Raw genomic sequence first — 183,560 nt, 5'->3', positions numbered from 1 at the left:
TTGCTCGCCTTCATCGTCTCCGCTCCTCCCAGCCAAGGGATTTTGGCGCGAAAAACTCCAGCTTCAAACGGTCCAGTTTTCGGGGATCAGATCAGTTTTTGCGTGGAATTGCGCGGTGGTGATGAGACTGGCGGCGTAGGAAGCCGGCGGGATGTATCCGAGCGCTGAGTGAGGACGTCGCAGATTATAGTCGTCAAAAAGGCCGGAGGCGTCACATGATCGAGTCGATCACGCTGCCATCAACCCGCAGCGCGGCGCCCGTGGTGGCCGAAGCGAGCGGCGAGGCGAGGTAGACCACCAGGTTCGCCACCTCGTCGACGGTTGCCGGCCGGCCGATGATCGAGGTTGGTCGGTGGGCCTTCACGAAGTCGGCGCCGGCCTGCTCCAAGGTCTTGCCGGCTGTCACCTCGGCCTTGAGCATTGCCGCCACGCCCTCGGAAAGCGTCGGCCCGGGCAGGATGGAATTGACGGTGACGCCGGTGCCGGCCACGCGCTTGGCCAGGCCACGGGCGAGCGAGACGTCGGCGGTCTTGCTGACGCCGTAGTGGATCATGTCGACGGGAATGTTGAAGGCGGATTCCGAGCCCAGGAACAGCATGCGGCCCCAGCCGCGCTCCGCCACGCCCGGCAGGTAGGCGCGGGCCATGCGGACGCCCGTCATGACGTTGATCTGCCAGTGCCGTTCCCAGATATCGTCGGTCGTATCGAAGAAGTCCGAAGGCTGGAAGATGCCGAGATTGTTCACCGCCATGTCGAAGGACGGCGCCGCCGCGACAAGATCGCGGGCCCCCTCCGGCGTGCCCAGATCCATCGCGAGCCGGCGCGCCGCGCCGCCCAGCCGGGCCAGCGCGCTGTCGACATTGTCCTGCGTACGGCCATTGATGGCGATGTCGGCGCCGGCGTCGCGCAGGCCCTCGGCGATGGCGAAGCCGATGCCGGCGGTCGAGCCGGAAAGATCTATCTTCATCGTCTGTTCCTATGCCGGTCACGGCCCCGATCGAAGGACGGTCTCGGACCCGCCGTTTCACCTGCGGAAGCTGCCAAGATAGGCGGGGGCGCCAATCTTGGCTGTTCGGTTCGCCCGGTCGTCAGGTGCCGGCTGCCCCAGTTGCGCGACCTTCACCGTCCTCCAGCCTCAGGAAGGTGATCGCGGCGGCAGCGGGGATCCCATCGATGCCGGGCGAACCTTGGACGCCGCGCGAACCTTGGCGGCATCGAGCGGAAGCGCCCGCAGGCGGGTTCCGGTGATGTCGCGGATGGCGTTGGCGATGGCCGCGCCCATCGGTCCCTGCGCGGCCTCGCCCGCGCCGAGGAACGGCAGGCCCGGACGCTCGACGAGATGAACCTCGACGCGACGGGGCACATGGGCGAAGCGCAGAATCGGGTAGGATGCCCAGTCAACCGAGGTGATGCGTTGGCGATCGAAGCGCACGCCCTCGAACAGCGTCCAGCTTGTGGCCTGCACGATCCCGCCCTCGATCTGGTTGCGGACCCCATCCGGATTGACCACCTGCCCGGTATCGACAGCGGCGATCGCGCGCTGGACGACCGTCCGGCCGGTGTCCTGGTCGATGGCAAGCTCAAGCGCGATGGCGCAATAGGCTTCGAGATTCTTGTAGCGGGCAAAGGCAAAGCCGTATCCGCTGCCGGCCGACAGTGTCGGGCGCCCGTTCCAGCCGAAGCGCTCGGCGGCGAGCGTGATCACGGCGCTCGCCCGCTCGTCCCTCAGGTGGCGCAGGCGGAACGCGACCGGGTCCTGGCCGGAAAGCCTTGCCAGGTCGTCCATCGTGCTCTCGATGGCGAACACGTTGAGATAGCCGCCGAGCGAGCGCATGGAGGAACCGCGTAGCGGCATCTGCGGCAGGAAGTGGTTCACCGCGCGCGCGTTCGGCAGCACGTAGAGCGGTACCGCGTTGCGGTCGCCGCCGCCTTCCGGCATCGGCAGGTCGACGGGAGGCGCCGGCGGGAAGGGATTGGCGATGTCGCGCGCGGCGAGCAGCGTGCCCGGCGGTCCCGGCCGCATCATGTGGGACTGGCTCCACACATCGTGCTGCCACGCGGAAATCGACCCGTCCGGCCCCAGAGACGCCCGCACATGTGCAGCCATGCCCGGCCCGAACGGCTCCCAGGCATGCTCCTGCTCGCGCATCCACTGCACGCGCACCGGCCGCCCCGGCAGGGCGCGGGCGAGCAGGGCGGCGTCGGCGCCAACATCGTCGGCACCGTTCTGGCCATAGCAGCCGGCGCCCTCGACATGAATGCAGCGGACTTTGTCGCGCGGCATGGCGCACAGCGTGGCGAGCGCGTCGCGCAGGGGATAGACGCCTTGCGTATGTGTCCAGACGGTCAGGTCGTCACCGTCCATATGGGCGATGGCGCAGGACGGGCCGATCGAGCCGTGGGAGAGATAGGGCCGGCTGAAGAGAGCATCGACATCATAGGAGGCGGCGTCCGGCGTACCCACTTCAAGGATGGTGGTATCCTTCGCGGGCAGCGCCATGAGCGCCTCGGGAAGCTGTGCCTCGTCGGGCAGCGCCGCGCTTTCGTTCCACCGGGCCGAGGCCGCCAGCCGCCGCATCGCCTGGATCGCGGTCCATTGCTTCTCCGCGACCACGCCGATGAAAGCGCCGTCGCGCACGACCTTGAGCACGCCGGGCATGGCTTCGACGGGCGCGGCGTCGAGGTCGATCAGGCGCGCGCCATAGCTTGGCGGCCGGACGATGCGCCCGTGCACCATGCCGGGCAGGCGCATGTCCTGCACATAGGCAGCCCCGCCGGTCAGCTTCGGGGGAATGTCGACCCGGGCGACCGGGCGATCCATGACCGTGAAATTCTTTGGATCGGTGAGGATCGAGGTCGGCTGGGCGTCGACGTTGAGAAGCTGCGCGGAGACAAGTTCGCCATAGCCGAGGCTGAGGCCGTCGGGCCCGGCGACGACGCCGTCCCATGCTTTCAGGCCGTCCGTGCTCCTGCCTGCCAGCCGGGCGGCTTCGCCGATGAGGATCTCGCGCACCTGCGCGGCGGCGTTGCGGATCGCGGTCCCTGAATCCTGCACCGAGTGGCTGGCGGCTGTGTAGCCTTCATTCGGCGTGCGCGCCGTGTCGGCGGTGATCAGCGTGATACGGGGCAGGGGCAGCTTCAACTCTTCCGCCGCGATCTGCAGAAGGGCGGTCTTGATGCCTTGGCCGAGTTCGGCCTTGCCGGTGAAGATCGTCGCATTGCCATCCGCTTCGATGCGGATCCATGCATTGAGCCTTGGTGTGGAATCGAGGCTGCCGGGCAATCCGCGCAGCGGCGTAGCGCTGGCGCCGGTCTCGGTGAGCGCAGACGAGCGGTGCGGCACACTAAAGGCGAGAATCAGCGCGCCAGTGCCGCGCAGCACGTCGCGGCGCGAAAGGGCGGGACTCATCGAACCGCCTCCGCCGCCCGCGACAAGGTCCGCGCCGCGCGCTTTACCGCACGGATGATGCGCATATGCGTGCCGCAGCGGCACAGCTGCGGTTCAAGGGCGGCGAGGATGTCGTCGTCCTGCGGGTCGGGAACGCGTACCAGTAGCGCCTGTGCCCGCAGGAGCATGCCGGCGATGCAGTAGCCGCACTGCGCTGCCTGTTCCTCAATGAAGGCGGCCTGCAACGGGCCGGGGGCGGCTACCGTGCCGAGCCCTTCGACGGTGCGGATGTCGCGCCCGTTCATAAGCAGCACCGGCGTGACGCAGGAAAAAACGGGCTCCCCGTCCACCAGGACCGTGCAGGCGCCGCACTGGCCAAGCCCGCAGCCAAATTTCGCGCCGTTAAGCTCTAATTCGTCGCGCAACACATAGAGCAGCGGCGTATCGGGCTCGGATGTGACCTGGCGTTCTTCGCCATTCAGAATGAGCGTGGTCATCGGACAGCTCTCGCATGGCTTGAGGAAGCGCCGGCGCGGCGGGCGGCGGCGATGGCGTCGGCCAGGCCAGGCCATGGCGGGTGGCCGGCAAGATCCTGCCGCAGATAACCGACAAGCGCGCTCAATGCCGCGTCGTCCAGCGCGCCACCGAAGTTCGGCATGATCGGACCGGCCTCGCCATCACTCGCCGGAACGCCCTGCAGGAGGATGTTCAGCAGGTTCTGCGGAGACGGCGCGGACAGGCTGGACGAGACCGCGAGGTCGACGCCGCCCAGTGGCAGGGGTCGCCCGGCCGCGTGGCAGGAGCGGCAAGCGGCATCGAAGATGGTCTGCCCCGGCGGCAGGCCGGCGGCAGGCGCGGCACTAGCTGCCTGCCAGCCTGCCGACTGGGGACGCAGGCCCGCAGCCTCGGCGGGCGTGGGAGCAAGGGCCAGCGGTTTTTCAACCGGGTGGCCGAGCGAGGCGAGATAGTGGGCCATCGCTACCACGTCGTCCGCCGGCGCTTCGGCAAGATTCTCGACCACCGGGCGCATGGGGCCGAGCGCGGCTCCATGGTCGGCGCCCCAGCCCGCGCGCAGATAGTGGCCGAGCGCCGCCTCGGTCCACGGGATGCGGGCCGGCGAATGGCTGCCGAGCGGAAATGCGGTCCAGCCTTCGGCCTCGCCACCGGCGAATGCCCGCGAGCCGATCTCGGCCCCCATCAGATTGCGAGGGGTGTGGCAGGCGCCACAATGCGCGAGGCCTTCCACGAGATACCGGCCTCGGTTCCATTGCGCATCGCGCGAAGGTTCGGTGACGAAAGGCGCGGGATGAAAAAACAGCAGCTTCCAGCCGGCGAGGACGAGGCGGATGTTAATGGGGAAGGGCAGGTCGTTAGCTGGCGCATGCGCGACCACCGCGTCACGGGTCATCAGGAAGGCGTACAGCGCCTTCACGTCCCCGTCGGTGGTCAGGCTGAAATGGTCATAGGGAAAGGCCGGGTAGAGATGGCGTCCCTCGCGATCGACCCCCTCCCGCATGGCGCGGGTGAAGGCCGCCAGCGACCAGCGGCCGATGCCGGTTTCGGGATCAGGGGTGATATTGGTCGAATAGATCGTGCCAAACGGCGTGGGCATTGCGAGGCCGCCGGCAAAGGTGCGGGCATCGGGCGCCGTGTGGCAGGTACGGCAATCGCCGATCAGGGCAAGCGCGGCGCCGCGGCGGACCTCGTCGTCACTGAATGAGGCCGCCGAGGGCGGGTCGATGGGCGCAAGCGGGCTGTGCCACGCATAGACCAGCGCCGCGGCGAATGCCGTCAGCGCCAGCAAGCAACCAAACAATAGTATGCGCCTGAATGACATCCATGACCTCATCTGGATCCATGGATACATTGGAACGATGATAACCTTTTTCAGAATGCCCGATCCGGTCGGCCGGGCTCAGGCACCCGCCGTCAGGGTTGAAACAGCGGGAGGCAATGTGATCTATGCTCAGCGATGCCAGCCTCGGGAAATGACGCATTCGGGAAAAAGCCGGCCCCCCTGGCCGCGCTCTTCGGCCCGTTCAAACTGCTGCTCGGCTCGAAGCAGCTGTTGAAGGAGGACCTGCCCGTGGCGATGGGCGGGCGTGCGCTTGAACTTCTTGTCATTCTGGTGGAGCACCAGGGGCAGGTCGTGGGCAAGCAAGAGCTTCTGACGCGGGCCTGGCCGAATCTCTTTGTCGAAGAGGCCAATCTCCGAGTCCAGATGGCGGCGCTGCGCCGGGCTCTGGGGGATGGTCAGTCCGGCCAGCGCTACATCGTCAACGCGACCCGCATCGGCTATAGCTTCGTCGCCCCGGTTCGCCTCGTCGAACTCGACGAGGCTGAGCGGGCGGGACCGGCGGCGGCTGGCTCCGTGCGTGAGAACCTCCCCCTCGTGGTCACGCCGGCTATCGGCCGCGAGGTGGTGGTCGCTTCGATCCGGCAGGAGCTTGGCCGGCACCGGCTGGTGACGCTGGTGGGCTCCGGCGGCGTTGGAAAGACCACGGTCGCGATCGAGGTGGCCCGGGCCAGCCTGCACGAAAACGGTGCCGTGATCTTGGTCGATTTCGCCCAGATCGCCGATCCCGTTCATGTCGTGCCAGCGGTGGCGACAGCCATCGGCATGAAAATGGGGATCGGCCAGTGGCAGGTCGGCGATCCCCTGCCGGTCGAGCGCGGCCTCATCATCCTCGATAATTGCGAACATGTGATCGACGCTGCGGCCCATGTCGCGGACCTCCTGCTGCAGACGGGCGCCGGCATACGGGTGCTGGCCACCAGCCGTGAGCCGCTGCGCACGAAGGGAGAATGTGTGCTGCGCCTTCCCGGCCTCGACGTACCGCTCGATGCCGACACGCTCCCGCCGGACGGGGCCCTGGCCCTTCCGGCCGTTCGGCTTTTCGTTGATCGGGCCGCCGCCGCGCTTGGCACCTATGACCCCGAGCCCGGCGAGATCGCGACCATTGTACAGCTTTGCCGGCGCCTCGACGGTATCCCGCTAGCTATTGAACTGGCGGCGGGACGGGTCGACGCCTTCGGGATTCAGGGCCTGGCGGAGCGGCTCGACAATGTTCTCGGCCTCCTCGTGCTGGGACGGCGCACGGCACCGAAGCGGCACCAGACGCTGCAGGCGACGCTCAACTGGAGCTATGACCACCTCACGGCGGGCGAACAGGCGACGCTGGCACGGCTGAGCGTTTTCGTCGGTCATTTCCCGCTTGAGGCGGCCGCCCGCGTCGCCTCCTTCGACGAACCAAGCTGGGACACGATTGAAAACCTCACCAACCTGGTGAGCAAGTCCCTGGTGAGCGCGGACTTCTCGCAGGCCGTGCCGCGCTACCGCCTGCTGGAGACCACGCGCGCCTACGCGATGGAGAAGCTGCGCGCGCGCGGCGAAGTCCGCCGGCTGCGGCGCCGGCATGCGCTCTTCATGAAGGAGGCGATGCAGCAGGCCGAAAGCGAATGGACGCGTGTGCCGGCGGCGGCATGGGTGAATATCCATGCGGGCCAGCTGGACAATCTGCGGCTGGCGCTGGAGTGGTGCTTCGGTCCGGAGGGCGATCCGGCACTGGGGGCGGAACTCATGGCCGTCTCTTCCGTGCTGTGGTTCCAGATGTCCCTGATCGACGAGGCGCGCGGCCTGTTCGAACGGGCGATGGCGGCCCTCGCCCTTCGTGGGCGGCCCGATCCGGCGCGCGAAGTCACGCTGCTCTGCGCGCTGGGCACCGCGCTCGTCTATACAGTGGGGCCGACGGCGGAGGCCCGCGAGACATTGGTCTCCGCCTGCCGGATCGCCCGGCAATCGGGTGATATCGGGCTCGAACTGCGCGCGCTCTGGTGCGTCTTCCTGGTCGAGTTGGCTTCGGGCCACTATGAGGCGTCGCTCGCGACGGCCGAACGTTTCGCGCGCTTGGCTGACGACGAGTCGCGCTTTTCCGCCAGCAGCAATGTGCGGACCGGCCATCGGCTGAAAGGCTTCGCGCAGTATTATCTCGGCGACGTAAGGGCCGCCCGCCTGTCTCTCGAAGCCGCGCTCAGCGCGGGCGAATCCGATCATAGCGCCGTGGTGCGCATGCAGTTCGACCAGGAACTCAATGCGCGCGCCTACCACTCGCAGGCCCTGTGGCTGCTAGGGCACCAGCATCAGGCGCTGGCGATCGCCGCGGCCTGCGTCGCGGATGCCCGGGCGCGCGGGCATGCGACGACGATGTCGCTGGTGCTGGTCGAGTCCGGCTGCCCTGTCGCGCTTTATGCCGGCGATCTCGACGTGATGGAGGAGCGGGTCGATCTGCTGCAGGATATATCGGGCCGGCACCCGTTCGGGCCATGGATCGCGTGGGGGCAGTGCTTCCGGGGCGCGCTTCATCTGGCCCGCGGCGATCTCGCGCGCGCGGTCGCGGAGCTTAGCGAGGGGCTGCACAAGCTTGCGCGTACGGGATGGCCGATCCGGCGCGCGATGTTTCTCGGCCACCTCGCGCAGGCGCTTCACGGCATCGGCGAACCCGACAGCGCGCAGCAGCGGATAGACGAAGCGCTGGCGCTGTCTCGGGCAGGCCGGGAGCGGTGGATATTGCCCGAACTTTTGCGCGTCCAGGCGGTGCTTTTCGAAACCGCGCGGCCCGAAGAGGCGCTCGACTGCCTCGAACAGGCCCAGGCGATCGCCCGCAGCGACGGCACGGTTGCATGGCTTGCGACATGCGAGGCGCTGGCGACGCGCCTCGGGCGAGGCTGACCTCGGGCTTTGCCCGCGTCGTCGTGCATACTGGCAAGGATCAGCCGGTTGATCGCTCCTGTGCTGCCGGGTGCGTAGACGCAAGGCGTGGGCCTCTGACAAGGTGTCGTCCAAACGACGCGCGCCAAAGGGTCCGGCCGAATGACTTCCGCTCCAGCGAGTGTGCCGGCCGACGGAGCTCCGGTCCCGCACGCTGCCCTGTCGGTCTACGTCATGGTCGCCTTGCTGGCCATGGCCGGGCCGCTCTACATCGACATCATGCCGGCGATCGTCGCGGCGCTGCGCACGGAATACGGGTTGAGCGCCGTGCAGGCCGGCTATGTGGCGTCAAGCAACGGCTATGGCTCGACCTGCGGCGCCCTGGCGTCTCTTTTCGTCGTGCCGCGCTTTGCCTGGCGCCCGCTGTCGGCGGCGCTGCTCCTCGCTATGGTGGCGGCGGACAGCGCCACTATCGGCGCACACGGGTTCGAAACCCTTGTCGTGCTGCGCTTCTTCCACGGGCTTGCCGGCGGACTGCTTGTGGGCGTGGCCTATGCCCTTCTTGCCCAGATGGCTGATCCCCGACGCGGCTTCGGCATCCTGTTTGTCTTTCATTTCGGCTTAGGCGGCGTCGGCATCGTGGCGTCCATCTTCGCCGCCAGCTTCTTCCGGCAGGGCATGGTCTTCGCCGTTCTGGTGGTGTTCAGCGTCGTCGCGCTGGGGCTGCTCCTGCGGCTTCCCACGTTCCGCCAGCCGGGCGCCCGCCTGCCCACTGCACTGCGGGGCAAGGTGGGATGGTCGGCGCCGCTCGCGGCGCGCATCGGCGGGCTGTTCCTTTTCCAAGCGGCGAATCTGGGGCTGGGCGCGTTTCTCATCGGCATGGCCGGAGACTTCGGGCATGCGCCGGCCTTCGCCGGCACGGTGGTCGGCTTCGGGTTGTGGGCGGGCGTGCCCGGCGCGCTCATCATGCTGGCGCTCAGCCGACGCTTCGGTTGGATGCCGCTGGTTCCGGTAGTCGCCGCCGCCGGCCTTTCGAAGCTGCTGATGATGACCGGCGCGCAGCCGGCGCTCTATGCCTTCGCCGTGGCGGCGATCTTCTTCACCATGGCAATCGCACTGCCCTATGCGTTTGCACTCTGTTCACGCGACGACAGCACCGGGCGGGCGGCACTATTCGCCGGCTTCGCGTCCAAGCTCGGGCTTGCCAGCGGGCCCGCCATCGCCGGCATCGTCTATTCGCACGGCGCGCCTCTTCTGGTCGGCGTCGCGGTGGTCACCGTCATGGTCGCCGCCTGCCTGTTCGCCTTTTCGCTGCGCGGCGAGCGGGGGGGCAAGATGCCGGCGGGGCGGTGATTTTTCACTAATTTACACCCACGCGAAAAGCAGGCGGGTAAATTCCCGGTCGATGAGATCTGGCAGGTCTATCCCCGGGAGCGATTTTCGATGCGGCTCAACCAGCAACTGGATCGCGCGTTGGCGCTTGCAGCGATGCAGGCCCGGCTCGACGAATGGGAGTGCCACCTCGCGGCTCAGTCGCTCGTCGAGGCGCTGCGCAAGGAAGCTCATTTCGAGATCGAGCAGGTGGTGCGCACGCCCGGCGCCTTGTCGCGACGCGTGCGTTCAAGCGTTCACCTGGCCCATGGCGCCGACGGCGCCGTGACCGGCGCCCGATTGAACGTTGAGCGCGACGGCGAGGCCATCTTCGAGTGGCATCTGCCCCTGAGCGAGGATCCCTATCTCGCCTCGTCCGAGACAAGCCTCGCCAGCGGCGTGTTCATCGTGACCAACAGCGCCTTGACGGCCATCATGCTGCACGCCGCGACGATTGATAAGCTGATCGGCGAGGCCGCGAGAGCTTCCGATATCCGGTCGAGTTGCAGGCATATCGCGAGCAATGCGAGGCGAGCCTGGCGCGCTCTCAGCGTCAACGTGGAACCAGCCTCGTCGAATGAATAGAAGCCGCGTGTTTCGTCGATAATATGAAGTCATGATCTGATCAAACGTTTGTATATGCGCCCTGTCGAACGCGAAATGATAGAATTGAGGGCGTTTTCGGCAGCGCGATTTCAATTCTAGCGAGAGTACAGGCCATGAGCGTTGTCGATGAGCGTAGGCAACAGATGTTTCCGGTGCTCACTCCGGCGCAGATGGCAAACATGTCGCGCTTCGCTAGCGACGTTGAAAGGCGGTTCGAGCCCGGCGAGCCCCTGTTCGAGGTCGGCGATGTCGGCGTGCCGACATGGCTGATCGTCGAAGGTTCGATCGCGATCGTCCGCCGCGACGGTCTCGGCCGTGAAAAGCCGATCGTCGTTCAGGTGGCGGGGCAGTTCACCGGCGAAATCAGCCAGCTCGCCGGGCGCCCCTCGCTTGCCGCCGCCACCGCCGGTCCCGGGGGCTGTCGCGCGCTGCCCTTCGACGCCGCGCATTTGCGGGCGCTCGCCGTCGGCTCTGCGGAGCTCGGCGAGATGCTGATGCGCGCGTTGATCCTGCGCCGGGTCGGGTTGCTGGAGGGTGACACGGCCGGCTCGGTGCTGATCGGCCAGCCCGGCGAGCTCAACCGGGTGATGATCGAGGGTCTGCTGACGCGAAACGGCTATCCCTTCACCGCCTTCGATTCCAGCGTGGACGAGGAAGGCCGGGCTGTGGTGCAGCGGCTCGGCGTCCTGCCCGACGAATTGCCGTTGCTGGTGTGCCCGACCGGCAAGGTGCTCAAGCGCCCCACCATCGCCGAGGTCGCCACCTGCCTTGGCATGCTGCCGGAACTCAAGCCCGACGCGCTTTACGACGTCGCAATTGTGGGGGCGGGCCCTGCCGGCCTCGCGACGGCTGTCTATGCGGCCTCGGAGGGCCTGTCGGTGCTGGTGCTGGACCAGCGCGCCATGGGCGGGCAGGCCGGGGCCTCCGCACGGATCGAGAATTATCTCGGCTTTCCCACCGGCATCTCTGGGCTGGCGCTGGCGGCCCGTGCTTACCATCAGGCGCAGAAATTCGGTGCCGAACTCGCGATACCTCTGGAGGCCGATCATCTCTCGGGTGACACGCGAGACGGCCAGCCCTCCCGGCTGCATCTCTCCAATGACGCAACGGTGCGTGCCCGCGCGGTGGTGATCGCGACCGGGGCCCGCTATCGGCGCCCGAATATCGCCAACCTCGCGGATTTCGAAGGCTCAGGTGTTGCCTATTGGGCGTCTCCCGTGGAGGCCAAGCTGTGCGCGGGGCAGGAGGTGGTGCTGGTGGGCGGAGGCAATTCGGCAGGGCAGGCCGTGGCCTTTCTGGCGCCGAAGATTGCCCATCTCCATCTTGTCGTTCGCGGCGATGGCCTGGCCGCGTCGATGTCGCGTTACCTCATTGATCGCATCGCCTCCTTTCCGAACGTCACCATCCACACCCGCACCGACGTCGCCACCCTCGAGGGCAACCGCGAGAGCGGCCTGACCGCCGTGACCTGCCGGAACCGCGACACCGGGGAGATGCTGCGGCTGCCCGTGAAGCATCTGTTTCTCTTCATCGGTGCCGATCCCAATTCGGCATGGCTCGGCGGATACGTGGCGGTGGATCGCCAGGGCTTCGTGCTGACGGGGCAGGAGGCGGGCGCACGAGACGCCGGCGCGCAGGGCGGTGCGGTGCGCCTGCCGCTGGAGACCAGTCGTCACGGTGTCTTCGCTATTGGCGATGTGCGCGCCGGCTCCACCAAGCGCGTCGCGGCGGCGGTGGGGGAGGGGGCGGCCGTGGTCGCCCAGATTCACGCCCATCTGGCACGCTGAACCCGCGCTGTAAACGCGCGGACATCGCTCCGCGCGTCCGGCGCCGCCCGGTCGACCAAGCCAGGCGGCGTGGCGGTTTCGACGCCGGGGCGACCGGCCGTGGGCCTCGTCGTTGCGGCCGGAGTCATAGAGGAACCAGGTGCGCCGCTCGGTTTCGTCGATCCAGTTTCGATCAAGCTGGCGCTGGCGACGTCGCCCATGCTCGTCGCAGAGCGCATGGGGCACGCAGAAAGCCGGCGAGCTGGAGGTTGTCACTGCCCAGTTCGGTCAGCATCTCCTGCGCGGTGACGAAGTCGGCGTCGGTATCGGCAAGTCGCGACACCCGCGCAATATGGCCGTCCGAACGCAGCGTGACGCCACGGAGCTTGCGGGCGCGCTCGGCGATGTCGTCGGTCATGCCGAAAATCTATTCGCCCTGCTCGTCGAGCATCAGGTGATGGTCGCGCAAATGCGGGCCCGATAGATGCCAGTGGAAGTGCTTCGTCTTGACATAGAGCGTGAACACATCGGTCAGCAGAGTGGTCAGGGCGGCGGCAATTTCGTTCACCGCGTTCGACGGGAGCGAAGTAGGTGTGGCGAGCGGCGCGAGGCAGCGGGTCTTGAGGGTCTCAACATCCACACCGGTCTCCATAGGGTGGGGGGTGGATCGGTGATTTCCAGGCATGGCGGGCTGAGCATGTGCCGCAGGACGGCATGCTTCTCTTCGGCTCGAACGGTTTGTCGGCGTGATCGGCTTAATCCGTACGAGGATGCAACCGCCCGCGGGCGCCCTACTGCGCCTGGGAGGGGTTCTTGAGTGCCTCGAAGACTAAGCTCATTATGGCGTCGCCGTCGAAGGGCTTTGCGAGGAAGCCTACGGCTCCCACCTCCTGCGCCCGCCGTCGAACCTGCTCTTCGGGAAAGGCGGTCATGAAAATCACCGGCAGTGCGGCGCCGCGCGCGCGTAGCACCTCATACAGTTCGAGGCCGCCCATGTTCGGCATCTGAACGTCGGTGATCAAGCAATCGGTGTCAGGCAGGGTCGATGAGTTAAGAAAAGCTTCCGCCGAAGCAAAGATATTAGTCTTGAAGCCGAAAGATCGCATGAGGCTTTCTGTGGCCAAGCGAACCGAGTCGTCATCATCGACGATTGCAATAATCGGAACCTGGGACACAACGCTATTCCTTCTCGCGGGCGGTGCGCGCATCGGCGTGCTGCAACGACAATGCTGCGGAAACGCATAATTTAAAATTATACGGAGGTTTGGATTTTATGATTTTGTGACGCGTCGCGTCGCGTCGGTCGCGGCACGCGAGGAGCCGGGCGCGGGCGCCTGATCCGATGCTGTTAAGCCGCCTCCCGCCTCAATACGAGCGGTTTCAAGGCAATGGATTCTCCCGGGCCGCAATGGCCGAACCGCTTCGTTGGAGAAGCTGATGACTCCTACGCACATCGCTTGCGGGCGAAGAAGTAGGTGCACGCCCGGTTCCAGCCTTGCTTCGATGATTTCCGCGCCGATTGCCTGCTGCTCCACCGCCGCGTGGAGGGCGGCATCATGATGTCTGCTCCCGGTTTTCTGAACCTCAGCCTCCAGTGACGTTGCCGCCAACTACTTCTACGGCAAGGATGATGCGCTCGAGGATGCCGTTCAAACCGTGCAGGGAGCATAAGCGCAATGCGTCTCGGCTCTTCGGGCCGACCCCTATATCGCGGACTATTCCGGCGCGATTGCTTGCATGGCTCCGGGAGCCTCGCTTGTACGTCTGATTTTGGGAACTCGCCCGAACTGCGTGAATGTCGGAAATGGCGGCGCGAAGCGGACGTCTCTGGGGGGCGTGCAGACCGTGGCGGCGATGTTCAACCCGCTGCCCGCCATCGCCCTGCTGCCGCTCGCGCTGCTCTGGTTCGGCCTCGGCGAGAAGAGCCTGCTGTTCGTGCTCGCGCTCCATTGCCGAAGCCAACCCCAAGGTGATCGCGGCGCTGATCGGCGCCATCGATGAGACCAATGCGTGGATCCAGAAGGACCCCGCCGCCGCCGTCGCCGAGCTGGCGCCGACCACCGGCATCCCCGCGCCGATCCTCTCCATCGCCATTGGCCGCCAGAGCTTCGGCGTGAAGCCACTGACCGACAAGGTGATCGCCGACCAGCAGCTGATCGCCAACACCTTCTTCGAGCTCGGCCTTGTGCCGAAGAAGATCGTGGTGGCGGACGCGGTGCTGCGCGCCGGGCTCTGAGCCTTCGCAGGCGGGGACGGACGCGCCCGTCGGTAAGTGCGGCGCGCGGGCCGGTTCGGCCGTTCAGCGAAAGAACTGGTTGGGCGGACGCGGCAGGCCGAGATGGTCGCGCAGCGTGGTACCGGCATAGTCGCGCCGGAAGATGCCGCGCCGCTGCAGTTCCGGAACGAGCCTGTCGACAACGTCGTCCAGCCCGGCCGGCAGGAACGGGAACATGATGTTGAACCCGTCGCTGCCCTCGCTCTCCAGCCATTCCTGCATCTCATCGGCGATGGAGGACGGCGTGCCGACAAAGGCGAGGCCGGCATAGCCGCCCAGGCGCTGGGCGAGCTGGCGGACCGTGAGACCCTCGCGCCGGGCAAGTTCGATCGCGCGCTCGCGGGCGCTGCGGCTGTCGTTCGTCTCGGGGATGTCCGGCAGCGGCCCATTCGGGTCGAAGCGCGAGGCGTCGTGACCGAGCGCGATGGAAAGGGCGGCGATGGCGCTTTCCTCATGCACGAGGGAGTCGAGCCGGGCGCGCTTCTCCCGCGCCTCCTGCACCGTATCGCCGACCACCACAAACGCGCCCGGAAGAATCTTCAGGTGCCCGCGCGGCCGCCCGAGCCGGTCGAGCCGGCCCTTTACATCGGCGTAGAAGGCCCGGCCCGAGGCGAGGTCGGGCGCGGCGGCGAAGATCACTTCGGCGGTCTCGGCCGCAAGCTGGCGGCCGGCCTCGGACGCTCCGGCCTGCACCACTACCGGCCAGCCCTGCACCGGACGGGCGATGTTGAGCGGTCCACGCACCGAGAAATATGTCCCCTTGTGATTGAGCACATGCAGGCGCTCGGGGTCGAAATAGAGCCCCGAGGCGACATCGCGGCAAAAGGCGTCGTCAGCGAAGCTGTCCCACAGTCCGGTGACGACGTCGTAGAACTCGCGGGCGCGCACATAGCGCTCGTCATGCTCCATGTGTTCGTCGAGGCCGAAATTCAGCGCGGCGTCGGGATTGGACGTCGTGACGATGTTCCAGCCGGCGCGGCCGCCGCTGAGATGATCCAGCGACGCGAAGCGCCGGGCGACATGATAGGGCGCCTCGAAAGTGGTGGAGGCGGTGGCGATCAGCCCGATCCGCTCCGTCACCGCCGCGAGGGTGGACAGCAGGGTGAAGGGCTCGAACGAGGTGACGGTGTGGCTGCGCTTGAGCGCTTCCACCGGCATGTTCAGCACCGCCAGATGGTCGGCCATGAAGAAGGCGTCGAACTTCGCCGCCTCCAGCCGCTGCGCGAAAGCGGTGAGATGGGCGAGGTTGAAATTGGAATCCGGGAAGGCGCCCGGATAGCGCCAGGCACCGGTGTGCAGGCTGGTCGGGCGCATGAAGGCGCCGAGATGAAGCTGTCGTGAGGCCATTGGCAGGTTTCCCTGAGGTGGGGACGAGGGGGCATCCAATTTAGCCGGCGCGCAGGTCACAGGGGGCGTGGGCGGCGCATTCCACATGGCGCGTCACGCACCGCGTTTGACACCTTGGTTTAGAAGTTTATATAGTATGTAGACTATTAGTTCCAAGAAGGGCGGGCAGGTTAGCGATGACGTCTGGTATCAGATTTGGTGTCTGGGCGCCGGTCCATGGGCCGCGCGCGGCCCTTAATGACCCGGAAGAGCCGTTCGATGCGTCCTGGGAGCACAACAAGGCGGTGATCCTCGAAGCCGAGCAGCTCGGCTTCCACTCGACGCTGATCGCCCAGCACACCGTCAACCCGCATCTGCCGGACCATGACCAGCTGGAAACCTGGACGGCGGCGGCGGCGCTGGCGGCGCTCACCCGGCGGATCGAGATCATCGCGGCGATCAAGCCGTTCATCTTCCACCCGGTCTTCCTCGCCAAGATGGCACTGCAGATCGAGAACATCAGCGGCGGCCGGTTCGGCATCAACCTCATCAATGCCTGGAACAGCGCCGAATTCGAGAAGGCGGGCATCGCCTTCGGCGAACATGATGCGCGCTATGAATATGGGCGGGAGTGGATCTCGGTCGTCTCCCGGCTGATCGCGGGCGAGACCGTCACCCATAAGGGGCCGCACTTCTCCATCACCGATTACAAGCTGACGCCGCGCGACCTGCATCGGGGGCGCCCGTCCATCTATATCGGCGGCGAATCCGAGCCCGCGCGGGCGCTGGCCGCCGACCACAGCGATGTCTGGTTCATCAACGGCCAGCCGCTCGCCGATGTCGCGGCGCTGATCGCCGATCTGCGCCGTCGCCCGCGCGAGGGGGCGCCGCTGCGCTTCGGCCTCTCCGCCTTCGTCATTGCCCGCGCCAGCGAGGAGGAGGCGCACGAGGCCTATGAGCGCCTTGTTCGCCTCGCCGCGCTCGACGCCGACGTGCACGCGCTCCAGCGCAAGCACGCCGATCCGAAGACGGTGATGTTCCAGACCATGGCGAAATCGGTGCGTGTCGGCACCAATGGCGGCACCGCTGCCGGTCTTGTCGGCTCCTACGACCAGGTGAGCGAGCGCATCCTCGCCTTCCACCAAGCCGGGATCGAGCTGTTCATGCTGCAGTTCCAGCCGCTGCGCGCCGAGCTGCGCCGTTTCGCGGGCGAGGTCATCCCGCGCGTGCGCGCCGCTGGCGAGCTCGCCCCCGCTCTCGCTTTTTCCGACGCCTGAAGCCTCGCCCGGCCGACCAGAGAGAGAGCACGGCATGAGTGTGACCACCGCGTTCACCGCCAATGAGGGCCGGACCTATTCGTCCGCGCCGGCGCCGGGGTTTCGGCTGGGTTCGAGCGGCCTCGTCGCCCTGTCCTGGCTCGTCCCCGTGCTGCTGCTCATCACCTGGGAGGTGCTGGCGCGCTACGGCTGGATCGAGCCGCATCTGCTGCCGGCGCCGAGCAAGGTGGCGCTCACCGCCTATAAGCTCACCGTTTCCGGTACGCTGCTGCACGATCTTGCGGTCAGCCTGCTGCGGGCGGCGATCGGCTTCGCCATTGGCGGCGGCATCGGCTTCGCGCTTGGCACGCTGGTCGGCTTCTCCCGCATCGCCGAGGCGGTCATCGACCGCAGCGTGCAGATGGTGCGGGCGATCCCGTTCCTCGCCGTGCTGCCTCTGGTCATCGTCTGGCTCGGCGTGGGGGAGGGGCAGAAGATCTTCCTGGTCGCGCTCGGCGTCGCCTTTCCGATCTATGTCAACACCACGCTGGGGATCCGGCAGGTCGACCCCAAACTGATCGAGCTCGGCCGGGTGCAGGGATTGAGCACCTGGGAACTGATCACGCGCATCATCCTGCCGGGCGCGCTGCCCTCCATCCTCACCGGTGTGCGCTTCTCGCTGGCGACCGCCTGGCTCGCGCTTGTGGTGGCGGAGACCATCGGCGCGCAGGCTGGGCTCGGCTTCCTCGCGCTCGATGCGCGCGAATTCCTGCGCACCGATGTCATCGTCTTGACGGTCATCATCTACGCGCTGATCGGCGTTGTCGCCGACAGCCTCGCCCGGCTGCTGGAGCGCCGCCTGCTGCAATGGCACCCGAACTATGGAGCCGTGCGATGACCGTTCAGCCGCGCGCCTCGGCGTTCCAGAACAACGCGGTGGTGGTCTCGCATCTGCGCCGCGCCTATGGCACGCGCACCGTGATCGACCACCTCAACCTGGTGATCGGGCAGGGCGAGTTCGTCGTGCTGCTGGGCGAAAGCGGCTGCGGCAAGACCACGCTGCTGCGCGCTCTCGCCGGGCTGGACCCGGTGCAGGGCGGCACGATCGAGGTGCCGGGGCGGCCCGCCGTGGTGTTCCAGGAGCACCGGCTGCTGCCCTGGGAGACACTGTGGCGCAATGTGACGCTCGGCCTGCATGTGCCTGATGCCCGCGCCCGCGCCGCTGACGCGCTGGGCGAGGTGGGGCTGGGCGACCGGCTCGACGACTGGCCGCGCAACCTTTCCGGCGGGCAGGCACAGCGCGTGGCGCTGGCCCGCGCGCTGGTGCAGGCGCCGAAGCTGCTGCTGCTCGACGAACCCTTCGCCGCGCTCGACGCGCTCACCCGCCTGCGCATGCACGGCCTGGTCAAGGATCTCGTCGCCCGCCACCAGCCGGGCGTGCTGCTCGTCACGCACGATGTCGACGAGGCGCTGCGCCTCGGCAACCGCATCCTCGTCATGCGCCACGGTGTCATCGCTGCCGAGCACAGGCTCAGGCCCGACCACGACAGTGCCGGTGTGCGCGCTGAGCTGCTGCGCGAGCTCGGCGTCACATCATCTCATTGATTATCAAGGATTTCATTATGTCGAGCTCCCTCTTCACACCGTCGCGGCGCAGCTTTCTGGCCACATCGCTGGCCGGCGTCGCGGCAGCTGGCCTCGCCGGCCCGGCCCTCGCGGCGAGCGGGCGCACCACCGACACGCTGCGCCTGACCTGGGGCTATTTCGGCCTGACCTACCTTGCCAAGGAACATGGCGCGCTGGAGAAGCGGCTGGCCGATCAGGGCATCAAGGTCGAATGGATCGGCCCGTTCCCCAATCACGCGCCGACCCTGCAGGCCGTGACCGGCGGCACGGCCGACTACGCCTTTGGCGGCAGCACCACGCCGGCGCTGGCGGCGATCCTCGCCGGCTCACCGCTCGTCTTCACCCAGTTCTTCATCTATGAGCCGCGCACGACAGCGATCATCGCCAAGAAGAGCTCCGGCATTTCAAAGGTGGAAGACCTCATCGGCAAGTCGGTGGCGGTAAACCGCTCCGGCCTTGGCGAATTCCTCGTCGTCGCGGCGCTGGAGAAGCACAATATCGACCGTTCCAAGGTCAATTTCGTCTATCTGAACCCGCCGGACGCCGCCCCGGCGCTCGCCGCCGGCAAGGTCGATGCCTGGTCGATGTGGAGCCCCGGCGTCGACATCGCCCGCGTCGAATATGACGCGCAGGACGTGTTCATCGAGGAGCGCGACCTGCCGTTCCAGATCGACTTCAACACCTATCTGACGCGCCGCAAATTCGCGCAGGAGAACCCCGACCTCGTGCGCGCCTTCAACGCCGCCATCGTCGCGGAGGCCGAATGGGCCAACACCAACAATGTCGAGGCGGAGACCATCGCCTTCAAGGGCCTGAAATACCCGGAAGCGGTGCGCGATCACTTCATTTCGCTCAATCGGAAATACACGCCCTATTCCGTCACCGACGAGGGCTTCCTTGCCAAGTTCCAGAACGCCGCCGACTGGCTGAGCGCGCGCAAGGTGCTGCCAGAACAGGTGAAGGTCACCGACTATGTGGCTGTGGTGTGAGGGTGTCATGAACAAGCCACTGGACCCGCTCGCCCTGCGCCCGCCTGCGGATGGGGAGGCGGCGCTCGCCCGCCTTCAGCCGCTGTTCGACCGCATCGAGGAGGGGGCTGCCGCGCGCGAGCGCGAGCGCATCCTGCCCTTCGCCGAGGTCGCGCTGCTGCGCGAGGCCGGTTATGGCGCGCTGCGCCTGCCGCGCCCGGACCATGCCGGGCTCACCTTCCGGCAGTTGCTGAAGATCGTCATCCGGCTCGGTGCGGCCGATTCCAACGTGGCGCACATCTTCCGCAACCATTTCACGGTCAACGAGCTGTATGTGCGCCGCGCGCGCGAGGGCCAGGGTCGCCTCTGGCAGGAAGCGGTGGCGGGCGGGGCCATTTTCGGCCTCGGCAATATCGAGCTCGGCGCGCGAACCGCCGGCGGCGTCCTGCCGTCGACCACGCTCACGCCTGACGGCGACGGCTTCCGGCTGAACGGCACAAAATACTACACCACCGGCACGCTCTATTCGACCTATGTGCTGGTGCGCGCCGCGACAACGGACGAGCGACTCGCCTCCGTCATCATTCCGGTGACGCGTGAGGGGATCGAGATCGTCGATGATTGGGACGGTGTCGGCCAGCGCCTCACCGCCTCCGGCACCGGCCATTTCCGCAACGTGCGCGCCGAGGCGGCGGAGGTGGTGTTCGACGCCGACGGGGTGGGCTATGGCCACGCCTATTCCAACACGCTGGCGCAGCTCTATGTGACGGCCATCGTCGCCGGCATCGCGCGCGCCGTGCTGAACGATGCGCGGCGCCTGCTGCTGGGGCGCACGCGCACCTTCTATTACGCCAATGCCGAGCGCCCGGCGGACGATCCGCTGCTGCAGCAGGTGCTCGGCGAACTCTCCACCGACGCCTTCGCGGCGGAAGCCGCCGTGCTCGCCGCCGCCGAGGCGCTCGATGATGTCGGCGCCGCCCGCGACAGCGGACGCGACGATGAGGGCCTCGCCCATGAGGCGGCCCTGGCCGCCGCCAAGGCCAAGCTCATTGTCGACGAACTCGCCATCCGCAGCGCGGGGCGCATCTTCGATCTCGCCGGTGCCAGCGCGGCCAGCCGCGCCCGCAACCTCGACCGGCACTGGCGCAACGCCCGCACGCTCGCCACCCACAATCCCGGCGTGACCAAGGCCGCCGCCATCGGTGCCTTCGAGGCGAACGGGACCCGGCTGCCGGCGAAAGGATTCTTCTAGGCTCAGCCGGCTTTAAAAGGGGATGTTACCCAGACCTTCGGTCCCCCCTTGTTGGGCCGCGCTCAGGGCAGGGCACAAGAAGGCGTGCGGACGCAGCACGCACATAAATGCCTCCCGGGACGATCGGGCGGCCTGATTGCGCCTCAACCCTCCATCATCGATCTGAATCGATCCGGAGAATCGATTCATAAAACGCGTTGGACGGGTCGGTTGGGGTGCGGGACATTGCTGCCATGAGCACAATCCCGAATGCCTCTTTCCATCTGCGACGCATCGTTCCCGCGCGCAACATGGCGCGTTTCTATGTCGCCTGCGTGGAGCCGTCGCTTTTGCCGGGCTGCTCCCTGCGCCGCAGCTGGGGGCGCATCGGAGCGCCGGGCCGCACACGTATCGATCTGTTCGACGCTTCCGCAAACGCCGTGGAAGCCCTCGCCCGCCTGCGGCGCCAGAAGCTCCGTCGTGGCTATGTCGAGGTAGGCGATGTGGTTACGCCTGCAGCCGACACCACGGTTCTCGTCGATCGACCGCAGGAGCCTAATCCGCTGTAGCCTTCGTCGACGTCATCGCCGACCTTCGGGCATCCTCAGGGACGTGCGCCGGGCACGTGCCCGGCGGGCCGCAAATCACCTCACGCTCCACGTCTGTGGCGCCCCGGCAAAGGCGCCAGGAACCATATAGCCGAGACTGCACGCCATAAGGCAAAGCAGAACCGACAGGACGATATTGAGTGCAGCGCGGCCCGGCTGCCCGGCATTGAGCAGCATGAGGGTCTGAAGGCTGAACGACGAAAAGGTCGTGAACCCTCCGCACAGACCCACCAGCACGAACTGACGGAACTCAAAAGGAATGGCGGAATGCGTTCGGCTCTCGAACAACGCGGCAAACAGACCGATTGCGAAGGATCCGCACACGTTAATAACGATCGTTCCCCAGGGAAGCATGTCGCCGAGAAACACACTGAGCCAACGGCCCAACCCGAAGCGCAGCACGCTGCCAAGTGCTCCGCCGAGCGCGACACATCCATATGTGAGCATGGTGACTTCCCTTAAGCTTGCCGGCAGTCGGAGATGACGCGGCAGGGATAGTCTTTCAGACCAGGCTCGTTGACATAATTCCACGTTGATATGGATCGCATAAACAAAGGTATGCGAACATCGAAACATTAGCTGTTCGCATAATCCGAAAGGAAATCAGCCAGAACCTGATTGAATTTGATCGGATTTTCAAGAAACATGAAATGGGATCCGCCCTCTTCTTCCTTGAATATGACGGTCTTTGCTCCCGCTATCGCACGCCCGGAAGCCAGCATGGCTTGCCAGGGCACTATACTGCGCTCCGCGCCCACGCAGAGGCACGGGCGACGGATGCGCCCGATGACGTCCTGCCAGTTCTTGAAGGCATGATCATAGAGCAGGCGCGCGGCGTAGGCGCGCGGCAAGAGCGCATTTTGCGCGAGCACCCAGTCAAGATGGTCAGCGGGGTAATGGTCACTGAACATGCTCCTGACGAATGAGGCACTTAACGATCCGTCATCCTGCGCCAGGCGCGCCACCAGCTCTGCGGCCTCCTGGGCCGAGAGTATGGCGCCCGCGGTGAGACGCTCTTCCTCCGACCAGCCCGGTTCGCCGACAATGGCCGAGGCCTGATCCACGAACACCATCCGCTCGATATCGGCATCGCCATATTGTTCAAGGTAGCTCCATATCACCGAGGAGCCCATGGAATGGCCGATCAGCACGACGTTCCGCAGGTCCTGCGAGCAGATCAAGTCATGCAGGTCCGCCGCGAGCCGCGAAATGCGATAGCCATGGGCCGGCTTTTCACTCAGCCCGTGCCCCCGCATGTCCACGGCGATGACATGGCATGCCGCGCTCAGGCTTTCGATCTGGAATTTCCACTGTTCGGCCGTTTGCGACCAGCCGGGGATGAGGATGACAGGCTTGCCGGATCCCGCCTCCAGATAGTGCAGCGTCACGCCATCACTGGTGCGGAAGGAGCCGTCGATCCATGGTCTTGCCGCCTGGTCGTCTGCCCGATGCATGCCCCATTCTCCCGCACAAAAAGTCCATGGACGATGCGGATGACAAGGGTCGGTCGATGCCGCGTCATCCGGGCCGACGTTAGTCCCCCCGGCGCGGCACGCATGCAACGGCGACTTTCGGAGGAGCCAGCACAGATGTTCAATACAGATGATCCGCTTCTCCGCTACATCGCAAAATGGCTGCCGTACGTGCCGGCGTTCGATATTCGCGGAGATAAGGAGCCGTGCCTGTGACGGATGCGCCGAGCGTATGGCAGAGGATGAAGAGCGCCGACAAAGTCGTCTGCGCGGCTGCGGCGACCGCCGTCGCCGGGGCGGTGTTCATGGCCGACCTCTGGCTTCCCGTTCATAGCGCGATTGCGGCGCTTTACATTGTCGTCGTGGTGATCGTCGCCGCGGGCGGCCTGCATCGGTTCGTGCTTCCCGCTGGTGCGGCCTGTCTGGTCCTCAGCGCGATCGGCTATTTCATCGCGTCGACGACGGCCGCCAATCCGCATACCGTTCCCGATTTCATCCTCAGTGCCCTGTTGATCGCCTGCGTCACGGGGCTTGCCTTCCGGCTGAGCGCGGAGGCCGCCCCCCTGCGCGAGCAGGCGCGGATCCTGGAGTTCACCCACGACACCGTCATCATCTGCGACACGGCCGGGCGCATCCTCTACTGGAACGAGGGGGCGGAGCGGCTCTATGGCTGGTCGCGGGAAGAAGCCATTGGCGCGCATTGCCACGAATTGCTTCAATCGGACTATCCGCGTGCCGAGGTGGAGCGCGCCCTTTCGGCCGAGGGCAGCTGGGCGGGCGAAATGCACCGTCGACGTCGCGATGGCAGCGAAATCGTGCTGGCCGGGCGGTCGCTTGTCCGGCAAGACCGGTTGGGGCGCCGTATCGGCGTGATTGAAACCGGCACGGACCTTACGGCGGAACGGCAGGCGCACGAGGCGCGCCGGATCTCGGAAGAGCGCTATGAGGCGATCTTCCATGAATCTCCGGTTTCCATGTGGGAATCCGACTGGACGCGCGTCCTTGCCCATCTCAAGGCAACGAGCGTCACGCCGCAGTCGCTCAGGGCAAGCAACGACCAGATCCCCGTCCTCCGCAATCTGGGCTCGACGCATATCGCCAACAAGGCAACGGCCCGCCTCTTCGGTACGGATTCGCCCCATGCGATGGTTGGGAAGACCTTTGTTGCGCACTACATGCCATCTACCGAAGCCGCGCTTGCAGAAATCTTTGCCACCTTCCTCGAAGGCGGGCAGATGCGTGAGGTCGAGACCCAGTTTCGCACCGCGCAGGGCAGGGTGATCGACGTGCTATGGCGCGCGACGCTGCTTCGGGGAAGAAGCGAATGGTCCCGCGTGCTGATCACGGCCATCGACGTGACCGATCGCAACAATGCGCGCGCCAGGCTGGAGCAGGCGTCGGCCGACCTGGCCCATGCCGCGCGTGTCTCCACCCTTGGGCAGCTTTCCGCCTCGATCGCGCATGAAGTCAGCCAACCGCTGGCGGCCATCAAGACCTATGGAGAATCGGCCAAGCGATGGCTCGCGGCGCCCACCCCGGACATTGCCGAGGTGGCCATGTGTCTGGATGGTGTGATCGCAAACAGCACACGGGCGTCGGAAACCCTGGCGCGCGTTCGATCCCTGGCGCGGAAGGACACGCCTCAACCGGAGGCGTTCGATCTTGCCGGCCTCATCGCGGAATCGGTTCGGATGCTGCAGCGCGAAGCGAACGCGCACGCGACCCATATCCGAGAGCTTATCGAGCCGGGGCTGCCGGCGGCCTTTGCCAATCGCGTGCAGATCCAGCAGGTCATCGTGAACCTGATCCTCAACGCAATCCAGGCCATGGACAGAATCGACGGCCGGCCGCGCGAAGTCGTCATCTCCCTCAGCACCGCTGCCCAGCAGATGATGAACATCGACGTGCGCGACAACGGCACCGGCATCGCGCTGGAAAACCCCAACGAGGTATTTCAGCCCTTCATCACTACAAAGGCCAACGGGATGGGCATGGGCCTTGCCATCTGCCGGTCCATTGTCGAGGCGCATGGCGGGACGATCCGGGCCGAAAACAACGTCGCCATGGGCGCCACGCTCTCGTTCACCGTGCCGACGCAGGTGAGCGTGGCGGACGCTTCGCAGCGCCTTCCGCTGGCGAACGAAGCCCGGGTCGAGGGCCCGATGACTGGCGCCAGCGTCGCCACCCGCTCGGCCGGCACGCGGGCGGATGCCGAGGCGCACACAATCGCCCCGACCAAGCACTGATTCTGCTCCAGCTGCCGCGGCTGAAAATGAGGAGAGGACCGAAGCCTTCGCTCGTGTCCTCTCCTTCGATGTTGCAACGCTTGGGGGCTCACGCGCGGATCGGCGGCGCCATGAAGAGCGTGCGGTGCGGCAGACGTTCGGCCGTGGCGCGGGGCAGGTTCAGATTGGTGGCCAGGACATCCGGCGGGGTGGACGCGAGCCACGCGCTGAGGTCGTTCGATTCATAAAGGCCGTTATTGAACCCGACCAGAACCCTCAGCATGCCCTCGCCGGTGTTGCGGATGTAATGGCCCGATCCCATCGGGGCGTAGCCGACATCGCCTTGCTCGAACGACTCGATGACGACTTGGCCTTCGGCAAGGAACACGCCCATCTCCGCCGATCCCTCTAGGTAATACTGCCACTCGTCGGCGCTCGGATGCCAATGCAGTTCACGCATGGCACCCGGCTGAATTTCCAGCACGGAGCCGGCCATGGAGGTCGAGATAGGGAACTCCTTCTCGGTCACGTAGACTTGGGTGCCGCCGCCGGGAACGCGGCGCGGCTGCTGGGCACCGAGCGGGTAGCGATGGGTACTGACCAGCGCCGGCGTGCCGCGCGCCGCGGCATCGAAGGAGCTGTCATCGGGCACCGGGCCGGCAGCGAAATAGGCCTCGCCTTTCGGCAGCAGGGCGATGTCGTCGGCACCGAGGCCTAGATTCTGCGCGACCACAGCCTGCGGCGTGTGAGCGAGCCAATCCGTGACGCTGAAGGTGTGATCCTCGGAGAAATCGCCATTGTCGAAGATAAGGATGAAATGACACTCTCCGGGGCCGATACCCTGGATCGAATGACCCCAGCCGCGCGGAAAATACCAGATATCGCCAGGGCCGAAGGTGTCGGTCTCCCAGCTGCCGTCGGGATTCAGCAGGGTGGTGCGACAGCCGCCGGAGACGACGTACCCCCATTCTGCGGCATTGGCGTGCCAGTGCATTTCGCGCATCGAGCCGGGCGCCAGACGCATCGAGACGCCGGCGATGCCGATGCTTGCGGGAAATTCGCGCACCGAAGCACCGCGCGTGACGCCGCCCGCGCCAATCCGCGGAGGCTGCTGTTCGAGGCGGTAGCGGAAGGAGAGCTTGTCTGCGTTGCTCATGATGTCGGCTCCATTCGGTTCGGGCAGTGACGTGCCCGGCGACGCTAGGAGGGGAACGGCAGGAGGTTTTTCGCGAATGCCGGATGTGATCGCCTGGGCCTGAGCGGCTCGGTCTATGGCCCTTTCAACGTGGCTTCGCGAAAGACGCGCGGTCTGGTTCTTCTAGTGTCGCCCGTTCAGAGAGCGGGCTCCCGGCATGCATCACTTCTACATTGTGCTTGTTCTGCTGCTCGGCGTCGTTGTGAGCCACTGGATCGCTGGCACGCTGCGCGACCGGGTGGCTTTGCCCCTTGTCCAGATCGCGCTGGGCGCCGCGATCGGCCTGATCGGCCCGTTCAGCGTGACACTTGATCCCGAACTCTTCTTTGTCCTTTTCCTGCCGCCACTGCTTTTTCTCGATGGGTGGCGCGTGCCGACGGAAGACCTTTCGGACAATGCCGGGACCGTGCTCTCACTGGCCTTCGGCCTCGTCTTCTTCACGGTTCTCGGCATCGGCTACCCCTTGCATATACTGGTGCCGGAGATGCCGCTCCCGGTTTGCTTCGCACTCGCGGCTGTGGTGTCGCCGACCGATGTCGTGGCCGCCGGCGCCATGGTGGCGAACGTGCCGGTGCCGCGCCGCATGCTGCGGATCCTTCAGGGCGAGGCACTGTTCAATGATGCTTCCGGGCTCGTCTGTCTGCGCCTTGCTGTCGCGGCGACGATGACGGGGGCCTTTCACTTCTGGGATGCGTTGGCAGAATTGGCGTGGACCGCCATCGGGGGCGTGCTGATCGGCGCGGCGCTGACATGGGCCGTCTCCGGTGCCAAGACGTGGGTGAGCTCGCAGCTGGGCGAGGTTACATCCACGCAGATCATCATTAGCCTGCTCGTGCCCTACGGCGCCTACCTTATTGCCGACGGCGCCGGCTGCTCGGCGGTGCTGGCGGCGGTCTCCGCCGGCATGATGATGAGCCGGCTTGAAGTGCGCGGCATCACGCTGCCGATGACGCGCCTTCGGCGAACGACCGTCTGGGAGACGCTCCAGTTCACGCTCAATGGCATCATATTCCTTCTGCTGGGCGAGCAATTGCCGAACGTGCTCTCGCACATCAATGCCAGCGTGGCCGAGGACGGGCACCGTAGCCTGGCATGGCTAGGGGGCTGCATCGCGGTGATCACGGTGGCGCTGGCGCTGCTCCGCTTCGTCTGGGTCACCGCCATCATCCGTCTGCGTCGTCCCGGCGGCGGGGCCCTCCGCCCTCGGACGAACTGGCGTCTTGTCGCCGCCATGTCGGTGGCCGGCGTGCGGGGGGCGGTGACGCTGGCGGGGGCGATGAGCCTTCCACTCAAGGGATATGACGGCGCGGCATTTCCGGCCCGTGACGTCGTCATCGTCATGGCGGCAGGCGTGATCGTCACCTCGCTCGTGCTTGCCAATCTGGCGCTGCCGCGTCTGCTGCGCGGTGTGACCTCTCCGGTGGAGCCCGACGGCACCAAAGCTGCGCTGGAAGCGCGCATCCAGGCCACTCAGGCGGCGCTGGCGGCGGTCGCGACCGCCGGCGCTCAGCGCGCCAACCCGCAGACCGAGTTCATCGCGGCCGCAGCGCTGGTGACCGGGGACTATCAGCGCCGGCTCGAACACTTGTCCGGCCACGCCGAAGCGGCGCCGAAGGACGATCGGGGCGGGATGGAACACGCGCGGCAGGACGAGCGCACGCTACGCCTGCTGGCGCTGAGGGCGGAGCGCGCCGCCGTCATCGGCATGGCGCGCAAGCGACACATCTCAAATGATCTCGCGCGAACTCTGATGCGGGAAACCGATCTCGCCGAAACCTATTACCTGTCACCGCCAGAAACGGCGTGAACGCCGGCCAAGCACACTCACGTATAAGCCAAGCAACCGAACGGCCGATTTCGGCAGCCTCCGCCCGGCTCTAACTTTCCTGCACAGACAGCTGAGCTGGCCCCCTCACATGCAGGAACATGAGCGATGTCGAAACATGAAAAGATCCACCCTGGCGCACCTGCGAAGGCGATGATCGGCGCAGGGTCTACCTTCGCCATGGCCACCGCCTCCGGCATCGCCGTCGCCAACATCTATTACAACCAGCCCATGCTCGCCCTGATCGAGCAGGACCTGCCGGGCAGCCTGGCGGGCGCCATACCGACCGCGACCCAGCTCGGCTACGCGCTCGGTCTCTTCCTGCTGGTGCCGCTGGGCGATCTGATGGAGCGTCGGCGTCTCATCGTCGGCCAGTTCATCGTGCTTGCCGCCGCGCTGGTGCTCGCGGCACTGGCACCGAGCGCGCTACTTATCGTGCTGGCCTCGCTTCTCGTCGGGCTGGCCTCGACCGTCGCCCAGCAGATCGTGCCGCTCGCCGCACATATGGCGCCGCCGGCGCGGCGAGGCGCGGTCGTCGGCACGGTGATGGCCGGCCTGCTTACCGGCATCCTACTGAGCCGCACGCTGGCGGGATTTGTCGCCACCCATGGCGGCTGGCGGGAAATGTTCTGGCTGGCCGTCCCCATGGCCCTGGCGGCGGCGGGCCTGATGGCGGCGATCCTGCCGCACAGCGCGCCGGACTCTCGCATGAGCTATGGCCGGTTGCTGCACTCGGTCTGGCATCTCTGGTTCGAGTTTCCGGCACTCCGGCTGGCCGCGCTGACGCAGGCCGCCCTGTTCGCCGCCTTCACCGTGTTCTGGACGATCCTCGCCTTCCGCTTGGAGCAGCCACGGTTTGGCCTTGGGGCGGATGTCGCCGGCCTCTTCGGTCTGGTCGGTGCCGTCGGCATTCTCGCCGCCCCGCTCGCCGGCCGCTTCGCCGATCGGCATGGGCCGAGCCGAGCCGTGGTCCTGGGAACCGCCGTCACATTGGTGTCTTGGGTGGTGTTCGGCGTCTGGGGATCACTGGCCGGTCTGGTTGTCGGCGTGATCCTGCTGGATTTTGGCATGCAGACGGCGCTCGTCTCCAACCAGCACATCGTTTTCTCCCTGCGCCCGGAAGCGCGCGCTCGGCTCAACACGGTGCTCATGGGAGCGATGTTCCTGGGTGGCGCGCTCGGTTCCGCGCTGGCGACCCTCGCCTGGGGGGCCGGGGGCTGGTTCCTTGTCAGCGTCCTCGGCACCGCCTTCGCCGCCGTTGCGGCCGCGCTTCAAGCGCTGGCATGGATCCGCCGCTGAGTGCGGCGCTGTGAGGCTGGGCGGCCATCAGGCCCGCCCAGCCGGCTCCAGCCGGCTATCCCTGGCGCACCATGTCCTGCAACGGCAGGTGCGCCGCGCGGCACTGAGGGAAGGCGGGGAGGGGACTACCCCAGAGACTGCCCCAGCCGCTGCCCATAGGCGACGATCGAGCGCCCGATGGGCGCGCGTTCGGCCTCATAGGCGGCGAGCCCGGCATCGATATCGGGCGTCCCACGCAGGGCGTTGCGCAGGGCGAAGGCATCGCCGGCGGCCTTGGCAACGCCCATCGCGGTGTGCGGACGCGCCACAAAGGCGGCATCTCCCATCAGCGCCACGCGGCCCGCGACCATATGGGCCGGCGCATAGTCGAAAATGGCGTGAATGAAGGGGCGGGGCTCGGCCGTCACCGCGGCCGCGAAGGAGGGCGGCAGCAGCCGTTCGGCATCTGCACGCATCGCGGCAACAATCTCGGGCCGCATATGACCGGGTGCGAGCGAGAAGGGGCGACGCACAGCGTCGGCGTCGGTCAGCACCGCGTGGAGCTCATCAGGTGCGTAGCGGCGGTACCAAACCCAATTATACCGGCGACGGCCGATAGCGGTCGAGCCATCTGATCCCGGCACGAGATAGCCAAGAATGTGCGAGCCGGGCATTTCATAGAAGGCGAAGCGCTCGAACAGTTGTTCGGCGGCCGCCGACGGAATTTCAGCTTCGGGCACCAGGCCGCGCCAGGTGGCGTAGCCAACATAGTCCGGCAGGGAATGCGGTCCGCAGACCGCGGAGCGCACCGCCGAGCCAATACCATCGGCGCCGATCACAATATCCGCCCGCTCCTCACCGCCATCGGCGTAGCGGACCTGCACGCCCTCCGGGCCCTGCCGGATGTCGACCGCGCGCCGGCCTTTCTGGTAGCGGATATCGGGCAGCAGTTCGCGGAAGGTGCCGAACAGCAGGTCCCAGGACAGTTGCGTCTGCGGCGTGCGCTGCCGGTGGATGATGTCGCCCGCGCGGTCGAGATAAATCCGCTCGCGCGCCTCCACCCCGATCTGCGCCATGTGCTCGACGCCGACCTCGCGAAGGATATCGAAGACCTCGCGCTGCGCCACGAGCCCGGCGCCACGTCCTTCCAGGCCGTGGATCGAGCGTTCGGTGACGGTGACATCGAAGCCGGCGCGGTTCAGCAGCACGGCGGCGAACAGGCCGCCGATCGAACCGCCGACAATGAGGATGCGAGCGTTCATGATGGGCGTTCCTCGCCGGACGTCAGATGATGGAGTCAATCACGCCGCCATCGACCCGCAGCGCGGCACCGGTGGTGGCCGAGGCGAGCGGGGAGGCGATGTAGACCGCCATGTTCGCCACTTCCTCGACGGTGGCTGGCCGGCGGATGATCGAGGTCGGACGGTGAGCTTGCACGAAGTCGGCCCCGGCCTGTTCCAGGGTCTTCCCGCTGGCGACATCGGCCTTGAGCATTTCGGCCACGCCCTCGGACAGCGTCGGGCCGGGCAGGATCGAATTGACGGTGACGCCGGTGCCAGCCATGCGCTTGGCCAGACCTCTGGCAAGCGCAACGTCGGCGGTTTTGCTCACCCCGTAATGGACCATCTCCACCGGAATGTTGAAGGCCGACTCAGAACCCAGGAACAGCATGCGACCCCAGCCCCGCGCGGCCATGCCCGGCAGATAGGCGCGGGCGAGGCGAACCCCCGACATGACATTGACCTGCCAGTGCGCCTCCCACACCTCATCAGTCGTGTCGAAGAAGTCGGAGGGCTGGAAGATGCCGAGATTGTTCACGACGATGTCGAAGGAAGGCTCCGCCGCGACCATCTCCCGCACGCCGTCCGGCGTACCGAGATCGATGGCGCGCCCCCGCGCCGAGGCAGCGAGGCGGGTCAGGGCGGCGTCGACCTTGGCCTGGGTGCGGCCATTGATGACGACGCGCGCTCCCGCTTCCTGGAGGCCCCTGGCAATCGCAAAGCCGATGCCTTCGGTTGATCCGGTGACGAGGGCGGACTTGCCGGAAAGATCGATCTTCATCATCGGCTCCTGTCGCGACTGCCAGCCCGGTCGCCAAACGGCGATCAAGAAGCCCGCAATCTGTGGCGTTGAAGCGCGACAATAGAAGGAGCGCGGGAACCGGCTGTTCGGTTCGCCCGCTCATATGACGGGCTGTGCGACGCCTGCCGCCTCAGCCCGCGCGGGTGAGCGCCCTTTCGATGCAGGCGATCATGTCGTTGCCATCGAAGGGCTTGCTGAAAAAGCCGGCCGCCCCGGCGGACATCGCCTGACGCCGCACCCGTTCCTCGGGAAAGGCCGTGATGAAGATGAGCGGCAGGTGACGCCCATCGGCCAGAAGGCGATTCTGCAGTTCCAGGCCGGTCATGCCCGGCATCTGCACATCGGTGATCACGCAATTGCTGTCATGCACCTGCGGCGAGCGGAGGAAGTCGTCGGCCGAGGCGAACGTGCTCGTCTTGAAACCCAGCGATCGGACAAGGCTGGCGGTTGCCGCTCGCACAGCGTCATCATCGTCGATGATCGAAATCATCGTGTCGTGGCGCACGTCCAGAAATCCTTCTCAATGACCAAAGTCGCGCCCCTTTTAACGTTCGCGGCACCAGACGTTCCGAAATTGCAGGGAACGTTGTCAAACCGATCGGGTGCCCTGCCTGTCAACAATGGCTTCGCGCGCGTCACGTTGCAGGGTCAAGGGAGCTTATTTACCGCAGGCGCTGTCACGGGCGAACCTTCGCCCTGGTGCGGCGCTTTCGCGTCCGCAATTGTACCAGGTCCCACGATTGATACAGTCGCCGTCAGGCCGGCCGCGAGGGTGATGTCGGGCGGAACATGGTCGAGGACGATCCGGACGGGCACGCGCTGGGCGAGCCGGACCCAGGTGAAGACCGGGTTGACCGTGGCAAGGCCGGAACCATCGGGCTGCGCATTGGGAACGGCAATTCCGCGCCCTATGCCCGTGACCTTGCCGGTCAGCTTCTGGGGATAGGCCATGAGAGCGACCCGAGCCGTGTCGCCGAGGTGGATCCCGTTGAGCACCGATTCCTCGAAATAGGCGTCGACCCAGAAACTGTCACTGTCCACCACGGAGAGGACACGTTGCCCGTTCGTGGCATAATCCCCGGGCTGGGCGAGAAGGTTGGTGACGTAACCATTCACCGGCGAGACGATCCGCGTGCGGCCGAGGTTCAGCCTGGCTTGGTCGCGATTGGCGAGGGCCTGCTGATATGCCGCGGCCGCCATGTCCGCCACGGCGGCGAAGCTCTGCTGCTCCTCCTTGGACACGGCAATGGCGGTGAGCTGGGCGCGCCGTTGTGATTCCGCCTGTTTGTTGTCGAGATCGGCCTTGGCGCGCGCGACCGCGGCTTCGGCATTGGCGAGCGCGATCTGGTAGTCGTCAGGCTCGACGACCATCAGCAGATCGCCCTTGCGCACGAACTGGTCGCCCTTGACGGGGAGTTCGACGATGCGGCCCGAGACCTGCGGCGTGACCGTGACCACATAGGCACGCACCGTGCCGTCGCGTGTCCAGGGGCTCGCCATATAGGCCTGCCACATCCACCAGCCGAGCAGGCCGGCCGCCCCGAGGGCGCTCAGGGTCAGCAAGACCGACAGCACGGCGCGAAATGTCGATGGCCGGTCGTCGGCCGGATGGATGATGGTCATTGCCGCGGCCCCACATAAAGGACGATGAGCGAAAGAATGATGATGTAGATGCAGAGATTGAACAGGCCGGGGTGCCAGATCCGGCGTGTAACTTCCAAGTGATTGGCAACCAGGCTCAACGGAAATGTTGCCACCCAGGCCGCCAGCATCATCACGGCGAAGGGGGCGACATAGACCCCGAGAATGTTGATCTCCGTGTACACGTGTTCCTCGCTTTCTCAGCTGAACGTCGACAGGAAGAGAGCGCGCGTGTCGATGCGAGCCGTAAGTAATTCGGCGTGGAGGTCGATGGCGTCGATGATGACTTCAACCGCCGCACGCGCCCGCACGGGCTGGGGGGCTAACCTCTGCAATGCCTCCCGAGCCATCGCGAGCTGTCCTGTGGCGAGGGCATCAATGGCGCGTTGCAGCTCGCCGATGATGGGGTCGCGGGACGCTGCGATCCTGAGATGGATGACCGCCTGGCCGAGCGAGAGCAACGCCATCAGACTGCCGGCCTCCTCGGACGTCGCCTGCGGCGGCAGCGCCTCGGCGCGCCGTGCCAACAGCTTGTTCCAGCGAGCGAAATCGGCCGACCGATTGTCATGGGCCAGGCGGCGGAAATCGCGGAGCGAGAGGGCGAGAAGGCGGCGAGCACGCTGCTGCGGCGGAATCGTCGGCATGACGACGAAGAACAGCGTGCCGATGACGGTTCCGGTAACGATCGACAGGGCAAGGTTGAAATAGGTGACCGCGTCGTAGCTTATCGGGTTTCCCACCCCCAGCAGGGGGAGGGACGCGACGGACATGCCGAGGAAGGCAACATTGTGCCAGGTGCCGGCCTGCAGGATGCCGAGCGGTACGAAGAGGAGGACGATCAGTGCGATGAGAGCAGGGAAAGTCGACAGCGATGGCAGGACGCCGAAATAGAGGACCCCGCCGAGCGCGGCCATCACGGTCGCGCCAATCGCATAGTCCTTCGCCAAGACGCGCGCCTGATCGCCGAAGGAGCCGAAGATGAGTGTACCGGCGGCCGCGAACACGATGGCGAAGGCCCCGTTCGGCCAGGCGGACACCACCCAGAACGCCGACATGGCCAGCACCGCCGCGAACACCCGCAGACCGTTCAGCACCGCCGGCAACGGATCGGCAATGACGAAGGGTTGTCGCGGTGCGGCCAGGCGCGGGCTCTTGCGATCGCGCAGCAGAAGGATGGCGTCGATCAGCCCGGCCAGCCCGGTCGCGACGTCGCGCGAGGCCTCGATGGCGATGCAGCTGGCGGAATCCGGCATGGGGAGCGCCCGCAGCTCGGCCTGCACCTCCTCGACGGTCTGGCGCAGCTGCCGGGGCGCGTGGTCGAGCTGCGCCAGGTCGATGCGCTCCAGCAGTGGAACCAGCTGCTCGCCGATCAATGCCGGGCAGCCACCACGCAGGGCAAGATGCGCGCCGGCATTGCGCCAGCCCACCAGGGCGCCGACCAGCGCGTCCAGCATGATCTGGAGATTGGCCGCGCGGGAGCGAAGATAGGAGGATTCGCCGATGGCGGCATCGATCTGGCCGTGAAGCGTGCCAAGGCCCCGGGTGACGCTGCGGCGCGCGGACACAAGCTCGGGCGTCTCGCCGCCCCGTGCCAGCGTCGCGATGAAGCCCGACGCAATCAGCTCCGCCGTCTGCCGAAGCGTGCGGGCGAGAAGCTGCCGCGCGGCGCCGAAATCGGTCAGCACCATCACCAGCCCGGCCGACGCGATGCCGATGCAGATCTCGCCCACGCGGATGACGGCGAGAAAGAAGGCCGTGCTCGGGTCCGTCAGCGTGTCGGCGAAGATGATCACCGCAGTGATTCCGGAAAGGGCGGCGGCATAGGAGGCGAAGTTGCGCAGCATCACCACCGCGAAACCGCACAGGCCGCACCAAAGCGCCAGGCAGAGCAGCAGGCAATTGCGCTGCTGCGGGAACAGCGCCAGCAAAGCCACCATCACCAGCCCACCAATGATGGTGCCGATCGCGCGGTAGCGGCCTTTCTGCAGCGAGGCGCCAAGATTGGGCTGGCAGACGATGGCGGCGGTCGTCGCTGCCCAGAACGAGTTCTGCAATTCGAGATAATAGGTGATGTAAAGCGCGAGAGACACGGACGCCGCGAGGCGTAGCCCGAACACAAGGCGGGGTCCCAGGAAGGAAACAGGCGCCAGTGCCGCCCTCACAAGTGCGAGCGGGCTGCCAAGCGCAGAAAAGGACCTTTCGTGTACGTCGCTCATCTTTCGCCTTGCCGGGCTCGATCCCATGGGTCGTTGAGCCAGCATAGGCACTGCGCAGCGAGGGAAAATTATACAGCCGTACGGGCGTATCGCACTTTGGTATGCCGCGCCGTCCACCCGCCCATGGGCTTTCGCGTTGCCACAGCGCCGCGTGTCCTCGGCATGCGAGCCGCGCGGCATGGCGCCAGACGGGAGGTCATGTCAACCATGAGCAGCAGCCGTAATACCTAGGTTTACTCCCCGTATATGATGAGATCATTTATCCGCGCCCACTCTGGTCTTTAGATGAAGCCGGGTTGGTTGAGCTCTGTTCTGAAGCGCGACGATTCCCATGGCGGCGACACGCCGACCGATCTCTCAAACCACGCGGTAGGAGACTTCTATGGGCGTTGTGAAGACTATTCGTCCCTATCACGAGCCGGCCGGTGGCTGGGGGGCGCTCAAGGCGATGGGCGCCGCCCTCGTCGAACAGGATATCGCCCTCTCCGGCATGGCTACATTGGCGCGCATGAACCAGCATGGCGGCTTCGACTGCCCCGGCTGCGGCTGGGCCGACCCGAAGAATCCCTCGCCGTTCGAGTATTGCGAGAATGGCGGCAAGGCGGTGGCGTGGGAGGCGACCACGAAGCGCTGCACACCCGACTTCTTCGCCGCCCACACCGTCTCGGAGCTGGAGGCCTTCACCGATTTCGAGCTGGAGATGCAGGGGCGCCTGACCCATCCCATGCGCTACGACGCCTACACCGACACCTATGTGCCGGTGAGCTGGGACGAGGCCTTTGCCATTGTCGCGGGGCACCTTAATGCGCTGCCGGACCCGAACATGGCGGATTTCTACACCTCGGGCCGCGCCTCCAATGAAGCCGCGTTTCTCTACCAGCTCTTCGCCCGCGAATATGGCACCAACAATTTCCCCGACTGCTCCAACATGTGCCACGAAGCCACCAGCGTCGGCCTGCCGCAGTCGCTTGGCGTCGGCAAGGGAACGGTGCTGCTGGAGGATTTCGAGAAAGCCGACGGCATCTTCATCTTCGGCCAGAACCCCGGCACCAATTCCCCGCGCATGATGACGGATCTGCGCAACGCCTCGCGGCGCGGCGCCACCATCATGTCGTTCAACCCGTTCCGCGAGCGGGCGCTGGAGCGCTTCCAGGCGCCGCAGAACCCGGTGGAGATGGCGACACTCACCTCGACGCCGATCTCCCAGCGCCTGTTCCAGGTCCGGGTCGGCGGCGATGTCGCGCTCATCAAGGGCATGATGAAGCTGATGGTCGAGGCGGACGAGAGCGCCCGCACGCAGGGGCGTGGGCCGGTGCTGGACTGGGATTTCATCCACGGCCACACCACCGGCATCGATGCGCTGATCGCCGATCTGAAGGCAACGCAATGGGAAGATATCGAGCGCAAATCCGGCATTGCGCGGGCCGATATCGCGGTCGCCGCCGACGCCTATATGAAGGCCGAGCGGGCGATCCTCGTCTTCGGCATGGGCATCACCCAGCACCGCCACGGCACGCAGAACGTCCAGCAACTCGCCAACCTGGCGCTGCTGCGCGGCAATATAGGCCGCGAGGGTGCCGGCATCTGCCCGGTGCGCGGCCATTCCAACGTGCAGGGCGACCGCACCGTCGGCATCACCGAAGTGCCCAGCGATGCCCTGCTCAACGCGCTTGAGGCACGCTTCGGCTTCGCGCCGCCCCACGCGCCCGGCCACAACGTCGTCACCGCGCTGGAAGCCATGGTGCGCGGCGAGGCCAAAGTCTTCATCGGGTTGGGCGGCAATTTCGCCGCCGCCATTCCCGACTGGGAGCAGACCCAGGCGGCGATGCGCCGGCTCGACCTCACCGTCCACATCGCCACCAAGCTGAACCGCAGCCATATCGTGCATGGCCGCGAGGCGCTGATCCTGCCCTGTCTCGGCCGCACCGAGCTGGACGAGCAGGCCGGCGGCCCGCAGGCGGTCACGGTCGAGGATTCCATGTCGATGGTGCATGCCTCGCGCGGCCATAACCGCCCGGCCTCCGAGCAGCTGAAGAGCGAGCCCGCCATCATCGCCGGCATGGCGCGGGCGACGCTGGGCGCGCGTTCCCGGGTCGCTTGGGAGGAACTGATCGCCGACTATGCGCGGATCCGCGACGACATCGAGGCGGTGTTTCCGATCTTCCAGGGCTACAATGAGCGGATCAAGGAGCCCGGCGGCTTCCATCTCACCTCGCTCGCCCGCGAACGGATCTGGGCGACGCCGTCCGGCAAGGCCAACCTGCTGGTCTGCGAGGGGCTGTGCGAGGACCCCAGGGTCGATGACCGCGACGCGCTGTGGCTGACCACCGTGCGCAGCCACGACCAGTACAACACCACGCTCTATTCGCTCTCCGACCGCTATCGCGGCGTCTACGGCCAGCGCGACGTGCTGTTCCTCAATGAGGCGGAGATGAACCGGCGCGGCCTGAAGGCCGATGACCGGGTCGACATCCTCACCCTGTCGCAGGACGGCATCGCGCGGGCGGTGCGCGGCTTCAAGGTCGTGGCCTACAGCTTCCCCGATGGCAGCTGCGCCGCCTATTACCCCGAGACCAACCCGCTGGTGCCGCTCTACGCCCACGATCCGCAGAGCTTCACCCCCTCGTCGAAGGGGGTGCCGGTCCGCCTCGTGAAGACCACCACCCGGCCGGGAGCAAACTGACATGGACGCGGTCGCCCTTTCCCGCCTGCAATTCGCCTTCACCATCGGCTTTCATATTCTGTGGCCGACACTCACCATCGGCACCGCCTGGTTCGTCACCGTGCTCAGCGCCCTGTGGTGGCGTACCGGCAACACGGTCTATCGCGACCTGATGCGCTTCTGGATGCGGCTGTTCGCTCTGGGTTTCGGCATGGGCGTCGTCACCGGCATCGTGCTGAGCTACGAGATCGGCACCAACTGGGCCGGCTTCTCGCGCTCGGTCGCCAATGTGCTCGGCCCGCTCTTCGCCTATGAGACGATGACCGCCTTCTTTCTGGAGGCCGGCTTCATCGGCATCATGCTGTTCGGCGAGGGCAGGGTGTCCAAGGGCGCGCACTTCTTCGCCTGCCTGATGGTGGCGATGGGGGCGCTGATCTCGTCCACCTGGATCATCGCCGCCAATAGCTGGATGCAGACCCCGGCAGGCGCGGTCGCCGATGCGCAGGGCATCTATCACGTGGTGAGCTGGTGGGACGTGATCTTCACCGCCTCCTTCCCCTATCGCCTCGCCCATATGGTGTGCGCGAGCTTCCTGACCTGCTCCTTCGTGATCGCCGGCGTCTCGGCGTTCCATCTCTGGCGCGGCCAGCATGTGGCGGCCTCGCGCACGGCCTTTTCCATGGCGCTGTGGCTGGCGCTGGTGCTGGCGCCGCTGCAGATCTTCATCGGCGACATGCATGGCCGCAACACCATGGTCGAGCAGCCGACCAAGCTCGCCGCGATGGAGGGGCTGTGGGAGACCACCAAGGGGCCGGCGATGACAGTGATCGCCTGGCCGGACATGGCGGCGCAGAAGAACCTCTATGCCATCGACATTCCCCACCTCGCCAGCCTCTACCTCACCCATAGCTGGGACGGGCAGGTGCAGGGCCTCAAAGCTGTGCCGCCGGCGGACCAGCCCAATGTGCCGATCGTGTTCTTCGCCTTCCGTATCATGGCCGGCATTGGCGTGGTGCTGCTGGCCACCGCGATCACCGGCTTCGTGCTGCGCCTGCGCGGAAGGCTGTTCACCGCGCGCTGGTTCCAGTTTCTCACCATGGCGACGACGCCGCTCGGCTTCCTTGCGGTGCTGGCCGGCTGGACGGTGACGGAGGCGGGACGGCAGCCCTGGATCATCTATGGCGCGCTGCGCACGGCCGATGCGGCGGCGCCGGTCGCGGCCGGGGCGGTGACGACCAGCCTCCTCATCTTCTTCGCCGTCTACAATGTGCTGCTGCTGGCCTTCGTCTGGTTCGCCGGACGGGTCGCCCTGAAGGGGCCGATCGATAGCGCCCCGCCCACGCGCGAGCATCCTGGCATGGAGCGCAGCACGCTCGGCGCCTTCACCACCTCTCCCGTCCCGTCGCCCGTGCGCGGCACCGACCCAGCGAGGGCCTGACCATGACCGAACTTCTGCAGGCGGACACTGTGCCGCTGGTCTTCGCCGCCGTCGCCGTGTTCTGCGTCACGGTCTATGTGCTCGCCGACGGGCTCGATCTTGGCGTCGGCATCCTCTTCCTCGCCGCCCCGCGCGACGCCGACCGCGACCTGATGATGGCCTCGATCGAACCGGTATGGGACGGCAACGAGACCTGGCTTGTCATGGGCGGCACGCTGCTCTTCGCCGCCTTTCCCGCCGGCTACTACATTCTGCTGCCGGCCTTCTATCTGCCGATCATGTTCATGCTGTTCGCGCTGATCTTCCGCGGCGTGGCGTTCGGCTTCCGGCTGCAGGCGACGCGCTTCCGTCTTGTCTGGGACATCGCCTTCTTCGCCGGCTCCGTGCTGGCGACTTTCTGCCAGGGGCTGATCCTGGGTGGGCTGATCACCGGCGTGCCGGTGGAGAACGGCATGTTCGCCGGCGGACCGTTCAGCTTCCTCAGCCTGCTCGGCGTCCTGTGCGGGGCAGGCCTGGTCGGCGGCTACGCGCTGATCGGCGCCGGCTGGCTGATCTGGAAGACCGACGGCGCGACGCAGGTCTTCGCCCGCGAGATCGCCCATGCCGCGCTCATCCTCACCGGCGCGATGATGGCGCTGGTGAGCGCCTGGAGCGCCTGGAGCGTGCCGGAGGTGGCGGTGCGCTGGTTCGCCTTTCCCAATCTCGCCCTGCTCGCGCCCGTGCCGCTGGTGACGCTCGCCGTCATCGTCGCGCTCTGGCGCGGCATCTGGGAAGGCGGGCAGGCCCGCACCTTCCTGCTCGCGCTGGCTCTGTTCGCCCTCGGGCTGGTCGGGCTCATCGTCAGCCTCTGGCCCTATCTCGTGCCGCGCCACGTCACGGTGTGGGACGGCATGTCCGACCCGCAATCGCTTGCCTTCCTCGCCGTGGGGATCGCGATCATCATCCCGATCGTCCTCGCCTATCAGGCGCATGCCTATTGGGTGTTTCGCGGCAAGACCGTTCACGAGCACGGCGCCTATGGCGGCCATGCCGGTTCCTGAGCGACCGATCTCCTGTCGAGGCAGGTCAACAGACGGCGAGTGAGAGGACACAATGGCAAAGAAGCCTGTTTTCCGCCTGTGCATGGCGGCGGCGCTGGCGGTCATCCTGTCGATGCCCGGCACGCCGACCCTCGGCGCCGGCAAGGACGTCGGCAAGGGCGGCGGGAATCGCGGCGGGAATCGCGGCGTGCTGGTGGCGGCGACCGCCGTGCCGGGCTTCTTCCGCTATGGCTCGGTGTTCCGCATTCGCTATCGCTCGCGCACCTCCCGGAACGTGCCGGTCATCGTCTCGGGCCTTGCCATCATTCCCAATGGTCCGGCTCCGGCGGCGGGACGTCCCGTGGTTTCATGGGGCCACGGCACGACCGGCGTCGCCCGTGACTGCGCGCCATCGCTCGATGTGGAACGGGCGATCGGGGCGACACTCGGCCTCACGCAGCTGCTCGAGAAGGGCACTGTCGTGGTCGCCGCCGATTATCCCGGCCTCGGCTCGGCCGGTGTTCACCCCTATCTCGACGGCGTCAGCACAGCCCGCGCGATGATCGACGCGGTTCGTGCCGTGCGGGAGTTGCGCCAAGCCGATGCCGGCTCGCGCTATGCCGCCTGGGGCTTTTCTCAGGGAGGGCACGGCGCCCTGTTCGTCGCCTCGATCGCGGGGAGCTACGCCCCGGAGCTGACACTGGTGGGAAGCGCCGCCGCCTCCGCACCCACCGAACTGCGCCGGCTTCTGCGCGCCGACGCCCACACGCTGGCGGGGCGCGTCATCGCCTCCTATGCCATCTGGTCATGGCAGCGCTTCTACGGCGCGCCCATCGCCAAGATCGCCGATCGACAGGCGATCGCGGCGATTGACGCCATTGCCGGCGTCTGCAGCCTCGGCCCGCTCGAAGATCTTCAGCTCGGGCTCGACAGCACAGCGTTTCAGCGCAGCGGCTTCCTTGCCGCCGAGCCCGGCGATTCCTCTGTCTGGGGGCGCCTGATCGCGCAGAACAGCACGCCCGAGACGCAGCGCGACGTGCCGATCCTGATGCTGCAAGGCGGCGCCGACCCGATTGTCGAGGCGCCGATCACGCGGCGCTACATCAGGCATCTGTGCGCGACTGGCCGGCGCGTCCGCTATGTCGAGATGGCGGGCGTCGACCACGGCACGGCCGCGCGCCGGGGCGCCGACACGGCGGTGCGCTGGCTGGCGGACCGGTTCGCCGGGCAGCCCGCACCCGCCGATTGCGACACGGTCCGGGAGTAGCGGCCATGGTACGGCGCGCCCCACAACTCGGCCTATTCCCGGGCAGCCTGCCGCCAAAGGCCGGGGCTCTTGCCGACAAGGCGCCGGAACACCCGCGTGAAATGGCTCTGATCAGTGAAGCCGCACATCAAGGCGATGTCCGTCAGCGACAGATCGGTGTCCATCATCTGCCGCTTGGCCTCGGCAATCCTGAGATCCGTCAGATAGCGATACGGTGCGCGGCCGAAAGTGCAGCGAAAGGCGCGTGCGAAATGGCTGGGCGTCACCTCGCATGCGCGCGCAATCTCCTTGATCGTGAGCGGGCTGCCGAGCCGCGCCTGCATCATTTCCGTGGCATGACGCTGCTGCCACGGTGCCAGCCCGGCCGCGACGATCCCCGCCATCCGGGACCCGGCCATGTTTGGATGCTTGATAATGCGCTCGCCGAAACGCCTCTGCCCTATCGTAACGTCGCCTTCACTTGGTGGCATCGTCTTGGATCTTTCGTCAGCCGGCGGACGCTGGAGGCTATGTAATTAAATGAGCCTGCGAAACTGGGATCGGATGCCGGATGATGCGGACAGGAATTCCGCATGAGTAAGCTGGATGGTATTGAAGTATTCGTTCAGGTGAACGATTCGGGCAGTTACGCGGCGGCCGGCCGCGTTCTCGGCGTGACCGCCTCGGCCATTGGCAAGGCCATCGTCCGACTGGAAGAGCGCATGGGAATCCGGCTGTTCCATCGCAACAACCGCAGCATTGGGCTGACGCCGGAAGGCGTCGTCTTTCTCGACCATTGCCGCCGCATCATGGCCGAGCTCGCCTCGGCGGAAGCCCGCCTGTCAGCGGTCCACGCGACGCCGAGTGGAAAGCTCCGTGTCAGCGCCCCCGTGGTGAGCGACCGCTGGAACCGTGTTTTCCTCCAGTTCATGGCGCGCTTCCCCGACATCGACCTGGACGTCAGCTACACCAATCGGATCGTCGATCTTGTCGAGGAGGGCTATGATGTCGTTCTGCGCATAGGCCCGCTGCAGGATTCGCGCCTGCTCACCCGGCAGCTCGGCGTGTTCAGCCTGCGGCTGGTGGCGTCGCCCGCCTATCTGGAACGGCGCGGCGTTCCGCAGACGATCGACGATCTCCTCGGCCACGCCTGTCTGCGCAATCGCAACGTCTCCAGCCGGCGCATCGACACTTGGCCGCTCGGCCCGGACAACGCGCATGTGAATGCCGGTTTGTCCAACAAGCTGGTGGCCGACCATTATGCGATGCTGCTGATGGCCACGCTGGACGGGATGGGCATCGCCTGCCTGCCGAGCTTCTGGGCCGACGAGCACATTGAAAGCGGCGCGCTGCGACCGCTTCTTGCCGACCAGACGGCCAATCAGCGCGCGGTTTCCGCCGTGTGGCCCGGCGGCCCCGGATTTCCCGTCAAGCTGGCCGCCTTCGTGGACTTCATGGCGCAGAACCTGCCGGCCATGCTTCGCTGAGCCCGTCCCGCCAATACGGGTGGACGCCGGCACATGCGCCAATTCGTGCGAATACACCAAATAATCATTCCAGATCGCTGCCATTTGCGATGAATGTCATTCGCTCGCACCAATTGCATACTGATGTATACTATTACGTTTTGATTATTGATGAGACTATTTTCTGATCGCAGTGGCACGCCACATGCGGGGCACCACGCAACGACGAAGGCTTTGCATGAGCAAGCCAGTGATCGCTTGCAGCCCTTTGATCTCCACATCTCTTACCGGGATATCCCCATGAGCGACACCCTCGCCACGCCTTTGAACACAATGCGCACCACGGCGCTTGCGGCCGGTGCGGCAGCCCCGCTGTTTTCGCTGAATGCGACGCCGAACCAGACCCTGTCGCTCAGCGATCTGCGCGGCCGCCCCATCATTCTGGCGTTCTATCCCGCCGACTGGAGCCCGGTCTGCGGCGACCAGATGGGTCTCTACAACGCGATCCTGCCGGAATTTCACCGTTTCGACGCGCAGCTCCTCGGCATCTCGGTCGATGGCGCCTGGTGCCACGCGGCCTTCGCCGAGCAGCGCCATCTGCATTTCCCGCTGCTGGCCGATTTCGAGCCCAAGGGCGCGGTCGCGCAGCGCTATGGCGTCTATCGCCCCCAGGATGGCACGACGGAGCGCGCGCTTTTCGTCATCGACGGCGAGGGCATCATCCGCTGGAGCTATGTCTCCCCGGTGGGCATCAATCCCGGCGCCGACGGCATCCTCGCCGCCCTCGAAGCGCTTCAACCTCAGGCAACACAGGGAGCCCGGTCATGAGCCGTCTCGCCACGCCGGTCGGCGCGCACGACCATAGCGAAGGGCCGGCCGACGCGCCGGTGACGCTGGTCGAATATGGTGACTTCGAATGCCCCTATTGCGGCGAGGCCTATCCCATCCTCAAGGCGGTGCAGCGCGCCATGGGCGACAGGCTGCGCTTTGTGTTCCGGCATTTCCCGATCGTGGAATCGCATCCCCATGCCGGCCGCGCGGCTGAGTTTGCCGAAGCCGCCGGCAGCGCGGGGCGGTTCTGGCAAGCGCATGACATGCTGTACGAGCACCAGGATGCGCTTGCCGACGCCAGCCTTCGCCACTACGGCGCGGCGCTCGGCCTCGACGCCGAGGCCCTCCAGGCCGCGTTCGACGGCCGCTATGACGCGCATATCCGCGCCGATTTCATGGGCGGCGTGCGCAGCGGCGTCAACGGCACGCCGAGCCTGTTCATCAACGGGGTGCGGTACGATGGCGAGCGCGATGTCGCCAGCCTTGTCGCCGCGATCCATCAGGCGGCCGGCTCCCGGAACATATGAGGGTTCCGTCCGGCGCATGATGCCGCTCTGACCCGTTGCCCCGCCCGTCCACATCACTCGGCCCGGCCCGCGCCAACGCGCAGGCCGGGCTTTTTCGTTATCGCCGACGCGGCGAGCGGCCACCCTGGCGGCGGGGTGAGGATGGCTGGCGGCACGGCTCCGGAGATGTCGGCGGGATCGCCGCCGTCTCGTCGCGACGAAAAAAAGCGGCGATGCCCGTCAAGGCATCGCCGCAGCTTGGGAGGACGGTCGGTCGATCACTCAGCCCTTGATGAAGGCGAGGATGTCCGGGTTGATAATGTCGGCATGGGTGGTCAGCATGCCGTGCGGAAAGCCGGGATAGACCTTCAGCGTGGCATCCGGCAGCAGTTCCGCCTGCAGCGCGCTGGCGTTCTTGTGCGGGACGATCTGGTCGTCATCGCCCTGCAGGACAAGGGTCGGAATCGTCATCGCCTTGAGGTCTGCGGTCTGGTCGGTCTCGGAGAAGGCCTTGATGCCCTCATAATGCGCCTTGGCGCTGCCGACCATGCCCTGGCGCCACCAATTGTCGATCACGCCCTGCGAGACCTTGGCGCCGTCGCGGTTGAAGCCGTAGAACGGGCCGGAGGCGACATCGACATAGAACTGGGCGCGGTTGGCGGCCAGCGCGGCCCGGAAGCCGTCGAACACGCTCATCGGCAGGCCGCCGGGATAGGCGTCGGTCTTCAGCATGATCGGCGGCACGGCGGCGACCAGCACGGCCTTGGCGACGCGGCCCTGCGGCAGGCCGAACTTGGCGACATAGCGCGCGACCTGGCCGCCGCCGGTGGAATGGCCGATATGCACGGCGTTCTTCAGGTCGAGATGCTCGACCACGGCCGAGACGTCGGCGGCGTAATGGTCCATGTCATGGCCCTCGCTCACCTGCGCCGAGCGGCCATGGCCGCGACGGTCGCTGGCGACGACGCGGAAGCCTTCGCCAAGGAAATACAGCATCTGCGCGTCCCAGTCGTCGGACGACAGCGGCCAGCCATGATGGAAGACGATGGGCTGGGCGTCCTTCGGGCCCCAGTCCTTGTAAAAGATGTCGACGCCGTCCTTGGTGGTGACGTAAGCCATGGTGGTATTCCTTTGATGGAAGGTGTTTAAGATCAAGATATTCTTGCATCTGTTTGATAAGATGCAGGAAATTCGTGATGAGCCGCGCGATTTGCGCGAGTGGCAGCTATATCGCTCGAGATGATGTCTAGCGTACTATTGGCAACTGCGTCATGACGATGCGATCGCGCCGGTGCGGTGAGGAGGGGCGGGGGGCCGTGCGTCCCGCTGCGCCGCGTCAGAAACCGATCGCGGGGCGCGCCTCCGCGGCCCGTGCGTTGCCCTGCCAGCCGGCGGCGACGATGCTGATGGGGCTGCGGGCCACGAGCTCGCGACGCGGCGCCTGTTGAACCTTCTGGGCCTTGAAGCGGCGCGCCGCGGTCAAACGCCACTGACGCGGCGTATCGCCGGCAATGCGCTTGAACACGGTGGTGAAATGCGCCTGCGTCTGGAAGCCGGCCGCCATGGCAATGTCGATGATGCGCTGGTTGGTTCCGGCGAGCAGTTCCTGCGCCATCTCGATGCGGCAGCGCAGGAGGAAGTCGTGCGGACGCAGCCCGGTCGCGATCCTGAACTGCGCGGCGAAATGCATCCGGCTGAGCCCGGCCGCGCCGGCCATGTCCGCCAGGGTGATGCGCTCGGCGAGATTCATGTTCACATACTCGATGACCCGCTTGAGGCGCCACTTTGGCAGGGCCGACCTGACCCGCGCATTGCGGTCAATGGCAGTGATCTGGCCGTCTGCTTCCTGAAGACGCTCGGTAGCCTCGCAATACACGCCGTTTACAGTTGTGGTAGCGACTGGGGAGTGCATCTGAATTCCTCTCAAGATCATCAGGCAATTCGATGAGCTTGAGAATAGACGCATCCCCGCTATGCAAAATTGTACGAGCGTTTCATTCGATATGCTCTTGGATGCCCGCCTTCATACCTTGGTATATTCCGTTGACATGCCACTCACGCCGATGACGATCCGGCGGCCGGCCGTGGGCACACGCGGGCTCGGCCGGCGCAATGGGCGGCTCTCTCGCCAGACAGGAAGCGTCCGCGCCTCCTTTTTCCCTTCCGTTCTGGACCGTGCGAACGAGAAAGCTTTAATCAACGGGTTAAACCGTCATGCGCGATCTGACGATGCGTCATGACGAGCTGAGTACAGCGGCGGCAGCAAGGGGGGCACGTGGCTATAAAGGGTACGCGCGGAGAGAACGGTGCGGGTTCTCCTTTTTTCTTCCCGGTCATCGCCTTCATCATGGCCGCACCGATCTTTGCCGTCGACACGCTCACGCCGCTCGACACCGCCATTGCCGTTCTCTACGTCGCGGTCATCATGCCGTCGGCCCACTTCCTCGGGCGTCGCGGCGTGCTGGCGGTTTCCGGCGGTTGCATCGCCCTCACCACCATCAGCTTCCTGATCGTGCACCAGCATGATTGGGACAGCTCGGCGCTGGTCCGGTTGGGCGTGAGCCTTTCCGCCATCACCATCACCAGTCTGCTGACCCTGCGAAACCAGCAGGTGACGTCGGCGCTGCGCGAGCAGGCCAACCTGCTGAACCTTACCCATGACGCCATCTTCGTGCGCGATATGGCCGACCGGATCACCTATTGGAACCAGGGTGCGGAACAGCTCTATGGCTGGAGCCGGGCGGAAGCCCTTGGCCAGACGGCCGCCAGCCTGCTGCGCACCCGGTTTCCCGACACGCCGGCCAGTATCCAGGCCGCGCTGCTGGCGGACCGCCAATGGGCCGGCGAACTCACGCATTTCAAGCGGGACGGCACGCAGGTGACCGTTCTCAGCCGATGGTCGTTGCAAATGGACAAGGCGGGCCGCCCGGTCGCGGTGATGGAAACCAATAACGACATCACCGAACGCAAACGCTCGGAAGCGATGCTGCAAAAGGCCCAGACCGAGCTTGCCCACGCGACGCGCGTCGCGACCATGGGCGAACTCACCGCCTCCATCGCTCACGAAGTCAACCAGCCGCTCGCGGCCGTCGTCACCAATGGCGAGGCATGCCTGCGCTGGCTCGGGCGCGAGGTGCCGGACCTTGGCGAAGCCCGCGCCTCGGTGGAGCGCATGATCAGCAATGGCAAGCGCGCCAGCCACGTGGTCGCCCGCCTGCGGGCGCTGGCCCGCCGCGCCGATCCCGATCACATGCCGGTCAATCTGAACGACGTCGTCGAGGACGCGCTGGCGCTGGTCGACCGGGAGGCTGCCTCGCACAGCGTCAGCGTCGGGCTCACGCTCGACGCCGCGCTGCCCGACATTTCAGGCGACCGCGTGCAGTTGCAGCAGGTCGTCATCAACCTGCTGATGAACGCCATACAGGCCATGGCTGGCGTCACGGGACGGGCCCGCACGCTGTCGATCGCCACCCGCGACGGCAGCGGGCCCGACGGCGAGCGCATCGCCACGGTAGAGGTGCGTGACACCGGCATCGGCATCGATCCGCAGAGCGCGGAACAGCTCTTCACCGCCTTCTACAGCACGAAGAAGGAGGGGCTTGGCATGGGGCTGTCGATCTGCCGTTCGATCATAGAAGCCCATGGCGGACGTATTTCATTTGTGGCCAATGCCGATCATGGGATGAGCTTCACCGTCAAACTGCCCGCATTGAAGGAACTGGTGCCGTGATGTCCAACTCGTCCTCCAGCCGCTCGCCCGCCGCTCCTGCCGCGCCCACCGTGATCGTGGTCGATGATGACGAGCAGCTGCGCGAGGCGCTGAGCAGCCTGTTCCGCTCGGTTGGTCTGCGCGTCGAGCTCTACGGCTCGGCAGCGGAACTGCTTGCCGCCAAGCCCCCCGCCGTGCCGCGCTGCCTGGTGCTGGACATTCGCCTGCCGGGCGTCAGCGGGCTCGACTTCCAGTCGCAGATCGCGACATCGCCGATGAACATGCCGATCATCTTCATGACGGGGCATGGCGATATTCCAATGACGGTGCGGGCGATGAAGGCCGGCGCGGTCGACTTCCTGACCAAGCCGTTCCGCGATCAGGACATGCTGGACGCCGTGGCCACGGCGCTGGAAAATGACCGCAAGCAGAGCGAGGCCGACAAGGCCTCGACCGATATCCGCGCGCTGTACCAGTCGCTGACCGCGCGCGAGAAGGAAGTGATGTCGCTTGTGACCTCTGGCCTGATGAACAAGCAGGTGGCCGCGCAGATCAATCTGTCGGAAATCACCGTGAAGATACATCGCGGCCATGTGATGCGTAAAATGAACGCCAAATCCCTGGCGGATCTGGTGCGCATGGCGGAAACGCTCGGGCTTGGCATCACAAAAGCCTAAATTGCAAACCTCAGTATAATGTGAATCTCGGTCCTTTCGCGCCATTCTCATGGGGACGCGCCAAGGCGTGCCGCTTTGACCGCGAAAGGAATATCTCGTGTCTGACGTTCCGATGATCGCCATCATCGATGATGATGAATCGGTGCGTGTGGCAACCGAAAGCCTTGTCCGCTCTTTCGGCTTCAAGACGAGCGTTTTTGCTTCGCCAGAAGCCTTTCTCGCCTCGTCGAGGATGGCGGACACCCATTGCGTGATCACCGATGTTCAGATGCCTGATATGAGCGGCATCGAATTGTTCGATGTTCTGCGTGCGCGTGGCACAGGCTTGCCGGTCATCTTCATCACCAGCTTTCCCGAGGAGCGGGTGCGGCGGCGGGTGGAGGAGGCCGGGGCCGTCGGCTTCCTCGCCAAGCCCTTCGACGCCGACACCATCATGGGCTTTGTGTTTGAAGCGCTCAAAGGCCAGCCTCGACCCCATTAGACGTGCTCCGCCAGCACGCCCTGACCGTTCAAGATGGCAAGACGAACGCCCCTCTGCGGCGCATGTTCAGCCTCGCCATGTCTCGAAAACCGCAACCCGAACCCACCCCAATGGAGCCTGTCATGGACATCGAAGCCACCAAGAAGCGCCGGCTTGCACCGCTGGCGACCCCCACCTCGCTGCCCTCCAACGCGGTGGTCGACCTCGCCGCCGCCATGACCACCCTGCTGGCCGATGTCTTCACGCTCTACCTGAAGACCAAGAACTTCCACTGGCACCTCTCGGGCCCGCATTTCCGCGACTACCACCTGATGCTCGACGAGCAGGGCGACCAGATCTTCGCCATGACCGACGCCCTCGCGGAACGCGTTCGCAAGCTGGGCGGCACGACGCTGCGCTCGGTCGGCCATATTGCCCGCCTGTCGCGACTTGAGGACAATGACGCGGATTTCGTCACCGCCCAGGACATGCTCGCCGAACTGTGCAGCGACAATGTCGCGCTCACCGGCTTCCTGCGCGCCACCCACGCGGTCTGCGACGAGCACGGCGATGTCGCCAGCGCCAGCCTGATCGAGAACTGGATCGACGAGACCGAGCGCCGCAGCTGGTTCCTGTTCGAGTCCGGCCGCAAGGACGAGGCCCGGGGCTGATCGCGCGGCCCGGGTTTGCGGGCCGCGCCACCTCTGCCGCCGCCCACAGCGGCGGCCGCCTCCCGCCCGCCGCATCTTGCGCGCGGCCTCTCCTTGAACCCCACCCCATCTGACGCTATATTGCGTCAATATTGATGGCGTAATGGCAAGGAGGCCTGAGCGATGAGTCTGGCCCAATATGCGGATGACGGCATTTTCGCGCCGCGACGGATCGCCGAGACGCTGCGAACCACGAATGACGAAATCGCCCGCACGACGGGGCTTGGCCGGGATGCGATCCAGCGCAAGGACCGGATCCGTTCGGACAAGACCCAGCGTCGTCTGCGCGAGATGGTCGAAATCATCAACAAGGTCGAGCCGCGCGTCGGCTCGGCACTGATGGCGTATGCCTGGTATCGCTCGGAGCCTCTGTCGGGATTTTCCGGCCAGACGGCGATGCAGCTGGTGCGGATGGGCCGAGCCGACGACGTGCTCGACTATATCGACGCGGTCGATGCCGGCATCCACGCCTGACCACGCATGCAGTATGTCGGCAAGCTTTATCGGGCGCTGAACCCGATCCATGCACGCGAGCCGCTGTCGGGCCGTGGCGCGGAACTCTATGGCGGGCGCTTCAATGCGAAGGGCGTGCCGGCGCTCTACACATCGCTGACGGTCCTAACCGCGCTGCGCGAGGCCAACCAGGTGGGCAATCTGCAGCCGACGACGCTGGTTTCCTACGACGCCGAGATCCATCGGATTTTTGACGGCCGCGACACGGCCGCGCTCATGAGCGAGGGCATGGATACGGCCGCGCTCGCCGATGCCGGCTGGCGCGATGAAATGCGGGCCACCGGGGAGGCCCGGACACAGGCCTTTGCCCGCCGCCTGATCGACGCCGGCTATAACGCCCTGCTGGTGCGCAGCTTCGCGCCCGGCGCGACGGCGGAGGATGTGAATCTGGTCCTCTGGCGCTGGGCCAGCGCGGCCCCCGCCCGCCTCGTCCTCATCGACGACGAGAACCGCCTGTCGCGCTGAGCGCTCATCGACTGGCCGCCACGGCAGCCTGATCCGCCGAGCCGGGGCCAAGAGCTCCATTGAGCGGATGGCCTCGCGGCGGCGATCGGGAGCCGCGCCGAGAGGCTTTCTCCGGAGGCGCCTCATGCGGCCGGAGTCCCGCGCCTTCACCTGGCGGCGAATACGCCCCTTAGCGCGGCGCGGGCGCGGCGCAGCGCCCGGCTCGGCAGGCCGGCACGAGGTTTCGCAGCCGGCGGGCCCGGCACCAGGGTGGCGAGGCGCTCCAGCACATCATCGGCCACCGCCGCCGGCACGATGGAGTGCCGGATGTGCCGCGCGGCCAGCGCACCGCGCCGTGCCGCCTCGGCAGGATCGGCCGCGACAGCGCGCAGCGCCGCCACGGCCGAGCTCATGTCAGGCTCGGCCCAGTGCTGGTCCGGCGTGTAGCTGCCATTGGCCTCGCCGGGGCGCACCGGCGCCATGGACCAGTCCACGAAATAGGCCGCATCGGACCGGAGGAAGGCCGTGGGCCCGCCCCAGCCGGTGATCACGACCGGGCGCGCGGCCCAGGCGGCCTCGAAGGCGCCGAGCCCCCAGCCTTCGGCGCGGCACAGCGACACGAAGCAGTCGCCCAGCGCATGCAGGGCGTGCAGCTCGCCATCCGGCAGATCGTCGGTGAGCAGGCAGATGGGGGGCGGCAGGCGGCCATGGCGCAGCACGGCGCGGCCGATCATCGCCTCGAACTGCGGCAGCACCGGCACGCTTTCGCCCTCATGCCCGGGATCGCGTCGCACCCGCTCCAGATCGTGAGCACTGGTCTTGATCACAAGCGCCACGGGATCGTCGTAGCTGAAGGCCTCGGCGAAGGCCGCCACCAGCGGGCCAATGGACTTGCGCTCCAGCCATGTCGAGACGGTGTAGAAGATCCGCCGGCCCTGCAACGGCGGCAGGCGTCGCTGCAGCCGCTCCCGGTCCTCGACAGTGGCCGCACGCTCGGGTCGGGGCAAATGCGGCACGACCCAGATCGGGATCACCACGCCACTGTCGCGGAAGACCTGCCGGTTCCATTCGCTGGGCACGATCACGGCATCGAGCCGATTGATCAGCGCCGGCCAGTGGCCCGGCAGCCGGTCGGTCTCCCACACGGTATGGCCGACCACGCAGCGCGTGCCGCGGCGGCGCTCGCGCCCGATGAAGTGCGGGTAATATTCGGGCACGAAGTGGACGATGGCCACGTCGCATTTCCGCGCATCGTCACGCAAGAACCGGAGATCTTCCGGGCCGGCCTCGGGCGAGACGGCAGTCTGATATCCCAGGCCCAGGTCCCCGCCGGGAAGCAGGGGCTCCCACGCCAGCTGGGCACCTGCATCCCGCAAGGCACGCACCAGTGCGGCCGCCGCCACCGCATAGCCGCTCCTGTCGCCCAAACCGATATAGCGCAGCACCGGACGGGCGGCGGACGAACGGAAACTCATGGCAAAAAACCGTCCTGGCGACGTGGTGAACCATAGCACATCGATTCAGCGGCTCCTCGGACAGCGCCGTTGGCGGCAGCCGCGCGCGAAACCGTGCAGGGTTTTCGCGCGACGCGGGTCAGGGATCAACGGCGCCGGCGAAGCGGACCGCCGGCATTGGGTACACCCCACGCTGCGAGTGGAGGGGGTTATTTTCGATGTATATCGATCCCTGTCCCGCATGAAGGATCAAGGCATGTGCCAGTAAGAATATGAAATATTCCAAGCGGCGACCTTGATAAACGCCGAGGACGCGCGCTTTTTCCGGTGTAATGGAGAGTAGACGCTTCTTTCATCGAGCGTGAGGGGCAGAGGACGACCCACCTGGGACGGGCAGGCTCCCGGACGTTTTCTGACGTTTGCGCGGTGCGATCACAGGAGGGGGCGACGCGCGTTTTTCGGGGGCGGCGGGCACGGGCGCACCGGCGGCGCGGGGAGAACTCCAAGATGCGGGCAAGAGCCCCCGGGCAGGCGGAAATCAGCGGCATAGTCATTGATGTCTTCCAACGCCGGACATCCACACATCGCCTCGCGCCGTGGTGAGGGATCTACAGAGCTTTTGTGATCAACGTGACAGCCAGATCCTCGCTTTCCGGGTCCGTCGAGGGATCCCAGCGTATCCCCAACATCTACCACTTCGTCTTCGGCCTGCGGCCGCAGACAGAACCCTTCCACCTGATGCATTATGTCTGCCTGGCGTCCTGCCTTGAGGTTAACCGGCCGGATCGCGTGGTCGTGCATCTGCACAACCAGCCCTATGGGCCGCTATGGGACCGGATTTACCCGCATATCGAGGTGCAACCGATCCTCGAGCATGAACGGCGCCTCGACCTGAACTACCGGGACGACACCATCAAGCGATTCGCCTATGCCCATGTGTCCGACTTCATCCGCCTGCGCGTGCTGCATGAGCAGGGCGGCGTGTATGCGGACATGGACACGCTGTTCGTGGCGCCACCGCCCGCTGCCCTGTTCGGCGAATCCTGTGTCATGGGCCGCGAGCGTGTGGACGTCGGGGCTCCCTCCTCGCCGGAGGGCTCGCTTTGCAACGCGCTCATCATGGCCGAGCCCGGCTCGCCCTTTATCCGAACCTGGATCGAGCGCATGCCCGGCGCCTTCGACGGCAGCTGGAGCAACCACTCCACCTTCCTGCCCTATCGGCTCAGCCGCGAATTTCCGCACTGGATCCGCGTGGAACCCGAAAATCGCTTCTTCGCGCTCGACTGGACCCGCGAGGGCATCGCCGGCCTTTTCGAGCAGGACCGCGCGCTGCCGCCCGAGGCCACCAGCCTGCATTTGTGGGCCCATCTGTGGTGGGACGTGGAGCGGCGCGACATGTCCGATTTCAACCACAGGCGCCTGACGCCCGCCTATGTGGCGCATGCGCGTACCACCTATGCCCGCCTGGCGCGCCCGCACCTGCCGGCCGGGCTGGCGCCTTCAGCCCTGGCCCACTGGCTGCGCCGGCTTGTCCGGCCGAGGGTCTCGTGAGCGGGGCGCGCACCTCCCGGAGCCGGGCTGTCCTGCTGACCCATGTCCTGCCTTCGCCCGATGGCGTGGGCCTGATGCGACGGGGCTGGCGCTGGGCCTGCGAACTGGCGGCGACGCATGAGCTCGACATCGTGCTGGTGACGCGCGGCGCCGAAGGCCCCGTGCCTCGGACACCGCTGCCGGGCGCATTGCATGTGGTGCGCTGCACCGGTCCCGCCCTGATGCGCCGTCGCCTGGCGGACTGGTTCGAGCCGGACGCGGCGGCCGCCGCCGCGCTGGGCGCCTTGCCCGGCCCGGTGCCGGCCCGCGTGCTTGTCTTCCGCTTCTATCTGCACGACCTCGCATCGCATCTGCCGCCCGCGTGGCGAGGCGTGGCCGAGATGGACTGCGATGATTGGGAATCGGCCACGCGGCGCAGCCTGGCCGGCCTGGCGCTGCGCCGCGGACGCTGGCGCGCCGCAGCCGCGCGCCTTGTGCAATCGCGGCGCTACGCCCGGCTCGAGCGGCTGTTATTGCCGACCTACCGCACCGTTCACCTCGCCGCCGTCGAGGACGCCACCCGCCTCGCCCGCCTGCCGGGCATGGGCGAGGTGCGCACCAGCCCCAACCGCATCGTTGCCGACGCGCCGCCCGTCCCGTCGCCGCCCCCGGCAGGCGGGCGCACCCTGCTCTTCGTCGGCGCGCTGTTCTATCCACCCAATGAGGACGCCGTGCTCTGGTTCGCCCGGGCCGTGCTGCCCCGCCTGCGCCGGCTGGTGCCGGACGTGCAGGTGATCGCCGCCGGCCGGGCGGAAGGGTCGCTGCGGCGGCGCCTGGCCGCTCATGGCATCACCTACGCCCACGAGCCCGCCGACCTGCGTCCCCTTTACGCCCAGGCCACGGCTGTCATTGCGCCGGTGCGCGGTGGTGGCGGCACCAAGCTGAAGGTGCTGGAAGCCTGGCACTACGCACGGCCCTTGGTGGCCACCTCGCATGCTGTCCGGGGGCTGCAGGTCGAGCCCGGCCGGCACGTGCTCGTGGCCGATCGCGCCGGGCTCTTCGCGCTCCATTGCGCGGCGCTGCTGACGGATGCGGCGCTGGCCGCCCGCATCGCCGGCGAGGGTGAACGCCTGCTGCGGGCGCAATACTGCCTCGCCCCGGCTGACGACACGCCCTCACCCAACCTCGCTCCTGGATGAAGCAGGAAAACCCCTTGCACGATTCCGCCCCCCCTGCGGCCCGCCCGCCGCTGCTGATCCTCTCGGTCGCCACCGGATATGGCGGCGCCGAGCGCAACGTCGAAATCCTGCTGCCCCTGCTGCTCGCCGAGCGACGGGTCACGGTTTTCGCCTGCAACACGCTGCATCTCGAGCGGCTTCGGCAGATGGCGCACCCTCGGCTGGACATCCATGCCGTGGATGCCACGCGGGGAAACTTCATCGCGCGCGCCGCTCGGTCGCTTGTGCGGCGCGTCCTGACGCTGCGGCCGTCGGCCATCCTCACCAATACGCTCGATTCCCTGCGCATCCTGGCGCGGGCGGCAGACCAGCTGCCGGGGCTGGACGCCATCGCCTGCGTGGCCGCGCACGACTTCCTCTGGTTCGATCATGAGCGGCTGCTGCCGCAGGTCCGCCGGGCCACAGTGCTGGTGCCCGACCGGTCGGTGCTGGAGAAGCCGGGCTACCTCGCCGACCATGTCTGGCCACACGGCCCGATGCGGGCGCTGGTGATGCCCAACCCGGTCGACATTCCGGCGACGCTCGCCCCGAACCTGGCCGACGACGCGCCCTTCCTGCACCTCGCCACGGTGAACCGTTTCAAGGGCCATGCGTCGCTGATCGAGGCCGCAGCGCTGCTGCGGGCGCGCTGCCCCGACCTGCGCATCGCATCCGTCGGCCATCGGCCGATCCCCGAATTATATGCCGAGCTGCAGGCCCAGATGGCGGCGGCGGGCACGGCGGGCACGCTGAGCCTGCACGACCACGTGCCCGACCCGTCGGCGCTGCTGCGACAGGCGCGGGCCGTGCTCGTCACCTCCATCTCCACGGAAGGGGGCCCGGAGAGCTTCGGCCGCTCGATCATCGAGGCCTGGGCGCAGGGGCGGCCGGTCATCGCCTTCGCCTGCGGGGCGCCGGCGCAGCTGATCCGGCACGAGGTCGACGGCCTGCTGGTCGATGAAGGCGATGCGCCGGGGCTGGCCGATGCCATCGAGCGGCTGCACCGCGATCCCGCTTTGGCCGACCGGCTGGGCCGCAGCGGACGCGAACGGGCCGAGCGTGATTTCGCCACCCCTCGCATACTGGCCCAGCTGACGGCCGTACTGGACGGCCGCTGGTGCCCGCGCCTCCTCGCCCCGCCCGCCGGGGCGGGCCGGCCCGGTCCGGCCGTCCTGTTCGATGTCTCGCTCTCGCTGGAAAAGGGATGGCATTCGCCCGTGGGCATGTCGCGGGTGGAACAGCACACCGCCGAACGGCTCGCGGCGCAGCCTGTACCCGTGCAGCTGGTTCGGCGCAGCGCGGAGGAGGGTGGCTACCGCCCGCTCACCGGGCAGGAGCTGGAATTCCTGGCCAATTCGCCGGACGGCATGGGCAGAATGGCCGACGCCGAACTGGCGAACAGCAAGCGGCCGCCGCCGCGCGTGCCGCAGCCCGTCGGCCGCGGCGCTTGCCTGCTCGGCGCCCTTCAGCTCGCCGTCTCCAAACGGCGCCGGCGGGTGCCGCGCCGGCTGGTCCGCTGGCTGCAGCGCCGCGCGAACACCAAGCTGCACGGCTTGCCCCTTGATGCCCCGCCGTTCACGCCAAACCCGGGCGACGTGCTGCTGAGCGTCTCCAACCCGTGGGACTATCTGGCGCCGCCCGTCTTCAAGGAACTTCGCGCCCGTGGGGTGCGGGTGGTGCTGGCCGTGCACGACCTGATGGTCTGGGAAACCCCGCAGTGGACCGCCGGCCGCGATCCGCGCGCCTATACGGCCGACATGCGCAGCGTCATCGCCGAGGCGGACCAGCTCGTGGCGGTCTCCCGGCACACGGCGCGGCAGGTGCAGCGGGCCCTGGCGGAAGAGGGCCACGCCGCGCCACCCCTGCGCGTGGCCTCGCCGGCGGGCCTCGACACCGCGCGCGCCCTGCCAGGCGGCCCGCCCACCGGCTTGCCGCCGGACCGGCCCTTTGTGCTGTATTGCTCGACGATCGAAATCCGCAAGAACCACATCCTGCTGCTGAACCTGTGGGAGCAGTTGCGGCAGCAGCTTCCGGTCGCGCGCCTGCCGGTGCTGGTGCTGGCCGGAAGCTGGGGCTGGGGCGTGGACGCGGTGCGGCTGGCGGTGGAGAGAAATTGGCGGCTTGCGCCGCACCTGAAGGTGGCCGCGGCCCTGCGCGACGAGCAGCTTCACTGGCTGTACCGCCACGCGCGCTTCTCGGTCTTCCCATCCTTCAACGAGGGTTTCGGTCTGCCGGTGGCGGAGAGCCTGGCCGCCGGCACGCCGGTTTTAGTGTCGAACCATCCGGCCCTTGTCGAAGCCTCGGCAGGGCTGATGCCCGCGCTCGATCCCGGCGATCTGCCCGCCTGGCGCGGCGAGATCAGCCGCCTGTGCCTGGACGACACTTATCTCACGCAGTTGCGCGCCAAGGCCCGGACGTACCGGCCGGTCCCTTCGGACGCTCTGCCGCGGGCGCTGCTTGACGCGGCGGGCGTGACGCCGTGAAGGACACGCCGTCGCCCTCCGGCCCGCCAAAAGACCCCTTCGATCGTGGGACCGCGCTGGCGGCCCACACGCTGCGGGCCGCCCTGCGCCACTTCCAGGACCGCCTCCAGTCCCAGGAGGCGCAGCTCGGCCGGTTGCGGGACGACATCGACACGCTGACGGCCGAACTCGCCCGGTGCCGCACGGCACTGCCGCAGCAGATGAATGCCGCTGAGGCTGTGGCCGCCCCGGCGCCGCGCAGCGGGCGAATGCTGCGCCGGCTGGCCCACGACCTCGGCCGCCTGTTGCCGCGCGCCTGGGGTGGCTCACCGTCCGTCGCGCCACGGACACCCGCACCGTTCGATGTGCAGGATTATCGCGTGCGCCTGCGTGCGCTGCGCGCCTCCGGCCAGCTGGCGCGCGTGTGCACGGTCGCGGTGCTGGCCCCGGACCGCTTGCGCCGCGCGGCGCAGGTGGTGGCTCGCCTCATCGACGGCATGTCGCTGCGATGCACCGTGCTCACGGCCATGCCCACCGATTTCACTGACGACCTCTATGTGGTGCTCAGCCCGCGCGCCTTCGAGGTGCTGCCGCCACCCGAACGGCGCCTTCTGTGGCTGGTCGAGCCCCGTGAACTGGCCGATGGCTGGACAATCGACCTGCAGGCGCGCCTGCATCACTCGCTGGCCGTCTTCGAGGCAATGCTGCCGCGCCTGGCCGAGCTTCAGCGGAACGGGCTCGCGCAGGATCAGATCTTCCATGTGCCGCTGACGGCGCGAACCGCCACCGGGCCGACTCTGGCTGACCGCTCGCCGCTGGGCCTGCCGCACATGTTGGCCCGCGCGCTTCATGGCGTCGGCATATTGGATGACGCGGCCTTCGAGGCTGCCACGGCCCAGACCCGCCTCGATGCGCCGGCCACCGTGCTCTGCCTGCCCGAAGCGCCGGAACGATTTGCCCATGCGCGCGCGAGCCAGCGCCATGGCGCGATCCTCTTCCCCGGCCTGCGCCATGTCGACGGCTGGAAAGGCACGGCGCTGAGCTACCGCTACCTGGCGCGCCGCGCCCTGCAGGCCCAATGCGAGCGGCTGGTCGTGTGGGAAGACGACGCGCGGCTGCCCGCTGATTTCAACGTCCGCCTGCCGGCCCTTCTGGCGCTGCTGGATGCCAGGGCCAGCGATTGGGACCTGTTTTCCGGCCTGATAACCGACCTCTCCCCGCAGGGACGGATAAAGGCCGTGCAGCCGCATGGCGACGGCCTGCTCGTCGAGATCGACACGGTCACTGGCATGGTCTTCGGCATTTATGGCCCAAAGGCGCTGCAGGCTCTGGCCGACTATCGGCTTGAGGGAGAGGACGTGATGAAGGACACCATCGACCGCTACCTTGAAACGCTGGGCCTGCGCTGCTGCACGGTGTTTCCACCGCTCGTCGGCCACTCCGAGCGCCTGTCCTCCACGCTCTGGGCCTGGACGGAGCGTGGCTTCTTAAGCAACGACCTGTTGAATCCCATGATCGATCGCAGCCAGTTGCGGCTGCTGTCGAAGGTCGCGGACGTCCTGGACGGCACGTAGAGCGCGTCCGGTGAAAACCGGTTCACCTGACGTGCTCTAATCTTTGTTTTACGCAGTTTCTTCAGGCGAACCGGAACTCACTTCGCTCGAAAATGATCGAGGCATCGCTCCGCCGCGATCCAGCGAGCACCCTGCCGGTCTGCTTTCTCGGGCCGGGTCGCCGAAGCTCAGCCATTCAACGCAATCAAGGCTTCGGCGAGTTTCAGATCATCTGGCGTGGCGACCTTCACATCGAAGGCGCTGCCGGGCACGAACGCCGTTGTGACGCCACATGCCGCGCCATGTGATGGAGAAAGCCGGGCGGGAAACGCTCCGGCCCAGGGGGCGAGCATCGCGTCGGTGCGGGTGGCCGCCCCCCATGCCCCTCTCGCCGCAACGCTGTTCACGTGGCGCCGCCGCTCGCGGGTCGCAGGCTCGCATCCTCAGCGGTGGTCGCGGCCGGCGCGCCATCCGGCTCCTTAATGCGGAACCAGGCGACATACAGCGCCGGCAGGAACAGCAGCGTCAGCACCGTGCCGACGATGATCCCGCCCATCATCGCATAGGCCATCGGGCCCCAGAACACCTCGCGCGAGATCGGGATCAGCGCCAGCGAGGCCGCCGCAGCCGTCAGCAGGATCGGCCGCATCCGGTGCTCGGTGGCCTCCAGCACGGCATGCCACCTGTCCATCCCTTCCCCGATCAGGTGCTCGATCTGCACGACGAGAATGACCGAGTTGCGGATCAGGATGCCGATCAGCGCCAGCACGCCCAGTATCGCCACGAAGCCCAGCGGCGCACCGGAGGGCAGCAGCGCGGCGACGACGCCGATCAGGCCGAGCGGCGCGACCGCCACCACCAGGAACAGCCGCTGGAAGCTCTGGAGCTGGAACATCAGCAGCGTCGCCATGGTGATCAGCATGAACGGCGCGACGGCGAGGATCGGGCCCTGTCCCTTGGCGCTCTCCTCGACCGCGCCGCCGGTGACGACATGATAGCCCGGGGGCAGCCTGGCGATGAAGGCGTCGAGCGTGGGCTTGATCTGGTCGACGACGGTCGCCGGCTGGACCGGGGTGACCAGGCCCGCCTTGACCGTAATCGTCGGGATGCGGTTGCGCCGCCACAGGATCGGCTGCTCCAGTTCGTAATGGAACGTCGCGATCGCCGCGAGCGGGAAGGACCGCCCGTTCTGGGTGGGAATCTGCAGGTTCTCCAGCGTCTCGATCGAGGCGCGCTCGGTGGCGCGGGCCCGGCTGACGACGTTGACGAGATAGATGGAGTCGCGGATCTGCGTCGCGGTCGATCCGCCGACGACACCGTTCATCACCGTCGCCACGTCCTGCGAGGTCACGCCCAGCTGGCGGGCCTTGTCCTGCAGGATGTCGATCTTCACCACGCGCCCCGGCTCGATCCAGTCATAGGTGACGCGATCGGTGTTTTCGTTGGCCCCGACAATGCCGGCGACCTCCTGGGCATAGGCCCGCACCTTCGCGACATCCGGGCCGCTGACCCGGTACTGGATCGGGCGCCCGACCGGCGGCCCGATGTCCAGCGGGTGAACGAAGACGTCGGTGCCGACGAATTGCTGCTCGCCGAGGGCCTTGAGGCGCTTGATCAACCGGTCTCGCGCCTCAAGCCCCTTGGTCATGATGACGATCTGCCCGAAATTGGGGCTCGCCGGCTGCACGTCGAAGGACAGCAGGAAGCGCTGCGCGCCTTCGCCGACATAGGACGACCAGAAGGCGATGTCGTCGTCGCCTTTCAGCGTCGCCTCGAAGCGGTCCATCTGCGCGCGGGTCTCGGTGATCGAGGCGTTCTGCGGCGCCGTCCAGTCGACAATGACCTCGGGTCGATCGGAGGAGGGGAAGAATTGCTGCTGCACGAACCCCATCCCAACCAGCGAGCCGACGAAAAGCGCGAAGGTGGCGGCGATGGTCAGCCATTTGAAGCGCACGCAGCCCTGCAGGACCGCGCGGAACAGGCGGGTGAAACGCCCCGCTTCCTCATGGTGCTTCTTCATGGCTTTCGGCAGCAGGGTGACGCCGAGCAGCGGCGTGAACACCACCGCGACAATCCACGACACCACCAGCGAGACCGCGATGACCACGAACAGGGTGAAGGTGAACTCGCCGGCGCTGCTGTTATTCAGGCCGACGGGAATGAAGCTGGCCACCGTAACAAGCGTGCCGGTAAGCATGGGGAAGGCGGTGGAGGTGTAGACATGGGTCGCCGCCTTCTCCAGCGTATCGCCCACTTCGAGCCGTGAGACCATCATCTCGACGGCAATCATGGCGTCATCCACCAGCAGGCCGAGGGCGATGATGAGCGCGCCGAGCGAAATGCGCTGCAGCGAGATGCCGAGATATTCCATCACCACGAAAGTGATCGCCAGCACCAGCGGGATCGACAGGGCGACCACCAGGCCGGCGCGCATGCCCAGGCTGATGAAGGACACGACCAGCACGATCGCCACCGCCTCGCCCAGCGCCTTGGTGAAGCCGCCGACCGCCTCCTCGACTACCTGCGGCTGGTCGGAAACCAGATGCACGCCGACGCCGACAGGAAGCTCGGCCTCGATCCGGCGCATCTCTTCCGACAGCGCCTCGCCGAACTCCAGCAGGTTGGCGGCGGGCTTCATGCCGATGGCCAGCCCGATGGCCGGCTGCCCGTCATAGCGGAACAGCGAGCTCGGCGGATCGGCATAGCCGCGGGTGATGGTCGCCACATCAGACAGGCGGAAGAAGCGGTCATTGATCCAGAGATTGACCTTGCTCAGGTCCTTCTCGGAAGCGAACTGCCCGTTGGTCCGCACCGAGATCCGCTCGCCATCCGCCTCGACGGTGCCGGAGGGAGCGACGGCGTTCTGGGCGCTCAGCGCATTGATGATGGTCTGCTGGGAAAGGCCGAGCGCCGCCATCTGCGGGGTGGAGAATTCGAGATAGACGATCTCGTCCTGCGCCCCGATCAAATTGACCTTGCCGACATTCGGCACGGTGAGGATCTGCGCCCGCGCCGCCTCCGCATAGTCGCGCAGCTGGCGCTGGGTGAGGCCGTCGGAGGTGAAGGCGTAGATATTGCCGTAGACGTCGCCGAAATCGTCGTTGAAGAACGGGCCCTGCACGCCCTCGGGCAGTTCGCCCTTCAGGTCGGTGAGGATGTTGCGCACCCGCAGCCAGGTGTCGTTGACGGCGCGCCCCTGCGTCGTGTCGCGCAGGTTGAGGAAGATCGTCGTCCGGCCCGGCGAGGTCTGGCTCTTGGTGTAGTCGAGCGTGGTGATCTCCTCGAGCTTGCGCTCGATCCGGTCGGTCACCTGCGTCGCGGTGTCCTCAATCGTCGCCCCCGGCCAGGTGGCGGTGATGAGCATCGTCTTGATGGTGAAGTTGGGATCTTCTTCACGACCGAGATTGAAATAGGCCATGGCGCCGGCAACCGACGCGATCAGCATGAAGTACCAGACCAGCGAGCGGTGACGGAGCGCCCAGTCCGACAGGTTGAAGCCGTTCATGGAACCATCTCCGGATCGATCTTGATCGTCTGGCCTTCGGTGAGGCTGTTCACGCCGGCGGTCACGACCCGGGTCCCGGCCTCGACCCCTCGGGTGATCCGAACCGTTTCGCCAGCCGCATCCGCGACCTCCACGGGCTGGCGCGCGACGGTCATCGCCTGCTCGTCCACCACCCAGACAAAGGTGCGGTCATCGGCCTTGAGCAGGGCCGAGCGCGGCAGTTCGATCCCGCTGCGGCTGATCTGCTGCGGCGAGGCGATGATGGTCGTGCCGATGCGGAAGGTCGGCGGGGGGGCGTCGAGGGTGATGCGGATGCGCCGCGTTCGGGTGGCGGCGTCGGCCTGCGGCGCGATTTCGCGCACGCGCCCATCGGCATGGATGCTGGGCTCGACCTGCAGCGAGGTGGTGAACAGGTCGCCCAGCTTGAACGCCCGCGCCATCTCGTCGGGAACGTCGACCATGGCCTCGCGGATATCGGCCTGCGCGACGGTGATGACGATCGCGCCGGCATTCACCGTCTGCCCCACTTCGGCATTGGTGGCGGTGACGATGCCATCGGTCTCCGAGACAAGCCGGGTGTAGGACAGCTGCTCGCGCGCCTTGTCGAGCGCGGCGCGGCCGCGGGTGACGGCGGCATCGGCGCCGGCGAGCGCCTCTTCCGCCGTGTCGAGATCGGATTGCGAGGCGACCTTGTGGCCGACAAGCACCTTCTTTCGGTCGCGGGTCGCGGTTGCGTAGACGAGCTGGGCTTCCGCCTTGGCAAGCTCTGCCTCCAGCTGCCGGACGGCGAGGGTGAGCGTCGTCGGGTCGAGCGAGGCGAGAAGCTGTCCGGCCTTCACCGTCTGCCCGACATCGACATCGCGCGAGACCACTCGGCCGAGCACGCGGAAGCCGAGATCGCGCGAGAAGCGCGGCTGGACCGTGCCGGTGAAGCGGACCGCCTCGGCGCCCTGCGGGGCCACCACCATCGACAATACCGGCCGGACGGGGGGCGCCGGGGCCGCCTCGTTCTCCGAGCAGCCACTGAGCGCGACCAGCGAGCCGAGCCCGACCAGGGCGGCGAGTGTGCGTCGAACCATCATGACGGTTCTCCCGATGAGATGGAGACAATTTGGCCGGCGCGCAGGAACTGGCCGCCCGCCGTCACGACCAGCTCGCCATCCTTCAGCCCGGCACTGACGAGGATTTCCCCCGTCTTGTAGCGTTCCACCGTGATGGCGCGTTGCGACACGGCGTTGGTCGCGGGGTCGATGACCCAGACCGCCGGGCCGGCCTCACCGGCGGCAAGCGACGTCCAGGGCAGCGTGACGACCTCCTTGCTCGCCCACGCGCCGCTGCCGAGCACGGCGGCACCGAGGCCCATGGCGGCCGGCGGATCGATCAGCGACATCTTCACCCGCACGGTGCCGGTCGCGGTGTCGAAGGTGGGCGCGATCTCGCGCACGATGGCGGTGGCGACCACGTTCCGGTCGGCGAGCAGCCGGATTTCCGCCCTGTCGCTCGCAGGCGCATCGGCGAGCAGGGCCTCATAGACATCGAACACCACGTCGCGGGCCCCGTCCTGCGCGAGGGTGAACACCGTCTGCGCCGCCGAGACCACCTGTCCGGTCTCGGCGTCGCGGGCGGTGATCACGCCGTCGGCGTCCGCCTTCAGAACGGTCAAGGCGAGCTGTTCCTCGGCGGTGCCGACATCGGCCCGGGCCGATTCCACCGAGCTTTCGGCGCGGCGCAGCTGTTCCTCGGCGGAATCGTAGCTGCTGCGGGTGGTGAAACCGCTCGCGATCAACTGCTGCTGCCGCTTGAAGCTGCTCTGCGCCTGCGCCAGCGTCGCCTCGGCCGATTGCAGCGTCGCCTTGGCGGCCTCCACATCGGCGACCTGCTCCGGCGTCTCGATCGTTGCCAGAACATCGCCGGCCTTCACATGGTCGCCGACATCGACCTTGCGCTCGGCGATACGGCCGGCGACGCGAAAGGAGAGCTTGCTCTCCACCCGCGCGGCGACCGTTCCGCTGAGCGACACCGTGCGGGCGACCGGCTGGAAGGCGGCCGGCTGCGCCTTGACCGTCTCCCGTGCCCGCGGGGCCTGCGCCTGTTCCGGTCCGCAGCCGGTCAGCGTGACGAGCGCGAGAAAGCCGGCCATGAGCGCCCCCGCCCGGTTCGGCCGCCAGCGCCTCGAAGACCCGGCTATGCTTGAAAGACCCACGCGCATGAGGACCCGCCTTGGCTGTACTGGTCAGTTCAGTTCAGTTTTACGCTTGACGCATATTGCCGGCGCGGTCAATGATGAACTGTACAGTCCAGTTCATTTTGTTGCGCATGGGGGTCCGCCATGGTTCGCCACCCTTTGAAGGTCGACACGCCGGAGGCGGATAGGGTCGGCAGCGGCACGGGTGCGGGGGCCGCGCCGGGCGCCAAGGCTTCCGCCCTGCCCGACCGGGAAAACCCCAAGGTGCGGCAGGTGCTGGAGGCGGCGCATGCGCTGTTTCTTGAGCTGCCCTATGATGCCGTCAGCACCGACGCGATCGCCAGGGCCGCCGGGATTTCAAAGACGACCCTCTACGTCTATTTTCCAAGCAAGGAGGCGGTGTTCTCGGCCCTCGTTCGGGAAAACTGCGAACAGACGGCGCACTCCATCTGGAGCTCGGCCTCAGAGTCGGAAGATGTCGAGGAAGCGCTGCGGCTGATCGCCCGCAATTTCATGACGATGTTCGCGACGACAGACGCGCTCGCCTTTTATCGAACCATCATCGCCCAGGTGCCACGGTTTCCCGAGCTCGGACGTATTTTCTACGAATCCGGTCCAAAGGTGCTCCAGGAGCGGATCGCGCTTTTCCTGCGCGAGGCGAGCGCGAGGGGCGACCTGTCGGTGCCCGATCCGGCGCTGGCGGCCTCGCAGTTCATGCAGCTCATTTCGGTCGATATTCCGCTGACCGGTCTGCTTGGCCTCGGGGAGCTGACGCAGGACAGGGTTGCGATCACGATCGAAAGCGGCCTCGCGCTCTTCCTGAACGGCTGCCGTCCGCCTCTGGAGCGAGGCTGAGCGCCTCGCCGATGTTCCCTCTCGACGAGTCGCCTGCCGTAGGTCTCCGGTCCGTTAATTCCGTCGGCGGCTCACGGCGTGCTCACCGCGTCCATGTGGCGAGCCCCTCGGTGTCGAGATAGTCGATCTTCAGCTCGACGGCCTTGCCGGCCTTCACCACGAAGCGCACGGAAGACAGCGAGCCATAGGGCGCATTCTCGCTGCGCGGGGCGACCGCAAAGCTGTCCGCGTCCCAATGGGTCAGCTTCATCGACAGCGTGCCGGGGCCCAGCGCCAGCACCAAGCCGCCCTGGTCCTGCGTGATCCGCGCCGGGCCGAAATAGGCATTCTCATAGGTGCCGACATAATCGGCCAGCGGGCGGGCCGCCGCCGGCGCCGCGGGGGCCGTCTTGCCGACGAGATCGCCAGCCGGGTCGTTATATTCCATCAGCCGCGGATGGAACAAAGCGTACCAGTCACGGGTGGGCGCGCCATACTGGACGATGTCCATGAAATGGCTGGCGATCGCCTCCGCGGCCCCCACCGGGGCGCCATTGGTCAGCACCACAATGGCGATGTCGGCGGACGGCAGGAAGCGCACAAACGTGCCCGCCCCCGTGCCAAAGGCGCCGGAGTGCGACAGGTTGGGTCGGCCATCGGCATCCACCGAGACGTTGAAGCCGAAACCATAGAAGCTGGAGCGGGCGCCGATGGTCGGGGCCGGCGAGCTGAAGGCCTGCGCCCGCAGCGCCGGCAGCAGCGCGGCGGGGGCAATCAGCTCCCGCCCGTCATGGCGGCCATTGGCGAGCACCAGCTTCATCCATTTGGCCATGTCGGTCACGCTGGAGGACACGCCGCCGGCCGGCGACTGCGGGTCCGGGTCGCGCGTGTAGAGCGGCGTGAAACGCCCGTCCTCCAGCGAGTGCAGCACCGCCCTGTTCTCATGCTTCAGCAGGTCCTGATAGCGCGAGCTTGTCGACGTCATGCCCAGCGGCCCGTAGAGCGCTTTCTGGGACAGGTCTTCCCATGACTGGCCCGAGGCGCGCGCCACCGCCTCGGCCCCGGTGGTGAGGCCGAAATTGGAATAGGCGTAGGAGATACGGAACGGCGCCAGCGGCAGCAGGCGCAGGCGCTCCAGGATTGCGGCGCGGTCGAAGCCGATATCCTCGAGCGTGTCGCCGGCCGCATGCGGCAGGCCGGAGCGATGGGAAAACAGGTCGCCCACGGTCACATTGGCGCTCACATAGGCGTCGTTAAGCGCGAAGCCGGGCATGAGCCGCGCGACCTTGTCGTCCCATCTCACCACGCCGGCCGTCACCTGCGTAGCGACGACGGTAGCGGCGATCGGCTTGGACAGGGAGGCGAGCTGGAAGACGGTGTCCGTGTCGATCAAGGCCGGCTTGCCCAGTTCACGAACGCCGAAGCCGCGCGCGAACACCGTCTTGTCGCCCTGCACCACCGCGATGGCCGCCCCCGGGAGGCCGCTGCGCTTCAGCACGCTGTCGATCGCGGCGGGCAGATCCGCCAGCGCCCGCTCCGTTCCGCCCTCGGCGAGCGGGACCACGTCTTCCGGCGGGAACGCCCCAAGCATTAGCGGGACAGTCTGCGTCAGGGGGACAGTCTGCGCCCGCAGCGGCAACACCGTTGAACACAGCAAGAAGGCGGCGGCGAGCGTCAATGCCCCCCGGCGGACAAACGAGACGAGAATGGCCATGACATCAGTCTCCAGGAATGTAGTCGCCTGCAAGCGGGGCGGTCACGCCAGCGGGTGAGGTCGCTGGCCAGGCGGTAAAATACCGTGGCATCGTCTCACGCAGGCGCGGCGGGCGCTGACGTCACCGCTAGCAGGCAATTGTTTGCGCACTATTTGAAAGGCGCATCGAAAAGCGCTGCGGCGACACCGAGCTCAGCTCACGGCGGCCAGGCCCGTTGCCATCCGCACAAAGGGTGGCACGACATCCCTGCCGTGCAGCGCGCTCACACGGCCGACAAGCTCGCGCAGGATGTTGGCGCGCGCCTGCGACGAGGTGAGATGGCGCACCGAGGTCATGTAGGTGTAGTCGATCGCGTTGCGGGCCCCCTCGCGCCCGGCCGCGGTCAGCACATCGGTGACGACTGCCGGCAGTTGCTGGCCGGCCGGCGTGACCAGCGCGGCGACCATCACCGCGAGATCCGGCGGCGAATGCGGGCTATCGCAGGCGAACGCCGCCGCCCCCTTCAGCGCCTCGCCGTCGCCGGCCGCCAGCAACGCGATGCACTTCAGGACGTGCATGTGCAGTTCGAACTCGGAATCGGGGTCCGCCATCTCGATGCCGCGATCGAAGAAGGCCACCGCCGCGGCGAACTCGCCGCGCGCCTGCCGCAGTTGCCCGAGCAGCGGCAAGGCGGCGGCAGAGTCCGAGGTGCGGGCAAAGGCGCGCTCGGCAAGGTCCTCCGCCAGGTCCAGATGGCCGCGATCGACGAAATAGAGCAGCTTGGCGGCGGCCAGCATCAGCAGCGGATTGCTCTCGACCCGCGGCAGGCACTCAAGCGCGGTCGCCTCGATCTCGCTCTCCAGATCGTCGCGCTCGCCACGGCTGATGCCGGTGAAGGGATTGGTGAGCACGAGGCGCGCGAACAGATGCAGGCCCCATTGCAGCGCAATGTCGGCACTGGCCGGGTTCTGCTCCCGCGCCGCGCGCAGGTGCAGGCCCTTCTCCAGCCATTTCGGGTTGGAGGCCGACAACAGGGTCGTTGCCTTGCGAAAGCGGATGTCGAGTGGCTGGTCGGTGGGCGTGCCCAGCCCTTCGGAGGCCTCGGCCAGACTTCTCTGCAAGGCCTCGCTGATATGTGTGGACGCGCGCTCGATCTCCGACGGGAGCAACGCCGCGCCGGCGTCGCCCAATTCCAGCCGAGACGCCCGGATGATGCGCCGTGAGGACATCTCCCGCAGGGAAGCGGCGCAGTCCAGCCGGCCGCCGCTGTCCTGAAGGCTGATCTGCAGCACGTAGCGCGCTCCCGCGCCCTCTTCGCTCCCGGCGACGATCACCGTCTGGCCCGCGCCGACCTTGGCTGCAATCGCGTCGCGCAATTGTCCGGCGATGACCTCGGCGGGAGTGCCCAGTCCCTGGTCGCGCCGGGGAACGACAGGGACGATGGCCAGAAGGCTGAGGGCCGGTGCCAGACCCGTCCTGGCCGTCGCCGGCGGCGCTTGGGTGGCGATCCAGACATAGCCCTCGCCATATTGCGTGGCGATATATTTGGGGGCTTTCGCACTGTCGCCCAGCTTTGACCGCAGCCGGTTGATGAGAAAATCGACGTTGCGATCCGAGGTGTCGGAATCCGCCGACGCGACGACGTCGAGCAATTGGCTGCGCCGCATCAGGCGATGCGGGTTCCGGGACAAGGCCAGAAGCAGCGATCGCTCGCTGCGGGTGAAGCGTATCTGCTTGCCGTCGCGATGAGCAAACAGGCAGCTGCGATCCAGTATGACGTCGCCGAACACCAGGCCTTCTGTCTGCCGCATGCCACGTCCCATCTGAACTCGCCCCCGCCTTCCCGGTTAATGCACGCGACACGGCACCAGGAAGACGTCCGCGCCCCGCTCGACGCGCGGCGGGCATCGGACCTCACCATAGGTAATATGCCGTCTGCCGTTAGCAGGCAAACAAGTCTGGATACATCGAAGCGCTCATCCGGACGTGCCGGCAAAGAAACAGCTCCGTGGCCTGCCGCTCCGGCGTCCCCGCAACGCCAGAGGTCTCACTCCAGACGGCCCGAGCGGGCACATGATACCCCCGCCGGCTCTTGCGCCTGTCTGGACGCTACATTTGCTCATATTTTCAAATAATCCGCAAACAATCGCCTGCTATTGCTGACCGAACGGTAGTCGCGCCGTCAGGCTCGAATAAGCGTTCAGCAACCGGCGACTTTCGACATGGCGCGCGTCAGGCTCTGTTCTGGGGGATACGGTGGAGCCGGCGCGACATAAGTAACGGCAACCCGTTTTACACGGGTTACACATTACCGCTTCGAATTGTGAATGCGGATCATCGACCCTCAATGTGAGGGGCCGTCAATGGCAGAATGGGGTGGGGAATGCGCGCAAGAAGCGGAAGGCCGGGCGTAGCCGTGGCGACAAGCGGGCGGCGTCACGCCCGGGGCGGGGCGAAGGTGCCGCGTGCATGTCCGGCTCTGAACACGGCGCGACCGGTGTAACCGATCGCGCGCCCGCCGGCACGGATCGCTGGATCGGTCCGAGACGTCCGACCGGATCGGTGGCGGCGCCGCAGGTACTCACCCTCTCCATCCCTTCGACCGCGGGGCGCTGGCCTGCGCCGCGACAGCAGACCCGCGCCCTGCCGCTTCCGCAACAGGAAGCGCGGGGCCTCGTCTTTCACCGTTTCATGGGAATATGCCGATGTCCGCTCCAGTTGCTCCCGTCCGTCGCCACCACCTGCGCGCGCAGGCCTGGCTCGGCCAGACGGGCCTCTCCTCGGGCGCTGCCCGCACGCTGCCCGCGCTGCTGCTCGCGCTGGGGCTCGGCCTTGCCGCGACGCCGGCGCAGGCGGCGAATTTCAATGTCGCCAACGAGGCCCAGCTTGCCGACGCCGTTACCCGCGCGGCCAATGGCGACACGATCACCTTCACCGCCGATATCGAGCTGAGCGGCAAGGGCAAGGCCGGCGTCATCACGACCAATGTCACCATCAATGGCAACGGCCACAAGCTGCTGGGCAAGGAAGGGGCGAACGCCAACGGCCTTTATGTCCAGTCCGGCACGGTGACGATCCAGAATCTCGATCTGTCCAACCTGACCACCAAGGGCACGAGTGGCGGAAATGGCGGCGGTGGCGGCGGTGGCGGGGCGGGCACGGGCGCCGGACTTTTTGTCGGCGCGGCAGCGAACGTAACCCTCAGCAACGTGGTCCTGAAGAACAACAGTGCCGTCGGCGGCAACGGTGGCGTTGGTGTCATTGATGGTAGAGACACCACCTCCCAGGGCGGTGGCGGTGGCGGCAGCGGCCCCAATGCAGGCAACGGGCAGGCCTCCACAGGCGGCAGCGTTGGGCAGGGCGGCCCCATCGGGGGCGGCGACGGCAATGGCGGCAATGGCCAGTGGGGCGCTGGCGGCGGGGGCAGTGGAAGTCAGGCAAAAGGTGGCAATGGCGGGTTCGGCGGCGGCGGCGGCGGCTCCCTGGATGCAAAAATTGGCACCGGCGGATTTCTCGGGGGTAACGGCGGCGCGGGCAGGCCGCCTACGAGCGGCTACACGTGGTTTAACGGTGGTGGCGGCGGCGGCGCGGGAATGGGCGGTGCCATCTTCGTTCAGGATGGCGGCACGCTCTCCGTCACCGGCACGCTGACAGTTTCGGACAATACTGTCGCGGGCGGAACGGGCGGCAGCAGCAGGGCGGGAGCCGGCGGGATTAGCGGTGCCGCTGGCGCGAACGGCGGCGCCGCTGGCGCCGGCCTGTTCCTCGCCGGAAACGGCACTCTTGGTCTCTCCTCCGCTGCGGGAGAAACGCAGACGATTTCCGACGCCATCACCGACCAGACAGGTCTCGGCGGCACCGGGGCCAATGCCGGCAGCTGGGGGCTGGTGAAGACCGGCGCGGGCACCCTCACCCTCACCGGCGCCAACAGCTACACCGGCGGCACCACGGTGAGCGGCGGCGTGCTGCGTGGCAATGCGACAAGCCTCAAGGGGGCCATCGTCAACAATGCCAGCGTGGTGTTCGATCAGACCGCCGATGGGACCTATGCCGGCATCATGTCCGGCACCGGCGCGCTGACGCTCACCGGGGGCAAGCTGACGCTCACCGGCGCCAACACCTATACGGGGATGACGTCGGTGACGGGCAATGGAACGCTCGAACTCACCGCCGCCAACAGTCTCGCGGGTGCAGGCGCCGTCGCTCTCAATAATGGCGCGCTGCTGCTTGGCAGCGGGGTCGGTCTCACCAACGCGATCACGCTCACGAACCGGGGCAGCCTGGGTTCCAGTGGCGGCATCGCGACGTTCAGCGGCGTCATCAGCGGCGCCGGGGCGCTGGACATCACGGCTGGCTCCGTCGCTCTGGCCGGTAGCAACACCTTTACCGGCGGGCTCAACGTCACCGGCGGTGCGACGGCGTTGTTCACCGCCGATGCCAATCTCGGCGCCGCCGGAGCGGTCAACCTGTCAAACGGCGGCATGATCGGCGCGGCGGCGAATGCGGCGGCGAATTTCACCACCAACCGCGACCTGACGCTCACCGGCACCGGCGGCATTACCGGCGCGCAGCATGCCGTGAACTGGAAGGGCGCCATTGGCGGCAGCGGGGCTCTCGTCGTCAGCGGTGCCAATGTCGTCGAACTCAGCGGCACTAACACCTATTCCGGCGGAACACAGATCAATGGCGGCAAACTGAAGATTGACTCCGACGCACGGCTTGGAGACGTCGGTGGCGGTCTGGCGTTCTCCAACAACGGCAGCCTCGTGGCAGCCCAGTCCTTCAATAGCGCACGGGCCGTCAATGTGGGCACGGGCGGGGGCGGGGTCGAACTGGGGGCGGGAACGACCCTCGGCCTGAGCGGCCAGATCACCGGCGGTGTGCTCAGCCAGACGGGTCAGGGCACGCTGATTGTCACCGGCGCCAACACGAACCAGGGCTTCGCGATCTATGGCGGCACCCTTCAGGGGGCTGCCTCCTCCTTCGGGCGCGGCGTCCGGTTCGACAGCGACGCCTCCAACACCACTTCCCGCCAATTGGTCTTCGCGCAAGCCACGGACGGCACGTTCATCCATAATATCGGGGGCACCGGCTCGACCCCGGGGCTCGGCAACGTCGTCAAGACCGGCGCCGGCAAGCTCACCCTGACGGGCGAAAGCAACTTCACGTCCCAGGTCGCAGGCACGGCGGAATTCCAGGTGCAGGAAGGCACCTTGCAGGGCAACAGCAAGAGCCTCGCCGGCAATATCGAGAACAATGCGGCGCTGATCTTCGATCAGTCCTTCGACGGCACCTATACGGGGGCGATCACCGGCACCGGCTCGGTCAACGTCACTGGCGCGGGCAAGCTCGCTTTGAGCGCAACCAGCACCATCGCGGGCGCCACCACGGTCACGGGCGGCGGCACCCTCGTTACCACCACCGCCAGCAATTTCGGCCCGTCGTCGACCCTCGGTCTCAACGGCGGAACGCTGATGCTGGGCACCGGCGCGACCGCGTTCAACAAGGCGATCACGATCACCGGCATCGGCGGCCTCGCTGCAACGGGCGGCACCACCCCGAACAACGCCGTCGCGACGATGAGCGGCGTGATTAGCGGCGCCGGCCAGCTGGACGTCAACAGCAACACCGTCATTCTGGCGGCGAACAACACCTTCACCGGCGGCCTGCGCGTCATCGGCGCCAACGCCCAGGCGCTGTTCACCACCGACGCCAATCTCGGCACGGCCGGTCAGGCGATCACACTGCAGAATGGCGGCGTCGTCGGCACGACGGCCGATGCCGCACCCAACCTGACGATGACCCGAAATCTCAACATCGTCGGTTCGGGCGGGCTCTCCTCCGCGCTTCATCCGCTGGTCTATGCCGGCACCATCAGCGGCAACGGCACCTTCATCAAGTCCGGCGGCGGGATCGTGAACCTCACCGGCACCAACAACGCCACGGGCGGCACGGCGGTGCGCGCCGGCACGCTGCAGGTGGCCTCCGACGCCAAGCTGGGTGCGGCGGGTGCGGGGCTGGAGCTTTCCGAGAACGGCCATCTCTGGGCGACCGAGAGCTTTACCATCGCGCGCGCCATCAAACTTGGCGGCGTCCCGGGCGGCGGGTTCCAGCTCGACAGTGGCACCACGCTCACCCTCACGGGCGCGATCAGCGGCACCATCCTCAGCCTGCTGGGCACCGGCACGCTCGTGCTCAACGGCACCAGCACCTATGCCGGCATCACCAACAGCGGCGGCACCATCATAGGCAACACCGACACGCTGAAGGGCAACATCATCTTCGACTACAACGCGAACAATACAAATGCCCGCTCGATCGTCTTCCAGCAAGATGCAGTCCTCGGCGAATTTGAGGGCAACATCACAGGCCTCGGCACCGAGACAGGGTACGGCACGGTTGTGAAGACCGGCGCAGGCTATCTGGAGCTGACAGGCGAGACCAGGTTCAAGGCGCTAGGCGACGGCTACGCCTTCGATGTGCAGCAAGGTACTCTTGAGGGCTCGAGCAAGAACCTCGTCGGCAAGCTCCATGTCGCCGAAGGGGCGATGCTGACCTTCAAGGAGACTGTCGACGGCACCTACGCAGGCGGCATCGAAGGTGAAGGCGAGTTCTCCAAGAACGGCAAGGGGAAGCTGACCCTCAATGGCACCAACAGCGCCCTTGGCGGCACCACGATCAATACCGGTACGCTGGTCTTGAACGGCACCCTGAACACGGCCGGTGAGGGCACCACTGTCTATGGCACCCTTGCCCTGAAGGGCATCCTGAACAGCGCCGGCAACGGCACCAATATCGAAGATGGCGGCCTCGTCTCCGTGAATGGCACACTGAATGGCGACGTGTCGGTCAACAGGGGTGGCACGCTTGAGGGGAGCAGCCGGATCAACGGCAAGGTCACCAACAAGGGTGGCAAGATCAACCCCGGCAACTCCATCGGCCACATCACGATCAATGGCGATTTCGAATTCGACGATGGCGAGATGGTGGTGGAGGTGAATGCCGAGGGCGAGAGCGACCGCGTCATCGTCATCGGTGCCGGCCATACGGCAACCATCAAGGCCGGCACCCTCAGCGTCATCATGGAGCCCGGCGACTACACGCCCGGCACCATCTATACCATCGTCACCGCCGAGGGCGGGGGCACGGCGCATTTCGACTCGATCACGGGCGGCACCGCCTTCCTTTCCCCCGAATTGTTTTCGGACCCGCAGAACCTCTACCTCACCCTCGATTTCGCCGCTGACGCCTTCCGGGCCGCCGGTGTGACGGCGAACCAGCAGGCGGTGGGCAGCGTCCTCGATCTGGTGAATGCCAGCGGCAGCGCTCCCGGCCTCATCAACGCGCTCGCCAATGTGCCTGTCGGCTCCGGCGCCGCCGCGCTGCAGCAGCTCAGCGGCCAGCCCTATGCCGACTTCGCCACGGTGAACATGCGGGCCAGCCAGCTGTTCATGAACACGGTCGGCCGCCAGATGGCGAATGATCGCGGCGCGGCCTTTGGCGGCGTGCAGAGCGTCGCCCTCGATGCGCCCGGCCTCGACGGCCAGTCCCGCTTCAGCGGCTGGGTCAGCGGCATCGGCACCACCGGCAGCGTCGACGGCAATGGCAACGCCGCCGATCTCTCCTATGCGCTGGGCGGCACCGCCTTCGGCATCGGCTACCGGGTCGATCCGCGGGTGCAGATCGGCATCGCCGGCGCCTATGTCGGCGGCTCGCAGTCGGTCGACGGCTTCATGGGCGATGGCGATACGCAGGCGGGCAGCGTCGCCCTGCATGGCTCCTTCGTGGAGGGCCCGCTCTATGTCGACGGTTTGCTTGGCTACGCCTATGCCAGCAATGAGCTGGAGCGCAAGATCGCGGTGCCCGGCGTCTTCGGCATCGCCAATGGCGCTTCCTCCTCCAACCAGTTCCTCGGCCAGATCGAAACCGGCTACCGCTTCCCATTCGACGCCAGCTCCACCAGCGCGATCACGCCGTTCGGCCGGCTGCAGGTGGTGAGCCTCAACCAGGGCGGCTTCACCGAAACCGGCTTCAGCGATTTCAACCTGACCGCGAGCGGGCAGACGCTGACCTCGGTGCGCACCACGCTGGGCGCCGACATCAGCACCCGGCTGGATATTGGCGGCATCGCGACGGAGCTGCGCGCGCGGTTCGGCTGGGTGCACGAGTTCGGCGACGCCACCCGCCCGTTCACCGCCGCCTTCTCCGCCGCGCCGTGGGCGTCGTTCACCGTGTACGGAGCGCCGGAGCCGCGCGACAGCGCCCTCATCGGCATCGGGGCGCAGGCGCAGATCATGGACAACGCCACGCTGTTCGCCAGCTATGACGCGGAACTGGGCAGCGGCAGCGATAACCATCAGCTCTGGGGCGGCATCCGCTTCTCCTGGTGAGTCTGAGTGCGTGTGAGGGGGGTGCCGGCGACGGTGCCCCCCTTCCAACGCCGGCAAGGGCGATTTACCCCCGCACGTCAAAACGCCATTGACACCAAATGAAACCGGTTTCATTCTCAGCATGAAACCGGTTTCATCGGTGAGAAAACGTGACCAACGCGCCCTCGCATCGGCCCGCCCCCACCATCCGCCTCGTCGCGCGTGAAGCCGGCGTGTCGCAGGCGACGGTGTCGCGGGCGTTTTCGCAGCCGGAGCTGCTGACGCCGGCAACGGTGGAGAAGGTGCTCGGCACGGCCCGGCGTCTCGGCTATGTGCCGAACCAGGTGGCGCGGGCGCTCTCGACCGGCCGCGCGGGCAACATCGCGCTGATCCTGCCCGACGTCGCCAATCCCTTCTTCTCCGCGCTCATGCGCGGCGCGCAGGCGCAGGCCTACAAGCGCGGCTACGCCACCTTCCTCGGCGATTCCGACGAAACCGCGCATCTGGAGGACGTGCTGCTCGGCAAGCTCGCGGCGCAGGTGGACGGCTTCGTGCTCGCCTCCCCCCGCCTCGACGAGCCGCTCATCCGCAAGCATGCCGCCCGCAAGCCGGTCGTGGTGATCAATCGCGACCTTGAGGGGATCGGCCGCGTGCTGGTCGACACCGGCCCGGGCTTCACCGCCGCCGTCGCGCTTCTGGCCGGGCTCGGCCACCGGGCGATCGCCTATGTCGGGGCGCCGCGCTCCTCCTGGTCAAGCCAGCAGCGCGCGCGTGCCGTCGCGGCCGCCGGCGCCGCCCATGGGCTCAGCGTGGTGCAGATCGACGCCGGCCGGCCGAGCCATGAGGCGGGGCGCGACTGCGTCGCCGCCCTCATGGAAGCCGGCGTCACCGCCGCGCTGGCGGTCGACGACGTGGTGGCGCAGGGCATCATGGCCGGGCTGGCCGAGCGCGGCCTGTCGGTGCCCGGTGATTTCAGCGTGGTCGGCTGCGACGACATCATCGCCGCCACCACCTATCCCCCGCTCACCAGCGTCAACGCGCGCTGCGCCATCGCCGGCGCCAACGCCGTCGACCTGCTGCTCAACGGCTTCGCCACTCCCGCGCCGCCGACCGCCAGCCACGTCATTACGGGCGAGCTCGTCATCCGCGGTTCCACCGGCCCGGCCCCCGCCCAGGCTCCGGCGCGAACGCCGGCCCGCGCGCCGGCCCAAACCATCCGTGCGTCGCGCCGGCCCTCGGCCAAGGCCAGGGCGCCGGCCGAGCCCGATCCGTCCAGCAGGAAGTGATCATGATCGACATCCACCTCTATGAGACCAAGACGGCGAACGGTAAGGCGGCGGCCGATTTCGGCGCGGCCGCCCTGCGCGAGGCCATCGCCGCGCGCGGCCGGGCCAATGTCGTCATCGCCACCGGCGCGAGCCAGTTCGAGATGCTTGAGGCGCTGGTCGCCGCGCCCGGCATCGACTGGTCGAAGGTCACGGCCTTTCATCTCGACGAATATATCGGCATGCCGGAGACCCACCCGGCCAGCTTCCGCAAATATCTGAAGGAGCGCTTCACCGGCCGGCTGCCGACGCTGGGCGCCTTCCATTTCATTGCCGGCGACGCGCCGGATCTCGACGCCGAGCTGGCCCGCATCAATGCCGAACTCGACGCGCATCCGATCGACGTCATGTTCGCCGGGATCGGAGAGAACGGCCACCTCGCCTTCAACGATCCCCCCGCCGATTTCACCTCGACCATCGCCTATAAGGTGGTCGAGCTGGAAGAACGCTGCCGCCGCCAGCAATTTGGCGAAGGCTGGTTCCCCACCCTTGAGGACGTGCCGCTTGAGGCGATCTCGATGACGGTGCAGCGCATCGCCTCCAGCCGCCTCATCGTCCTCACCGTCCCGGACGAGCGCAAGGCCGAGGCGGTGCAGCATGTGCTGGAAGGTCCCGTCACCAATATGTGGCCGGCATCCATCCTCCAGCAGCACCCCGCCTGCCACGCCTTCCTCGATAGCGCCGCCGCAAGCCGTCTCAGCAAGAAGACCGCAGCCGCGAACGCCTGAGTCCGCACCTTTCAGTGCCGATCGCCGACAACAACCAGAGTGGAGAGAACAAATGTCCCTTATGCGTTGGAAATCCAGCCTGCTGGCCGCGGGCGCCCTGCTCGTCGCGACCAGCTTCGGTGCCATGGCCGAGCCCGTGGTGATCAGCGTGATCGATGTCGCCGGCGACCTCCAGGTCAGCCAGCCGGCGCTCGAAAAGTTCCAGGCCGCGCATCCCGAGCTGGTCTCGAAGTTCATCTTCACCCAGGCGACGGCACCCGAGCTTGCCGGCAAGCTGAAGGCGCAGCAGGAAGCCGGCCGGGTCGATATCGACTTCGTGCTCACCGGCAATGACGCGCTCGCCGCCGGCATGGAACAGGGCCTGTGGCTGCAGATCCTGCCGAAATACGCCGACAAGTTCCCCAATCTGAAGGAACTCTACATCCCCGGCGCCTATCTGATGCAGGAAATGGCCCGCGGCGAAGCCTTCGTCATCGACTGGTATCCGTCCGGCCCGCTGCTCGAATACGCCCCCGACCGGGTGAAGGAACTGCCCGACACGCCGGAAGCGCTGCTGGCCTATTGCAAGGCCAATCCGGGCAAGTTCATGTATGCCCGCCCGGCCAATTCCGGCCCCGGCCGCACCTTCGTGATGGGCCTGCCCTATCTGCTCGGCGACAAGGACCCGCAGGACCCGATCAAGGGCTGGGACAAGACCTGGGCTTACTTGAAGGAACTCGACACCTGCATCGAATACTACACCGCCGGCACCACCGCCTCGATGAAGGAACTGGCCAACGGCACGCGCGACATCATCGCCACCACCACCGGCTGGGACATCAATCCGCGCTATCTCGGCATCGTGCCGGAAGAGTATAAGATCGGCGCCTTCAAGAACTTCACCTGGGTGGGCGACGCCAATTACATGGCGATCCCCAAGGGAATCTCCGAAGAAAAGCTCAAGGTCGTGCTGGAGCTGATGGCGTTCCTGCTCAAGCCCGCGCAGCAGGCCTATATGTTTGACCATGGCTACATGTATCCGGGCCCGGCCATCAAGGGCGTGACGCTCGACATGGCGCCGAAGGAAAGCCAGGAAACCATCGCCAAGTTCGGCCGGCCCGAATATGCCGGCCTGATCGCCAATAACCCGACCGAAGCCCCGCTCGATGCCAAGCCCCTGGTCGCGATGTTCGACAAGTGGGACCGCGAGATCGGCGCGGCGAAGATGAAGAAGTGACGTGCATCCGGCGGGCCGCGTCCGCGCGGCCCGCCGGAAGGCTCTGACCCTCGTTTTTACCAGCAGGATTGAAGCGCGATGGCGATAGCATCCGCCGGCTTTCGCGAGCTCCGGCTCGACGGCATGAGCCGGAACTTCGGCGCGCACAACGCGCTGAAGGAGATCAGCCTTACCGTCCAGCGCGGCGAGTTCATCGCCCTGCTCGGCCCTTCGGGCTGCGGCAAGTCGACGGCGCTGAACTGCCTCGCCGGGCTTCTGTCGCTGAGCGACGGCGCCATCTGGCTCGACGAGAAGCGCATCGACACGCTGAAGCCGGAGGAGCGCGGCTTCGGCATGGTGTTCCAGAACTACGCGCTGTTTCCCCATATGAGCGTGCGCCGCAATGTCGGCTTCGGCCTGCAGATGAGCGGCGTGCCGAAGGCGGAGATCGAGCGGCGGGTGGACGAGGCGCTGAACGTGGTGCGTCTCACCTCCCAGGGCGCCAAGCTTCCCGGCCAGCTCTCCGGCGGGCAGCAACAGCGCGTCGCCATCGCCCGCGCCATCGCGGTGGAGCCTCCCCTCGTCCTGATGGATGAGCCGCTGTCCAATCTCGATGCCAAGCTGCGCTTGGAAATGCGGGCGGAGATCCGCCGCATCCACCGCCTGCTCGGCTCGGCGACGATCTATGTCACCCATGACCAGGATGAGGCGCTCTCGCTCGCCGACCGCATCGTCGTGCTGCGCGATGGCGAGGTGCGGCAGATCGGAACGCCGCAGGACCTGTACCGGCGGCCGCTGCATGCCGATGTCGCCGAGTTCATGGGCTTCCGCAACGCCCTGCCCGGCCGGCTCGTGCGCCGCGCGGGCGAGGAGATCGAGGTCGATTGCGGCTTTGCCGGCACGATCCGCGGCCAGGCGGTGGATGTCGCGGGCGAGCGGGTCGTCGTCGCCATCCGGCCGGCCGATCTCGTGCCGATGGCCGATGGGCCGATCCAGGCTGAGGTGACCGGGCTCGAATATCGCGGCGAGGCCTATTACGGCACGGCGACCGGGCCGGGCGGCGCTGAACTCTATTTCCGCACCGATGAGCCGCTTGGCGTCGGCGCGGCGGTGCGGCTTGGCGCCCCGGCCGAGCGGACGCTGGTCTATGCGGCGGGGGGCGTGGGATGAGCGCTGACCGCCGCCCGCGCCGGCGCACCCTTGCCGACCGTGGCATTGACGGGGTGACGCTGCTCCTCCTTCCCGCCGCGCTGTTCGTGGTGCTGCTGTTCGTCTACCCCTTCGTCTACGGGCTGCTGCTGTCCTTCGCGCCGAAGGAGGGGGGCTGGCTCGGCAACTACAGCAAGTTCTTCTCCGACCCCTATATGTACGGCACGATCTGGCTGACGCTGCGGCTCGCCTTGCCGGTGACGCTGCTCAACATCGCGCTCTCGGTGCCGGTGGCGATGCAGGTGCGGCACATGAAGCGCCAGCGCCTGCTCACCACCATTCTCGTGCTGCCGATCACGCTCGGCACGGTGCTGGTGGCGGAAGGGCTGCTGAACTATCTCGGCCCGCAGGGCTGGCTCAACCGCACGCTCATCCTCATCGGCCTGATCGATCACCCCATCCGCCTCGTGCACAATTACTGGGGCGTGTTCATATCATTGGTGATTACCGGCTTCCCCTTCACCTTCCTGCTCACACTGTCCATGATATCCGGCATCGACCCAGCGCTGGAACAGGCCGCCGCCACGCTCGGCGCGCGCGCCCGGAGCCGGTTTCGTCACATCGTGCTGCCGCTGATCGTGCCGGGGCTGGCGGTGACGTTCTGCCTCGCCTTCGTCGACGCCTTTTCGGTGTTTCCCTCGGCGGTGATGCTGGGTGCGCCGGCCGGCGAGACGCGGGTGATCTCGTTCGCCGCCGCGCAGGCGGCGTTCGAGCAGTATGATTACTCCTACGCCTCGGCGATCGCGATGATCATGGCGGTGGTGCAGTTCGGCTTCGTCGGTTTGGTGCTGACGGCGCGAGGGCTCTTCTACAAGGGCCCGGTCGGCGGCGGGAAAGGGTGAGCCCATGGAAAGCGCGCTGGAACGGCTGTGGCGGACGCTCGTCTGGGCCTTCGTCATCTTCTTCGTGGTCAATGTCCTCGCGATGATCGCGACCGTCGTCATCAATTCCTTCGGCACGCGCTGGCTCAGCTCCTGGCTGCCGGCGGCCTTCACCCTGCGCTGGTATGCCTCCGCCTGGAAAGAATTCCAGCTCGGCGACGTGCTGCTGGTGACCTTCCAGATCGCCGGCGCGGTGGTGCTGCTCTCGGCACTGATCGGTGTGCCGGCAGCCTATGCGCTGGCGCGTCGGGACTTCCCGGCCAAGCCGCTGGTGATCGTGCTGTTCCTGCTGCCGCTGCTGGTGCCACCCATCACCTTCGGCATTCCGCTGGCGACGGTGCTCTACAAGGTGGGCCTCGCCGGTACGATGTGGGGCGTCATCGTCGCCAATCTGGTGCCGACCGTGCCGTTCACCGTCATATTGATGATCCCGTTCATCGAGCAGATCGACCCCAAGGTCGAAGCGGCCGCCCGGGTTTTCGGCGCCGGAACCGGCCGGCTGTTCATCCATGTGCTGGTGCCGCTGCTGGTGCCCGGCATATTGGCGGCAACGCTGCTCGCCATGGTGCGCACGGTGTCGATGTTTGAACTGACCTTTCTGACCGCCGGCCCGTCGAGCCAGACGCTGGTCGTGGCGCTGTATTATTCGGTGTTCGCCGCCGGCGTGCGGGCCGGCCAGTCGATCGACGCCATGGCGGTGATCTACATGCTCAGCACCCTGATCTGGCTGATCGTGGCGCTGCGCTTCGTCAACCCGACGCAGATCGTCGCCCGGGTGAAGAAGTCCGCCGCCTGAGCCGACGGCCGCTAAAAGACAGGCCGCGCCTCCGATCCGGAAGCGCGGCCTTTCCTGTTGAAGCCCTTGTCCGTCAGCGGAAGGCGGCGAGCGCCGCGTCGGGCAGCCGGTCCAGCACGCGCATGATGCCGCGCAGCTCCGCCAGCCCTTTCATCCGCCCGGCGGCGGTGTAGCCGGGATTACGCACCTCGTCGGTGGCGAGGTCGGCCAGCATGCGGTGCCCATGGTCGGGACGCAGCACGATTCTCTCGTCCTCGCCCCGCCGCCGGTTCTCCGCCATCAGCACGGCGAGCACGGCCGGCATGTCGACATCGCCGTCGAGATGATCGGCTTCCTGGAAGCCGAGCTGGTCGGCGTCGCGGCGCGTGGCGCGCAGATGGGTGAAGTGGATGCGGTCGGCGAACAGCTCGACGATTGCCGGCAGGTCATTGTCGGCGCGCACGCCGAGGCTGCCGGTGCAGAAGCACAGGCCATTGGCGGGCGAGGGCACGGCGGCGAACAGCGCGGCGAAGTCCGCCGCCGTCGAGGCGACGCGCGGAAGCCCGAAGAGCGGGCGCGGCGGATCGTCGGGGTGGATCGTCAGCTTCACCCCGAGCGCCTGCGCGACCGGGGCGACGATCTCCAGGAAGGCGATCAGATTGGCCCGCAGCCGCGTGGCATCAATCGCGGCGTAAGCTGCCAGATGCTCGCCGAACTCGTCGAGGCCCAGCCCCTTGGTGGTGCCGCCGGGAAGGCCGGCCAGCACATTGCGAATGAGGGTGGCGACGTCGTCATCGCTGAGCGCATCGGCCACTTTCCGCGCGGCCGCCTGCTGCGCCTCGTCATAATCGGCCGCCGCACCCGGCCGCTTCAGCACGTAAAGGTCGAAGGCGGCGAAACGGTTCTGGTCGAAACGCAGCGCCGTCGCGCCGGTTGCCAGCGGCCAGTCGAGATCGGTGCGCGTCCAGTCGAGCACGGGCATGAAATTGTAGCAGACCACGCGCGGCCCGACTGCGGCCACGGCTTCCAGGCTGGCGATCCAGGCGTCGATGGCGGCGCGCGCGGCGCGCCCCTCGCGCTTGATCGCATCGGCGACGGGGATGCTCTCGACGACAGACCAGTGCAGGGGCGTCCGGTTGCCGGGCCCGTCCTCGATGATGGCGCGCCGCTCCTCGACCTGCGCGCGGGTCCAGGCGACGCCCGGTGGCACCTGATGGAGCGCCGACACAATGTCGGTCGCCCCCGCCTGCCGGGCGTGGTCGAGCGTCACGGGATCGCTCGGGCCAAACCAGCGCCAGCCCTGTATCATCGTCCTGCCTCCGGCTTGTCTGCAAATTGCGCCACGGCGCGCCCGGCGCCGATCCGGTAAAGGGTCGACAGCGCCTCGCGGACCGCGCGGACGAGGTGCGGATCGGCCGCGAGGCCCGTATCGAAGATCTCGCGCATGCCGAGCAGGCTCGAAACTAGCACCTCCGGCGACGGCCCCGCCGCATCGGCGAGCGCGCGCAGGCGTCCGGCGAAGGGGTCGCGCACATCGATCGCGCGGCCCTGCTCGTCGATGCCGCTCACAAAGCGCATCCACCCTGCCAGCGCCAGCGCGAGACGCGAGATCGGCGCGCCATCGGCAAGGCGGGCGCGGATGGTCGCCAGCAGGCGCTGGGGAATCTTCTGCGAGCCATCCATGGCGATCTGCCATGTCCGGTGATGCAGCGCGGGGTTGGCGAAGCGGCGGAGCAGCGCGGACTTGTAGGCGGCGAGATCGGCGTGTGCGGGCACGTCCAGCGTTGGCGTGACCTCAATGTCCATGAACCCGCGAATGAAGGCGGCGAAGCCTGGCGCGGCCATTGCCTGCGCCACCGTCTCGTGGCCGGCGAGAGAGCCGAGATAGGCCAGCGAGGAGTGCGAGCCGTTCAGCAGGCGCAGCTTCATCGTCTCATAGGGAGCCGCATTGGCGACAAGCTGGGCACCCGCCTCTTCAAGGCGCGGACGGCCGCCGGCGAAGTGGTCCTCTATCACCCACTGCCGGAAAGGCTCGGTCACCACCGGCCATGCATCGGCGACCCCAAGTCGTGCCTCCACGGCGTCGCGGTCGGCCTCCGTCGTCGCCGGGACGATCCGATCGACCATTGTGCAGGGGAACGCCACCTCGTTGGCTATGAAGTGACCGAGATCAGCGTCGCGAAGACCGGCCAGCCGGCTGGTGATGCGCCGGACGAGCGTGCCATTGGCCGGGAGATTGTCGCAGCACAGGACGGTGAAGGGCGGGATGCCCGCCGCGCGCCGGCGCGCCAGCGCCTCGACCAGGAATCCGGGCGCGCTGCGCGGCAGGCCGGGCATTGCGAGGTCATGCCGGATGTCGGGATGGTCCTCGTGCAGCTCGCCGGTTGCGGGATCATGGCAATAGCCCTTCTCCGTCACCGTCAACGACACGATCCGCACCTGCGGCGCGCTCATCGCCTCGAGCAGGGCGTCCGGCGCTTCCGGCGCGACCAGCAGGCGCGATACCGAGCCGATGATCCGCGCGCGTTCGCCTTCCGCGTCGCGCTCGACCAGCGTGTAGAGCCCGTCCTGCGGTGCCAGCGCGTCCCGCGTTTCCGGCGAGCGCAGGCTCGCGCCGAGAATGGCCCAGTCGCGTTCGCCGGCTCTCATGCAGTCGTCGACGAAGGCGGCCTGATGCGCCCGGTGGAACGCCCCGATCCCCAGATGGACGATGCCGACGCGCTGGCTGGCGCGATCATAGGCCGGACGCGCGGCGCCCGGTGGAAGCCGCCCCAGCGACGCCGCCGAGAGCCTTGGCACCGAGGGCCGTAGCACCGGGGGCTGTGACACCGGGGGCCTTGGCAGCGAACTCATCGCGTGGGCCTGTCCTTGCGCCGCACGGCACGAAGCGGCACGGCGGCCGGCTCGCCCTCGGACGTGGTACGCGCATCGGCGTCGAAATAGTCGGGACGCGCGCGCAGCAATTCGTCGAGGCCCGGCAGCACATTGCCCAGGTGCTCCGCCATCGCCCGGTCGGCGGCATCGGGATCGCGCGCGGCGAGGCCGGCGAGGATCGCGCGGTGCTCGGCCATCACCATTTCGCGGCGACCGGAGATGGGCAGATGAAGCACGCGACAGCGATCGATCTGAACTTTCTCCTGCCGCGCCACCCGCCAGAGATTGGGATGTCCGGACAGGATGGCGATGCGCCGGTGGAACTCCTCGTCTTCCGCGTGGAAGCCGGCCCAGTCGCTGGCCTGCTCGCTCGCCCGCTGCCGGTCGAGGATGAGGCGCAGCTCCGCGATGTCGGCATCCGTCACCTTCGCGGCGGCGTGGCGGACCGCCACCCGCTCCAGCGCCTCGCGGATCACCATGCCGTCCCGCAGCGCCTCGACGCTGATATGCGACACGAAGGTGCCGCGCTGGGGGAAGATGTCGATCAGCCGCTCGTCGGCAAGGCGCAGCAGCGCCTCGCGGACCGGCGTGCGGCTGACGCCGTAGCGCTCGGCGAGTTCCTTCTCCGACACCGAGGCGCCCGGCGGCATCGCGCCGCCGACGATGCGCTCGCGCAGCAGTTCATAGATCCGCGCGGAGGCCGGGATGGCCCGCATCGGGGTTCCGGGAAGCGAGGATGAGGAGAGCCGCGGCTCCGGGCACTTCATGGTTGGCATGTCCACACTAATATATTAGCATATTAGAGAAGGCAAACTGAACGGCGGGCGATGAGCGACCTATCCCTATCCTCCTTTCGGGCAGAGCCGCGCATCCTTCGGCTCGACGGAGCCGACAATCTCGTCGTCGCGGTGGACGCTATCCAGCCCGGCGACCGCGCCAGCGGGGTACTGGCCCGCGACAAGATTCCGCGCGGGCACAAAATGGCCCTGAGCCGGATCGGTATCGGCGAGCCGATCATAAAGTTCGGACAGCCGATCGGTCTGGCATGCGCCGACATCGCCCCCGGCGACTGGGTGCATGTCCACAATGTGAGTTCGACCGCTCTGCCCGATACCGACTTTGGCCCGGCCATATTCGCGATCGACCAGCCTGCCTTCGGGGTCCCGTCGACCTTTCAGGGCTATCGCCGCCGCGACGGACGTACCGGCACGCGAAACTACATCGGCATTCTCACCTCGGTGAGCTGCGCCGCCTCCGTCGCCCGGTTCGCCGCAGACACGCTCCTCCGCTCGGGGATGTTGGACGCCTACCCGAACATTGACGGCGTAGTACCTATCATTCACGGCACGGGCTGCGGCCTCGCCGAGCGGAGCGAAGGCTACGAGGTCCTGCGCCGGACCCAGTGGGGTTACGCCTGCCATCCCAACTTCGCCGCCGTGGTGATGGTCGGCCTCGGCTGCGAGGTGCTGCAGATCGCCCGGATCAAGCAGGAATGTGGGGTCGAGGAAAGCGACGGTTTCCGGACGCTAACGATCCAGGAGACCGGCGGAACGCGCCGCACCGTCGACCGGCTAGTGGGCACCATCCGCGAGATGCTGCCGCGCGCAGCTTGCGCTCGGCGCGAGACGCGCCCGGCCAGCGAACTCATGCTCGGCCTGCAATGCGGCGGCTCCGACGGCTACTCCGCCCTCACCGCCAATCCCGCGCTCGGCTTCGCCTCGGACCTGCTGGTGCGCGACGGGGGCACGTCAATCCTCTCCGAGACCCCTGAGATCTACGGCGCCGAGCATCTGCTGGTCCGCCGGGCGTCTCCGGGCGTCGGAGACCGGCTGATGAAGCGGCTGCGCTGGTGGGAGGACTACACCGCCCGCAACGGTGCCGAGATGAACAACAGCCCGTCTCCGGGCAATAAGGCGGGCGGGCTCACCACCCTATTGGAAAAGTCGCTCGGCGCCGTCGCGAAGAGCGGCCAGGCTCCGCTCCAGGCCGTTTATGAATATGCCGAGCCGGTGTGCACGCACGGCCTCGTGTTCATGGACACGCCCGGCTTCGATTCGGTCTCGGCCACCGGTCAGGTAGCTGGGGGAGCGAACCTCATCTGCTTCACGACGGGGCGCGGCTCGGCATTTGGCTGCAAGCCGGTGCCGTCGCTCAAGCTTGCGACCAATAGCGAGATGTACCACCGCATGCCCGACGACATGGATATCAACTGTGGAGAGATACTCGAGGGCGTGTCGCTTGAGGCAAAGGGCCGAGAGATCTTCGACGCCCTTTTGCGCGTCGCATCGGGCGAGCGCACCACGTCGGAGCGGCTCGGCTATGGCGACGCCGACTTCGTGCCCTGGCAGATCGGCGCGGTGATGTGAGCTGGGTCAGAGTAAAAGCCGCTCGATGACCACCCTTTTCGCGCCTGCGCCACCCGCGGATCTTTCGGCATGGCTGAAAGACCGGTTCATTCCACGCTGGGTCGAGCGCACCTGCCGGCCGGGCATTCGCGGCTATGTGGAGGAGATCCCCGCCACGGCCCACGGGCAGCCGCTGCCGAGCGAACACACCACCATGGTGACGGGACGGCTCGTCTACACCTTCAGCATGGCCTATCAGTTCGACCCGTCGCCGCAGACGCTGCGCGGCGCCGAGCATGGGCTCGCTTTTCTCCTCGACAGCTGCCGTCTGTCATCAGGGCATTTCGCGCATCGCGTGGGCCGCGACGGGCAAGTCATCGATCCGCGCGGCGATCTTTACGATATCGCCTTCGTTCTTCTGGCGCTTGGCGGCTACAGTGCGGCAACCGGCAAGACGGCAGTGCTGGCCGTCGCCGAAGAGATCGCCACGCGCCTCGACAGCGACTGGCTCGATGCCTTGGGAGGCTATCGCGATCCGGCGGGGGCAGGCCTTCTCCGCCTGCAATACCCGCAGATGCACCTCTTCGAAGCCTGTCAAATGCTCGCCGCTGTCGATCCGGACGGCGGATGGCTTCAGCGTGCTGAACGGATCGTCGATCTGGCGGCGCGCCTCGTGGATGATCATGGTGCGATCGATGAGTGGTATGGTCCCCGATGGGATGCCCTCGCGCCCGAAAAGCGGCAGAGGGAGATTGGCCATCATTTCGAATGGGCGTGGCTTCTCTTCGTCTATGCCACGAAAACCGGCTCGAAACCTGCGCTCCAGCTGGCAAGGCGCCTTTTCAACTTCGGCTTCAGAGCCACGGGCATGCCTTCGGCAGGACCAGACCAAACAATCCCGAATTCCATCGACGCCTGGAGCCATCCAACCTCAGCCTCCCGGCCCCTCTGGCCGACGATCGAGCTAGCCAAGGCATCCCTCGCAATTGCGACTCTGGATGAGCACGCAGATCACGACGCCCTGGCACTGCGAAGCTTCGAGATCATGCTGTCGCAAATGGATCGAAGCAACGATCTTTGGGTAAATGAAATCGATTCTAATAATTCAAGCTTGAACTCTTCTCTGTCTGCAAGGTCATTATACCATATAATACCATTCCTCATATTCTTCTCTAACAGCAAATATTTCGGCAATTACCCCGAAAAGGCAAGCATTCTCCAGCCCTTCCGGGGCCGATGAGACGAGGCGCGGGCCAAGGCTCTGGCTGCCTGAACCACTTGGGTCGAGGCTCGCGCCCATAGACCGCCTCTCATCGGCGTGGGAAGGCATATTGGGATGGCAGGTCGGCGGCCGTTTGAGCGCGCATGGAGGCGATGGACTTCTCCGCGCTTGGCGGAGAAGTCCCGACCACGATCAATCCGCCGCGCGCCCGCGCCGGCGGGACGCGCCCGCCGCACCAGCGAGAACCGAAACCGTGCGGCACGGCTGTAGGCAGAACACTCGGCGACGCTTGGGGCCATCTATCGTGGAAATGGGCATCAGGCACCGTAGCCGACGATGCCTTTGATCTCCAGGAAGTCGCGCAGGGCGAAATCGGCATATTCGCGCCCATTGCCGGACTGCTTGTAGCCGCCAAAGGGGGCGAACAGGTCCCAGTCCGGGTAGTTGAGATAGATCGAGCCGGCCCGAAGCTGGCGCGCCACGCGGCGGGCCTCGTCGATGTCCGCGCCCTGCACATAGGCCGCCAGGCCATAGGGTGTGTCATTAGCGATGGCGACCGCCTGCTCCACGCTGTCATAGGGGATGATCGACAGCACCGGCCCGAAGATCTCCTCGCGCTCGATCCGCATGCCCGGCTTCACATGGCCGAACACGGTCGGCTTCACATAATAGCCAGTTTCCAGCCCCTCCGGCTTGCCCGTGCCACCGATGACGAGGGTTGCACCCTCATCGATGCCGGCCTGGATGAGATCCTGCACCTTGGCGAACTGCACGTCGCTCACCAGCGGGCCGATCTCTGTCTCGGTGTCCGTGGGGGCGCCCACACGAACCGTCGCGGCGGTGCGGCGGGCGATATCGAGCGCCTCGTCATGGCGGTCGGCCGGCACCAGCATCCGGGTCGGGGCGTCACAGGACTGGCCCGTATTGCCGAAGCAGGCGCGCACGCCTTCCGACACCGCCGCATCGAGATCGGCGTCGGGCAGCACGATGTTGGCGGACTTGCCGCCGAGTTCCTGCGCCACGCGCTTCACCGTCGCGGCCGCGTTGCGCGCCACATCGGTGCCGGCGCGCGTCGAGCCTGTGAAGGACACCATGTCGATGTCGGGATGCGAGGACAGCGCGGCGCCGACCTCGGGGCCGGTGCCGTTGACCAGGTTGAACACGCCCTTGGGAAAGCCGGCCTCGTGGACGATCTCGGCGAAGACGATGCCGGAGATCGGCGCGATTTCGGAGGGCTTCAGCACCATGGTGCAGCCGGCGGCAATGGCGGGCGCGACCTTGCACATGATCTGATTGAGCGGCCAGTTCCACGGCGTGATGAGGCCGACGACGCCGACCGGCTCATGGGTGACACGGGTGGTGCCGCGCGTTTCGTCGAATTCGAAGCGCCGGAACGCCTCGATGGTCGCCTTCAAATGGCCGAGGCCGGCATAGGCCTGGGAATCACGGGCGCGGGCGATGGGCGAGCCCATCTCGCGGCTGATCGCCTGGGCGACATCCTCGTAGCGGCGTTCATACGCTGCGAGCAGTCGCTCGAGGAGAACGAGGCGCTCCTCCTTGGTGGAGAATTGAAAGCTGGCGAAGGCCGCACGCGCTGCCGCCACTGCGCGATCGACATCCGCCTGCGTGCCCAGCGAGATGGTGGCGAATTCCTGCTCGGTTGCCGGATCGACCACGCCGAGCGGGCGGTTCGCCAGCGGCTCGACAAAGGCGCCATCGATGTAGAACTTTTGCGTGTTGGGACTCATGAAGGCTCGTCTCTCATCGCTGGGAAGGCAGGGGTGGGATAATCTGCGCGCTGCACGTGGCGATAAGCAATGGGAATGGCCGCGCCGCAGCACCGATACCAAGGAAAGTTGGGGGTGGCGAGCGGCTCGCGAGGCGACAGACTCTCCCGAAGCCGCCAAGCTCTTGGATTGCCTCTGGACTCAGCTGATGGATTAATCGGACTTCTTGCCGACAAACGGGACACCCCGAACCTCAGGTGAAGCATGCACGATATCGTAGAAAAGACGGCGCTCGAAATCAGGTCTCTGATCCGGTCCAAGGCGCTGTCGCCGGTCGAGGTGTTCGACGCGTTCCGGGCGCGTATCGAAGCGACCAATCCCGTCATTAACGCTTTCGTCACGGTCGACTTCGACCGCAGTCGCGAAGAAGCCAAGCGGGCGGAGGACGCTGTGATGAAGGGCGAGCCGCTCGGGATCGTCCACGGGCTTCCCGTCGGCATCAAGGATCTTCAGCTCACCGCCGGCATGCGGACGACCTTCGGCTCGCTCGTCCACAAGGACAATGTGCCGACGGAGGACGAGCTCATGGTGCAGCGTCTGCGCGCGGCCGGCGCCGTCATCATGGGCAAGACCAACACGCCCGAATATGGAAGCGGCGCCAACACGACCAACCGGGTCCAGGGCGCCACCGTAAATCCGTTCGACCTCGCCCTCTCCACCTCGGGGTCGTCGGGTGGCTCGGCCGCGGCTTTGGCTGCGGACATGGTGCCGCTCGCCTCCGGTTCGGATCTGGGCGGCAGTTTGCGCACCCCAGCCTCGTTCTGCGGGATCGTCGGGCATCGCCCGTCGCCGGGCGCCTGCCCGATGGAGGTTTCAGGTGATGTCTGGTCGCCGCTCGCCGTCGATGGCCCGATGGCCCGCAACGTGCCGGATGCGGCGCTGCTGATGGCAGCCATCGTCGGAAGGTCGAGCCGGGACCCCCTCTCGCAGGACCTTTTGGCCGATGCATTCCTGGATCTCCCCGAAGTCGACACCAAGCAGCTGCGGATCGCATTCTCCGACGATCTCGGCTGCGCACCGGTCTCTCGCGACGTGCGGCAGCATTTCCGAATGGTCGCCGACCGGATGGCGGGCATGTTCGGCAGCACCGAATGGAGCCACCCCGAGATCAAGGATCTGGACGAAACCTTCGAGGCGCTTCGGGCCATGGGCTATGGTCATTCCCTCGGCGACTATATCGATCAGCACCGCGATCTCTGCGGCGCCAACGTTGTCTCCAACGTCGAACTCTCCCGGCGGCTCTCTCTTGACGATGTCGGGCGTGCCCATGCCCGCCAAAGCGAGATTTTCCGCAACTTCGAGACGTTCTTCAGGGACATCGACATCCTGATCTGCCCGGCGGCCTCCGTGGTGCCGTTCCCGGTCGAGAACCTCTATGTGAAGGAGGTCGACGGCCGGCATATGGAAACCTACATTCGGTGGGTTGGCATTGCCTATGCCATCACTCTCAGCAGCCATCCCGCCACCGTCATCCCGGCGGGGCTGGGGCCGACACAAATGCCGTTTGGCCTTCAGATCGTGGGGCGTAGCCGCGATGATGTGGGGACGCTGGCCGCCGCCGCCGCGATCGAGGCGCGGCTGGCGCGCGACGCAATGCTGGCGCGCCCGCTCCCGGACTTCAAGATGCTGACGACCCCCGGCATCGCGACCTCGGCGGGCAACATCCCGCCCGCACTTGCGGCTCACTGAGTGGTTGAGCCATCACGCGCGCGGGGCAAGCAGGCGGCCTCGGCGCATCGTCCGCCCCGGGGAGGCGACGCCAAGCCGGCGTGGGTGCCGGCCGATCCTCTCCCGCCCGGGGGAGGGTCAGCGCGTCGCCGGATCGGTCAGGAAGACGTAGATCTTGCGGGTATGCTCCACGATCTCCCACGTGCCCTTCCAGCCGCGCGGCAACATAAGAGCATCGCCGGGCCCGAGCTCGCGGCTTGTGCCGTCGAGTTGGGTCATGATGATCTTGCCCTGCAGGAAATAGCAGAACTCCGCCGCCCCCGTCCGATCGGCGGTGAAGTGGCCCGGCGTGCACTCCCAGAGGCCGATGTCGAGCGACCCGTCGGGCGCGGTCCAGAGCGAGGAGGCGCCCTCCTGCTGCCCGGGGCTCAGGGTGGTGGGCTTGTCGGCCAGTGCGCCAAGGTCGACGCCGGACAATTGGGTGAATACGGAAAGGTCGATCATGTCGTCTCCTGCCAAAGGCGGCAGCGATGGTACCGCCTTGGATCGTGGGGCGGGTGATGGCGGCGCGTGGGTGATCAGCGCCCGGTGAGCGCGTTGGCCAGCGTGGCGAGGCGCGAGGTGGCGCGCCCGCCGGTGCTCGCCTCGTTGCGGTCGGCCTTGTGATAGAGCCAGTACATGCCGTGCACGCCCAGCCAGCGGAAGGGCTCCACTTCCCACTTGCGCGGCCGGCGGTTCACCCAGGGCAGGCTGGTGCGTTCCGTGTGCTTGTCCAGCACCAGATCGGCCAGTGTCTGCCCGGAGAAGTTCGAGGTGGAGACGCCGAGACCGACATAGCCACCCGCCCAGCCGATGCCGGTGCGGGGATCCAGTCCCACTGTGGCGCACCAGTCGCGCGGCACGCCGAGCACGCCGCACCAGGCATGGTCCAGCCTCAAGCCGCGAGTCTGCGGAAGCATGCGGTAGAGAATCTCTTTCAGCGCATGGATGGTCTCGGGCTGGGTCTGGCCCCGCACATCGGTCTTGGAGCCGAACCGATAGGGCACGCCGCGCCCGCCCATGGCGATGCGCCCCTCGCGCGTGCGCTGGGCGTAGCAATAGGCGTGGGAGGCGTCGGCAAGGAGCTGGTTGCCCTCCCAGCCGATCTCGCGCCACAGATCATCCGGCACCGGCTCGGTCACGATGATGGCGCTGTTCATCGGGATCCACTGCCGCTCATTGCCGGGAATGCCGTGGGTGAAGCCCTCGGTGGCCCGCACGATGCGCTTGGCCTTCACGGTGCCGCGATCGGTGCTGACCCGGCCCTCCGCGATGCCGGTGACGGCGGTGCGCTCGTAAATGGCAACGCCGCGCCGCTCCACCGCCTCGGCGAGGCCACGCACCAGCTTTGCCGGCTGCACCCGAGCCACATCGTGCCGCACCAGGGCGCCGTGCGCCTTGTCCACCCGAATGCGTGCGGCCGCCTCCGGCCCGTCGATCAGCTCCAGCCGGGTGGCGGGCACCTCCCAGGACATGGCCTCCTCATAGTCCTCGCGCAGGCGCTCCATCTGCGCCGGGCTCTGGGCGAAGGTCAGGCAATCGGTGAGCAGATAGTCACAGTCGATGCCTTCCTTCTCGGTAACGCGGCGCACCTCCGCGACGGTGGTGCGCAGCTGCCGCTCCCACTCGATGATTCCCTCGCGCGTGCCGGAGGAAAGATATTTCTCCCGGCTCCAGCCGAATTCGCCCGAGCACCAGCCGCCATTGCGGCCGGAGGCGCCGAAGCCGGCGAATTCCTTCTCGACCACGGCAATGGACAGGCCCGGCTCGGCCTCCTTCAGATAATAGGCGGTCCAAAGCCCGGTGAAGCCGGCGCCGACAATGCAGACATCGACCTCGACGTCCCCCGGCAGGGGCGGGCGATAGCCGGGTACGCCGCCAATATCGGCATACCAGAAGGACACGTCGCCATTCTTCTTCACGTCCATCGCCATCGTTCCTTCAGTGACCGGCGGTCGATCCGTCGTCTGCCAGGAGCACGCTCTCCTGCGGCCGCCACGCCAGCTCGACCGTGGCGCCGAGAGCGAAGGGCGCGCCTTGCGTGGGGGTGCGGGCGGTGACATGGCTGCCGTCGGCCAGCGTCACCTCATATTTCATCGCCGAGCCGAGATAGAGCATCTCGCGGACAACGCCCGAGAGGATGTTGCAGCGCCCCTCCTGCGGGCCGGTGCCCGGCGCCTGCACCATCACAGCCTCGGGTCGCAAGAGGATGACCTGCGCGCCCTCCCCGTTTGCCGCGCCCGGAGCTGTGAGAGCCGTGCCGGCGACGGTCAGCATCGTTTCGCCGCCGGCCGAGCGATGCGGGCCGCGCAGCACCGAGCTCTCGCCGATGAACTGGCCGACAAAGAGCGTCTGCGGCGCGGTGTAGAGCGTCTGCCCGGTGCCGACCTGTTCGATCCGGCCCCTGTTGAACACCGCGATCCGGTCGGAGAGCACCAGCGCCTCCTCCTGGTCGTGGGTGACATAGACGAAGGTGGAGCCGAGCTCGCGGTGGATGCGCTTGATCTCAAGCTGCAGCACCTCGCGCAGTTTTTTGTCGAGAGCGCCGAGCGGCTCGTCCATCAGCAGCAGCGAGGGGCCGAAAACCATCGCCCGCGCCAGCGCCACGCGCTGCTGCTGGCCGCCCGACAGCTCGGAGGGGTAGCGATGGGCGAAGCTGTCCAGCTGCACCTTGCGCAGCGCCTCTTCCACCGCACGGGCCCGCTCGGCCTTGCCGACGCGGCGCTGCTTGAGCGGATAGGCCACGTTCTGCGCCACGCTCATATGCGGGAACAGCGCGTAATGCTGGAACACCACGCCTATATTGCGCTTGTGCGCCGGCACATGGCCGATGGAGCGCGCATCGAGCCGGATGTCACCGCCGCTGAGATCGGTGAAGCCGGCAATCAGGTTCAGTGTCGTCGTCTTGCCCGAGCCGGACGGCCCGAGAAACGACATGAACTCGCCCGGCTCCACCCGCAGGCTGACATTCTCCAGCGCGGTGAAGCCGCCATAGAACTTGCTGATGCCGTCAATGTCGATCGCCGCACCTTTGCAGGTCGCCTCGTTGCTCGCAGCGTTCATGCCCCGCGCCTCCGCAGTCCTATGATGAGTCCCAGCCCAATGATCAGCGTGGTCGCCAGGAAGATGAGCGACCCCACCGCCGCCACGGTCGGGTCGGCGTCCCGCGTCATGGAGGAAAAAATCTGCACCGGCAGCGTCTTGAGCTGTGGGCTGGTGATGAACAGGGACACGATCACCTCGTCGAAGGAGGTGACGAAGGCAAACAGCGCCCCCGACAGGATGCCCGGCAGGATGAGCGGCAGGGTAACGGTGAAGAAGGTGGTGAGCCGCGAGGCACCCAGGCTCGCCGCCGCCGTTTCCAGCCGCTCGTCGAACACGGCGAGATTGGCCCCCACCGCGATCACCACAAAGGGGATGGCGAGCAGCGTGTGCGCCAGCACATAGCCGGTCCATGTGCCGACCAGCCTTGTATCGAGATAGACGGCATAGATGCCCACCGCGAGCACCACGCCGGGCACGATCATCGGGGTGAGCAGCACCACGCGGATGATGCCGCCGGCACGGGTCTTCAATCGCTCGATGCCTATGGCCGCCATGGTGCCGATGACGGTGGCCACGACCGCCACCATCGCTGCGATCTTCAGCGAGACAACCAGGCTGCCAAACCATTGCGGATTGGAGAAGAAATTCGCGTACCACTGGGTGGAGAAGCCCTGCGGCGGGAAGGCCAGCGATTTCCTGTCCGCGAACGACATCGGGATCACCACCAGCGTCGGCGCCACCAGCCAGATGGCGATCAGCAGGCAGGAGAGCTGCAGCAGCAGCCGGCCGGGACGGAAACCTGTCATCGGCTGCCTCCGCTGATCTGGTAGCTGCGCCGCATGAAGGGGCCGGCCAGCGCCAGCACGCCGAAGGTCGCCACCAGCAGCACCACGCCCATGGCGCCGCCGCGTCCCCAGCTCAGCAGCGACAATACCTGCTGCTGAATCAGGGTGGAGAGCATGGTCGATTGTGGGCCGCCCAGCAGCAGCGGCGTGATGTAGAAGCCGAGCGACAGGATGAACACGAGCGTCGCCCCGGCGAACACGCCGGGAAGCGACAGCGGAAGATAAATCTGGAAGAAGCTCTTCACCGGATGCGCCCCGAGGCTGCGCGCCGCCTGCAACAGCCGCAGGTCGATACCGCGCATCACCGCGTAGAGCGGCATGATCATGAAGGGCAGCAGCACCTGCGTCATGCCGATGGTGACGCCGAGCTGGGTGCGGATCAGCCGCACTTTCTCGAAGCCCAGCGCGAGCAGGATGCGGTTGATGACGCCGGAATCCTGCAGCAGGATCACCCAGGCCAGCGTGCGCACCACCCCCGACACCCAGAATGGCACCAGCACGCACATGATCAGTGCCAGCCGCAGGCGCGGCCCGGCGATCGACATGGCGAAGGCGTAGGGATAGGCCACCAGCACGCAGCACGCCGTCACCCAGAAGGCTATGGTGAAGGTGCGCGCCAGAACGGTGAGGTTCACCGGGGTCTGAAAGAACCACACATAATTCGCCAGGCCGGGCACTGGCTCGGCAAAGCTGCGCAGCACGATGACGCCGAACGGCACCGCCATCACCAGGAGCAGTACCGCGATTGCCGGCAGCGTCAGTAGAAGCGCCCCGCGCGGGGCGCGGCCGGTCAGAACAGACATGGTTCAGCCTCTCTCGCGGACCCGAGGCGCAGCGTGGGGGCGCACCGCGCGGGGGGGTCGGGGCGACGAGGTCGCCCCGACCGTTTCAAACGCCGGATCAGTTGCCGGCGATGAATTCCGCCCATTTGGCGCTAAGAGCGTCGTAGTTCTTGACCCAGTAATCGACGTTCTGGTTGTAGGCCATCGCCTGCTTCTCGGGCGTATTGGTCATGAACGAGGCGGTGAGCTCGTCCACCTTGGGCGTGGCGTCGACATTGATCGGCGAATAGGAGGTCGTCTCAGCCATCACTTCCTGCGCGTGCTTGCCGAGATAGGCATTGACCAGCGCGTGGGCGGCATCCGTGTCCTTCACGCCGACGGGGATGGCGATCTGGTCCTTGACGACGATCCAGTCCTTCCAGACCGGCACATATTTGGCGCCGTTCGCCAGAGCCGCCTTGCCGCGGCCCGACCAGACCATGACCATGTCCGCCTCGCCCGACTCCATCATCTGCTGGCTCTCCGCGCCGGTCGTCCACGGCACCAGATGCTCCCGGATCGAGCGCCACTTGTTCAGGCCGCGGTCGATATCGGCCGGGAACATCTTGTCCTTCGGCACGCCGTCCGCGAGCAGGCCAAGCTCCACCATGTAGCCTTCGGCGTCGGCATAGCCGGGAATGCCGCGCGTGCCGGGGAACTTCTCGACATCGAAGAAATCGGCCCAGCTCTTGGGCGGGTTGTCGCCGTATTTTTCCTTGTTGTACAGGAACATAACGGCATAGTTCATCGCCGGAACGCTGCACGGGCCGACCTGGCCGGGCGGGATCTTGGAGGTGTCGATCTTGCTGAGATCCAGCTTCTGGAACAGCGTGCCGCAATGGACGAAGGGCGTGTAGTCGCCCGTATCCACCACGTCCCATGCGACGTTCTTCGACTCGACCTGCGCCTGGATCTTGGCGTTCTCGGTCGGCCCGTCCGACAGGAGAGTGACGCCGGACTTCTTGACGAAATCCTCCAGCGCCTTGATCTGGCCGTCCTGAAAGACACCGCCATAGGACACGAATGTCAGCGTCTTGCCCTTGAGCGAGCCTTCGGCGACCGCGCCGGCGACCGGGCTCTCGGCCCGCGCGGCGCCGGCCAGCGCTATGCCGACGGCGGCGAGCGTGGCGATGCCGGTGAATGTGCTCCGCTTCATCTTTCTCTCCTCTGGACTATGCCCCTGGGGCTTATGCTTTTGCCGTGTGAACTTCGCTCGCCACGGAAGGACAGCGCCCGTCCTTGGCGTGCCTGCGCTACTCACCCTTGGCGCGGTAAGTATCGAGGTAGGTCGCCGTCGAGGTTGGCGGCGAAATGATGAACAGCACCTCGGCCACGACATCCCCGATGTTCGCGACCCGATGCGGGACCGACGTCGCGTATTCGACGCTGTCGCCCGCGTGCATTTCATGATGATCGGCGCCCAGCTCCAGCCGCACGGATCCCCTCAGCACGATGAACATCTCGTGCGAGTCGCCATGGGTGTATTGCTCGGGACCCGTGGAGCCGCCGACATCGAATTCCGAGACATAGGTTTCGAAATGGGTCAGCGGGCGGCGCGACAGCAGCATTTTGCGCTGGCCGTCCGTCACCGGCAGCGCCGGGCGTTGCGCGCGGCGCAAAACCGGATCGCGGGTGATCTCCGGCGCTGAGAACAGTTCGGAAATGCTGGTGCCGAAGCAGTTGGCAATGCGGATCAGCGTCGAGGCGCTGGCCCCCGTGAGCCCGCGCTCCAGCTGGCTGAGAAAACTCGCCGAAGTCCCCGTCGCCTCCGCCAGCTGGCGCAGCGACAAACCGTTAGCCCGCCGCAGCCGGCGCAGCCGCTCCGCCACCAGGCGCAGCGTGTCGGTCTCATCTGGAACGGGGCGCGTCGAGGAGTCCATCTCGTCCTTCATCCGGCACGACTTAACAAACGTTAAGTGAAGCCGAACGGAAGTTCAATGGGGCCTAGACGCCAAAATCATGCGCGATGCCTGGGCCTCTGCCGTAAGGTACTGCCTCGATCGGACGACGCGCGGCAGCCTGCCTGTCGGGTTGAATGTCAGGCTGCACCGGATCGCCTCGCGACGGATGTCGGGCTTCGAGCCTTGCTGCGGCCCGCACCCGCCGCGCCGCAGCGGAGCGCGCCGAAAGCGTCTCCAAGCCAACAATTCCGGGTGTGCCCCCCCAACGCCAGGCTCAATTTGTCGGCGCAAGGCCGCGATTGCCGAGATCCTTCTTCTCCGCGATGAAGCGCGCGGCGAGGACGAACGCACCCATGGTGAAATCACGGCCGTGCTCGGCGATCATCCGTTCGGCGAGCACCGCTATCTCGTCGAAGAACCTGTCCTTGCTCTCGGCGATCTTGTCGGTCGCTGTCATGGAACCCTCCTGTTGATCTGTTTGAACATGTGGGCCGGCAGGTCGATGACCCCGGCCCAGCCTTGTGCGGCGTGAAAGGCGAGGTGCTCGCCATCGCCCGACCAGCTCAGCTCGCGCAGGCCGCCCGGCGCCGGATCGCGAATGACGAGTTCGTCGCGTTGACCAACGGCCATGACGATGATCATGCCATTTTCAAAGCCGGCCGCGACGAGGGGCAGATGGGGATGCAGCCGCGCCGCCTCCACCGCCACCAGGCCGGAACGGCCGGTCTCCAAGGTTTTGGGGCGCTCGTGTCCACCGTCCACCGCCCAGACGATGGTGCGGAAGGCGCCGCTGGTGACGAGCCAGCGGGAATCGGCGCTCCAGTCCAGCGTGCGCACCGGGGCCGGATAATCCGGCAGGCGCAGCACGCGCCGCGTCGCGGGGTCGATCAGGGCGACACCGCCATCGAGAAGGCCGGCGGCCAGAAAGCGCCCGTCCGGCGACCAGGCCAGCGCCTCCACCGGCCCGAGCGGTATCTCGAACGGCTCGCCGGCGGCGCCGTGCGGGTCGGTGATGTGCAGGTCGATAAGCGAGAGGCTGGCGTCGAAGCCCAGCGCGACGCGTTCGACGCCGGGCGCGGGTGCAACCACTCGGGCGGTGCCCTCATAGCGCGCCATCGCCCGTGCGGTGCCGCCCTCGGGATCATAGCGCGTGACGCTGCCGCTGGCGGCGACCCAGGTCGGGCGCGCGCCTGCAGCGCCCTCGCAAAAGGTTGCCATTGCGTCGACGCCCGCGCTGTCATGTTCGACCATCACCCGCGTCGACCCGTCGGCGCCGATCTGTACCACCCGCCCGGTAGCGCCGCCCACCAGAAAGCCCGACCGGCCGAACGCCGCCAGACGCAGCGGGTGCTCCCCCACCGGCATGCTGGCCGGGGCGGTCACAGGTCGGGCGCGCGGGGAAATGGTGGAACGCCCGTCCTCGATCGACATGCGCCAGCGCACACCCGCCGCTTCCGGGTCCTCCATCGAGACAAGGGCGAGCGTGCCATCCGCCAGCGCATAGGCAAGGCTGGCACCGTCCTGGGCGAAAGCACAGGCCTGAACCTCCGCCTCCAGCCGCCATTGCCGCGCCAGCAGGGTGAAAAGCGGCGATGCCTGGGCTTCGGTCGTGCTCATGTCGTTAGGCTCCCTGATGCCCGGCCATTCGGCTCACTGTTTACTGATCTCGCGGTCCAGCGCGTCGAGCTGCCCGTGCCATTCCATGAGGTCGCGCGCGTCATCGGCGAGCCGGGCCTGCGTCGCGTCGTACTGCGCCCGGGCCTGGGCGAGGCGCTGCGCCGTGGCGGGTGCATCCTCCCCCTGCGAGAGGTCGCGCTCGCACAGCATCACCTCCAGTTCGAGGCCGCTGACGATCTGCCGGTTCTGCAACTCGCGCGCATTCAGCCGGGCGATCTCCTGAACCATCTCAAGCCGCTTTCCGAGCAGGGCGCGCAGGTGCTGCGTATCCGTCATTGGGCGCCTCCCGCAGTTCCCGGGCGGAGGGCGGCGACTTCGGCCAGAATGTCGTGCAGGCCGCCGAGCCCGGACATGAAATGCTGCTCGGCGCTCTCGACATAGCTGCGCAGGCTGTCCCAGATGTCGGCCCGCAGAAGATGGGTGGAATCCCCACCGAAGCGCTCGAATGCCTTCAGGTCGATCTGGTGCGACAGGGCCATGCCGTTCACCACGAACTCAGTGAGTTCGCGGCCATGCGACTCGACGAACAGCCGCAGGAGCGGATGGTCGCCATAATCGACGCCGTTCGCGCCGAGCGCGCGCTCGATGAAGCCCTGGAAGTGCCGCGAAAGCAAATCAAGGCTCTCCCCCCGAATGCGCAGGATGAAGACCACGTCGCGCTCGACCTTGTCGAGAATGGTCGAGGCAAGCTCGCTGGCCGGGGGAACGCGGCCGGGGGAATACATCGGTTCGGTCATCTGAGCCTCGCCCCTTTGTTGCCTGTGCCGGCGCGCGGCGGCTAAAGCCTTGCGCGATAGTGCTGGAGCTTTCGATAAAGCGTGCTGCGCGAGATCCCCAGCCGATGGGCGGCAACCGATGTATTGCCGCCCGAGGCGACCAGCGTGCGCTCGATCAGCCGGCGCTCGGCCTCGTCGATACGGGCAATCGGCTCCCCGGCGTCGGCCCCCTCGGCCGCCTCGCCGCCCGCCTCGTGCAGGTGCTGCACGTCCTCAATGAAGTCTTCCGGCAGGTCGTCGATTCCCACGGTGCGGTCGATCGCCATCAGCGACAGCGACTCGACAAGGTTGCGCACCTCCCGGACATTGCCGGGCCACTCATAGCGCTCGAGCAGATCGATCACCGCCGGCTGGAAGCGCAGCGGCTCGGTGCCCTGGGTTTCCGCCATACGGCTGTTGAAATGGTGCACCAGCAGGCGGATGTCGCCATGGCGGTTGCGCAGCGGAGGAATGGTGATCTTGACCGCGCCGATGCGGAAATAGAGGTCCTTGCGGAAGCGCCCCTCCGCCGCCTCCACCTTGAGGTTACGGTTGGTGGAAGCGATGAGCCGCACATTGATCGGCCGAGGCCGCCCCTCGCCGATGCGGTAGACCGCATTCTCCTCAAGGATGCGCAGGAGATAAGGCTGGAGCTCAAGCGGCATCTCGCCGATCTCGTCGAGGCTGAGCGCACCGCCATCGGCGATCTCGAAGCGTCCGGCGCGGCCCTCGCGGGTGGCGCCGGTGAAAGCGCCCGGGGCGTGGCCGAACAGCTCACCGCCCAGCAGGTCCTTGGAAACCGCGCCGCAGTTGAAAGTGACGAAGGGCTCCTTGCCCGTGCTGAGCCCGGCCGCGTGGATGAGCTTGGCGAACAACTCCTTGCCAACCCCCGTCTCGCCCTCCAGCAGGATGGCGCTGCGGCCCTGCGCGGCGCGCTCGGCCCGCTCAACGGCTTCGATCAGCACCGCACTCTCGCCGATGATGGCCTCCCGCGCCGCCCTCAGCGCTACGCGCGCCGGGCTGGTGCCGGTCCGGACCGCCGGGGCGGGGTGGCCGCTCGGCCCGAGCAGCAGCACGGCGCCGGAAAAGTCGCCGGCGTGCATCAGCGGCTCCAGTCGCTGGCTATCGATGCCGGAAATGTTGGCGATGTTGTCCGGCCAGTTGTCGCCCTTGAAGTCCATCAGCTGCTCACCGAGCCGGAGCTCGCTGCCGGGATGGGCATGGCGCCAGCGCGCGGCGGCGATGTCACTGTGGTGGATCACCCGGCCTCGGCGGTCGAGAATGACATAGCCATCGCCGCGCCCTCCGCTTTGCAGCCGCGCAAGGCACAATTCGAGCAGCTGCATGCGCTCCACCCGCAGCTGGTCGGCGAGGGCCAGCTCTATGTGGCTCGCCGCCATCATGCCGAGGGCGATGTTGTGGCGGCGGAAGATGTCCTGCGGGCCGGAGAAGTCGACGACGCCGATCACGCTGCCATCGAGCGGATTGCGGATCGGCGCGCCGATGCAGGTCCAGGACTTCACGCCCTCACAGAAATGCTCGGCAGCGCGCACATAGACAGGCCTGCCCGTCGCCAGCGCGGTGCCGATGCCGTTGGTGCCGGTGACGGCCTCGCCCCAATTGGCACCGATCTCCAAGCGTATGTCATGAGCAGCATCGAGAATATGGGGGTCGCCGGCGGTGTCGATAACGACGCCGCGCTGGTCGGTGACGACGACCATGGTCGCAGTCTCGCCGAGGATGTCGGCAAGACGTTCGAAGGTCTTGCCGGCCGCCTGGACCAGGCCTCCATTCTGCCGGCGCAAGCCGTCCACCTCGTCGGCGGAGACGATGAGGTCGCTGCCGCGACCGCGCGGGTTGACGCCGGAGACGGCGCTGCGCTGCCAGGAGCGCTCGATGACGCTACGCACCAGCCCGCCGGGCCCGATCGGCCGGTTCTGATCCAGGAAACTCTCCCAGGCCTTCATCGTCGCCGATGCGTCGTAGGAGGCGCCATCCGCAGAGTGCTCGGCACCATCCCCACCCTCTTCGACTAGAGAGGGGAGTGCGGTCGAACGGCGCTCAACGGGCGGCTTTGTCATATGCGCTTCCGTCTGCATTGCAGTGTCCCGTAGCCCACGCACTGGCCCCCCTCCACACAAGGCGGGCCGCAGCTTCTGTCGGAGGCGCTCGATCAGATGTCCCGTGCCGGGGCGAAGCCGAGACGGGCGGCGAGCTCCTGCTTGAACGGTTCGTCGATCTCGTCCTCGGAGAGCACGCATCCATCGAGCCCGGCCAAGGCCTCCAGCACCTCGTCCGTCGCGGGATCGAAGAAGCCGTTGGCACGGGTGGCGAGACAGAACACCCGGCCATGCGGGCGGTGCCGGATTTCGCCGAGGAAGACGAGCTGCCGGTTAGTGTCCTCATCGACCACAACGACACGGTTATTCAGGCTGATGCGGATATAGGGTCGTGCCGACGCCCCCCGCTCCGCCGAGGCGTAGCCGATGAAGCTCTTACGATCGTATTCGGCGACGGATGTCTTGGCGGCGCGGGCTTTCTTGATGTCTTGCCAGCGGCCTCCCGAAATCTGATTGGCGAGACGATCAATCGTTCCCCAATTTTCTCGGATCATCTGCTTGGCGGACACATCCTCTTTTCGAGGACCATCCTTCTTGGTGATGATATACACCAACGACCCCTCCCATTATTTTTAGCAAATATCAGATGCCCGAATTCTTGGCGTGCGGCATCTGCTTCGCGTCATTGCATCGTTTTTACCACGCTTCCAATCAAGCGTCACTCAACCAGGTCTCCCGGCGGACGGGTGCCCCTGCGGTTGAGCGCTCCGGCACGGACGGCACTGAAAAACGGGCGTACGATGCTGCCGACGAACCCGGCGATAAATTCACGCATGGTCGTTCCCTTCAATGTCGATGCCACCGGCCGTGGCCAGAGCGGGGCCGGCGCGGTGTCGAGGCGTGAAATTCCCGGACCCTTCCGGGGGGCGGCCCGCCGGCCGGGCGGGAGTCGCCGGCGGGATGCCATGATCATGCGCGGCCGAGCTTTTCAGCACCGCCGCCGAGCGCGGGACCGGCGGTGGGGTCGACATAATCGGTGATGTCGGCAATCAGCGTGTTGGTGGTAAGCACCAGCGTGGCGACCGAGGCGGCGTTGCGCAGCGCCGTGTAGGTGACGCGCACCGGATCGACGATGCCGGCCGAGATCATGTCCGTCATCTCGCCGGTGGCGGCATCGAAGCCGACGCCCTCGGCCGCCGCCATCAGCTTCTCGACGATGGCCTCGGGGTCGTAGCCGGCATTGCGGGCGATGAAGGCCGCCGGGCGGGCCAGCGTCTCGCGCACCAGGCGGATGCCTTCGCCGACATCGCCATTGAGATTGCCGAGCCGGGAGGCGACGATGGGTGCGCATTGCAGCAGCGCCGTGCCGCCGCCGGCGACGATGCCCTCTTCCGCCGCCGCGCGGGTGGCGCTCAGCGCGTCGTCGATGAGCTGGAGAGTACGCTTCTGCTCGACCGGCGTCACGCCGCCGGCATAGATGACCGCCGTGCCACCGGAGAGCTTGGCGAGGCGCTCCTTCAGCTTGTCCTGCTCGATATTGGGCGGGGCGAGTTCGTGCTGGCGGGTCACCTGCGCCCGGCGGGCGGCGATCGCCTCGGCGTCTCCACCGCCGCGAATGATGACGGTCTCGCGGGCGCTGGCGCGCACCTGATGGGCGGTGCCGAGATCGTCGAGGGTGACGTCCTCCAGTCGTCCGCCGAGATCGCGGGCGATGACCTTGCCGCCGGTGATGATGGCGAGATCGTCCATCATCGCCTTGCGCCAATGGCCGTAATCGGGCGGGTTGACCACCAGCACCTTGCCGCGATTGCCGTCCCCCAGCAGGGTGACGACCACTTCCGGGGCGATTTCCTCGGCGATGATGACCAGCGTGCGCCCGGTCTGCGCCACCGCCTGCCGGAGGCCGGCGATTTCCTGCGGGGCACGGATCTTGAGGTCGGTCAGCAGGATGTAGGGCTCGTGCAGCACCACCTCCATCTTCTCGACGTCGGTCACCATGTGGTGGGAGATGTAGCCGCGATCGAAGGACATGCCTTCCACCACGTCGAGCGTTGTCTCGATGGTGAGGCCATAGTCGGAGGAGACGATGCCGTCGAGGCCGACCCGGTGCAGCGCCTCGGCCACGAGATGCCCGAGATGCGGATTGGTGGCGGCGATGGTCGCCACCGCTTCCAGCATCGAGCGCTCGGAAGCCGGGCGGGCGCGGCCCTTCAGCGTTTCCACCACAAGATCGACCGCCGTATCGATGCCCCGGCACAGGTCGACGGGCTTGGCGCCCCGCTCCAGCGCCGCGACGCCGTTCTGGATGAGGCCATTGGCCAGCACCATGGCGGTGGTCGTGCCGTCGCCGGCGACCTCGTTGGTCTGCATCGAGACCTCGCGCACCACCTGCGCGCCCATATTCTCGAAGCGGTCGGGCAGCTCGATCTCGGAGGCGATGGTGACGCCGTCGCGCGAGACGATGGGGGTGCCGATCGGCCGGTCGACCATGGCGTTCATGCCCTTGGGACCGAGCGTCGATTCAACCGCCGCCGCCAGCTTGCCGACGCCGCGGGCGAGCGCGCGGCGCGCCTCGCCGTCATGCAGGATCATCTTTGCCATGGCTGTTTCCTCGTTCTTTTGTGTCGTTGTTCGGATCGACGTCGGAACGGAGCGTGGCCGCCCCGTTCACAGGGAGAGCGGTGTGCCGGCATCTCTCGCAGCCGGTACGGCACCCCCGGCATGAAGGGCGCAGCTGCCGCAGCAGCCGATGGACGCTCCGGCGCTGCCGCAGGCATGCCCGGAAGGCATGGCCGCCGCCGCGCGTGGCCCCTCGTCGTAGCGGGCATCGAGAAGCCCCCGGCACAGCGCGCCATTGGCTTCCATATTGATGCGGATCGCCCGCAGCCCGCGCAGGTGCAGAGCCAGGCCGTCGGCCGGTATGGCCGCGCCGTCGAGGGTGACGAAGGCGAGGTCGGACGGCCGGGCGGCAAGGCCGCGTGCCAGCAGGATCTCGCGGTAGCGCGGCTTCTGGCGCAGGCCCTCGGGATCGGTGATGACGGCGCGGTCCAGTGTCGCGAGATCCGTGGTCACGAGGGCCGCATCCGACCAACCGGCACGCCTGAGGCCGAGAATGACCGCTTCCTGCCGGCGCTGGAACGCCTTGCGCAGGAAGGTCTCGCGCAGGCTCTCCAGCGTGTCGCTGACCTCCAGATCGCGGAACGTCTCGGCGAAGGAGAGGCCGAGATGGGTGCCGCGATTGACCTCCTGCGAGAACATGTGGTCTTCGAGCCGGGGATGAACCTCCCGCGCCCAGGGCAGCTCCCGCACCGCCCGGCCGATATCGTCCGCCATCAGGAAGGCGAAGTTGGGCGAGCACCAGTAGGTCGGCAGGCGAAAGGCGACGTCCACGCGACCATCGGCGCCGATCGCAATGTCTTCGACGAAGCCGAGATCGACGATCGACTCGTCCAGCTCCGGGTCCATGACGCCAGCGAGCTGGTTCCACACGGCGGCGATGCGCGCATCGCCGCCGATCTGCGTGCTGGCGGGGCGGCGCATCGGCCTACTCCGCCGCGACCGCCAGCGAGGCATCCTTCAGCCTCGCCTTCTGCGCCTCGACATCGACATTGTAGAGCCGGGCGGCGTTGAGGCCGAGGATCTTGCGCTTGGCCTCGCGAGTGAGGTCGACGCCATGCTCCTGCTTGATGTCTTCCGGAATCTCGAAGTTCCAGAACTTCTCCACCAGCCAGCGCGGCGTCCAGATCGCATAGTCGCTGCCGAACAGGATCTTGTCCTCACCGACCCAGAACAGCAGTTCGCTGATGACTTCGGCGAAGTAGCGCGGGCGGGAATGGATGAAGGGCAGCGCCACGGCGAGGCCGCCATAGACATTGGTCTCCTGCACCGCGATCCAGCAGAAATCATCCAGCCGGGGCAGGCCGCAATGCTCGATGATGAAGTTCAAGCCCTGGAAATCGGTCGCCGCATGGTCGACGTCGTGGACGTCGAACGCATCCTTGTCGAGCGGGATGATGGTCGGTCCCTTGTGGACATGGACATTGGTGATGCCGAGCTTCTGGCACAGCTCCAGGCAGCGATAGGCGCTGGGGTCGGTGAGCTTCCAGCCCCGTGAGTCACCCTTCCACTCCGCCGTGTAGAGCTTTACGCCCTTGATATTGTAGTTTTCCTTCATGAAGTGGATGTATTCGATCGCCTTTTCGCCATCGCGCGGGTCGAAGGCGCCGTTGACGATGTAGCGGTCCGGGTAGGCCTTCGCCATGTCGAGATTGCGCTCGATGGTGTTGAAGCCGTTCTTGTAGAACTCGCTGAGATAGGTGGACTGCACGATCGCCATGTCGTCAGGACCGTCGACGAACAGATCATGGTGCATCTTGTCGGCGCTGTATTTTTCGAACTGCTCCTTGCTCCACAGCTGATCCTTGGGGCTCAGGGCGGTGTGGTAGGCGTAGAAACAGTCGATGAACTGCTTGCCATGGATGTTGGCCTGGTTTTCCGGGCTGCCGTCCCAGAAATGCGTGTGACCATCGATGATGAAGATCTCTTCACCGTCCGGCGTCCTGAACATGAACCCTCTCCCCATTTTGACGAATTCTGTAAGCGCGTGGCGTCGCTTTTGATGGCGGCAGGCGTGCCGCCCCGGGCAAGGCAGCCTTCCCCGGGGCGGTGTGCGGAACTCACTCGATGTATTGGCGGATTTCGTCCATGTCGCCGAACAGCGTCACGGTGTTATCGTCGACGCGGATCATGCGCCCGTAGTGCGTGGACGTGTTGACCTCGAATATCTCGGCATTCATTTCCTTGCCGAGGATTTCGCTGATCTCGTCCATCTTGAAGATGAGCTTGCCTTCGCCATCGATGCGGATCAGCGCCGGCTGGTAGGTGATGGTGACATTCGGCTTCTGGCCCATGAACTCGGCGATGGCACGCGCCTCGACGCTATCATTCATGGTGACGCCGCACTGGTGCGAGATCGTCTGATCGAAGACGAGATCGCCCATCTTCTGGAAGATGTTCTGATTGGTGGCCGAGCGAGACATGGTGGACATGGGCGTCACTCCTTGGGAAGGTCGAGGCCGAGCTCGCCCAGGATCTTCCCGATGCGCTCGACCGACTGCGCGCGTGCGTCGGAATACTGGACAGGCTTGGAGTGCGGCTGCGACCAGATCGGCTGCAGGCCCGCCGCCGCCTTGTTGGCCAGGGCGACATGCTTGTGCAGCCAGGCCTGGAACAGGCGCTTATTGTGCGCGCCGTGCTCGGGATCATGCGCCAGCAGGTGGAACAGATCGATCGCATTGGCGAGGTTGCGCTCGTAATCCGCCTCCGCCGCCGAGATCACCGGCGGGGTGATGAAGTCGCCATTCGGGGAAGCCACCTGCATGAGGAAGCCCGAACGGAACAGTTCGCCCACCATCGGCTCGAAGACGATGTTGATGGCGAAGTACTGCTCGAGATAATCCTCCGAGCCCATGATGGACTCGACCGCCTCGCGCGTGCCCTGCCAGATGCCGTCTTCAAGCCAGGTGCGCTTGCCCGCCTCGTCGTCGAAATTGCCGATGTCCATGCCAATTTCGGCAAGATACAGCGTGATGTCCTGGGCGAGGCGCAGCTTGTACGACGAGTTGGTCAGCGTCGCATTGTTGATCATTTGGGTATAGCCGTAGCGCTGCGCCTGCATCAGCGACGTGCCGAGGCCGAATTCGGCGTGCTTCCACGCGCCAAGATGGTTCTGCAGCACCCGGACCCACGCCTTGTCGAAGTGCAGCGGCGCGCCCGACTTGCGGCCATTGGCGATGACGGCCTGCACCATCGCCTCGATCTTGGACTGGCGCTGGTAGTGGGTGCGCTCCCACTCCTGGTCCGGCGCGCGGAACAGGTGCCAGTTCGAGCTGAGCGCGGCGGTGTTGTCCTTGGAGTAGGCGCCGCGTCCGTTCGGGAACGAGATGATCCAGTCCTGTAGCAGATAGCGCTCGGGATCGGGCTGGACGTCGACGGTGACGTCCTCGTAATGGGTCGCGCGCTTGCCGCGCGGTTCGAAGTAGCGGTACTTCCGGCTGTCGGAATCGGCGAAGACGGCCGATCCGGCCGCCCCCGACTTGACCGGCGCCGTTTGCGTGGCTGTCATGGTGTTTCTCCCAAATTATATTTGTCTGGCGAAGGCTTATGGTGGTGGCGCTCAGGCGTGCGCCAGCTGCTCGGCGGTGCTTGAGGCCGGCGTGAACTTGTCGAAGAAGATCCGCTCGGTCGGCACGTCGTTCATCTGCAAGATGGGCACGAGGGCCTCGATCATCGGCTCCGGGCCGCAGGCATAGACGTCGACGTCCTCGCCGAAATCCAGCCGGCGCAGATGGGCGTTCAGCACTTCATGGATGAAGCCGCGCTCGCCGGTCCAGCCGTCTTCCTCGCTCGCGCCCGAAAGCGCGGGGATGAAGTGGAAGCGGGGGTTTTCCGCCGCCAGCCGGGCAAAGTCGTCGAGATAGAACAGATCCTTGGCGGTGCGGGCACCGTAGAAGAAGTGGATCTCTCGATCCTCTCCACTTTCTAGATGGTCGTGCAGGATGGACCACAGCGGCGACATGCCGGAGCCGCCACCGACCAGGATCAGGGCTCCTCCCTTGTCTTCCCGTCGGAAGCAGGTGCCGAAGGGGCCGCGCAGGGAGATCTCGGTTCCGGGGCGGAGCCCTCCGTCGAGGCAGGAGGAGAATTTGCCGTTGGGGTATTTCTTGATGATGAAGGCGAGTTCTTTGCCCTCGACCGGCGTATTTGCCATGGAAAACGAGCGCGTAATCGCCTCTGGCCCCGGGAGCGTGATGTCGACATATTGGCCCGCCCAGAATTTGAGAGGCTGATCGAGCACGATCTCCAGGCGCCTTATGTCGTGGGTCAGTTCGACCACCCGCGCCACTTTTGCGTTGAAGCTCCGCACGGGTATCGATTTCGAGAGGATTTCTTCGTCGAAGTTGAGAAGGTCGACCTCGATGTCCGAATAGGCCAGGGTCCGGCACAGCAGGATGTGGTTCTGGTCCCGCTCCATCTCGTTCAGTGCGAAGGTGGAGTAGGGCTTGAGCTCGACCTCGCCCTCGTTCAACACGCATTTGCAGGCCGCGCACCGGCCTTCCTTGCAACCATGCGGCAGGGCGATGCCTTGCCGGAAGGCTGCGTCGAGGACCGTTTCACCCTCTTCGACCTCGAATTCGACGCCGACCGGATTCAAGCGGACGGTATAGACGTCGCCCATCGTGCGACCTCCCCGTTAGGTTCTGGAGCACCTTGGTCGATGCGGGACCGGCAAGGCCGGTCCCGCACGACGTTCAGTTGCAGGGATTGATGGTGAAGCCGGCACGGTAGGCGGCGAGGTGCGTCTCGCGCTGCTCGGGGCTCATCTCCCGCAGCGTGATCAGCGGGCTCTTGATGGTGTGCCCGCGCACATCGTCAAGCGTCCACATCTCCTTCTCCTCGAAGCGCAGATGCGGCTGCGGCACGAGGGTCTTGCCGTCGGTGCGCACGAAGCCGAGATCCTGGATGGCGTCCGCCAGGTCCCAGTCGTGGTAGCAGCTCTCCCATTCGCGCCGGCCGCTGAAGCGACCCATCGCCGGGGTGGGACGGCCCTGATACTCGCTGGCGAAGGCTTCCACCGCGGTCCAGCGGTCGAGCTCATGGGCGAAGGTGTGCAGCTTGCCGTCGATCATGTCGGTGACGATGTCCTCGCGCACCACGCAGGGCACCATCGAGCTCCAGCACCGGTGCGGATAGACATAGCCGGTGTCGGCGTTGAACAGCATGTTGGTCTGACCGCGATGCGACAGCTTGGCGTACCACTTCCAGTATTCGCCGAACTGCGCATACCAACCCGGGTACTTGTGCTCGAACCACTCGAAGTCCTTGTCGGTCTGAGCCTCGATACGCCAGAAATTCACCGGCCAGCCGACCGAGAAGAACTGCGCGATCTTGTGCACATAGTTCTTTTCGGTAATGCGCTTCCACGCGGTCTGAACATCGTCGTGGTGGATCTTGATGCCGTACTTCTCCAGCGGCAGCATGTAGGTGCGGTAATAATCCTCGAAGATCCAGCGATGCCACATCTCCGCGTAGGATTCCTTGTTCTTGTCGCGGTTGGTGGTGCCGTATTCGATGAAGGTGCCGATGGCGGCGTCGACGATCGCGTGGTTCTGCCAGAAGGCGTAGCGCATGTCGCGTTCCAGCAGCAGGTGGTTCTCCGGCTCCTTCAGCATCGACATCAGCATGGAGTGGCCGTTGCCGACATGCCGGCTCTCGTCCGACTGGACCGACAGGAACACGGTCGGCAGGGCGTAGTCGCCATTGCGGGCGGCTTCGGAGGGCATGGCGACGAACAGCGTGTTGGTGAACGCGGTTTCGGCCACGACGGTCAAGTAGACATTGGCGGAGGTGATGGCGTCGCCGGTGATGAAACCTTCACCGAACTGGCGGCCGATCGTGGTGGCGTAGCACTTGCCGAAGGCTTCCTCGGTAATATCGAACCCGGCCGGGTCGATATAGTTCTCCATGTACCACTTCTTCAGGTTCATCTGGATCGTCGAGTGGCGGAATTCGTCGACCATCTGCATGGTGAAGCCGGTACGAAGATCCTCGCCGGGCGCCAGGCGGCCGACCATGGCCATGGAGCGGGCCGCCGAGATTTCCGGGAAGGGGATGATGGCCAGGAACAGCTTCATCCATTCCACCCAGCGCGGCTCGACATTGCGGAACATGTCGCCGCGCAGGGCCGCGTCGAGCGCGCCATAGACCCGGTTGTCCTTTTCTTCCTGCATCGGGAAGTAGGACCGAAGCACCTGCTTCATCGGATCTTTCGGCGCCTTGGTGATCTTGTAGTCCGTCGGGAAGGTCATCGCCTCCTGCACATAGGAGGGGTTCCACCCGAGATCGGCGATCTTCTTCGCGGCATCCGCGACGGAGATTCCCTTCTGCGCGGTGATCTTGTTAAGGGTCAGTGTACTTGTCATTTTTGCCATCCTGCTCTTGGAGCGGAGTCCACGGTCAATTTCCTCCCGCCGGGCGCGGCACAGCGCTTGCTGTCCGACCGGCCGGGCTTCAGACATGAGCAACCCTTCGCCCGTCGCACATGCGGCGAGCGTCGAAGGTCTGGGCAAAGGTACAAGGCACCGGATGCGGCTGTTGGCGTAACGGGTGCGGGACGGCGGTCCTGACCTTACCGTCTCGTGACCCGCCGGCTCGGCTCATCGCCGTGCCGGCAGCTTCCCCGGACTTCTCCCCTTCGTTCTTTTTGTGGCCTGCCCCGTGAGGCAGGTCAGCATTGTTCTAATAGTAATGTAGCAAGCACCGTGCCAAGTCGTCGCAGTAGGTGTTTCAACGACTTGACGCAGGCAGAGCACGTTTCACATCACGGCAGTGAATTGTTTTGCGAATCGCGCGACAGAAACTGTTTCATTTTGCGAAAATGGTGCAGCGCCGAAGTAATAGTAATCGTTGCTTACGTACTCGACGGCTATGTTGCGCTGCACCGTTCTATGCTCTGGAATACATGATGCCTGACCGCGTCGTGTCAGGGCACCAGCACCGCCCGGCCATGGATCTTGCCGGCATTGAGGTCATGCAGCGCCTGGTTGGCGTCGGCGAGCCGGTATTCCGCCGTCGCCAGTTCAACCAGCCCGCGATCGGCCAGCGCCATCAGCTCGGTCAGTTCGGCCCAGGTGCCGACCAGATTGCCGATGATGTTGCGTTCGGAGATGATGAGGTCGACCGCCGGGATCTTGATGTCCTCGCCATAGCCGACAATATAGTAGCTACCCATGGGGCGGGTCATGGCCAACCCCTTGGCGGTGGTGCCTTTCTCGCCGACGAAGTCGATCACCGCCTCCGCGCCGGCGCCGCCGGTCAGCGCCAGCACGGCCTCGACCTCGTTGCCGTCGGCCTTCACGATCTGGTCGGCGCCGCTCTTGGTCGCCAGCGCCAGCGAGGCATCCGATTTGTCGACGACGATCACATCGGCGGCGCACATGGCCTTGAGGCACTGGATGCCGATATGACCCAGGCCGCCAGCACCGATGACGACGCAGCTCTGACCGGGCAGCAGGTGCCTTGTGGCCTTCTTCACCGCGCGATAGGCGGTAAGTCCCGCATCGGCGTAGGGCGCCACTTCCTTCGGCGTAAGTGAGCGCGGCAGCGGGACGATGTTGCGCTCCGACGTGCAGATGAATTCGGCGTAGCCGCCATTGCAGTCGAGGCCGGGAAAGCTGCCCGGCCCATGCATGTCGAAGCCGCGACGGCAGGCGAGGCAGGTGCCGCCGGTGATCTTCGGGTGGACGATTACCGGATCGCCCTTCTTCAGGCCCTCGACCTCCTTGCCGACCTCCTCGATCCAGCCGGCATTCTCATGGCCCATGATGAGCGGCAGAAGCTGGTCGCCGGTAGGATCCATATGCGGCTTCCATACCCCCTCGATGATGTGAAGATCAGTACGGCAGACGCCGGCGCCGCCGATGCGGACGATGACATCGGTAGATTTCACGATCTTGGGGTCGGGCACGTTCTCTTCCGCCACCCAGATGTCGCCGGAGAGACTCGTGTCGTAGTTTTTCAGCACCTGCGCCTTCATGGCGTCCTCCCTTTTTCGGCACCGCATGGCGTCGCCGTCGGAGGACCCATCGCAGCAAATGTGCCACGAGTTATTTGTTCATGTGCTCAAGGCTTTACTGCACGTGCGAAGGCTTTTGCGCGTTCATAGCCTGAACAGGGGCACTCATACAGTGTCCAGTTTCTGGATATTGCCTTCGCTCTGTTTTGCGCCGACCCTGCCGCAAACGGCAAGAACAGATGAGGATAGCGCCGATGCCGCCCCCATCCTGCGCCCCAAGCTCCCCCGACATCCAGGCTCGCGTCGCGCGGGAGGCAGGCGTGCGCGTGCCCGGCGGCGTGCTTTCGCCGGAGATCGCCCGCAGCTGGGAGCGCTGCCTCGCCGGCGGGCTCGACCCAATGCGGCGGCCGGAAGAGGCGGTCATCGCCTTTGCCGAGGTGCGCGCCCGGCGCGAGGAGCAGGCGCTGCTGCGCCGTCTCGCCTTGGCGCAGATGCAGCTTCTCTATGAACAGATAGCCGGCTCGAATTTCATGATCGCGTTTGCCGATGCCGGCGGCGTGGTACTGGATGCGTTGAGCGACCCGTCTTTCGCCGACAGCGAGGCCGGGCGCTCCATTGTGCCGGGCAGCGTGTGGCTGGAGGGCGGGCGCGGCACCAATGCGCTCGGTCTCGCGCTCGTGGAGCGGGCACCGGTCTCCATCAATGGGCGTGAGCATTTCTTCGCCTGTCACGGCCATCTCAGCTGCGCGGCCGTGCCGATCTTCGATCCGGCGGACCGGCTCGTGGGGCTGCTCGATGCGTCGAGTTCCAATGAAGCACGCCAGCAGCACACCCACGCGCTGGTCCGGATGGCGGCGGCAGCGGTCGAGAACGGGCTGATCGTCAATGGCCGGCCGGATGTGCTGCTGCTCGCCCTGCATCCGCGGGCCGAATATCTCGACACGCTGTCGGCCGGCCTCGTGGCGCTGTCGCCGGACGGCGAACTGGTATCGATCAACCGTGCGGCACGGGGTCTGCTGGCCGGGTTGGACACCACGGCCGGGGGCGCCTTCGACGCCCTGTTCGAGCCCGATTTGGGCGTCGTGGTCGATGAGTTGCGCCGCGCGGGCATCGCCCGGGTCCGCGACCGCGCCGGCAGCCTGCTTTACGTCGCGTGCCGGCGCTTTGCCGCGCCGCCCCTGCGAGTCAGCCCGCCGGCGTCGGCGCCTCGCCTGCCGATGCGGACACCCGTATCCCCTGCCGCATCGCCCGACGCCTTCGTCTGCGAGGATGCGCTTCTGCTGCGGCGGATGCGCGGTCTGGCGGCCGCCACACGCGAGCGGCTGGCCGTTCATATCCATGGCGAGACCGGCACCGGCAAGGAACTGATGGCCCGCCATGTCCACGCGCTCAGCGGCCGAAGCGGCGCGTTCGTTCCCATTAATTGCGGTGCCGTGCCGGAATCGCTGTTCATCGCCGAACTGTTCGGCCATGACCGCGGCGCCTTCACCAATGCGCGCAACGAGGGCGCGCCGGGGCTCATCCGTCTGGCCGACCGGGGGACGCTGTTCCTCGACGAGGTGGGCGACATCCCGCTCGCCGCGCAGACCGCGCTGCTGCGTTTCCTCGACACGATGGAGGTTCGCGCGCTGGGCGGCGGCAAGATCGCGACGCTTGATGTGCAGATTGTGTCCGCCACCAATCGGGACCTCGCCGCCGCCGTCGCCGCGCGCCAGTTCCGGGCCGATCTCTATTACCGGCTCAATGGGCTCTGCATTGAGATCCCGCCGCTGCGCGAGCGCGGCGATTTCCCTGCCATCGTCCGCCATCTTCTGGCTCGGCAGGCGACGAAAGTCTCGATCGACGACGCAGGAATCGAGCGTCTGCGCCAGCGGTCCTGGCCGGGCAACATACGCGAGCTTCAGTTCTGGCTCCGCCGCGCGGCGATCGAGACCGACGGCGACGGCGAGGGGCTCACGCCGCTATCCTGTGAGGACGGCGGCGACAATGGCGCCCCCACCTGCGCGCATTGTTCACCTCACGCGCTGAGCCGCGATCGATGCCGACGGATCCGAGAGACCTTTGCGGCAACCGGCGGCAACATCCAGCAGACCGCGCGCCGGCTCGGCATTTCCCGCACGACGGTCTACAAACATCTGGAAATCGGCTGAAGGCGGAGTGCCGCCGATGCGCGAGCGCCTCGCCTTTCTCGACGATTTCTCGATGCCGCGACGCGGCCTCGTCCCGGCGGCCGATGCCCCCGCCCGCCTGTCGACCATGAGGTCAGCGTCAGCAGATGCGCGGCAACTGGTCGCCGACCAGCATATCGACGATCCGCTCCCCGCCGAAACGGGTCTCCATCACCACCCGTCCGGGCCGCGTCTCGACAATCCGGCCGATGGCCCTGGCCTCGCGGCCAAGCGGATGCGCTCGCAAGGCGGCAAGCGCCGCCTCGGCCTCTTCCGGCGGCACCACCGCGACAAGCTTGCCCTCATTGGCGAGATAGAGCGGATCGAGCCCGAGAATCTCGCAGAAGCCGACGACCTCCGGGCGCACCGGCAGGTCCAGCTCGCGCAGCCGCACCCCGACGCCACTTGCTTCCGCCAGCTCGTTGAGCACGGCCGCTACCCCGCCGCGCGTGGCGTCGCGCAGGCTACGGGTTCCCGGCGCAGCGTCGAGCAGCACGCCGACAAGGCCATGCAGGGGCGCGCAATCGCTTTCGATGGCGCTGTCCAGCGCGAGATCGCCGCGCGCGCTGAGGATGGCCGCGCCGTGGTCGCCGAGGAGGCCGTTCACCAGCACGATATCACCGGGCCGCGCCCGGCCGATGCCGATATGCGCGCCTGCGCGCACGACGCCGATGCCCGTCGTGGTGACGAAGAGCTTGTCACAGGCGCCGCGCGCCACGACCTTGGTGTCGCCCGTGACGATCGGCACTCCCGCCGCCCGCGCCGTCTCGGCCATGGAGGCGGCCACGCGCCGCAGGATCTCGACCGGCAACCCCTCCTCCACGATCATGGCGCAGGAGAGCGCCACAGGGTGGGCGCCGCCCATGGCGATATCATTAATCGTGCCGCACACAGCCAACGTGCCGATGTCGCCGCCGGGGAAGAACAGCGGGTCGACCACAAAGCTGTCGGTGGTGAAGGCGAGCCGGTCACCGACGGCTGCCAGTGCGGCCAGATCGAAGCACGCCTGATCCTCCAGCGGCGCGTCAGAGTCGGTGAAGGCGGCGATGAAGACCCCCTCGATCAGGTCACGCATGGCGCTGCCGCCGCCGCCATGGGCAAGCGTGACGGTGGCCGGAAGCGTGCGCCGCAGATGGCGAACATGCGGGTTCATGCGGCACCTTCGAACTGGGGCTGGCGTACGCCGCCATACTGGTAATAGGCCGCGCAGGAGCCTTCGGAGGAAACCATCAGCGCGCCAAGCGGGGTTTCCGGCGTGCAGGCCGTGCCGAACATCGGGCATCCCCAGGGCTTGAGCTTGCCGGTGAGGACCTCGCCGCAGCGGCAGGACGCCGGGTCGCCGACGCTGATCTCTGGTACGGCAAAGCGTCGCTCCGCGTCGAAACGCGCATAGCGCTCGCGCAGCCGGACGCCGGAATGCGCGATGGAGCCGAGCCCGCGCCATTCAAAGGTCTCGCGCGGCTCATAGACCTCAGCGACCGCCTCCATCGCCGCCCGGTTGCCGGTGTCCGGCACCACGCGCGCATACTGGTTCTCGATCTTCGCCACGCCGCTCTCGAGCTGGCGCAGCACCATCAACAGCGACTGCAGCAGATCAAGCGGCTCGAAGCCGGAAACCACCATCGGCTTGCCGAACTCTTCGGCAATGAACCGATAGGGTTCGGTGCCGATCACCATCGACACATGGCCCGGCCCGATGAAGCCGTCGATCCCGAGATCCTGAGTCTCGAGCAGAGCCCGCAAGGTCGGGATGATGGTGATATGATTGCAAAAGATCGAGAAATTACCAACACCCTCACGGGCGGCGCGCCGTATGGTCAGCGCGGTCGAGGGCATGGTGGTCTCGAAGCCGAGGCCAAAGAACACCACTTCGCGGTCGGGGTTGCGGCACGCCAGCGCCAGCGCGTCGAGCGGGGAATAGACGGTGCGTATGTCCGCCCCCTCGGCCTTAGCGGTCAGCAGGCTCTTGCGCGAGCCCGGCACGCGGATGGCATCGCCGAAGGTGGCGAAGATGACCTCAGGCCGTTCGGCAATCGAGACGCAGTCGTCAACGCGCCCCATTGGCAAGACGCAGACCGGGCAGCCGGGGCCGTGGACGAACTCGATGATGTCCGGCAGCAGTCCTTCCAGCCCGTAGCGGAAGATGGCGTGCGTGTGCCCTCCGCAGACCTCCATGACAGCGAAGGGCCGCTCGCGGCCGCGTTCCATGCGAGCGGCGATCGTCTCGATCTCGCGGATCACGACGCGGGCAAGGGCAGGATCGCGGAATTCGTCGACGAAACGCATGGCGTGCCTTCTCCCCTCAGGTCGCGGCCGGAATGACGGGGGGCGACGGCAGCTCGACACTGCCGGTGCGAATGGCCTCAAGCTCGGCCTCCGCCTCGCCGATCTCGGCAAGCACCCGCAGCGTCGCGGCCGCCTCTTCCTCATCAATTAAGCTCATGGCGAAGCCCACATGCACCAGCACCCAGGCGCCGACGAGATCGGCGAGCGGGCGGCCGGGCGTTGCGACGCAGACGACGTCGACGGCCCGCCGGACGCCTGAAACATCGACCGTGGCCAGCATCGCATCTTCATCGACGATCGCGACAATGCGACCGGGAATGCCGAGGCACATTGGTTTCTCCTCAATGGCTGCGCCCGAACGCACCCTCACGGGCGATGCCGTAGCGTTCGAGCTTGGCCCGCAGGCCGACACGGGACAGGCCGAGTTCCTCGGCGGCGCGACTCTTATTCCAACGGCAGCGCACCAGCGTTTCCATCAGGATAAGCGCCTCCATACGCTCGATCCGATCCTTGAGCGGGCCGCTATCCCGGATTGCCGTCTCGAACGGCATGGCCTTGGCAGAGGCCGCGGCAGCCCCATGCACGACATGCGGCGACAGGAGGTCGGCGCCCAAATGCTCTCCGCCGGCCAGCACCAGCATGCGCGTCACCTCATTCTGCAATTCCCGGACATTGCCGGGCCAGTCATAAGCCTCGATGCAGCCCAGCGCCTCGGCGGTGAAGCCTTTCGCCCGCTTTCCATGGGTGGCGGAGAGATGGTCGAGCAGCCGCTGCGTCAGCGCCCGCAGATCGCCGCGCCGCTCCCGCAGCGGCGGCAGGGTCAGGGTGAGCGCCGTCAGGCGATAATAGAGGTCCTCGCGGAAGCGCCCGGCCCTGACCTCGCAGGCGAGTTCACGATGCGTGGCCGCGAGCACCCGCACATTCACCCGCCGGACCTCGTTCGAGCCGACCGGGCGGATCTCCCCTTCCTGCAGGAAGCGCAGCAGCTTAACCTGGAAGGCGGGCGTGATGTCGCCGATCTCGTCGAGCAGTACCGTGCCGCCATCCGCCTGGTCGAGCAGGCCGATGCGTTGCGTGTGCGCGCCGGTGAAGGCACCCTTCTTGTGGCCGAAGAGCTCCGATTCCAGCAACTCGTCCGGGATAGCCCCGCAGTTCACGGCGAAGAACGGCTGCTCCGAGCGCAGGCTGGAATAATGGATAGCGCGCGCCAGCAGCTCCTTGCCGGTTCCGGTTTCGCCGAGGATGAGCACCGGAATGTCGAAGGTCGCCACCTGCGCGGCCTGCCGGCAGATCTCGTTAAGCGGACTGTCGGGCGCGCGGACCAGTGTGTCGAAATGGAAATTCGCCAGCACCTTCTCGTGCCGCTCCAGCACGCGAGCCTGCGCTGCGGGAGCGGCCAGTTTCAGTTCCAGCGAAAGGCGGTCATGGTCGCGCTGGAGCTGGTAGAGCCGTGTCGCACCCTGAGCGGCCAACAGGAGTTGGTCCGGATGCCACGGCTTGGTGATGAACTGGTAGATGCCCGCATCGTTGATCGCACCGATCATGTCAGTGGGATCGGTGTAGCCGGTGACGATGATGCGCACGACTTCCGGCCAGCGCGCGCGCACCTCGGTGAGCAGATCGACGCCGGAGCGCTCGGCCATGCGCTGATCACAGAAAATCGCCTGGATCCACTCGTTCTCAAGGATCTTGAGCGCCTCGGCGGCGCCCAGCGCGGTGTGAACGTCGAAATCCTCGCCGAGCACGCGTGCGATCACCTCGACCGAACGCGGCTCGTCGTCAACGACGAGGATACCGGCGCGCGTCGCGGTCACGTGGTCGCCTCCCCGCTTGCGCTCCAGGCCTGCCCGGCACTGGCGCGCAGGGCCTGCGCCCGGCTCTCGGCCTCCGCCGCCAGAGAGCCGAGAAGCTGGCGCCGCTGATCGGCGAGCCAGTCGAGCCAAGCTTTGAGGCCGGGCACGCCACGGCTCGAACACTGAAGGATCGAAGCCGTCGGGTTGACGCGGGCGATGTTGCGCTCGATGGCGGCCATGTCGATGTCGAGATGCGGCAGCAGATCGACCTTGGTGATAAGGACGAGATCGGCCGTCTCAAAGATATTGGGGTATTTGAGCGGCTTGTCCTCGCCTTCCGTAACAGACAGCAATGTCACCCGGCGCGTCTCGCCGAGGTCGAAGGCGGCAGGGCACACGAGATTGCCGACGTTCTCGATGAACAGCAGCCCGCCCGGCGGCAGCGGCAGCTCATCCAGCGCATGGCCGACCATATGGGCATCGAGATGGCAGCCCTTGCCGGTGTTGACCTGCACCGCAGGGGTGCCGGTGGCGCGGATCCGCTCGGCATCGTTCTGGGTCTGCTGGTCGCCTTCGATCACCGCCGCCGGAACGCGCCCACCAAGCGCCTTCAGCGTTTCCACCAACAGCGTCGTCTTGCCCGCGCCGGGGCCGGCGAGCAGGTTGACCGCAAACACCCCGCCTGCGCCGAACTGCGTACGGTTGCGCGCGGCGTAAGCGTCGTTCTTGGCGAGGATGCGGTCCTCCAGTTCCACCAGCCGTTGCTCCCCGGAAGGGGCGGACTCGTGCGGGTGAGCGTGAGCGTGGCTGGGCTCGTCATGGCTGTGCGTGTGACGATGCCCGTCGTGGCCATGCTCGTGGGGATGATCGTGGCCGTGGGAAGGGTGGTGATGACCGCCGCTGCCGTTACGCGCGGCGCCATGGGCATCGGAGATCGAGACCTCGTCGGGTCCGCAGCCGCAGGTCACGCACATCACACCACCTCCAGATCTTTGATCCGCAAATCCGTTCCACCGTTCGGGCGCAGCCGTCCACCACCGCAATGCGGGCAGAGGGCGAGGCGATCCGGCAGGGAAACGGTGGTCGAACAGTCGAAGCACCAGGCCGAACCGGGTTCTTCCAGCACGACGAGTTCCGCATCTTCGGCAATCGAACCGCGCATCACTACGTCAAAGCCGAAACGCAGCGCCTCGACCTCGACGCCGGCGAACTGCCCGACGCTGACCCGCACCCGCGTCACCCGCGCGAAACCATGGTGGCGGGCCGCGTCCCGCAGGGAATCAAGCAAGCTCTCGCAGATCGCCATCTCATGCATTGCCGCGTCTCTCCCCACGCTCAAAGCTAAGACGCACCGGCACGCAGGGATTGACGGCGGCAACCGCGATCCGCGCCAGCCGCGACGTCTCGTCATTGGTTGGCAAGGCGGCGAGCATACGCGCCAGCAGGCCATCGGGGGCAAGATTCCACGCGCTGGGCGCGAGGATACGGTAATCAACGACGACACCGCTCTCCACGCGCGCGCGATGGGCGAGAAGGCCGCGCGCCGCGCGGGCAAAGCCGATGCCGGACGGCGGACGGCCGTCCGGAGCAGGCCCGGCGTTCCCGGCAAGACCTGCGAGAAGGTCCAGCAGCCGCGCCAGCAAGCGCACGAACAGGCTCATCCCCTCGCAGGCCAGTAGATCGCGGATCAGTGGTGCCGCGTGCCAGCCATCGGCTGCGGTCGTCTCGCGGGCGCGGCGCGGGGTGCCCTCCTCCAGCGCCGCGACGACGTCGGCCATGTCCGGTCGGTCGAGTTCCACCCGTCCCCAATCGGGATGAAGCGTTTCTCGCAGCCGTCGCATAAGTCGCGCGGTCGGGCTTGTCGCACCGCCAAGCCATTTGCCGAACTCGGCCGGCGTCGCCTGCGCCAGATCCAGCAAGCTTGCAGCCAAATCGTCACCAAGCACATGGCGTCGCAGGGCGAGACGGTCCTCGGCAGTCCCTGCGAGCCGACGGAGAGCCTCCCGATCCGGCCCGCCGCCGAACAGGGCTGGCCATTCGGCAAACACCGCGACGGCGTGGTCGCGCAGGCGCTCATTCAGGCTGTCGCGGGACGGCTCAGGCAGGCCGAGAGCGGCGGCGGCGGCCACCGCATGCGCGCCGCTGCACAGATTGTAAACTCGCGGCAGGAGGTCTGCCGCCGCCTCCGGGGAGCGCCCGACCACACAACGTGCGACGTCCGGCCCGGCAACCGGCGCAAAGCGCCAGCGCCGGTCCCGGCAGGTCGCATCGAAGGCGATGTCGAGCGCGGCGAGGCTCATGCGCGCGTGCTCCCCGGGTCGCCGGAGCCGGCGCCGAAGATCAACGCCCGCCGGCTCGGTTCGGCCCGGCGCGTGCCGCCCGCCGTCGGCTCCGGCCCCTTGCCGGCGGACTCGTCCTCGTCGTCACGCAGGGCCGGGTCGAACAGTGCCGCCAGCGCCGCGCGCGCCGTCTCCTCGGCCTGCAGCATCGAGGTGAACTCGAACATTGGCGAGAACAGCGAACACGCCTTGTAGGGCCCCGTCTCCGGGCGGTTGGCGCCAATGAATTCGTATGGGCCGGACGGGAAGTCGAGCCGCGTGCGCGTTCCCACCCCAAGGCGGCTCCAATCGTCCCCAGGACCGGGAATGAGGACAATGTTCATGAACCACGGCGTGACGAGCACGCCGATCACCCCACTCTCATGCGGACGGAAGCCGATGGCACGCACGTCCAGCGTCTCATTGACGATGGGCATGCCGCGCATTTGCCCGACATGCACCTCACGGAACACAGCCTCGAAACGGCGAGCCGCCTCGGCGGCAAGGCCCGTCAGCGGGTCTACCGGCGCCATCGCCTCCGGGGAGGGAACGGCCGACGCGGCAAGGCTGGTGCTCGCGGTGGTGTCGACGACCATGAACTGGTCGCGCGCCCCATCGCAACGCGGACAGCGCCAATGGTCGGGCAGGCGCGCGAAGGGCGTGCCGGCCGGCACCTGCCAGTAATCGCATCCCTCGGCAGGATCGTAGACCTGCCAGCAAATCTTGCATTCCAGAACCGCGTCCGGCGGCAGGCGCGTGACGTCGCCGAGAAATGAGCCTTCAAAGCGTGGAGCGGCCATCGCCTAACCTACCGTTTCGAGGATATCGACGAGGCGCGCGGCGGAATCGGCGAGGTCCTCCGGCGCGGCGCAGGCCACCGCTGGAACGTCGACGATCTCGATCGTGTCGAGGATCAGCGTGTCGGACGAATTGAAGTAGCGCACCCGCCACACGTCGCGCAGCGCCGTCGCCTCGATGCGGCAATTGCCGTAGCCGCGCGAGAGGATCACCACGCCGCCTTGCCCCAGCCGGGACTCGAGGGCGACGATATCCTCCGGCGTTACCGGCAGCAGGGTCAGGTTGATGACATGCGGCAGTTCGTCGGTGCGACGCTCGCGGCTCTTGTGGACGATCTCGGCGAGGATGGCGGGGGCGTTGACGACGCCCGGCAGGCGGGCCGTACCGTCGACATCCACCGGCCATTCCCGCGGAAAGGCGCGGATCAGCGCGCCACGCGGAAAGGCTGCGATTTCGATCCGCTCGCGGTCCGGCTGGGCGGCGCCGCCGCGCACGCGCCACACACCGGCGAGCGTCGCCTCCTGGATCTCGATTCGCCCGCCGGGCGTCTGGACCAGAACCGACACCTCGCCCTCGCCCAGCGTCTCGGCGACGAGCGCCCGAGCGCCCGCCTCCAGCCCCTCGAGCGGGAGCGCGGTGGTCTCGCCGGGCTCTGCGCGCGCAAGCGCTTCCTGGATCGCCTTCAGGAACGCGATCGCCGGGAGGGCGCGCTCGGCGTCCTCGATCTCCGGCAGGTGGGCCTCATATGTGCGCATGCCTGAGGGCATCGGCATATAGGCGAGGCCATCCTCGCCGTCCGGCTGGCTGCCGGGACCATAGCCGAGGGGAGGAACGGTGGCGTAGGGCAGAGCCATGGCAGCCTCACGAAAGCGCGGTTGAAAGCGGGGTGGCGGCAAGCGACGATCCCTCCCGGGCCGCCGCCACCAGCGGGGCGAGGCGGTCGAGGAATTCGTCCCAGTCACGCATGCGGGAGAGCGACCCGACGGGCGCGCCGTCTCGCAGCACCACGATGGCCGGCAGGGCGATGCCTCCGAGCGCCTCACGCAGCTGCCGCTCGCAGGCCGGGCCCGCAACGGCGCCGCCATCCGTGCCAAGCGCCACGGCGAGCTCGGGCAGCACGACCGCGATATCCGGCGTCTCGACATGGCCTCGGCCGTGGGCCGGAAGGAACAGCAGCCGCACGCCGGCCGGCCCCTCGCCGACCGTCTCGCCGTCGAGCCAAGGATAACCCTGCACCTCGATGAGGCGTGCGACCAGCGGATGCAGAGCGGCGGCATCGGAACGAGTGAGGGTCACGGCGTGGTTTCCTCCGGCTTTGTAGCGTGCTGGGCGGCGAGCGCCGCGGCGAGATGCGGCGGCAGCATCGGTTCGCGCCCCGCGAGATCGGCGAAGGCGGCATCAACGGACGTGGTGTCGCCGCGCATCACCGCCTCCACCGCGGCGAGCGCCAGAGCGATCCGCTCGGCCTCGTCGGCGTCCAGAAGGCGGCGCCCCGCGCCGAGGAAGACGAGCACATGGTCGCCCGGATGCGCCTCGGGCAGGAGAGACAGGTCGACGACGTGAAGTGCATCGCCATAGCGACAGCGGCCGCTCCAGCCGGCGATCGTCTCGATGCACATGGGAAGGCCGAGACACATGGCATTCACCCGCGCGGCCGGCCGGCGAGCACCCGCGCGTCGCCGACGCGACAGGCGGCCTGGGCGCTCGGGCGTCCGGTCTCATAGTCTTGGCGTGAAATGGCAGGCGCCGTGAAACGTTCCCGCGAGCGGCGCGGTGTGGCGACGACGCCGAACTCCTCGGCGAGGAGGCGCAGCACTGCCGCGAGCGCCGGCTCAACCTGGGCCGCCACGGCCGGGGTGAGCCCGCCGCCATAATCGTCGAGCCGCTCCGGCTGCACGCCGACGACCAGCAACTGGCGGGGCGCGCGCTCGCGCAGGCGCAGCAGCGCAAGGATTTCCTGGAATCCGGTCTGGTGCAGGCTCACTTTGCGGGTGCCGAGCACCGCCGGAACCTCGTCGTCGCGGAGCAGCTTCAGCGTCGCCGGCGGCAGGCCGTAGTCGATGGCGTCGACGATGATGACGGCCGCCGCGTCTTCGAGATGGGGCAGCAGGTAGAGCCCCTGCGTGCCGCCATCGAGCACCGATACATGGCCGGGAAGCTCGTAGCGTTCGTCGAGCGCCTCGATCACCCGGACGCCGAACCCCTCATCGGCCCACAATATATTGCCGATGCCGAGGACAAGAATGCGATCGTCGTCCATGGGCCGACGCCTCCCGAGCGTGTGTCTCTGGTCCCTAGGGTGCGAACGGTCTGCGCCGTTCTTTCGAATGCTTCTTAATTCAAGCCCCGTGCCAAGACGGCATATGGGAGCTAACTTATTGTTTTATATTATAAAATAGAGAACCCTCAGCACAGGACCGCTTCTCGGATGGAAGGCTCCTTTCCAGTTTGACCATAAAACGGAAATCAATCAGCCAAAAAAGAGGGCGCAGCCGAAGCTGCGCCCCACACTGGCCGCGCCCCCCGCACGGCCGCCGCCTGAAAGCTGGAAGGAGCCTTCAGTCGGGATCGTCGTCGCGGAAACTGCGATAGCCGTTGGTGATGGCGGAGATCATCGACTGACGGGACATGATGTCCTCGCGGATCACCGAATAGACATGGACCAGCACGAACAGAATGATCACCCACATGCCGAGATGATGCAGCGTGTGCACCGACAGGCTGCCGCCGAGCAGCGGGATGATCCAGCCGAAAAGCGTGTCCTGCCAGGAACCCATGCCTGTCCCCTCCGAATAGAGGGCGAAGCCGGTGCCGATCATGAAGAGGGAGCCCACCACCATTACCCAGAACAAAAACAGCTGGGCGAGCGGGTTGTGGCCAACAAACTTCAGCGGCCGCGTCTTCAGGAACATGTACCATTGAATCTCGACAAACAGCCCCCGCCAGAAGCTCTTGCGCCAGAAGGGAAAGGTGAAGAGCTCCCGGGCATAGCGATTGCCGAGGAAGGCCCAGGCGATCCGCCCTAGGAATCCCACGGCGAAGATGTAGCCCGCCGCGAAGTGCAGGAAGCGGATAGTGCCCATGAGGTAATGGGCGCTGGGCTCACCGGAGAGCGTGGGCAGCGGCGAGCCGATCAGATAGCCGGTGATGCACAGCACCACGATGGACAGGGCATTCACCCAATGCCAGAGGCGCACCGGCGCCTCATAGACATAGAGAGTGGTCAGCCTGCGTCCGGCAGCCGCCCGCCCCTCCGGGATGGGCGCGGCGGCAGGGGCGGTGGGAGCGCTCAAGGCGGGAGAGATGTCGCTCATGGCCACCTCCCTAGCGCACCGTCACCCGCGCCATCTCTTCCCCGTCGGGCGAGATGACATGGGTCGAACAGGCCAGACACGGGTCGAAGGAGTGGAGCGTGCGCAGGATTTCCACCGGCTCCTCCGGCCGCTCCATCGGCGTGTTCATCAGCGAAGCCTCAAACGCGCCGATATTGCCCTTGGGATCGCGCGGCCCGCCGTTCCACGTGGTCGGCACCACGCACTGGTAGTTCTCGATCCGCCCGTCCTTGATCTTGATCCAGTGGCCGAGCCCCCCGCGCGGCGCCGCCACCGTGCCGACGCCCCTGGCCTCCTTCGGCCAGGTGGCGGGGTCCCATTTTTCCACATTGGCGGTGGAGCGGTCGCCCGCCTTGATGTTGGCAATGAGGTTGTCGAAATCGCCCAGCATCATCTCGGCGCAGTAATGCGCCTCCAGCGCGCGGGCGAGGGTGCGGCCAATCGTGGTGGGCAGGGCCTGCTTCGGAGTGAAGCTGGTGCCGGCCAGCGCGTTGAAGCGGCCGAGCGAGTCGTCGACCTGCCCCTTCACATAGTCGACGCCCTGGGCATAGGCGAGGATGTAGCGAGCGAGCGGACCCACTTCGACGGCGTTACCCTTCCAGCGCGGCGCCTTGATCCAGGAATATTTGGCGTTCTCGTCGATCTGCTGGATGTCGGTGCGGGTGCCCTTGGCGTCGGGACCGAGCTTATATTGCGGCTCGGTGACGCCGTCCCAGGGATGCAGCCCCTTGTCGGCATCTCCGTCACCATACGTGTACCAGGAATGGGTAACGAACTCCTGCACCTGCTCCGGGTCGCGCGGGTCAATGGGGTGAACCTCTGCCCAGTTGCCGTTGAGAATGACACCCCCCGGCAGGCGGTCGGTGCTCTTCTGGCCCTGGATAGCCTCGTAGTCGCCATAGTCCATGACGTTGAGCCCGGACAGGCCACCGCCATAGAGCCAGCCCTTGTAGAAGGAGGCGATGGCGATCACATCAGGCACATAGACATTCTTGGAGAACTCGAACGCTTCCTGGAGCTTCAGCTTCACGAAATTGAGGCGCTCCATGTTGAGTGGGGCGCCGGCAGCCATGTCGCCGTCGATGTTGATGGCGCAGGGCACGCCGCCGACCATGTAGTTCGGGTGCGGGTTCTTGCCGCCGAAGATGGTGTGAACCTTGACGATCTCCTTCTGGAAATCGAGCGCCTCCAGATAATGCGTGACCGCCATCAGGTCTGCTTCCGGCGGCAACTTGTAGGCAGGATTGTCCCAGTAGCCATTCTTGAAGAGGCCGAGCTGGCCGCTCTCGACAAACTTCTTCAGCCGGTTCTGCACGTCACGGAAATAGCCGGGGCTGGAATTGGGGTGGTCCGGCCCTACCATCTGCTGGAGCTGCGAGGTCGCCTTGGGGTCGGCCTTCAGCGCATTGATCGGGTTGACCCAGTCCAGCGCATGCAGATGGTAGAAATGCACGACATGGTCATGCCATTGCAGCACCTTGGCCATGATCTCGCGGATCAGGAAGGCGTTGTTGGGGATCTTGATCTGAAGCGCGTCCTCGACGGCGCGCACCGAGGCCAGGGCGTGGCAGCCGGTGCACACGCCGCAGATGCGCTCGACGAAGGCCCAGGCATCGCGCGGGTCCCGACCCTTGAGGATCACTTCGAGCCCGCGCCACATGGTGCCGGTGGAGACCGCGTTGCGGATGACATTGTCGGAATCGACGTTCACCTCGCAGCGCATGTGGCCTTCGATGCGCGTGACCGGATCGACGACGATGCGCTTGCCGGAGGTGTCGAGCGTGAAGCCGTTTGGCGTCTGGATGGTCATGCCGCCTCTCCCTTGTTGTTGTGATCGGCCGGCGTGCTCTGCTGGTCAGCATCCTTGTGTCGGGCGCGCTTGAGCGCGCTGACCGCGGCGTGCACCGCGATGCCGCCGCCGACGACACCAGCCGCCGCCATGCCCACGCGGTCAGCATTGGCTTCAATGCCGAAGCCGACGCCTTTGAGATCTGTCAGGCGCGCATACCAGGACCCCTTGTCCCAGAAGCCATCCTCCGAACAGCCGATGCAGCCGTGGCCGGACTGGATCGGGAAGGAGACGCCATCATTCCAGCGGGTGGTCGAACAGGCGTTGTAGGTCGTCGGGCCCTTGCAGCCGACCTTGTAGAGGCAGTAGCCCTTGCGCGCGCCCTCATCGTCGAAGGCCTCGACATATTGGCCGGCGTCGAAATGCGGCCGGCGGTAGCACTTGTCGTGAATGCGTTGGGAATAGAACATTTTCGGCCGCCCCTGCCGGTCGAGTTCGGGCAGGCGGTCGAAGGTGAGCATGTAGGTGATGACGCCGGTCATCACCTCGGCAATAGGCGGGCAGCCCGGCACCTTGATGATCGGTTTGTCGAGGATGACCTCATGCACCGGGGTGGCGCGGGTCGGGTTCGGGCGCGCCGCCTGCACGCAGCCATGCGAGGCGCAGGAGCCCCAGGAGATCACCGCCTTGGCGTCCTTGGCCACCTTTTTCAGCTGGTCCACGAAGGGCTTGCCACCGATGATGCAGTACATGCCATCCTCGTTGAGCGGCGGGTTTCCCTCCACCGCGAGGATGTAATTGCCCTTGTACTTCTCCATCACCTCATCGAGGATCGCCTCCGCCTGGTGGCCGGCAGACGCCATGAGGGTGTCGTCGTAATCCAGCGAGATCATCGACAGCACGACGTCCTTCACCAGCGGATGCGCCGAGCGGATGAAGCTCTCTGAACAGCACGTGCACTCCAGCCCATGCAGCCACAGCACCGGGGTGCGTGGCTTGTTTTCCATCGCATGGGCAATTTCGGGCACGAATTCCGGCCCCAGCCCGAGCGCGGCGGCGGTTAGCGAACAGTATTTCAGGAACGAGCGGCGGGTGATGCCCTGGCGTCGCATCACCTCGTAAAATGTCTCAAGCCCGGCCATGCGGCGGATCCTCCCGATCGATTGCCTCGGCGCACGTCGAGGTGCACCGGCGAGGAAGACATCAGCAATGGTCGTGCCAGACGAATAATTCGTCTAATTCCAATGAGTTGACTTTCATCCCGGCCGGCGGAGCGGAAGCTGCAAGACCGCTTTCTGTACCGACCGGAAAGCGGCTTACCGCTGCATCAGTCGCGCTGCAGCAACCGCGACCTGACCGAAGGCGAGCCCGCCATCATTGGCCGGCACCTCGGCGGGAATGAGCAGCGGGAGTCCCGTCGGCGCCAGACGCGCGACGAGATGGTCGAGCAGCACGGCGTTCTGCATCACTCCCCCGGAGAGCGCGAGGGCGCGCGCCCCGTATTCCGCTGCCGCCGCCAGGGCGGCGTCGGCGAAGGCCCGCGCCACGCCGGCATGGAAGCGCGCGGCGATCACCGCTCGCGGCTGGCCGGCTCCCAGATCGGCGACGGCGGCACGCCACATCGGCGCCGGGTCGATCGTGGCGAGGCCGTTTTCGGCTACGACACCAAAGGCATAGAAGCCATGAGTTCCCGGCGCGCTCGCGGCCAGAGCCTCCAGCGCCATCGCCGCCTCCCCCTCAAAGCTCAGGCGGGGCGGGGCGAGGCCCAGCAGCGCCGCCATGGCGTCGAACAGTCGGCCAGCGGAACTCGCCAGCGGCACGTTGATCCCCCGCGCAATCATCGCCCGCAACGTTGCGGCCGGCAGCCCGTCAAATAGCGCCGGGGGAATCTCGCCCGGTGGCAGCGATGCGTCGAGATGGGCGAGAAGCACGCGCCACGGCTCGCGGCTCGCCACGTCGCCGCCGGCGAGCGGAATGGACCTCAGCCGCGCCAGCCGACGGCTGTGCGTGTAGTCGCATAGAAGGATTTCCGCGCCCCAGGCGGTGCCGTCCTCGCCGAGGCCGAGCCCGTCCAGCGCGATGCCGATGACCGGGCCGGCATCCACTGCCCACCCATTCTCCGCCATGGCAGCGGCGATATGGGCGTGGTGATGCTGGACGCCGATCAACGGCAGCCCGCGCTCAGCCGCCAGGCCAGCGCCGCGCCGGCTGGCGCGATAGTCTGGATGGAGGTCGACGGCGATGGCTTCCGGCCGATGGTCGAACAGAGCCGCATAGTCGGCGATGGCCGTTTCGAACGCGTCCTGCGTCGTCAGTTCGTCGAGATCGCCGAGGTGGTGGGAGAGCAGCGCCCGACCGGCCGTCGAGAGGCAGATGGCGCTCTTGAGTTCCCCACCGAGGGCGAGCACCGCCGGTGCCGACGAGAAGCTCGGCGGCAGCGGACGGGGCGCCGGCGCCAGGCCGCGCCCGCGCCGCATCACACGCAGGGCCCCGGCGGCCACCCGTGCCACGCTGTCGTCAAGCCGCCGGGCGATGGGGCGGTCGTGACCCAGCACCCCGTCGACGATGCCCTCGAGCCCTTCCCGCGCCTCTTCGTCGCGATAAATCTGCGGCTCGCCGGAGCGGTTGGCGCTGGTCATCACCAGCGGCCGGTCGACGGCCTCCATCAACAGATGCTGAAGCGGCGTGTAGGGCAGCATCACGCCGAGCAGGGCATTCCCCGGCGCCAGCGAGGGCGCCAGCATTGCGCCGTCGCGCCGGCACAGGAGCAGGATGGGGGCGGAGGGACCGCACAGCGCCTCCCATTCCGCCGGCTCCACCGCGCAGAGTTGATCCAGCATGGCACGGTCGCGCACCATCAGCGCCAGCGGCTTGACCGGGCGGCACTTGCGCCGCCGCAGTTCGGCGACCGCCGCCTCATTGGTGGCGTCACAGGCGATATGGAAACCGCCGATGCCCTTGATGGCGAGGATCGCCCCGGCCGTCAGACGCCCGGCCGCCTCAGCCAGCGGATCGCCGGGAACACGCGCACCACCCAGCTCCAGCGCGAGGCGGGGCCCGCAGGCTGGGCAGGCGATCGGCTGGGCGTGAAAGCGCCGGTCGGCTGGGTCGCCATAGTCGCGCTGGCATTCGCGACAGAGGTGGAAGCCGCGCATGGTGGTGGTCGCGCGGTCATAGGGCAGGCCCTCGACGATGGAGAAGCGAGGCCCACAGTCGGTGCAATTGGTGAAAGCGTAGCGGTGGCGCCGGGCGACCGGATCGCGGATCTCGGCGAGGCAGGCCGGGCAGGTGGCGATGTCGGGCACGACCCCCGCCGAAACCGTGCCGGGCGCGCTCGCCGCGATGGTGAAGCCGTCACAGCGGAACGGGCGCGACGGGGTGCGCTCCACCGTCTCGACACGGGCGAGCGGGGGCGCCTCCTCCGCCAGAGCGAGAGCGAAGGCTTCCAGCACCTCGGGCGGCGCGGCGGCGTGGATCGACACCGCGTCGCCGACATTCGACACCTTCCCCTCGACACCAAGCCGGCGGGCAAGCCGCCACACGAAAGGGCGGAAGCCGACGCCCTGCACCAGACCGCGCACGAGTATCTCCTCGGCCGCGCGCTCCTCTCCTTCCCGGTCTCCTCGCATGGCTTCGCTCAGTGCACCGTGCACACCATGCAGGGGTCGAAGGACCGCACGATATGCTGCACCGCGACCGGCGTGGTCTCGCCCTGCCGTACCGGCGCGCCCACCAAGGCGGCCTCCAGCGGCCCCGGCACGCCGGCGGCATCGCGCGGAGAGAAGTTCCACGTCGTCGGCGCGATGATCTGGTAGCCGGCGATGCGTCCGTCTTCGACCCGCAGCCAGTGGCCGAGGGCGCCCCGCGCCGCTTCGGTCAGGCCGGCGGCACGGCCCTCGCGCGGCATCTCGCCTTGGGCGCACCAGGGCGCGCCGGGCTCCAGCCGTCGCACCCAGTCTTCCATAGCCAGAAGCGTGCGCGCCGTTTCGATCAGGCGCGCCAGCACGCGCACGAACACGCTGCCGCCGCCCGAGGCGACGAGCGCGCGGATCAGCGGTTGGCCGTCAACCATCTGCCGCGCCACGGCCCCGGTCTCGAAGGGCAGGCCGGCCAGACGCGGCGCCTTGCACCAGCTGTAGCCGGTCTCATCCGTCGCATCGGGAAAGGTGAAGCCCTCGAACGGGTGATGCGCGCGCCAGCGTCCTTCCATTCGGGCATTGGTGTGGTCTTCGGCGATGGCGTCGGTATCCAGTGCGCCGCGTCCCTCAGACGTGACGATGCCGCGCGCATAGAGCCGGCCGTCTTCGTCGGGATAGGCGCCGTAGCTCAGGTAGCGGTCATAGGCGCGGCCCAGGCTGGCGAGATCAAGATCCTCGGCAATGGCGAGGAACAGCGCAAGGTCGCTTTCGCCACGGCGCAGTGCATCCAGTTCCTCCGGCGCCGCCAGCGCGGCAATGCGTGCCAGAGGCGCGCCGAACAGCCGCTCCTCCAGCTCCTGACGCGTCGCGCCAAGCGTCGCCAGCAGCCGCATCTTGTCGCGCGCATCGGCGCCGCGCGTCACACCGCCAGGCTGGATGGCGAGGGTGTGCGGCCAACGTCCGGCGAGCAGGCCGAGCACATGCAGCAGTGTGGTTCGCGTCGCCAGCGCCGCCCGCACGGACGTGCCTTGCGCCGCCTTGAAGCGGGTCTCGGCACGCGCGAACCAGGGTTGGCCGGCATAGATGGCACGGGCGAAATCCGGCATGAAGAAGACGTGGAAATGCGTCAGGTGATCGGCGACGTTCTCGGTGGCGACGAGGAGGTTGGTCGCAACCCGCCCGTTCGCCGTCGGTGCCACGCCCTGCACCCCGGCCAGCGCCAGAGCGGCGGCATGGGATTGCGACACCGAGCAGATGCCGCAGATGCGCGGGGCGATAACCAGCGCGTCGCGCGGGTCGCGCCCTTCGAGTATGCGCTCGAAGCCACGGAATAGCGGCGAGGTGACGAAGGCCGCCAAGACCTCGCCGCCGGCAATGTCGAGCCGCACTTCCAGGTCGCCTTCGACCCGGTTGAACGGTCCGACCACCAGCCTTCTGGTCCCTCCCCCCGCGTCCGCCACGCTCACCGCCGCTTGAGATCGCGCACGGCCGGCGGCGCCACCACATGGTCGCTGGTGGCGTTGCGCCTCAGCCGGTCAGGCGTTGCCGCCTTGGCTAGGGAAGACAGGGCGACGAACCACGCCTTGGGCATGTCGGTCGGCAGGCCGACGGGAATGCCGGCGATCTTCGGCGTCTCCAGAAAAGCGTGGCCGGGCTCCTCGAATTCCGGCGCGGTGCAGTTGATGCAGGCATAGCCGCCGCGCGTGCAGGAGCCTTCGCCGTTCCATAACCGGGTGTTGCAATCGGCATGGGCCTGCGTGCCGACGCAGCCCAGATGTTCCATCATACACCCAAGGTCGGAAAGCTTCTCCGCGCTCGCCTTGTACTCGTAATACTCGTTGCGCGGGCAACCATGATGCACCAGCTGGTCGGCATAGGAGCGGGGCCTGTTATAGACGTCGAGATCGTCGGCGCCGAGCAGTCCCGCCGCCAGCAGCATCAGGGTCTCGGTAATCCAGTTCGGATGCGTCGGGCAGCCGGCAATGTTGATGACGGGCAGGCCGCTGCGGGAGCGGAACGCGGCGCCGAGCGCCCCGCCGACTCGCCGCCCGTCATATTGCAGGCCGCAGGCATCGGCCGGGTTCGGTCCCGCCGCCGTCACCCCGCCATAGGCGGCGCAGGTGCCGACCGCGACCACGTTCTTCGCCAGTGCTGCCAGCCTGCGCACCCAGTCGATGGTCGGCACGCCGGTCCCGGCGAGAAGATGGAAGCGCCCGGTATTGTTGGGCCCGCGCAGCATGGCGCCCTCGACGCAGAGCGCATCAAGGCGCAACTCGCCGGAAAGCACGGCCTCAAACAGCGCGAGCGCCTCCGTTCCAGTTTCCTCCGACAAGGTCGGGTGCCAGATAAAGCGGATGCCGGCACTCCCGAGCGTGGCGGCGAGGTCAGGCGCCTCGGCACAAAGCAACGACATGGTGCAGCCGCCGCAGCCGCCGGACTGGATCCACAGCACGTTGAATCCGTCCATGCTCAGCCCTCCCGCGCCGCCGGCAGGCGCAGCGTCATCACCGCCCCGCCCTCCGGATGGTTGCTCGCCTCCAGCGTGCCGCCGTGTTCCTGCACAATGCGATAGCTGATCGACAGGCCGAGACCGGTGCCCTTGCCGATCGGCTTGGTGGTGAAGAAAGGATCGAAAATCCGCGCGGCAATTTCGGGGTCGATGCCCGAGCCGGTGTCTCGCAGCATCAGCACCACCTCGTCCCCGCTCCGCCCGGTGATCTCGAGCCGGCGCACGGGTCGATCCTCCATGGCGTCGACGGCATTTTGCACGAGATTCATCAGCACCTGGTGAACATGGCCGGGATGGCCGACCGCCGCCAGCCCTTCCGGCACATCGACAAAGGTCTCGATCTCGGGCGCACGCGCCTTCGCCACCCAGTCAAGGGCCGAGCGTGCCAGCACGGCGAGGTCGAACACCTCGCGCGCCTCGCGCCGATCGGACGAAAAGCGGCGGAGGTCGGCGACAACGTCCCGCACCCGCTCGGCGCCTTCCAGCATGCCGTCCAGCGTGCCCTCCATATTGGCCAGCGTGTGCTGGATCTTCAGTTCCTCGCGCAGCCGGGCGAGCGTCGCCGTATTGGCGCCGCGCTCCACCGCGTCGACATAAGCGGTCAGCCGCCCGCTGTAGCGGCGCAGAGTGTGCGCATTGCCATAGACGAAGGAGATCGGGTTGTTGAGCTCATGAGCGACGCCGGCCACCAGCCGGCCGAGCGAAGCCATCTTCTCCGAATGGACGAGCTGCTGCTGCGCCTCTTTCAGGCCCTCATGCGCCGCTTCAAGATCCCTGTAAGCCTTACGCAGTTCGCCGATCGGCCGGCAGACAAGAACAAGGCCGACCGATCTCCCGCGGGAATCGAAGCGCACGGCGCCGTTGGCGGAGACGGGGAACGACCCTTCCGGGGTGCGGAAGACGAGCTCGCGGTCGCTTATGCGGGCGCGCCGTTCGACGGCCTCGCGAAGATGGCGGAAATGCGCCGGAGATTCCTCGGCCAGCAATTCCTCTAAGGGGAGACGGGCGAGATCACCAGGCGAGCGGCCGAAGGCGCGCTCGGCTGCGAGGTTCACCTGCTCGATCCGACCCGAAAGGTCGCAGGCGATGAGGATGTCCGTCATCGAGGCCATCAGCCCGGCGATGAAGGTCTGCGCCTCTTCAAGCTCCTCGTTCTTCTGCTCGACCGCCACCTGCTGGGTGAGCAACTCGGCATAGGTCTCGTCCATCTTGCGGATGACGGCGATCCAGGCCTCGTCCGTCTCATCGGCCGGTCGCGGCAGCGGCTTTCCGTAGCCCAGCGCGTCTTCCCGCATGCTCAGCGTCCATTCCGGCGTCCGAAGAACCCGTCATCGCCTCCGGTTCGATCCCAACACTAAGCCGGCAGAGAAGGAACGGCAACGCATCCCGCGACAAGATGCAGCCGGCGACGACCTTGCCCAGCAACTGGCCGCGCCCTTGGCCGAGCCCCTGGCGGCAATGGTCGTGTCCCTGGCGGATGGCTGCGTCATCCTGGTTGCACCGGCAACGAAGGCAGCGTTGCGGGGGTTGGCGGACTAAGTGGACCCCGCCTCGCCTGTGACCTCAGCCCTGCCCGACAAAGGTCTGGCGCTGGACGCCCAACTTCTCGATGCCGAGCTCCACCACGTCGTTGGCCTTGAGATAGCGCGGCGGTTTCAGGCCGAGACCGACGCCGGGCGGCGTGCCAGCCGAGATGATGTCGCCAGGATGCAGGCTCATGAACTGGCTCAGATAGGAGATGAGGTGCGGCACACCGAAGATCATGGTGCGGGTCGAACCGTTCTGCATGGTCTGGCCGTTCACCTTGAGCCACATGCCGAGATCGTGCGGGTCGCCGACCTCGTCCGCCGTCACCAGCCACGGGCCGATAGGCCCGAACGTGTCGCAGCTCTTGCCCTTGGTCCACTGCCCCTGACGCTCCAGCTGGAAGGCACGCTCCGAGACATCATTGATCACGCAGTAGCCCGCCACATGGTCGAGCGCCCTAGCTTCCTCGACATAGCTGGCCGTGCGGCCGATGACGATGCCCAGCTCGACCTCCCAGTCGGTCTTCTGCGACCCGCGCGGTATCCGCACCTCATCGTGCGGCCCGGATATGGCGGAGGTGGCCTTCATAAACACGATGGGCTCGCTCGGCACCTCGACGCCGGCTTCCGCCGCGTGGTCGGAAAAATTGAGCCCGATACAGATGAACTTGCCGACGCCCGCGACACAAGGGCCGAGCCGGGGCGAACCGGCAACGGCCGGCAGGCTCGCCGGGTCAAGAGCGCGCAACGCGTCGAGCGCGGCCGGCGCAAGGGCTGCACCGCCGATGTCAGCCACCTGCGCCGACAGATCGCGCAACACGCCGTTGTCATCGATCAGGCCCGGCTTCTCGGCACCGGGCGCGCCGAAGCGAACCAGTTTCATGTCATGTCTCCCTGGAGATTGCGGCTCGCCGTGCCTCCCGCCTCGTTGCGGAAGGCACGGGCCGGCACCCGCGTCGGTCAGAGCGACCAGCCGCCATCGATGTTGTAGGCTTGACCGGTGGTGTAGGTGGCGCCGGCCAGATGCACTGCCAAGGCCGCGATTTCCTCAGGCTGGCCGATCCGCCCCATGGGCTGGCGGGCGATGAAGGCCTTCCGCGCAGCCTCATAATCGCCGGTGGCGCTCAGCCGCTGCTCCAGCGACGGGCTTTCGACCGTTCCCGGACAGATAGCGTTGCAGCGCACCCCGCGCGCCACATAATCCGCCGCGACCGCCTTGGTAAGACCGATGACGGCCGCCTTGGTGACGCCGTACACGAAGCGGTTCGGCGCGCCCTTGGCCGCCCCTACCACCGAGGCCATGTTGATGATGGCCCCCTCGCCGCGCTCCAGCATGGCCGGAAGCGCGGCGCGGATGGTGCGGACCATGGAGCGGACATTGAGATCGACGGCGAAATCGAACTCGGCATCGGTCATGTCCAGCACGGTGCCCGCATGCACGAAGCCGGCACAGTTGAACAGCACGTCCACCGGCCCGATCTCGGCGAAGGTGGCTGTCACGGCCGCGTCGTCGCGCACATCGAGCCGGCGCGGCACGATGCCAGGCACAACTTCCAGCCGGCTGAGCGCCTTGGCATCGATATCGGTGGCGTAGACTCGGGCTCCGGCGGCGGCGAAGGCGAGCGCGCTCGCCCTCCCTATGCCCTGGGCGGCGGCGGTGATGAGAACCGAGCGATTGCGGACCCATCCACTCATGCGACGGCGCTCCGGCGCTGGACGGCGACAGCGGCGTCGTACAGGTCGCGGTTCACGCAATCACGCGAGCTGCCGCTTTCGAGATAGCCGAGCGCGGTGCGCGCCGACTTCTGCCGCAGGTCGACCAGGCTCGACGGGCTGTAGAACGCCGCGTGCGGGGAGAGCATCAGCTTGTGGCGGATGGAGGAGTCCGGCGCGCGCCAGAGCGCCATCAGCGGATGGTCCGCCGGCAGCGGCTCCTGCTCCAGCACATCGAGCGCGGCGCCGCCGATGCGGCCGGCGGCAAGGGCCTCGGTGAGAGCCGCGAGGTCGACCACCCCGCCACGGGCCGTGTTGACGAGCAGGGCGTCCGCCTTCATCGCCGCCAATTCGGCGGTAGAGATGAGATGGCGCGTCTCAGTCGTCAGCGGCGTGTGCAGCGACACGACATCGGATTGCGCCAGTAGGTCTTCGAGGCTGTTCACGCGGCCGAGGCCGACGGCGAGCTCGGTACCGGTCGGGCGATAGGGGTCGAAGAAGATGACCTTCATGCCCAGTGCCTTGGCCCGCAACGCCGTGGCCGTGCCGATGCGGCCGAGGCCGACCACCCCGAAAGTCTGCGTCGACAGGCGGCGGATCGTGGTCGGAATCTGGAAGCGCCATCCGTCGATCGGATCGTCCAGAAGGGCGCTGTTGTACTGCACCAGCCCCCGCAGGAAGGCGAGGCTCATGGCGATGGCGTGGTCGGCAACGTCCATCGTGCCGTAATCGGGCGTGTTGCAGACCGCCACCCCGCGCCGTCCGGCGGCCGCGAGGTCGATATTGTCGAAGCCGACGCCGGCACGCACCACCACGCGGCAATTCGGCATGCGCGCGAGCACCGCGTCGGTCACCTCGATCTCGTGGTAGCAGACCATCGCGACCGCATCGTGCCAGACCTGCTCGGGAATGCCGCCGAGATTCTTCGACTTCGACGTCACGACCTTGTAGCGCGACCCATAGACCGCCTGCTCAAGATCCGCCTCGCCGTCGAACTGGACGTCCGGCTGCAGGATGATATTCGGCATTTCCTTTTACCCTTTTCTTGGCCGGCGCGCGGTCCTCGCCGCGCGGCCGTCATGTGTGCGAAGTTTCAGTTGTGAAGACCGGCCAGACGCGGCAGCCACAGCGACAGCGCCGGCACATAGGTGATGAGGAGCAGCGCCACGATCTTGATGCCGTAGAATGGCAGCAGTGCCCTTGAGATTGCCATCATCGGGCGCCCGGCCACCGAGGAGATCACGAACAGGTTCGTGCCGACCGGGGGCGTGTTGAGCCCGATCATCAGATTGACGATCACCACGATGGCGAAGTGGATCGGGTCAATGCCGAACTGCACGGCCGTCGGCTGCAGGATAGGTACGAAGATCAGGATCGCCGGCACCGTGTCGACGAAAGCCCCGACAATCAGCAGGAAGACGTTGACCAGGAGCAGGAAGACAAAGGGGTTGTCGGTGAGCGACTGGAACAGGTCGCGGGCCGCGTTCGGCACGTTCTCCATCGCCAGATACCAGGCGAAGAGATTGGAGGTTGCGACGATGATCATGATCGTCGCCGTGGTCATCGCGCTCTCGCGGAAGACCTCGATGAGCTTGGTGAGCCCCACTGTGCGATAAGCCACCGCGCAGAGCAGGATGGCGTAGCCGCACAGGATTCCCGCCGCTTCCGTGGCGGTGAACATGCCCCCGCGCACGCCGCCGACGATGAGAAGCGGGGCCGCCAGCACCGGCAGCGCGGTAATGGTGGCCTTCACATAGACCCTGAAACCCGTCTGCGCCGGCACGATGAGCGCGTCTTTGCGGCGGGCGAAGGCGACATACCCCATCAACAGCAGAGCGATGAGGACCGCCGGCAGGATGCCGGCAAAGAACATGGCGCCGATGGAGAGCTTGGTGGGGATCGCATAGATCACCATGATCAGGCTCGGCGGCAGGATGGGCGCCATGATCGCCCCGGAGATGGTGAGCGCGGCGGCAAAGTCGGCGGTGTAGCCGCGCTCCTTCATTGCCGGGATCATCACCGCGCCGATGGCGGCTGAATCCGCTGTGGCAGACCCCGATACGCCCGCCATCATCAGGTTGGCTAGCACGTTCACCTGAGCCAGGCCGCCGCGGATGCGGCCGACCATCACGTCGGCGAAAGCGATGAGCCGCTGGATGACGCCACCCGCCACCAGGATGTTCCCGCCAAGGATGAACAGCGGCAACGCCAGCAGTGCATAGGCGTTCATGCCGGAGAACATCCGCTGGGCGGCAATGCTCGGGGTTGAAATGCCCGCCAAAGTTAGCCCCGCGACGGCGAGGAGCCCGATGCTGAAGGCGATCGGCACGCCGACCGCCAGCATCACCACGAGAAGCACGATCAGGATCACCGCCGTCATCGGTTGCGTTCCACGGTCAGCAGCAGGTGGATTCTGGCGAGGAGCGCCAGGAATGAGAGCAGGCAGGCGATGGGAATGACGAGGTAGAACATCCCCATCGGCAAACGCATGGCCGGCGAGGGCTGCGTCCATGAATTGCGGGCCAGTTCGAGGCCGCCATAGCCGATGTAGGCGACGAAACCGGCAGCGGCGAGCAGGCCCGCGGCCTGAAGAAGGCGGACTAAGGGTCCGCCTCCCTCGCGAGGAAGAACATCCAGCCGAATATGCATGTCCTCTCCGATCGCCCGGTACATGCCGAGGAAGGAAAGACATACGAGCAGGAGCTGCGACAGTTCCTCCGGCCAGGGGAATGCGGCGTGGAAGAAATACCGCGCCACCACCTGAAGAATTATCGAGAAGACGATCACCGCGAGAGACCCGATGATGATCGCATCGACGAATTTATGAAGGATCTCTGCTCGGTTCACCGAAGCCCCCTCTACGTCCGTAATGGAGCGACACTGTTCGCTCCGCCGCTTTACTTGACGTCGGAGGCCCGCGCCGCACGGATTTTCTCGATCTCGGCGTAGACCGCCTTCACGAAGGCCGGATCAAGCTCCTTGTTCAGGTAGGCCTGCATCGGGCCCTTCACGGCGTCGCGGAAGGTGGCCGATTCCGCCGGGGTCGGGAAATAGACCTCCATGCCCTTCTTGCGTAGGGCATCGACCGTCACGACGCGGGACTGGTAGTTGCGCTCGCCATACTCCGTTGCGGCGGCCATCTGCGCGCCCACGGCGACGACCTCGCGAAGCTCCGGAGAGAGCCTCTGGAAGAACGGCTCACTGATGATGATGCTGTTCAGCCCGAGCTGGTGATTGTCGACGGTGAGGTACTTCTGAACCTGATAAAAGGAGTAGTCATAGATGACACCCAACGGGTTCTCCTGCCCGTCGACCACGCCGGTCTGTAGCGCGCCATAGAGCTCCGCCCACGGAATCGGCGTCGGAGAGCCGCCCATCGCCTCGACCATCGCCAGCGACATCGGGCTCGGCGGCACGCGCATGCGGATGCCCTTCATGTCCGCCGCCGACTTGATGGGGCGCACATTGTTGGTGAAGTCGCGGAAGCCGTAGGAGGCCGCCGCGAGCAGACGCAGGCCGGACTTGGCGGCCATCTCGTCATTGGTCTTCTTGAACAGGTCGCTGGTGAGGAAGGCCCGGGCCTCCTCGTCATCGGCGAAGAGATAGGGCGTCGCCAAGATCATCATCGGCTTATAAAATGCGTCGAGCGTCTGCTCGTCGCCCTGCGCGATCTGGATCGCCCCGGCCTTGGCCTGCTCCAGCCCGTCAGTGATGGAGCCGAGCTGGCCGGCCGGCGAGATGACGACATCGATCTTGCCGCCGCTCGCGCCTTCCACATAGGCCTTGAAGACGAGATATCCCTTGTGCAGTGGGCTTTCCGGGGCCTCCGAGTGGGAGGCCCGGATGGTGTAGTCGGCCGCCATGGCGATGGCCGGCACGATGAGGCCGGCCGCCATGACGGCGACAGTGAAGATCTTCAATCCGTTTCTCATGCTTTTCCCCTGGACGTTCTATGTTTTGATTGGATGAGACAGATCGGAGAGCTGGGGATCAGGCCAGCTCAGAGCACGCCATACTTGGCGTAGACGTCCGCGAGCAGCAGGCCGTTCTCCAGCTCCTGGCGAGTCTTGTTCTCGCTGGTGACCTTCCGCATCGCCGCCTCGACGACCCGGACACTGACCTCCTTCGGCACGACGACCACGCCGTCGACATCGCCGAACACCAGATCACCCGGCTTGACGCTGACGCCCCCGCACTGGATCGGCAGGTCATAGGCCATCATCTTGCCGCGGCCGCGCGAATCCAGCGGGCCAATGCCGCCGTGGAACACCGGGAAGCCGAGCGAGCGGATGTGGCGGACATCGCGCACCAGCCCGTCGGTCACGCAGCCGACCGCGCCGCGCTTCATCGAGGCGGTGGTAAGCAGCTCGCCCCAGGGGGCAATGCGCTGCGTCGGGCCGGCGCAGCCGAGCACCGCAACGTCATTCGGCTTGAGGTCGTCGATCAGCGCGATCTCGATCTCGTAGGGGTTCTCACCCTCGCGCACCGAATAGGTGTTCATGAACAGGCCAGTGCGGGCATAGCCAACCAGCTTCTTGCCTTCGTCCAGAGGGCGGACGAACGGGGCCATCGCCTGATTGGGCAGGCCGAAATCGTCGAGCACATCGCTGAGGACGGCCGTATACAGAGTGGTCTTGATTGCGTCGAGGTCGAGAACGTCGTTGGGCAAGGAAACCTCCTGAGTGCCTTTGTTAAACGTTTAACAGACGATATGAGCGTTTCCGTATGGCGTCAATGGCCTTATTAGACACAACTTCCGCGAGGGATGGTCGAATGGCAAAAGTGAACCTGCACACCGTCGCAGCCCATGCCGGCGTCTCAACCGCGACGGTGTCCAAAGTGGTCAACGGCGTGCGCCAAGGCATCTCGGCGGAAACCGTGATGCGCGTGCAGGAAGCCGTGCGGATGCTGGGTTACAGACCCAACCGGACGGCGCGCGAACTGCGCACGCTGCAGCGGTCGATCATCGGCATGACCATTGTCGATCCCTCGCCGATGTTCCTCGCCGACCCTTTCACCACCCATGTGGCGGCCGGTCTGTCGAACCGGCTGAGCGAAAAGGGATTCGGGCTTCTCGTCCACGGGGTAAAACCCAAACAGATCAACGATTCCTTCCTGGTCCGGGAGACGGTCGTCGATGCGATCTGCCTGATGCTGTCGGGCTCGGCGGCCAGCCGCCGGAGCACCATCCAACTCTTCGCCGATCTCGGCCAGCCGATACTCGTCTTCCAGGACAAGCCGTCGATCGAAGCGGCGGATGTCTGCTACGTGAACCAGGACGACGCGGGCGGCGCGGACGCACTGGCGCGCCATGTGCTGCGGCGCAATCCCGCCTCGACGCTGATCGTCATTCCGAAGATCTTCTGGCCCGCCATCGAGGCGCGGCTCGACGCCATATGGCAGTGTTTCAAGCAAGCCGGGCGTCCGGCCCGCATCCTGCGCTGCGACGAGAACAACCGTGAGGCGATCGCCCAGGCCATCACCGACAATATCGACCGCCACGGCCTGCCCGAGGCCGTCATGGGCAGCAACGACCGAATCGCCGCCATCGCGCTGCGGCTGCTGACCGCACAGGGCGTGAAGGTGCCGGAGCAGGTGGCAGTCACGGGATTCAACGCCTTCGAGCCCTACAGCCAAGACCGCGTGACCTTGACCTCGGCGCGCTCGCCCGCTTTCGAGCTCGGCCAACTCGGCGCCGAGCTGCTGCTGGCCAGGCTGCGCGCAGGGGCGTTCGAGCGGCTGGAATACACGCTGCCCGTCTCCCTCGTCGAGGGCACCAGCGCGTGACGTGCGGCCGGGCTCGCAAGCGCGCGAACGCTGGCCCCTCGGACAAGCACTTCGCCTATGGCCGAAAGATGTCGGAGGAGACACGGACGGACCCGCCTGAAGCGGCGCAGCTCGATACGTTCTGTCGAAATGGATCGACGCGGCGCGGTCGGCCGGCGGAAAGGATCTCGCTTCGCCGAAGCAGCGCGAGTGGATCGCGAAGTTTGTGAGGAAGAGGGCCAAGCGAATTGCTGCCCTACCGTGTGATAACTGGCCCTGCCTCTCGGCCCCGCGTCTGCCGGCGCGCATGCTGTTGGTGCATATCGCGCAGCATGGCCGCATGACGGTAGGTATCGGGCACGTGCCCGGGCTCGCGTAGATCGTCCGCGCTGAGGCGCCGGCGACCGGCCTCCACGATCCTCACCAGCTCGTCAGCGAGCGTTCGATCATGCTGCAAAGCCTCGATCGCCTTGCCGACCGGCTGGGTGAGCACAGCCGCCAACTCCCGCGAGGGCGCTGGAATCGCGGTCGCGAGCCGTATTTGTTCGTCGCGGTGAGCGTGCTGGATTTCTGACCTCTCATAGGCGAGGGCATCGCCATATTTCTTGACGGCGAGCGCAAGGTCGACGACGGCGCCCCTGGCTTCGCGCCGCTCGTCATCCTCCTTGCGCCAGAAGGTGGCGGCGCGGCCCGGCAGGCGCCCGAGGGCTTCAGGCGCGTTCTCGATGGGCCTGGCGAGCGCTCGCGCCGTGTCGGCAGAATTGTCGGCCGCCGCGATGGTGTCGAGCGTCGCCTGTATTGCCATCCGGTTCCGATACGCAATCTCGCTCAAGCCCTCTGCCGCAACCCGTGCAGCTTGAGCGCGGGGCGCTTCTTGCGCCCGACGCGCAATCTCGACCTCGGCGAGATCCGTCAACTTTTCCGGTGCCATGAGGGACGGGGCGATGTTGTATGACGGCTCGATCACGTCGGTCCTCTCTCGATCCTCCGTCGCGGCTACATGCTCGGCGTGATGCCGCGTGTCTGGCCGCGCTGCAGCCGCTCCTGCTCATGCTGAAGGTTATGGCCGACGCTGTTCGTCGCGACCATCATAGGAAGTGCTCAGCGTGCCGACGCCGGGTGCAGGCGCCTAATCGTATAGGCAGGTCACAACTTGCAGATACCCAGCGGCGCACGCCGTCATCCTGAAGCCGGTCGTGCCCCGGGTCCACCGCCTTGCCGCCGGAGCGCCGGCCGCAGATGCTGAAGCCCGCGAACCAGTGTCCGGCGAATGCGGGAGGCGACACCGTGCAGGGGGGCGTCGAGGATGGCGGACTCGGACAGGAGGCGGGCCGCAACCGCGCGGGCGCTGGAAGGCGGCAGCAGGGTGGCGATTGCCGTAGTCTGCGCGTCGCCATAAAGACGCCCGGCAAGATCCAGCGCAAAGCCGGCCTCCAGCGCCCAGCCCTGTCTTGCCGCCGTCTGCACAAAGGCGTGCGAGGCTTCCCGGCCCATCGCCCGTGACGCCTGCAGAACGTCCACGATCAGGCGAAGCGCATGAAATTTGTGGCCGGCCGCCGCGTGGGCCACGGCCACCATGAGCCGGCCGGCCGGTGCCTGCGCGCCGCCGAAAGCGGCGAGATCGTCCAGAGAGAGGGAAACGGTCCGGCGCAGGAGCGGGTAATGCACCAGGTTCAGGTGAACCTCGACCAGCACGTTCGGTGCCTGGCGCGCGGTCCATTTGAATTCGCCATAGGCGGCCGAATGGTCGATGGTCTTGCGTGGAACGGGGGCGAAGTCCATCGCTTCCAGCGTGGCATTTACCGCCGGCCTGTCCGACGGATCGATCAGAATATCGATGTCCGTGAAGGGGCGGTCCGAGGCGTGCGGGTAGAGCGAGGCGAAAGCGGCGCCTTTAACGATGGAGAATCGCACCCGTGCTTGCGATAGGCCCGCCTCGATGCGCGAGGCATGGTAGGCGAGCAGCATGCTGTGCGCCGTCTGAAGCTCCAGTTCCCGGTGCGCCTCGTCAAGCGCGACGGCCGTCTCCCGCCCCCGCAGGACCTCAAGGCGGCGCCACACGACCGGCAGGACGAGATGCTGCCGCGCCGCCGCCAGCAGTTCCGGCACCGCAGCCGCGGGAAGGCTTGAGAGATCCGGCCCGCTGCCCACGGGATCGGCGAGTGCGATCAGCCGGTGGGCGTAGGCGGGTGACAGCAGGGCGCGGCTCATGCCTGATCTACCCCCCTCATAAGGGCTTCGCCCGCGTCGGCGAGTTGGTCGCCAATCTGCAGCTCATAGGTCGGCGCGTGCCCAACCGCCCGGCTGATGGCCTCGAATCGCCGCAGCTGGTGCTCCGGCACGCCCGCCACCCCTCGATTGAGATTGTCGACCGCGAAACCGGCGAGAAAGACGTCGCGGCCCATTGGCACGCAGCGCGTGGTGCCGGCCCGCCGCGCGCCCAGCCAGACGAGCGCTTCCAGCGGAAGAACGAGGCCGGGCGGGGCTATCCTGAGACCGCTGATGCGCGCGGGATCCAGCGGCTGCTCCCCGGCAACGTCCCAGTCCCCGAGAAGCCCGGCGGCGAGCGCCGGAAGCAGAGCGGCCGTCGCCCGGTGCACCTTGGGGCGGCGGGGGAGACCCCAGACGGCCACGCGCCCGGCGCCCGGACACAGCACCGCGCCATCGTCGGACATCAGGCCGAACCCCTGCTGGGCGAGAGCAAGCGACGTCGTGGTCTTGCCCGCCCCGCTCGGCGCCGCCAGCAGAATGGCTCCGGCCCCGCCGGGCCGCGCAAGAGCGGCGGCATGGACGAGCTGCTGTCCCATGCTGTCCAGCGCGGCCGACACCATGAAGACGCCGGCCTGGCCCGTCAGCAGGGTCTCGCTGCCGGGGGCGACAATCGCCCGTCCGGTGCCGCCCATGCGATCGGCCTCGATGCGCAGCTCGCGCCCGCACAGCAGGACGAGCGCATCCGCGGTCTGAAACAGGCTGAAACGCGGGCCGGATTCCATCTGCCCCTCGTGCAGCACACGGCCTTCCATCCCGGTGAGGTCCGGCCGGCCCCGTTCAAGGCGCCATGGCTGCGGCGAGGGCCCGGCGGTGTCGCGTTCGAGACCGTTGAGAAGGGCGCGCAAGGGCGGCAGCAGGGAGGCATGGGAGCATTCCACCACCCAGCTATCCCCGCCAAGGGCAAAGCAGAGCCTGTGCATCAGTCGGCGTCCGACAAGGAATGAATGAACACGGTCGTCATTCCCGGCTCGGGAGGGTTGAGGACCACCTCGCCCTTCACCAGAATCCAGCAATGCACTAGGCCTTCTCGGCCCTTGAGGCCCGCCGCGTCGACGCCGAAATGCAGCGCGGGCCGGTGACCGGCACTGTGGAGGGCGCGGAAGGCCAGAAGTCCCTGCCGCAGACAGCGCCGGTTCCGCATCATCCAGGGGCGGCGCGTCGCCACGACCACGGCGGCGACGATATCCGTCGCCGACAGGCCCCGCGCATCAACGTTGCGGAGCGGGCGGTCCGCAAAGCGCAGCAGGCCGGCAAAGTCGCGCCCCAGGATCCGAAGCGGCAGAAGACGCGCCTCCCACCACAGCCGTCGACGCAGCGCCGCGCCTGTCATGACGCGGCGGGGGTTATTTCCACGATGCCTGCTGCCAGAAGCTGTTCGGTCATGGCGAACAGGTCCCGCTCCAGGACATCGCGCTCCACATGGAAGTCTTCGAGGAGGAGAGAGGTGATGTCCGCCAGCGTGCGCTCCCCATCCATGGCGGAGAGCAGCGCCTGCGCCGTGGCATTCGCCGAGTAAAGCTGGCCACTGTCGATGCGCAGAACCACGGCGCTGTCGCCGAGCGGCTGGAAGCTGGCGAGCGGGGAAACCCGGAGCACATAGTCCGACCTCAATTCGTCCTCCCTGCCTGCGTGTGGCGACACGATTTGCTCTCTCCCATGCCACGCTCGGCTCCCGCGCGCCAGACGGTGCGTGGCGTTGGCAAGCGAATGCGCGCGCGCCGCCGCACCCGCCGGCGGGCGCAGGCCGGCATCTTCTTGTCGCACAGGCGGAAAGAACGGCCGTGTCCGCGCTGCCACACCGGGACACCGATTCTTCGCTGGCCGCAGCTTCCTCTGGAGAGCGTTGACACCTTACCAGAGTAATGACATCTGGATGAATGTTGCGATTTAACTCGGAACATGGGGGTTGGGAATGAAGAAGCCATACGTGCCGCCAATGGTCACGCCGACTGTTCGGCTGAGCTCCGCGTCGGCTGCCGCGCCGGTTGTCCCGGTGTCCGGGGTGCCGTTTGTGCCGCCGTCCTGAGCGTCGGAGCGCGTGCGCTTCCGCGCCGCGCTTGGTCGTTTCCGCAATCACGTGCTCGTCTCCGGCCCGATAGGCGCTGGAGATGCCATCGTCCTGGTATGGCGCGCGCGGCGCCGCGCGCCACTGGTGTGTGACGTTTGCAAGCGAATGCGGGCCCGCCGCCGCACCCGTCGGCGGGCGCAGGCTCGAATGCGTTGTTCACACAGACCGATAGCGCTGCTGAGCCCGCGCCGGCGCCACCGGCACACCGCAGATCGCTGCCCGCAGCTTTCCCTTGGAGAGCGTTGACACCTTACCAGAGTAATGACATCTGAATGAATGTTGCGATTTATGTCGGAACATGGGGTTTGGAATGAAGAAGCCATACGTGCCGCCAATGGTCGCGCCGACCGTTCGGCTGAGCTCAGCGTCGGTTCCCGCGCCGGTTGTCCCGGTGTCCGGGGTGCCGTTTGTGCCGCCGTCGCCGCCTACGCCAATCCCGCCGCCGCCGCCTCCTACCCCGATCCCGCCGCCGGTGCCGCCACCGTCGCCGCCCCCATGAGCGTCGGAGCGCATGGGCTTACGCGCCGCGCGCAATGTGGTCTCGGCAGTCATGGGCTCGTCTCCGGCGTGATCGGCGCCGGGAACACACTGATCTTCCTATGGCGCGCACGGGCCCCCTGCGGGCGGCTTGAGTTGTGAACGCGGAAATGGCTGCGCTCCGCCTGGACTGCTATCCCCTGTTCAAGGATCCGCCTCTGATCGTGCCCGGAGCGTCCGAGCGCGAGTGGATGGACCAGACGCCGGATCGCTTCGCCTATCGCTGCACTCCGCTTTCCATCGCCAACGCCTCCGGGTGGGAGATCATCAACCCCGTCGGCCTTACCGTGACGTGGAATGGCAGCCCCGGACTGGACGCTATCGCGGTACGCGCCGACGACGGCAGCGTGCCGGCCTACGCCTCCTCACATTTCGGCTCCGGCATCCTCACCTTCCAGGCCGGCTATCTGTTCCGCACCGATCCGGACTGGGTGATCTGGTGCCGCGGAGCGCCCAACCGCATGAAGGCAGGGATCGTGCCGCTCGACGGCATCGTCGAGACCAACTGGGCGCCGTTCACCTTCACCATGAACTGGCGGTTTCTCGAGCCGGGAAGCGTACGCTTCGAGGCGGGCGAACCGTTCTGCTTCTTCAGCCTCTGGCCCAGCGTCGCGCTTGAATCCGTCACGCCGCGCCTGCGCGCCCTCGCGTCGGATCCCAAGCTGGAACGCGAATATACCAGCTGGCGGGATTCCCGTCTCGCCTTCAACCGGAAGCTGGCGGAGCACGACCCGGAGGCGCAGGCCCAGAAGTGGCAACGCTTTTACCTGAAGGGGCAGTCTACTACCGGACATCTCCGGGCCGCCGACGACCACCGGATCAAGCGTCGGCTCCACGCGCCCCAGAGCGAGACTCCCCTGGACGATCTGTGCCCGGTGGCGGCGAGCTATGTTCAAAGGGTGGAGGGCGGGAGCGCCACGTCGCAGGGGGGCGGCAGCGGCGTGGACGAGACATCGGTGTTCGTGGTCACTCCGGCGGTGACGGCCGGCGATGGGGCGCCCTCAATGAACGAGACGGCGCGCCTTGCGGTCGCGCGGATGGACGGCAGCCGCTCCATGGGCCACATCATCGATTGCCTGCTCGAAGAATTCGACGTGGAGCGTGAGAGGCTGGCAGCGGATATTCTGCGCCTCGCCGAAGACCTTCTCGCTCGCGGCGCGATTGCGCGCGTGCTCTGAGCCGTCTCTGGCGCGTTCAAGCGCGAACGCATCCGCCGCAAGGTCTACCGCACCCGCGACGAGGCACGCCGGGACGTGTTCGATTACATCGAGATGCCCTATAACTCCACCCGGAAGCACGCACGGAACGGGGTGCTGTCACCCATCGAGTTCGAACGGCAGCACAAGGCCAAAGCCGAGGGCCTCTAGAAAAATCTGGGCGGTTCAGTTCGGCGTTCAGCCGAGCGGCCATCTCTTTCAGCATGATGTCTCTGGCGGCGTCTATTATGGAGGTGATGACTGCGTCGTGAGCATAAAGCCGCGAACGGCGGGGCTTGCCCTGCCGCCGAGCCGTGCGATCACCGTTCTGGCGCGCCCGCGGGACCAACACTGCACGATCCCGAACCGCGCCGCCGCAGGCCGGCCGATGCTCCGGCCCCCACCGCTTCCACAATTCCGCGTCCGCAGATCATGGGTGGCAACGTCCTGAGTGAGATGAAAGACCTGCTTAAGCTCACGCGCAGGAGCATCTCTCGCAGCCAGCCGGAGAGGCCTACGAGCATCGCATGGCGCCGGGTCCCGTCGCCCCCCCCCCCCCCCCGCGCGACCAAGGTCGGTCATTCATGTCAAAACTTGTAGTTCAAGCCGATCTTGAGCATGTGCAGGTCGATCTCGTCCGTGGCGCTGCGTCCGTTGGTAATGGTGGAACTGCCGGGGTGATACGTCGTCGTGTAGACGGGGACTTCCCTCGGCAGGCAGAATTCGCCGCCGCGTCGCTCGCACAGACGCGGGCTCGGTGGCACGATCGTCGTGCCGGTCTGCGCCTGGGTCGTATAGTTCTGCCCGACCCCGGCGCGCGCGTTCGCGAAGGTGACGGTCTGGGAGGCCAGGCGGGTAAAGCTGTAATCGGCCTTCACCGACCAGCGGTCGCTGAGGGCGAACTCCGCGCCGCCGCCCACCGTCCAGCCGGTACGATCGATCCGCACGCTCTCGATCGAGGTCATCTTGGTCGAGGTGCCGAAGGAATCCGAACCCCAGGCTTCGTCCGCAGCATATTGGTCGCGGGTCGTCTTCTCCCGAGCGAAGGCGGCGCCGCCGGTCGCGTACAGGAACAGCCCGTCCTCGAAGGCATAGCCGATACGGCCGCGCAGGCTGGCCATCTGGTCGATGGCGTAATGCGTCTCGGCCTGAAGCGCACCGGTGGCGGCAAGGGAACCCTCCGTCGCCACGGCCTTCTGGGAGCCGGTGAGAGAGGTGTTGCTGAAGTCGGCTTCCATGCCGAAGACCCAACGGTTCGCCAGCTGGTAGTTGAAGCCGCCCTGAACGCCCCAGAGATAGTTGTCCCGCAGGCCGAGATTGGCGGATTCGGTCGAGGCAATGTCGTTCTGCGTGCCGTTCAGCGTCGTCGTTGTGCCATCCACATGGGCGAGCACCCCACCCGCGTGGAAGCCGGCATAAAGTCCGGTCCAATCCACGCCGTTCCCGCTGCCTCGGAGCGGCGGCATGAGCGTGGGCATCGGCTGGTTGCCGCCGAAGGTGCCGGTCAGGCCTGCATAGAAGGTGCGTCCCGGACCGGGCTGGTTCACCAGGCTTAGCGGATCGACATAATATTCGTCCGTCAGATTCTCGACGCGAATGCTCGCCTTGAGGTTCTCGTTGATCTTGTACTCGGCGTAAACATCAACAAGGAAATAGGGGTCCCAGTTGATCTGGCTGATGAACTGAGCGGCGCCTTGCGCCGTCACCTGACCGTGGCCGATGGCGCGCGGGCCGATATAGGACACCTGGCCGCCCACCGTGAGCGCATCGTCCAGGAATTTCTGCGACAGGGTGAGGTTCAGCATGTATTCAGGCGGAATCTGGTTGGTAGCGTAGTCGCCATACAACGTTTTGCTGTCGCAATTGTAGGACGTACGGCAATATTCGATATCGAGATAGTAATTCGCGCCAAAGGCGGCGGTAAATCCCGCATTCTCGTAGCGGGCGGAGAATTCGAGGCCTGAGAACCTGGCCCGGTCGATATTATAGACCTGCATGCCGTACCACTCATAGCCATCCCCTTGGAAGGGACGGAACTCCCGGACCACATAGTCCTTCACGTCCCAGTTGAAATAGCTGAACTTCAACATGGCCTGGTCATTGGCCGCGAACAGACCGTCGCTGACATAGTTCACACCGACTTCCCAATTGCTGGAGCGTTCCGGCTTCAGGTCCGGATTGGGAATGATGGTGAAGGCCGATCCCGCTTCGAACAGGCTCGGGAAACGCAGGGCGTTCGAGTAGTTCACATAGAACTGCGTGCCGTCGACCGGTTCCACCGTCACCCCGACCGAGGGGCTGAAGCCGCCTTCGTCCCGCTCCGGCTCCGGATTGACGTAGAAGCTGTTGGCGTTGATCGACCGGTCGTCGGACCAGTAATGCGAATAGCGCAGGCCGCCATTGAGGGTCAGCCAGTCGAGCGGCTGGTAGGCGACCTTGCTGAAGATCGCCGCCTCTTCGCGCTGGGCGTCGCGCAAATTGAGCCAGCCATCAAGGGCCTGCGAATAGCCGCTCGGGCGCGTATCCTCGCTGATGTAGGAAACGCCGGTGACGAGGTCGAGCGATCCATATTGGTCAAGGGCGAACGCGGAAGTGTTCGTCGCGTCCGCGCCCCACATCACCGTGTCCGATCCGGTGCGGTAGCCGGCCGGCAGCCCCAGCGATTCCGGCGTGGGTATCGTCGCGCCCCGGCGAGGATTGCGCAGTTCGAGCCGCGTGGTCCAGAGGTTGGACTTGAGGTCGATGAGATCGTTCTCCTCCGGGTCCCAGCGATAGCGTAGCGTGCCGGTGTCGACCGACGTGCCGGCCGTCTGCTGCTGCTGCACGGGCTGGCCACGTTCACTGGTGAAGCGGGAGGCGAGCAGGTCGCCGGCCTCGGCGCGATAACCGGTATAACCGGCCTGCAGGGTGTGTCCGTCGCCGAACCGCACCGTCGACTTGGCGATCCAGGTTTCGGTTTCCAGCTGCGTGTTCAGCACTTCTTCGCCGGGACGGTAATTTGTGAGGCCGGCGTTCTCGACATAGTCGGGCCACGCCTGGCACCAGGAGCCCGAACACAGTTCGCGCGGTCCGCTATTGACCGGCCTTGCCCCGGAGCCGTGCGTGCCGGCGAAATAGTTTCCCTGATTGCGGTAGGCATAGGCGGCAAAGAGGTCGTAATTCTCCTCCTTCACACCGGCGGCGAAACTGGCGGAGCCGCTGCGCGGGTCGAACAGGCCGGGCCGGTCCATGCCTTCAGCGGAGGGCACGGCAACGGGAGGCGAAGTGGGGTTTCCTGGCCAGAGATAGCCGCCCTTCGCGCCGGCCTCGGGCTCGGCCGAGTTGGTGCCGAACTCGCCCTTGACGCGCACGCCCCAGGTCTCGCCCGGCTTGACGATGTCGCCCGCGTCGAGGGTGCGCATCGTCACGGTGCCGGCGATGCCACGAGAGGAAGCGTCCGATCCCTTGGTGATCTCGATGCCGGCCAGAAGATCGGGGTCGACATAGGTCCGGTTCGAGACGCCCTGATAGCCCTGATAGACCGTCACGCCGTTCTCGGCGCCGTCGATCGTGGTCGCGACGCGCCCGAAACCCTGCATGCCGCGAATGTTGACGTCGATCGCGCCGGCACCGTTGCGCGCCTCGCCCGACATCACGCCGGGTGTGCCGCGGAAGATATCGGCCGGGCTGCTGCCGCGAAACCGCTCGATGGTCTCCTGCGAGATATAGGCAACGGGCGCCGGCGTCTCGAAGGGCCTTTCGACGGGATTGCCACCTGTGGAGACCGTGACGACATCGAGCGCGATGACATCATCAGGGACCGGCTCGACGCCGATGCCTTGGCCGGGACGGCTGATCGTCACGGTCGACCCACTGATATTGTAGGTGAGTTCGGTTCCCTGTAGCAGGGCGTCAAGCGCCTGATGCGGCGCGTAAAGGCCGGCAACTCCCGATGTGCGCCGCCCGTTCAGGACCTCCGACGAGGCAAGGAACCTCGTGCCCGAGGCGCGCGCCCAGGCGGTCAGGGCCGCGCCGAGACTTCCCGCCGGTATGTTGTAGGAAACCTGCTGCTCCGCGAGCGCGGGCGGGGCGTAACCCGCTGTCGCCAGCGCCGTCGAGCCGATAAGGAGCGCAAGCCGCGCCCGTGCGAGAATGCCCCAGTCGCCGCGCCGCATCGTGGTTCCCCTTGCCTTGTGCGTTGCCCCCTCGTGGGGCCTCGATGGGGAAGACGCGGTTGGCGCTGAACCTGACAGCACGAAGCAAAAGATCGTAATTCTTCTAATTCGCGGTGGGGCGCTCAGTCAGTCCTCGGGAGGATCAAGGTGAGATAGGGAAGCCGCAAGACACGCACCGGAAGCGTCTGTTCAAGCGCGCCGAAAAAATCATCGACATCGCGGGTCGAGAACATCCCGGTGACAGGAAGCTGCTTCAGTCGTTCGTCCGTGAAGAAGATCGCGCCCCGTCTGTAGCGTCCCATCTCTGCGGCGACGGCGCCGAGCGGCCGCCCGTCGAACAGGATCTCGCCCCGGCGCCACGCCGTCACGTTCTCGATATCGACGATATGCGGGGGCCCGAGCCCGGTCGCGGGGGCGTAGTCGACGCCGTGCCCTTGGGTGACGTCGACCGGTTCCGCCGGTTTCAGTGACACGCGAACGGCGTGCTCGGTGACGCTGACCGCCGTCTGCGTGCCGTCCTGGCGTATGTTGAAGGCCGTGCCGAGCGCCTGAATCTCTCCCTCCCCGGCTTCGACGATGAAGGGGCGGGCGGGATCGGCGGCCACGGTAACGAAGATCTGGCCGTCGAGCAGCCGGATACGCCGTTGCGGCGCGGTGAAATCGACGTCGAAACGCGTGTCCGAATCCATCACCACCGACGAGCCATCGTCGAGCGCCACGGTGCGGATTTCACCCAGTCCCGTGGCCTGGTCCGCGAACCAGCCGGGGAACGAGCCAATGGCAAAGGCGCCCGCGCCGGCGAGGACAAGGCAGACAGCAAGCGCCCCGGCCGCCCGTCGCGCCGTTCGGCGCGGGGGCTTCAAGGCCGGCCCGAGTCGGCTCCACACATGTTCGGCCCGTGCGGCAGCCTCGGCATGGCTGGGATGCGCCATCTTCCAGTCATGGTAGTCCTGCCAGTCCTGCGCCGTCTCGCCACCTGAATGCAGGTGAACCAGCCAGGAAAGTGCCCGCTCCGTCAGCGGGTCGTTCTTGAGGGGCGCTTGTGCCCGGCGCGTCATAGGTCGCCATCCATGCCAATGAAGACGTGCGAGGGTTTCGGCATGACAGTGCGGCCGGTGCTTTTCTAGAAACCGGCTTCGCCGAGCCGCGCGATGCAATGGCCCAGCGCCCGCGAAATGTACTTGTTGACCATGCTCGGCGAGACACCGAGCCGGAGAGCGATCTGCGCATGGGTGAGACGCTCGACCCGGTTCAGAAGCAGCGCGGTTCGCGGCTTGGCGGGCAGTTCGTCAAGTGCCTCGCGCAGTGCCCGATACTCCTGGCGCGCCGAGAGATGCCGTTCGGCGGACGGCGCGCTGTCGGCGAGCTCATGCGGCGATACCGCCTCCAGGGCAACCAGCTGTCCCCGCCGACGCTGGCGACGCCCGAAGTCGAGAATGAGGTTGCTGGCAATCCGCCAGAGAAAGAAGCGGGGCGTCTCGGCCACCGTGTCCGCCCGCTGCACATGCGCGATATACCGTACAAACGCGTCCTGCACGAGATCGGACGCCGCTTCCCGATCGTGCAGCTTACGATAGGCGAACGTCGCCAACTCCCGGTGATACTCCCGGAACAGGCCATCCAGATCATCCGATGAGGTCGAGGCAGATCCCATGCCTCGCCTTAGCGTGGAGTCAAAAGTAATGCAAATTCAATAGTTTATATGATTTCTAGACTTGCCGATGGGACCCGCTACCGGGCGGAGCCCAAACGACCGCGTTTGGCGGATTCCATTGAAAAAGTGGGCGGAGCTGCAGGCATACAGTTCTTTATAGGTCGGCTTGCGTCGCTGGAGGCTTACGGCTTGAAGTGATGTGCCTTGGATCGGGAGTGGTGCCGGAGGGTCGAAAAGCTACGATCTTCTGCAATTGCGAGGTGCTGCCCCTTCTGTCTCATCTGCGCTCCAAAATGGCTGCAATGATCCAGGACTCCTCCACTCTGGCACACTCGATGCCGCCTGGACGGGCATCCACTCCATCGCGTCTCGCCGGGAAATCAACGAAATGGCGTCAAGAAGCCGAGCCCGCTTTGCCCGGACGGAAGGGAGCGGCGCTCTTGTCGCGCAGGCCGTCGCGCAGCTCATCCCAGGCCTCAAAGCGGGCGCGGGAGCTCTCCCATTCATCCTCGCTGATCTTCACCACCAGCGCCTCGATCAAGGCGAGTGAGCCGACCAGCGTGTCCCACGCCGTGCCGACGGCGATCGGTAGTGCGAAAATGCGCTGGGCGAACTGCGAGATTGGCGACAGCCACTGATCGGTCACCAGCACGATCTGGGGCCGCGCGGTGCGGGAGGCGGTCTCCGCGAAGCGCAGCAGGCTGGGCTGGTAGCGACGGAAATCCAACAGCACGACCACATCGCGCTTGGTCATCGTCTGGATATAGTCGGGCCACATCTCAGGGTCGGCGGGAATGTGGAACACGCCCTTCCTTACCAGCCGCAGGTTGATGGTGAGGAAGCGGGCGAGGGAATCGCTCACGCGCCCGCCCATCACATAGACCGAGCGTTTCGGGTCGGCGATCAGTTCGCACACCGCCTCGAAGACGTCTTCCGGTATGTCCGCCGCCGTCTGCTCCAGCCGGCTGCTGACCCGCTCGAAATAGGCCGGCAGAAAGCCCCGCCGGGCGCTGATGTCCTGCGTCGCCCGCAGGTCGATCGGCGAGCGGGCGCCCTCCTTCAGCTCATCGATCAGCCGACGCTGGAACTCCTGATAGCCGGCGCAGCCCAGCTTGGCGACGAAGCGCGTGATCGAGGGAGCGCTGACCTTGGCGCGCTCCGCCAGCTCCTGGATCGAGGCGAGGCCGCCGAACGGATAATCGGCCAGCACCGCCGCCGAGATCTTGCGCTCCGCCGCGGTCATTTCCTCGGAAATCGACAATATCTGCGCCTTGATCGTCATGGTCGGCATGCACCATTCGGCCGGATCGGCCAGGGGAGGCCGCAGCGGGACGTTCCAAGAGAATGAAAATTGACGATCATCGTCAACGATAATCTTATCATTTGACAATTCATTTTCACATACGAGATCATGCGCGCAATAAAGTCGAGGCCGAGGGGACTTCTGGTGCGCGATACGTTGATGATGGCCTGCGTGGCCGATTTTTCCGGCCGGCTGCGTGGCAAGGGCATTCCCACGGCCGGGCGCCACGAGCGCTTCGGCAAGGGGCTCGGCTGGACGCCGACCAACATCCAGATCACCTGTTTCGACAGCATCTCCGAGACCCCCTTCGGTTCGTTCGGCGATGTCGTGATGAAGCCCGACGCCGACACTGAGATCAATGTCGACCTCGGGCAGGGCCTGCCCCGCGAGCATCTGGTCCTCTCCGACATCCATCAGGGCGACGGCACGGTCTGGCCGTTCTGCATCCGCTCGGCCTGCAAGGCGGCGCTGGACGATCTGCGGGACGAGGCCGGGCTGACGCTGTTTTCCACCTTCGAGCATGAATTCATGTTCAAGGGCGAGGCGGATGCCGGGTTCGCCTATTCGCTGCGCGGCTTCCGCCGGCGCAAGGCGTTCGGCGAGTTGTTCGTTGACGCGCTGCGCCAGGCCGGGATGAAGCCGGATACGTTCCTGCGCGAATATGGCGACCAGCAATATGAGATCACCCTCGATCCAGAAGTCGGCATCCGCTCGGCCGATCAGGCGGTTGTGCTGCGCGAGCTTGCCCATGCCTGCGCAGAGGCCATGGGCGAGCAGGTGACCTTCACGCCGCTGCGTTCGCTGGATGGCATCGGCAACGGCGTGCACATTCACCTGTCGTTCCGCGACCTTGAGGGCGAGCCGGTCACCTATGATCCCACTTTGCCGGGAAACCTCAGCGCCAAGGCGGGCGCCTTCGTCGCGGGCATTCTGAAATATCTCAACGAGTTCGTGGCCATCGTGGCGCCCAGCGCCATCTCCTACCACCGGCTGACCCCGCATCGCTGGAGCGCCGCGTTCAACAATCTGGGCGACCGCGACCGCGAGGCCGCCGTGCGCATCTGCTCGCTGTCGGCACCGACGGAAGCAGGCAAGGCCAAGCAGTTCAACGTCGAGTTCCGCCCGACCGACGCGGCGGCCAGCCCCTATCTCGCCATCGCCGTTCTGGTGCGCGCCGGCCTGCAGGGCATCCGCGAGGGGCTGGTGGCGCCGGAGCCGACCCGAGAGGATCTGAGCCTGCTTTCGGTCGAGGCGCTGGCCGCGCGCGGCATCGCCCGCCTGCCCGCGAATCTCGGCGAGGCGCTCGACAATCTGGCCGCCAGCGACACCGTGCGCGGCTGGTTCCCGCCCGGCCTGATCGACGTCTATGTCGCCCACAAGCGCGGCGAACTCGCCGTGCTCGACGGGAAGACCGAGGAAGAGATCTTCGCCGCCTATGCCCACGCCTATTGAGGCGCGCGCGGCCCTGTACGCAGGGCCGCTTCAGCGTGCTACCACATCATGAACGGGGCCACGGCCGCGTCGCTGACCCGGCCGGCGGCAACGTCGGCGAGGGCCTGGTCTACGATCGCCACGCCCTCCCGCGCCTCCGCCTCCGTAAGCGTGAGGGGTGGGGTAAATTCCAGGACATTTCCCTTAAGCCCGACATAGGAAAACGCGGCGCCCAGCTCATAGCCGCGATAGATCACCTTCGCCGTGGTGGTCACGGGAACCGGTGCCCGCGTTGCCCGGTCCGCCACGAGGTCGATCCCCACCGCAAGGCCGCGGCCCCGGACCTCGCCAATGCACGCGTGGCGGTCGGCCAGCGCGCGCAGCCCATCGGCGAAAACCTGCCCGACCCGCGCCGCATGTTCCCACAGCCGCTCACGCAGGATGGTCTCTACCACCACGCGACCGGCCGCCGTGGCAACGGGGTTGCCGGCCGTGGTCTGCAGCGCGAAAGCCGGCGCGTGGTCCATGATGTCGCGCGGGCCCACGAGCGCGGAGAGCGGAAGCCCGCCGCCGAGCCCCTTGCCGAACACCACCATGTCCGGCACCACCTCTTCATGCTCGAAGCAGTGCAACAGGCCGGAGCGCCCGAGCCCGACCTTCACCTCGTCGACCACCAGCTTGATGCCGTGGCGCCGGCAGCGCGCCGCCAGCGCTTTCAGGAAGCCCGGCGGCGGCACGATCAGCCCGCCATCCGACATCAGCGGCTCGACGAACAGCGCGGCCACCTGGTCGGGCGGGCACGTCGTTTCGAACTGATAGTCCAGCAGGTCGAGAACCGCCTCCGCCGGGAAGCGCGGGCGGAACGGGTCGGGATAAGGCAGCAGCACCAGGCCCGGCCGGGGCAATGTGTGGGTCATGGCGGTATGGCCGCTCACGCCCATCGAGCCGCTCAGATTGCCGTGATAGGAGCCGATGAACGAGATGAACCGCGTCCGGCCCGTCGCCGCTTGCAGCACCCGGACGGCGCAATCATTGGCATCCGAGCCCGAATGGCCGAACCACACCTTGCGCCCACCTTCGCCCGGCGTGATGGCAAGCAACGTCTCGGCCAGCGAAACGGCATTATCGTTGGGATAGAGCAGCAGGCTGGCGCCGGCCATGTTGCTTGTGGCCTGTGCCACGGCCTCGACGATCGCCGGATGGCCATAGCCCAGCGCCGCCGGGCCGGCGGAGGCGGACAGGTCGAGAATCTCCCGGCCGCCTTCCTCGATCAGGCGGTTACCCCGCCCGCCGACGAGACTGAGCGGGGAGAATCGCAGCCGGGCGATCTCGGCGATCACCTCGGCGTCGCGCTGACGCAGGGAGCGGGCATTCGGGGCTGGCTCGGCCGTCATCGCCGCTCTCCGGGCTGGGGTTAACGTAGTCGGCGCGTCATCCCGTTCAGGGCTGCAGCGCCTCGCTCATGCGGCCGATCCATTCGGCGACGCCGGCGTCGTCGGAGATGAGATCGTTGCGAATCTCGATCAGCACGGCGTCATGGCCGCGATCCTGGCCATGCACGAGAAGGGCATAGTCCTCCTCGCGGCTCACGACATAAGGTTCGTTGGCCGCAACGAAGAGCGCGCCATCGGCGGCGAGCCGGGTCATGATGACGTCCGCCAGCGCCCGCGAGCGATCGAACAGCACGCCGGCATGCCATGGCCGTGCCTTGCCGAGGAAAACCGGGTTGAACGAATGGATGGAGACGATCCGCGTCGGCCTCCCCTCGGCCTCGCGCGTGTGGAGATCGGCCGCGATCCGTTCATGGAACGGGCGAAACATCCGCTCCGCTCGCAGCGCGCGCTCGTCCGGCGTAAGCCCGGCATTGCCCGGCACGTCGGTCGCCTCGGAGCGCTCGGGTATTGAACTCTTCGCGTCGAGCGGCCGGTTGAGATCAATCAGCAGCCGCGAATAGCCCGCGAGATAGGCGACCGCGTCGATCTGCCGGGAAAGCCCCCGCGTCACCGCGGCGGCGCCGATGTCCCATGCGATGTGGCGGGCAAGATCCTCGTGCCCGAGCCCCAGCCCGCGATAGAGCGAGGGCATGTGACGCGAGGCATGCTCGCACACCAGGACCACCGGCGAGGTCCCCCCGGGGTTCAGCACCTCCACCGCCGCCGGCCACTCTGCCTCGTCGAGGGAGACAGCGGTACTGGCAGGTCGCTCGGCGGCCGCGCCGTCACACATGGTCATGCCACCACCGTCTCGCGCGTCATCGCCTCAAACCGCCTGACCACCTCATCGGTATCGGCGATCCAGCAATAGCCGCCAAAGGCCCTGAGGGCGTTGGCGTGACGCTCGGGCGTGGGGGCCGCGCAGGCATCCGCGACGCAGGTGATCATGAAGCCCCGGTCGGCGCCGTCGCGTACCGCCATATCGACGCACTGGTCGGTAACGATGCCCACCACGACAAGGTAGCGGATGCCGAGATTGCGCAGCAGATAGTCGAGATTGGTGGAGTTGAAGACGCCGGACGAGGTCTTGGGCAGCAGGATCTCGTCGCCCACAGGGGCGAGCGCGGGGACCGGGAGCCCTTCCGGCGCGCTCTTCGGGACATTGATCGGCGACATCTTGTGGTCGAGCGAGCGGTCGCGGCCGTCCTCGGTCAGGCTCTGGATGATGGTGTGGATGACCTCGACCCCCGCCGCGCGGGCGGCCTTCAGCAGCCGCACCTGGTTGGGGATCGTCCGCGTCGCGGTCTCGCGGTAGAAATAATGCTCGGGTCCGCGCTCGGGGTGGCCATGGTCGAGGCCCGGCTCCAGCCAGATGCGCTGCATGTCGACCAGCAGCAGGGCCGTTTCGCCCGGCCGGAAAGGGGCGTCGCGGCGTACGTCGGATAGGCTCATCTCGCTCTCCTGCATCCTCAGTTCTTTTCGGTCAGGCCGGGGGCGCCGTCACCGTCGAGGGTCACAGCGTTCTGGTGGCGCACCTGTTCGATGTCCTCGACGCGGCGGCGCAGCGCCGTGCCCTCGGTGGCCAGAAGCTGTGCCACCAGCGCCTCCACCTGGGCAACGGCGGGCACCAGAGTGTCATAGGGCGAGGCCGCTTCGATCGGCGCCACCATCACCACCTCCGACACCTCCGCGATCGGCGACAGCCAGGCATCGGTGAACAGCAGGATATGCGCCCCGCGCCCGCCCGCCTGTCTGGCGAAGCTCACCACGTCGGCCTGGTAGCGGCGATAGTCGAACACCACCAGCACATCGCGCTTGTCGAGATCGACGAGAATGTCGAAAGCCTCCGGCCCGAGCCGGGCAAGGTCGCGCACGCCGGGGCGGAACTGCACGAGATAGGCGGCCAGCATGCCGGCGACGTGGCGGCTGAAGCGCCCGCCCAGCACCACCACCTTGCCCTTCGCCTCCATCAGCAGGCGGATCGCCCGCTCGTAATTCTGCGCCGGCATCAGCTCCGCGGTCTGCCCGACCACCCCGCCAATGGCGCCGAGATAACTTTGCGCCACGCTCTCGCCTGCAGAGGCCGGCCGCTTGGCCTCCATCATCAGCAGTGGGGAATGCAGCCGCGCCTCGACTTCGGCCAGCAGCGTGGATTGGAAATTGGGAAAGCCCTCGAAGCCCAGCTTGACAACGAACCGCACTACGGTGGGGTCGCTGACGGCGGCCTTCTTGGCGAGGCTGGATACCGTGCCGAGGCCCGACAGCGGGTAGTCCGCGAGCAGCACCTGGACGATCTTGGCTTCCGACGGGGTTAGCGTCAGCCCGCTGTCCGTCAGCATGTCGCGGATCCGCATCGGCCTCATCCTCCTGCCAGGCAGCGCCTAGCGTCGTTGTTCATCGAATTACAAAACTCGTATTGCATGTCAATTATGAAATGGAATTGACATTGGCATTCACCGGCTTTCTACTGCATCGCACACAGCAGGAAGCGGGACTGGGCGCATGGAAGCCGGCGTGCACGGAGTGGCCGAGAGACGGCTGTCGAAGGCGATGGGCGGCGCCCTGGTGGATGCCCTCGCCATGGCGGCGCTGCTGGTCGCGGTCGGGCTGGTGCTCACCATGGCCGGGGTGGCGCCGCAGCGCACCGGCACCCATGCCGCCATCATCCTCACCGCCGTGGTCTCGCTGCAGATCTTCTCCGGGAACACCGGCATCGTCTCGTTCGGCCATGCGGGCTTTGTCGGCCTCGGCGCTTATGTGGTGGGGCTGCTCACCATGAGCGCCTCGGTGCAGGCGAGCGCCCTGCGCAACCTGCCGACATTGCTCGCTGGCCATGAAATGCCGTTGCTGGCGGCGCTCGGCATCGTCGTCGTTCTCGGCATCGTCGTCGGCGTGGTCAGTGGCGCGCCGCTGTTCCGCCTGTCGGGGTCGGGCGCGTCCATCGCGACGCTGGCCCTGCTCATCATCGTCTACACCGTGCTGGTCGCCTCCCGCGACATCACCCGCGGCAGCCAGCCTTTCTACGGCGTGCCCCGTGATGTCGGGCTGTGGACGGCTATCCCCGTCGCCGCGCTGGCGCTGGCCTTCGCGCGCATCTTCCGCGAATTGCCGATCGGTCTGTCGGCCCGCGCGGTGGCGGATGACGAGCGCGGCGCGGCGGCCATCGGCATCGACCGCCGCTTCACCACGCTTTTCGCCTGGGCCGCCAGCATCGTTGTGGCGATGGCTGCGGGCGGTCTCATGGCGCAGTTCCTGGGCGCCTTCTCGCCGAAGGACTTCTATTTCGGCCTCGCCTTCACCACGCTGGCGATGCTGATCGTCGGGGGGATGACGTCCTCCCTCGGCGCGCTGTCCGGAGTGGCGGTGACGACGGTGGTGATCGAGCTGGTGCGCCGCGTCGAGGGCGGCGGCGAGATCGGCGGCATTGTCATCCCGCCGGTCTTCGGTCTCACCGAGGCGGTTCTGGCGCTGTCGATGATCCTCATCATCTGGCGCCGTCCCGAGGGGCTGTGCGGCGGGCGCGAGCTGAACCTTTTGAAGCGCCTAGGCCTTTCCGGCCCGCCGACCGCCGCCGCCGAGCCGCCGGCGCGCACCGCGCGGCTGACCATCCGGGCGGACGGGCTGACCAAGCGCTATGCCGGCATCGTCGCCGTCGACGATGCCGGCGTCGAGCTGCCGACCGACTGCATCACCGGCATCATCGGGCCGAACGGGGCCGGCAAGACCACCCTCATCAACATGATCGCCGGTGCCGTCGCGCCCACCTCCGGCACGCTCGCCATTGCCGGCGAGCCGGTCACGCGCTTCGCCGCCCACCGTGTGGCCCGGGCGGGGCTTGGCCGCACCTTCCAGAACATCCGCATCTTCCCGCGCATGACGCTGCTGGAAAATGTGCTGGTGGCGTCGCGGCAGGTCGTGCCGGGGCTCGCCGCAGCCGAGCGGGCGGCGATGCGTGAACTCACCCGCGTCGGCCTTGCACATCTTGCCGAGCAGCCGGCGGGAAGCCTGCCCTATGGCCTGCGGCGGCGGCTTGAAGTGGCGCGCGCGCTCGCGCTCGACCCTGCCTTCCTGGTGCTCGACGAACCCGCCGCCGGCATGAATCCGGTTGAAACGGAATGGCTGACGACGATGCTGGCCAAGGTGCGCGCCGAGCGCCGCATCGGCGTCGTGCTGATCGAGCACGACCTCAAGCTGGTGATGAAGCTGTGCGACCGCATCGTGGTCGTCGACCACGGCCGCGTCATCGCCGAGGGAACGCCGGCCGAGGTGCAAGCCAATCCCGACGTCATCGCCGCCTATCTCGGCAGCCGGACCAGTGCCCGCGTGCTGGCGCAGACAGAACAAGAAACCAAACCTTCCAACCCAACAGGGGAATTCTCTCATGCGTGATCGCCGCCGTATCAACCGGCATTTGGCCGGCCTCGTCTCCGCTGCCGCGCTGATGCTCGGCGCCGCCTCACCCGCCTTCGCCGAGGAGATCATCGTGGGCGTCGCCAGCGCCCAGACCGGCGGTCTGGCGCCGTTCGACCAGCCCTCGCTGGCGGGCCTGAAGATCGCCGTGGACGAGATCAACGCCAAGGGCGGTTTCGGCGGCAAATATCCGGTGCGGCTGGTCGTCAAGGACACCCGCTCCGACATGGGGGCAACGGCGACCATCACGCAGGAGCTGGTCGACGCCGGCGCCAAGATCCTCATCACGCCCTGCGACGCCGATCCCTCGATCGCCGCCGGCCAGGTCACCCAGCCGCTCGGCATTCCGACGCTGACATTCTGCGGCACCGCGCCGATCCTGACCGGAGCGGTCGGCGACGTGATGTTCGGCACCTATCCCGGCGACAATCTTCAGGCGACGGTGCTCGCCAACTACGCCTACGATCAGGGCCTGCGCAAGGTGTACCTGCTGAAGTCGCCGGACTCGACCTACACGATGCGCCTGCCGGAATATTTCGGCGAGGTGTTCACGAGGAAGGGTGGCGCGGTCGTGGGAGAGGGCTCCTTCTCGATGAACCAGTCGGATTTTTCCGCCGAAGTCACAAAGATCAAGAACCTCGCCGACAAGCCGGACCTGATCATGACCGCCGGCTATGAGCCGGATTTCCCGGCCTTCGTGCAGCAGCTGCGCGCGGCCGGCGTCTCCACCCCCGTCTTCGGGGCGGACGCGATCGGCACCGGCACCATTCTCGGCCTCGGCAAGCTGGTCGACGGCACGGTCTACACCGCCGCCGGCTATGCCACCCCCGGCAGCAAGCTGGCGGCCTTCGAAACCAAGTTCAAGGACGTGACGGGCCACGCGCCGGAATCGGCCTATGAGGCCAATGGCTACGATATCGGCCTGATCCTCGACACCGCCGTCACCAAGGCGGATTCCGTGGACCCGAAGGCGATCCGCAATGCGCTTGCCAGCATCGAGAAGCTGGAAGGTGTGACCGGCGAGATCACCTATGCCGGCACGGACCGCATGCCGCTGCGTTCGGTGGCGCTGGTGAAGTACCAGGATGGTGCGCGCGTGTTCATCGGCACGCAGGTGCCGGCCGCCGCCGAAGTCCCGGCGCCCTGAGCCGATGCTTTCGGTTCGCTCGCTTCAAGTGCGCTACGGCGAGGTCGAGGCCGTTCGCTGTGTCGATCTCACCGTAGGCCGTGGCGAGATCGTCGCTCTTGTCGGCGCCAATGGCGCCGGCAAGAGCACGACGCTCGCAGCCATTTCCGGCCTCGTCCGGCCGGCCGGCGGAAGCGTGACATTCCAGGGCGAGGACGTGACCGGGCTCGCCCCGGAGCTCATTGCCCGCCGCGGCGTGGCGCTCACGCCCGAGGGCCGGCGGGTTTTCGCCAGCCTGACCACGGCCGAGAACCTGATGCTGGGCGGCGCGGTTCATCTCGGTCGCGCTGCGCTGAAGGAACGGGAAGCGGAGATGCTCGACCTGTTCCCGATCCTGCGGCGCTATCACCGCATCAAGGCGGGCAACCTCTCGGGCGGCGAGCAGCAGATGCTGGCGATTGCCCGCTCGCTGATGTCGAAGCCGAAGCTGCTGCTGCTCGACGAGCCCTCGCTGGGGCTGGCGCCGCAGATTATCGACAAGGTGTTCGACCTCATCGCCGATCTGCGCAGGAGCGGGCTCACCATCCTGCTCGTCGAGCAGAACGTCGCGCTGGCGTTGGAAATTGCCGACAGCGCGGTGGTCATCGCCAATGGCAATGTCGCGCTTTCCGGCTCCGCCGCCGAACTCGCGACCTCCGACCTCGTCCGGCAGGCCTATCTCGGCATCTGAGTGGTTTGCCGACACCTTAGTGGAGTTTGAACGGCGATGTTGGTCCAGCAGATCGTCAATGCCATCAGCCTCGGGGGCGTCTATGCGCTGCTGGCGCTCGGCCTCGCCATCGTGTTTTCCATCGTCGGCCTGATCAATTTCGCCCATGGCGAATTGATGACAATTGCCGGCTATTGTCTGCTCGGTGCGCTGCTGATGGGCGTTCCGCTGGCGGTCGCGGTCGTGGTCGCCGTGGCATCAGCGGCGATCGCCGCCGTGCTGATGGAGCAGATCGCCTTCAAGCCGATGCGCGGCGCCAGCGTGACCAGCCTGCTGATCACCTCGTTCGCGGTGTCGAGCCTGTTGAAGGTGCTGTTCCAGAACGGCATTTCCGCCCGCCCGCAGCCGATCGCCATGCCCTCCTGGATGACCGGCGCCTTCCAATTCGGCCATGTCTCCATCGGCGTGGGGCCGCTGCTGTCGATCGCCGGCTCGGCGCTGGCCCTGATTGCGCTCGAACTCTTCCTGCGCCGCACTGTTATGGGAACCGCGATGCGCGCGGCGGCCGAGGATTTCAACGTCGTGCGGCTGATGGGCATTCCCGCCGGCCGCATCATCGCCACCGCCTTCCTGCTCTCCGGTCTGCTGGCCGGTCTCGCTTCGCTGCTGTGGATCGCCCAGCGCGCATCGGTGGACCCGCTCATGGGATTCACGCCGGTACTGAAGGCATTCATCGCAACGGTTGTCGGCGGCCTTGGCAGCCTGCCCGGCGCGGTGGTGGGCGGCCTATTGCTGGGCGTGATCGAAGTGGCGCTGCAATCCGCCCTGCCGCCGGATGTCGCCCCTTATCGGGACGCTATCGTGCTCTCCGGCGTCATTCTCGTGCTGCTGTTCCGGCCGGATGGGGTGATCCCCGCCGCGCGCGCCCAGCGCAGCTGAGGCAAGGGAACCGTCCCGATGTACACGAAGCCGGAATTCGCCGCCCGGTCGCCCGCCGACATCGCGCAGGTGATCGCCGATGCGCCGTTCGCGACGCTGGTCACCCACGGGCCGGACGGGCTGGTCGCCACGCATCTGGTCATGCTGTTCGAGCCCGAGCGCGGCCCCAACGGCACGCTGGTCTCGCATCTCGCCTGCAGCAATCCCCACGCCGCCCTGATCGCGGAGGGTCGGGAGACACTAGCGATCTTCTCCGGCCCGCACGGCTACATCTCCTCTTCCTGGTATCCCGCCGCGCCTGTGCGCGACAGCGCGCCGACCTGGAACTACGCCGCCGTGCATTGCCGCGGCCGGCCCCGGCCCCTCGACACGCAGGGTACGGCCCGCCATCTGCTGACGCTGGTGGAGCGCTTGGAGCAGGGCCGCCCGGAGCGCTGGCGCATGCGCGAACTCGGCCCTGGCGGCATGGAGCGGCGGCTGCCGCATATTCTCGGCTTCGACCTGCCGGTCGAGCGGGTCGACGCCAAGTTCAAGATGGGTCAGGACGAGCGCCTGCGCGACACCACGGGCGCCATCACCGCGCTGGAGACGACCGACCCTTCCCTCGCCGCCCTAATGGCGCGCCACAATGCCGGGCGCGAGACCGACTGAGACGACGATCGCCACGCAGACTCTGCTCTAGAAATTATAGCGGCACATTCGGCTTTGCGGCTGGTCGCGTGCCCTCATGCCTCAGCAGCATGCCGAACAGGTCGCGCGGCTCGTCGGGGTCAGCCAGCAAATCCAGCCTGTCATAGAAGTCCGTCGACCGGATCCTGTCGCGGACGTAGCGCAGGGCCGAGAAATCCTCGATCGCGAAGCCGACAGAGTCGAACACGGTTATCTGCCGCTCGTCGCGGCGCCCGACGGCCGCGCCGGAAATGACCTGCCACAGTTCCGTGACGGGGTAATCGGGCGCCAATTGCTGGATCTCGCCTTCGATTCGCGTCTGCGGCGGATACTCCACAAAGATGTCGGAGCGCATGAGGATGTCGCGGTGCAGCTCTGTCTTGCCAGGACAGTCGCCGCCGACGGCGTTGATATGAACGCCCGCCCCGACCATGTTGTCGGTGAGGATCGTGGCGTGCTGCTTGTCCGCCGTGACCGTGGTGATCACTTGCGCGGTCTCGATCGCCTCCTGCGACGAACGACAGATCGTGACGTCGAAACCATGGGCCCTGAGGTTGGCCGCGCATCTGCGCGAGGCGGGCGCATCGATATCGAACAGCCGGAGCTCACTGATGCCGAGCAGGGCCTTGAACGCCATCGCCTGGAATTCCGACTGCGCTCCATTGCCGATAATCGCCATGCACGAAGCCCCAGCGGGAGCCAGATGCCGCGCCGCGACCGCAGACATGGCGGCGGTGCGCAGGGCCGTCAGTATGGTCATCTCCGCAAGAAGCATCGGGTAGCCGCTGCCGACATCGGCAAGTACCCCGAACGCGGTCACGGTCTGCCGGCCGTTATGCCTGTTGAGCGGATGGCCGTTGACATATTTGAAGCCGTAGAGCTTGCCGTCGCTGGTCGGCATCAGCTCGATCACGCCGCTGCTGCTATGCGAGGCGACGCGCGGTGTCTTGTCGAAGACCGGCCAGCGATGGAAATCCTCCTCGATGTAGCCGGCGAGCTCGACCAGAAAACGCTCTATACCGACATGCACCACGAGGCTCATCATGTGGTCGACGCTGACGAAGGGGACGATATTCGAGGCGGGGTTTTTCATCTCAATAGCTCCGCGTGGGCCGGTCCATGATCCGGCGACCCATTAGGCTCGCGACGAGGTCGACCATCAGGGTCGCCGTACGCCCACGTTCGTCGAGAAAGGGATTGAGCTCGACGAGATCGAGGCTAGAGACACGTCCGCTGTCATGCAGCATCTCCATGACCAAATGCGCTTCGCGGAAGGTGGCGCCGCCGGGAACGGTGGTGCCGACGGCGGGAGCGATGGAGGGATCGAGGAAGTCTACGTCGAGGCTGACGTGCAGCAAACCGTCCTCCAAGCCAACACGCCCGAGAAACTCGCGCAGCAGCGGGCCGATCCCATGCTCGTCTATGGCGCGCATGTCGTGCATGGTCACGCCGGCCTTATCTATCGCCGTCCGCTCTGCCGGATCGATGCTGCGGACCCCGAATGTGCAGACGCGGGTCGGCTCAACCCGATCGTCAAGCGGCGGGAAATGGCCCTCGAACCCCGGCTGCCCGGTCGCGTAGGCGAGTGGCACACCATGGAGATTGCCGCTCATCGAACTGTCGAGCGTATGGAAGTCGGTATGCGCATCCAGCCACAGCACGAATAGCGGCCGCCGGCATTCTGCCGCCCGACGCGCCATGCCGGCAAGCGTGCCCGCCGAAATGCTGTGGTCGCCGCCGAGGAAAAACGGGAGGGCGTCGTCGCTCGCGCGATAAGCAGCCTCGGCAATCGTCGCCGTCCATCCGGCAATCTCCGACAGGGATTTCAGGCGAGGATTTGGATGAAAGGCAGGCGTTGGCGTCGACGCCAGCGTCCCGAGATCATCGACGCTGTGCCCGAGCTCGCGCAACGCCTCGACCAGACCTGCGACACGTAACGCGCTCGGCCCCATCTCGCACCCCTTGCGCCCAGCGCCATCCTCAACAGGTGCCCCGACTATCCTGCAGTGCATTCGATCCCCCCGATCCGACGGGACCGATGAGAGCGCAATGCCGCGGCACTTCCTACACGCGGGATTGGCAAGTCAGATATGGCAATCTATCATTTCGGCAAGCTCAATTGACCATATTGGATAGCCTGGTGGACGAATTGGACGAGAGACTGATCACTCTGCTTCGCCACGATGGCCGGCGGAGCATTTCCGATCTTGCCGCGGATCTCGGCGTTTCCCGCGCGACGGTACGCGTTCGCCTCGAGCGACTGGAGCGCGGCGGCCAGATCGTTGGCTACACGGTCGTACTGCGTGCGGATGCCGTCGACCAACCCGTCCGCGGCATCACGATGATAGGGATTGAAGGGCGCGTGACCGACCGGGTGATCCACGCCCTCGGAGGCCTGCCGGAAATTTCCGCGATCCACACGACCAGCGGTCGCTGGGACCTCATCGTTGAATTGGGCACCGCGACCTTGGCCGATCTTGATGCCGCTCTGCGCCGGATCCGCCTGATCCCCGGCGTGAACAACAGCGAAACGAGCCTTCTGCTGGCGACGCCGCGCAGTGCAAGGGCAAAGCTTCTGAATTGATGACGGCCGGCGAATGCTGACGGCGATTAAGTGGCGTAGCGAGCCGGGCGGCGGCTCGCTACGGGGCCTGCTGCGAACCCTTTGTCGGCGTTGGCTGAATTTCCGCTATTCGGGCCGACCGGAACGGCTGCAATTGGCGCGTCATGCCATCAGTCGTCCTGCATCGGAGCGAAGAGATCGCGCTTTGCGACGAAGAGGCGAGCACTGGCGTCGATCGTCTCGCGCGCAGTGCTCCTGGTGCGGTCCTCTCCGTGAACGACCAGCCATTGCTCGTGGGAAATCTCCTCGATCACCGGCCCCGTCCTGATGGGGCTCTCATGGACCGCGCCGACGAAGCAGGGCAGCACGACCTGCCCGGCACCCGCCGGACCAGATCGGGAAGGGAAGACGGGTTCTACACTTCCATGCGGTGCGTTCACGTCGATGGCTTCGAACCCAGCGTGCGGACGGTGTGTTGACCGTGCAGGCGATCCAGTCGCTGCCTACCGATCCGTTGTTTAATCATAGGGTGCGAAGGTCACCGTTGCCGCCCGTCGCATCGCCAATGCCGGTACGGAGGGCGCACCATGCCTTCGCTGTCTCGCGCCCTTTGCGCGCGAAGGCTGGGAGTCATCGATGGAGTTAGTGAGCGTCATCCAACGCTGGCACCACCGGGACCCTCTCTCGATCCGAGCCCTATCTCGCAGGACGACCGGCAAACGCGGGTCGGTGCCGCTGGCGCGAGATGAATGGCCGCCGTGACAGCCTCCTGCCGCCAGCCCCCGCTGAAGCCCACGCCGCGAGACCGATGCCGCCAACCTTTCAATCGCGGAGTGCCGCCGCCGGAGACTGGCGATAGGCAAGGGCGGCCGGCAGCAGGGCAGCCAGCCCGCAGGCAGCGAACAGCAGAAGAAAGGCTCCACCGTCCTCTGCAATGAAGCCCACCGGCAGCACCACCCCGGTCTGGACGGAAATCTTCCGCGCCAGCAGCAGCGCGACCCCATAGCCCAACAGGAAGCCGGTCACGAGGCCCGCGCCCACCACCAGCACCGCCTCCAGCCAGACCATGGCAAACACCACCACCCGCGGCGCCCCGAAAGCCCTGAGCGCGCCGATCTGGCGGCGGCGGGCCAGCACATGGATCAGCACCACCAGCAACACCGCCGCTGCCACCAGGATCTGGGCGTTCAGCGCCACGAAGGCGAGGATCTGCCGGGCGTCACCGAGGGTGCCATAGAGGCGGGTCAACACCTCGCCGGGAAAGACGGCAAGGGTGTGATCGGTTCGATAGGCTTGCCGGAGCCTGTAGGCGTCGGCGATGGTCCGCGGCTTGACTACGATGGCAGGCACGCCCGGCGCTGCGGGATCGGCAACGGCTGAAGGACGGATCGGTGCGTCGAAGCCGGCGGCCTCGCTCTCCTGGCGGCGCTTGTAGGCGTCGGCGATGGTCCGCGGCTGCACGCTGTCAGGGGAAGCGTCGGCAGGGGTGGTGCCTGTGGCAGCCACGTCGTGCCTGCCAGCATCGGCTTCCTGCTCGTGGCGATGGCCTTCATGCCCGTAATTATCCGGCGCGTGGGTGTGCCAGACGGCCTCGATCGGTACCAGTATGGCCCGGTCCCACATCGTGCCGGTCGGCGCCAGCCTCCCGACAATCCGGTAGGTTATGGCGGTGTGAACGCCGCCACGGGCTTCAGCCATTCCATGCATGGGATGGAAGGTCTCCCCGAGGGCGCGGGGAACGGCGGCGCCAATGACGGCCTCGCCGAGCCGCATGAACGTATGACCCTCCGCAATCCCGCCCAGGCCGTCGACGAGCGGCTGGGTGGTGCCCACCACGGGGCGGTCATCCGAGAAATCGCCGAAGCCGACCGGCGCCGCATAGGCGACCCGCGGATCGGCCAAAAGCTCGGCCAGAACGCTGCCGGGCAGCAAAGTGAGCGGCGCCGGCTGCAGGAATACGGCAGAAAGCACCAATTGCGTCTCACTGCCCGGGGCGCCCACCACCAGATCGAAGGCCGCTGCGGCGCGCGCGCTGCCGAGCCGGAGGGCGCGCTCCTCGAGCGTGACCACAACCCCGAGCGCAGTCGCAAGCGCAATGAGCACGGCCACCGCCAGCGCGCCCCAGCGATGCCGAACGAGATCTGCGGCGATGAACCGGAACATCTGCGCCTCCTAGACGGCGGGGGCGGGGGCGGCGGAAACCGGTGCGGATGCCGCCGGCAGCGAAGCGGCAGGCACCAACCGCCCCGCTTCGAGATGCAGCACGCGCTCCATCCCGGCGATGAGGCAGGCGTCGTGCGTTGCTACCAGCAGCGTCGCCCCCACCTCGCCGGCAAGCGCAGAGAGCAGTTCCGCCACCGCCGCGCCCGCCTCGGCGTCGAGGCTGGCGGTCGGCTCGTCGGCCACGATGATGCCGGGGCGGGCGACGAGAGCACGCGCCACCGCGACGCGTTGCATCTGACCGCGGGAGAGGGTTTCGATCTTCTGGCCGGGTCGTTCTATCCCCACCCGCTCCAGAAGCCGGCCCGCCTCGGCCCGCAACCGTGGCGGCAGGCGAAACTGAGCGAGGCGCTGTGGCAGCAGTACATTCTCAAGGGCCGACAAGCCCGGGAACAGGTGGAACTCCTGCATGACCAGCCCCACATGGGTCGCGCGCCAGCGGTCACGGGCGCCCTCCCCCAGGCGGCCTATGTCCGTTCCACCCCAGGCGACGCGGCCGGCGGGCGGGCGTTCGAGACCGGTCACGATGTTGATGAAGGTGGTCTTGCCGGAGCCGGACGGACCGGTGAGCGCCACATGGGCGCCGGCGGGGAGAACGAGCTCGGGGATGTCGAGCGCCGGCCGCTCCAACCCCGTAAAGCGGACGACCAGATCCCTGATGTCGAGATCCGGCATGATCAGACCTTGCTGAAGGAGGCACCGACGAGGCGCAGCAGGCTGACAAAGCCGGTCGCCGGATCGGTCCAGGAGCCGACTTCCAGCCGCCCGGTCGCATCGATCGGCGCATTGGCCTGCGCGAAGGTCTGGGCGCGGTCGAGATAGATCACCACGATGTTGTCCGGCCAGTCGCTATCCGAGGAGCAGAACGGGCAGATCGACATGGGGATCTCGGTCAGCACAAAGAAATTGGCCTCGGCCTTCAGCGGCGGCGCCATGAAGCCGCGCATGGTCACGATCTGGCCGTCGAGGCTTTTCACCTTGTCCGAGAAGGTCAGGCCGAGGACGGTGACCTTGGCGTAGAGCTCGTCGAAGTCGAGCCGTGCCGCAGCCGTCGCCGGGTGGGCGACCAGAATGGCGCAGCCAGCGCCGAGCAGTAGCCGCGTGCCATGGACGACGAAGGCGCGGCGGGCCGGGGCGGCGGGCCCGGCAGGGCCCGCCGCAGGTCGGTTGCGGGAAGGATGGCTTAGGATCACTTCTGCGCCGGGGCGAGGGCAAACGCCTCAACCAGAACGCGGTACACGTCGCTCTCTTCCAGGTAGCCCTTGAACGCCTCGGAGCCGGGGCCGGAAGCCTGCAGGATGCCGTCATCCACCGCATGCACAGCGGTGTCGGTGGAGCGCGGAATGTTACCGATGCGCAGCACCGCGCCCGGCGCGTCCTTATAGGCGGCGTTGGCCACGTACTCGCCCTTCTCGTTCTTGATCGCCGGATCGAACGGGCCGTTCATCTTCGGCTGCCAAGTCTCGTAATAGTCAGGAAAATTGTTGGCGAACACGGCGAGGCGGCGCGACACGTCCACCTTGTCGGGATAGCCGTCGCCATCGGCGTCGGTGTAGTTGGGGAAGCCGGCGGCGGCGTAGACGCCGACCTTCTCGCGCATGTCCTCGCCCGGCTTGTCGTCATCGATGGTGCCGATGATGGAGACGCCATGGGTGTGGTCCGGGGTCGCCACGACCAGCGTGTCGGGATGTTCCTTGGCGAAGTCCATCGCCACCCGCAGGGCCTGGTCGAACTCGATGGTGTCGTAGAGCGCGCGGTCCCAGTCCATCGGATGCGACATCTTGTCGATGGTCGCGCCTTCCACCATCAGGAAGAAGCCGTCCGGATTCTTGGCGAGCTGGGCCAGCGCCACCTTGGTCATGTCCACCAGGCCGGGCTGGTCGGGGAACTTGTTCACCGTGCCCTTCTTCAGGAACTTGCGGTCGAGCACCGAGTCCATGTTGCCGGTGTGGAACAGGCCGAGGATCTTGCCGGCATTCGCCTGCCCCACCGCCTGCAGCGCGCCGGCGTCGGTGGCGAGGCTGTAGCCGGCCTCGGTGAAGGCCTTGATGAAGTCCTGGTCGTCCTTGCGCTTCGAGCCGGGGGTGGACTTCGGCAGGAAATAGGCCGAGCCGCCACCGAGCACGACCTCCGGCTTCAGCGCGAACATCATCTCGACGATCTCCGCCTTGCGATCGCGCAGGCGGGTATGGGCGACCACCGCGGCCGGGGTCGCGTCCTCGACCTCGGCGGTGGTGACGATGCCGACCGATTTGCGGCCGGTCCGGGCGAGCGCTTCGGTGACGTTCTCCACCCGCGGATCGTCCAGCGGGTCCTTGGTTCGGTCGGCATAAACGCCGAGCGCGTTCACCGCCGTCTTGTGGCCGGTCATGTGCGCCGACATGGTGTTGGCGCTGTCAGTGGCGATGGCGTTGGTGGACGAGGTGCCGATGAAGGCCATGTGGTCGAGGTCGTCCATGGCGAGGCGGCCATCGGCCTTGCCCTCGGTCATGCCCTTGGACAGCAGGCGGGCGCCGGTGCGGTGCGCCACCGACATGCCGTCGCCGAGAAAGAAGATGATGTTCTTCGCCTTCGGCGTGTCCGGAGTGCCGTAAACGTCCCAATGCACCGTCTTGGTGTCGTTGCCGGCCTTGACTTCCACCGTGTACAGCCCGGGCTTGATCACTTTGGCCGCGCGCAGCAGCACCGCCGAGGCGTCGACACCCTCTTCTTTCGCGATGAACGCCACATCCTTGCCGAGGATCTTGGCGGCGGGCTCGCCATTGATGGTGATCGACACGTCTTCCGCCTTCACGACACCGGCAAACTCGACCTTGAAGTCGAAAGCCGAGCCGGCAAGGATCGTGGCGCGGTCGATCGGAAAGACGTTCGCCGCGTTGGCCACGCCGATGAGGCAGGTGGTGGCGGCAAGGACCGCCGCTAGAATGCGCATGGAAGGATCCCTCGTTGGACCAAGCTATCGGGCCTTATTAGCGCCGCTCCGTGTCAGATAGATAACCTGTGCGCCATCGCGCCGCCCGCGCGCGGAGGGGCACGTGGAGGGGCACGCGGAGGTCCACCCACAGCCGCTACCACGGCGGCACTTGGCCTTGATGGCAGGATCGCCCGGGCAGGAGGCCCGGCTCCGGCGCGGCGCATGTCGCCTTGAACAATCCGGCGAGCCACCAGCGACTGGCAATGACTTAACCATCCCCGTCAGCGGACGTTCCGCGTGTCAGGAAAGGGTCGATTACGTTGAAAACTCGGCCTGTGAGGAGGGCTCCGATCATGCCGGGCCGATTTGTGGCCCGCTCGGGAGGAGCTTGGCGAGCAGCGCCGCCTTCTTCAACGGAGTCAGTCAGGGCCAGCCGCGCCGATTGGACCTACGGAAGTGGTTCAGCGGTTTGGCCATGGTCGCCCGCCCGCCACGTCCACATCGTGATGGTCTCAACGCTCACGCCTCGTCTTCCTGGCCCAGTTCTTCGTCCCCGTCCCCTTCCATGCACGCCAGGGGAAACTCCCCCGCCAGCAGCCTATCCTTGCTGAGCAGGCCCGCATCCTCGAGCGCTTCCATATCCGGCAGGTCGCGCAGGGTATCGAAGCCGAAATGGCTGAGGAACTCCCGGGTGGTCACATAGGTATAGGGCGCGCCGGGCTGGGGCGAGCGCGGGCCGGTGGCGATGAAGCCCCAGGGAGCGCAGATGACCGATGACATCGCGGCTGATCTCCTTGCCGAAAAACTGGCCGAGTTCGCCACGGTTGATTGGCTGGAAGCAGCCGATACACAGCAGCACCAGCGCCTCGGACTGGGAGAGTGGCTTGGCCTCGGAGGTGCCCAGCCCGGTCGCCAGCTGGATCGCATCCGTGAAGCTCTTGCGGGTGCGGTGCTGCCAGCCGCCGGCAACCGCCGCCAGCTCATAGGGCCGGCCCCGCAGCTCGGCGCGGATGTCGTCGATGATGAGGTCGAGATTGCAGTCGCGCCCGACCACGCGCGCCAGCGCCTCGCGGGTCACCGCGACAATCGCCAGCTTCTCGGCCGGCGCCCAGCGCCGCCGACGCTGCGGTCCTGGCAGGACCTCACTCTTCGGGATCGTACCAGTCATAGAGACGACATTACTCCTACCTCTTAGCGAAGTCGGAGGACGTGTCCGGTCCATTCGGGGGCTGCTTCAAAACAGCCTTGGGTAGCGCGACGCGGGAGCCGAGGTCTCGAACGCATCGGGAAGCCCAGTGTCGAGGGCCGCTTCCTTCACGACGTCAAGGAGGCCGGTCATCGTCTGTCGGCATATCGTTCTGCGGCACGAACCGGCCTCCATCATCCAGCCTCGCCCTGCCGCAGTCGAGGGCGGACAAGACCGGTCGCCAGACCGCATTGTTCGAGCCGAACTCCAGCACGGAAAGCAGACTTGGCAGCAGTCGGCGGTAATGATTGGCCCATGACGCGCAGCTTTCCGGCCGGCCCTTACCTTCCGACTTAAAGGGACATGCAGGCATCATGGGGCGCGTAGATCACCGTTCAGATCGCGGAGGTTGGTCCCCGCAGCGCTGTCCATTCCAGGCGGAAAGCGCCTGCTTGCGCGGCCACATCAGCAACTGATCGTCCCGGCGCGTAGAGTGCGCTGCCGAGGCCGAAACCGTCGGCGCCAGCCGCGCGGTAGGGCGCCATGGCCTGAGGGGTGATGCCGCCAACCGGCAGCAGCCGCGCCTCGAGCGGCAAAATGGTGCGGATCGCCTGGACCGCAGCGGGGGGAATCATCTCGGCCGGGAACAGCTTCAGAAAGGCTGCGCCGGCCTTCAGGGCGGCAAAGGCTTCGGACGGGGTCGTCACGCCGGGACCGTAGATCAGGCCTCTCGCGGCGGCGGCCACCTCGAGGTCGAAATTCGGCGCCACGATCAGCCGCGCGCCGGCGGCGGCCACGTCGGCCACCTGGTCGGGCCGCACCACGGTGCCCGCGCCGATCACCGCGCGTCCATCGACCGCGGCCACCATCCGCCGGATGCTTTCCAGCGGCTGGGGCGAGTTCAGCGGCACCTCGATGAGGGTGAACCCCGCCTCCACCAGCGCCCCCGCCACAGGGCCGGCCTCCTCCGGGGTGATCCCACGCAGAATCGCCACCAGCGGGCAGGCGGCGAAGGCGCTCTCCCATGTCGTCATGCCAATAGCCCCGCGTGTGTCGCGATTTCCACAAGTCCGTGCCGCGCCATGTCGGGCGCGGCGATCGCGGCGGGCATGGTGAAGGCGGTGAGCGCCCGTGCGTAACGTTCGGCAAGGTCGCCACGGCCGACGATCGTCAGTCCGCCCGACGTGTCGCGGCCGTTCAGGGCGGCGGCCATCTCGGCGCCGATGAGCAGGCCGGAGAGATAATCAGAGACCGCTCCGGCCGGCAGCCGCCCGAACAGCGGCAGCGCCCGGGCCGAGAAGAGACGCAGCGGCAGGTCGCCCTTGCGGCCGACCTCCACGCCCTGATCGAAGGCCACTGGCTGAGGCGGACCGGGTTCCATCAGCCGGCCCAGAATCGAATGGGCGGACAATAGCGCGAACAGCTCGCCGGTCATCGCCGTCGAGAAGTCCGTGATCGCACCGTCACGGACTCGCAGCCATTTGCTATGGGTGCCGGGCAGCAGGAACAGTCCCTCCCGCGCGCCCGAGGCGGCGAGGTGCCCGATGATTTCGGTCTCCTCGCCCCGGATGACATCGGGAAGGCCATCAGCCGGATTTTGCGCTACGCCGGTCACGAAATGGACGACGCGCCCCTGCCGTGTCCGGTGGGGCATCACCTGCGCTGCCAACGTCTCCACGTCGACCGGCAAGGCGGCATACGGCGTCTCCACCCAGCCATTGCGGCTCGTAATCATGCCCGAAGCAATGATGGGCAGGTCCGGCCCCGCAGCCAGCCAACCAGCCAGCCAACTCTCGAACGCCGCATCGAAATCGCCTTCGGGCACGGCAAGGATACCCATGGGGGCCGAGAGCTCGTCCAGCACCCGGCCCGCGCCATCCATCAGCCAAGCGCGGAAGGACGAGGTGCCCCAATCCAGGGCGATCAGCGCTGCCGTCATCGGTCAGATCCGCCCGAACTCGGCCAGGAGATCCTCCACCGTCTTGCCCTGCTGGACCCAGGCGCGTGTCTTCTCTTCGCGCTCGGCCTGTTCGCCAGCGAGACGCACCACCTCTTCGGCACGCTGGAGCGGGACGACCACGACCCCCATCAAGTCGGCGACGATGAAATCACCCGGGTTCACCAACACGCCGCCGCAGGCAATGGGCACGTTGATCGACAGTTCTTCCTTACGGCCCGAGAACATCGTGTGCGTGCCGCGCGGCGTGACGGCACGAACCCAGATCGGCCAGTTAATATCCTCGAGTTCGTCCGTGTCGCGTCCGGCCCCGTCGATCACCATGCCGCGGATGCCGCGATTCTGCCCCAGCCCGCCCATCAGACCTCCACAGACGGACGTATTCAGGTCGCCGCCCGCGTCCACGACGATGACGTCGCCGGGATGGCCCATCTCCAGCGCGCGCAGCGGATCGACGAGGTCACCCTTGGAGAGTTGCACGGTGATCGCCTGACCGCAGATCTTCGCGCGGAACGCGGATTTGATACCGCTGTCCATGACACCCGTGCGGTACTGCACATCGGCGAAGACCGCGGTGGCGGAATAGCAGGACAAGACCGCGTCGAACCGGGCCAGCAGGTCGGGACGGCGCTCGAAGTCATTGAATTCTTTCAGCATGGTCTTCCTCAGGCGCGGAGGGTCGGGGGGACGGCGTTGACGGGATTGCGAGGGAGCTGCCCGGTCAGGACGCGGGCCACCTCCGACGCCGCGGTTTCGCGGGCGGCGCGGATGGATTCCTCGGAGTAATAGGCGGCATGCGGCGTGACGATCACGTTGGGCAAGGAGAAGATCGGGTTGTCAGCCGGATCCCATCCTCCTCGCTTGGCCGGCTCCTCTTCCGGGTCGTCGAGACCCGCGCCGGCGATCCAGCCTTCGGTCAGGGCGCGGTGCAGCGCCCTGTTGTCGATGGTGGGGCCGCGCCCGGTGTTGATCACCAGCGCGTTGGGCTTCATCGCCCGAAATTCGGCTTCCGACAGGAAGTGCCGCGTCTCCGCCGTCATGGGGACCTGCATCATCACGACGTCCGCGATGCGCAGCAGCTCGGCCTTGTCGACCTGCCGGGCGCCATGCGCTTTGGCCACGCCGGGAGCGAGGTAGGGGTCGCAGACCACGATGCTGACACCGAAGCCCGAGGCTCGGGCAGCGATCGCCTGGCCGATCTTGCCGAAGGAGACGATGCCGACCGTCTGCCCTCGCAGCCGATGCAGCGGGGCCGCCGATTGCCAGCGCCAGATGCCCTGGTGGGTGGCGCGGTCATACGGGAAGAGCCCCCGCGCCAGAGCCAGCCACAGGCTGATGGCGTGATCGGCGACCTCCTCGGTGCAATAGTCGCGCACATTGGTGACGAGGATGCCCTTGTCGGCAGCGGCGGCGACATCGACGATATCCACGCCCACGCCGTAGCGCGCGATGACCTTGCAGTTTTCCATGGCGCCGATGGTGCGGGCGCCTACGCGGGCATACTGGTTCATGATCGCCGCGCAGTCGCGCGCGACTTCGATCAGATCATCCTCCGACTTGGCCTGAAGGGCCACGACCTCAGCCCCGACCGCTTCGAGAATGGAACGTTCAATGTCGACATTGCCGTAATCGTAATCTGTAATGACGACCTTAGGTCTCGCTGTCATGGCTGCACCCGTTCACACATAGGCGCCGGCCGAATAGGTCAGCTCGTAGGAGTGGCTGTAGAGCTCGAATACATTGCCGAACGGGTCTTCGACATAGACCATACGATAGGGCTTCTGGCCGGGATAATAGTGGCGGACCTGCTGCATCCGCTGCTTTCCGCCCATGCTCTCGATCATTTTGACGCGCTCCTCAAGCTTTTCGTCCTGGAGGCAGAAGTGGAACAGGCCCTTGCGCCAGTATTCAAACGGGCGCTCCTCCTGAACCGTCGCGGGGAATTCGAACAGCTCGATCCCGATGCCGTCGCCGGTGGCGAGGTGGGCGATGCGGAAGCTGCCCCAGCCCTCGCCGAAGACGTCGTCGCACATCTGGCCGATGGCGCTGTCATCATGGTGCACGGTCGTCGGAGGCATGATCACGTAGAAGTCGAAGCACTTGGAGTAGAACTCGACCGCGCGCTCGAGGTCGGGAACGGTAATGCCGATGTGGCTGAAGGTGACGGCGGCCATGGAAGGCTCCTGTTGTTGTCAGAGAATGCTGCGGATGATGCCGCCCTCGATGCGGTAGGCCGCGCCGTTCGAGGCGGGCGAGGAGGCGACGAAGGCGATCATGCGCGCGACCTCGTCGGCCTTGACGAAGCGCTGGATCAGAGAGGTGGGCTCGTCATTGCGGAAGTAATTGTCGATGATGTCGTCCACCGGCTGCCCCTTGGCGGCGGCCAGCCCGTCGAAATAGGCGGCTACGCCCTCGGTCCATGTCGGTCCGGGCAGGACGGCATTGACCGTCACCTGTGTGCCCTTGGTCAGTTCGGCCATGCCACGGGTCAGGCCGATCATCGCGGTCTTGGTGACGGAGTAGTGGACCATTTGCGGCAGAGGCTTCACCCCGGCTTCCGAGGCAAGGTTGACCACGGCGCCGGTGCCGCGCGCGAGCATCTGGGGCAGAAAGGCCCGGCTCATGCGCACCGCGGTCATCACGTTGATGTTGAAGTAGTGGAACCATTCCTCGTCGGTGAGGGCGGCGAAGTCCTTCACCGAGAAGATGCCGACATTGTTCACCAGCACATCGAGCGGGCCATCCTTGGCCGCGAAAGCGATCAGGGCATCGGCTCCTTCAGGCGTGCCGAGATCGGCGTGCAGTCCGGCGACCGACCCCAGCGGAGCCAGCTGCTCCCGGGCGGTCGCGACCTCGGCCTCGGTCAGGCCATGCACGATGACCTCGGCGCCTTCGGCCAGAAAGGTCTGCGCCGTCGCCCGCCCGATGCCGGAGGCAGATCCCGTGACGAGGACACGTTTTCCGTTCAGTTTCATATCCATGTGTGTCTCCTGATCGTTCAGCCGGCGAAGGGCCGGTCCGCCAGCCCGAGGAGGCCGGGACGGGCCGCGAAAAGGCCGCCCGCGCGCGGGGTCGCGACCAGTTCCGCCGCGTCGGCGCCGAGCCGCGAAGTGGTGATGTAAAGCGTCGCGAGATCCTCACCGCCAAAGGCGCAGCAGGTCGCGCGGCGGGCAGGAAGGTCGATCCGGTGGGTCACTCGCCCCTGCGCGTCGAAGCGCATCACGGCCGCGCCCTCCCACACGGCGTTCCAGAGGCCGCCGTCGGCATCGACGCAGGACCCGTCGGGAATGCCCGGCGTCTCGACGAACACCCGGCGCTCGGCCAGGCCGCCATAGGCGATGGCCTCGATCTGGCGTCGGGGCGAGTCGGCGAAGAACATCGTCGACCCATCCGCCGAAAAACACGTGGAATTGGCGCAGGAGACGCCTCCGAACAGCGTCTCCACGGAGCGGTCGGCATTGACGCGGATGACCGAGGAATCGAAAGCCCCGGTACCCTCATTCATCCCGCCCACCACGAAACGGCCCTGGCGGTCGGTGCGGCCATCGTTCAGCCGCGTGTGGGGATTGCCCGGCTCGAAGGTGTGGAGCCTTGCCTCGCGTCGGAAGTCGGCCGACCAGAGTTCCACCCCGTCCGCGAAAGCCATGATCCAACCGCCCCCGGCGCGTGGCGCGAAGGCGCAAAGCCGGGCCGGTAGCGCGATGCGCCCTGAAAGCCGGTCATCGGGGCGGAACCACCACAGACCCTGGCCCTGAATATCGGTCCACCAGACGCGGCAGTCGGCGGGGTTCCACAGAATGCCTTCGCCATGGCCATTGGCGCAGTCGAGAACCAGCGCCGCCTGAAGCGCGACGACCCCGGTCATGCCGCTTGCCTTTCAACTTTGGCCTTGGGCGCCAGCATTTTGCGCATGGCGGTATCGGCCACGAGATAGGTGGCGCTGGCGGTGTTACCGCTGATCGGCCCGGGCATGACTGAGGCATCGATGATCCGCAGTCCCTCGATCCCCCGCAGGCGCAGGTCGGTGTCGACCACGGCCATCGGATCGTCGGCGCGCCCCATCCGGCAGGTGCCCATCGGGTGGTAGACGGTCTTGGCGAAGGTTCCGATGTGGCGGATCAGGGCCTCGCGGCTGGTGACGTCGGCGCCCGGAAGCGCCTCGGCGCGCACGATCGAGGCGAGCGGCTCCTGCCGCAGGATCTCGCGCAGAAGGCCGAGCCCCCGCAGCATGGTCTCCATATCCTCGGGGTCCTTGAGGAAGTTGGTGAAGATCCGCGGCGTGTCGGAAGCATTGGCCGAGCGCAGTTCGATCCGGCCGCGCGATTTCGGGCGCAGGAGGCACGCATTGAGTGTGATGCCATAGCCCTTGGGCGGGTTGGGCGTGTCCCTGTCGACATAGATGCCCGGCACCGCGAAAAGCTGAAGATCCGGCTCCCCGGTACGGCCGTCCGAGCGGACGAAGCCTCCCGCCTCGACGCCGTTCGAGGCCGCGGGTCCGTCCCTGAACAGGAGATAGCGCAGGCCCGCAAGCCAGCTGCGCCAGCCGCTGTCGGTCTTGTAATAGCCCAGCGGGTCACGGGTGAAGGCGGCAATCGGCGCCTCGACATGATCCATGAAATTGGCCCCCACGCCCGGCAGGTCGTGCAACACCGGGATGTCGCGGCTGCGCAGGTGATCGGCAGGGCCGATTCCGGACAGCATGAGCAGCTTGGGCGAGGCGATGGCCCCCGCCGAGAGGACGATGTCGCCTTGCGCCCGCACCTCGTGCCGCTGGCCGTCGCGCATGTAGACGACACCCACCGCCCTGCCCTTGTCGACCAGGATGCGTTGCACCTCGACCCCGGTGCGCAGCGTCAGCCTGGTGTCGGCGGCCAGCGGGCGCACGAAAGCGTCGACCGCGCTCCAGCGGCGGGCGTTGCGGGTATTGAGCTGGTAGAAGCCGACGCCCGTCTGCCGTTCGCCATTGAAATCGGCGCTGAAGGCGTGGCCGGCCCCTTGGGCCGCCGCCAGGAAGGCGCGGCTCAGGACATCGGTGTAGCGAGGGTTCGACACATGTAATGGCCCCGTCACGCCGTGATGGGGAGCGCCAAGAACCTCATTGGCCTCGAGCGCGGCATAGGTGCGCCAGGCCGCTTCGGCCCCCCACGCGGGATCGCCGGTCATTTCCTGCCAGAGGTCGAAATCACCGCGATTGCCGCGGACATGGACCATGGCGTTGACGGAACTGCCCCCGCCCAGCACCTTGCCGTTCTGAAGGCGCGGCGCGCGGCCGGCCAATTGCGGCTCGGGTTCACCGACATAGGGCCAGTAAAAGCGATTGGTGACGTAATATTTGAGAAAGCCCGCCGGGATGCGGAAGAGGACGCCCTTGTCGTGGGGCCCGGCCTCCAGCAGGAGGACGCGTGCGCCGGCCTCTGTCACCAACCGGTTGGCCGTGAGGCTACCGCCTGGACCACTGCCAATGACGATGTGATCGAAGTACTCGTGTCGCATGGTCAGTCCCTGTTCCGAGACGAGAGGTTGGGGAAGAGCGCGGCCAGCGCGATGACCAGCCCTTGCACGATCAGCTTGCTGGGTTCGGCAAAGCGCAGGGTTGTCATCAGATTGATGAGGAATATCAGCGCATAGGCCGCAGCGACGGCTCCGAGGATCGAGCGGCGGCCCCCGCCGAAGGTGACGCCGCCCAGGATCGCCCCGGCGATCGAGACCATCACCACATCGAAGCCCAGCCGGACGCTGCCCATGCCGATATAGCCGGCCTGCAGCAGTCCGCCGGTCGCGGCGAACAGGCCCGCCAACACATGGGAGACGAAGAAAGTCCGCACCACCGGCAGGCCTGAAATCAGTGCCGCCGTCGGGTTGGCGCCGATGGCCCTCACCATCCGACCATAGACCAGCCCGCGCAGGGCCAG

At 66.7% G+C, this 183,560-nt stretch carries 159 protein-coding genes, 4 pseudogenes and 1 riboswitch (1 of these 164 running past the window's edge); of the genes and pseudogenes, 54 read left to right on the top strand and 109 right to left on the bottom strand.

Annotated elements, in window-relative coordinates; genetic code table 11:
• Window positions 1-211: 211 nt before the first annotated feature.
• The 4 genes from J2S76_RS16275 to J2S76_RS16260 all read right to left on the bottom strand — a co-directional run bounded on the left by J2S76_RS16275 (window position 212) and on the right by J2S76_RS16260 (window position 5,225).
• Window positions 212-967 (bottom strand): SDR family NAD(P)-dependent oxidoreductase, encoded by a 756-nt coding sequence (locus J2S76_RS16275; protein ID WP_307061996.1) that lies wholly within the window; start codon window positions 965-967, stop codon window positions 212-214.
• Between the two features lie 168 nt (window positions 968-1,135).
• Window positions 1,136-3,409 (bottom strand): xanthine dehydrogenase family protein molybdopterin-binding subunit, encoded by a 2,274-nt coding sequence (locus tag J2S76_RS16270; RefSeq protein ID WP_307061994.1) that lies wholly within the window; start codon window positions 3,407-3,409, stop codon window positions 1,136-1,138.
• Complete coding sequence (locus tag J2S76_RS16265; protein WP_307061992.1) at window positions 3,406-3,885, bottom strand: (2Fe-2S)-binding protein; 480 nt, start codon at window positions 3,883-3,885, stop codon at window positions 3,406-3,408. Before J2S76_RS16265 ends, J2S76_RS16270 begins: the two co-directional genes overlap by 4 nt.
• Window positions 3,882-5,225 (bottom strand): c-type cytochrome, encoded by a 1,344-nt coding sequence (locus J2S76_RS16260; protein ID WP_307061991.1) that lies wholly within the window; start codon window positions 5,223-5,225, stop codon window positions 3,882-3,884. Before J2S76_RS16260 ends, J2S76_RS16265 begins: the two co-directional genes overlap by 4 nt.
• Before the next feature lie 135 nt (window positions 5,226-5,360).
• Between J2S76_RS16260 and J2S76_RS16255 the strand changes: the two genes are divergently transcribed.
• The 4 genes from J2S76_RS16255 to J2S76_RS16240 all read left to right on the top strand — a co-directional run bounded on the left by J2S76_RS16255 (window position 5,361) and on the right by J2S76_RS16240 (window position 11,860).
• The gene (locus J2S76_RS16255) at window positions 5,361-8,117 is read left to right on the top strand and encodes an ATP-binding protein (protein WP_307061989.1); all 2,757 of its coding nucleotides are present in this window, start codon (window positions 5,361-5,363) and stop codon (window positions 8,115-8,117) included.
• Window positions 8,118-8,330: 213 nt separating this feature from the next.
• Window positions 8,331-9,449: an MFS transporter gene (locus J2S76_RS16250; protein ID WP_307061986.1), complete on the top strand. Its 1,119-nt coding sequence runs from the start codon at window positions 8,331-8,333 to the stop codon at window positions 9,447-9,449.
• A 90-nt stretch (window positions 9,450-9,539) separates the two neighbouring features.
• Window positions 9,540-10,052, top strand: coding sequence for a hypothetical protein (locus tag J2S76_RS16245; RefSeq protein ID WP_307061984.1), 513 nt, complete (start codon window positions 9,540-9,542; stop codon window positions 10,050-10,052).
• 134 nt (window positions 10,053-10,186) lie between these two features.
• Window positions 10,187-11,860 carry an FAD-dependent oxidoreductase gene (locus tag J2S76_RS16240; RefSeq protein ID WP_307061982.1) on the top strand — a complete coding sequence of 558 codons (1,674 nt, stop codon included), beginning with the start codon at window positions 10,187-10,189 and terminating at the stop codon, window positions 11,858-11,860.
• Between the two features lie 114 nt (window positions 11,861-11,974).
• Here the strand turns inward: J2S76_RS16240 and J2S76_RS16235 are convergent.
• Window positions 11,975-12,491, bottom strand: a pseudogene (locus J2S76_RS16235) (Dps family protein); the annotation flags it as partial.
• Between the two features lie 139 nt (window positions 12,492-12,630).
• Window positions 12,631-13,014 carry a response regulator transcription factor gene (locus J2S76_RS16230; RefSeq protein WP_307061980.1) on the bottom strand — a complete coding sequence of 128 codons (384 nt, stop codon included), beginning with the start codon at window positions 13,012-13,014 and terminating at the stop codon, window positions 12,631-12,633.
• A 200-nt stretch (window positions 13,015-13,214) separates the two neighbouring features.
• Window positions 13,215-13,293, top strand: a riboswitch (Fluoride riboswitch).
• Window positions 13,294-13,675: 382 nt separating this feature from the next.
• Between J2S76_RS16230 and J2S76_RS16225 the strand changes: the two are divergent.
• A pseudogene (locus tag J2S76_RS16225) lies at window positions 13,676-13,780 on the top strand (ABC transporter permease); the annotation flags it as partial.
• Window positions 13,781-13,808: 28 nt separating this feature from the next.
• Complete coding sequence (locus tag J2S76_RS16220) at window positions 13,809-14,075, top strand: type 2 periplasmic-binding domain-containing protein (RefSeq protein ID WP_307061978.1); 267 nt, start codon at window positions 13,809-13,811, stop codon at window positions 14,073-14,075.
• A gap of 63 nt (window positions 14,076-14,138) precedes the next feature.
• Here J2S76_RS16220 and J2S76_RS16215 read toward each other — a convergent pair whose 3' ends face one another.
• Window positions 14,139-15,461: an LLM class flavin-dependent oxidoreductase gene (locus J2S76_RS16215; protein WP_307061976.1), complete on the bottom strand. Its 1,323-nt coding sequence runs from the start codon at window positions 15,459-15,461 to the stop codon at window positions 14,139-14,141.
• 176 nt (window positions 15,462-15,637) lie between these two features.
• Between J2S76_RS16215 and J2S76_RS16210 the strand changes: the two genes are divergently transcribed.
• From J2S76_RS16210 to J2S76_RS16185, 6 genes are all read left to right on the top strand, one after another.
• Window positions 15,638-16,717, top strand: coding sequence for an LLM class flavin-dependent oxidoreductase (locus J2S76_RS16210; protein WP_307061974.1), 1,080 nt, complete (start codon window positions 15,638-15,640; stop codon window positions 16,715-16,717).
• A gap of 34 nt (window positions 16,718-16,751) precedes the next feature.
• Window positions 16,752-17,594 carry an ABC transporter permease subunit gene (locus J2S76_RS16205; protein ID WP_307061973.1) on the top strand — a complete coding sequence of 281 codons (843 nt, stop codon included), beginning with the start codon at window positions 16,752-16,754 and terminating at the stop codon, window positions 17,592-17,594.
• Complete coding sequence (locus J2S76_RS16200) at window positions 17,591-18,301, top strand: ABC transporter ATP-binding protein (protein ID WP_307061971.1); 711 nt, start codon at window positions 17,591-17,593, stop codon at window positions 18,299-18,301. The genes J2S76_RS16205 and J2S76_RS16200 overlap by 4 nt, the downstream gene beginning before the upstream one ends.
• A 17-nt stretch (window positions 18,302-18,318) precedes the next feature.
• On the top strand, window positions 18,319-19,311 hold the full coding sequence (locus J2S76_RS16195; protein ID WP_307061969.1) for an NrtA/SsuA/CpmA family ABC transporter substrate-binding protein: 993 nt from the start codon (window positions 18,319-18,321) through the stop codon (window positions 19,309-19,311).
• A 7-nt stretch (window positions 19,312-19,318) separates the two neighbouring features.
• Complete coding sequence (locus J2S76_RS16190; protein WP_307061967.1) at window positions 19,319-20,542, top strand: acyl-CoA dehydrogenase family protein; 1,224 nt, start codon at window positions 19,319-19,321, stop codon at window positions 20,540-20,542.
• Window positions 20,543-20,775: 233 nt separating this feature from the next.
• Complete coding sequence (locus J2S76_RS16185) at window positions 20,776-21,090, top strand: WGR domain-containing protein (RefSeq protein WP_307061965.1); 315 nt, start codon at window positions 20,776-20,778, stop codon at window positions 21,088-21,090.
• A 75-nt stretch (window positions 21,091-21,165) separates the two neighbouring features.
• Here J2S76_RS16185 and crcB read toward each other — a convergent pair whose 3' ends face one another.
• Together crcB and J2S76_RS16175 are read right to left on the bottom strand one after the other, a co-directional pair.
• Window positions 21,166-21,576, bottom strand: coding sequence for a fluoride efflux transporter CrcB (gene crcB / locus J2S76_RS16180; RefSeq protein WP_307061964.1), 411 nt, complete (start codon window positions 21,574-21,576; stop codon window positions 21,166-21,168).
• A gap of 128 nt (window positions 21,577-21,704) precedes the next feature.
• Window positions 21,705-22,583, bottom strand: a complete 879-nt coding sequence (locus J2S76_RS16175) for an alpha/beta fold hydrolase (protein WP_307061962.1) — start codon at window positions 22,581-22,583, stop codon at window positions 21,705-21,707.
• 260 nt (window positions 22,584-22,843) lie between these two features.
• Between J2S76_RS16175 and J2S76_RS16170 the strand changes: the two genes are divergently transcribed.
• Window positions 22,844-24,847 carry a PAS domain-containing sensor histidine kinase gene (locus J2S76_RS16170; protein ID WP_307061959.1) on the top strand — a complete coding sequence of 668 codons (2,004 nt, stop codon included), beginning with the start codon at window positions 22,844-22,846 and terminating at the stop codon, window positions 24,845-24,847.
• Window positions 24,848-24,935: 88 nt separating this feature from the next.
• On the opposite strand, the gene J2S76_RS16165 is transcribed toward J2S76_RS16170, so the two are convergent.
• Window positions 24,936-25,982 (bottom strand): cupin domain-containing protein, encoded by a 1,047-nt coding sequence (locus J2S76_RS16165; RefSeq protein WP_307061957.1) that lies wholly within the window; start codon window positions 25,980-25,982, stop codon window positions 24,936-24,938.
• A gap of 196 nt (window positions 25,983-26,178) precedes the next feature.
• Between J2S76_RS16165 and J2S76_RS16160 the strand changes: the two genes are divergently transcribed.
• Window positions 26,179-27,828: a Na+/H+ antiporter gene (locus tag J2S76_RS16160; protein ID WP_307061955.1), complete on the top strand. Its 1,650-nt coding sequence runs from the start codon at window positions 26,179-26,181 to the stop codon at window positions 27,826-27,828.
• A 126-nt stretch (window positions 27,829-27,954) separates the two neighbouring features.
• Window positions 27,955-29,145, top strand: a complete 1,191-nt coding sequence (locus tag J2S76_RS16155; RefSeq protein ID WP_307061953.1) for an MFS transporter — start codon at window positions 27,955-27,957, stop codon at window positions 29,143-29,145.
• Window positions 29,146-29,270: 125 nt separating this feature from the next.
• Here the strand turns inward: J2S76_RS16155 and J2S76_RS16150 are convergent, their stop codons facing one another.
• The 6 genes from J2S76_RS16150 to J2S76_RS16125 all read right to left on the bottom strand — a co-directional run bounded on the left by J2S76_RS16150 (window position 29,271) and on the right by J2S76_RS16125 (window position 35,243).
• Entirely contained in the window at window positions 29,271-30,386 is a 1,116-nt protein-coding gene (locus J2S76_RS16150) for an FAD binding domain-containing protein (RefSeq protein WP_307061951.1), read from the bottom strand.
• 22 nt (window positions 30,387-30,408) lie between these two features.
• Window positions 30,409-31,185, bottom strand: coding sequence for an SDR family NAD(P)-dependent oxidoreductase (locus J2S76_RS16145; RefSeq protein WP_307061949.1), 777 nt, complete (start codon window positions 31,183-31,185; stop codon window positions 30,409-30,411).
• A gap of 151 nt (window positions 31,186-31,336) precedes the next feature.
• A complete protein-coding gene (locus tag J2S76_RS16140; RefSeq protein WP_307062003.1) occupies window positions 31,337-31,696 on the bottom strand; it encodes a response regulator transcription factor in 360 nt (119 codons plus the stop codon).
• A 158-nt stretch (window positions 31,697-31,854) separates the two neighbouring features.
• A complete protein-coding gene (locus tag J2S76_RS16135) occupies window positions 31,855-32,829 on the bottom strand; it encodes an efflux RND transporter periplasmic adaptor subunit (protein ID WP_307061947.1) in 975 nt (324 codons plus the stop codon).
• Window positions 32,826-33,032 (bottom strand): DUF1656 domain-containing protein, encoded by a 207-nt coding sequence (locus tag J2S76_RS16130; RefSeq protein WP_307061945.1) that lies wholly within the window; start codon window positions 33,030-33,032, stop codon window positions 32,826-32,828. Before J2S76_RS16130 ends, J2S76_RS16135 begins: the two co-directional genes overlap by 4 nt.
• Before the next feature lie 15 nt (window positions 33,033-33,047).
• Window positions 33,048-35,243, bottom strand: a complete 2,196-nt coding sequence (locus J2S76_RS16125; protein ID WP_307061943.1) for an FUSC family protein — start codon at window positions 35,241-35,243, stop codon at window positions 33,048-33,050.
• Window positions 35,244-35,445: 202 nt separating this feature from the next.
• Between J2S76_RS16125 and J2S76_RS16120 the strand changes: the two genes are divergently transcribed.
• The 4 genes from J2S76_RS16120 to J2S76_RS16105 are packed head-to-tail and all read left to right on the top strand — an operon-like array spanning window position 35,446 to window position 41,449.
• Window positions 35,446-37,746 (top strand): FdhF/YdeP family oxidoreductase, encoded by a 2,301-nt coding sequence (locus J2S76_RS16120; protein WP_307061941.1) that lies wholly within the window; start codon window positions 35,446-35,448, stop codon window positions 37,744-37,746.
• A 1-nt stretch (window position 37,747) separates the two neighbouring features.
• A complete protein-coding gene (locus J2S76_RS16115; RefSeq protein ID WP_307061939.1) occupies window positions 37,748-39,163 on the top strand; it encodes a cytochrome ubiquinol oxidase subunit I in 1,416 nt (471 codons plus the stop codon).
• Window positions 39,164-39,165: 2 nt separating this feature from the next.
• Entirely contained in the window at window positions 39,166-40,203 is a 1,038-nt protein-coding gene (gene cydB, locus J2S76_RS16110) for a cytochrome d ubiquinol oxidase subunit II (RefSeq protein ID WP_307061937.1), read from the top strand.
• A 52-nt stretch (window positions 40,204-40,255) separates the two neighbouring features.
• Complete coding sequence (locus J2S76_RS16105) at window positions 40,256-41,449, top strand: alpha/beta fold hydrolase (protein WP_307061935.1); 1,194 nt, start codon at window positions 40,256-40,258, stop codon at window positions 41,447-41,449.
• Window positions 41,450-41,481: 32 nt separating this feature from the next.
• Here J2S76_RS16105 and J2S76_RS16100 read toward each other — a convergent pair whose 3' ends face one another.
• Window positions 41,482-41,832 carry a helix-turn-helix transcriptional regulator gene (locus tag J2S76_RS16100; RefSeq protein WP_307061933.1) on the bottom strand — a complete coding sequence of 117 codons (351 nt, stop codon included), beginning with the start codon at window positions 41,830-41,832 and terminating at the stop codon, window positions 41,482-41,484.
• A 189-nt stretch (window positions 41,833-42,021) separates the two neighbouring features.
• Between J2S76_RS16100 and J2S76_RS16095 the strand changes: the two genes are divergently transcribed.
• The 3 genes from J2S76_RS16095 (at window position 42,022) to J2S76_RS16085 (ending at window position 44,252) form a co-directional block, all read left to right on the top strand.
• Window positions 42,022-42,915 (top strand): LysR family transcriptional regulator, encoded by an 894-nt coding sequence (locus J2S76_RS16095; RefSeq protein ID WP_307061930.1) that lies wholly within the window; start codon window positions 42,022-42,024, stop codon window positions 42,913-42,915.
• A 279-nt stretch (window positions 42,916-43,194) separates the two neighbouring features.
• Window positions 43,195-43,722, top strand: coding sequence for a redoxin domain-containing protein (locus J2S76_RS16090; protein ID WP_307061928.1), 528 nt, complete (start codon window positions 43,195-43,197; stop codon window positions 43,720-43,722).
• Window positions 43,719-44,252 carry a DsbA family protein gene (locus J2S76_RS16085; RefSeq protein ID WP_307061926.1) on the top strand — a complete coding sequence of 178 codons (534 nt, stop codon included), beginning with the start codon at window positions 43,719-43,721 and terminating at the stop codon, window positions 44,250-44,252. Before J2S76_RS16090 ends, J2S76_RS16085 begins: the two co-directional genes overlap by 4 nt.
• Window positions 44,253-44,513: 261 nt before the next feature.
• Here J2S76_RS16085 and J2S76_RS16080 read toward each other — a convergent pair whose 3' ends face one another.
• Complete coding sequence (locus J2S76_RS16080; protein WP_307061924.1) at window positions 44,514-45,350, bottom strand: alpha/beta fold hydrolase; 837 nt, start codon at window positions 45,348-45,350, stop codon at window positions 44,514-44,516.
• 217 nt (window positions 45,351-45,567) lie between these two features.
• On the bottom strand, window positions 45,568-46,143 hold the full coding sequence (locus tag J2S76_RS16075) for a helix-turn-helix domain-containing protein (RefSeq protein ID WP_307061922.1): 576 nt from the start codon (window positions 46,141-46,143) through the stop codon (window positions 45,568-45,570).
• 435 nt (window positions 46,144-46,578) lie between these two features.
• Here J2S76_RS16075 and J2S76_RS16070 point away from each other — a divergent pair, with 435 nt between their 5' ends.
• The 6 genes from J2S76_RS16070 (at window position 46,579) to J2S76_RS16045 (ending at window position 50,765) form a co-directional block, all read left to right on the top strand.
• Window positions 46,579-47,961, top strand: coding sequence for a two-component system sensor histidine kinase NtrB (locus J2S76_RS16070; protein WP_307061920.1), 1,383 nt, complete (start codon window positions 46,579-46,581; stop codon window positions 47,959-47,961).
• On the top strand, window positions 47,961-48,617 hold the full coding sequence (locus J2S76_RS16065) for a response regulator transcription factor (RefSeq protein WP_307061918.1): 657 nt from the start codon (window positions 47,961-47,963) through the stop codon (window positions 48,615-48,617). The genes J2S76_RS16070 and J2S76_RS16065 overlap by 1 nt, the downstream gene beginning before the upstream one ends.
• Before the next feature lie 112 nt (window positions 48,618-48,729).
• Window positions 48,730-49,098 carry a response regulator transcription factor gene (locus J2S76_RS16060; RefSeq protein ID WP_307061916.1) on the top strand — a complete coding sequence of 123 codons (369 nt, stop codon included), beginning with the start codon at window positions 48,730-48,732 and terminating at the stop codon, window positions 49,096-49,098.
• 122 nt (window positions 49,099-49,220) lie between these two features.
• Window positions 49,221-49,748 carry a Dps family protein gene (locus tag J2S76_RS16055; RefSeq protein ID WP_307061914.1) on the top strand — a complete coding sequence of 176 codons (528 nt, stop codon included), beginning with the start codon at window positions 49,221-49,223 and terminating at the stop codon, window positions 49,746-49,748.
• A 162-nt stretch (window positions 49,749-49,910) separates the two neighbouring features.
• Entirely contained in the window at window positions 49,911-50,261 is a 351-nt protein-coding gene (locus J2S76_RS16050; protein ID WP_018390217.1) for an antitoxin Xre/MbcA/ParS toxin-binding domain-containing protein, read from the top strand.
• Window positions 50,262-50,267: 6 nt separating this feature from the next.
• Window positions 50,268-50,765, top strand: coding sequence for an RES family NAD+ phosphorylase (locus tag J2S76_RS16045; RefSeq protein ID WP_307061911.1), 498 nt, complete (start codon window positions 50,268-50,270; stop codon window positions 50,763-50,765).
• A gap of 146 nt (window positions 50,766-50,911) precedes the next feature.
• Here the strand turns inward: J2S76_RS16045 and J2S76_RS16040 are convergent, their stop codons facing one another.
• Entirely contained in the window at window positions 50,912-52,219 is a 1,308-nt protein-coding gene (locus J2S76_RS16040) for a glycosyltransferase family protein (protein WP_307061909.1), read from the bottom strand.
• A gap of 609 nt (window positions 52,220-52,828) precedes the next feature.
• Here J2S76_RS16040 and J2S76_RS16035 point away from each other — a divergent pair.
• The 4 genes from J2S76_RS16035 to J2S76_RS16020 are packed head-to-tail and all read left to right on the top strand — an operon-like array spanning window position 52,829 to window position 58,981.
• Complete coding sequence (locus tag J2S76_RS16035; protein ID WP_307061907.1) at window positions 52,829-53,749, top strand: glycosyltransferase; 921 nt, start codon at window positions 52,829-52,831, stop codon at window positions 53,747-53,749.
• Window positions 53,746-54,927, top strand: coding sequence for a glycosyltransferase family 4 protein (locus J2S76_RS16030; protein ID WP_307061906.1), 1,182 nt, complete (start codon window positions 53,746-53,748; stop codon window positions 54,925-54,927). The genes J2S76_RS16035 and J2S76_RS16030 overlap by 4 nt, the downstream gene beginning before the upstream one ends.
• Before the next feature lie 14 nt (window positions 54,928-54,941).
• On the top strand, window positions 54,942-57,428 hold the full coding sequence (locus tag J2S76_RS16025; protein WP_307061904.1) for a glycosyltransferase: 2,487 nt from the start codon (window positions 54,942-54,944) through the stop codon (window positions 57,426-57,428).
• The gene (locus J2S76_RS16020) at window positions 57,425-58,981 is read left to right on the top strand and encodes a glycosyltransferase family protein (protein ID WP_307061902.1); all 1,557 of its coding nucleotides are present in this window, start codon (window positions 57,425-57,427) and stop codon (window positions 58,979-58,981) included. Before J2S76_RS16025 ends, J2S76_RS16020 begins: the two co-directional genes overlap by 4 nt.
• 167 nt (window positions 58,982-59,148) lie before the next feature.
• On the opposite strand, the gene J2S76_RS16015 is transcribed toward J2S76_RS16020, so the two are convergent.
• From J2S76_RS16015 to J2S76_RS16000, 4 genes are read right to left on the bottom strand one after another with little or no spacing between them, the layout of a single operon-like run.
• Window positions 59,149-59,367, bottom strand: a complete 219-nt coding sequence (locus J2S76_RS16015; protein ID WP_307061900.1) for a hypothetical protein — start codon at window positions 59,365-59,367, stop codon at window positions 59,149-59,151.
• Window positions 59,364-62,465 carry an efflux RND transporter permease subunit gene (locus tag J2S76_RS16010; RefSeq protein WP_307061897.1) on the bottom strand — a complete coding sequence of 1,034 codons (3,102 nt, stop codon included), beginning with the start codon at window positions 62,463-62,465 and terminating at the stop codon, window positions 59,364-59,366. The genes J2S76_RS16015 and J2S76_RS16010 overlap by 4 nt, the downstream gene beginning before the upstream one ends.
• Window positions 62,462-63,547: an efflux RND transporter periplasmic adaptor subunit gene (locus J2S76_RS16005; RefSeq protein ID WP_307061896.1), complete on the bottom strand. Its 1,086-nt coding sequence runs from the start codon at window positions 63,545-63,547 to the stop codon at window positions 62,462-62,464. Before J2S76_RS16005 ends, J2S76_RS16010 begins: the two co-directional genes overlap by 4 nt.
• The gene (locus J2S76_RS16000) at window positions 63,544-64,605 is read right to left on the bottom strand and encodes an efflux RND transporter periplasmic adaptor subunit (RefSeq protein WP_307061894.1); all 1,062 of its coding nucleotides are present in this window, start codon (window positions 64,603-64,605) and stop codon (window positions 63,544-63,546) included. The genes J2S76_RS16005 and J2S76_RS16000 overlap by 4 nt, the downstream gene beginning before the upstream one ends.
• Before the next feature lie 189 nt (window positions 64,606-64,794).
• Between J2S76_RS16000 and J2S76_RS15995 the strand changes: the two genes are divergently transcribed.
• Window positions 64,795-65,505 carry a TetR/AcrR family transcriptional regulator gene (locus tag J2S76_RS15995; protein WP_307061892.1) on the top strand — a complete coding sequence of 237 codons (711 nt, stop codon included), beginning with the start codon at window positions 64,795-64,797 and terminating at the stop codon, window positions 65,503-65,505.
• Window positions 65,506-65,587: 82 nt separating this feature from the next.
• On the opposite strand, the gene J2S76_RS15990 is transcribed toward J2S76_RS15995, so the two are convergent.
• Together J2S76_RS15990 and J2S76_RS15985 are read right to left on the bottom strand one after the other, a co-directional pair.
• On the bottom strand, window positions 65,588-67,198 hold the full coding sequence (locus tag J2S76_RS15990) for a serine hydrolase (RefSeq protein ID WP_307061890.1): 1,611 nt from the start codon (window positions 67,196-67,198) through the stop codon (window positions 65,588-65,590).
• A 192-nt stretch (window positions 67,199-67,390) separates the two neighbouring features.
• Window positions 67,391-68,968 carry a winged helix-turn-helix domain-containing protein gene (locus J2S76_RS15985; protein WP_307061889.1) on the bottom strand — a complete coding sequence of 526 codons (1,578 nt, stop codon included), beginning with the start codon at window positions 68,966-68,968 and terminating at the stop codon, window positions 67,391-67,393.
• Between the two features lie 915 nt (window positions 68,969-69,883).
• Here J2S76_RS15985 and J2S76_RS15980 point away from each other — a divergent pair.
• The 7 genes from J2S76_RS15980 (at window position 69,884) to J2S76_RS15950 (ending at window position 81,681) form a co-directional block, all read left to right on the top strand.
• Window positions 69,884-75,568: an autotransporter domain-containing protein gene (locus tag J2S76_RS15980; protein ID WP_307061887.1), complete on the top strand. Its 5,685-nt coding sequence runs from the start codon at window positions 69,884-69,886 to the stop codon at window positions 75,566-75,568.
• Between the two features lie 149 nt (window positions 75,569-75,717).
• Complete coding sequence (locus J2S76_RS15975) at window positions 75,718-76,833, top strand: LacI family DNA-binding transcriptional regulator (RefSeq protein ID WP_307061885.1); 1,116 nt, start codon at window positions 75,718-75,720, stop codon at window positions 76,831-76,833.
• Window positions 76,834-76,835: 2 nt separating this feature from the next.
• The gene (locus J2S76_RS15970) at window positions 76,836-77,600 is read left to right on the top strand and encodes a glucosamine-6-phosphate deaminase (RefSeq protein WP_307061883.1); all 765 of its coding nucleotides are present in this window, start codon (window positions 76,836-76,838) and stop codon (window positions 77,598-77,600) included.
• A gap of 52 nt (window positions 77,601-77,652) precedes the next feature.
• Complete coding sequence (locus tag J2S76_RS15965; RefSeq protein ID WP_307061881.1) at window positions 77,653-78,816, top strand: extracellular solute-binding protein; 1,164 nt, start codon at window positions 77,653-77,655, stop codon at window positions 78,814-78,816.
• Between the two features lie 78 nt (window positions 78,817-78,894).
• Window positions 78,895-79,965, top strand: a complete 1,071-nt coding sequence (locus tag J2S76_RS15960) for an ABC transporter ATP-binding protein (RefSeq protein WP_307061879.1) — start codon at window positions 78,895-78,897, stop codon at window positions 79,963-79,965.
• A complete protein-coding gene (locus J2S76_RS15955; protein WP_307061877.1) occupies window positions 79,962-80,846 on the top strand; it encodes an ABC transporter permease in 885 nt (294 codons plus the stop codon). Before J2S76_RS15960 ends, J2S76_RS15955 begins: the two co-directional genes overlap by 4 nt.
• A gap of 4 nt (window positions 80,847-80,850) precedes the next feature.
• Complete coding sequence (locus J2S76_RS15950; RefSeq protein WP_307061875.1) at window positions 80,851-81,681, top strand: ABC transporter permease; 831 nt, start codon at window positions 80,851-80,853, stop codon at window positions 81,679-81,681.
• A 73-nt stretch (window positions 81,682-81,754) separates the two neighbouring features.
• Here J2S76_RS15950 and uxuA read toward each other — a convergent pair whose 3' ends face one another.
• From uxuA to J2S76_RS15935, 3 genes are read right to left on the bottom strand one after another with little or no spacing between them, the layout of a single operon-like run.
• On the bottom strand, window positions 81,755-82,969 hold the full coding sequence (gene uxuA, locus J2S76_RS15945) for a mannonate dehydratase (RefSeq protein WP_307061872.1): 1,215 nt from the start codon (window positions 82,967-82,969) through the stop codon (window positions 81,755-81,757).
• The gene (locus J2S76_RS15940) at window positions 82,966-84,489 is read right to left on the bottom strand and encodes a mannitol dehydrogenase family protein (RefSeq protein ID WP_307061870.1); all 1,524 of its coding nucleotides are present in this window, start codon (window positions 84,487-84,489) and stop codon (window positions 82,966-82,968) included. The genes uxuA and J2S76_RS15940 overlap by 4 nt, the downstream gene beginning before the upstream one ends.
• A 20-nt stretch (window positions 84,490-84,509) precedes the next feature.
• A complete protein-coding gene (locus tag J2S76_RS15935; protein WP_307061868.1) occupies window positions 84,510-85,250 on the bottom strand; it encodes a GntR family transcriptional regulator in 741 nt (246 codons plus the stop codon).
• A 111-nt stretch (window positions 85,251-85,361) separates the two neighbouring features.
• On the opposite strand from J2S76_RS15935, the gene J2S76_RS15930 reads away from it, so the two are divergent.
• Both J2S76_RS15930 and J2S76_RS15925 read left to right on the top strand, forming a co-directional pair.
• Entirely contained in the window at window positions 85,362-86,900 is a 1,539-nt protein-coding gene (locus J2S76_RS15930; RefSeq protein ID WP_307061866.1) for a UxaA family hydrolase, read from the top strand.
• A gap of 25 nt (window positions 86,901-86,925) precedes the next feature.
• The gene (locus J2S76_RS15925) at window positions 86,926-88,119 is read left to right on the top strand and encodes an AGE family epimerase/isomerase (protein WP_307061864.1); all 1,194 of its coding nucleotides are present in this window, start codon (window positions 86,926-86,928) and stop codon (window positions 88,117-88,119) included.
• Between the two features lie 299 nt (window positions 88,120-88,418).
• Here J2S76_RS15925 and J2S76_RS15920 read toward each other — a convergent pair whose 3' ends face one another.
• Window positions 88,419-89,849: an aldehyde dehydrogenase family protein gene (locus J2S76_RS15920; protein WP_307061862.1), complete on the bottom strand. Its 1,431-nt coding sequence runs from the start codon at window positions 89,847-89,849 to the stop codon at window positions 88,419-88,421.
• Between the two features lie 243 nt (window positions 89,850-90,092).
• Here J2S76_RS15920 and J2S76_RS15915 point away from each other — a divergent pair, with 243 nt between their 5' ends.
• Window positions 90,093-91,577 carry an amidase gene (locus tag J2S76_RS15915; RefSeq protein ID WP_307061860.1) on the top strand — a complete coding sequence of 495 codons (1,485 nt, stop codon included), beginning with the start codon at window positions 90,093-90,095 and terminating at the stop codon, window positions 91,575-91,577.
• A gap of 117 nt (window positions 91,578-91,694) precedes the next feature.
• On the opposite strand, the gene J2S76_RS15910 is transcribed toward J2S76_RS15915, so the two are convergent.
• The 21 genes from J2S76_RS15910 to J2S76_RS15810 form a co-directional block, all read right to left on the bottom strand.
• Window positions 91,695-92,060, bottom strand: a complete 366-nt coding sequence (locus tag J2S76_RS15910; protein ID WP_307061858.1) for a cupin domain-containing protein — start codon at window positions 92,058-92,060, stop codon at window positions 91,695-91,697.
• 74 nt (window positions 92,061-92,134) lie between these two features.
• On the bottom strand, window positions 92,135-93,523 hold the full coding sequence (locus J2S76_RS15905) for an NAD(P)/FAD-dependent oxidoreductase (protein ID WP_307061856.1): 1,389 nt from the start codon (window positions 93,521-93,523) through the stop codon (window positions 92,135-92,137).
• 13 nt (window positions 93,524-93,536) lie between these two features.
• Entirely contained in the window at window positions 93,537-94,658 is a 1,122-nt protein-coding gene (locus J2S76_RS15900) for an ABC transporter ATP-binding protein (protein ID WP_307061854.1), read from the bottom strand.
• Entirely contained in the window at window positions 94,655-95,446 is a 792-nt protein-coding gene (locus J2S76_RS15895; RefSeq protein WP_307061852.1) for an ABC transporter permease, read from the bottom strand. The genes J2S76_RS15900 and J2S76_RS15895 overlap by 4 nt, the downstream gene beginning before the upstream one ends.
• The gene (locus J2S76_RS15890) at window positions 95,443-96,288 is read right to left on the bottom strand and encodes an ABC transporter permease (RefSeq protein ID WP_307061850.1); all 846 of its coding nucleotides are present in this window, start codon (window positions 96,286-96,288) and stop codon (window positions 95,443-95,445) included. Before J2S76_RS15890 ends, J2S76_RS15895 begins: the two co-directional genes overlap by 4 nt.
• A 97-nt stretch (window positions 96,289-96,385) precedes the next feature.
• The gene (locus tag J2S76_RS15885; RefSeq protein WP_307061847.1) at window positions 96,386-97,462 is read right to left on the bottom strand and encodes an extracellular solute-binding protein; all 1,077 of its coding nucleotides are present in this window, start codon (window positions 97,460-97,462) and stop codon (window positions 96,386-96,388) included.
• A gap of 97 nt (window positions 97,463-97,559) precedes the next feature.
• Window positions 97,560-98,198 (bottom strand): helix-turn-helix domain-containing protein, encoded by a 639-nt coding sequence (locus J2S76_RS15880; RefSeq protein WP_307061845.1) that lies wholly within the window; start codon window positions 98,196-98,198, stop codon window positions 97,560-97,562.
• 283 nt (window positions 98,199-98,481) lie between these two features.
• Window positions 98,482-98,664, bottom strand: a complete 183-nt coding sequence (locus tag J2S76_RS15875) for a hypothetical protein (RefSeq protein WP_307061843.1) — start codon at window positions 98,662-98,664, stop codon at window positions 98,482-98,484.
• Window positions 98,661-99,824, bottom strand: coding sequence for a WD40 repeat domain-containing protein (locus J2S76_RS15870; protein ID WP_307061841.1), 1,164 nt, complete (start codon window positions 99,822-99,824; stop codon window positions 98,661-98,663). The genes J2S76_RS15875 and J2S76_RS15870 overlap by 4 nt, the downstream gene beginning before the upstream one ends.
• A gap of 33 nt (window positions 99,825-99,857) precedes the next feature.
• Complete coding sequence (locus J2S76_RS15865) at window positions 99,858-100,160, bottom strand: hypothetical protein (protein ID WP_307061838.1); 303 nt, start codon at window positions 100,158-100,160, stop codon at window positions 99,858-99,860.
• Entirely contained in the window at window positions 100,157-100,621 is a 465-nt protein-coding gene (locus tag J2S76_RS15860) for a hypothetical protein (RefSeq protein ID WP_307061836.1), read from the bottom strand. The genes J2S76_RS15865 and J2S76_RS15860 overlap by 4 nt, the downstream gene beginning before the upstream one ends.
• A gap of 41 nt (window positions 100,622-100,662) precedes the next feature.
• Window positions 100,663-102,720 (bottom strand): sigma-54-dependent Fis family transcriptional regulator, encoded by a 2,058-nt coding sequence (locus J2S76_RS15855; protein ID WP_307061835.1) that lies wholly within the window; start codon window positions 102,718-102,720, stop codon window positions 100,663-100,665.
• Between the two features lie 92 nt (window positions 102,721-102,812).
• A complete protein-coding gene (locus J2S76_RS15850; RefSeq protein WP_307061833.1) occupies window positions 102,813-103,310 on the bottom strand; it encodes a hypothetical protein in 498 nt (165 codons plus the stop codon).
• A 358-nt stretch (window positions 103,311-103,668) separates the two neighbouring features.
• The gene (locus tag J2S76_RS15845; RefSeq protein WP_307061831.1) at window positions 103,669-105,300 is read right to left on the bottom strand and encodes a molecular chaperone GroEL; all 1,632 of its coding nucleotides are present in this window, start codon (window positions 105,298-105,300) and stop codon (window positions 103,669-103,671) included.
• A gap of 66 nt (window positions 105,301-105,366) precedes the next feature.
• The gene (locus J2S76_RS15840) at window positions 105,367-106,239 is read right to left on the bottom strand and encodes a metal-sulfur cluster assembly factor (protein ID WP_307061829.1); all 873 of its coding nucleotides are present in this window, start codon (window positions 106,237-106,239) and stop codon (window positions 105,367-105,369) included.
• A 4-nt stretch (window positions 106,240-106,243) separates the two neighbouring features.
• Window positions 106,244-107,266, bottom strand: coding sequence for an amidohydrolase family protein (locus J2S76_RS15835; protein ID WP_307061827.1), 1,023 nt, complete (start codon window positions 107,264-107,266; stop codon window positions 106,244-106,246).
• Between the two features lie 109 nt (window positions 107,267-107,375).
• Complete coding sequence (locus J2S76_RS15830; RefSeq protein WP_018391468.1) at window positions 107,376-107,747, bottom strand: MmoB/DmpM family protein; 372 nt, start codon at window positions 107,745-107,747, stop codon at window positions 107,376-107,378.
• Window positions 107,748-107,752: 5 nt separating this feature from the next.
• A complete protein-coding gene (locus tag J2S76_RS15825) occupies window positions 107,753-108,823 on the bottom strand; it encodes an aromatic/alkene monooxygenase hydroxylase subunit beta (RefSeq protein WP_307061824.1) in 1,071 nt (356 codons plus the stop codon).
• 51 nt (window positions 108,824-108,874) lie between these two features.
• Window positions 108,875-109,936: an NADH:ubiquinone reductase (Na(+)-transporting) subunit F gene (locus tag J2S76_RS15820; RefSeq protein ID WP_307061823.1), complete on the bottom strand. Its 1,062-nt coding sequence runs from the start codon at window positions 109,934-109,936 to the stop codon at window positions 108,875-108,877.
• A 73-nt stretch (window positions 109,937-110,009) separates the two neighbouring features.
• Window positions 110,010-111,680 (bottom strand): aromatic/alkene/methane monooxygenase hydroxylase/oxygenase subunit alpha, encoded by a 1,671-nt coding sequence (locus J2S76_RS15815; RefSeq protein ID WP_018391465.1) that lies wholly within the window; start codon window positions 111,678-111,680, stop codon window positions 110,010-110,012.
• A gap of 560 nt (window positions 111,681-112,240) precedes the next feature.
• On the bottom strand, window positions 112,241-113,293 hold the full coding sequence (locus tag J2S76_RS15810; protein ID WP_307061820.1) for an NAD(P)-dependent alcohol dehydrogenase: 1,053 nt from the start codon (window positions 113,291-113,293) through the stop codon (window positions 112,241-112,243).
• Between the two features lie 416 nt (window positions 113,294-113,709).
• Between J2S76_RS15810 and J2S76_RS15805 the strand changes: the two genes are divergently transcribed.
• Window positions 113,710-115,422, top strand: coding sequence for a sigma-54-dependent Fis family transcriptional regulator (locus J2S76_RS15805; protein ID WP_307061818.1), 1,713 nt, complete (start codon window positions 113,710-113,712; stop codon window positions 115,420-115,422).
• Window positions 115,423-115,540: 118 nt separating this feature from the next.
• Here J2S76_RS15805 and hypE read toward each other — a convergent pair whose 3' ends face one another.
• The 26 genes from hypE to J2S76_RS15675 form a co-directional block, all read right to left on the bottom strand.
• Complete coding sequence (hypE, locus tag J2S76_RS15800; RefSeq protein ID WP_307061815.1) at window positions 115,541-116,593, bottom strand: hydrogenase expression/formation protein HypE; 1,053 nt, start codon at window positions 116,591-116,593, stop codon at window positions 115,541-115,543.
• Complete coding sequence (hypD, locus tag J2S76_RS15795) at window positions 116,590-117,726, bottom strand: hydrogenase formation protein HypD (RefSeq protein ID WP_307061813.1); 1,137 nt, start codon at window positions 117,724-117,726, stop codon at window positions 116,590-116,592. Before hypD ends, hypE begins: the two co-directional genes overlap by 4 nt.
• Window positions 117,727-117,742: 16 nt before the next feature.
• The gene (locus tag J2S76_RS15790; RefSeq protein ID WP_307061811.1) at window positions 117,743-118,057 is read right to left on the bottom strand and encodes a HypC/HybG/HupF family hydrogenase formation chaperone; all 315 of its coding nucleotides are present in this window, start codon (window positions 118,055-118,057) and stop codon (window positions 117,743-117,745) included.
• 10 nt (window positions 118,058-118,067) lie between these two features.
• Window positions 118,068-119,540, bottom strand: coding sequence for a sigma-54-dependent transcriptional regulator (locus J2S76_RS15785; protein WP_307061809.1), 1,473 nt, complete (start codon window positions 119,538-119,540; stop codon window positions 118,068-118,070).
• Window positions 119,537-120,493, bottom strand: coding sequence for a hydrogenase nickel incorporation protein HypB (hypB, locus tag J2S76_RS15780; RefSeq protein ID WP_307061807.1), 957 nt, complete (start codon window positions 120,491-120,493; stop codon window positions 119,537-119,539). Before hypB ends, J2S76_RS15785 begins: the two co-directional genes overlap by 4 nt.
• Window positions 120,493-120,834, bottom strand: a complete 342-nt coding sequence (hypA, locus tag J2S76_RS15775; protein WP_307061805.1) for a hydrogenase maturation nickel metallochaperone HypA — start codon at window positions 120,832-120,834, stop codon at window positions 120,493-120,495. The genes hypB and hypA overlap by 1 nt, the downstream gene beginning before the upstream one ends.
• A complete protein-coding gene (locus J2S76_RS15770) occupies window positions 120,827-121,819 on the bottom strand; it encodes a nickel-dependent hydrogenase large subunit (RefSeq protein WP_307061803.1) in 993 nt (330 codons plus the stop codon). Before J2S76_RS15770 ends, hypA begins: the two co-directional genes overlap by 8 nt.
• Entirely contained in the window at window positions 121,816-122,637 is an 822-nt protein-coding gene (locus J2S76_RS15765; RefSeq protein ID WP_307061801.1) for a [NiFe]-hydrogenase assembly chaperone HybE, read from the bottom strand. Before J2S76_RS15765 ends, J2S76_RS15770 begins: the two co-directional genes overlap by 4 nt.
• Before the next feature lie 3 nt (window positions 122,638-122,640).
• Window positions 122,641-123,489 (bottom strand): hydrogenase expression/formation protein, encoded by an 849-nt coding sequence (locus J2S76_RS15760; protein ID WP_307061799.1) that lies wholly within the window; start codon window positions 123,487-123,489, stop codon window positions 122,641-122,643.
• A 7-nt stretch (window positions 123,490-123,496) separates the two neighbouring features.
• The gene (locus tag J2S76_RS15755; protein WP_307061797.1) at window positions 123,497-123,931 is read right to left on the bottom strand and encodes a thioredoxin domain-containing protein; all 435 of its coding nucleotides are present in this window, start codon (window positions 123,929-123,931) and stop codon (window positions 123,497-123,499) included.
• Entirely contained in the window at window positions 123,928-124,272 is a 345-nt protein-coding gene (locus J2S76_RS15750; RefSeq protein ID WP_307061794.1) for a HypC/HybG/HupF family hydrogenase formation chaperone, read from the bottom strand. The genes J2S76_RS15755 and J2S76_RS15750 overlap by 4 nt, the downstream gene beginning before the upstream one ends.
• 5 nt (window positions 124,273-124,277) lie before the next feature.
• On the bottom strand, window positions 124,278-124,895 hold the full coding sequence (locus tag J2S76_RS15745; protein WP_307061792.1) for a HyaD/HybD family hydrogenase maturation endopeptidase: 618 nt from the start codon (window positions 124,893-124,895) through the stop codon (window positions 124,278-124,280).
• A 298-nt stretch (window positions 124,896-125,193) separates the two neighbouring features.
• Window positions 125,194-125,949, bottom strand: a complete 756-nt coding sequence (cybH, locus tag J2S76_RS15740) for a Ni/Fe-hydrogenase, b-type cytochrome subunit (protein ID WP_307061790.1) — start codon at window positions 125,947-125,949, stop codon at window positions 125,194-125,196.
• A 10-nt stretch (window positions 125,950-125,959) separates the two neighbouring features.
• Window positions 125,960-127,777, bottom strand: coding sequence for a nickel-dependent hydrogenase large subunit (locus J2S76_RS15735; protein WP_307061788.1), 1,818 nt, complete (start codon window positions 127,775-127,777; stop codon window positions 125,960-125,962).
• The gene (locus tag J2S76_RS15730) at window positions 127,774-128,898 is read right to left on the bottom strand and encodes a hydrogenase small subunit (RefSeq protein ID WP_307061786.1); all 1,125 of its coding nucleotides are present in this window, start codon (window positions 128,896-128,898) and stop codon (window positions 127,774-127,776) included. The genes J2S76_RS15735 and J2S76_RS15730 overlap by 4 nt, the downstream gene beginning before the upstream one ends.
• 174 nt (window positions 128,899-129,072) lie before the next feature.
• On the bottom strand, window positions 129,073-131,337 hold the full coding sequence (gene hypF / locus J2S76_RS15725) for a carbamoyltransferase HypF (protein ID WP_370874765.1): 2,265 nt from the start codon (window positions 131,335-131,337) through the stop codon (window positions 129,073-129,075).
• A 56-nt stretch (window positions 131,338-131,393) separates the two neighbouring features.
• Window positions 131,394-132,821: a nickel-dependent hydrogenase large subunit gene (locus J2S76_RS15720; protein WP_307061783.1), complete on the bottom strand. Its 1,428-nt coding sequence runs from the start codon at window positions 132,819-132,821 to the stop codon at window positions 131,394-131,396.
• Between the two features lie 35 nt (window positions 132,822-132,856).
• Complete coding sequence (locus J2S76_RS15715; protein ID WP_307061782.1) at window positions 132,857-133,861, bottom strand: NADH-quinone oxidoreductase subunit B family protein; 1,005 nt, start codon at window positions 133,859-133,861, stop codon at window positions 132,857-132,859.
• A gap of 2 nt (window positions 133,862-133,863) precedes the next feature.
• Window positions 133,864-135,198 (bottom strand): sensor histidine kinase, encoded by a 1,335-nt coding sequence (locus J2S76_RS15710; protein WP_307061780.1) that lies wholly within the window; start codon window positions 135,196-135,198, stop codon window positions 133,864-133,866.
• A gap of 268 nt (window positions 135,199-135,466) precedes the next feature.
• A complete protein-coding gene (locus J2S76_RS15705; protein ID WP_307061778.1) occupies window positions 135,467-136,312 on the bottom strand; it encodes a fumarylacetoacetate hydrolase family protein in 846 nt (281 codons plus the stop codon).
• A gap of 77 nt (window positions 136,313-136,389) precedes the next feature.
• Complete coding sequence (locus J2S76_RS15700; RefSeq protein ID WP_307061776.1) at window positions 136,390-137,124, bottom strand: SDR family oxidoreductase; 735 nt, start codon at window positions 137,122-137,124, stop codon at window positions 136,390-136,392.
• The gene (locus J2S76_RS15695) at window positions 137,121-138,170 is read right to left on the bottom strand and encodes a C-terminal binding protein (protein ID WP_307061774.1); all 1,050 of its coding nucleotides are present in this window, start codon (window positions 138,168-138,170) and stop codon (window positions 137,121-137,123) included. Before J2S76_RS15695 ends, J2S76_RS15700 begins: the two co-directional genes overlap by 4 nt.
• 65 nt (window positions 138,171-138,235) lie before the next feature.
• A complete protein-coding gene (locus J2S76_RS15690) occupies window positions 138,236-139,522 on the bottom strand; it encodes a TRAP transporter large permease (protein ID WP_307061772.1) in 1,287 nt (428 codons plus the stop codon).
• Entirely contained in the window at window positions 139,519-139,989 is a 471-nt protein-coding gene (locus tag J2S76_RS15685) for a TRAP transporter small permease (RefSeq protein WP_307061770.1), read from the bottom strand. The genes J2S76_RS15690 and J2S76_RS15685 overlap by 4 nt, the downstream gene beginning before the upstream one ends.
• Window positions 139,990-140,039: 50 nt before the next feature.
• A complete protein-coding gene (locus J2S76_RS15680) occupies window positions 140,040-141,074 on the bottom strand; it encodes a TRAP transporter substrate-binding protein (protein WP_307061768.1) in 1,035 nt (344 codons plus the stop codon).
• Window positions 141,075-141,142: 68 nt separating this feature from the next.
• On the bottom strand, window positions 141,143-141,811 hold the full coding sequence (locus tag J2S76_RS15675) for an RraA family protein (RefSeq protein WP_307061766.1): 669 nt from the start codon (window positions 141,809-141,811) through the stop codon (window positions 141,143-141,145).
• 104 nt (window positions 141,812-141,915) lie between these two features.
• On the opposite strand from J2S76_RS15675, the gene J2S76_RS15670 reads away from it, so the two are divergent.
• Window positions 141,916-142,929 carry a LacI family DNA-binding transcriptional regulator gene (locus tag J2S76_RS15670; RefSeq protein ID WP_307061764.1) on the top strand — a complete coding sequence of 338 codons (1,014 nt, stop codon included), beginning with the start codon at window positions 141,916-141,918 and terminating at the stop codon, window positions 142,927-142,929.
• Window positions 142,930-143,164: 235 nt separating this feature from the next.
• On the opposite strand, the gene J2S76_RS15665 is transcribed toward J2S76_RS15670, so the two are convergent.
• From J2S76_RS15665 to J2S76_RS15640, 6 genes are all read right to left on the bottom strand, one after another.
• On the bottom strand, window positions 143,165-143,875 hold the full coding sequence (locus J2S76_RS15665; RefSeq protein WP_307061762.1) for a BID domain-containing T4SS effector: 711 nt from the start codon (window positions 143,873-143,875) through the stop codon (window positions 143,165-143,167).
• 212 nt (window positions 143,876-144,087) lie between these two features.
• Entirely contained in the window at window positions 144,088-145,119 is a 1,032-nt protein-coding gene (locus J2S76_RS15660) for a nucleotidyltransferase family protein (protein WP_307061761.1), read from the bottom strand.
• Window positions 145,116-146,024, bottom strand: a complete 909-nt coding sequence (locus J2S76_RS15655) for a phosphoenolpyruvate carboxykinase (ATP) (RefSeq protein WP_307061759.1) — start codon at window positions 146,022-146,024, stop codon at window positions 145,116-145,118. The genes J2S76_RS15660 and J2S76_RS15655 overlap by 4 nt, the downstream gene beginning before the upstream one ends.
• 74 nt (window positions 146,025-146,098) lie before the next feature.
• Window positions 146,099-146,509, bottom strand: a complete 411-nt coding sequence (locus tag J2S76_RS15650) for a lasso peptide biosynthesis B2 protein (protein ID WP_307061758.1) — start codon at window positions 146,507-146,509, stop codon at window positions 146,099-146,101.
• Complete coding sequence (locus tag J2S76_RS15645) at window positions 146,506-146,790, bottom strand: PqqD family protein (protein WP_307061757.1); 285 nt, start codon at window positions 146,788-146,790, stop codon at window positions 146,506-146,508. The genes J2S76_RS15650 and J2S76_RS15645 overlap by 4 nt, the downstream gene beginning before the upstream one ends.
• A gap of 613 nt (window positions 146,791-147,403) precedes the next feature.
• Window positions 147,404-147,799 carry a hypothetical protein gene (locus J2S76_RS15640; RefSeq protein WP_307061756.1) on the bottom strand — a complete coding sequence of 132 codons (396 nt, stop codon included), beginning with the start codon at window positions 147,797-147,799 and terminating at the stop codon, window positions 147,404-147,406.
• Window positions 147,800-147,894: 95 nt separating this feature from the next.
• Between J2S76_RS15640 and J2S76_RS15635 the strand changes: the two genes are divergently transcribed.
• Window positions 147,895-148,962, top strand: coding sequence for a DUF6065 family protein (locus J2S76_RS15635; RefSeq protein ID WP_307061754.1), 1,068 nt, complete (start codon window positions 147,895-147,897; stop codon window positions 148,960-148,962).
• A gap of 18 nt (window positions 148,963-148,980) precedes the next feature.
• Window positions 148,981-149,151 (top strand): annotated as a pseudogene (locus J2S76_RS15630) (IS3 family transposase); the annotation flags it as partial.
• 416 nt (window positions 149,152-149,567) lie between these two features.
• Here the strand turns inward: J2S76_RS15630 and J2S76_RS15625 are convergent.
• From J2S76_RS15625 to J2S76_RS15610, 4 genes are all read right to left on the bottom strand, one after another.
• The gene (locus J2S76_RS15625) at window positions 149,568-153,134 is read right to left on the bottom strand and encodes a TonB-dependent receptor domain-containing protein (RefSeq protein WP_307061752.1); all 3,567 of its coding nucleotides are present in this window, start codon (window positions 153,132-153,134) and stop codon (window positions 149,568-149,570) included.
• Window positions 153,135-153,256: 122 nt separating this feature from the next.
• Complete coding sequence (locus J2S76_RS15620; RefSeq protein WP_307061750.1) at window positions 153,257-154,192, bottom strand: FecR family protein; 936 nt, start codon at window positions 154,190-154,192, stop codon at window positions 153,257-153,259.
• 65 nt (window positions 154,193-154,257) lie between these two features.
• The gene (locus tag J2S76_RS15615; RefSeq protein WP_307061748.1) at window positions 154,258-154,788 is read right to left on the bottom strand and encodes an RNA polymerase sigma factor; all 531 of its coding nucleotides are present in this window, start codon (window positions 154,786-154,788) and stop codon (window positions 154,258-154,260) included.
• Between the two features lie 394 nt (window positions 154,789-155,182).
• A complete protein-coding gene (locus tag J2S76_RS15610; RefSeq protein ID WP_307061746.1) occupies window positions 155,183-156,079 on the bottom strand; it encodes a MurR/RpiR family transcriptional regulator in 897 nt (298 codons plus the stop codon).
• A 171-nt stretch (window positions 156,080-156,250) separates the two neighbouring features.
• Between J2S76_RS15610 and J2S76_RS15605 the strand changes: the two genes are divergently transcribed.
• Entirely contained in the window at window positions 156,251-157,543 is a 1,293-nt protein-coding gene (locus tag J2S76_RS15605; protein ID WP_307062001.1) for a type I glutamate--ammonia ligase, read from the top strand.
• A 38-nt stretch (window positions 157,544-157,581) separates the two neighbouring features.
• Here J2S76_RS15605 and J2S76_RS15600 read toward each other — a convergent pair whose 3' ends face one another.
• From J2S76_RS15600 to J2S76_RS15585, 4 genes are read right to left on the bottom strand one after another with little or no spacing between them, the layout of a single operon-like run.
• Window positions 157,582-158,916 carry an aspartate aminotransferase family protein gene (locus tag J2S76_RS15600; protein ID WP_307061743.1) on the bottom strand — a complete coding sequence of 445 codons (1,335 nt, stop codon included), beginning with the start codon at window positions 158,914-158,916 and terminating at the stop codon, window positions 157,582-157,584.
• 46 nt (window positions 158,917-158,962) lie between these two features.
• Entirely contained in the window at window positions 158,963-159,754 is a 792-nt protein-coding gene (locus J2S76_RS15595) for an N-formylglutamate amidohydrolase (protein ID WP_307061742.1), read from the bottom strand.
• Window positions 159,751-160,407, bottom strand: a complete 657-nt coding sequence (locus J2S76_RS15590; RefSeq protein WP_307061740.1) for a cysteine hydrolase family protein — start codon at window positions 160,405-160,407, stop codon at window positions 159,751-159,753. Before J2S76_RS15590 ends, J2S76_RS15595 begins: the two co-directional genes overlap by 4 nt.
• 17 nt (window positions 160,408-160,424) lie before the next feature.
• Entirely contained in the window at window positions 160,425-161,309 is an 885-nt protein-coding gene (locus J2S76_RS15585; protein WP_307061738.1) for a MurR/RpiR family transcriptional regulator, read from the bottom strand.
• 148 nt (window positions 161,310-161,457) lie between these two features.
• Here J2S76_RS15585 and J2S76_RS15580 point away from each other — a divergent pair, with 148 nt between their 5' ends.
• From J2S76_RS15580 to J2S76_RS15560, 5 genes are read left to right on the top strand one after another with little or no spacing between them, the layout of a single operon-like run.
• Window positions 161,458-163,344: a branched-chain amino acid ABC transporter ATP-binding protein/permease gene (locus tag J2S76_RS15580; RefSeq protein ID WP_307061736.1), complete on the top strand. Its 1,887-nt coding sequence runs from the start codon at window positions 161,458-161,460 to the stop codon at window positions 163,342-163,344.
• Window positions 163,337-164,512 carry an ABC transporter substrate-binding protein gene (locus J2S76_RS15575; protein WP_307061733.1) on the top strand — a complete coding sequence of 392 codons (1,176 nt, stop codon included), beginning with the start codon at window positions 163,337-163,339 and terminating at the stop codon, window positions 164,510-164,512. The genes J2S76_RS15580 and J2S76_RS15575 overlap by 8 nt, the downstream gene beginning before the upstream one ends.
• A gap of 4 nt (window positions 164,513-164,516) precedes the next feature.
• On the top strand, window positions 164,517-165,221 hold the full coding sequence (locus J2S76_RS15570) for an ABC transporter ATP-binding protein (RefSeq protein ID WP_307061731.1): 705 nt from the start codon (window positions 164,517-164,519) through the stop codon (window positions 165,219-165,221).
• A gap of 36 nt (window positions 165,222-165,257) precedes the next feature.
• Window positions 165,258-166,139, top strand: coding sequence for a branched-chain amino acid ABC transporter permease (locus tag J2S76_RS15565; RefSeq protein WP_018391552.1), 882 nt, complete (start codon window positions 165,258-165,260; stop codon window positions 166,137-166,139).
• A gap of 18 nt (window positions 166,140-166,157) precedes the next feature.
• Window positions 166,158-166,790: an FMN-binding negative transcriptional regulator gene (locus tag J2S76_RS15560; RefSeq protein ID WP_307061729.1), complete on the top strand. Its 633-nt coding sequence runs from the start codon at window positions 166,158-166,160 to the stop codon at window positions 166,788-166,790.
• 34 nt (window positions 166,791-166,824) lie between these two features.
• Here J2S76_RS15560 and ocd read toward each other — a convergent pair whose 3' ends face one another.
• Together ocd and rocF are read right to left on the bottom strand one after the other, a co-directional pair.
• Entirely contained in the window at window positions 166,825-167,901 is a 1,077-nt protein-coding gene (ocd, locus tag J2S76_RS15555; RefSeq protein WP_307061727.1) for an ornithine cyclodeaminase, read from the bottom strand.
• A 1-nt stretch (window position 167,902) separates the two neighbouring features.
• On the bottom strand, window positions 167,903-168,820 hold the full coding sequence (gene rocF / locus J2S76_RS15550; RefSeq protein ID WP_307061725.1) for an arginase: 918 nt from the start codon (window positions 168,818-168,820) through the stop codon (window positions 167,903-167,905).
• Between the two features lie 128 nt (window positions 168,821-168,948).
• On the opposite strand from rocF, the gene J2S76_RS15545 reads away from it, so the two are divergent.
• Window positions 168,949-169,392: an Lrp/AsnC family transcriptional regulator gene (locus tag J2S76_RS15545; protein ID WP_307061722.1), complete on the top strand. Its 444-nt coding sequence runs from the start codon at window positions 168,949-168,951 to the stop codon at window positions 169,390-169,392.
• Window positions 169,393-169,541: 149 nt separating this feature from the next.
• Here J2S76_RS15545 and J2S76_RS15540 read toward each other — a convergent pair whose 3' ends face one another.
• The 16 genes and pseudogenes from J2S76_RS15540 to J2S76_RS15470 all read right to left on the bottom strand — a co-directional run.
• Window positions 169,542-169,685 (bottom strand): hypothetical protein, encoded by a 144-nt coding sequence (locus J2S76_RS15540; protein ID WP_307061719.1) that lies wholly within the window; start codon window positions 169,683-169,685, stop codon window positions 169,542-169,544.
• A gap of 508 nt (window positions 169,686-170,193) precedes the next feature.
• Window positions 170,194-171,534 (bottom strand): FtsX-like permease family protein, encoded by a 1,341-nt coding sequence (locus tag J2S76_RS15535; RefSeq protein WP_307061717.1) that lies wholly within the window; start codon window positions 171,532-171,534, stop codon window positions 170,194-170,196.
• Between the two features lie 9 nt (window positions 171,535-171,543).
• The gene (locus J2S76_RS15530) at window positions 171,544-172,266 is read right to left on the bottom strand and encodes an ABC transporter ATP-binding protein (protein ID WP_307061715.1); all 723 of its coding nucleotides are present in this window, start codon (window positions 172,264-172,266) and stop codon (window positions 171,544-171,546) included.
• Window positions 172,267-172,268: 2 nt separating this feature from the next.
• A complete protein-coding gene (locus J2S76_RS15525; RefSeq protein ID WP_307061999.1) occupies window positions 172,269-172,685 on the bottom strand; it encodes a hypothetical protein in 417 nt (138 codons plus the stop codon).
• Window positions 172,686-172,780: 95 nt separating this feature from the next.
• The gene (locus tag J2S76_RS15520) at window positions 172,781-174,523 is read right to left on the bottom strand and encodes an alkaline phosphatase (RefSeq protein WP_307061714.1); all 1,743 of its coding nucleotides are present in this window, start codon (window positions 174,521-174,523) and stop codon (window positions 172,781-172,783) included.
• 501 nt (window positions 174,524-175,024) lie between these two features.
• Window positions 175,025-175,285, bottom strand: a complete 261-nt coding sequence (locus J2S76_RS23235) for an SMC-Scp complex subunit ScpB (protein ID WP_503128597.1) — start codon at window positions 175,283-175,285, stop codon at window positions 175,025-175,027.
• A 37-nt stretch (window positions 175,286-175,322) separates the two neighbouring features.
• Window positions 175,323-175,559: pseudogene (locus J2S76_RS23230) on the bottom strand (SMC-Scp complex subunit ScpB); the annotation flags it as partial.
• Window positions 175,560-176,086: 527 nt separating this feature from the next.
• Window positions 176,087-176,725, bottom strand: a complete 639-nt coding sequence (locus J2S76_RS15510) for a 2-dehydro-3-deoxy-6-phosphogalactonate aldolase (protein ID WP_307061712.1) — start codon at window positions 176,723-176,725, stop codon at window positions 176,087-176,089.
• Window positions 176,722-177,630, bottom strand: coding sequence for a 2-dehydro-3-deoxygalactonokinase (locus J2S76_RS15505; RefSeq protein ID WP_307061710.1), 909 nt, complete (start codon window positions 177,628-177,630; stop codon window positions 176,722-176,724). The genes J2S76_RS15510 and J2S76_RS15505 overlap by 4 nt, the downstream gene beginning before the upstream one ends.
• A gap of 3 nt (window positions 177,631-177,633) precedes the next feature.
• Window positions 177,634-178,305, bottom strand: a complete 672-nt coding sequence (locus J2S76_RS15500) for an RraA family protein (RefSeq protein ID WP_307061708.1) — start codon at window positions 178,303-178,305, stop codon at window positions 177,634-177,636.
• 8 nt (window positions 178,306-178,313) lie between these two features.
• On the bottom strand, window positions 178,314-179,315 hold the full coding sequence (locus J2S76_RS15495; protein ID WP_307061706.1) for a C-terminal binding protein: 1,002 nt from the start codon (window positions 179,313-179,315) through the stop codon (window positions 178,314-178,316).
• A gap of 12 nt (window positions 179,316-179,327) precedes the next feature.
• Window positions 179,328-179,822 (bottom strand): lactoylglutathione lyase family protein, encoded by a 495-nt coding sequence (locus J2S76_RS15490; protein WP_126278553.1) that lies wholly within the window; start codon window positions 179,820-179,822, stop codon window positions 179,328-179,330.
• A gap of 18 nt (window positions 179,823-179,840) precedes the next feature.
• Window positions 179,841-180,629 (bottom strand): SDR family NAD(P)-dependent oxidoreductase, encoded by a 789-nt coding sequence (locus tag J2S76_RS15485; RefSeq protein WP_307061704.1) that lies wholly within the window; start codon window positions 180,627-180,629, stop codon window positions 179,841-179,843.
• A 17-nt stretch (window positions 180,630-180,646) separates the two neighbouring features.
• Window positions 180,647-181,513 carry an SMP-30/gluconolactonase/LRE family protein gene (locus J2S76_RS15480; protein ID WP_307061702.1) on the bottom strand — a complete coding sequence of 289 codons (867 nt, stop codon included), beginning with the start codon at window positions 181,511-181,513 and terminating at the stop codon, window positions 180,647-180,649.
• Window positions 181,510-183,141, bottom strand: a complete 1,632-nt coding sequence (locus tag J2S76_RS15475) for a GMC family oxidoreductase (RefSeq protein ID WP_307061700.1) — start codon at window positions 183,139-183,141, stop codon at window positions 181,510-181,512. The genes J2S76_RS15480 and J2S76_RS15475 overlap by 4 nt, the downstream gene beginning before the upstream one ends.
• Before the next feature lie 2 nt (window positions 183,142-183,143).
• Window positions 183,144-183,560: the 3' portion of an ABC transporter permease gene (locus J2S76_RS15470; protein ID WP_307061698.1), read on the bottom strand. Its footprint extends 564 nt past the window's final position; the window shows 417 of its 981 coding nt (coding positions 565-981); its start codon lies off the right edge, out of view; the stop codon is at window positions 183,144-183,146.

The organism is Ancylobacter vacuolatus, from assembly GCF_030813595.1.
GTDB lineage: Bacteria > Pseudomonadota > Alphaproteobacteria > Rhizobiales > Xanthobacteraceae > Ancylobacter > Ancylobacter vacuolatus.
The sequence above is the reverse complement of the archived record's forward strand: the minus strand, read 5'-3'. Positions and strand labels throughout refer to the sequence as shown.

Coding starts and splice junctions, on each gene's coding strand:
- J2S76_RS16195 (WP_307061969.1), top strand. CDS start 18,319: ATGTCGAGCTCCCTCTTCACACCGTCGCGGCGCAGCTTTCTGGCCACA.
- J2S76_RS15890 (WP_307061850.1), bottom strand. CDS start 96,288: ATGTCTGTTCTGACCGGCCGCGCCCCGCGCGGGGCGCTTCTACTGACG.
- J2S76_RS15730 (WP_307061786.1), bottom strand. CDS start 128,898: ATGGCCGGGCTTGAGACATTTTACGAGGTGATGCGACGCCAGGGCATC.
- J2S76_RS16245 (WP_307061984.1), top strand. CDS start 9,540: ATGCGGCTCAACCAGCAACTGGATCGCGCGTTGGCGCTTGCAGCGATG.
- J2S76_RS16115 (WP_307061939.1), top strand. CDS start 37,748: ATGGACGCGGTCGCCCTTTCCCGCCTGCAATTCGCCTTCACCATCGGC.
- J2S76_RS16065 (WP_307061918.1), top strand. CDS start 47,961: ATGTCCAACTCGTCCTCCAGCCGCTCGCCCGCCGCTCCTGCCGCGCCC.
- J2S76_RS16200 (WP_307061971.1), top strand. CDS start 17,591: ATGACCGTTCAGCCGCGCGCCTCGGCGTTCCAGAACAACGCGGTGGTG.
- J2S76_RS16160 (WP_307061955.1), top strand. CDS start 26,179: ATGCATCACTTCTACATTGTGCTTGTTCTGCTGCTCGGCGTCGTTGTG.
- J2S76_RS15585 (WP_307061738.1), bottom strand. CDS start 161,309: ATGCGGATCCGCGACATGCTGACGGACAGCGGGCTGACGCTAACCCCG.
- J2S76_RS16150 (WP_307061951.1), bottom strand. CDS start 30,386: ATGAACGCTCGCATCCTCATTGTCGGCGGTTCGATCGGCGGCCTGTTC.
- J2S76_RS15650 (WP_307061758.1), bottom strand. CDS start 146,509: ATGACAGGCGCGGCGCTGCGTCGACGGCTGTGGTGGGAGGCGCGTCTT.
- J2S76_RS15565 (WP_018391552.1), top strand. CDS start 165,258: ATGTTGGTCCAGCAGATCGTCAATGCCATCAGCCTCGGGGGCGTCTAT.
- J2S76_RS15895 (WP_307061852.1), bottom strand. CDS start 95,446: ATGACAGGTTTCCGTCCCGGCCGGCTGCTGCTGCAGCTCTCCTGCCTG.
- J2S76_RS15495 (WP_307061706.1), bottom strand. CDS start 179,315: ATGACAGCGAGACCTAAGGTCGTCATTACAGATTACGATTACGGCAAT.
- J2S76_RS15990 (WP_307061890.1), bottom strand. CDS start 67,198: ATGGCCATTCTCGTCTCGTTTGTCCGCCGGGGGGCATTGACGCTCGCC.
- J2S76_RS15475 (WP_307061700.1), bottom strand. CDS start 183,141: ATGCGACACGAGTACTTCGATCACATCGTCATTGGCAGTGGTCCAGGC.
- cydB (WP_307061937.1), top strand. CDS start 39,166: ATGACCGAACTTCTGCAGGCGGACACTGTGCCGCTGGTCTTCGCCGCC.
- J2S76_RS15845 (WP_307061831.1), bottom strand. CDS start 105,300: ATGGCAAAGATGATCCTGCATGACGGCGAGGCGCGCCGCGCGCTCGCC.
- J2S76_RS16085 (WP_307061926.1), top strand. CDS start 43,719: ATGAGCCGTCTCGCCACGCCGGTCGGCGCGCACGACCATAGCGAAGGG.
- J2S76_RS15490 (WP_126278553.1), bottom strand. CDS start 179,822: ATGGCCGCCGTCACCTTCAGCCACATCGGCATTACCGTTCCCGACCTC.
- J2S76_RS15950 (WP_307061875.1), top strand. CDS start 80,851: ATGGAAAGCGCGCTGGAACGGCTGTGGCGGACGCTCGTCTGGGCCTTC.
- J2S76_RS16095 (WP_307061930.1), top strand. CDS start 42,022: ATGAGTAAGCTGGATGGTATTGAAGTATTCGTTCAGGTGAACGATTCG.
- J2S76_RS16050 (WP_018390217.1), top strand. CDS start 49,911: ATGAGTCTGGCCCAATATGCGGATGACGGCATTTTCGCGCCGCGACGG.
- J2S76_RS15580 (WP_307061736.1), top strand. CDS start 161,458: ATGGAAGCCGGCGTGCACGGAGTGGCCGAGAGACGGCTGTCGAAGGCG.
- J2S76_RS15605 (WP_307062001.1), top strand. CDS start 156,251: ATGATGGCCTGCGTGGCCGATTTTTCCGGCCGGCTGCGTGGCAAGGGC.
- J2S76_RS16165 (WP_307061957.1), bottom strand. CDS start 25,982: ATGAGCAACGCAGACAAGCTCTCCTTCCGCTACCGCCTCGAACAGCAG.
- cybH (WP_307061790.1), bottom strand. CDS start 125,949: ATGAGCGACATCTCTCCCGCCTTGAGCGCTCCCACCGCCCCTGCCGCC.
- J2S76_RS16250 (WP_307061986.1), top strand. CDS start 8,331: ATGGTCGCCTTGCTGGCCATGGCCGGGCCGCTCTACATCGACATCATG.
- J2S76_RS15935 (WP_307061868.1), bottom strand. CDS start 85,250: ATGCGGGCCATCCCGGCCTCCGCGCGGATCTATGAACTGCTGCGCGAG.
- J2S76_RS15910 (WP_307061858.1), bottom strand. CDS start 92,060: ATGATCGACCTTTCCGTATTCACCCAATTGTCCGGCGTCGACCTTGGC.
- J2S76_RS16040 (WP_307061909.1), bottom strand. CDS start 52,219: ATGAGTTTCCGTTCGTCCGCCGCCCGTCCGGTGCTGCGCTATATCGGT.
- J2S76_RS15680 (WP_307061768.1), bottom strand. CDS start 141,074: ATGAGAAACGGATTGAAGATCTTCACTGTCGCCGTCATGGCGGCCGGC.
- J2S76_RS15635 (WP_307061754.1), top strand. CDS start 147,895: ATGGCTGCGCTCCGCCTGGACTGCTATCCCCTGTTCAAGGATCCGCCT.
- J2S76_RS15905 (WP_307061856.1), bottom strand. CDS start 93,523: ATGGACGTGAAGAAGAATGGCGACGTGTCCTTCTGGTATGCCGATATT.
- rocF (WP_307061725.1), bottom strand. CDS start 168,820: ATGCACTGCAGGATAGTCGGGGCACCTGTTGAGGATGGCGCTGGGCGC.
- J2S76_RS15790 (WP_307061811.1), bottom strand. CDS start 118,057: ATGTGCCTCGGCATTCCCGGTCGCATTGTCGCGATCGTCGATGAAGAT.
- J2S76_RS16060 (WP_307061916.1), top strand. CDS start 48,730: ATGATCGCCATCATCGATGATGATGAATCGGTGCGTGTGGCAACCGAA.
- uxuA (WP_307061872.1), bottom strand. CDS start 82,969: ATGATACAGGGCTGGCGCTGGTTTGGCCCGAGCGATCCCGTGACGCTC.
- J2S76_RS15960 (WP_307061879.1), top strand. CDS start 78,895: ATGGCGATAGCATCCGCCGGCTTTCGCGAGCTCCGGCTCGACGGCATG.
- J2S76_RS15995 (WP_307061892.1), top strand. CDS start 64,795: ATGGTTCGCCACCCTTTGAAGGTCGACACGCCGGAGGCGGATAGGGTC.
- J2S76_RS16005 (WP_307061896.1), bottom strand. CDS start 63,547: ATGATGGTTCGACGCACACTCGCCGCCCTGGTCGGGCTCGGCTCGCTG.
- hypE (WP_307061815.1), bottom strand. CDS start 116,593: ATGAACCCGCATGTTCGCCATCTGCGGCGCACGCTTCCGGCCACCGTC.
- J2S76_RS15750 (WP_307061794.1), bottom strand. CDS start 124,272: ATGTGTCTCGGCCTTCCCATGTGCATCGAGACGATCGCCGGCTGGAGC.
- J2S76_RS15930 (WP_307061866.1), top strand. CDS start 85,362: ATGAGCGACCTATCCCTATCCTCCTTTCGGGCAGAGCCGCGCATCCTT.
- J2S76_RS15925 (WP_307061864.1), top strand. CDS start 86,926: ATGACCACCCTTTTCGCGCCTGCGCCACCCGCGGATCTTTCGGCATGG.
- J2S76_RS15760 (WP_307061799.1), bottom strand. CDS start 123,489: ATGGCTCTGCCCTACGCCACCGTTCCTCCCCTCGGCTATGGTCCCGGC.
- J2S76_RS15715 (WP_307061782.1), bottom strand. CDS start 133,861: ATGGACGGATTCAACGTGCTGTGGATCCAGTCCGGCGGCTGCGGCGGC.
- J2S76_RS16240 (WP_307061982.1), top strand. CDS start 10,187: ATGAGCGTTGTCGATGAGCGTAGGCAACAGATGTTTCCGGTGCTCACT.
- J2S76_RS16185 (WP_307061965.1), top strand. CDS start 20,776: ATGAGCACAATCCCGAATGCCTCTTTCCATCTGCGACGCATCGTTCCC.
- J2S76_RS15620 (WP_307061750.1), bottom strand. CDS start 154,192: ATGACGCGCCGGGCACAAGCGCCCCTCAAGAACGACCCGCTGACGGAG.
- J2S76_RS15885 (WP_307061847.1), bottom strand. CDS start 97,462: ATGAAGCGGAGCACATTCACCGGCATCGCCACGCTCGCCGCCGTCGGC.
- J2S76_RS15840 (WP_307061829.1), bottom strand. CDS start 106,239: ATGCGCCGCCCCGCCAGCACGCAGATCGGCGGCGATGCGCGCATCGCC.
- J2S76_RS15855 (WP_307061835.1), bottom strand. CDS start 102,720: ATGACAAAGCCGCCCGTTGAGCGCCGTTCGACCGCACTCCCCTCTCTA.
- J2S76_RS16000 (WP_307061894.1), bottom strand. CDS start 64,605: ATGGCCGGCTTTCTCGCGCTCGTCACGCTGACCGGCTGCGGACCGGAA.
- J2S76_RS16010 (WP_307061897.1), bottom strand. CDS start 62,465: ATGAACGGCTTCAACCTGTCGGACTGGGCGCTCCGTCACCGCTCGCTG.
- J2S76_RS15595 (WP_307061742.1), bottom strand. CDS start 159,754: ATGACCATGTGTGACGGCGCGGCCGCCGAGCGACCTGCCAGTACCGCT.
- J2S76_RS16140 (WP_307062003.1), bottom strand. CDS start 31,696: ATGATTTCGATCATCGACGATGATGACGCTGTGCGAGCGGCAACCGCC.
- J2S76_RS15625 (WP_307061752.1), bottom strand. CDS start 153,134: ATGCGGCGCGGCGACTGGGGCATTCTCGCACGGGCGCGGCTTGCGCTC.
- crcB (WP_307061964.1), bottom strand. CDS start 21,576: ATGCTCACATATGGATGTGTCGCGCTCGGCGGAGCACTTGGCAGCGTG.
- J2S76_RS15880 (WP_307061845.1), bottom strand. CDS start 98,198: ATGAAGGACGAGATGGACTCCTCGACGCGCCCCGTTCCAGATGAGACC.
- J2S76_RS15485 (WP_307061704.1), bottom strand. CDS start 180,629: ATGGATATGAAACTGAACGGAAAACGTGTCCTCGTCACGGGATCTGCC.
- J2S76_RS15575 (WP_307061733.1), top strand. CDS start 163,337: ATGCGTGATCGCCGCCGTATCAACCGGCATTTGGCCGGCCTCGTCTCC.
- J2S76_RS16135 (WP_307061947.1), bottom strand. CDS start 32,829: ATGACCATCATCCATCCGGCCGACGACCGGCCATCGACATTTCGCGCC.
- J2S76_RS15830 (WP_018391468.1), bottom strand. CDS start 107,747: ATGTCCACCATGTCTCGCTCGGCCACCAATCAGAACATCTTCCAGAAG.
- J2S76_RS15970 (WP_307061883.1), top strand. CDS start 76,836: ATGATCGACATCCACCTCTATGAGACCAAGACGGCGAACGGTAAGGCG.
- J2S76_RS16090 (WP_307061928.1), top strand. CDS start 43,195: ATGAGCGACACCCTCGCCACGCCTTTGAACACAATGCGCACCACGGCG.
- J2S76_RS15700 (WP_307061776.1), bottom strand. CDS start 137,124: ATGAGTGGATGGGTCCGCAATCGCTCGGTTCTCATCACCGCCGCCGCC.
- J2S76_RS15770 (WP_307061803.1), bottom strand. CDS start 121,819: ATGAGCCTCGCCGCGCTCGACATCGCCTTCGATGCGACCTGCCGGGAC.
- J2S76_RS15660 (WP_307061761.1), bottom strand. CDS start 145,119: ATGAGCCGCGCCCTGCTGTCACCCGCCTACGCCCACCGGCTGATCGCA.
- J2S76_RS15510 (WP_307061712.1), bottom strand. CDS start 176,725: ATGACGACATGGGAGAGCGCCTTCGCCGCCTGCCCGCTGGTGGCGATT.
- J2S76_RS15745 (WP_307061792.1), bottom strand. CDS start 124,895: ATGGACGACGATCGCATTCTTGTCCTCGGCATCGGCAATATATTGTGG.
- hypB (WP_307061807.1), bottom strand. CDS start 120,493: ATGTGCGTGACCTGCGGCTGCGGACCCGACGAGGTCTCGATCTCCGAT.
- J2S76_RS16260 (WP_307061991.1), bottom strand. CDS start 5,225: ATGTCATTCAGGCGCATACTATTGTTTGGTTGCTTGCTGGCGCTGACG.
- J2S76_RS15705 (WP_307061778.1), bottom strand. CDS start 136,312: ATGAAACTGGTTCGCTTCGGCGCGCCCGGTGCCGAGAAGCCGGGCCTG.
- J2S76_RS15560 (WP_307061729.1), top strand. CDS start 166,158: ATGTACACGAAGCCGGAATTCGCCGCCCGGTCGCCCGCCGACATCGCG.
- J2S76_RS15615 (WP_307061748.1), bottom strand. CDS start 154,788: ATGGGATCTGCCTCGACCTCATCGGATGATCTGGATGGCCTGTTCCGG.
- J2S76_RS16210 (WP_307061974.1), top strand. CDS start 15,638: ATGACGTCTGGTATCAGATTTGGTGTCTGGGCGCCGGTCCATGGGCCG.
- J2S76_RS15915 (WP_307061860.1), top strand. CDS start 90,093: ATGCACGATATCGTAGAAAAGACGGCGCTCGAAATCAGGTCTCTGATC.
- J2S76_RS16270 (WP_307061994.1), bottom strand. CDS start 3,409: ATGAGTCCCGCCCTTTCGCGCCGCGACGTGCTGCGCGGCACTGGCGCG.
- J2S76_RS15900 (WP_307061854.1), bottom strand. CDS start 94,658: ATGAACGCTGCGAGCAACGAGGCGACCTGCAAAGGTGCGGCGATCGAC.
- J2S76_RS16075 (WP_307061922.1), bottom strand. CDS start 46,143: ATGCACTCCCCAGTCGCTACCACAACTGTAAACGGCGTGTATTGCGAG.
- J2S76_RS16125 (WP_307061943.1), bottom strand. CDS start 35,243: ATGCCGCGCGGCTCGCATGCCGAGGACACGCGGCGCTGTGGCAACGCG.
- ocd (WP_307061727.1), bottom strand. CDS start 167,901: ATGAAAAACCCCGCCTCGAATATCGTCCCCTTCGTCAGCGTCGACCAC.
- J2S76_RS15500 (WP_307061708.1), bottom strand. CDS start 178,305: ATGCTGAAAGAATTCAATGACTTCGAGCGCCGTCCCGACCTGCTGGCC.
- J2S76_RS16120 (WP_307061941.1), top strand. CDS start 35,446: ATGGGCGTTGTGAAGACTATTCGTCCCTATCACGAGCCGGCCGGTGGC.
- J2S76_RS15530 (WP_307061715.1), bottom strand. CDS start 172,266: ATGCCGGATCTCGACATCAGGGATCTGGTCGTCCGCTTTACGGGGTTG.
- J2S76_RS15835 (WP_307061827.1), bottom strand. CDS start 107,266: ATGTTCAGGACGCCGGACGGTGAAGAGATCTTCATCATCGATGGTCAC.
- J2S76_RS15765 (WP_307061801.1), bottom strand. CDS start 122,637: ATGGCCGCTCCACGCTTTGAAGGCTCATTTCTCGGCGACGTCACGCGC.
- J2S76_RS16205 (WP_307061973.1), top strand. CDS start 16,752: ATGAGTGTGACCACCGCGTTCACCGCCAATGAGGGCCGGACCTATTCG.
- J2S76_RS15590 (WP_307061740.1), bottom strand. CDS start 160,407: ATGAGCCTATCCGACGTACGCCGCGACGCCCCTTTCCGGCCGGGCGAA.
- J2S76_RS15600 (WP_307061743.1), bottom strand. CDS start 158,916: ATGACGGCCGAGCCAGCCCCGAATGCCCGCTCCCTGCGTCAGCGCGAC.
- J2S76_RS15820 (WP_307061823.1), bottom strand. CDS start 109,936: ATGGGCGACGTCTATACCGTCCGCTTGAATCCGGTCGGCGTCGAATTC.
- J2S76_RS16045 (WP_307061911.1), top strand. CDS start 50,268: ATGCAGTATGTCGGCAAGCTTTATCGGGCGCTGAACCCGATCCATGCA.
- J2S76_RS16215 (WP_307061976.1), bottom strand. CDS start 15,461: ATGGCCTCACGACAGCTTCATCTCGGCGCCTTCATGCGCCCGACCAGC.
- J2S76_RS15610 (WP_307061746.1), bottom strand. CDS start 156,079: ATGCCGACCATGACGATCAAGGCGCAGATATTGTCGATTTCCGAGGAA.
- J2S76_RS15865 (WP_307061838.1), bottom strand. CDS start 100,160: ATGACGGATACGCAGCACCTGCGCGCCCTGCTCGGAAAGCGGCTTGAG.
- J2S76_RS15920 (WP_307061862.1), bottom strand. CDS start 89,849: ATGAGTCCCAACACGCAAAAGTTCTACATCGATGGCGCCTTTGTCGAG.
- J2S76_RS15875 (WP_307061843.1), bottom strand. CDS start 98,664: ATGACAGCGACCGACAAGATCGCCGAGAGCAAGGACAGGTTCTTCGAC.
- J2S76_RS15825 (WP_307061824.1), bottom strand. CDS start 108,823: ATGACAGCCACGCAAACGGCGCCGGTCAAGTCGGGGGCGGCCGGATCG.
- J2S76_RS15520 (WP_307061714.1), bottom strand. CDS start 174,523: ATGCGCATTCTAGCGGCGGTCCTTGCCGCCACCACCTGCCTCATCGGC.
- J2S76_RS16070 (WP_307061920.1), top strand. CDS start 46,579: ATGGCCGCACCGATCTTTGCCGTCGACACGCTCACGCCGCTCGACACC.
- J2S76_RS15955 (WP_307061877.1), top strand. CDS start 79,962: ATGAGCGCTGACCGCCGCCCGCGCCGGCGCACCCTTGCCGACCGTGGC.
- J2S76_RS16175 (WP_307061962.1), bottom strand. CDS start 22,583: ATGCATCGGGCAGACGACCAGGCGGCAAGACCATGGATCGACGGCTCC.
- J2S76_RS15535 (WP_307061717.1), bottom strand. CDS start 171,534: ATGTTCCGGTTCATCGCCGCAGATCTCGTTCGGCATCGCTGGGGCGCG.
- J2S76_RS16105 (WP_307061935.1), top strand. CDS start 40,256: ATGGCAAAGAAGCCTGTTTTCCGCCTGTGCATGGCGGCGGCGCTGGCG.
- J2S76_RS15505 (WP_307061710.1), bottom strand. CDS start 177,630: ATGACGGCAGCGCTGATCGCCCTGGATTGGGGCACCTCGTCCTTCCGC.
- J2S76_RS15690 (WP_307061772.1), bottom strand. CDS start 139,522: ATGACGGCGGTGATCCTGATCGTGCTTCTCGTGGTGATGCTGGCGGTC.
- J2S76_RS16190 (WP_307061967.1), top strand. CDS start 19,319: ATGAACAAGCCACTGGACCCGCTCGCCCTGCGCCCGCCTGCGGATGGG.
- J2S76_RS15965 (WP_307061881.1), top strand. CDS start 77,653: ATGTCCCTTATGCGTTGGAAATCCAGCCTGCTGGCCGCGGGCGCCCTG.
- J2S76_RS15640 (WP_307061756.1), bottom strand. CDS start 147,799: ATGACTGCCGAGACCACATTGCGCGCGGCGCGTAAGCCCATGCGCTCC.
- hypA (WP_307061805.1), bottom strand. CDS start 120,834: ATGCATGAGATGGCGATCTGCGAGAGCTTGCTTGATTCCCTGCGGGAC.
- J2S76_RS16100 (WP_307061933.1), bottom strand. CDS start 41,832: ATGGCGGGGATCGTCGCGGCCGGGCTGGCACCGTGGCAGCAGCGTCAT.
- J2S76_RS16155 (WP_307061953.1), top strand. CDS start 27,955: ATGTCGAAACATGAAAAGATCCACCCTGGCGCACCTGCGAAGGCGATG.
- J2S76_RS15870 (WP_307061841.1), bottom strand. CDS start 99,824: ATGAGCACGACCGAAGCCCAGGCATCGCCGCTTTTCACCCTGCTGGCG.
- J2S76_RS16170 (WP_307061959.1), top strand. CDS start 22,844: ATGAAGAGCGCCGACAAAGTCGTCTGCGCGGCTGCGGCGACCGCCGTC.
- J2S76_RS16265 (WP_307061992.1), bottom strand. CDS start 3,885: ATGACCACGCTCATTCTGAATGGCGAAGAACGCCAGGTCACATCCGAG.
- J2S76_RS23235 (WP_503128597.1), bottom strand. CDS start 175,285: ATGTCATCGGTCATCTGCGCTCCCTGGGGCTTCATCGCCACCGGCCCG.
- J2S76_RS15570 (WP_307061731.1), top strand. CDS start 164,517: ATGCTTTCGGTTCGCTCGCTTCAAGTGCGCTACGGCGAGGTCGAGGCC.
- J2S76_RS15810 (WP_307061820.1), bottom strand. CDS start 113,293: ATGAAGGCGCAGGTGCTGAAAAACTACGACACGAGTCTCTCCGGCGAC.
- J2S76_RS15980 (WP_307061887.1), top strand. CDS start 69,884: ATGTCCGCTCCAGTTGCTCCCGTCCGTCGCCACCACCTGCGCGCGCAG.
- J2S76_RS15860 (WP_307061836.1), bottom strand. CDS start 100,621: ATGACCGAACCGATGTATTCCCCCGGCCGCGTTCCCCCGGCCAGCGAG.
- J2S76_RS16145 (WP_307061949.1), bottom strand. CDS start 31,185: ATGAAGATCGATCTTTCCGGCAAGTCCGCCCTCGTCACCGGATCAACC.
- J2S76_RS16255 (WP_307061989.1), top strand. CDS start 5,361: ATGCCAGCCTCGGGAAATGACGCATTCGGGAAAAAGCCGGCCCCCCTG.
- J2S76_RS16080 (WP_307061924.1), bottom strand. CDS start 45,350: ATGGCTTACGTCACCACCAAGGACGGCGTCGACATCTTTTACAAGGAC.
- J2S76_RS15815 (WP_018391465.1), bottom strand. CDS start 111,680: ATGACAAGTACACTGACCCTTAACAAGATCACCGCGCAGAAGGGAATC.
- J2S76_RS15480 (WP_307061702.1), bottom strand. CDS start 181,513: ATGACCGGGGTCGTCGCGCTTCAGGCGGCGCTGGTTCTCGACTGCGCC.
- J2S76_RS16055 (WP_307061914.1), top strand. CDS start 49,221: ATGGACATCGAAGCCACCAAGAAGCGCCGGCTTGCACCGCTGGCGACC.
- J2S76_RS15695 (WP_307061774.1), bottom strand. CDS start 138,170: ATGCCGAATATCATCCTGCAGCCGGACGTCCAGTTCGACGGCGAGGCG.
- J2S76_RS15735 (WP_307061788.1), bottom strand. CDS start 127,777: ATGACCATCCAGACGCCAAACGGCTTCACGCTCGACACCTCCGGCAAG.
- hypD (WP_307061813.1), bottom strand. CDS start 117,726: ATGCGTTTCGTCGACGAATTCCGCGATCCTGCCCTTGCCCGCGTCGTG.
- J2S76_RS15670 (WP_307061764.1), top strand. CDS start 141,916: ATGGCAAAAGTGAACCTGCACACCGTCGCAGCCCATGCCGGCGTCTCA.
- J2S76_RS15710 (WP_307061780.1), bottom strand. CDS start 135,198: ATGCGGGAAGACGCGCTGGGCTACGGAAAGCCGCTGCCGCGACCGGCC.
- J2S76_RS16275 (WP_307061996.1), bottom strand. CDS start 967: ATGAAGATAGATCTTTCCGGCTCGACCGCCGGCATCGGCTTCGCCATC.